Consider the following 209,373-nt stretch of genomic DNA (forward strand, 5'->3'; position numbering starts at 1 on the left):
CGTGTGCTTTTGCATCATATAGATAAGCACCCTCTTTCATAATTACATAAACATCGATGTCCTGTTTATTCAATGCTGAAGGAGCGGTACGTTTCCCGTCTGTACGGTTAATACCATTGGCTGCCCACAACAAGTCTGAAAGGTCCTGAATGTTTACATCCTTTGCTGCATATTCACGGTTGGAATGACGATCGGAAAATGCTTTCATAACAGCTGTTCCACGAGCTTTGTCAGGGGCATTGAGCTTGATAACTTTTAGTTCCTGTGCATTCATTGCGGTGATAAATAATAAAGCGGTTAAAATCAATGAAATCTTTCTCATATCTATATTTATTAATAGTAAGTCTTACAAATTTAAAAGAAATTCATCTAATCAAACAGCAAAATACATCTTTTACATTTCTTTAATCCTGCTAAATACGAACGGTTCGTAGATTCTTTTACATTTGCAACGGATTAACAGTAAATAATAACGATTTATATAAAATATCAATCGATAACTTCTAAATTCTTTAAATTTGATGAAAGAAAAACTGCTCTACTTATTGTTGGTGTTGATGATGGCTGCGCCTTTGTGTGCGCAGAGCCAGAATGCCGCTGATTACACGATCAAGGGACAGGTCGTTGACTCCCTGTCTAATGAAACAGTTCCTTATGCCACATTGAGTATCGCTTTGGCAAGCGCTCCGCAGAATGCGATCAAACTGTTGGCTTGTGATGATGACGGAAAGTTTACTACTACACTGAAGCAACCAGGCAAGTATGTTATGTCTATGCAGTCGTTAGGAAAAGTTCCTGCCGTGAAACGTTTTACCTTGTCTGAAGGCAAGAAGAGCCTGGATTTAGGTAAATTGTTTATGAATGACGATACCCAGCAACTGAATGAAGTGACTGTTGTTGCCCAGAAGCCATTGGTGACGGTGGAAGTCGACAAGATAACCTATAGCTTGGATGACGACCCCGAAGCTAAGACCAATAATGCCCTCGAAATGTTCCGCAAAGTCCCGATGGTAACAGTCGACGGTGAAGACAAGATCCAATTGAAAGGCTCTTCCAACTATAAAATTTATATGAACGGTAAACCTTCCAACCTGCTGAGTGGTGAGAACGCATCGGATGTGTTGAAGAGTATGCCGGCCAGTTCTATCAAGAACATTGAGGTAATTACCGATCCGGGTTCCAAGTATGATGCAGAGGGTGTTGGTGGTATCATCAATATTATCACAAGTAAGAATGCGATGCAGGGATATACAGGTACGGTGCGTGCCAATGCCAGTTCATTGGGTAGTTTTGGTGGCGGTGGTTATGTTTCTTTGAAAGTCGGTAACCTGGGTCTTACTGCAAACTATGGCTATAATAATCGTAATTCGCCATGGAATGATTCTCATAGCGAACGCGAGACATATAAAGATTGGCTGGCCGAAGATAAGCCCACTAAACTGATTGAAGATGGACGTGCCAAAAATAAGGGACCATTCCAATACGGTTATCTGGAAGCTAGTTATGAAATAGATACCCTGAATTTGATCAGCGTAGGTGCTAATTTGTTTAGAGGGAAAAACAAAAGCCTTTCGGAACTGGATGCCGTTTTGAATCCGTTGGGAGGTAATGCTAATGAATCGGTGGTGCCGATTTATAGCTTCCATCGTAACAGTAATTCCGAAAGCACTTTCGGTTCGACAGACGTCAATGTCGATTATCAGCACTCAACCAGTAAAAAAGATGAGTTACTGACAGTTTCCTATCGTTTTAGTCAGTCGCCGAATGATAATGAAAGCCGTACGGAATTATCGGATGTTGTCACCTATTATTTGGAAGAAGATTATCCGAAGTGGAATATTAACGATGCATCGACCATTGAACATACGGGTCAGGTGGATTATACTACTCCTCTTTTTGAAAAACAAACACTTGAAGCCGGTGTGAAATATATCAACCGTCAGAATAAGAGTAACACTCTGGAACAGATCTATGACGATGCGACCGACATTTGGGTGGATCAGAAGAAAGACAATAGCAAGTTCCGTCATACACAACATATTTATTCTGCTTATCTGGGTTATTTGATACGTCTAAATAAATTTGGTATCAAAGCAGGATTACGTGGAGAAGGAACGAGTTTGAATGCCAAGTACGCTTTGAAGCCGGCTCTCGATTTCAGTTCAGATTATTTTGATCTGGTTCCGAATGCCACCCTGACGTATCAGCTGGATATGTCGACCCAGATCCGTTTAGGATATAATATGCGTATCCAGCGACCGGGTATCTGGTATCTGAACCCATATATCAACGATTCTAATCCACAGAATATATCTCAGGGTAATCCTAATCTGGAATCGGAAAAGAGTAATAATGTTAACCTGAACTTCAGCAAGTTTACGCAGAAGTTCAGTATCAATGCCAGCATGAGCTATACCTTTGTTAATAATCCGATTGAAAGCCATTCGTTCGTGGCAGACTTCTTACCTGACGATCCCCGTTCACAATATAATGGCGCGATGTGGAATACCTATAATAACATCGGGAAAAAACAACAGGTTGGTTTGTTCCTGTATGGAAACTGGTCGCCGAATACCTGGTTCCGTATTTACATGAACGGAGGTATTGATTACGTCGATATGAAAGCTCCTACGCTGAATCTTGAAAAAGACGGAGTCAGCGGACGTGTCTTTGCCGGAACACAGTTTACGCTTCCGAAAGATTTCCGTATCAATCTGCATGGCGGTTATTTCAGCCCGTGGATCGAATTACAAAGAGAGAGGTCTCCGTTTTATTTTGCCGGTTTGAATGTCAGTAAGGACTTCTTGAAAAAGAAATTGTCTGTTTCCGTAGGAGCCAACAACCCGTTCTGGAAGACTATGAAAATGGAGACAACAACGAAAAGCGCTGATTTCCATGATGTGTCTACCAACTGGCGCAGTGCCCGCGAATTCCGTTTCAGCATTTCCTACCGTTTCGGTACGATGAAAGGACAGATTAAGAAAGTGAAACGTGGTATCAGCAATGATGACTCGAAAGGTGGTGGTGAAAATAACCAGGGAGGTGGCGAACAGGCTATGTAATTATCAATGATAAATAGATTAAGGTCCGGGTAGAAATATCCGGACTTTTTTGTTTTTGGACAAAAAAGTACCTTTTCTTAGACAAAAAGTATCCTTTATCTTAGAAGGATACTTTTATCTTTGCTCTCAGAATAAAGAAATAAATAACATGAAACACATTTTTATTGCTTTACTGCTGGTTCTTTGCAGTACATCGCTCTTTGCTTCCCGCAAAGAGATACTATTAAATAACGACTGGAACTTCCGTTTCTCGCATCAGGTACAGCGTAACAGCGGCCAGCGGGTCGATCTCCCTCATACCTGGAATAGCGGTGATGCCCTTATCGGAACACAGGATTATTACCGGGGTATGGGAAATTACGATAAAAAGCTTTTTATCAAGCCCGAATGGGAAGGTAAACGTCTGTTTCTCCGTTTTGAAGGCGTCAATACTATTGCTACTGTTTTCGTTAATTCAGTTTGCCTGGGGGAACATCGTGGTGGGTATGGTGCTTTTGTGTTTGAGATAACCGATCATGTAAAATATGGGGCTGAAAACGAAATCCTCGTGAAAGTAAACAACGCCTTGCAACTGGATATTATGCCGTTAGTAGGCGATTTCAACTTCTACGGAGGTATCTATCGCGATGTAAACCTGATTATCACTGATCCGGTAAATATTTCGCTGACCGATTATGCCTCTCCCGGTGTCTATCTTATACAGAATAATGTCACGAAGGAACAGGCTGAAGTGCGGGCTAAAGTCTTGCTGTCGAACAGTTCGTCGGTCGACACTCCGGTGAAAGTAAATGTAAAGATACTGGATGGTGATAAAATTGTGCAGCAACAGGATATGAACGTAACAGTAGGAGCCAACCAGATACATACGACGGGTTTCGACTTTACCCTAAAGAATCCCCACCTGTGGAACGGCCGGAAAGATCCGTTCATGTATCGTACGGAAGTAACTTTGATGGCTGACGGAAAACAGATCGACAAGGTAGTACAGCCGCTTGGTCTACGTTTTTATCATGTAGATGCGGAAAAAGGTTTCTTCCTGAATGGAGAACACTTGAAACTACATGGCGTATGTCGTCATCAGGATCGTGCCGAAAGAGGAAATGCTTTGTATAAGGAACATCATGAAGAGGATGCTGCAATCATTGCTGAAATGGGAACCAACGCTATCCGGTTGGCACATTATCCGCAGGCTACTTATTTCTATAATCTGATGGATAAATATGGTATCGTAACCTGGGCGGAAATACCGTTTATCGGTCCGGGCGGTTATCTCGACAGAGGTTATAACGACTTGCCAGCTTTTCGTGCAAACGGTAAAGAACAGTTGAAGGAATTGATCCGTCAGCATTATAACCATCCCTCCATCTGTTTCTGGGGATTATTCAACGAACTGAAGACCATCGGTGACAACCCGATCGAATATATCAAGGAACTGAACGACCTGGCTCACCAGGAGGATCCGACTCGTCCGACTACGGCTGCCAGCTTCCTGTCTTACGATAGTGACATCAGTAAGATTACCGATGTGATTGCCTGGAACCAGTATTTCGGTTGGTATGGCGGCTCCCCTTCCGATATGGGAAAATGGTTGGATGCCAATCATAAAGCACATCCGGAATATAAGATAGCTATCAGTGAATACGGGGCAGGGGCCAGCATCTATCATCAACAGGACTCAGTGAAGCCAGGTCAGGCTTCGGGCTGGTGGCATCCCGAGAATTTCCAGACGTTTTATCATCAGGGAAACTGGGAAGCTATTGCCGAACGCCCGTTCGTATGGGGCTCCTTTATCTGGAACTTGTTTGATTTCGGGGCAGCCCATCGTACGGAAGGCGATCGTCCGGGTATCAACGACAAAGGTCTGGTAACTTTCGACCGTAAAGTGAAAAAGGATGCTTTCTATTATTATAAAGCGAACTGGAACAAAGACGATAAATTCGTTTATATCGCTAATCGCCGCCACCGTGATCGGACAACCAAGGTAACTGATATTATGGTATTCTCCAATCTTCCGGAAGTGGAATTGTTTGTGAACGGAAAAAGCATAGGTAAGCAAACACCGGATAATTATGCCACTTTTGTGTGGAAAGGTGTAAGCTTGGCAGACGGTGAAAACACGGTCGAGGCACGTGCCGTACAGAAGAAAAACAGTACATCCGACCGGGTGGTCTGGACTTGTAAATAGGAGCTTGTTTTCTACTTATATGATATCCGGATCAGAAAAATAGATGGATTGATAGATTTGTAGAGAACACTTTAATGATTGTAAATGCTTGAGGAGTAAGGTGTCAGTAGATTGATGCCTTACTCTTTTTTTATTGAGTGTATATAGTTCTTAGTGAACTATGTCCTTTCGGCAGAGTCGAACATAACAGATGCAAAAATAAGCTCTTGTTGGGTTTGCGGACACACAAATTAGTCTGATTGATGTGCACCAATTGTCCACAAATAGAGTTTTAACATAACAAAGAATCGTATCTTTCTTTTTAGTTATCTGTTGTATAAGTTGTTTTAAGATTAATAATTCGCAGCTAATGCTTCTTTGTTGTTTTTTCTACCGGCATTTGGCTACAGGGTAGAAAATATCATCTGTTTTTACCCATAAATCACCTTTCCTACCTTTTGCATTCAACTGCTTAAGATATACGAACCATTTGAATTTTCTAAGAAATACTTTCTTTTCTTCTCTTTTTTTGAGTTGTATTATCCAGAACCATCAACGATTAAAACAATGCGGACATTATGAATACAATATTTAGAGATAAAGGTGTCTTTGGAAATTAGAGAGCCTTTTGAACGATATACAGAAACAAATCGGATTAAGTTCACTAAGAACTATTTCTCTTTTTGCATGTGGCGAACCAGACAAAGAGTATGTACTCCAATATTTGACCGGTATTGGTGTACGCAAACACTATTTATTCATTAACTAAATCTGGTGTTATTATGACAAAGGATTTTAATCGTTTTTATTTATCAAAGATGTTTATGGGAGCCACTATGCTCCTGACATCGGTAGGAGTGGCCTCGGCCGATCCTGCAAATCCGGGGATAGAAGTTCCGGTAACCGATGTCCTGATCGTTTCGCCACAACAAGCGAGAAAGACAGTAACCGGAACAGTTGAAGACGCCATGGGTCCGATTGCCGGTGCCAACATTGTAGAAAAGGGAACAACGAACGGGACCATTACCGACATGGACGGTAAGTTTACTTTAGATGTCGCTCCGAATGCCATTTTGGTGGTATCCTTTATCGGATATACAGAACAGCAGGTTCCGGTGGGAAATCAAACCTCTTTTACTATTCAGATTAAGGAAGACTCACAAGCTTTGGATGAAGTAGTTGTGGTTGGTTATGGTACACAAAAGAAAGTAAACCTGACCGGTTCCGTGTCTTCCGTCGATTTTGCCGACCAGGCTTTATCGCGTCCTATTACAAATGTGTCGAATGCTTTGGCCGGTTTGAGTGCAGGTGTGCAGGTGATGCAAAGCTCCGGACAACCGGGTAGCGACGGTTCAAAGATCCGTATCCGTGGTGTCGGAACACTTAACAATCAGGATCCATTAGTGTTGATCGATGGTGTGGAAGGTGCTATGGACCTTGTTAATCCGCAAGATATCGAGTCAATCTCTGTGTTGAAGGATGCTGCTTCTTCTTCAATTTATGGATCACGTGCTGCGAACGGAGTTGTTTTGATCACAACTAAAAAAGGAAAAGCCGGAAAGCTGTCTGTATCCTATTCAGGGCGTATTTCTTATGCGCAGCCGACGAACCTGATCGACCAGGTGACCGATTATGCCGATTATATGGAGTGGCTGAACGAGTCGTTCGAGAATATCGGCCAGCCGAACCATTTTGCCCAGAGCACGATCGATCTGTGGCGTGAAAAATCAAAAGATCCGAACGGATTGAATGAACATGGGGTTCCTAATTACATCGCTTATCCGAATACCGACTGGCAGGATGCCTTGTTCGGACACGGTTTGATCAACGATCATAATGTATCTGTGAACGGAGGAACCGAGAAATTGCGTATCTTGATGTCTGCCGGTTATCTGGATAATCCGGGGCTGGTCGACCAAACCGGTATCAGGAAATATTCCTTGCGTGCCAATATAGAAGCGGATGTAACCAAATGGCTGACTGTGGGAACCCGTACATTTGCGTCTCAGGAGGATAAGGATGCGGGAAATTTCGATAATGCAAACAACTTCCTGCGCCAGACAACTCCCGGACTCTATCCGGAGTGGAACGGGCAGTATGGTTATCCGGAAGCACCGGAAGAAAGTGCGACTGCCAACAGTATCCTGGCTTTCCTCAATGCACAGGATGGTAAAAAACAGAAGACAAACTTCAACACGACTTTGTACTCGCGTATTTCTCCGATAAAAGGATTGTCATGGGATTTTAACCTGAACTACAAACGGTATTGGGAAGACAACCAAACCTGGACGAATCCGTATGAAAAGGTGAAGTTTAGCGATGGAACAATCATGTCGCCGGCAACGGAGCCCTCTGAAATGAGTACTTATTTCTATAACCGTGCGGATTATAGTTATACCCTGCAGAATATTTTGCGCTATAATATAACGCTTAACAAGGATCATGACCTGGGTGCATTGGTGGGTTACGAAGAGTACTATTACAAACGTGATACCCGTAGTGCGAACAAGAAAGGGCTGATCGACTCAAGCATTCATACACCCGGATCGGCGACAGAAATGGTAAGTGTGGGTGGTGGAGCATTCGATCGTGCCAGCCGTTCATTCTTCGGTCGTATTAATTATGCATATAAATCCAGATATCTGTTCGAAGCAAATCTGCGTCACGACGGGAATGCCCGTTATCACCGCGATTACCGTTGGGGTACTTTCCCCTCTTTTTCTGCCGCTTGGCGTATTTCGGAAGAAAGCTTCATGCTGAATACCAAAAACTGGTTGGACAACCTGAAACTCCGTGTATCTTACGGATCGGTAGGTAACAACGGTGGTGACGATGTGGGAGAATATGAATATCAGTCTACTTATGGCGGAAGTAAATATCCGTTCGGAGGAAAACTGATATCCGGTCTGGCTTCTACTTCCATTGCAAACTCAATGTTGTCGTGGGAAACGTCTAAAATGACCAATGTCGGTATCGACCTGAATGCGTTGAACAACCGTCTGTCTTTTACGATGGATGCGTTTGTTAAGAATACGACAGGTATCTTGTTTACACCTTCTATCTATCTGACAGCAGGTAATAAGGGAGCTCCCCGTAAGAACATTGCGGAAATGACTACGAAAGGTGTCGAACTGTCGCTGGGATGGAAAGACCGGATCGAAGAAGTCAGCTATTCTATTAGTGGAAACTTTTCTTACACGCCTAATAAGATAAAGAAATATAAAGGAGAACTTGTGGCCGGTTATGATGAAAACGGTGAATGGAAGAGTAATATCGGGGATGTAGCTTCCAGTACTTCCGCTGTAAATCCGGTTATTGAAGACCGCATCATGAAGGAATACTATGTTCGTAATCCTTATAAAGGTTCCGGAAAAGGATATGCAGCCGACGGAGTGAATGGTGGTCCGACAGATGGTATGATCCGTACGGAAAGCGATATGGAGTGGATGAAAGCCATGATCGATGCCGGTCATACTTTCATGCCGAATAAAACGATTTCCAAAGATAAGATCTGGTATGGTGACTATATTTATGCCGATGCCAATGGCGACGGTATCTACGGCGGTTCGGACGATAAAGAGTTTCAGGGTGTGTCTTCCGATCCGAAATACAACTTCGGTTTGCAGATGTCAGCAGCCTGGAGAGGGTTCGATATTTCGATGAACTGGGCAGGTGCTGCCGGCTTTAAGTTATATTGGGGTGCTTCGACCGGTTATAACTCGCCGACAACCCGTGTAGGTGTGGCTCTGGGTACTGATATTGCCAACGACCACTATTTCTATAACCCGGAAAACCCGTCTGATCCCCGTACAAACCTGTATGCTCAATATGGTCGTCTGGTGAACGGTGAGAGTGGTTATCAGAATGTTGAAACATCTTCATTGTATCTGTTCAACGGTAATTACCTGAAATTAAAGAACCTTACTTTCGGTTATACCTTGCCGGCTCATATCTCCAAGAAGATTTTTACGGATAACCTTCGTGTATATGTTTCTATTGAAAACGTATTCAATATAACGAAGTATCCGGGTCAGGATCCTGAACTGGGAGCATATCCGGAATATACTTCACTGAGACAATTTGCATTTGGTGCTAACATTTCATTTTAAAGCGTAGAGAGTTATGAAATTAATAAAAAATATTTGTTTATTAGGCGCTTCTATCGCTCTGCTGACAGGGTGTAACAGCGACTTGATGGATCTGACCCCGTATGACTCGATTGCGTCCGGAAACATGTGGACGACAGAGAATCTGGCTGATATGGGAGTTACAGGCATTTATAATGTGCTTCGTTCTGAGAACGTAGCCGGTGACCTGCATAAATTCGACAGTTATGGCGTTTCCGCCGATTACCGTGATGGAAATTACTCCTTATTAAGAGGAAATGCGACAACCGGCGACGGACAGTTCTCCGGCTACTGGAAAATCAATTACGAAGGGATCAGCCGCTGCAATGATGCGATAACCAACTTACCGAAGGCTCCATTGTCGGAGTCGAAGCTTGCTCGTTTGACCGCAGAGTCCAAGTTCATGCGTGCCTTCTTCTATTATCGGTTGAATATGATGTATAAAGGTGTTCCTTTGTATCTGGAACCGGCCGAACTGGATGAACTGGTGAAAGGACGTAATACGGAAGCCGAAGTATGGGCTCAGGTCATTACCGATTTGACGGATGCGATCAATACAGCAGATCTGCCGGATAAGTATGCTGCCGGTGATGCTGCTTATGGTCGTGTAACTAAAGGTGCCGCTTATGCTCTACGTGGCAAAGTATATATGTGGATGAACGAATGGGCGAAAGCGGAAGCCGACCTGCGTAAAGTGGGTGATCTGGGGTATGGATTATTCCAGGGTGAATATAAACAGCTGTTCAAAGAAGCCAATGAACAATGTGAGGAGATGATTTTCTCCCTGCAATGTATCGGTGAAAGCGGATACGGTAATAACTTCTCTTTCCGTTATGGCACGCGTAGTTCTTTCGGCTCCTGCTGGAATACCTATCTGGTAAGTACAGACTTTGTTGAGACATACGAATGTGCGGATGGAAAACCGTTCGACTGGGACGATTTTATACCGGGGTATAATGCGATGGATGTGGCAAAAAGATCTGTTTATTTCCTGCGTGATGAGATGACGGATGCCGAAAAGGCAAAGATGACCGAAGACGGTGCCGATCTGTCTAAGTATCTGCCAACTGGAAACGAAGCCCGTATCAAGGCCGCTTATGAAAATCGTGACCCTCGTCTGATGGCAACTATCATTACTCCGTATGCACAGTATTTTGGAGCTAATGGTGCGACCTCCTACACATATACGCTTCGTTGGCCGTACAGAGGGTTCGATACAGCCGATCCGTTCGACTTGAAAACAGATACCAACAACCGTTATTACTATCTGTTCCGTAAATTTGTGGCTGAAGGTGCTTCGGAAATTCCAAACCGTGAGTATTCTCCGATCGATATACCTATTATCCGTTATGCCGATGTCGTATTGTCGCTGGCTGAATGCCTGAATGAACAGGGTAAAACGAGTGAAGCGATCGAGTGGGTGAATAAAGTTCGTGCCCGTGCCGGTGTTGCCCTGCTAAACAGTAATCAGTATACGCAGGTTTCCGGTCAGGATAATATGCGCGACCGCATCCGTAACGAACGTCGTTGGGAATTTGCCGGCGAAGGTGTTAACTTCTTTGATGAAATGCGTTGGAAGACCTGGCACGAAACCAAGTTTAAGAATGGAGCAGGCTTGAAGCAGATCTGGGGTTCTATGCAGGCATCCTATTCATGGGGTGGTGATTACCTGTACAACTGGGCTATTCCTAGATCTGAAATTCAGATGAACAATAATCTGACTCAGAATAGTGGTTGGATAGATTAGTTCGTGTATTTGTCTAACCAAAAGAGGGTATGCTTTCAAAAGCATACCCTCTGCTAAAATCTAGCCCTGGTGGTCAAAATAATTCAGAAAATAGATAATTACCAGTTAGGGTTCTGTTCAAGCTTATCATTCATTTCTATTTCTTCTGCCGGGATAGGCCACAAGTAATCGCGGTTTTCACGGAATACACGCGTCAGCAGGCGCTTGCCGGTGATGCCGTATTCTTCGCGATTCAGTAATGTGTGTGACAATTTCCAACGGCGCAGGTCACTGTCGCGAACACCTTCACCTGCCAGTTCATAGGCTCTTTCACGGAAGATACGCTGGAAGACTTCATCTTTCGAGTTGGCCGCCAGGTAAGAAGGACCACTGTTCAATAATGCGATACCTGCACGGGCACGTACTTTGTTGATGTATTCTACTGCCTTAGTCTGGTTGCCGGTTTCATTGTAACATTCAGCCAACATCAGGTAAACATCAGCCAGGCGGATGATCGGGAAGTTTACAGGTGTATGTTCGCGGTTCGTGATAGCACCGTTCCAGTCTCCTTCCGGTACGAATTTTCTCCAGAAATAAGTTTCCCAACCTCCCTTATTATTACGCATGAAACCATTGTTCTCGTTCACTGCAACTACGTCTCCTTTGGTATTCTTTGCAAAGATGAATGTCATCAGGCGTTCTTCGTTACGGTTCCATCCCAGATAAGTACTGTAAGGAGCGATCACTGTAGCCGACATACGCGGGTCACGTTGTTCGTACATTTCCAGGATCTTTGCGGATTCTGCCGGTTGGTCGAGGATTTCATCGCCGGCATCGCTCACTGTACATCTGAATACACGTTCACGTACCTGATTGTCGGTTGTATATCCCGGGAACAATTCATCCCAGTTGAAAGGACGTCCGTCTTTGTATTCATACATGTCGACCAGGTCGACAGAAGGAAGGGTGTTATTCCAGCAACTGCCGAATGAGTTACGTGTGCCGGCGTAGAAGCACAGCGGCATACCGTAATCATTACCTGTTCCACCCAGATTGATGATCGAGAAGATCATTTCCGAACTGGTGTGTCCTGTCAGGTTGAACAAGTCGGCGAAGTTTTCGTACAGCTCATGACCGCTGGTTGATCTTTCCAAGTGTTCGATCGCTTTGTCATAACTTTTACTGTACAGATATACCTTACCCAATAATCCTTCTACGGCAGAAGTCGTTACACGACCGTAATTGGCTGCATCCCATGTATCCGGAAGTCCTGAGTTCTGCGCTTTTTCCAGGTCTGCAATGATGAACGCACGTGTTTCTTCGGCAGAACTTCTCGGATTCATCAGGTCGTTGAAATCCTGTTCCAGATTGGTCGTTTCGTCATAGAGAGGAAGACCTCCGAAGTAATCCATCAGATGGAAATAGATCAGGGCACGGAGGAAATGGGCTTCTCCGAGCATCTGGTTCTTTACCGTTTCGTCGATAGGTGCTTCACCGATACTGCGGATGGCGAGGTTGGCACGCTGGATGCCGTTGTATCCGTTCTGCCATTTACCGTTGAGGAAACTGGTTCGCGGTGTACAGGTTCCCAGTTGGAGAGCTTCATACTGGTCGTAGCCGACTGCAACATCCGAGTTTACGTCGATCATAAACATTTTACCGTAGAGGTCGGTGTTTTTCAGGGAGGCATACACACCCATCAAACCTGACTTACACTGATCTTCTGTCTGCCAGAAGGTAGAAGAGCTTAACTGGTCGTAAGGTGCCCTGTCCAGGTCATAGCAGCTTGTTAATGCCAGAAGTGCTGCTAAAAAAGACATAATATATTTTTTCATTTTGTAATTCCGTTTATAAGTTCAACAATCATGATTAGAATGTAACATTGACTCCAACAACCACCTGGCGCATGGTAGGATATTTGATACCATTTACTTCAGGGTCGTATCCTTTCCATTTCGTGAATGTAAAGAAGTTTTCCAAACTGCCGTAGAACCGGACTCTATCCATATAAGCTACTTTCGACCAGGCTGTCGGCAGCGTATATCCCAATGTGATGTTACGGATCTTCAGATAAGACTTGTCGGTTACCCAGAAATCGGAATACTGTTCGTTCCTGGTATCGCTGTAATCCAGCAAGCGAGGATAGCTGGCATCTGTGCGGCCTTCATACCAGCGTCCGTCGATAACATCTGCATTCAGTTGATATCCCTGGCGCACGGTTGTTTTATACAAGGCACTCAGATATACGTCTTTGAGACCAGCCTGTCCTTGTATCAATGCGGAGAAGTCGATACCTTTCCAGTTGAAGCCCAGGTTAACACCGTAGGTAAATGTCGGGTTTTGTCCGTTGCCGATAACGGTACGGTCGTCGTCATTAACCAGTCCGTCGCCGTTGAGGTCTTTGTAGAGGATATCACCTTTTTGGGGAGTTCCGTAAGGGAATACCACTTTGCCTTCTACGGCCGGGTTATCCAACATGGCCTGTACGATTGCCAGGTCTTCGTCTGTCTGGATGATGCGGTCTACTTCGCGCACATATAGTGACCAGATAGGAAGACCTTCCTGCAGGATTCTTGCATCCTTGATCGTATAGTCGTCTCCTTTAAATTTATCTACGTTGTTCTTGATGTAAGTGAAGTTGAAACCTACGTTGTAAGAGAAATCTTTTCCGATCTTGTCGCTCCAGTTGGTAGAGAATTCAAGCCCCCTGTTGGTTATCTGTGCGGAGTTCTGCTTGGGGATAGTGGCATTACCGTGCACTTTCGGCGCCGGAAGATCGATCAGGATACCTTCTGTTCTTTTGTTAAAGAATTCGACAGATCCTGACAGGCGGTTACCTAATACATTGTAATCAAGACCGACGTTGGTAATATAAGTCGTTTCCCATGTCAGCGCGGCATTTGCGATCGCTGTCTGTGAAAGTCCCATGGCTACGGCACGTCCCAATACATAGTTTGTTTGCGCGTACAGGGATTGTGAAGTATAATTGCCATCATTATCGCGGTTATCCCCTAATGTATTATTACCCAATGAACCGTAAGATGCACGTATCTTCAGGTTGTCCAGCCAGTTCTTGGTATTCTCCATGAAACCTTCTTCCGAAATACGCCATGCGGCGGAGAAAGAGGGGAAGTAACCCCAGCGATTGTCTGCCAGGAAGCGTGAAGAACCGTCTGCACGCAGGTTGACTTCCAATAGATATTTGTCATCCCAACCCAGGTTGAGGCGACCGAAGAATGAACGCATGGCCCACTCGGTGACATTACCAGTCGTGGATGATTCACCAATAGCTCCTTCGATTACATTCAATGACGGGTCGATCAGGTCTTTGCGGGTGCCGCTGAAGAATTGCCGTTTATACTGTTCCTGGCTACCACCGACCATCAGGTTTGTGCTCAGGCGGTCGTCGAAGAAGTTACGTTCGTAACGAACTGTCGCGTCCATAAAATTCCTGAATGTCTTTTCGTTATAATTCGAGATACTGGTCTGGCCTACACCGTCGGTATACAGGGTGTTGGTTTGGAAGTTGTACATCGGAACGAAATTAGGTTTGCTCTCTTTGAACTTATCATAGTAGTCATACGTGTATGATCCTTGTATAGTCAATCCTTTTAGGGGAGTCAGGACAGCATACAGACGGGTCTTTAACGTGTTGACCTGGATATTACCGGAAACATTTCTCAGACGGTTATACGGGTTGTTTGTTGCATTCTGAGGATCATCTTCCGCATTCGCATTGATACCCAAGCGGTTTTGATCGTCCAGATAGGCGATACCCGGGTTACCGCCTGTCAGACCGTAGGTATAGATATCGTCGATATTGTCGCTGACCGGCGTTGTGTTGGAGGTGTATCCGCTCAGGTTTACCCCGATCTTCAACCAGTCTTTTACCTGTGAGTCGACATTGGCGCGCAGGCTGAAACGCTCGAATCCGCAGTTTTCCAGGATGCCCGGGTTGTTCAGATAGTTGAAAGAGGTGTAATAGGTGATCTTATCCGAGCCTCCGGATGCGGATATATTGTGCTGGTGGGAAACTCCAGTTTCATACACATCGAAAATGCTGTTGTTCGGATATGCCAGATAATTCGGCATTCCGTATTCGTTCAATCCGTTCGGGTCTTTGGACTTTTCACGCCAGAGATTGATCACGTTCTCGGAGAATGGTTTGGGCTTGTTGCTGTTTGCCATTCCTTCATTCAGGTATTCCATGTAATTGGCGTAATCGGAAACGACTTCATACGGCTGGTCCAGTGTCTGGAATGATACGTAACCGGTATAATCCAGTTTCATTTTGCCGGATTTACCTTGTTTTGTCGTGATCAGAATGACACCGTTGGCAGCACGTGAACCGTAGATGGCTGAAGAAGCGGCATCTTTCAGTACGCTGACTGTTTCCACATCCTGCGGGCTTACGCTGTTCAGCGTTCCTTCCACCCCGTCGATGATAACCAGTGGCGAAGAGTTGTTCAATGTACCCTGGCCGCGTACCTTGATATCCGCATCGCCGTTGTTGGAGGGTAGGTTGTTGCTGGATGTGATCTGTACACCGGGTGCAGTACCGGCTAATGCGGTAGAAATGTTGGTCAACGGACGACTCTCGGCCATTTCACTGACATTTACCGAAGTCACGGAACCGGACATGTTCACTTTCTTCTGCGTACCGTAACCAACCACAACCACTTCATCCAATGCCTGTGAGTCTTCGGTGAGTTTGATGTTAAAGGTTTTTTGGTTATTTACCGGAACCTGTTGTTCTTTATATCCGATAAATGTAATAACCAAAATAGAGTTGGGTGCTACATCCAGAGTGAAATTACCGTCCATATCGGTAATTGTACCATTGGTAGTCCCCTTTTCGATAACATTTGCTCCGGCAATCGGGCCGAATGCGTCCTGTACCACTCCCTTGATGGTTTGCTTCGCCTGCTGTGGCGATGTCACTGCTGCACTAGGTCCTGTGGGCCTCAATAATTCAACAGAAGGATTCGCCGACATCTCGCTTACGGATGTAAGGAACATGGTTGTTCCCAGAAACAGCGCCTTCGATACGTGAAAGTGAGTAAAATCTTTAGTCATAATAACACCAGATTTAGTTAATAATTAGATAATAGTTTTCTCATTTGTAATTGTCATTTTGTATTTTCCATATTCCGTATGTCTACATAAATATTTAGTAGAAGCATAGTTCGTATAGAACTATGGTGTATATGGTTTGTTGGCAGGGAAAAGCATGAATTTTAAATAGTCTTTGATGATTCTCTGTAGTGGATAGGTTATATTATCTAAATGAGTAACTTAACGGTAGGATAAATGAAAGAATAACATGAAGGAAAGTCCGTTTTTTCGAGTAAAGAAGCTGATTTAAGTAACAATGATGGCTGATAAATATTTTTTACCGGATAGGATTCTGAATGAACAATATGTTTAAAGTATTTAAATTCACATCTTACTGCATGATCGCAATGGGCTAACAACCAGGTTGGTATTGTTCTTAACGCATAAATGCTGGACAATTAGTGCATAATTAATGGATAAAATTATACATCCGTTAATATAATTAACGTTTATATTTGCATCGTTTTGACATTAGTTCTATACGAACTACGACTATGAGAAAAACCCGTTAAAACTTCATTTCTGGACAATAGGGGCACATGAATTGGATAAATAATCCTGTCATTTATAGACTTTCTTTCTACTTTTGTGTATTACCATGAAACAAATATGACTTATGAATGTATGTAAAAATGTAACTTTGTTATGTCTATTGCTAATGTTAACAGCTCCTGTCTATGCGTATATTGAACGGGATTTGCTGCAACAAGCTGCCAATGTGGAAAAACTTGAATCTGTATTGATCCTCAATCAGGAATGGGTGCCTTACCCACTTTATACCGACCGTGCCGGTTGGGATCAGTTTCTGGGTGATTACAAAAACGAGTATATCAAACGGGGAGAGAAACAACTTGACTACGAGTGGAAAGTCGTAAAAGCAACTGATTATATAGAATATGAGCGTAGTGGCAACCGCCGGATCATGGAAGATCCTTTTGGTAGTAATAATACCGCCCTTGCCGATCTGTTGATGGCAGAACTGGCCGAAGGAAAAGGCCGTTTTATCGACCAGCTTATCAATGGCGTCTACCAATCCTGTGAAATGACTTCCTGGGTATTGTCCGCTCACTTGAGTGCGCAACACTCCACACGTTCCTTGCCGGATTATAAAGAACACGTGATCGATCTTACTGCCGGTGACATGGGATCGTTGCTTTCATGGACTTACTACTTCTTCCATTCCGAATTCGACAAAGTAAACCCGGTTATCTCCGAACGCCTGCGCCATGAGTTGCAGGAACGTATCCTCGATACCTATATGAAAGAAGACCGCTTCTGGTGGATGGCTTTCAACTATAAACCGGGAACTTTGGTAAACAACTGGAATCCGTGGTGTAATTCAAATGCCCTGCAATGTTTCCTGTTATTGGAAAATGATAAAAAAACGTTGGCAAAAGCCGTTTACCGTACGATGGTTTCTGTCGATAAATTCATCAACTATACCCATTCCGACGGGGCTTGCGAAGAAGGCCCTTCCTATTGGGGGCATGCTGCCGGAAAGATGTATGACTATCTACAATTATTATATGACGGAACAGGTGGGAAGATCAGTTTGTTCGACCAACCGATGATCAGGAACATGGGAGAATACATTGCCCGTTCATACGTAGGGAACGGCTGGGTCGTGAACTTTGCCGATGCTTCCGCCAAAGGGGGAGGAGACGCTCCGATCATCTTCCGCTATGGAAAAGCGGTGGGCAGCGATGTGATGATGCAGTATGCCGCTTATCTCAACAGCCTGTCGAAGCAGAAAGCCCCTTCTTCCGGGCGGGATATATTCCGCACATTGCAAAGCATTCTCTATGCCAAAGATATGGAACAGGTGAAACCTGTCTACGAATCGCCCGCTTATACCTGGTATCCGGAAACAGAGTTCTGCTACATGACAAACAAATCCGGCCTTTTCTTCGCAGCTAAGGGAGGTTATAACAATGAAAGTCATAACCACAACGATGCCGGAACTTTTTCCCTCTACCTGCATACGACTCCGGTCTTTATCGATGCCGGCGTAGGAACTTATACCCGCCAGACGTTCAGCAGCGAGCGATATACGATCTGGACCATGCAAAGCAACTATCATAACTTACCGATGATAAATGGTGTTCACCAATCATTCGGAGCAAAATATAAAGCGACGGACGTTTCTTTCAATCCGAAAAGCAGTACGTTCTCGGCCAATATCGCTACAGCTTATCCCGAAGAAGCCGGAGTCAATAAATGGCTTCGTTCCTATACACTGGGCAAAGGAGAATTGAAGATCAAAGACACATTTACTTTGAATGAGTTAAAAGACTTCAATCGTGTCAACTTCCTGACCTGGGGTAAAGTGGATATCGCCACACCCGGTGTGGTCGCTATCGAAGTGAATGGCGAAAAGGTAAACCTGCAATACGACAAAAACAGTTTTACCCCTTCCCTCGAGACCATTACGCTGGATGATCCGCGTTTATCCAATGTGTGGGGAAAAGAGATATACCGCCTTTCTTTGACAGCAAAGAAGAAAGCTCTCTCCGGAACATATGTGTACACAATCAAACAAAACAATAAATAAAGAAAGAATGAAAAATTGGATTGCCCTGGCTTTCTCCGCATTTCTGGTCTCTTGTGGGGGAGCACCTAAAACAGTAGAAAAAAGCTTTGTCGACGAGAATGTCGATTTTGCCCGTGCCCAGATCGGTAATGAAATAGCAGTAATCGAAGCAAGCGGTGAATGCCTTAATCCGGTGACACTGAAAGCCGACAGTTCCGTCTATTACTGTGGCTACGGTGACTGGCGCAGCGGCTTTTTCCCCGGTTCCGTCTGGTATCTGTATGAACTGAGCGGAGATACGGCTCTGCTTCCATTGGCCCGGAAATATACATTGGCCATAGAAGAAGCCAAGAACCTGACCTGGCATCATGATATCGGCTTTATCATCAATTGCAGTTTCGGTAACGGCCTGCGCCTGACAGCCGATCCGTCTTATAAAGACGTGATGGTACAGGCTGCCAAATCGTTGTCCACCCGTTTTCGTGAAGCTCCCCAGGTGATCCAGTCGTGGAACGTGGATCGCGGATGGCAGTCGGAACGTGGTTGGGAATGTCCGGTGATTATTGACAATATGATGAATCTGGAACTGATGTTCGAAGCGACCCGTTTATCCGGCGACTCTTCTTTCTATAAAATCGCTATTGCACATGCCGACCGTACTTTGCAGGAGCATTTCCGTCCGGATGGCAGTTGCTACCATGTAATCGATTACAGTCTCAAAGACGGTTCCGTACGTCACCGCCATACCGCACAGGGATATGCGCACGAATCTGCGTGGAGCCGCGGACAAGCCTGGGCTATCTATGGTTATGTCGTTTGCTACCGGGAGACAGGCGATCGCAAATATCTGGATCAGGCACTAAAGACATTCAACTTCATGAAGAATCATAAAGCCATGCCGGCCGACTTTATTCCTTACTGGGATATGGATGCCCCGAATATACCGAACGAACCCCGCGATGTATCTTCTGCTTCCTGTATTGCTTCTGCATTATACGAGATCAGCACGATGGATGTGGAAAACGCAGCAGATTATAAAGCCTATGCCGACGGTATAATGACCTCGCTGGCCTCTCCGGCTTACCGTGCGGCCTTAGGCGCAAACGGTAACTTCCTGTTGATGCACTCGGTGGGTAGTATTCCTCACAACTCGGAAATAGATGTCCCCTTGAACTATGCCGACTACTATTTCATGGAAGCCCTTAAACGTAAACAGGATATAGAAGCAAAATAAACAGATTCGCATTTAATATGGATTGGACAGGCATTCGTCGTTAAAGCAATGCCTGTCCATTTTTTTTCGGTGCCTATCCGTTATTGGATGCCTGCCGCTTCTTGTATTCCGCCGGTGTCGTATCGAACTGGGCTTTGAAGCAACGGGTGAAATAACGGGGAGAGCCGAAGCCTAACAGGTCGGAGATCTCTGCGATTTGCAGGTCCGGCCGGGTGATTAGCAAGGTTGCCGCCCGTTTCAGTTTGCAACTGAGAACAAAATCGTTCGGGGTCATGCCCGTAAGGGCCTTAAACTTAGCATACAGCGAGCTGCGGCTCAGTCCCAGTTCTTTAGCCAGCGTATTCATATCGAACTCCATATTATCCATGTTTTCTTCAATGATCTTGTTGACTGCATCCATAAATTTCTGGTCGATCGGGTTGCTGGCGAGCGACTGTGTGTCGAAGTCCCTTTGTTCGTTGAATTTCTTTTGCAGGATAATGCGGTTGCGCACCAGATTGTTGCAGCGGGCAAGCAGTACCCGGGCATTGAACGGTTTACTGATATAATCGTCCGCACCACGTTGCAGACCTTCGATGCTCTGTTCCGCAGAACCGAGTGCCGTAAGCAGGATCACCGGTATATGGCAGATATCGAAATCGTTTTTGATTTTCAGGCACATCTCCGTACCCGACATTTCCGGCATCATGATATCGCTCACGATAATATCCGGCCTTTCGCTCCGGGCCTTTTCCAATCCCTCTTTGCCGTTGCTGGCCAATAGGACGTGGTAGGCCGGCGAGAAGAGAGAGTTCAGTATCTGGAGCAATTCTTCATTATCGTCCACCAATAAAACGGTATAGGTTGCACCTGTTTCTATAAGTGATAATTCGGATGTTTCTTCGGGAAGTTCTTTTATGATGGTTTCCGGAAGTATTTCGTTCCGCATCCCTTCATTTTCGGGTTCGACAAACTTACATTCATCTTCTTTGAAATGCGCCCGTCCTTTGGGTAAATGAACGATGAATATACTTCCGTAGCCCGGCGTGCTTTCCACCTGTATCTTACCGTGATGCAGTTCTACGATACTTTTGGTTAGCGACAAGCCGATCCCCGTACTGGGCTGTGTCAGACCGGACGCATTGCTGCCGGCCTGATAAAAGCGGTCGAATATTTTGTCGATATCCTCTTTGCCGATACCGATTCCGTTGTCGATAATTTTGATGATGATAGCCTGTTCGTTATCCTCTACCACCATTTCGATCGCAGCCCCCGGTTTGGAGTATTTGAACGCATTCGACAGCAGGTTGTAAAAAACCTTTTGCATCTGTTTCGGATCGAACCAGCACAAGATACTTTCCTCCTGGGTTGTGAAGCTATAAGTCACTGAACGGCCGGAGGCATATTCGTAAAAAGAGAGATAGATCTCTTTCAGGAACGGGATGATGTTCTGTTCGTATACATTCAGCTTCACATGTCCCTGTTCCAGTTTACGGAAATCAAGCAGTTCGCTGATCAATGTCCGCATGTTATGGGTGTTTCTGTATATTTTCAACAGTTTGTTATAAGTGGAAGGCGCCAGCGAACTACTTTGCAACAATAGTTCGATCTGGGATATGATCAGTGTGAGCGGCGTCCGGAACTCATGCGAGATATTGGAGAAGAATTGCAGTTTCGCCTGGTTCAATTCTTCGATCCTGTCTTTTTCCTTGCGTTCGAACTCCAGCGATGTCCGGAGCAGCAATTGCGACTGTTTGAAGCGGAAGAAACCGTAGATAAGTCCGCCCCCCACCAACACATACAAGAGGTAGAAGAGCGGAGTCGCGTAGAACGGCGAATGGATAACGATTCCCATGCGGATCGTTTGCGGTTCAACCTTGGGATCGTATTGTTTCTCGCGTACGATCAATGTATATTTCCCCGGGCTGAGATTGGTGTATTGGATGCTGTTGTCATTGTTGCTGATCCATTTATCGTCGAAACCTTCCAGCATATATTCGTAGGCTGTTTCTTTCAGCGTATTGATGTAGTTGTTTGAATTGAAGGTGACGATCAGGTTATTCTGATTGTGTCTCAGGTCTATTTCATGGATATAAGGCAGTGCGTCCGACAATATATGTGTCCGGTCGTTGGGCTGTACCGCTTCGTTGTTGATATATAAATCAGAGAAATACAGCTGGTAGTCTTTGGCCGGACGAAACAGATCCTGTTCGAAGAATGTTGTCACCCCGTCTATGCCGCCGACAAATATCTCGCCGTTTTGGCAAACCAACAGTCCGCAACCTTTATTGATGCCCGATACCGGAAGGGCAGTCCCTTGTTCCACAACCTTGAATTGTTCCTGCCCGGGATCGAAGAAAGAGAGCCCTTTGTCGCCGGATATGATCAGATAACCTTGTGTCGACTCTTTGATGTTATAACAATAGTCGCTTAATATCAGGCTGTTGTTTGTCGTATACCCTTTGAACGAATTGTTCTTTTCATCAAACTCATACAGACCCGCCCCCAGTGTCCCGAAGAAAATACGTCCTTTCTTGTCTTCATAAATAGTAGAGATCAGCTGTTTGCCGAGTCCGTTTTCGCCACAACGGAACATACGCAGGTCTTGTTCGTCATTCATTTTAATCCTGTAGAGGGTGTATCCGGTAGTGATCCAGATATAATCGTGCGAGTCGATCAGGAAACAATGATTTCCATATGTCTTCCCGCTGGGGAATATCGGGCTGATATGCTCGGTGTCGAGATCCATCATCGCATTGCCCCATTGGGTCATGAATACCAGGTACTTGTCTTTCCAGATACGCATCTGGTTGATCCTGTCGCCTGCCTTTACCGCATATGCCGGATCTTCAAAATAAGGATTACGGAAGCGTTTTTTTGAAAGGTCGAAGATGGATAATCCCCCGGTATGCGTCCCGATATAAAGCTTGTTGTGCTTTTGGCTGTAAGCAATATCTTTCAGGTTGTTATGGGCGATGGAGTTCTTGTTGGGATCGGCCATGAAGTAGGTGAAGGTCTTTGTTTTCCTGTCAAAGAGGTTGAGGCCGCCGCCTTCTGTACAAATCCAGATATTACTGTCTTTATCTTCTATCATATGTCCGACAAAGGGAAAACTGAGGCAATCCTTTCTTGAACTATCGGCCGTGTAAACGGTAAACAAATCCATTTCCGGATTGAAATAATGCACACCTCCATAGTAAGTTCCCAGCCAGATGCTTCCCTGATGATCTTTATAGACCGGGAATACAGACGAATGCATCAGGCTGCCGGGAAGAAGGTCGTGGGTATAGACCTGGAAACTGTCGTCATACGGGTTATACTTATTAAGCCCGGTGAACGTCCCGATCCACAGGTTCCCGAAATTATCTTCCACGATGCCTCTCACCTGGTTGCTGGATATATTATCCGGTTTCTGCGGGTCATAGCGGTACCGTTTGAAATGCCCCGACGGCTCTCTTTTATAAAGCCCGTTCATACGAGCCGAGATCCAGAGATTTGCGTGGGAATCTTCAAAAAGGGTGTAGATATCTTCGTTCGGAATGATACAGGTGGGAAGCGTGTCTCCTTGCTGCATATATAATCCGCTGTTAGTCCCGATCCAGCACCGTTTCTGGCTGTCGACCGTGATGCAGGTGGCGTGTTGATACGTATATTCGAGTTGGAAACGGAATCGAAGCTCTCCGGTATCGTTATCCCGTATGAAGATAGAGTCGCCAACGCCTACCCAAAGCTGTCCGTCTCTGAAAGCCACTGCATTGACTCCCGAGCTCTTGAGGCAGGAGAACTGTTGGGTATGAAGATTATATTGTACCAGTGAGTTGTCCGAATTGAAATAAATATTCCCCTGAAGATCTCCGGTTATAAAATCGATGCTGTTCCCTACCGGAAATTCATTCTCGTTCTTATTGCCCAGTGTCGGCTTGTATGCGGTCACATGAACGCCGTCGAAAACGCTTAACCCTTCTTCCGTACCGAACCACATCCGCCCCAGTTCATCCTGGTAAATCGACATGACCGACAGTTGCGAGAGCCCTTCTTTTGTCCCGATATGTTTGAAATAGATAGGGAAGGCATAAGACAGGGCGTTCAGGAAGACGAAAAGTATGATCAGTTTTCTCATGGCTTTTGTACTATTTGAAGGCGAAGATAATGATAAATTTCGGAATTATTTAATGCAGTAGCTCATATAAATAGGTATCTTTGCCCTATAAGCAACCAATAAACTTATACGCATTATGAAACCAGATTTCAACTATAATGATTTTCCTGCTTCTTTTGCCAATTGCTTCCGCGAGCAATGTCCGCATGGTGATAAATGTTTACGCCGCCAGATGGCTCTCCATGTCCCGAAGGATCGTGGAGGAATATACATTCTTAACCCGGGTTACCTCGATGCGCTCGGTGATAAAGAGTGTCCATTCTTTGTACTGGATGAACCCCAAAAGTTTGCCAAAGGTATCACCTGGCTGTACGATGACCTACCCCTGCGAAAAGCGGAGGCAATCAAATCGCAGATCATAGCCCGCCTGGGACGCAGCACCTATTACCGTTGTAAGCAGAAGCGCCGCCTGATCAGACCGAAAGAACAGGCCTATATCAAAAAACTCTTTCTTGCCCACGATATTTCTACCGAACCTCGGTATGACGAGTATCAGGAGTATTATGATCTTGGATAAGTGCTGATTTACAAGCTGCTATCTGCTTGGCGACATTTCCCTGGGAGATGCCGCCATTTTCATATATTATGATACTGTATTCTCATATATTATGAAATTCTATTGTCATAATATATGGCATTGTAGTATCACAATATATGATACTGTGGTGACACAATATATGCTAATAAAATGATGTGGAAGATGAAGCAGAAGCATCTTCAGGAAGTCCTTAACAAGGGTAAATATAGCCCATTTTAGCTCTATTAATAATTGTTTCTGCAAAAACCTTGCTTTTTTTCGTCCAGGCAACTAATAATATAATGTACGCGTGCGTACATTATATATAAGGCACTATATTCCTACCTTCCGGGGCAGGCCGTCAAAATGACTATATGTCTATTGATTTATAACGCTTAGGGTGAGAAAAATGACTGACTAGAAAAATCGTTCCTTTTTTCTAGTCATCAAAATTACTACATTCTTTTGAACTGGCAATAGCTTCCCCAAGATTTTTTCCTTTTCTATATTCTTTCTTATCAACATGATAGCGAATTAAGTACGAAATTCTCTCTTTCCGGTATGAAATCAAAGCGCACCGTAAAAAATGACTAGAAAAAAGGAACGTTTTAGCTAGTCATTACTACTAGCAGGCCTATCGGGAATAGGCTGTGAACAGGTTTTTATAACACTATTATTAATATTAAATTTATTGATTATGAACAAAAAGTTTTCTACACTTGTAGCTAGCTTGTTATTTGCTTCGGCTTTTAGTGCTTATGCAGGTACAGCGGCTTCAATGTTCGCAGTTCCTACTGCGATTGAAACCAAAGCGGTTGTTGAGAAAGACAAAGCTTTGGCTTGGGATGAATCTAATACAAACGTGTTGCCTGCTGATGCTGCTACACTAACAGCAGTTGGTGCTTCTATTTTGCCGGAGTTTACCGACAATGCTCGTTTATTTGTATTAGCTAACACGGGTAGTAGTGCTGCTATTACTCCTGCTGCAGATAAGTTTGTTGCAATTGCTTCCGGTGTTGTAGCAGCCGGTGCTTATAATGCAAGTGCAGCGGATGAAGCATATTGGACAATGCAGGCTGATGGTGAATTGTTGAACAATGCAAGCCATACTTTCTCTGTTAAAGGAAATGCCAATTTTGATGTTGTTCCTGTTAAAGCAGATAATAAGCCGGGTTATTTCTTTGTTTTGCGTGTTAAGAAATCAGATGCCAGCTTCGGAGGTTATGTAAAATATGATGGTTCTGCTTTTGATGTAACAACAGGTTCAGATGCAGAAGCTGAATTAGTAGATGCTGCTCTTTTTGTATCAGTTGAATCGGCATTTGCTACAACAGCAACAACAGGTGATGTATTGAACAAAGAGTTGAAAGGTGGTTTTGAATTGACTGTTTCTTCTGCAAAAGAAGGTGTGAAGGTTACTGGTGCGGATGCATTCGCCGGTAAGTTAACTGCTATGGAATATGATGCAACTCTTAATAATAATGCAGGTGGTTTCAAAGATGCAACATCTGGTGCTTCTGTTTATTTCTTGAAAAACAAAGACGGCAAATACATCTATTGGGATGCTGATGCAAACAAAGACTCTGATAAACCAGGAGCATTCAAATTGGCTTCAGAAGAAGATGCCTTGGCTGCAAATGCTAACGCTGCTTATAAATTTGCTGTTCATGCTGCCGATAATGGTGCTAAAGCAGTTCAGGTTCTTGTAAATACTGATAAAAGGTTGTATATCAACAATACAAACAATGAAGGCCGTTTAACTGCCTTTGATAAAGCAGGAACAGTAAGTAGTGCAAGCAACTGGGCTGTAACATCTTTAGGTAGCTCAAATAAAGTAGACTTGATTAAGTTCCTGACTGGTCAGTTTGTTAAAGTAAACTATGTCGCTAATGGTAAAGAAGCTGGCACAAATAACGAATACAAAGTAAATAGTGTATTGGCAATTGATGAAGATGGTACTGCTGCTGATTTCGTTAAAGCTGCAAGTTTGGTTACTGAAGCTCCGGAATCTCAATGGGCTGTAACATCTTCAGATAAGGGTGCAACAATCACATTGACAAACCGTGAAGATCCTTCTGTTACATTAGTAATCAGTGAATTGCGTAACACTGCTAAAGCTGGCGTTTATGAAGTAGTTTCCTCTTCTCCTTCTATGCACTTGGCTGCTGAAGATCTGATTACAATTACAGCGGTAGCTAAGACTGAAAAGACAGATGGTTTCATGACTATTACAGAAAATGTATTACGTAATACAACATTCTATCTGGCTCAGTCTCGTCAGAACGCAGATAAAGATATTCCTGCTTACTGGGCTGAAAACCATAATATGTCTCACCAGATCGGTGCTACTGTAGATCAGGTAGCTGCTACAAAGTGGAACTTGGCATTCAAGAAGAAAACAGGCGCAAAAGAAGATTTCCAAACTCAGATTGACTCTGTATTGATCGTTAGCACATTGAATAAGTGGGATGCAACAGCCAAATCTATAGTTGAAACTAAAGATACATTGGTTATCCTTCCTTATACTTTCCAGAACAGAGAAAATAACGAATTTGTTAAGAATAACGGTTTGACTCAGTTGCAATATTATATCTGTGATAAGGATAATAATGACGCCACCGATAATGGTGCAGCTCAGAAGTTTGCTTTGAAAAAGAAACCGGGTGATACTTACAATTATGTTACGTTGAATACGACAACAAACACGTATGAAAAAGATGGTAGTATCATATTGAATAGCGGTAAATCAGCATTTACTTTTGCCGGTAAGAAACTGTTCTTAGGAAATAGCTTGGAAAATGGTTCTTGGGAAGAAATGGATGCTTATGCAAAAGACAATAATTCATTAATGCTGGTTCAACCGTCTGACGATCCTGAATATCATTTAGTAAATGATGATGTTAAGGCTTGGGGCGATACAATTAGATTGTATCGTGAAGATAATGCTAATCAGGCTCTTTACGAGAAACATGACGACAAATCTGTTGTTGAAAATGATACTTTGAGCTTCTTGAACATCGATAATGTTTACGATCCTCAATTTAAATTGAATCCGGCTATGTTTGTTGATACTGCTTATGTTGATCGTAAAGATAATACTTGCTGGCAGTACTTATTGGCTGTAAACGTTGACAATACTGTTAAGACTTATTGTCCGGACAATGTATTGCACAATGACCCAACTTGGATCGAAGAACATGGTGTTTGTCCTCACGCTGAAAAGACTCCGATTGTTAAAGGTCGTTTCTTGGTTAACTTGATCGACACTGCTAATATCTATGGTGCTACTCATTTACACAAGAACCCGTATGTAAATAATAACGAAGCTGGCGAATCTCGTGCTAAGTTATCATTTGTTCAGGGTATGCATATCAAAGATACATTGTTCTTATTTACAAACAGTGATACAGTTAAGGTTGATTTGAGCAAACCTAACTTCAACGTTGCTAAGTTCGCATTCCGCTACGAAGATGCATCTAAGGGAACATTCAAGATCCAGACTTTGTGGAAAGAATATAACCCTACAAAAGACGCTGATAAACTGGCTACTACTCAGGAAGGTTATTTGAAATGGATCAACGGTACTGTTGTTGTTGAAAACGGTTATAACAAAGGTGATTTGTTTAAGATCGAAGAAAACTATGCAGGCATACCGACTGCCAACGAAAATGCTCCTGAAATATCAGCTATCTCAGTAGTTGCAACAGAAGGTAAAGTGATTATCGCCGGTGCACAAGGCAAGAAAGTTACTATCAGTAACGTACTTGGCCAGACAATTGCTAATGCAGTACTTTCTTCTGATAAAGTTGAAATCTCTACTCCTGCAGGTGTAGTTGTAGTTGCTGTTGAAGGCGAAGCCGCTGTAAAAGCAATCGTAAAATAAGGACTTATTTATAATCAAATAATTCTAAATTGTTTACCGCGTGTCGTAGGGGCGGTTCGCGAACCGCCCTTACCCCAATTACCCTGCGACAGGCGAACGAGCGGTAGATATTAATACTAAAGTAATGAAATAAAGTTCTTCTGTTCGATCTCTGTGAAGAGCAACAACAGACAAAAACAAGCCCCGGAAGATTCGTCTCCCGGGGTTTCGTGTATAAATGGTTTGTATAGCAACATAGGAAATAAAATGTTTTTGATTAAATTTGCCTGTCCTTATTGAGAGATACACGTGGAATATTATGAAAAACAAATAATAAAAGGAGTAAAGGAAGGCGATGAGAATGCTTTTCGCAGTCTTTATGATAATTACTATCATCGTCTTTTCTGTATTTCCCGGCAATATCTGCAAGATGATTTTCTGGCGGAAACGATTGTCTCAGATGTCTTTTTCCACCTTTGGGAAACCCGTAAGACACTGGATATACAAATTTCCCTGAATGCGTATCTGATACGTATGGTCCGTAACTTTTCATTGAACTACCTACAGAAGAATTATGTGGAAAAAGAGGTCAGCCTCAACGGTATCGACATCACTTCTCCATTGTTGTTTCTGTCCGACGAATATCCGCTGGGACGCTTGCTGGAAAAAGAAATGACGGAGAAAGTCCATGAAGAAATAAACCGACTTCCTAAAGAGACACGTCAGGTGTTTATTCTCAGCCGGTTGGAAGAGCTTAAACATGAGGAAATCGCCAATCGTCTGGGCATATCCGTCAATACCGTTAAATACCACATTAAACAAGCTTTATCTATTTTACGGGATCGCTTAAAGGATTATCAGTTAGTGCTTTTAGCTTGTCTGATGAAATTATTTTGAAAAAAGTAAACATTTTCACTACCCCATTTCCTTACTTTTCTTGTCTACCTTATAACAACATAAAAATGAATAATACAGAGAATACATATTACCCGGATGAACAGATCGCAGCTTATTTGAATAATGAGTTGGATAAGGAACAACGCGTAGAACTGGAGAAATGGGTGGCAGCCGATACCGCTCATAAACAATATTTCTATGAAATGACTGAAGTCTGGCTGGCAATTAATGCTGCCGCTGGCAACAAAGAAGAAAGCGAACGGGCATTTCAACATTTCCGGGGAAGAATATCGGCTCCTCAAAAAGGGCAAAGATTCTCATTGCGTTTTATCAGGATTGCTGCGGCGGTTTTTGCCGGTATGCTGTTGCTGGGAACAGGTTATTACCTGGGTAATCTACCTTTGGATCATTCCGCTCTTTATGCCATGCAGACAGTGGAAGTGCCGATGGGATCGCGTAGCCGTATCGTGCTGGAAGACGGGACGGTTGTTTGGTTGAATGCCGGAAGTAAACTGAGTTATAACTCCGCTTTTTCTCATAAGGACAGGAATGTTCAGTTGGAAGGAGAAGGCTATTTTGAAGTGACCCATAACAAGAAGTTGCCTTTTATTGTGCATACCAGCGATATAGACGTGAAAGTTTTAGGAACCCGTTTCAATGTGAAAGCCTATGGCGATGAGGAAAATATCGAGGTTATCCTGGCGGAAGGTTCGATAAACCTGTCGAGCCTGAATAATCAGACTGAACCATTGACCCTGAAACCTGAGCAGCTGGCTATTTATAATAAAGAAAGCGGACAAACGGAGATACGGAAAGTCCCGGCATCACAGGCGGATAACTGGACGACCGGGGCTCATTTCTTCAATGAACTGACACTGGTAGAAATAGTCAGACAATTGGAAAAATCGTTTGATGTAACCTTCATATTCAGGAATGAGGAAAAGAAGAACCTGACTTTCTACGGTGATTTCCGTAATGACGATTCGCTGGATGATATCCTGATGATCATGTCGAGCAGCGGCAAATTCAGGTATAGGAAAACAGATAATGTGATAGAGCTCTACTAAATAAATACAGTATTAACTAAAAAAGAGGAAAGGAGAATAGAGATAAGAAATTGAGATTGTAGATAAAAAGCGAATCGGAAAATGTTGGTACCATTTCCCGATTCAGATAGTCGTTAAACTAATTTGTTATTAAAAACAACAATACAAAATTATGGAAAACATTCCTTTTGAGAAAATCAGAGCAACATTATTTGCTCACAAAAAATCATTATTTATAACAGGCTTATGTACTGCACTTTTGGCTGGTAACATCCAGCCGTCATTTGCTGCACTACCACAGGAGCAGAAAATAACCTTGAATGTTCGGAATATTACTGTGAAAGACGCAATAGAAACCATTAAGAAGCAGAGCGGTTATTCTTTTTTCATTGATACGGAAGATGTGCAGTTGCATAAACAGATATCTGTCAACCTGAATGGCAAGTCTGTTTCAGAAGCATTGAATATTATCTTCAGTGACCAACCGGTCAAATATGAGATCAAAGGAAAACATGTAATAGTAACGGGGAGAGAAACATCAACCCGGCAAACGGATACATCCAAAAATGTACAGATATCCGGTGTGGTAAAGGACGATATGGGCGAACCCATTTCTGGTGCGAACGTGGTGGTGAAAGGGCAGGTGCTCGGTACTATTACGGATATAGACGGTCGTTATTCCCTGAGTGTTCCCTCCAAATCGGTACTGGTTGTCACTTTTATCGGTTATAAGAGCAAAGAGATACCTGTCGGCAGACAGTCTGTGATCAATGTGACTTTATCGGAAGATGCGGAATTGCTGGATGAAGTTGTTGTAACGGCATTGGGTATCAAACGTGAGGAGAAAGCGTTGGGGTATTCTGTCCAGAAAGTAGGAGGTGAACGTCTGGCGGCCGTAAAAACGGTAGATGTTGCTACTGCCTTAACCGGTAAAATTGCCGGTCTGAATGTGAAGAACAGTACGGAATTTAATACGACTCCGGATTTGTCTTTGCGTGGAGAGAACCCATTGCTGGTCATAGATGGGATACCTTATGGCAATATGAAACTGCAGGATGTGGCTTCCGATGATATTGAATCCATAGACGTTTTGAAAGGAGCTACGGCTTCAGCTCTTTATGGAGCCCGGGGATCTTCCGGAGCTATTATGGTGACAACTAAAAGAGGTTCGGAAGATGGATTGAATATTTCGATAAACAGCAATACGATGTTCAATGCCGGTTATCTGAAGTTTCCGGAAGTACAATCTTCCTATAGTGGCGGACAGGGCGGTAAATATAATCCGACTGACTTTGTCTGGGGAGATAAACTGGACATAGGCCGTACGGCCCTTCAATATGATCCTTATACCTATGAATGGCGTGAAATGCCGTTGACATCAAAAGGTAAAGACAACCTGAAGAATTTCCAGGAAACAGGATTTGTAACCAACAATAACGTGAGCGTCACACAAAAAGGAAAGTACGGCAGTTTCCGTACATCACTGACTCACGTCTACAATAAAGGTCAGTGGCCGAATGCTAAGTTGAATAAGATTACTTATACGGCTGCCGGGAATATGAATTATAAAGGATTCAACCTGGATGCCAGTATTACTTACAATAAGCGTTTTTCTCCCCAGGGAACCGGTACCGGATACGGAGGTCTCGGCTATATCTATAATCTTTTGGTATGGACAGGGCCGGAGTGGGATATCCGCGATTATAAGAATTACTGGCGTGTAAAGGACCAGGAACAGAACTGGTATAATGACACATATTATAATAACCCTTACTATATTGCAAATGAGATCATCGCTTCAAGTGATTTCGATAAAGTGAACGGTTTTGTTTCCGGTAGCTATGAAATTACTCCCTGGTTGAAAGCGACATTAAGATCCGGCCTGGATGTTTATTCCACCCGTAAGGAATGGCGTAACCCGATCGGAGCCTATGGCGCATGGGATAAAAAGGGATATTATGAACTGCAAACACCAAACGGCTATAGCGTCAATACTGACTTTATGTTGATGGCTGACCACAAATTCGGGGATTTTTCTTTGGATGGCTTTGTCGGAGGTAATATCTATTTCTATCAGGATAACACGCATACCAGTACAACAAAGAACGGTTTGCTGGTTCCCGGGTTTTATTCTTTGAATGCTTCGGTCGATCCTCCCGGAACCTCTGCCGGCATGAAAAAGAAACAGACAAACAGTTTATTTGCCAAAGCATCCGTTGCCTGGAAGAGCACTTTATTTCTGGATGTAACCGGACGTAACGACTGGTCGTCTTCTTTACCTTCCGAAACCCGTTCGTATTTTTATCCGTCGGTGGCAGGTAGTGTCGTCCTTTCCGAGTTTATCCCGATGCCGTCCTTTTTCGACTTCTGGAAAGTAAGAGGTTCCTGGACTATGTCGAAAGCCGATACCGATGTGTATGCTACCAATAACACGTACTCCATCTCTACAAATACCTGGGATGACATGACCAGTGCATCTTATCCTTCTACGATCCGGGGTAAATCTGTCAAGCCGAGTACTTCCAAGTCGTATGAACTGGGAACAATGCTGACATTCTTTGGTAAACGTTTGGTTTTGGATGCCGCTTATTATAATAAATATTACTATAACCGGATTGTGAACGCAACACTTAGTGCATCTACCGGATTTAGTAATACGCAGGTAAACTCTAAAGAAGAATATGTAAGACGAGGTTTCGAGATACAATTAAGCGGTGATATCATAAAGAGTAAAGACTGGGCCTGGAATTCTACATTCAACTGGGCACTGGACAGACAGTATTATGCTAAGCTCGACCCGGATTTTTCGTCTAAGAAACCTTGGATAAAGGAGGACGCTCGTACGGATCATGTGACTTATGCCGATTACGAATATGACAAAGACGGCAATATGATCCATGAAGCCGGTTATCCGTTGTTGAGCAAGTATTCGACTCATCATGGTTTTTCAGGTCCTGACTGGATCTGGGGATGGGTCAATACAGTCTCTTATAAAGATTTTACGTTGAGTTTCACGATTGACGGTCGCGTAGGCGGTGTCGCTTATTCCTGGACGAATCAGTCTTTGTGGAATACGGGAGCCCATATCGAAAGCGACAACCATTGGCGTTATGATGAAGTGGTGAATGGGAAAAAGAATTACATCGGACAGGGTGTAAAAGTGGTTTCCGGTACGGTTCAGTATGATTCGGATGGGAACATCACGTTCGACGACCGTGTGTTTGCTCCTAATGATGTGGAGGTCTCTTATGAACAATATGTCCGCGAGTATCATGCCAATGCTTATTCCGGAAGACCTCAGAACTACTTCAAGCAAACTTTTTTCAAGTTAAGGGATCTGTCGCTTACTTATCAGATGCCAAAATCATTGTGCGAAAAGGTTCGGCTGAAAGGCGCGACTATCGGTTTGGTTGGTCAGAATTTGTTGATTTGGACGAAAGAGTTTAAGTATGCTGACCCGGATGTCGGAGGTGATAATCTGAATGCACCTTCTACCCGTTTGCTCGGTTTCAATATTAAGTTGGATTTATAATAAAGATCAGACAATGAAGAAATATATAAAATTAGCGGCTTGCCTGCTATCTGCTATAATCTTTATGGCATCTTGTGGTAATTTTGATGAGATAAACACAAATCCGGATGTACCGACCCGTGTCTCGTCCGAGATGCTGGCAACCGGAGGCATTAAGAGTTTGCTTTCGAATTCTACGGGAAAAGGCTTTCTTTATAACTCTATGGCCAGTAAGTATATGGCTTGGGGGGAAGGTTCTGAAAGTTATATTTTCAATGGTTGGGGGCGTGCTGGCTTGGGTGACTACCATACCATCATAAATATGCAGAAGATGGTCGAATTGGCTGAAGAGAAAGACTTGGCAGCTTATTCGGGACTGGCGAAGTTTGTCAAGGCTTATAAGCTGTTCTGGTCGTCCATGGATCTGGGAGATATTCCTTATAGCGATGCTTTAAAGGGAGAAGAAAGCGTTCTGAAACCTAAGTATGATACCCAGAAGGAAGTGATGCGCCAGGTGCTTGAAGATCTGGAAGAATCATACGACTTCTTTTCGAATGCAAACGATTTTAAGGGCGATCCTTTTGTTGGAGGAAATGTTGAAAAGTGGCGGAAAATCGTTAGTACTTTCCAGCTGCAGGTATTGATGTCGTTATCGAAGAAAGCAGACGATGCCGACTTGAAAGTGAAGGAACGTTTTGCCCGTATTGTCAGTTCATCAGCCTTGATGGAGTCGAACGACGATAACTTCCAGATGGTCTATTCCGATAAGGCGGGACAATTATATCCGTTCAACGATAACATGTATTCGAAGAATCCGATGGTATCTTCTTTCCTTATCGACATGATGAAAGAGCAGCAGGACTATCGCCTATTCTATTATGCAAAACCGAGTGAGGCTCAGTTGAAGGCCGGAGTGGCAGCAGACAGTTGGGATGTGTTTGTAGGTACTGACGTCAGAGAGGATTTCTCCGTTCATAAACCTTTATACATTGCAGGTGAATTTTCTTGTGTGAACGATCGCTACAATTATTACCGGCCGGGTGAACCGGTGATACGTCTGGGGTATTCGCAACTGAATTTTATCCTGGCGGAAGCGGTAGTGAGAGGTTGGATTACTGGTGATGCTTCAACCTATTACAAGCAAGGAATCAAAGCGAGTATGGATTTTATCGTGAAATATACTCCGGATGAGAATATCTATCACCAGGGACGGAAAATGACCCAGGGAGTTATTAACGACTTTCTTGCCCAACCCTCCATACAGTTGACCGGAGATAAGGAAGGCGATATCGAGAAGATCATTACTCAGCGTTATATATCGAGCTTTATGCAATACCCCTGGGATGCTTATTTCGAATATCGCAGAACCGGTTATCCGAAGTTGCCGATAAATCCGGCAACCAGCCTGAACACCAATGCGAAGGATAAGATTCCGGTACGCTGGATGTACCCGACAGATGAGTATTCTTATAATAAGGAGAATGTGGAAGAAGCCGTGGCACGCCAGTATGGAGGAAATGATGAAGTGAATCAATTAATGTGGATTTTAAAATAATATCAGGTTATGAAACAAAGTAGATTCTTTTTGTTGATTGTCTGTGCTTTCCTGTGTGTGAATGTTGCTAGTGCGGCAAAGTGGAAAGCCAAACATGTCGTGTTGATCGGTCTCGACGGCTGGGGCGCTTATAGTGTGGAAAAGGCGGAAATGCCGACTGTCAAGAGGTTGATGGCGGATGGTTCTTATACGTTGAAGAAGAGAAGTGTATTGCCTTCCTCCAGCGCAGTTAACTGGGCATCCATGTTTATGGGAGCAGGACCGGAGATTCACGGATTTACGGAGTGGGGTTCACAGAAGCCGGAACTTCCGTCGCGTGAGATAAGCCATTACGGTTTGTTCCCCTCTGTGTGGGGATTGTTCCGGGATGCGAATCCGGAGGCCGAGATGGGGTATATTTATGAATGGGACGGCATGAAGTATCTGGCCGAGATGCAGGCTATGAATAAGGAAGTGAATATTGCTCCTTCAGAAAGTAATCCGCGAGGATGTACGGATGCGGCTGTTTCTTATATAAAGGAATCCCGTCCGGCTTTTGTCGGCATCATCTTTGAGCAGCCTGATGGCGTGGGACATGGTGATGGACATGATACTCCGGCGTATTATGCAAAGTTGAAGGAACTGGACGGATATATCGGTGAGATCGTGCAGGCCGTAGCCGATGCCGGCATGCTGGATGAAACGATCTTTGTGGTGACGGCAGATCATGGCGGTATCAATAAGGGACATGGCGGAAAGACCATGCGGGAAATGGAAACGCCTTTCATTATTTCCGGTAAGGGAGTAAAGAAAGGATATGAGTTCACGGAAAGCATGATGCAGTTTGATGTCGCTTCTACCATTGCTTATATTTTTAACCTGAAGCAACCCCAGGTCTGGATCGGCAGACCGATGAAGCAGGTTTTTAAATAAGCCGAATGCTGATAACAACAGATTAGAAAGAACGGATAGTAGTCCGTTGGTGAACCGATAGTTACCGCTTTTTTAGCGGGTAACTATCGGTTTTTTGTTTTCTTGAAGTGTTATTATAGGGGGCAGTAGCCCGGATTATTATGCGGTAGAAGCATTTTTTGTATCTTTAGGGCACTTAATTGAATAAACAAATACTGCTATGGGTGTCTTTATTAACTTCCCACGTACATTCTGGGTGGCCAATCTGATCGAATTATTTGAACGCTGGGCATGGTACGGCTTCTTTATGTTGTTTGCCAACTATCTGACCGGATCGTCGGATGTCGGAGGACTGGAATTCTCACAAAGCCAGAAAGGTCTTCTGATGGGAGTAGGAACCGGTATCTTATACTTCCTGCCTGTATTGACGGGAGCTATTGCCGACCGCTACGGATATAAGAAAGTGCTCTATCTGGCATTCCTGATCTATACATCCGCATTTATCCTCCTTCCGATGTTCACGACCTTTACCGGGGTCTTTATCATGTACCTTTACCTCGCTGTAGGAGCGGCTCTTTTCAAACCGGTTATTTCGGCTACGATATCGAAGACAACGACGAATGAGACGGCCTCGATCGGCTTCGGGATCTTTTATATGATGGTGAATATCGGAGCCTTTTTCGGACCGATGGTTACCTTATTGTTCAAAGGCTCTTCACATCTTATCTTTTATGTCTCCGCCGGAGTCATCGCCTTGAATTTCATCCTGTTGTTTTTCTATAAGGAGCCGGGACGTGAAGACGGGGAAAGAAGTACCGACTCATTATTGAAGACTTTCGAAGTTATTTTCCGCAATATGGGAAGTATACTTAAGGATATCAAATTCATCCTCTTCCTGTTGATCGTTGCCGGTTTCTGGACGATGTATAACCAGCTCTTCTTCACCCTCCCGGTATTTATTTCTCAGTGGGTGGATACCAGTGTGTTGTATAACTTCTTTCATACTTATATCCCATTTATCAGTAAACATTACAGTGCAGGGCCGGGTGTGATGGATGCAGAGTTCGTGACGAATATAGATGCGCTTTATATCATCACCTTCCAGGTATTGGTGTCGAGTCTCGTGATGAAGATGCAGCCGTTGCGTTCGATGATGTCGGGTTTCCTGGTCTGTTCGATCGGTATGTCGTTGACTATCGTGTCGCAGAATGTATTGTTTACGATGGTTGCTATCCTCATATTCTCGGTGGGGGAGATGGCCGGTTCGCCGAAGATCACGGAATATATCGGACGTATTGCCCCCGCGGATAGGAAAGCACTTTATATGGGATACTCTTTCATCCCTGTTTTTCTGGGGAATGTACTGGCCGGTTTTATCTCCGGTGTCGTCTATCAGCAGATGTCGGATAAGGTGATGCTCGTTCAGAAATTTGCTGAGGAAAAAGGACTGCAAATTCCCGAGGGACTATCCTACAATGCCTACTTCGAAGAAGTTGCCCGGCAGGTAGAGCTGACGCCTCAGGCATTGACAAACCTTCTTTGGGAACTTTATGATCCGTCCCGTCTGGGAATGGTCATACTGGCTATCGGGGTGGGAACTGCGTTCCTGTTGTTCGTATATGATCGGGTGACCTCCCGTAAATAATACTTTTGAGAAGGATTGTCTCCCTGTATTTGCTTATATTTGCACGGAAAAAGACAGTATACATTTTATGACGAAAGATATAACACCCGAATATGTGTTTGGTGACCTGCGTTATCTGCAATTGCTGGCACGCAGTTTCCCTACTATCGCTGACGCGAGTACCGAAATCATCAACTTGGAGGCTATCCTGAATCTTCCCAAGGGAACGGAGCATTTTCTGTCCGATATCCACGGAGAATACCAGGCCTTCAACCATGTCCTGAAGAATGCTTCCGGTGCGATCAAGCGTAAAGTGAATGAGATATTCAGCAACACCCTGCGTGACTTTGAAAAGAAAGAGTTATGTACGTTGATCTACTATCCCGAACAGAAACTGGAGCTGGTCAGGACCAAAGAACCGGACCTGGACGACTGGTATCTGATCACGTTGAACCAGTTGGTGCGCGTCTGCCGGAATGTATCGTCGAAATATACGCGCTCGAAAGTCCGTAAGGCTTTGCCAAAAGAGTTTTCCTATATTATTCAGGAGTTGTTGCACGAGTCGTCGGTCGAACCGAATAAGTCGGCCTATGTCGACCAGATCATCCGGACGATCATTTCCACCGGGCGTGCCAACGATTTCATTATCGCCATGTGTAACCTGATACAGCGGCTCACCATCGACCTGTTGCACGTGATCGGCGATATCTACGACCGTGGCCCGGGTGCTCATATCATCATGGATACGCTTTGCGACTATCACCATTTCGATATACAGTGGGGCAATCATGATGTATTGTGGATGGGAGCGGCCTCCGGTAACTTGGGAAGTATTGCCAATGTGATCCGTATGTGCCTGCGCTTCGGTAACCTGGCGACACTCGAGGATGGCTATGGCATCAACCTGCTTCCTTTGGCCACTTTCGCGATGGATGTCTACGCCGATGATCCCTGCGACCTGTTCATGCCGAAGACCAATGCGTCCGACTCGACATTCGATGAAAAGACGATCCGTCTGATTTCGCAGATGAATAAGGCCATAACGGTGATACAGTTCAAATTGGAAGGGGAGATCATTCGCCGTCGTCCTGAGTTTGAGATGGACGACCGTCTGTTATTGCATCTTATCGACCTGAAACGTGGAACCATCACGCTGGATGGGAAAGAGTTCGAGTTGAAAGATAAGAACTGGCCGACCATCAATCCGAAAGATCCCTATGCCTTGTCTATCGAGGAGGAAGACTTGATCCGCCGTATTCAACATTCGTTCGAATGCAGCGAGAAATTGAAGAAACATATGCGTTGTCTGTTCAGGCACGGCAGCATGTACCAGGTATGCAATTCCAACCTGCTGTTTCATGCGTCTGTTCCGATGAATGCCGACGGGACATTGAAAAGTATCCGTATCGAAGGGCAGGAGTATAAAGGAAAGAGCTTGCTCGATAAAGTAGATCAGTTGATCCGTACGGCCTATTTCGACTCGGAAGACTCACCGGAAAAGGACTTTGCCCTGGATTACATCTGGTATCTCTGGGGAGGAAAAGATTCTCCCTTGTTCGACAAAAGTAAGATGGCGACCTTCGAACGTTGTTTTATCGACGACAAGAGTGTGCAGAAGGAAGAGAAAGGTGCTTATTATACCCTTCGTGAAGAAGAAAAGATCTGTGATATGCTGTTGGATGAGTTCGGCGTGACAGGCGTACATCGCCATATCATCAACGGGCATGTGCCTGTCCGTTCCATTCAGGGGGAGAATCCGATCAAAGCTAACGGCAAGTTGTTGGTGATCGATGGCGGGTTCTCAAAAGCCTATCATCCCGAGACGGGTATTGCCGGCTATACGTTGGTCTATCACTCCCGCGGTTTCCAGCTGGTACAGCACGAACCGTTCCTGTCGACCGATCAGGCAATCAAAGAGGGGCGTGACATCCGTTCCACCACGATCGTAGTAGAACTGAGCTCCCACCGCCAAATGGTAAAAGATACGGACAAAGGCGCCGACCTGCAACGACAGATACATGATCTGGAGAAGCTGTTGTATGCTTATCGCAACGGGTTTATAAAAGAAAAGGAGCGTAATGAGTATTAGAAAAAGGTGAAGCCTTTTTCAATTAATAATTAATAATGAATAATTGGGCTTCGCGCTCGGATGTAGCAAAATGTGAAACCAAATGACAGGTTTTGTAGGGGCGGGGTTTGCCCGCCCTTTGCGACAATAATATAACAACCGGTGAAGAAGGGCGGGCAGACCCCGCCCCTACGGTCGAACCTGTCTGTTCCATTGTGACGGCGCCTGTAAGGGCGGTTCGCGAACCGCCCCTACCAACGCACTACATTCATATCTGACAATCTTAGAAACATTCACATTTGACAAATAATGAAACATTCAAACCAGATAATAACTAAATATATAATATGCAAAAACGAATAACCTGGCCCCCTATATTACTGACCATCCTGATCGTCCTGTTATTCCTGGGTGGCTTGGTGTACGGTGCCGTGTCCATCCCGTTGGAGAGCGTGATCGATATCCTTCTGGGGAAAGACGTCGGTCGTCCGGCCTGGCAGAATATCATATTGCAAAGCCGCTTTCCGCAGGTTGTAACGGCGTTGCTGGCCGGAGCCTCGCTGGCAACCAGCGGGCTGTTGTTGCAGACACTGTTCCGTAACCCCTTGGCCGGCCCCTCTATCCTCGGGATCAGCGACGGAGCCAACCTGGGGGTGGCTGCCATCATGCTCTATTTTGGCGGTACATTAAGCATGGTCACCGAACTTCCGATCAGCGGATACCTGGCCGTTATCCTGGCAGCTTTTGCCGGAGCCGCCTGCATATTAGGACTCATCATCTGGTTTTCGGCAAAGGTGAAAAGCAACGTCATGCTGCTTATCATCGGGATCATGATCGGCTACCTCGCCTCCTCCCTGATATCGGTACTCAACTATTACGCATCCACCGACAAGGTACATGCCTTCGTGATGTGGGGATTAGGTAACTTTTCAGGCGTTTCCCTGATGCAGCTGCCTTACTTCCTCCTTTTCACCTTTGCGGGACTGCTTCTGGCTATCCTGTTGATAAAGCCGCTGAATGCCCTGCTGCTGGGAGAAATGTATGCCGCCAACCTGGGGATCAAGATCAAACGAACCCGCATACTGATCCTCTTCTGTACCGGCCTGTTGACCGCTACGACGACTGCTTTCTGCGGCCCGATCTCTTTCATCGGACTGGCCGTGCCGCATATCGCCCGCCTGATGCTCGGATCGTCCAACCATAAGATGCTGGTGCCCGTCACGATGCTTGCCGGCTCCTGCATCGCCCTGCTTTGTAATATATTGATGGTGATGCCCGGAACCAACAACATCCTCCCTCTGAATGCTGTGACCCCGATGCTCGGAGCCCCGGTTATCATCTATGTGATCGTGAACCGTAAGAATATCCAATATTTCGACTGATGAGCAGACAGACACCTGTAATAGAAACCAACCGCCTGAGCATCGGCTACCGGCTGAAAGGAGGCAAATACAAGGTCATCCACGACGACCTTAACCTGCAACTCTTTCCCGGAGAAGTAACCTGCCTGTTAGGCTTGAACGGAGCGGGCAAGTCAACCCTGCTGCGTACCCTATGCGGTTTTCAGCCACCGTTGGGCGGTGATATCTCCCTGATGGGGCAACCCCTGTCGTCTTACTCGCAAAGCAACTTTTCCCTCACCGTAGGTGTTGTATTGACGGAAAAGACGAATGCGGGCGGCATCACCGTTTACGAACTGGTATCACTGGGACGCCATCCGTACACCGGCTTCTTCGGACAACTGAAGAAGTCCGACCGGGAGATCATCGAGCAATCGCTCGTAGCAGCCGGCATTGCCCATAAAGCACAAAACTACGTATCCGAACTAAGCGACGGCGAACGGCAGAAAGCCATGATCGCCAAAGCTCTTGCGCAGCAATGCCCTATCATCCTGTTGGATGAACCGACGGCCTTCCTCGACGTAACTAGCCGTATCGAAACGATGGTCTTGCTGCATCGACTGGCAATGGAACAAAATAAAGCGATCCTGCTCTCCACCCACGACCTCGACCTGGCCATCCAGATGGGCGACTGCCTCTGGCTCCAGGAGAAAGGCCGTCCGATGGCTTGCGGTACACCCGAAGACCTGATTCTGAGCGGTGCCTTCGAATCTTTCTTCGGAAAGGAAGGCATCGTCTTCGATCCCTCTACCGGGAAGCTGAATACCGAGGCTCCTGTCGAACCGATAGGGGTAGAGGGTGACTTTCTGGTATCCTACTGGGTGGGGAACGCTTTGATACGTAACGGTTACCGTCCCTCGTCCGTTCGACCGGACAGACCTCGTATCAACTGTCTTGATGTCCGCCACATCTTCCTCGCCTTGCCCGGAGGGGAGGAGGTGGAACTCTCCGGGGTGGCGGCAGTGGTCGATGCGGTAAGGGAGTATGCCCGTAACCGGTAAGGCGCGGCTGTGCCTCACCGGGATGAGGTGGGTTGCCGCATCGGGATGCGGTGAAGAGCCTCACCGGGACGCGGTAGGTCGCCGCATCGGGGTGCGGTACCATGCGGACAACGGGGATAACGAAGTCTCGCCTTACCGGAGAAGACATGCCGACTTTCCCGTAGGAGGGTATATGAGAAGGAAACAATAGTATAACAAGATTAAGTATAGATGAAATTATGGCAAATGAAATAACCTGGCGACTAGAGCATGAGAAAGTAAGCCGCCTATTATTGCAGTATGCTATCCCGGCAGTGGTCGGAACGATGGTGAATGCGTTGTATAATATTGTCGACCGTGTGTTTATCGGTCAGGGAGTCGGTGCACTGGCAATGGCCGGGCTGACGCTGACGTTTCCCATCCTGTTGTTCCTGCAAGCCTTCGGTATGCTGATAGGGGCAGGTTCCGCTACCCGTGTCTCCATCCATTTGGGAAGAAGGGCGAACGAGATGGCAGAAAAGGTGTTGGGGAATGCTTTTACGCTGACATTCATTATCACCATCGTGACAGTCATCCCCTGTATGATCTGGATGGACGACCTGTTGATGGCCTTCGGGGGAAGCGAACAGACTATTCCTTATGCCCGCGACTATCTGAATATAGTTGTGCCCGGTACTATCCTGACCTCGCTCAGCTTCGGTTTCAATGCGATCATGCGTGCCTCCGGTTATCCGAAGAAAGCCATGTTCACCATGTTGATCGGGGCGGTGGTGAATATCATTCTCGATCCTATCTTTATCTTCTGGCTGGATATGGGAATACAGGGAGCTGCTATTGCAACGATTATCTCCATGCTGTTGAGTGCAATGTTTGTTATGAACCATTTCATTCAGAAAGACAGCATCGTGCGCTTCCATAAAGGAACTTTCCGTCTGGAAAGACATGTGGTATGGAACATCGTCACCATCGGCATCTCACCCTTTGCCATGCAGCTGGCAGGTAGCCTGGTGGTCGTTATCCAGAACTATGCCTTGAAAGTACATGGGGGCGACCTGGCTTTGGGAGCCAACGGTATCATCACCAGTGTCGGTATGTTGCTGGTGATGCTCATTATCGGTATCGCGCAGGGCATGCAGCCTATTGTCGGCTTCAACTATGGGGCCGGACAACATAAGCGTGTGCAGGAGGTTTTGCGCTTGGTCATCATCACCGCAACGATCATCATGGGATTGGGCTGTCTGGCAAGCGTCCTGTTTCCCCGGTTGATAGCCCGGGCATTTACCAGCGATCCCGAATTGATAGACGTTACGGCCAACGGTCTGCGGATCAGTTTATTGGTCTTTGTTGTTGTCGGTTCCCAGATCTCCATCAGCCAGTTTTTCCAGAGTATCGGTATAGCCTGGAAGGCGATGTTCCTGAGTTTAAGCCGGCAGTGCCTGTTCCTCATTCCTGCGCTTCTCATCTTCCCGGAGTTCTGGGGACTCGACGGCGTGTGGTATGCTTCTCCTTTTTCGGACTTCATTGCAGCCGTAACTGCTTGGGGTTTCTTATGGTACCATGTTAAAAACATAAAAAGTGAATCGTTAAATTGAACTTCCCGGCGACTTATTTGTCTATTATATGAAAAGTGGTTCGCTACGTATTAATTATAAAGAAAAGAAGTATGAAAAGAGTATTATTATTGCTAGCTGTCCTGCTGTTTGGGCTCGGTTCAGGAACTATGATGGCACAACAGGATAAAGCAGCGGAAAAGGCTGCAAAGAAGGCTGAGAAAGAAGCCAGGAAAGCAGCGGAAGAAGCTGAGAACATGGCTTTGTTTGAACAAGCCGTCCAGGCTCTTAACAGTAAAGACTTCGTGCTCGAAGCCGATCGTGTAGAGTTTAAACGCGGACGTTTTGTCTATGTAACTCCCAGCACTAACTTCGTATCGATGGATGGAAACCGGGCGACAATCCAGTTGGCATTCAACGGAGCTTATGCAGGCCCTAACGGTATAGGTGGTATCACTGTCGAAGGTAATGCCTCCAATGTCGAAATGAAGACCGATAAAAAAGGCAACGTCACCTTCAGTATGATGGTACAGGGCGTAGCCGTATCGGCAAACGTTACTTTCCGTATGGCGAAAGGCACCAACAAATGTACGGCCACTGTAAGTCCTAACTTCAACAGCAACCGTATCTCATTTACCGGTACCTTGTATCCGACAGAACAATCCAATGTGTTTAAGGGACGCTCCATTTAAACATAATTGATATACTCTGAACGAAAGGGAGACGTAGCTTTGCAACGTCTCTTTTTTTATATCTTTGCATCGCAACTTAAAACTTACAATTATGCAATTATCAATAGACCAGAAAGACGTAGATAAATTCATCATGATAGGCGACAAGGTGCTTATCAAACCCAAGAACCCGCAGAGCCAGACAAAGTCGGGCCTTTACCTGCCCCCTACGGTGCAGCAGGAAAAGATACAAAGCGGATATATCATCAAGGTTGGCCCCGGCTTCCCGCTCCCATCCCAGAGTGAAGAACACGAAGTATGGGAAAAGAAGAAAGAAGGAGAGGTGCATTACCTGCCTTTGCAGGCACATGAAGGCGATCTGGCTGTGTTCCTGCAAAATGCCGCTTACGAGATCAGCTTTAACGATGAGAAGTTCCTGATCGTGCCGCATTCTGCTATCCTGATGCTGCTGCGCGACGAAGGATTGTTCGAATAAGGCCTTTTTCTTTGGCAAAATACTTATCTATTCACATATTTGATGTATTTTTGCAAGCAAATCAACAAGACAAACTATCAACAGTAGCGATTAGAATGAATAAAATTGTAAGTAAAGAACATTTCTCTGCCAACGTGGTGAAGCTGGAAGTTGAGGCTCCTCTGATTGCCCGCTCACGTAAGGCCGGTCACTTTGTGATCGTGAAAGTGGGAGAGAAAGGCGAACGCATCCCTTTAACCATTGCAGGGGCAGACACTCAGAAAGGAACCATCACCCTGGTGATCCAGGCCGTAGGCGGTTCATCCAAGAAGATCTGCGATTTGAACGTAGGCGATTATATTACCGACCTGGTAGGTCCGCTGGGACAAGCTACCCACATCGAAAAAGTAGGTACGGTTGTTTGTGCCGGGGGAGGCGTAGGTGTAGCACCGCTGTTACCTATCGTTGAAGCATTCCATAAGGCCGGGAACCGTGTGATCGTGGTACTGGCAGCCCGTACCAAAGACCTGGTGATCCTCGAAGACCAGATGAAGGCCAACTCCGACGAAGTGATCGTGATGACCGACGACGGTTCCTACGGTACCAAAGGATTGGTGACGAACGGTGTGGAAAGCGTTATCAACCGTGAGAAGGTAGACCTGTGTGTAACCATCGGCCCGGCTATCATGATGAAATTCGTTTCGGCACTTACAAAGAAATACGAGATACCTACCGTCGCTTCCCTGAACACAATCATGGTAGACGGAACAGGTATGTGCGGCGCTTGCCGTATCACGGTGGGTGGAAAGACCAAGTTCGTCTGTGTGGACGGACCGGAGTTCGATGCTCATCAGGTTGATTTCGACGAGATGCTTATGCGTCTGGGTGCTTATAAAGATATTGAAAAGAAATAACCACTTAAACAAATGACAACAGCAGAACTGATTGCAGCCCGCCGTTCCGAACCCTGGAGGGAAGAACTGCGCAAGAGCAAAAAAAATAAAGAACGCACGGATATTCCCCGTGTAGAAATGAATGAACTCGATCCGGAATACCGGAGCCATACCCGCCTGGAAGAGGTGAACCTGGGTCTGACAAAGGAACAGGCCATGCAGGAGGCACAACGTTGCCTCGACTGCCCGAATCCGACCTGTATGGAAGGTTGTCCGGTAAGTATCAATATCCCGACATTCATCAAGAACATCGAGCGCGGCGAGTTCCTGGAAGCAGCCAAAGTGCTTAAGGAAACCAGTGCCCTGCCGGCTGTTTGTGGTCGTGTTTGTCCGCAGGAGAAACAGTGCGAAAGCAAATGTATTCATCTGAAGATGAAAAAGGCTCCGGTAGCCATCGGTTACCTCGAACGTTTCGCTGCCGACTACGAACGGGAGAGCGGCCAGATCTCAGTGCCTGAGATTGCAGAAAAGAACGGAATCAAGATCGCCGTGATCGGTTCCGGTCCTGCCGGCCTTTCTTTTGCCGGAGATATGGCGAAGCGAGGATATGATGTTACCGTGTTCGAAGCATTGCACGAGATCGGTGGTGTATTGAAATACGGTATTCCTGAATTCCGTCTGCCTAATAAGATTGTGGATGTGGAGATCGAAGGCCTTCGTAAGATGGGCGTGAAGTTCATATCCAACTGCATCGTCGGTAAGACGATCAGTTACGACGACCTGCACGAAGAAGGCTTCAAAGGTTTCTTTGCCGCCAGTGGTGCCGGCCTGCCTAATTTCATGAACATACCGGGTGAGAACCTGATCGGCATCATGTCGTCCAACGAATACCTGACACGTGTCAACCTGATGGACGCAGCCAATCCCGAGAGCGATACCCCTGTATTGCAAGGCAAGCGGGTAGCCGTGATCGGTGGAGGTAATACTGCGATGGACTCAGTCCGTACGGCCCGCCGTTTGGGAGCTGAACGTGCCATGATCGTTTACCGTCGTAGCGAAGAAGAAATGCCTGCCCGTATCGAGGAGGTGAAGCATGCCAAAGAAGAAGGCGTGGAATTCCTGACCCTGCATAACCCGATCGAATATATCGGCGATGAAAGAGGCCGTGTTAAACAGATGCGTTTGCAGAAGATGGAACTGGGTGAACCGGATGCTTCCGGCCGCCGCCGTCCCGTAGCCATAGAAGGCGCCATCGATACGATCGATGTGGATGAAGTTATCGTCAGTGTCGGTGTTTCTCCCAACCCGCTTATCCCGCGTGCCTTCAGTGGCCTGGAAGTAAGCAAATGGGGTACGATCGTAGTCGATCAGGACACTATGCGCTCAGCACTGCCGGATGTATATGCCGGAGGCGACATCGTAAGAGGTGGTGCCACCGTTATTCTGGCGATGGGTGATGGCCGTAAAGCTGCCGCCGCCATGGACGCCAGCCTGCAAGGAAAATGATCTGAAATTAAGATACAGTGAGAAGCCCGGCCGGTGAGGTCGGGCTTTTTTATTCCTGCTAAAGAGTGAAACTCTTATAGTTCCCTAATTTTAAGCGCTTCCCAGCAAAAAAAGATTGTAATGATAAATTTATTATTATATTTGCGTTTACCGTAAATACGGTACCAGACATAAAGAGAGGTAAAGAAGGTATTTATACAATAGTTATAAATATTGGTGTGTCTATGAAAGGGCTGCGGCAGCAATGTTGCAGCCCTATTTCTTTATTGATGCTTGAGTATGTCTAAAACATCTTTCTTTAAAGCCGGAATGTGTCTAATGATGAGTCCCCAGAGAAATTCGGTGGTGACACTGTCGTAGCCGTGTATTACTTTGTTTCTGGTATTGACGATCGCTCTGGCATTAGGCAATATAAAAGTCGGATCTATTTTGAGAATTCGATTGATCGCTTCTCCCATTATCTCAACATTCCGCTCAACGGCTCTTTGGAGAATGATCTTATTCCTGAATTCCTCGAATAGTTTAGGCCCTTCAGAAAAATAACTTTCCACTTCATTGATAGAAAGAAGCACATCATACAGATGTTTTTCAATGTACTCATCCATAGATTAATTGCTTTGATGAGTCAATGTTTTTTCGTAAAATAGGATTTCGTATAGCTTTATCTTCCAGTAAGTCTACTTCCCTACGGAGGATATTGGATAATGCATCTCTTAAATCAAAGTAATTGTCTGCATAATCTTCCGGTGTGACGCCTTCAAAGTCGACTAATAAATCTATATCGCTCTTATCCGTAAAGCGGTGGGTGAGAACAGAACCGAAAGCAAACAACTTTTTCACCTTATGCTTTTGGCATAAAGCAATGATTCCGGGTAAGTAATTGCTGAAGAAGTTCATATCCTTTGTTTTTAGTTATAACAAAGGTATATATTATTCTTTAAACGGACAATAGAGGATCGTTGTATAAATAAAAAGCCCCGATATTGTAAACAATACCGAGGCCTTTTGGAAGCGAGCGAAAGACGGGACTCGAACCCGCGACCCTAACCTTGGCAAGGTTATGCTCTACCAACTGAGCTACTTTCGCAAATCGAAAGGGATGAACCCGAAAAATACATCCTTTGTACTCGAAGCGGGACTTGAACCCGCACAGCCGCAATGGCCAAAGGATTTTAAGTCCTTCGTGTCTACCATTCCACCATTCGAGCATCCCTTTCTCTTAAGAGATGAGCGAAAGACGGGATTCGAACCCGCGACCCTAACCTTGGCAAGGTTATGCTCTACCAACTGAGCTACTTTCGCGTTGTTTGCGTTTGCGTGTGCAAAGGTAGATAACTTTTTTATATCTGCAAATAATCAGGTAAAAAAATTAGCTTTAAGTGCCGATTTTTTTAATATTGGATCAATAACTCACTCCCTCTCTGAGTGACATTAAACCTCGTAAGTGCAAATTCTGACGGGCCATCTGACGGAGTTCCAGAGCCATACGCTATTTCGTACTTCGTTCCGCATTCCGGACATTGTGCCCAACCTGTATTGTCCGCTTTTACTTTAATATTCTTCTGGGCTTCGTGAGGGCAGCACAAATCATAAGCATAATATTGTGTACCTCCCGTAGTGGCGCTGAAACCGTTTACGACCAACACGCCCGAATAACCGAGCCGTGTACCGTAATTCTGGCCTGCCTCGCTTGTGATCTCTTTGAAGTTAAGGGAACCAACCAGGTCCTTGTCCTTAAACTGCAAGTCCAATTCCAGGTACACCGGTGCATAAGGTACGTTCGATACATTCACCTTATTGCACGACATCACCAGCAACACCACCAAACAAAAAAATATTCTTTTCATCTTAATTATGCTAACAGTTTCTTTTCAGCTTCGTTTACCTTATTAAACGAGAAACCGTCGATAATATTTTGCATCAGGGCGGAAATACTGTCGTTGCACAGATTGCCGATGCTACCTTCGTGTGTATGGTTCACGGCCTTGTTGGGCGTGAAGTTACCCGCTTCGATCTCCAGGCCTACTCGTTTGTAAGCGTCGCGGAAAGGAACTCCTTCCAGGACGAGGCGGTTTACCTCTTCCACGCTGAACAGCAGGGAATATTTATCGTCGTCGAGAATATGCTCGTTCACCTTCACTTCGCGCATCATATGGGTAACCATACGAAGGCAATCCTTCAGTTCGTCGAAAGCAGGCAGGAACACCTCCTTGATGATCTGCAGGTCGCGGAAATACCCCGACGGCAGGTTATTGCATATCAGTGTGATCTGCTGTGGCAGACCTTGTATCTTATTGCATTTCGCACGCGTCAGCTCGAACACGTCCGGATTCTTCTTGTGCGGCATGATGCTCGAACCTGTCGTGAACTGGTCCGGCAACTTGACGAACCCGAAGTTCTGGCTGTTGAACATACAAGCATCGAACGCCAGCTTCGAAAGCGTTGCGGCAATACCCGCCATCGCAAAAGCCACCGTACGTTCCATCTTGCCACGTCCCATCTGGGCATATACCACGTTGTAGTCCATCGAGTCGAAGCCCAATAGCCCGGTCGTCATGCTACGGTTCAAGGGGAAAGACGAGCCGTATCCGGCAGCCGAACCCAGCGGATTGCGGTTGCACACCTTGTAAGCCGCCTGCATCATCTGCAAATCGTCAGCCAGGCTCTCGGCATACGCACCGAACCAAAGACCGAACGATGAAGGCATCGCCACCTGCAAATGCGTATATCCCGGCATCAATACCTCGCTATAACGGTTGCTCTGGCTTATCAGTACCTCGAACAGGCCGTTTGTCAGTTCCACCAACTCCTGTATCTGTGCGCGCGTGTACAGTTTCAGGTCGAGTAATACCTGGTCGTTGCGCGAACGTCCGCTGTGTATCTTCTTGCCAATGTCGCCCAGACGGCGTGTCAGCATCAGTTCCACCTGCGAATGAACGTCTTCCACGCCCTCTTCGATAACGAATTCGCCGCTGTCGGCAACGGCATAGATATTTTTCAGCTCTGCCAGCAGAACCGTCAGTTCCTCTTTCGTGAGCAGCCCGATACTTTCCAGCATCGTGATATGGGCCATCGAGCCAAGAACGTCATACTTGGCCAGGTAAAGATCCATTTCACGGTCCCGGCCTACGGTAAAGGTTTCGACTTCCTTGTCTACCTGTACATTTTTTTCCCAAAGTTTCTGAGCCATAATACGGAGATTAATAGGGCAGGGCGGCAATCACAGTTGATATTTTGTCGAGTGCGTCCTGCAACGGTTTCGATACCATCGGTTTGATAAACGGGTTCAGATCGGCGCGGATCGTCATTTTCAACCGCGTGTCGTTCTCTTCCACCTGTTTCAGTTGGATCCAGAGGAAAAGGGGAACGGGCGAGTTGGTTGTAGTAAATTTGATTGTTTTGTTCGGTTCGCGTTCAACGATCTCGAAACGTATCTTACCTACGGGATCGACAGCGAAACTGCAAGAGTCGCTGTCGAACTCAAAGTCTTTAATTTTATCCTGTGGAATGCGGTCCTTAACCCGTTCCAGGTTGGAAAGGTCGGACAGCATTGCATAGACACGATCCTCGTTGTGAGGGATCGTTTTGATCTCACTTACAAATTCTGTCATCCTGTACTCGTCGTGATTAAGCTTCAGGGTTCCAGTTTGCAGGGTCTTTACGCCATTCCTGCAGCGTAGCGATTTCCGATTCGTCGATATAGTCTGTACGTACAGCTTCTTCGATAACGGCATCGTAATTGCTCAGTGTAGTCAGCGTTACTTTAGCATCCTTGAATTGCTGTGCAGCTACAGGGAAACCGTGTGTGAAGATGGCAACCATACCTACTACGTCGCAACCGAAGTTACGTACAGCCTGTACAGCTTTCAAGCTGCTACCGCCGGTAGATACCAGGTCTTCGATGATGACTACTTTCGATCCCGGTTTCAATTCACCTTCGATAAGGTTTTCCAGTCCGTGATCCTTCGGTGTTGCGCGGATGTAAACAAAAGGCAGTCCCAATAAATCGGCAACCAACGCACCCTGTGCGATAGCTCCTGTGGCAACTCCTGCGATGGCGTCTGCGTTTTCGTATTTTTCGCTGATCACACGTGCCAGTTCCAGTTTGATGAAACTACGAACAGCCGGATAAGAAAGCGTTTTTCTGTTATCACAGTAAATCGGCGACTTCCAGCCGGAAGCCCATGTGAACGGATTGGCCGGTTGTAACTTAACGGCTTTAATTTTTAATAATTTCTCTGCAACTAATCTTTCCAGTGTTTTCATACAATCCTACATAATATATTTATATCAAAGTGCAAAAGTAGCTAAACAGAATGATATAACCTTGTAGATACCGAAAAAAATGAAGTCCTGAAAAGATGTTATTGAAAACAAATGGCCTCCCCGGCTAAAGGAGGCCATTTGTTAAAGAAGTTTCAGCCGTATCCTAAGGGATAGGCGCAAATACAGGGTTATCCCTTTCCGTGCCAGGCGGAGCAGCAGGGCCGGGATATGTTTCAACAGCGGCAATTGCTTCATCATCCGGTGTAGTTTTAAAGTGAAACAAAAAGTTCAGCAATGCAAGAATGAATTCGATGATTCGTTTGAATTTGGACATGGGGTCGATTGTTTGTTGGTTGTTATTAATTATGAGCATCTCGGTTATTGTCAAATGTGAATGTTTCATTATTTGACAGATGTGAATGTTGTGTCGGCCGTAGGGGCGGGGTCTGCCCGCCCTTCTTCACCGGTTGTTATATTATTGTCGCAAAGGGCGGGCAAACCCCGCCCCTACAAAACCTGTCATTTGGTTTCACATTTTGCTACATCCGATCGCGAAGCCCAATTATTCATTATTAATTGAAAAAGGTTTCACCTTTTTCTAACCTCCCGTCAACGCCACGATAGCCTGTACCGTCCTCTCTATCTGGACGAGGCTGCGGCGGTAGGATTCGCGGTCGTCACCGTTCAACTCGCTGATGTAGGGGCTGTAGGCTATTTCTCGGGCATAGGCTTCCGGGTCGTTGCTGCACTGCCAGGCCACGCGGTAGCTATTCCGGATCAGGCGGGCGAAGTCGAGGAAAGAGTTTGCGCGGGTGTCGTAGCGGCGGAAGTGGAGCGAATAACTATCGGTTCTCACCTCCGTTTTCCCACCGTGCCAGTACTCGTTGCTGCAACCGTAAGCTGTCAGGCCGAAGAAATTGTTACTCTCCGTTGCCAGCCGGCTCGTACCCCATCCGCTTTCGAAAGCAGCCTGTGCCAGTATCACGGAAGGGTTCATGTGGAAAACTGCGCCTGCAGACACGGCGGCCTGCAGGGAGTCTTTGACGAATCTGATTTGTTGTGCTGTCATAATGCTCTGATTTTCAGTCTTCAATTACTCGATGACCGGTCGGTCGTCTTCCTCACTGCCACCGCCTTGTGACGGTTCTGTTTCCTTGCCGATGCGTTCGAGGCTGATCTTTTCCAGCATGGCACGCAGCCGGGCGCCGGGGGTAAAGATGATCTTCGGCTTGCGGATCATATTTGCCTGGAAATCCTTTTCGGTTAGCGAGCCGGAACTTCCCAGCGACAGGCGGAAACGTCCCAGTGTATCCAGTTCCACTACTTCGTTACGCAACAACGCCTCTTCCGTTGCACGCAGCAGGCCGCGCACCACCAGTGCCACATCGCCGTCGCTCGCTGTCGAACGGTCGGCTATCACATCGCAGATCGAATTAAAATTCATCGTTCCGCTTACCGGGGCGGAGGCATAATACCGCTTGGCATCTGCGGCCGCTCCTTTCGTAAGGTCTTTTTTTAAGACCAGTTTGTACTTTACTGACATAACTTTAAATGATTAAGGGTTAGTGTATTAAAATCTATCTCTTGACTACATTACAAAGATACTACACCCTTTGCCGATGATGGGATGCTATGAGAAGGTGTGGAATAATCAGTATGTATTATTATTTCGATAAATATCTGCGGAAAACCTAACAACGTATCGATTTAATTCTTATATTGTGGTATTGTAATTATTTAAATATCAGAAAAATATGGAAGATAAAAAAACGGAATTATCTCCCTGGAGGAGAGCGTATGGGGTAACGGAATTCGCCCAGCTGTATTTTCCCGGCCGGACACCGGTGATTGCCTATAAACGTATGTGGGAATGGATACGCACTTCGCGCGGACTGAAGGCCAAATTGGAAGCCGCCGGGTGGGTGAAGTTCCAGAAACTCTACACGCCGAAGCAAGTCGGCGTATTGATCGAACATTTGGGAGAACCCTGATAGTATTAAATTTAATTGACTTAGTATGAGGAATTCAGTGAATCAAACTGTCGAATGTACCCTGTTCAGAACAGCATTCGACACCACCTCTTACACGCCGGTCACCCTTGGTGGTTATTTCGACGACGTGGTAAGCGGAAAGTACAAGAGATCGGTAGAAAACGTTCGCGCCCTGGTAGCCGCCGGCAATCAGGAAGGAGCGAAGGCATGTAAAAAGAACCTGTCTCTGTTGGTGGCAGGCGGACGGATGGAAGGCGGCCGCAAACGTGAGCACCTGGTAGACTACTCCGGCTGCGTGGTGGGCGACCTCGACCATGTGTCCGGATCACCCTCGGAACTGCTTGGCCGCGCCAAAGAACTACCGTATGTGAAAGCCGGCCATATCAGCCCATCGGGTACCGGGCTTAAGCTCTTCGTGCTGGTAGACAGCGACCTTGAACACCATGCCCAGGCCTTCGACGTAGTGAGCCGTCTGCTCGAAGCCGACCTGCCGGGCGTGAAGGTAGACCCTTCGGGCAAAGACCCCAACCGCGGTTGTTTCGTAAGCTACGATCCGTCGGCCTTTTATAAGGAAGCATCCGAAGTGGTGAATGTTCCCATTGGCCCCGACAAGGCCGATGTCTTCTCTGAGGCGGAACCCCGTTCGCTGGCCAACTACATCGACAAGTTTGAAACCGGCAACCCCTTCTCCGACGGTGGCCGCCACAGCTACGTGGTGAAACTGGCCTCGGCTCTCAACAGTGCCGGCTTCGGCGAAAGCGAAGTAGTGGCCGAATGCCTCTACCGCTACGCCGCTCCCGGCTTTAGTGAAAAAGAGATCCTGGCCACCGTGTCCGACATTTACCGCCGTTACCGTTCCGCGCATGGCAGCAATCCTTACCGGCAGTCGATAGGGCAGGAGACGAAAAAAAGTATCAAAAGTATCAAAAATCTCACCCCCATTCCCGAAACGGGACTTTCCGACGAAGGGGCTACCCTGGGGCCTGATTTTGAACCGGGAGAAAGCGATTTTCCGCACTTCGGAAAAAGCCTTTTGGCCGGCCTTCCGAACCTCCTTGCGGACACATTGAAGCCGGCCGTCGACGATACGGAACACGACCTGATGTTGCTCGCCGCACTCACCATGACCAGCACCGCACTGCCGGGCGTGACAGGCCTGCTCCGTAAAGAAGTATGTTATGCCCCGTTCTACACCCTTGCGATCGGCCCCTCGGGTAGCGGCAAAGGTTGTGTCAGCCAGGTGCACAAACTGGTGAAACCCTGGCAGCGGAGAGTGTTCGACAATTCCTTCCGTAAAGTGGAGGAATATAAGGTGAAGAAAGAGACCTGGGAGCTTTACAAACAACAACAACGTCAGTCGAAAGTAAAGAAAACACCGGGAAATCCTCCTGAAAATCCCCAGCCCGTACAGCAGATGCAGCTCCATGTAGGCGGCTACACCACCACGGCGCGTTTGATCGAGCAGCTGGAAGCGAACGCTCCCTACGCTTCCCTCTTGTTTGAAACCGAACTGGAGTCTGTCAACAATACCATGTCGCAGGATTTTGGCGGCTACGGATATATTCTCAACCAGGCTTTCCACCACGAACGGGTGAGCTGTGCTTCGAAAACCAACGGTACTTTCGTTGCCGAAACCCCGCGTTTGGGAATGTTTGTCACCGGTACGCCCGGCATGTTCTCGCAGCTCGTGCCCTCTACCGAAAGCGGACTTTACAGTCGCCTGTTGATCTACCGGATTGCCGGGGGTAGCGCTTACCGCGGACTGACGGCCTCCGATGATGTCTTTCAGAATGCTTTCTATTTTGACGACCTGGGGGTGAGAATGTTGGAAATAGCCGAATTCCTGGAGAAGTCGCCTACGTTTGTGAGCTTCACCGACTGCCAGCGAAAAAGGCTCGACCGTTACTTCGAACGTGAATATTATAATGTACGCGTATTCGGGAACGAAGATGTCACTTCGGTAGTCTTGCGCCACCGCCTGATAATCTTCCGTATCGCGATGGTGCTGACGGCCTTGCGCAAAGGGGAGGCGCGTGTCGACGAACGTCACCGGAGCATTACCGACAACGATTTCGAAATAGCGTTCCATATCGGAACCGTCTGTCTGCGCCATTCGCTCCTGGTGAGTACCACGATGAAACATAGCGATACCGAGATTCATTTTAAGGTGCCCACAGCCCTGAGCGATCTGTTTGCCTCCATGCCGGACAGGTTTAAAACCGCTGAACTGTTGGCCGAGGCCGGTGTCCGCAGACTGAGCCGTGCGAGTGTTTTCCGAATGTTGAAAAAGGCACAGGAATATGGCTTATTGCTTTCATTAGGAGCGGGTTATTACGAAAAAACAGTGTCGGGAAAGGATATCGCTACTTCGGAAAAGGGGTAGATACTTTTGATACTATTGATACTTTTTTGATAATAGTATCTTCTCTTTATGCTGTTGAAAACGGGTAGTTACCGGTCATTCAACGGGTAGTTACCGAAGCTCTGACGGGTAGGCATCCGTTCGGAAACGGGCCGTAAGGGGTTGATCTATTAACAAAAATTCAGAATAACCATTCAGGCTATGAATAGCAAGGCGAGAGATCGAAAAAAGACTGACTAAAAAAATCGATCGTTTTTTCTCGTCACAAAGGTACTGCATCATTTTGAAATACCAATCATTTCTACTAATTTTTTTTCTTTCCCTATCTTCTTTCTTATCAACGGAATAGCAAAGCAAGTACGAAATTACGACTTTTTGACATCAAATCAAAATTCTCGAAAACAGTGACGATAAAAAACGATCGTTTTAGCTAGTCATTGGTATGACAAACCTGTCGGGAACAGGTTATGAGAGGTTATTTATAACACTATTATTAATATTAAATTTATTGATTATGAACAAAAAGTTTTCTACGTTAGTGGCTGTCCTCTTGGCAGCCGGTGCTTGGACGACGCTGGATGCTAGAGTGATTGAAGTCACTAAGCCGGCAGTTGGTCAGGCTGTAGTGATTGGTAGTAATTTGGATGGGACAGGAGAAGGTTCTGTCATTTACCTGAATGCCGAAGGATATGCAGCTGCGGTTGAAAAAGAAGTGACTGCTGAAACTGCTACTTGGGAGTTGGAAGCTGTTCCGGCGGTTGAATCCAAATCTGGAGAAGTTGCGGTAAAATATTATCTGAAAACAAAGAATGCCAAAGGTGAGGCTGTTTATTTGCTTCAGACACAAGCTGTAGAATCTAAAAGTGGAGATTCGTATACTTATTCAGTAGGAGCAAAAGAGGATGGTGTAACTCCGGTTGAAATTTCTATTGTTGAAGGTCGAATTCAAGTAATGGAAGGTGAAACTACTAAGAATCTGAAATTCGGTGAGAGTGCAATTACTGCTGAAGAGGTACAGTCTAAAAGCGGAAGCACAGAATTAACAACAGTAGAATTCGGTGTTTACAGTGCTGACGATGTATTCCCCGGTACTGGTGATGTGGCTGTGAATGAAGATGGTGAGGTAACAGACTTGAACAGCTTTGTTGAAAACGCTGCTGAAGCAACTGCTTCTTTTTATCTACAAGTAGAAGGTGGATATTTGTATGTGGATGGTGGCGAAGTAAAAGTTTCAGAAAAGGTTTCTGCTACTGCTGCTTATTCCTGGACATTGGATGCAGACAAAAAGATGTATTCAGTCGCTTTGGATCGTGCAAAGAGCGATGTTAAGTACTTGGGTGTGAAAGCTGAAACGAAAGCTGCTACTACTAGCTGGACTTTGGTGAAGGCTGCTGCTGCTACGGAAGTTACTGTTGCAGACGGTGCTTTGACTGTAGGTACTGCTACAATCAGTGGCGTGTCTGTTTCAGCTGTGGCTCCGACTGCAACTAATGAAACTATTACAGTAGGTGGTCAGACTCTGGCTCTGCAGGCTTCTTTCAACAATGGTGAATATTATTTCATTTCAGGTAGTGATGCTAATAAGGCTTGGAAAGGTGAAGAAGATGGTACTGTTTCGGCTACGACAGCTGTAAATGCAGACAAATGCCTTTGGGCAGTAGAAGATGCATCTGCTAACGGCGTAACAAGATACAAATTCAAAAATAAAGCAACCGGCAAGTATGCTATGCTAAATAAATCTATTGAATTTGTTTATACAGCTGCATATAATAGCGGTATGTATTTGTCGATCGCTAATGGTGCTAACCTGGATGCTGACCTTACAAATACAACAGATGCTGTTTCTTTCGGTATCTACAAGTCAACAACCGAAAATGTTGATGCTAAAGAGCTGAATGATGTTTTGGGTAATGGCTTCGGTCTTAGCATCTTGAAGGTAAAAGATAGCAAAGACAAAGTGGAAGGTATGGATGCTTTCGATGGCAAGTTAACAGCTATTGTTCCGAAGGGTTCAGAGGCTAAAGATGTTGAAACATTCCAGTTGGTAAATGGTGACAAATATGTTGCTCTGACTTTAGCCAATGAATGGGGTGTTGAAAATACAGGTGTAAACAAGAGAGGTGGTAAGTTCGTTCTTATCGATGGAAAAGAACTGGCTAAGAATGCAGATAAATATTTGACTTATTTCACTATCAAACGTTACTCTGGTGTTGCCGACAATCTGATCGACCGTGTTTCTGTTTCAGATAAAGCTACAGCTGCTACTGATACAAGAAATCTGTACATCATGAAGTTAGGTGAGGATCTGGTTCTGACAAGTACTGTTAGTACAATTACCGGTGAAACTTATCCGTACATCACATTGGGTCTGAACAATGTAGCTAGTGTAAAACAGTTCTTGGGTACATTCTGGAACATTTCTTTTGCTGCAACAAAGAGCGAAGTAACAGAAGCGAATGAATATAAAGTAGGTCGTGCATTTGCAATTGAAGACAATGCTCCTGAATATGTTTCGGCTAGCTCTGTTGAAGCAGGTTTCCCTGAAGCACAGTGGGCTGTAACTGCTGCCAACTTGAATACAAATGCGTTTACTTTGGCTAACCGTGAAACAAAAGCTAAAATTGAAAATGTAGTATTGCGTGAAACAAGTGAAAAGAACGTATATATCGTTGAATCGGTAGAAGCTAATAAAAACTTGGCAGCAGGCGATAAGATCAAACTGACTGCTTACGAAGATCCTACTATGTTCGACGGTTTTATGCAGGCAACTGAAAACGCATTGAGAAACCAGAAATATTATATGGGCCAGTACCATGCTATTTCAGGAAACAAGAATGTGTATTTCTCTGAAAACCATCAGAAGTCTCATCAACTGGGTGTTGTAACCGACAAAAATGAAGCAACTCTTTGGAACCTGAGCTTCAGAATGAAAGATTATGACGGTGGTACAAAGAATGCTGTCGATACAGTATTTGTTGAAACAGTATTCGCAACTTTGATCGACGGTAAGATCGTTACTGATCCGGATAATAAGAAAGTAGAGAAATCTAAACTGGCTATCCTTCCGTATCAGTTCCAGAACAGAAGCAATAATGAATATGTTGTTTACAATGACGGACAGGGCTACAAGTTCTATGTTTTGAATCCTGACAAAAAGAAGGAAAATGCTTATAGCTTCGCATTGAAGAAACAGCCGAACGGAACTTATAATATCGTTCAGTTCAAAAATGCAGATAATGAAAATACTACTACAGACGAAAGACATGCATTCGACTCTAAGATTTATGTAGCTAACAGTGAAGTAGACGGTTTCGGCGAATTGAGACAGATGGGTACTTATGCTACCGACAACAACTCATTGATGGTTGTAGAAAAAGCAGATGCACCTGAATACCACAAGATCGCTGTTGAATGGGGTGACACAATCAGCTTGTATCGTGAAGAAAACAATGCTCAGGTATTGTATGAAAAACGTGATAACAAGTCTGTTGTTGAAAAGGATACATTGAGCTTCCTGAACATCGATAATATCAACCAGTTCAGCGTAAATCCGGCTATCTTTGCCGATACAGCTTACATCAATCGTACTATCGACGGTGAAGCTAACACTTGCTACCAGTACTTACTGGCTGTAAATGTAGATAAAGAAAAGACTCACTACTGTCCTTACAATCCGGAACACAACACTGACGAATGGTTGGCTGCTAATGGTGGTCCTTGTGCTGACGCAAAAGAACACAAAGCTGTTAAGGGTCGCTTCCTGGTGAATCTGATCGATACGGCTAATGTTTACGGTGCAACTCACCTGCACAACAATCCGTATGTAAACGAAGTTGAAGCCGGTGAATCTCGTGCTAAACTGTCATTCGTAGAAGGTGTTCATGCTGACGATACTCTGTATATTACTCGCAAGGGTGGTGAAATTGTTAAGTTGGCTATGGATACAACAGACTTCAACGTAGCTAAGTTTGCTTTCCGTTATGTGGATAACGATGCTAAGACATTCAAGATCCAGACTCAGTGGAAGAACTATTTCCCGACTGAAGATGCAGAAATAGTTGAAGAAACAGCAAACAACGACGGTTACCTGAAATGGATCAACGGTACGTTGGTTGTAGAAAATGGTTTCGAAAACGGTGATGTATTCGGTATCGAAGAAAACGTTAAGCGTGATCCGGTTGCTAACGAAGATATCACAACATCTTCAATCAGCGTAATTGCTAAAGAAGGTGCGGTAATAATCAAGGGTGCTGCTGGTAAGAAAGTTACTATCAGCAACGTACTTGGTCAGACAATCGCTAACACAGTTCTTTCTTCTGACGACGCTACAATCTCTACACCTGCCGGTGTGGTAGTAGTAGCTGTAGAAGGTGAAGCTGCTGTAAAAGCAATCGTAAAATAAGCAATTATTTAAAATCAAATAATTCTAAATTGTTTACCGCGTGTCGTAGGGGCGGTTCGCGAACCGCCCTTACCCCAATTACCCTGCGACAGGCGAACAAGCGGTAGATATTAATACTAAAGTAATGAAATAAAGTTCTTCTGTTCGATCTCTGTGAAGAGCAACAACAGACAAAACAAAGCCCCGACAGGATTTCCTGCCGGGGCTTTCGTATATATAGAAAGAGTTTAGTTTTTTTGTGAAGCAAGCATTTATTTGCTCAAACTTTTCCCGGATTATTAAGTTCGTCCACCAGGCGGAAGACCATTGTGCAGGGATTATGTTTGACATATTCTGTTGTGTCGAATGTTCCGGCAAGTTTCTCCGCCCATTTTATCGCTTGCGCTTCGTTGCCATATTTCAGTAGTAAATCATGCATATCTTTAGCATTTTTGCGATAGATGAATTTTCCTTTTTTACCGTCTTGCTCCAGTATTTTCTGGTTCATTTCTTTTTCGATGCACTTCTGGTATTCCGTGCGAGACATTGGTGTATTCCGATAGAGGAAGTGTAGCACATACCACAGTTCAAACGCTTCGTTCGACCAGGCACACTTTATTCCGTTTCTTTCTGCCTTTTCGATGGCCTGATGAAACCGGGATGCAGGAAAGTCGTCTTTGTCGAATACAGCCCATACACTGTTCAGAGGCTTAGGGCTGCTTTTTTTGAGCTCGATAGCTGCATTGACAACGCCCAACGGATCGCACCCTTCGCCTTGTGTTTCTATATCCAGTGTGTAGGGTGGAAGACTGTTGTTGAACGAAGAAAAATAATGAGGTTCCGTTTTCTGTCCTTCACAAACAATGAGGAAGTAAACTCGCTGATTACGGGTGCCGACTGCCCGTTTATTCCGTGAGCCGTCTCGTTCGAAACGATTGTGGAAACTGTTGATGTCAATCCTCTTTGCCATATTTCATCAGATTTGAAAAATCACCAATGAATGGAATGGCGCCATAGCGTCCTTGTATATAATCTTTCTCGTAGTTCCGGTCATTACGCACTTTTGTGCCGTCCGGATCGCGGAACTCGACCAGCGAATATAGGTCGGTTTGCTCTTTCTCATCTTTCTCGGTAAACCATATCTGATCGCGCCGGAAACAATCGCAACCCAACAGATTGGTGTCGTGAGTGGCAAAGATGAGTTGGGCACCTCTTTTGTTTATTTCCGGAGAATGGAACATCTCTATGATTTTCTTTGTCAGTAAAGGGTGTAGTTTGGCATCAAGTTCGTCGATAACAAGAGGTAGACCATATTGTAAAGTGTATAAAATGAATCCAGCAATGTCAAATACTTTATTAGTTCCTGCAGATTCACTCTCTGTAATGATGAAAGAATGTTTACCTATTTTATTGCCTGATATATCATATATATTATGAATAGTATTAGCTTTATCTCGCCAATTATATTCTTCATTGAGTAAGTCTATATCAATAAATCCCAATTGCAGGTCTTGGAAGAATTTTTTAGTTAGTTTTGATTCGTTTTTTAGATATACAGATGTCATACTTTTAAATGGATCATGATTCACTCCAGATAAAATACGAATATCGTTTATACTTTCAATAATTTCTTTTGCTCGCTTTACATTGAATTGATCGCAAACGGAGAGAAAAAGACCATTGTCTCTTGTTCGCTCTTCCAATCCCTTTGCTTCTAAAAAGATGTCCGAAATGCCAATGCTTTCATTTTCCCGAAGGAAAAGAGGTTGTTCTTTCTTTGCTCCTTTGGGAACTGTATATAGCCACTCCGAATGGATTTTATCATTATCTAATTCAAAACCGTATCTATAGTATTCTTCCCATTGGATAAATAATATCTCAAAATAAGAGGGAAGAGAGCGGTTCTCTTTTGCCAACATAAAAGGAGATACATTTAGTTTATCGGTGGAATTGAGCTTTGAAGAGTTCATGATTGTATCTTGCATAAATTTTAAAGCCTTTATCAAATTACTCTTTCCACTGGAGTTTGCTCCGTAGATGGCTGCGGATTTAAGTAGCTTGTAATTGGCTGTTTTCAATATATTATCGGGAAGCTCTTTGATATTGGAGGCTTCCATACTTAATGTTTTCTTATCTTTAAAAGATAAAAAATTCTCTACAGTGAATTCAATCAGATTAATCATTGTCTTGTTTGTTTTGAGAGATGTTCTCGCAATTTGCTTCAAATATACCTATAAAAACAATGTATTCTTTAATTATTGCGGTTTTTTCTCATTCTTTACGCTATCGCCACCGCCAGCACGCTCACCCGTACCCCCGGTACGGTCAGTAACGCTTCGGCGCAGGCTCCGAGAGTAGAGCCGGTTGTGATGACATCGTCTATCAGTAAGATATGTTTGCCTTTCAGGGTTTCGGGGTTGGTGACGATGAAGATTTCCTGTACATTCAGCCAACGGTCGTACACCTGTTTCTTTGTCTGTGTTTCGTTTGCCCGGATACGGCATAGGCTGGAGGTGTCGACCGGTAGTTTCAGTACGCTGTTTATGCCCCGGGCGATCCATTCCGACTGGTTGTATCCGCGTTTCTTTTTCTTTTTGGAATGAAGCGGTACGGGGAGGATCAGATCGGGAAGGTCGGAGAGGATAGATTGACGGTAGTCCAGTCCCGCCATGCGTCCCAGCCGGAAACCGATCTCCTTATTATCGTTATACTTCAGTTCGTGGATAAGCTGTTGCACGTGCCCTCCCCGCTCGTAATGCAGGAAAGCTGCCGCATGGCAGATAAAGACTTTGCCGGTGAATAAATGAGTGGCGGGGTTCTCTTTCAGATAGTCGAACCCGGTACGAGGCAGGTCGCACAGACATTTGAGGCAGAAATGTTCCTCACCTCCCATAAGCGGGTCGTTACATAACAGGCAAAGCTTGGGAAAGAAAAGATTCAGCAGGTTATTCAAAGTCTTCCTCATAATCGTTCCCTTTGAATAATTGTTTCAGGCAACGTATTGCTTCACGGCTTTCGAAACCACGGCCGGCGGCAAAGCGGAGGAGTTTGGTGTAGATATCTCTTTCGTCTTTCCCTTTGACAGACTTTTTCTTTGCTTTCAATAAGGCAAGGAGGATACCTTCATATTCTTTTTCGTCGATTCTTTCCAACGCCTCCGAACGGATGGAGGCAGGAATGTTTTTCTTATGCAGTTCGTATGCGATCTTGATGCGTCCCCATTTGTTGAAACGCAACTTGTCGTTTACGAAGTAACCGGAAAACCGGCTTTCGTCAATGAACTTTTCCTGAAGCAGGCGGGCAATGATACGCTCGCCTTCCTCAGAGGTGAGGCCGGCCGCCTGTATCTTCTTCTGTACGTCTTGTATGCAACGTTCGGCAGTAGAGCAGTAGGCGGCTGCACGACGCAGCATTTCGGCTTCCGTTATCTGTTCCATGTCTGTGCTTTCACAAAACGGTCTTTTCCGGACAAGTCTTGTATTAGTTCGACATTCTTGAATTCCATCAGGCGGAGCATGTTGACCGTCTGTTCTCCCAGTTGTGAGTTGATCTCGAAGTAGATATATCCTTTCTTTTTCAGCTTCTGTTCTGCAAACATAGTGATGCGGTGGTAATACAATAACGGATTGTCGTTGGGGACGAACAGGGCCAGGGAAGGCTCATAGTCGAGTACATTCGGGTCCATGGCGGCTTTCTCCTTCTCCATGACGTAAGGAGGGTTGCTGACGATGATGTCGAACTCTTCTTCGATAGAATCAGCCGTTTTTGACGGGGTCAGGATATCTTTTTGAAAGAAGGTGATTACAGCCCTGTTGCGTACCGCATTCCGTTTGGCTGTTTTCAGAGCCTCTTCCGAAATGTCGAGCGCATATACTTGCGACTTGTTCAGCAACTTCTTCAAAGTAATGGCAATGCAGCCGCTACCGGTTCCTATATCTAGTATATCCAGTTCTTTCTTTTGAGGATAATCGCGGACGATCAGTTCGACCAACTCCTCGGTTTCGGGACGCGGGATCAATACGGAAGGATTAACCTCGAACTCAAATCCGTAGAAATCGGTTTTACCGAATATGTACTGGATCGGTTCGTATTTGGTGAGTCGTTCTACTATATTATGAATCTCCGACTTTTCCTTCTCGGATAATTCTTTATCTTTGCAAAGTAAGAATTGATGTGGCTGAATATCGCACACACGTTCCATTATCAGGCGGGTGAATGCCTTGATTTCACTTAGTGGATAATAGTCTTTCAGCGTGTCTTGTATATAAGCGACGGTCTCAGTCATGATAATTTAATTTTAGTGCAAAAGTAATGTAAAAACCATTTATAAGCAAAGAAAATGGTCGAGGTTGAAAATAAATATATGGCTCGTTGTATTTCACTGGCCCGGGGTGGAGCAGGAAATGTGGCGCCTAATCCGATGGTGGGAGCCGTGGTCGTGCACCAAGGTAAAATTATCGGGGAAGGGTATCACAGGAAGTGCGGCGAAGCGCATGCCGAGGTGAACGCGATCGCTTCGGTAAAGGATGAGTCTTTGTTGAAAGAGTCTACGATGTACGTTAGCCTGGAGCCTTGTTCCCATTACGGGAAGACGCCTCCTTGTGCGGAATTGATCATAAGAAAGCAGATTCCACGTGTTGTGATAGGGTGTCTGGATCCTTTCCCTAAGGTGTCGGGAAGAGGGGTAAGGATACTACGGGAGGCCGGAGTAGAGGTGGTGACCGGGGTGATGGAGCAGGAAGCCCGGGAGTTGAACCGCGATTTTATGACTTTCCAACAACTGGGACGCCCTTACGTCTATCTGAAATGGGCGCAGAGTGCCGACGGTTTTATGGATCGGGTACGGACGGACAATTCCACTCCGGCAGTCGTTCTTTCGTCGGCAGAGATGCTTCGCAGGGTACACTGTATGCGTGCCAATGTGGCGGCCATTATGGTGGGTACACAGACGGCCTTGTTGGATAATCCGTCGTTGACGGTACGGCATTGGGCGGGAAAGTCGCCTGTAAGGGTCGTACTCGACAGGACATTGCGTATCCCTTCCGGTAATCATTTATTCGACGGGACGGTCAAGACATTGGTCTTTACGGCTGAAGATGCGGTGGGCAGCGAAAATGTGGAGTATGTAAAGATTGATTTTTTACAACCTGTCCTGCCGCAAGTCTTGCATGAATTGTATACCCGTAAACTGAATTCCCTGATGGTTGAGGGTGGTGCTACTCTTCTTGGACATTTTTTACAGGAAGATCTCTGGGATAAGATGTTTGTCGAAACAGCTCCGGTTTTTCTGGAAGCGGGCGTAAAGGCACCGGATATAAATCTGGCTCCTTCTTTGTCGTTAACGGAGGTGATTAAACGTCAGGATCATGTAATATCTGTTTTTTCACGGAAAAATCAGTGAGCGAAGTAGTTTAACGGAACTAAAATATTATAAATATTAGCCGATATTGGGTATAAAGCAAAAAATGTTTCTACTTTTGTGGCTTTATATGCAACAAACTTATTTTTGGATGAAAAATAGAATAGTACTATTTGTAGCGGGATGTATTGCATTGTTATTGTCTTCCTGTCTGGGATCGGACGATAATGAGTATGAGTTACCAAAGGATTGTCAGATTACTTCTTTTACAGTAAAGCATGATTCGATTCTTGGTGGCAAGCTGGATACAGTGAAGTTTGTGATCGACCAGGTGAACGGACGTATTTTTAATCCGGATTCCCTGCCTTTTGGAACTGTAATAGAAAAAGTAGTTTGTACGGTAACGTATGCTAACGGGATGGCTTCTATCGAAGTAACCCAGGACGCCTTGCCCGATTCTACCTATTACTGGAATTTGACAGACTCTTTGGATTTCTCTAAACCCGTAAAGATGGTGACTGCCGCTTATGACGGGATTGCCAAGAAAACGTATATCGCTCAGGTGAATGTGCATCAGGTGGTGCCCGACTCTATGTCGTGGGATCTGTATGCAGATAATGTATTCGGTTTCCCTGTAAAGGAACAGAAAGTGGTTGCCTGGGGATCGGAAAATGACGAGTACTATTATATGTACATGCAAGCAGCTGATGCCAGCAAGGGATACTCCTTGAAGAGTTCTTCCGTGTCGGATGGAAGAAGCTGGACAGAGCTTTCGTTGGAAGGTCTGCCTGCCGGTGAAGTTCGTTTGTCGCAGATGACCGAATATGAAGATGCTTTGTATGTGCCTACAACGAAAGGCGCACTTTATCAGTCGGTTGACGGACAGAAGTGGACGCAGGTTGACCAGGGTCCGTCAGTTAAAACGGTATTGGGTGCAATAAAAAGCGGTGGTTTGAATCAACCGTCGGCTTTGGCTACTATTGTCGATAATAACGGTACATTGAACTACGCCATAATGGATAAGGATCAGAAATGGACGACAGGTGGTGTTGTTCCGGCCGGTTTCCCTGTGAGCGGTTTCGGTTCTTTGTCGAGCCTGAATATGTTCCGCGAAAGCCTTACGGTCGTTGCCGGTAAAGATAAAGACGGCAAACTGCTGAATGCAGCCTGGAGTACGATGACCGGTGCTTCATGGGTGCTGTTAACCGATATGGAGTCGGATTATTTCGATAAGAGAGAAGGGGTTATGCTTTCTGCTTACGATGATAAGTTCTGTATGGTCGGCGGTATCGACGAATCGAATAAGGCTTTGAAAGATATTTATTTCTCTATAGATGGTGGTGTGTCGTGGACATTGTCGGATACATTAGCTGTTATGCCGGAAAATTATAAGGCCAGAGGTTTTGCTTCTGTGTTGGTGGATAAAGAGAAATTTATGCTGATTTTCGGCGGTAAGGAGAACAATAGTGCAAATGATCTGGATCAGATCTGGAAGGGACGTATAAACCGTTTAGGTTTTAAGGATTGATAAAGTTCGTGGAGGAAAGTATAATTTTAGGAAGAATTTGACGTTAGAAAAAGAAGTGTAGTAATATAATAGCATTGTTTATGACTTCAACTTTTTTTCAACGGATTCTTATACTGATACTGCTGGCCGGCTCATTTATTGGTCTCCATGCACAGGAATATAAATATGAAATAGGCGGGATGGCAGGAGGCGCCTTCTATATGGGGGATGCCAACAAGAATGCTTTCTTCAAAGGGATGAACCCCGCGGTAGGGGTTGTGTTCCGTTATAATCCTAACTTCAGATGGGCCTTTAAAAGCAATCTGATGTGGGGGCAGGTATCGGGTAATACGGAAGGACTGGAAAATGTTTTTCCGGACAATGCGCAAGCATCGTTCAGCCGTAGCCTGATAGAGCTGGGCGGTCAGATGGAGTTCAACTTCATGCCGTACAGTGATAAATTTGCTTATGCAGGAGCGAAGCGTTTTACTCCGTATGTTCTCCTGGGACTGGGTGTCACGGTGGGTACAGGGAATAAGATGTTTTTCGGACCGAATATCCCATTAGGGGTAGGAGTGAAATATAAGGTCAAGAACAGGATCAACCTGGGTTGCGAGTTCTCGTTCCGTAAGTTATTCGGAGATAATTTCGATGTGACGGACGATAGCAATGCAATATTGGATAATCCCTATCAGACCGGTGGCAGTTTCTTGAAGAACAAAGATTGGTATTCATTTTTACTGCTATCTGTTACCTGGGACTTCGGTCCGCGTAACAGGCCATGTAATAGTATAAACAGCAACAGTACGTTTAGATACTGAAAACACTATGTCATTGATTGAGGAAATAGACAAAAATCGCTTGCCGCAACATGTGGCGATTATTATGGATGGAAACGGACGTTGGGCCAAAGCGCAGGGGAAAGACCGGAGCTATGGACACCAGGAAGGCGTTGTCTCCGTACGTAAAGTAGTTGAGGCGGCAACGGCTATTGGACTGAAGTACCTTACAGTGTACACCTTTTCAACAGAAAACTGGAATCGTCCGGAAGCAGAAGTAAAAGCTCTGATGAGCTTGCTGGTGTCGGCCATCCATCGTGAAACGCCGGATCTGATGAAAAATAATGTCCGTCTGATGGCTATCGGTAACTTGGACCGTCTGCCTGAAGATGCACATGCCACTTTGCTGGATTGTATAAAACAAACATCAGCCAATACAGGTACCACGCTCGTATTGGCTCTCAGTTATTCTTCCCGCTGGGAGATAACGGAAGCTGTCAGACAGCTTGCTGTTCAAGTGTTGGAAAAGAAAATAAACCCCAACGATATAACCGAGGCAGTTGTCTCGGACCACCTAACGACTAAAGGCATTCCCGATCCGGATCTATTGATCAGGACCGGTGGAGAAAAACGCATCAGTAACTTCCTGCTGTGGCAGGCGTCTTATGCGGAATTCTTCTTTACCGATGTGTATTGGCCGGCATTCAGAGAAGAAGAGTTGTATGAAGCTATATTGTATTACCAGCAACGCGAACGTCGTTTCGGTAAAACAAGTGAGCAATTAATCTTATAAACAATAGCTGTTATATGTACAAAAGAATAGTGCTGTTTTTTATTTTCCTAGGTTTTGCCTGCGGAGCATTTGCCCAGGAAAGTGACACTACCAAGGTTGAAGCACCGGCAGAAGTGCCGGTCATTAATTATTCGTTTCCCAAACGGTATAAGATTGCCGACATTAAGGTAACGGGTATTAAGAATTATGATGATTTCGTGTTAATCGGTTTTTCGGGACTATCGGTCGGTGACATGGTCACTATCCCCGGAGACGAGATTACAACAGCGGTGAAGCGTTTTTGGAAACACGGATTGTTTTCGGATGTAAAAATCCTGGCAACCAAGATTGAAGGTGACGAAGTCTGGCTGGAAATCCAGTTGAAGCAACGTCCCCGTATATCGGAAGTAAATTATCATGGAATCAAGAAAGGGGAAAGGGAAGACCTTGAAGCCAAGTTGGGCTTGAAGAAGGGGTTCCAGGTTACTCCGAACCTGATGGACCGTGCGAAGATCGTTATCCAGAAGTTCTTCGATGGAAAAGGATTTAAGAATGTGGATGTGGATATCGTTCAGCGCGACGACCTGGCCCATGAAGGCGAGGTGATCGTAGATATCAATATCGACAAGAATGAAAAGACCAAGATCCACCGTATCTATTTTGAAGGGAATGAGGCTTTATCAGCACGGGACCTGAAGAAAGCGATGAAGAAGACCAACGAAAAGTTCAGTCTTCCGAACGACTGGAAGACTAGTATCCTGGAAGCATTCAGCACCAAGAAATTTACGACCGAAGAATATGAAAAAGACAAGGCTAACATCATAGCCAAGTATAACGAACACGGTTATCGTGACGCAGTCTTGTTGTCCGACAGTGTCGTTAACTACAATGATAAGAAAGTCGACATCTTCCTGAAGTTGGAAGAAGGTGACAAATATTACCTGAAAGATATTCGCTTCGTTGGTAATACGCAGTATGCTTCGGATTATCTGGAAGCAATTCTGGGTATGAAACCTGGCGAAGTTTATAACCAGAAGAAATTGAACGAGCGTCTGTCGCTGGATGAAGATGCCGTATCCAATGTATATTATAACAATGGTTACATCTTCTTTAGCGCCGACCCGGTGGAAGTGGATGTGGATAACGACTCTATCTCATTGGAAGTACGTATTCAGGAAGGCCCGCAGGCAACTATCAACCGTGTTATTATCAATGGTAACGACCGTTTGTATGAAGATATCGTACGTCGTGAGCTTCGTACCAAACCGGGTATGTTATTCAGTCGTGAAGACCTGATGCGTTCTGTTCGTGAAATAGCCCAGATGGGACACTTCGACCCGGAAAACATGGACCCGAAACCACTGCCTGATCCGGAGAACGGAACAGTGGATATCCAGTATAACCTGACATCGAAGGCCAACGACCAGATCGAGTTCTCGGCCGGTTGGGGACAAACGGGTGTGATCGGTAAATTGAGTTTGAAGTTTACCAACTTCTCCATGAAGAACTTCTTGAACCCGAAGACATATAAAGGTATTATCCCACAGGGTGAAGGCCAGACTCTGACATTGAGTGGCCAGACCAACGGACGCTACTACCAGGCATACAGTATTTCATTTATGGACCCGTGGTTCGGCGGAAGACGTCCGAATACACTTTCTGTAAGTGCTTATTTCTCCAAACAGACTGACATTAGCAGTAATTACTATAATAACAGCATGGCTAACTATGGCGGTTATTATCCCGGTTACAACTATGGTGGTATGTATGGTGGCTACGGTGGTTATTATAACAACTACTATAATAATAATTATGAACTGGCATACGACCCGGATAAATCGATCATGATGTTCGGTCTTTCTGCCGGTTACGGTAAGCGTTTGACTTGGCCGGACGACTACTTCCAGTTTATGGCAACGCTGAACTATCAGATGTATATCATGCACGACTGGGCATACTTTCTGGTTCAGAACGGAACTTGTCACAACGTAAACCTGGAGTTGATGTTACAGCGTAACTCTATCGACAACCCGTTGTATACTCGTCGTGGTTCGCAGTTCTCTTTCTCAGTTAGTGCAACTCCTCCTTACTCATTGTGGGATGGCAAGGATTATGCTAACATGAGCGACAATGACGAAAGCAAGTTCAAGTTTATCGAATACCATAAATGGAAGTTCAAAGCGAAGTTGTTCTCTCCGCTGGCTCCTATGTCAGTAAAGCGTACACCGGTATTGATGACTCGTGTTGAATACGGATTCTTGGGATCTTACAACAAACACAAACGTTCTCCCTTCGAAACCTTCTATATGGGTGGTGACGGTATGAGTGGATACTCCAGTACCTATGCAACTGAAACTATCGGTTTGAGAGGTTACGAAAACGGAAGTATCGCCGGTAACGGAGGTTATAACTCGTATGGTTATGCTTACTCCCGTCTGGCCATGGAGTTACGTTATCCGTTCCTGTTGGAACCGTCTTCTACTATCTACGGTCTTGTATTTGTTGAAGCCGGTAACGCTTGGAAAGATTTGAAGAGCTTTAATCCGTTCGACCTGAAACGTTCTGCCGGCGTCGGTGTACGTATCTTCCTTCCGATGATCGGTTTGATGGGTATCGACTGGGCATATGGTTTCGACAAAGTAGATGGATCTCGTAGTGCAGGTGGTAGCAATTTCCACTTCATCATTGGACAAGAGTTCTAATTGTAAGCGGTAGATTAATTGAAAATTAACAATTCAGCATTAAGCGTTAACCATAATTCATTGGAACAAAGTAAACCCTCCGCTATATTTGTAGTCAGAGAGTGAAACTATAAAAAGAAAGCGTATGAAGAAGATTATTGTTTTGAGTTGTATGATGCTCCTTTGCTCTTTTGCCGGGATGGCGCAAAAGTTTGCATTGATAGATATGGAATATATCCTGAAGAATATTCCGGCTTATGAAATGACAAACGAACAATTAAGCCAGGTGTCAAAGAAATGGCAGAATGAGGTGGAAGCAATACAGCAGGAGGCGCAAAATATGTATAAGACCTATCAGAGTGATTTGGTATTCCTTTCAGCTGAAATGAAGACGAAGCGTGAAGAAGAAATCGTGAAGAAGGAACAGGAAGCGCAAGACCTGAAACGTACTTATTTCGGACCTGAAGGTGAATTGTTCAAAAAGCGTGAAAGCTTGATGAAACCAATACAGGATGAAATTTATAATGCAGTGAAGGAAATATCGGAAGACAAGGGATATCAACTTGTTGTTGACCGTGCTTCAGCTATGAGTATTATTTTTGCATCTCCAAAGATCGATATCAGCAATGAAGTGCTGTTAAAGTTAGGATATTCAAAATAAATGCTTACATTTGTGCGCTTTATGCACAAAAAAATTGATTGATTAATAACAAGTAATATTTTATAGAAAATGAAGAAACTGATTATTTTATTGTTGATGATCCTCCCGTTAGGAGTTTTTGCTCAGGACATGAAAGTGGCAATTGTTAATACAAACGAACTTATTCCTTTAATGCCTGAAGTAACTGCTATGCAGGAAACTTTGAAACAGATGAACGACAAGTACATGGGTGAAATGAAGACTATGCAGGATGAATACGAAAAGAAATATGCTGACTATATCGCTCAACAGGATTCATTGACTGAAAATATCAAGTTGAGAAGAATGCAGGAACTTTCAGATATCGAACAAAGAGTTCAGAACTTCACTCAGGTAGCTCGTCAGGATATGGATAAAAAACAGCAGGAGTTGTTTACACCGATCCAGGACAAAGTAAGAAATGCAATCAAAGCTGTTGGTGATGAAAAAGGTTATGCTTATATCCTCGATTCTAACCCAGGTATGGTGCTTTACACTGGTAGCTCAGCAATCGATGCTACTCCGTTTGTAAAAGCTAAATTAGGTTTGAAATAATACAATCAAAAGTACGATACAACAAAGGATGCCTTTCTATGAAGGGCATCCTTTGTTGTGTTATAAAAGAAGGAAGAATATGTTTTCACAACAACCGGGTCCGATCGGAGTTTTTGATTCCGGCTATGGCGGACTGACTGTATTTGACAAGATCCGTGAGGCAATGCCTGACTACGATTATATTTACCTGGGAGACAATGCCCGGGCTCCTTATGGGCCGCGTTCGTTCGAGGTGGTATACCGCTTTACGCGTCAGGCAGTGATGAAGTTGTTCGCTGAAGGCTGCCAACTGGTTATCCTGGCCTGTAATACGGCTTCTGCAAAGGCTTTGCGTACTATTCAGCAACGTGACCTGCCGGTGGTCGATCCCACACGCCGTGTACTGGGCGTAATACGTCCGACAGTGGAAATGATGGACCGGGTCAGTTTAACGAAGCATATCGGGATACTGGGAACTGCAGGCACCATCTCTTCCCGATCTTATTCGCTTGAAATAGAGAAGATGTTTCCTCATATAAAAGTAACCGGCGAAGCCTGCCCGATGTGGGCTCCCCTGGTTGAGAATAACGAGTTTGATTCTCCAGGTGCCGATTACTTTGTGAAAAAACATTTGGATCATATCCTGTCTCTCGACTCACAGATTGATACGCTGGTATTGGGGTGCACGCATTACCCATTATTGATCGGTAAGATCAAACAATATCTGCCCTCTGAGATCACTGTCTTCGCACAAGGAGAATACGTAGCGGTGAGCCTGATTGATTATCTGAAAAGACATCCTGAAATGGATCGGAAGTTGACCCGTCATGGTGAATGTCGCTTTCTGACCACAGAATCGGCCGGGAAGTTTTCGGATACTGCCTCTGTCTTTTTGAATAATCCGATAGAAGTAGAACAAATCTCTATCGACTAAGGAGGGGGTATATGAGACAAGTCCGGCATATCTTTTTATTTCTGTTGCTGCTTTCTTGTTTGCATGGCAAGGCAGAAGAGCTGGATATCTGGCTGCAAAATAAAGGGATGGTGGATGTATCCGCATGGGATTCGACTATTTGTGTGCAGCTCGTTTATGCAACTTCCGATAATTTTATAGGGGAAGCGGTTTATTCCGGTATTACCCGTGCCTGGTTGCATCCCGATGCTGCCAAAAAATTGGTTGTAGCTCAACATTTGCTTAAGAAAGAACACCCGGAGCTTACGCTGGTGGTATATGATGCCGCCCGTCCGATGTCTGTGCAACGGAAGATGTGGAGTCTGGTTCGTGGTACTGATAAAGTAAATTATGTGAGTAATCCTTCCAACGGCGGAGGGTTGCATAATTACGGAATGGCAGTGGATGTCACCATCCTGGATAAAACAGGCCAGCCTTTGCCTATGGGAAGTCCTTTTGATTTCTTTGGGGAAGAGGCCCACACCAACAATGAAGAAGTTTTGCTGGCCTCTGAAAAGATAACCCGTGAAGAGTTTGATAACCGGCGTTTACTCCGTCGGATAATGATGAATGCCGGATTTCGTACGATCCCTTACGAGTGGTGGCATTTTAATGCTTGCAGCCGGGCCGAAGCCCGGCAAAGTTATCCAGTATTGGATTAATTAATATTCTTACCGAATGGAGTCAGTGCAAGAGCTGCCATCTTGAAATGCTGTCTTCCCCAGGGTATCCCGATTATCGTGATGCACAATAAAAGACCGAATCCCAAATGAGTCAGGCAGATCCAGAAACCTCCCAATATGATCCAAAGTATGTTCATAATGATGCAAAGGCAGCCTCCGGAGTTACCGTTGTCCGTGACTGTGCTACCGAAGGGCCATAAGGCCAGTAAAGCCAGTTTTAACGTCTGTAGCCCGAACGGTATACCAATGATGGTGACCATTAATAACAGGCTTGAGATCAGATACTCGATACTGGTAACCAGTCCTCCGAAAATTAACCAAATGATATTACCAAGAAATTTCATAAGCCACTGAATTTATCATGTTCACAAATGTAACATAATTCTGATTAAAAACAATAGTTATCGAAGCTGAAACCGACAAGCATCGCTTTACCTCCGGGCAGGCATCCGCAGACTGTCCAGTTCGGCAAACACCTGTTGTTTTACAATCATAAAGCTATCGCGTAGTTCAGGTTTGACCGGTAGTGAAGGAGGAGCTTCCATATTCAGTGGATTGATTGGCTCACCGTTTTTGTGTACACGGAAGTCCAGGTGAGGACCTGTCGATAATCCGGTAGAACCTACGTAAGCGATCACTTCCCCTTGTTGTACATGACTTCCGACCTGTATACCCTTGGCAAATTTGCTCAGGTGCATATAAGTGGTAGTATATACCGAGTTATGCTTTACTTTCAGGAAATTCCCGCCACCGTTCTGATAGCCTTTGGCAATAACCGTTCCGGCTCCGATACTTTTTACCGGTGTTCCGACAGGAGCTGCATAATCGACCCCATGATGCGCACGGTAACGTTTCAATATCGGGTGGAAACGAGCATTGGTGAAGCGTGAAGTTATGCGGAATATATCTAACGGTGCTTTCAGGAAAGCTTTGCGTAAACTGTTCCCATCCTGATCGAAATATTCGAATACGCTGTCCTGGGTAAAAGGAATGGCAACGAAGTCTTTCCCCTGGTGGTTGAATACAGCTCCCTGGATGCTGTTTATATTTAATGCAGTCGTGTCATCGATATAAGCAATGTCGTACAGTACACGGAACGAATCACCCTCTTTTACGTCATAGAAATCTATCTGCCAGGCAAAGACATCGGCTATATTGATTGCCAGTAAAGGATTCACACCATTCGACTGGAGAACGTTCCATAGAGAGGAATTCAGCGTGCCTTCCACGTAGTGCCTTTTTAAGGTGATCGGTTTATTAAATTCGTAAGCGCGTATGGTGTCGCCGGTAAGGTCGATCACAGCGTAATCTGTCCGCGACTTGGCGAAAGCGATGTAACGGATCTGTGCCGTACTGTCCTGCATTGTGAATGTGTAGTAATGCATACCCGCCTGTAGTTTGGTCGGGTCGAGAACTTCAACAGACGACCGGCTGATACTGTCAGCCATCAAAGCAGAAAAGCCCAGGCTGGAAAAAATAGAAGCCGGGTTGTCGCCGTTCTTCATCTTATAGTCTTTCACGTCCAGTGTATCTATACATACGCCATATTGATAGACGCGTTGCTGGCTGTCGATCCATTCGCTGTCGACTTCTTCTTCGGTTTGTTCGGGTGTGTTTTTACAGGAGAGACCTAGTATGAATAATAAGATCAAAATAGGTGCAATGTTGAATCCCTTCATTATATCCTCTTTTATTGTTTATCCATAAAACTGCAAACTTACGGAAAATATAAAGTGGTACATTCGCATGATTTGTATCCATTTGTTAATGTTGACTAAATAGCTTACTTTTGCGAAACAATTTGGACGTATTTGACGTCTTATTCCTGTAAGTGATATAACAAATAGTATAGATTATGAAAAGAGTAATTTTTTATGTATTAATGCTCCCGATGGTATTGGGGATGATGATTTCTTGTTCTGAAGCCAAAACAGACGCTAAGAAACTGGAAGGTAAATGGAATGTAATTGAGGTAAAAGGCGAAAAGATCTTGAAAGAAGGATTACCTCCATATATGGAATTTGATATGGCGCAGAATAAACTGCATGGTAATGGCGGTTGCAATATGTTCAACACCTCCGTAACATTGGATGACAACGATGTATCTTCCATTACGATCGCTCCGGCTGCCGCAACGATGATGGCCTGTCCGGATATGTCGACAGAAGATGCTATCTTTAAAGCAATAGGAGATGTGAAAGCTGTAAAAGCCGGCAACTCTGAAAGCGAAATGATGCTGGTTGATGGATCCGGTAATGTTTTGTTTGTTTTGTCTAAAAACTAATCAGAGATGAAGAAGTATTTATTTCTCTGTCTGGCTGTGGTAGGTATTGCCGTATTTGCTTCCTGTAAATCTCAGAAAGCGGTGGTTGCCACATTTTCCGATCTCGACGGTGAATGGAGTGTGGTTGAACTGAACGGGAAGAGACTGGACCCGGCAGACAGCAAACAATTAATTGTGATCGATGTTGCCCGTAAACATCTGTCCGGTAATGCCGGCTGTAACCGAATGAACGGTAACATCGAGTATACGGATGCACAGAAAAACATCATCAAGTTTCCGCAGGTGGCTACTACCCGGATGGCTTGTCCTGACATGAAAGGTGAGCAGGAGTTTTTGGATGCATTGAACAAGGTGGTTCGTTTTCAGGCGGAAGGGCTGACAAAACCAGTGAATACAGTTGCTCTCTATGGTACTGACAATGGAAAGTTGATGGTTATTCAAAAGAAATAAGTGATAATTGTAAAATAGGAGAGGTGGCCCTGTTGAAGGAAGCCACCTCTTTTCAGTTCAAAGATAGAGCATAGTTGCATAACTCTCTGACTTCGCCAATAGTCTCGAAATCTATCTTATGACCATCAATATATTTTTTGAGTTGTACCTTGTGTTTAGAGAAGAGTTTCAGGAATTGTTTCTCTGTTGAAAATTGTTTCAATCGTTTGTTTATTTCGACATAAAACTGAAAATCTATTTTAACAAGAACCGTATTCTTTTCGTTCTCTCCCGTTCCATAGATAAGATTGGAATAGCTATCGACAGAAGCTGTTTCGGTTTTTCCGCCGAAAGTAAGATCTTTTTTGATGCGTTTGTTTCCGGTGTATCGGACTAATATGCGTGGTTCGGTTTGTATGACTTCTGCCACTTCCTTTCCATAAATTGGAATAAATGTTCGGGTGCCTGCCTTTATAGAAACGATCTTTTCCGGATCTGCGAATTCCTTCTTTTCGTTGTCTTTATCGATAAACACAAATTTGTTGTCAAACAGGTCGTAATTAACGGGAACCAGGAAAACTCTTCCGTCTTTATAGTAAATATATGAATCTGTAAATTCCGGAAATAAGTATGGGGAATGTTTTTCCTGTGCAAAAACATCAGAAAACCTGAGGAAAACGGCTAATAGAATTAAGATGTATTTCATATTGTTATTTGAAAATAATAAGATAGAGAATAGAAAAGAAGAGAAAGTAGTGAGAGTTTTTACTCTTCACTACTTTCTTTTTTGTTATTTCGACTTCTTACAACGAATATGAAGTCTTTTCTTTCGCTTCTTCGGCTGTAACTTCCAGTAAATGTACCTGAACCTCGTATAAACGTTTGTACTCAGGCGCACCTTCCGGTCGGATAGCTATGTTGGTTACCATATATTGCTGTGGTTTTGTATAATCGCCCGGAGTTCCCAGATTAGGCGCTCCGTTAACGGGATCTACTCTGCAAGCATAAATGTCTTTCATTATAAACTCCAGAACCATCTCGTTTTGTTTTACAGGCATAACGACATAGCGATACATATCTTCTTTTGCACTCTTTGCATCACTTTCTATTTTTTCGAAATAACCGTATGGTTTTATTGTTTCGTTGTCGAATGCAGATTGGATAAAAGCATGCCCTTTATTAGGGGTGTGATAACCCACTTTATCGAAAGAAAATATATGAGCAATATATTTTTTCCCTTCCGGTGCGGAACTGTCATCTACAATTTCCAATGTGTTTTTTACCGTCATTTTCTCTCCCGGAGCCAATGTTTTATCTAAAATCGTGATATTAGATCCGGTATTGTTTACATATTCCATTCCGTTTTCGAAAGAATTGAGTAGTGACCGGGCAATATAATTTTCCAACCACTGTCCTTTGCCATCATTATGGTTGATCTGCCATACTTTATTTACAAAAAGTTCCCGGGGACGATTTCTTACTAAACCGGTTCCCATGTCCAGTTCCGAATATACCGACTCGGGTACTTCATCCCAGACAATTCCGCTTTGACAGCCGTAAAGAGCCGTTATAGCTAATGTTATTGCGAATAATATACTTTTGATTTTCATGACTTTATTATCTTTTTAAATAATTATTGATAGCTTCTGTTTTCCCATCCCGGATTTTGAACAAAATTGCGATTCACTTCCAAAGTGGAGCGTGAAAAAGGTAGTTTGTAGAATACGGCATCATCGAATTTACGATCATAATATACACTTTGATCAATCGTGCGAACGTAGAAATAAGGAGTAAAGTATTTAGGGTCACTTTTGGGTGCCAAGTATCCGTTAAGGCCTACTTCTTCACTTTCAATTCCTTTACGGAAAATAAACATACCTCTGGAGTTTTTGTTTAATTCGTCGATAACAGTTTTACCTTCCGACTCTCCCCACCTGAGCAGGTCGAAGTAGCGGTGCCCGGGCACTTCGAATGCAAACTCGATACGGCGTTGTAATTTGTATTCTTCCCACAGGTCGTGACCTACTACCGATGCCTCGAAGTTATCGAGACCTGCACGGTTACGAATCTGATTGATAGCATCTAACGTTTCATTTTCTTTACCTCCCAGTTTATAAGCAGCTTCGGCATAATTCAATAATGCTTCCGCATAACGGACCATAAAATAGCAGGAGGGTGACTGTGTGCCGTTGACAGTTCCGTTTTCGTTGAAACGTCCGATAGTATATTTAGCGGCATAATAGCTTGTAACCGTTGATTGGGCTCCTCCGGTGATGTCTAACTTTTCAGTGTGTTTGAAATAGGTTCCCAAAGAACTGTATTTCTCCGATTTAGTCGGTTCCGAAAAGTCGATCCAGGTACGGATCAGGTATCTTTCATGCTCGGCACCGGCATAGTAGGTGCTGTCGTGGAGGATAGTTGCATAAAAACGTTTGTCCCGGTCGGTATACATATCGAGGTAGTTTTCGCTGGTTGCGGTGAATTGTCCCTGGTCATTTTGGGTTAGCCCGAGTTCTTTCGACTGGGTTGTTTTCCACCATTGCATCCATTTGCCGGTCGCTTTATCTTTCTGGTAGTAGCAATCTACCAGGTCCTGAGTTGGGTATGCACCTCCGCGTCCACCATCCCAGTCCGGATTGAAGTCGGTTGTACCTCCGTACATTTTAGCCCAGGAAACCGGATGTGAGTAATAGCCGGGGTTGAAACCTGACCTGTTTGATTCGTTGAACATGACGGGCCAGATAGATTCTACCGACGTATGACCGTTGGATGTGTTAAACAGCTTGGCATAATCGGATTCCAACTCATATTTGCCTATCACTGATTTAGCTGCTTCATAAGCCATTTGATAATAATGCCCGGCATCTTTCGTGAACTTATAAAGTGTTTTGCTTTCGACAGAACCGGCCAACTGATCATATAGTCCTTTGGCTGATGCTTCGGCCGCACAGGCTGCAGCTAATGCACTGCGTGATTTCAGTACCTGTACAGCATTTTCATTAAGCAAACCCAGAGTCGGTTTAACCGATGCTTTTTTGAATAACTCCAAAGCTTTGTCATAATCGCTTAGGATTTGATCGAATACCTCTTCACGACTGTTTTGAGGAAGCATTGTTTCATCGAAGATAGTCATTGTATTGGTGATGATCGGCATGATACCCCAATATCTTTCCATATCGGCATAGTACAGGGCACGAAATGCATAACTTTCTGCTAATAGCTGACTTGATTCTTCTTCAGTGATGTTGGGTACTTCCGGAATGCGCTCGATGGCCAGATTCGTTTGACGTATCCGTTTGTATCCATCCCCCCAGGGGGCTCCGACTATACCAGCACTGTTCATTTCGTCATACCGTCTGCCGTTATAGTCGTATTGACGGAATGTATTCTGGTCGCGGTCTATATTACCACATGCATTGTCCGACCATTGCTCGGCCTGGAATGCCTGGTTAGCTCCGGCAGGCCCCCATAAATAGAATTGATTGACGAAAGTACGCGATAACTGTGCGTTTGCCCAGAATTGATCTTCGAATACACTGGTGGTCGGTTCGATTCCCAGCGGGTCACAACTGGAGAGACAAACCGCAGTGCATAACGCTAATATATTTAATTTCTTCATTTTTCTTATGTTATAATGTGATTACAATGTTAATGTTGCGCTCAGTGTGAATGAACGTTGTGTAGGATAACTACCCAGTTTGTTGCCTCCCCAGATAGAGTTAGCCGGCAAGTATTCAGGGTCGGTTAAATTGTGGAACGGATTTCCTTTCTTTACCCAGGTGCAGACATTATTGGCTACAAAATTAACCTGCAAGCCTTTGATATAGCTTATGTTTTTGAGAACCCGGCGTTTCAGGTCGTAGCTGACACTGATGTTTTTCAGTTTCAGATAAGAAGCGTCGTATACCCAGGCATCGACATAATTGTATCCCCAGCCATAAGTCGAGTTGGTAGGCAATGGAAGTTTATTGGTAATAGGATTACTTGGGGTATATGATTCCGGATACAGGTATTTGCCATAATGCCAGTAGTAGTCCTGTTGTGAACGGGCCGGTGAAGTGACATCACCTGTCACATTGCCTGCTCCCTGAAAGAATACTTCAAAACTAAAATCTTTCCAACCCACTCCTAATGTGATTCCGTAAAGAGATTGAGGAACTATACCCCCTCTTTCTTCTATTACCTGGTCGCCGCCATTTAACACACCGTCACCATTGATATCCAGCATACGGAAGGTTCCTAATGCGTGGTTGCGTCCGAAGTGCATATATGAATTATACATGTCCTGATATGAGGTAAACAAACCATTTGTTTTCCAGGATTGCGAGTATGTATCTTGTACATTGTTCTTACCCAGATCGTTTAAGTTGGGATAATAGTAGCTTTCCGATTGTTTGGCGTGCCTTACCGCCACTTGTTCCCAATAGGTATAGTTTCCACCGATTCTATAGGTAAAATCGCCGATGCGATCGCTCCAATTTAAAGAAAATTCAACACCGCCTTTGTGATTGGTTACATAAGGTGCATTCATTTTGGGCGTATTGGGCAGACCTAAAATAGGTGTATAGGTTATTTCTGGATTCATGTCTATTTCTTCCCCTTTATTCAGATACAGATAAGTATCGAACGAGCCTGTCAAACGGTCTTTAAAGAATCCGAAGTCGACACCACCACTGATTTGTTGCGATTCACCCCAGGTAAGGTTGCTGGAAACATTTGTTTCAGTCCAAACCGAATTGGAATTCATGTTTTCTCCCAGGAGGATATTGTTTGCTTTGCTATCGTTTTTGGATAGTCCGTATTGATTCATATAGCTGAACGGGCTTGCCAGCTCCTGGCCTACAACTCCGTAACCGCCTCGAATCTTAAACATGCTGATCCAGTCTTTATCGATAATGTCTTTGATGAACTCTTCTTCCGTCAACACCCAACCGGCAGATGCTGCATAGAAAAATCCCCAGCGTTTATCCGGATGGTAGCATAACGAACCGTTGTAATTGGCACTTAATTGTAGCAGATATTTGCTGTCGTAGTCGTAAGTGATACGCCCAACATAGGATGCCGATCCCCATAGTCCTTCTGTCCCTTTCATTTCCTGCATTGTCGCTCCGGCCTCTATCTGCGGATTATAAATGCTTGGGTAGCCATATTTCTTTGCCATGGTCGAGTTTGTTCTGCGCTTTTGACTCGTATAGTTGATCATGGCAGTCAGATTATGTTTGCCGAAAGACCGGTTGTAATCTGCTTGCAGGATACCTGTCGTCAGTGAGTAGTTGTCCCATGTTTGAGATAAATTGGCATCATTCGGGTTATAACTGTTTTCCTGTGTTGCATAAGGGCTGGAGTATACGCCGACTTCCGGGTGACTAAAGCTTTTGTTCATCGAGTTACTGTAATTGAAGTTGACACTACCGCTGACAGATAATCCCTCTACCCATGGTAAACTCCATTTTAAACCGATGTTCGACTGTAGCCGGTAGTCATCCGTATTGTTGAATCCGGTACGCAAGCGCGCGTCCAACCCTCCGGCTCTTTCCAGACCGGTTGTCCAGTTTTGTGGTATTCTGTGCATTTCGTTTCCTTCAATCAAGACAGAGTTGAAGATGCCGTCACCCCCCTGTGGTTGCTTCTTTTTGGCCATCACGCCATTTAGGTTCAGCGTGAATCTCAGGCTCTTGTCTTTCAGCAGGTAAGCATCTGTATTGACAATCGCGTTGTACTGTTCGTAATCGTAAGAATCGCTGATACCGGATTGTTTCATATAACCCAGACTAGAGTAATATCTTACCCTTTCGCTACCTCCGCGCACACTAAGGTTCGTTTGAGTCATCGGCTGGGTATGATTAAAGAAATCCCAGGCATCATAGTCACCATAATAGTTTTCGATATCCTTTCCTTGAGTAACGAACGGATTGAACAAATCGTTTATATCACCAAGTGAGTATCCTAAAGCGTATTTTTGATTGACCATGTCGGTAATTTCCTGGCGATTATGTCCTTGCGAATTCAAATACCCCATGTAATATTTAGACATTTCCGTTGCGTTGAAAGCGGGACTTTCGGCCATACTGGCTGCATACAGATCGTTTTTCATGTTTACATAATCCCAGGTACTCATCGCTTTGGGCCTGTAAGAAGGGGTCATCACGGTCATTTTCTGACTTACCGATATTTCCAACTGGCCTTCCTGTCCTTTCTTGGTGGTGACCACCACAACACCGTCGCTTGCACGGGGGCCGTATACCGCTGTGGCCGAAGCATCTTTCAGGATACTCATGGAGGCTATATCGTCCGGGCGCAAACGGTTGAAGAATACTTCACCCTGGCTGGTTTCCATCACCACGTCATCGATTACGTATAAGATATTGCTACCACCGCGGATCCAGATTTTGGAAGTTTCGCCCGGAGCTCCCGAACGTGCCTGGGAAATAATACCGGATACACGACCTCCTAATCCGTCACTGGGAGAGGTAACCGGTAGTTTTGCGATCGATTCGATTTTAACGTTAACAGCAGCAGCCGTTAACGTCTTTGTCTTTTGGACACCGCTAAAACCGGTGACAACGACTTCGTCCAGGGCTTGTGAGTCTTCTATTAACTTTACGTTAATGGAGGCTTGTCCTGTGTACTTGATTTCCTGTGTGGTATAACCTACGAAAGAAATTTGAATGACACTTCCGACCTTCACGTCTTCGAGGGTAAATCGACCGTCAAGGTCAGTAATAATACCGTTTGTGGTTCCTTTCACAATGACAGAGGCTCCGGTTACGGGGCCGAATTCATCTTCTACTGTACCTGTTACTTTCCCGTTTTGCTGGGAAATGCTCACGCTCGGTCTAATGGGTGTTGTGTCGGCTTTTATGCTCTCGGGAGAACATAATATGCCTGCAACCAACATTAAACCAACCGGTTTGAAGTTTTTTAGCATAATGTGCGTTTTTAGTTTGTTATTAATTATGTAATAGGTAAAAAATATCAATGTTGTTTCGGAGTTTTCCGATCATCGTCCGTCTACACCTAACGAGTTGGTAGTAAAACTGAATTCAATTGTTGTTGCCATATAATATTAGTTTTAATTAGTTCATAGAGAACTATGGCGTATTAGGTTCACGGTCTAAATTATTCTAAGAAAAAGCCGTATTTATCGACTTTTATTTGTGGTCAAAAACGGGTTATGTGAAATAAAAGTTTAATTTTGTACGCTATATATCGAATTATTTTATAATATTTGCAAAATGATAACCATAGTTCTCTATGGACTAAGATTAATTATAAAATATTTTTTCTGTCTTTTCCCATAAGAAACAATATCAAATAACTCTAGCGATCCGTCTTAAGATTCAGATATTTATAATGTACAATTAGCGTAAATTCGTTTGATTATTGTTTGTCGTAAAATTTTGTGAGTGAAACTAGTTTTTACATTTTTAGTTATGCGTTTATTCTTATTGATATATGTTGTGTAAGTTTTGTCTTTTTGTGGCTTTGATGATAGTTGCAATATTTCGGGAAATATTTTTTCATGGGGGCTGGCTTTCTTTTTATATCTGTTTGGCAGGTATCTTCAGTGTAAAGCGACTGCCTTTGCCTTGTGCGGAACTAACCTGTATATCCCCTTTCAATCGTTCAGCTATGGTCTTGCAGATAGAGAGTCCGAGGCCGGTTCCTTGTGCAAATTCATCTTGTTTGTAGAATCGTTCGAACACTTTATCGAGTGCACTCTGTGACATGCCTATACCTGTATCTTCCACGTAGATGTACACCTGTTTCTCATTCAGGTTATAATTGTATCCCAATTTGATGTATCCGCTCTTCGTGAATTTGACAGCATTGTTTATGAAGTTCGTGATCACCTGGGTTAACCGGAAACGGTCTGCATATACCTCGACGGGAACTTCCGGAACATTTTTTATAAACTGGATATGTGCAGGGATCAATAGATGATGTGTCTGATAAATTTCATCTACCAGGTCATTCAGTTTGAATGTCTCGAAAGTGAAACTCATACGGCCCGATTCGATGCGTGATAGTTCCAGGATGTCGTTGATCAGTTTCAATAGCAGATTACTGTTTTTGTTGATCGTGTCTTTGAATACCTCTTTTTCTTCTTCAGACAGATCCGTTTCTTCCTGCAAAAGGTTCGAGAAGCCGACAATGGCATTCAAAGGTGTTCGTATTTCATGACTCATATTGGCCAGGAAAGCCGATTTCATCTTATTGGCCTCTTCTGCTTTCTCCTGCAGGACAATGAGCTTTTGTTCCTTTTCCTTGAAAGACTGTATGTTCAGGCAGAGACCAATCACGGCTTGATCCGGTTCTAATTTATCTTCTCCGTGATTGTAACGTAATTCCCACCAACTGTATTTTTTTCCGCTGAAGTTAAAACGGCATTGAATGGTCGTTTCTTCCCATATCCCGGAGTTTATATCCCGGATATGACAACTTAGATGCTCCTGGTCGTCCGGATGTGTTAAGGATAACAATTCGGCAAGAGGCATTTCACGCGGTTGTATCTGATTTGCCGTAAAGAAATCATTTTCAAAAATGAACACTCCGTTCTCCAGTCGCCAGGCGTATGTATTTCCACCTTCCATAGCTAAACGGAGGAAACGCCGTTCTTTTATCAGATTTGTCTGTACCAGTCGTTTCCGTTTGGATTCGCTTCTGTACAGGTAGAATAATTGAGTAATGATGTAGATGATCAGAACAAGGAAGAGAATAGTTCCGATAATCATTGCCTTTTGATATCGTTCGTAGAATGGCTGGTTATAAATAATACTATCTGCCGGCAGGTCACTCGTTTTTATATTGAAACGCAGCATTTCATCCCAGTCGAACGCATATACTTTCGGGCTTTCCACCATAGGAAAGGCAGACGGCTTTTTTCCGTTGATAATGGCGGCAGCTCTTTCCGATACGATATCGGTCTGTATCTCCAGTGTGGTAAAATATCCGCCTGTAATACCTTTGCCATCATTGAACCCGTTATTGATCACGGTGAAATTCGGAACATTGGCCAAGCGTCCGATGGTTAACACATCAAAGTCGAGGATGATTTGCAGGCAGGCGGTATATGGTTTACTTTGAAAGATGGCCAATAATCCTTTTGCGGAAAGGTAAGCTGTTTCTGTGGTGAATAAAATAGACTTTCCCGGTTCACCGTGGCAGATATCTTCCGGATATTCATTTTTCTTTTGATGAAATAGGCCGATCCGTATGGTTCTGCCTGTGCCTTTCACTTCCTCCTGGATGGTCTTGAACGATTCTCTTCCCATAAAGCGTGCATGCTTGAAGAAAAGTATATTTGACGATCCGTATAGTTTCTCTATCAGTTCAATGGTCGTTATATAATCCGGTTTATCCCAAAATCCGCAGAAATTCGGGTGTTGCTCCAGTAAGGAGTAATTCGGGAAGTTCACACCGGAAAAGACAACAGGCCTGTTTTTTCCCAGCGGGTGATTGCAAGCCATCAGGGTATAAGTAGCCTGGTCGTCATTTACAAGTATGATATCCGGGTTCCAATGTTTTATCGAGTCGAGATACTGATACATCCTTGCATTCTCCTCAGCCTCATTGTAGCGTTCGCTATCCAGATAGAATGTACGGACATCGGTATTGATCTTCTTTTGTTTCAGCTTTTCTGAAACCAGGTTGCTGAATTTGGAGTAGGTGACAAGATCTTTTGTATAGGAGTGTATTACCAATACTTTGTATAAAGGCTCATTTGTATGTGCTTTTAATACTCCTACCTCTGTCATCGACATACATAAAAGAAGGAAAGTCAGTATTTGTATAAAATTTTTCAAGAAATATATCCTGTTAAATAGCTTTACCCTATTCTATTAGTTTGCTTATATAATGCACAGTGTTATACATGGCCAACCGGACCGAAGTATAACACTGTGTTTATTCTTTCTGTAATTGCACGCAAAGATAATTAAAAGGTGAACAAAATCAACGGTTCTTAGGGAATAGTTATTTTTTTTCAGGATAATCCGGATAGAGCAGATATTTTTTTCTTGTCTGTTTGTAACTGTCCAGTTCCGGTTTCCAGCTTTCCCGTATTTCTTCTTCCGATAGTCCTCTCACAATTTGGTATCTGAGCTCTTTAGTACCTGCCAGTAAATCGAACCATTGGGGACGTGAGAAGAAGAAGGCCTGGTCTTTTCCGGCTTTATTATAGAAGTCGAGGAAGAAGCGTAAGCTCAACCCGCCTTCAAAAGGATATTCCCGTAGATCTATACCGTAGCACTCTTTGTTTTTTTGCAAGGGATTGGTATCGAACCCGGGAAGCGACACCGGAGTAAAGGAGAAGTCCCCGTACTTCCTGTCCGGAAAACCGATTACCTGGAATGGGTAATAAGTACCGCGTCCGATACTGATATTTGTAGCTTCGAAGAAGCAGAGCGAGGGATAGAGGCGGATCGACTGGTCGTTAGGCAGGTTAGGAGAGGGCTTGACCGGTAACCAGTAAGGATCTCCATGCCGCCAGTTCTCCATCTTGACAATATGTAGCTTGCAACTGTCGGGTGAACTTTTCAGCCATCCTTCGCTGTTTATCATCCAGGCCAGTTCGCCAACCGTCAGGCCGTGTAATATAGGAAGAGGATCTACACCGACAAATGACTCGAATCCTTTTTTGCGGATCGGTCCGTCTACGAAATCATTCGGGTTGGGGCGGTCGAGCACGATAAACTCTACTCCGTTTTCGGCACAAGCCTCCATCACATAATGCATCGTGCTTATGTAAGTATAAAAGCGGACTCCTACATCCTGTATGTCGAATACGATCACATCCAGTCCTTGCAATTGTTCGGCTGTCGGCTTTTTATTTTTTCCGTAGATAGATATAATAGGGATACCGGTCTTCAGGTCGCGGCTGTCTTTAATATCGGCTCCGGCATCTGCGGTACCTCTGAAACCATGTTCGGGAGCAAATACTTTTTTTACCTGGATACCTTGCTCCAGTAAGGCATCCAACAGATGCTTCTGCTGTTTCTCGAGGATAGAAGTTTGGTTAACAACCAGCCCGACTTGTTTATCCTGCAACAGGCGGGTCACTACGTCTAATCGTTCGGCACCGAGTATCAAGGGAGCCTGTGGAGTAGTCGCTTGAATTTCGGGCAAAAACATCATGCTTAGTAGCCAAAGTGTAAGTCTGAAAACTGTTTTCATAATCTGTTTCCTAATATATCTTGGATGCAAAAGTAGCAAATGTTCGCATCATTAAAGCTATGGAAAGAATTAAAAGTGTTTAGATTTAACATGTTTCGGATGAACCATCCGCTTCTTTGTTCTGTTGAAATGACATAAACATTAATAAATAATTATATGGCAACGAGATTACCTAAAATCAAGGACAAAGCAAAGACAGAAGCTCTGGTGTTGGATCGTAAAGATGAGCGTTATCCGGTACAGCAGGTGGCTACCGACGGGAAGGTTACAAAGCAGGAAGTAAAAGAAGCGGTACGAGAAATAAATCCCGATGAAGATAGTCTGGGGAGCCGTGGATGATTTTGTTTCATGCTAGTGAAACAACTGTTTCACCCTGATGGAACAACTGTTTCACTAGTATGAAACAAAATTGTGACAGGGAGAAGCAAGCACTGATCTCAAGGGAAATATTTGAGGATGTCAAAGAGTAAATTATGTATCTTTGCGATCTGAATGTAAAGTGTAAATAAAAATGAATCCTCTTGATATTATTTCAAAGTATTATCCGGCAGAGTCGGATGCCTGGCATATCTTAGTAACACATAGCCGTAGCGTGACAGACAAAGCGCTGAGTCTTGCCCGTCTGCATCCGGAAATGGAACTTGATATTCCGTTTATAGAGGAAGCAGCCATGCTTCACGACATCGGTATATTCCTGTGTAATGCACCGGAGATAGATTGCCACGGTTCTGCCGAATACATCTGTCATGGCTATTTAGGAGCCGACCTGATGCGGAAAGAAGGTTTCCCGCGTCATGCCTTGGTTTGCGAACGGCATACGGGTACGGGCATCACCCAGGAAATGATAGAGGAAAGACATCTGCCGTTGCCTAGTCGGGTGATGGTGCCGGTATCGTTGGAAGAACAGTTGATCTGCTTCGCCGATAAATTTTACAGTAAGACGAAATTAGATAAGGAGAAGCCGGTCGAGAAGGTAAAACAAGGTCTTGTAAAGTATGGCGAGGAGACCGTTATACGTTTTGATAACTGGTGTAAACTCTTTTTAGGGGAATAAAAGCAGAAGGGCTCATTAATTTGTTATACATTTGCATGCTGTAACGGACCGGTTGAGGCTCAACCGGCACTTGTCAACTTAATTAATGAAATACAGAGGCTTAATTATCCTATTATATTTCCTCGCCGGGGCTTTGATGATGTATTCGCAGGAGCTGGTTGCCCCGACGGATACTGTGTTGGCTGTTGTTGGGGATACCATAGTCCCTGTTGCGACCGACAGTACAGTCTTAGCTTCTGATACTGTTCCCAAGAAGCAGACCGGCCTGGATGCTCCTGTGGCTTACCAGGCTAAAGACTCTATCGTAATGACTGCAGGTAACTGGGCTTATCTGTACGGTGAAGGCGATGTTAAGTACCAGCAAATCGGACTACAGGCGGAAGTGATCGAGATGAATATGGACAGCAGTCTGGTATTCGCGAAGTTCGGCCTCGATTCGATCGGTGACGAGTTCGGTTATCCTTTGTTCAAGGATGGCGATCAGGAGTATGAATCGAAGACGATGCGTTATAACTTTACGACCCGGAAAGGATATATCACCGATGTGATTACCCAGCAAGGGGAAGGGTATGTAACTGCCGGTCGTACAAAGAAGATGGACGACGATGTATTGAACATGGTAGGCGGTAAATATACGACTTGCGATGAACACGATCATCCTCACTTCTATATTCAGATGACCAAAGCAAAGGTCCGGCCTAAAAAGAATATCGTTACAGGTCCTGTTTATATGGTTATTGAAGACGTGCCGCTATATCCGATCGGATTGCCTTTTTGTTTCTTCCCTTTCTCGAGTACTTATTCATCCGGTGTGATTATGCCGACGTATGCCGACGACTCCAATCGTGGGTTCGGTTTGCGTGACGGGGGATATTACTTTGCCTTAAGCGATTATATCGACCTGGCTGTTACCGGTGAGATATATACCAAAGGTTCATGGGGGCTTCAGGCGCAATCCTCTTATAGGAAAAGATACCTGTTCTCGGGTAATTTCAATGCCGCTTACCAGGTAACGAAGTTTGGTGATAAAGGGCTTCCCGACTATAGCTTGAATAAAGACTTCCGGTTGAACTGGACACACTCGCAAGACCCGAAAGCAAATCCGTACCGTACTTTCTCCGCCAGTGTGAATTTCTCGACCAGTAGTTTCGACCGTAATAAAGCGAACGGTTTCTTAAATGCGAATAACACGGATGCTATCTCGAATACAAAAGGTTCGAGTATCAATATAACACAACGTTTTCCGAATAACCCGCTTTCTCTTTCGGCGACAATGAATGTCAACCAGTCATCCAGAGATTCGTCCATCGCAGTCACCTTACCTAACCTGACGATCACATTGAGCCGTATTTTTCCGTTTAAGCGTAAGAACCCTGTCGGAAAAGAACGTTGGTATGAAAAGATTTCGATGAGTTATTCCGGCTATTTCAAGAATAGCATCACAACAAAGGAAAACTTATTGTTCAAGTCGAATCTTATCAAGGACTGGAAGAACTCGATGGAGCATAGTATTCCGGTCAGTGCTACTTTTACGGCATTCAAGTATATCAATATATCTCCTTCATTTAATTATAAGGAAAGCTGGTATACCAGTAAGATCACGAAACAGTTCGATCCGGGATTGAATCGTTTGGTTGACCGTGATACAACCTACGGATTTTATCGTATCTACAATTATAACGCATCTGTATCTGCTTCAACAACCTTATATGGTTTCTATAAACCGCTTCCTTTTCTGGGAGATAAGGTGCAGATGATCCGTCACCGCTTTGAGCCGTCTGTCAGCATTAGTGCAGCTCCCGACTTTGGGGGAAGTCTTTTCGGCTTCTACGATCATTACCAGTATATCGATGCGAACGGCGATCCGATCGATTATGTCTATTCTCCTTTCGCGCATAACGGTTCTATCCCTAATGGAAAGCAGGGTAGCTTGAACTTTACGTTGGATAACAATGTCGAAATGAAAATCAAATCCGATCGTGACACTACCGGTTTCCGAAAGATCAGCCTGATCGATAAGCTATCGTTGGGAATGAGTTATAATATGGCTGCCGACTCCTTTAAATGGAGTGACCTGTCTGTCGGTTTACGTCTTAAGTTTTCGAAAAGCTATACCTTGAACCTGAACGGAACCTTTGATACCTATACTTACAGAGCGGACAGTAAGGGTAACCCTGTCAGGGTAGATATACCACGTTGGAAAGCTGGAAAAGGTATCGGCCGTTTACGTAATACCGGAACCAGCTTCTCTTATACCTTCAATAACGATACCTTTAAAAAATGGTTCGGAGGTGGAACCGACAGTAACATTCCGGAAGAAAATATCGGCGATGGCGAACTCGAAGACCTTACAGCTGAGAATCCCGATGATGCCAACCCACCGGAAGAGAAGGAAGGCGGTCGTCTGCGTGGAAAGAAGAAAGATACCGGCGAGTATGACCCGGATGGCTATCTGATCACTAAGATCCCATGGAGTTTGTCATTCAATTACAGTATGCAGTTGCGTTACGGAGACTTCGATCCTAGCAAGTTGGAGTATAAGTATAAACTGACGCATGCATTGAGTTTTAACGGAAATATCCAACCGACCAAGAACTGGAGTTTTAACTTCAATGCCACTTACGACTTCGACAATAACAAGATCTCGTTCATGACTTGTAATGTCACCCGTAATCTGCACTGTTTCCAGATGTCTGCAAGTTTTGTACCGGTAGGGCCGTATAAATCGTATACCTTCTCTATCGCTGTAAGTTCTTCCCTGTTGAAAGACCTGAAGTATAACCAGAGCAGTAATGTACGTGAAGGACAAAACTGGTATTAATAACCGATAAGATTAGATATAAAAGAAAAGGCGATGAATGATCTTCATCGCCTTTTCTTTTATATTGCATAGTCTGTTACCATTCGATAGGTGTCTGGCCTGTCGCTATCAGGTAATCATTTGCTTTACTGAAATGCTTGTTTCCGAAGAAGCCGCGATAAGCCGAAAGGGGTGAAGGGTGTGCTGACTTCAATATCATATTGCGTGAAGCATCGATGAAAGCTCCTTTCCGTTGTGCGTATGATCCCCAGAGGATATAAACGATATGGCTGCGTTCTTCGGCTAGTTTGTGGATAACGGCGTCGGTGAAAGCCTCCCATCCTCTGTTCTGGTGTGAACCGGCCTGATGTGCACGAACCGTCAGAGTTGCGTTCAGTAATAGCACGCCCTGATCAGCCCAGCGCAACAGATTTCCACTGTTGGGCATCGGTTTGCCCAGGTCGCTTTCTATTTCTTTGAATATATTGATCAGCGAAGGAGGGAAAGGCGTTCCGTCCTGCACCGAGAAACAAAGCCCATGTGCTTGTCCCGGTTCGTGATAAGGATCCTGTCCCAGTATAACCACTTTTACCTTTTCAAAAGGGCAATGTTCAAAAGCATTAAAGATATAAGGTCCGGGAGGATATACGGCTCCCTGACGGTATTCCTGTTTTACAAAGTTGATCAACTCATTAAAATAACTTTTCTCAAATTCAGGAGCTAACCGTTCTTTCCAGCTTTCTTCGATCTTTACATCCATAGTTTTATATTATATCAAGTGCATTCCTGCTGCACGGGCTTCCTGACGCATTTCTTCCGGCCAGATACTTGCCTGTATCTCTCCGATATGTGCTTTGCGCAGATAGAACATACACAGACGACTTTGTCCGATACCACCACCGATACTCTGGGGCAATTCGCCGCTCAGTAGGCGTTTGTGGAAGTATAGTTCTCTTTTTTCTTCGGCGTTAGAGATCTTAAGTTGACGTTCCAAAGCTTCTTTATCCACACGGATACCCATAGACGATAATTCAAGCGAGCGGTTCAACACATCGTCCCAAACCAGCAAATCGCCATTCAGTCCGGTCTGGCCGTTTTCAGCCACAGTCGACCAGTCGTCGTAGTCCGGGGCACGTCCGTCATGCTTCTCTCCGTTGCTCAGTTTACATCCTATACCGATAATAAATACGGCTCCGTATTCCTTGCAAATAGCGTCTTCCCGTTCTTTCGGTGTAAAGGTAGGATATTTTTGCAATAAATCCTCGGAATGAATGAAATGAATCTGCTGCGGAAGTGCCGGTCGGATGTTCGGGAACATTTCGTAAACCAGATATTCGGTGCGAACCATAGCGGCATAAATACGCCGTACGATCTCTTTCAGATATTCGATATTGCGTTCACTGGGGCTCATAACCCGTTCCCAGTCCCACTGGTCTACATACAGTGAATGTAGGTTACCCAGTTCTTCGTCCGAACGGATAGCGTTCATATCGGTATATATTCCGTAGCCTTCTTCAATATTATAGTCGGCCAGGGTAAGACGTTTCCACTTGGCCAGTGAATGTACGATTTCGGCTTTTGAGTCGTTCAGGTCTTTGATCGGGAAAGTCACGGCGCGTTCAGTCCCGTTCAGGTCATCGTTGATTCCCATCCCTTTAAGAACGAACAAAGGTGCCGTAACACGGCGCAGCCGTAGTTCGGAAGATAAGTTTTGCTGGAAAAAGTCTTTGATTTTCTTAATCCCCATTTCTGTCTGGGATAGGTTAAGCAAAGCTTTGTATCCTGCAGGTTTAATTAAATAGCTCATATACTTGTTGTGCTTTGTGTTTGTAAAATATGCGTGGCAAAGATAATTATTAATGGTAAAATAGCAATGCAGAAGCCTTTTTTATTTGCAAAATGGCAGGATATATGGCAATGAAGATTGCAAAATATCAAAACATGTGTTGTACAGCAGAAAAAGAAAGATTGTAAAAACTCTTAGCCGCTACATTTGCTTTCCTGCGATATTATATTTACTTTTGCATCGTCTTTGGCCTGGTAGCTTAGTGAATAGAGCGTCAGATTCCGGTTCTGAAGGTCGAGGGTTTGAATCCCTCCCGGGTCACGGTTGCAATTATAAAGGCGACACCCTGTAAAGGATGTCGCCTTTATGTTTCCGTACTTATCCTTAGCCTATCAACATTTGATGGATAATGAACCTATTTTGTTACTGATATCGCGTAACGCAAAGTTTAGTATGTCAATTTCTTCCGGGCTAAGTGAATACACTTGTCCTCTAATAGAATTACCATTAATGCGCTGATATAGCCAAGCACGGCTTTTACCAAAATATTTTTTTGCAATGTAAGAGAGGGAAACAACTTCGGAAATGTCTTTTAGCTGTTCTTTTATCGTGAGCGCTTTGCCAATGTCAGCTATTTCCGACTTGATATCGGCAAGTTCTTCTATCAGATGTTTGCGGATGGCCTCTTTATCTTCCGGTGAAGTGTAGTGGGCCTTCATTTCATCCATGAATAAATCTAACTCCTTTCCGGTAAGGCTATCCATTTTTTTCAAGTCTTCTTTTAAAGTTCTCATATTGCATAGGTTTAAATCCCCTCTGGGGAAGGGAAGTATTACTTTTTCTTTTTTAATTCTTCAATTCGATTTTTTAATTTTGAAATCTCATCTAGCATTTTGTCAGTTTCGATTTCATCTGTATGAGGATCGATTTCAAGTACAGTGACTTTTCGTTTTCAGGAATATATACGGGCTTCAACTTGAGCAATCTTAAATTCCAGTTTTTGAATATCATCCATCTTAGTTTGGTTAACATTAATACTCGTGTTGTCTGATAATGTAAATATACATAATCATTTGGTTATGTGCAAGGGTTAATCCAAATAATTAAACAGATATATTACTTTATCAAAAGTTTCCAATTGATGATTCAGTATGTCCGGATTATCTTGATACTCTTAATCAATAACGGTGTTTGTTTAATTCCTTCGACAGTCATAATAGAGCTCCTTTCTTTTTAATTGTAGTAACGAGTATCCTACTTCGGAGATTTGATACGGTTAATGAATTTGATTTCATACGATAATGTAAAACAAAGGCATCTTTGAATTAGGAGCCAATAGCTTTGTAGTTAGAAAGCTATTAGGTTACAAGGAGTGGAAGCAATGAACATTTCTTTACTTCTTTTGTTTTATATATAGTTATTAATCTTATGTAAAAACTAGATAATATGTTGGCGATATACAGATTTTTATTCCCGTCTAAACCGGATGGAACACCTATTTCACTGTTGTTATTGGCGTTACGTATTCTTTTCGGGGGATTGTTGTTAACTCATGGTATCCAGAAGTGGACTAATTTTTCGGAAATGTCAGCCGTATTCCCTGATCCGCTGGGAGTTGGTAGTCAGGTTTCACTCGGACTTGCTATATTTGGGGAACTGGCTTGTTCGATAGGTTTTATCTTCGGTGCCTTATATCGGTTGGCTATGATACCGATGATCTTTACCATGTGTATGGCATTTTTCGTTATTCACGGAAATGATGCTTTTGCGGTAAAAGAACTTGCCTTTATTTATTTGGTCGTATTTATACTAATGTATATAACCGGGCCGGGTAAGTTCTCAATAGACAGGTTTATCTCTGTGCCGTTGTCGAAAAAGAAAAGATGATTATGAAGTAATATAATAAAAAAAGTCCGTTAATCATTCGACTAACGGACTTTTCTTTTAGTGGGCGTTGACGGATTCGAACCGCCGACCCTCTGCTTGTAAGGCAGATGCTCTGAACCAGCTGAGCTAAACGCCCGATTGAAATCAATTTGGTATAAATGAGTGGGCGTTGACGGATTCGAACCGCCGACCCTCTGCTTGTAAGGCAGATGCTCTGAACCAGCTGAGCTAAACGCCCAAGTTGAAATCAATTGGATATGAAAGGTGGGCGTTGACGGATTCGAACCGCCGACCCTCTGCTTGTAAGGCAGATGCTCTGAACCAGCTGAGCTAAACGCCCTTTCATTACTTCAGTAAGTTTTGTACGCCTTATCTCTCTAAAGCGCTGCAAAGATACGGCTTTTTTTATTACCTCCAAATCTTTCGGCAAAAAAATAGAAAAAAAGTTCATTACTGCCCTTTAGTCTGAAGAAATATAGTAACTTTGCATTCTATATTATTAATGTACATGAAGTAATCGATATCGTTGGCATATCGCCCGAACACTCAGGGTTATAGGTGTATAAACTAAATGAATATGATATTTTCGACACTAACTGCCATATCTCCCGTTGATGGGCGATATAGAAATAAAGCCGAAAACCTGGCGGCTTACTTCTCAGAGTATGCACTTATCAAGTATAGAGTGCAGGTAGAGATAGAGTATTTTATTACTCTTGCTGAGTTCCTTCCACAGTTGAATAGCCTTGCTACAGTGGAAAACAAGGAAGCATTGCGTAAAATTTACCAGGAATTTTCTGTAGAAGATGCAACACGTATCAAGGAGATCGAGAGTGTAACCAACCATGACGTAAAAGCTGTAGAATATTTTATCAAAGAAAAATTCGACCTGCTGGGTTTACAGGATTATAAAGAATTCATCCATTTCGGATTGACGTCACAGGATATTAATAATACCTCTGTGCCTTTGTCTATCAAAGATGCGTTGAATGATGTTTATTATCCGGGTATACAGGAAGTGATAGACATATTGAAGAAGTATGCCGAAGATTGGAGTAACGTTTCTATGCTGGCCAAGACACACGGACAACCGGCTTCTCCTACTCGTTTGGGAAAAGAGATTATGGTGTTTGTTTATCGTCTGGAACAGCAGGTGACTTTGTTGAAATCTATTCCTGTATCTGCTAAGTTCGGCGGTGCAACCGGAAACTTTAATGCACACCATGTGGCGTATCCGTCGTACGACTGGAGAGCTTTCGGTAATAATTTTGTGAATGAAGTGCTGGGACTGAGCCGTGAGGAATGGACTACACAGATTTCGAACTATGATAATCTGGCAGCTATTTTCGACGGTCTGAAGCGTGTGAACACTATACTGATCGACCTGAACCGCGACTTCTGGCAGTATATCTCTATGGAGTATTTCAAACAGAAGATCAAGGCCGGAGAAGTCGGTTCGTCTGCAATGCCTCATAAGGTGAACCCCATTGATTTTGAAAATGCGGAAGGTAACCTGGGTATGGCAAATGCAATACTGGAACACTTAGCTACCAAATTGCCTATTTCTCGTTTGCAGCGGGATTTAACAGACTCTACCGTATTGCGTAACGTCGGTGTACCTTTGGCTCATATCGAGATCGCATTCAAAAGCTTAACAAAAGGGCTGGGTAAACTGTTATTAAATGAGAGCGCCTTGTATCGGGATTTAGATCATTGCTGGGCGGTAGTTGCGGAAGGTATCCAGACGATATTACGTCGCGAAGGATATCCGAAACCTTACGAAGCCTTGAAAGCCTTAACCCGTACAAATGAAGGGATCACTGAAAAATCGATCAGTGACTTTATTGAAACGCTGCAGGTAAGTGATGCAGTAAAAGCTGAATTAAAGGCGATTACGCCGCATAATTATACAGGTATTTAGTGTGAGAATCAACGTAGCCGTGAGGTTACCAATTAATTAATTATTATTAATTTACAACAATGAGCACAGAAGAAAGAGAAGAATCTCAACCGCGTCCTAGAAAGGTGATACCAAGTATCAGACGGGAAAACACAGATCAGGAAGGTGAAAGAAAACCTTACAATCAAGGTTACAGCAGACCTGAGGGAAACAACTATGAACGGAGACCATATAACCGCCCTAGCCGGGATGACCGCGGTGGTTATAATTCTTATGGTGATAACCGCTCATCTTACGGAGATCGCCCGAGCCGTCCCCGTACGTATGACAATCGCGAAGGTGGTGGTTATAACAGCAGACCTTCTTACAACAACCGTGACAATAATCGCGGTGGTTACAGCAATAACCGTGAAGGAGGTTATAACTCAAATCGTGAAGGTGGTTATAGTTCTAACCGTGAAGGCGGATACAACCGTCCTTCTTATGGCAACAATCGCCCCTCTTACGGTAACAATGATCGTTCTTATGGAAACAACGATCGCTCGTATGGTGGTGGTTTCAACCGTCCTTCTCGTCCTAGCTATGACGAAAGACCAGGCAGAGCCTATTCCGCTTCTCCGGAAGGAGATGCAACCGGCGACGGAATGAAGAAAAGAAGACCCAGAGTAGGTGATACTCGTGTCAATTCTTATGACTCGCGTGATAATCGCGGTGGTGGCAGACCTTCATTCGGTAACAATAATCGCGGTGGAGGATATGGAAATAATGGCGGTGGATATGGAAACAGACGTCCGCAGCAACGCCGTACAAACGATTACAACCCGAATGCCAAGTACAACTTCCAGAAACAATTGAAGTATAAAGAAGTATTGGCTGACCCTAACGAACCGATCCGTCTGAACAAATTCTTGTCGAATGCAGGCGTTTGTTCACGTCGTGAAGCTGACGAATTTATTACAGCAGGTGCTGTGAAAGTAAATGATGTAGTGGTAACTGAACTGGGTACTAAAATTACCCGTCAGGATAAGGTTGAATTCAACGATAAACCGGTGCAGATCGAAAGCAAGGTATATATCGTACTGAACAAACCGAAAAACTGTGTAACTACATCCGACGATCCTCAGGAACGTCTTACCGTTATGGATCTGGTGAAGAATGCTTGCCAGGAACGTATCTATCCGGTAGGTCGTCTTGACCGTAACACAACCGGTGTATTGCTTCTTACTAATGATGGCGACTTGGCTTCAAAGCTGACTCACCCGTCATTCAAGAAAAAGAAGATCTATCACGTTTGGTTGGATAAGAACGTTTCTATCGAAGACATGGAAAAGATTGCTAACGGATTGGAGCTGGAAGACGGCGAAATCCATGCAGATGCAATCAGCTATGCCAGCGAAGACGACAAGAGCCAGGTGGGTATCGAAATCCACTCGGGACGTAACCGTATCGTACGCCGTATCTTCGAATCATTGGGATACCATGTAACGAAGTTGGATCGTGTATACTTTGCCGGATTGACCAAAAAGATGCTCGGACGTGGAAAATGGCGTTACCTGAACGAACGTGAGGTGAACGCACTCCGAATGGGCGCTTTTGAATAATAGTAAGATTAGCCGGTAGTCAATACCGGCTATCTTGTTTTGATTATCTAAGAATAAACATATAAACATGGAAACAATTACTAGAACAAAAATTGTAGATGTACTGAAAAGTGAAGCTTATGGTACAGCCGTTAACGTGAAAGGATGGGTGCGTACCCGTCGTGGTAGTAAACAGGTTAGCTTTATTGCGCTGAATGACGGTTCTACAATAAATAATGTTCAGATCGTTGTGGATGTGGAAAAACTGGGTGAAGAATATCTGAAACCCATTACTACCGGTGCTTGTATCAGTGTGAACGGTGAACTGGTAAAATCTCAGGGACAGGGACAGAGTGTAGAGATCCAGGCTACTGAAATTCAGATTTACGGTACGGCCGATCCTGCTACTTATCCGTTGCAGAAGAAAGGACACTCGTTGGAGTTCCTGCGTGAGATAGCTCATTTACGTCCGCGTACCAATACGTTTGGTGCAGTGTTCCGTATCCGTCATAACATGGCGATCGCTATCCACAAGTTCTTTCATGAAAGAGGTTTCTTTTATTTCCATACTCCGATCATTACTGCTTCAGACTGTGAAGGTGCCGGACAGATGTTCCAGGTGACTACAATGAATCTGTATGACTTGAAGAAGGATGAAAATGGTTCTATCATTTATGATGACGATTTCTTCGGCAAACAGGCTAGTCTGACAGTGTCAGGACAGTTGGAAGGTGAATTGGCTGCCATGTCTTTAGGCTCTATCTATACGTTCGGACCGACATTCCGTGCAGAGAACTCCAATACTCCACGCCACCTGGCCGAGTTCTGGATGATCGAACCGGAAGTTGCCTTCAACGAGATCGAAGAGAATATGCAGCTGGCTGAAGACTTTATCAAATATTGTATTCAATGGGCTTTGGATAACTGTATGGATGATATCCAGTTCCTGAACAATATGTTTGATAAGGAACTGATAGAACGTCTGCAATTCGTCCTGAAACATAACTTTGTCCGTCTGCCTTATACGGAAGGTGTCAAGATCCTGGAAGAAGCAGTGGCTAAAGGGCATAAGTTCGAATTCCCGATCTATTGGGGGGCTGACCTTGCTTCAGAGCATGAACGTTATTTGGTGGAAGAGCACTTTAAATGTCCTGTTATTCTGACTGACTATCCGAAAGAAATAAAATCTTTCTATATGAAGCAGAATGAAGATGGAAAGACGGTACGTGCCATGGACGTATTATTCCCGAAGATCGGAGAGATTATCGGTGGTTCACAGCGTGAAGAGGATTATGAAAAACTGGCAAGACGTGCTTCAGAAATGGGTGTACCTGAAAAGGATATCTGGTGGTATATGGATACCCGTCGTTTCGGTACAGCGCCTCATTCCGGCTTTGGTCTGGGATTTGAACGTCTGTTGTTATTCGTTACGGGTATGACGAATATTCGCGACGTAATTCCTTTCCCGAGAACTCCGAATAATGCAGAGTTTTAATAAAACATCCCTGCTTTAAGGCAGGGATGTTTTCAATAATAAAAAAGGACTTTCCGATATCGGAAAGTCCTTTTTTATTTATTATTCGTCATCCAGATCAATCGGTATTTGTCTCTTGAATGCTTCTTTGAAAGAGATCAGCGATTCTGTACGGGCTAATCCTAACGGCTGAAGTTTATTGTGGATGATATTCAGTAAGTGCTGATTGTTTTTTGCGTATATTTTGATAAACAGGTCATATTGCCCCGTAGTGTAATGACATTCCACTACTTCCGGAATCTTCTTTAATGCCTCTGTAACGGAAGGGAACTGTCCCGGTGATTTCAGGAATAACCCCATATAAGCGCAAGTCTCATATCCGACTTTTGTATTATCGACGATAAACTCAGATCCTTTGATAACCCCTAGGTTGGTAAGTTTCTGAATTCTCTGGTGTATGGCTGCTCCTGATACATTACATTCCCTGGCTACTTCCAGAAAAGGCATTCGGGCATTCCCTATGATCAGTTTTAATATTTTTTCATCCAATTCATCAAGTTGATGGTGTGCCATAATTTCTGTATATTTGTATTTCTGTTATTCTGTGTGTTACATTTAAATACAAATATAGTCAAACTATAATGATTAGATGCTATAATTCGTCCAATTATTTTATTTCGTAAGTTTTCTTTTATTAATCAATCAATATTATAAGAGTATGAGTTTAAGTGCGGTAATCGAATGCAGGCCGGTAAAAGATTTTTCCGATCCTTTGTTGGATAAAGTAGAAAAGACATATAACGATTCCTTTCCGGAAGCCGAACGACGGGTATTTTCTCTAGTGAAAGAACTGGTAAAAGAAGAGCCCCGTTTTACTGTATATACATTGTTTAGGAACGGAGCTTATGCGGGTTTTATTACTGCCTGGCAATTTGAGTCTTTTGCTTATGTGGAGCATTTTGCCATCGATGAGTCAGCGCGTAACGGTGGAATAGGAGCAGAGGCTATGAGGCAGTTTATGGCTTTGTGTGACGTTCCTGTGATATTGGAGGTGGAAATACCTTCTGAAGAGATGAGTAAACGCAGAATCGGCTTCTATGAACGTTTAGGATATGCTTTGGATAATCATGTCTATTACCAGCCTCCTTATCGTCAGGGAGAAGAGTTTCTGGAAATGCGTTTGATGTCTTATGGTAATATAGACCTGCAACAATCTTTTGAAGAGGTAAAAGATTGTATTCACCGTTATGTATATGGTGTCAAATAGATTCGGTTTTTATCCCAATAAAAAAGGCAGAACTTTTAGTCCTGCCTTTTTCTTTATTCTAGAATTAATTAATCCACTTTTTGTCTTGCAGAATAACTAATCTTCAATGCGTATGCTTCACGAAGCGCCTGTTTTACGTCTGTAATAACACCCATCTTGGTTTCTTTATCCGCCTTGATAGATACAGTCATAAACGGCTGGTCTTCCTCTTTCATACTTGACTTTTCCTGAGCGATGTAATCTTGAATCTCATCAACGTCTGCGATCTGATCGTTCAACTGCAGACGAGTTTCAGAACCCATTTTCGCTCTCAGTTCCTGAGTCGGCTTACCAACATAAATGAATGTTACCAATGATTTCTTTTCCAACTTCTGAAGCTCTGTAGCCTGAGGAGCCTGGAATACCACCTTTAAAGTAACTTCACGCATAGAAGTAACCATCATGATGAAGAACAAGAAAGCAAATACCAAGTCAGGTAATGATGAGGTATTTAATTCGGGCATTTCTCTTCCACCCGCTTTACTAAATTTTCCCATTACTTTTTGTCTCCATAATTTTTAGGTTCTGCTTCGGAAATCTTCTGAGGATAGATCACCTGTACAGCCTTTTGTTGTTCTTCTTCCAAATCTGCAAAAGCTTTACCGAATTTCTTTCTGGCAACATCGTCTCTCAGTTCGTTATAGGCTCTTGCCAATTCGTTCTGAACGTCGATGTAGGCCTGGTATTCCGTACCGCGGTCATTCTGTAAAGAGATAACGTGATTTTTCGTTACCATCATTTTACCATAGAACGGTACATCTACTTCTACCTTTTCGGGTTTATGCTCATCGTTATAAGGATTTTCAATGAATTCTTTAACCTTGTCTTTCAATTGCTTAATATCGATGAATTGATTATCACAGAGAATTTGGTTGTTACTGTTGATCAGTACTACCAGAATATTTCTCTTTTTGATATCCATTTCTTCATTTTTCTTCTGATCTTTGGGTACAGGAGGCGGTAAACGTCTTGCCAAACCTTTATCTGTATCCATTGATGTAGTAATAAGGAAGAAGATAAGCAACATGAAAGCAATATCGGCTGAAGAAGTCGCATTCATTGCGGGCACTTTTCTTTTTTTTCTTCCCATATCGCTTGATTTGTTTTATATCGTATTCTTATTACTATTATCTATTAAGCATTCTTTTTACAGAGCCGGCAGCAACAGCAACAATGATTAAAATCATCAAAATAGCTGAAGAATAAATCCACATGTCTGTAATTTTGAGCCAAAGAGGAATATTGTATTCCTGTGAATCTGCATTCAAACCTTTCAAAGGTGTTGCATCGCCTATTGAATAAGTGATTAACAACATTGCTGCGAAGCAAATGATAACGATGAATGATGCTAATGCTGATTTCGGACTGGTTTTCAATAATGATGTAAATTGCCAAATAGCGAATATTACTGTACTAACAATTGTCACGAAGAACAATACACTTGTCCAGTTGAGCAATAAGCCAGTATATATAGGCTCTTTCATTTCAACAGAAGGGTCTACAACGCCTCCTGCGTAGAACATACCCAATACGACAATACTGATAATAGATGTGAGCAGTAATGTCCAGCTGGATATTTTTCTTATTTTAGTAACTGCCATAATTCTGAATTATTTTTTGAATTTAAGGTTGTATTTGATAACCATATCAAGCAATGTGATAGAAGCATCTTCCATCTGGTTCAGGATAGCTTCCAGTTTGCTCAACAAATAGTTATAGAATACCTGAAGGATCAAAGCAACAACAAGACCACCTACTGTTGTGATCAAAGCCACTTTCATACCACCAGCAACAACCGTCGGGCTGATATCACCAACCTGTTCGATTTTATCGAACGCCATAACCATACCTACTACAGTACCCAAGAATCCTAATGACGGAGCCATAGCGATAAACAATGTGATCCAAGACATGTTCTTTTCCAAAAGACCACCCTGTACACCACCGTAAGATACGATTGATTTTTCAACAACGTCGATACCCTGATCAATTCTCATTAAACCTTGGTAAGCAATAGAAGCGATAGGACCTCTTGTGTCGCGAGCAATAGCTTTTGCACCTTCTACATCACCTTTATCAAGTGCATCTTCGATACCTTTTAATAATTTGCTGGCATTAGTTTCAGCTAAGTTCAGATAAATAATTCTTTCAAGGCAGAATGCCAAACCGAAAATCAAAGCGATAGCAACCAAACTCATGAAGTCTGCACCACCCTCGATGAACTTAACTTTTAAAGCCTGGTACATACCACCTTCAACAACTTGTTCAGCTCCGGCTGCAGCGTCCTGCGCGAATGCTACGGTAGAGATTCCAAGGGCACATAAACCCATGAATGTTTTTGCAAAATACTTTTTCATTGTGTGTTTAATTTTTAAGATTAATAATTCTCTTATTTGTTTTTATTTTTGTTGTTAATAATATCCTCATGGTATCTAAGCGGAGAGAGCGGGATTCGAACCCGCGATACACTTTAGGCGTATACACGCTTTCCAGGCGTGCCTCTTCAACCACTCGAGCATCTCTCCAATTTTCAGCCTTCGTCTCCTCTAAAACGAGCGCAAAATACGAAAAAAATCGCATATGCAAACGTTTCAGTGCACAAATCTAAAGTTTTTGCTTGACATATACACAATATCTGGCGGAATAAATTTGGTCTTCCAGCTGAAAAAGTCAAACTACGCATGTTTATTAGTAATTTTAAATAAATCCAGTGCGTTTTTTCTTGTTATTTCTACCGTTTCACCCAGTGTAAGACCATATGTGTCCGCTACCTTTTCTGCCGTTTTCCATATATATACGGGCTCATTTCGTTTCCCCCGATATGGGACAGGAGCCAGGTATGGAGCGTCAGTTTCGAGTACTATGTTGTTAATGTCGGTAGATAAAATTGTCTCCGACAGTTTTGAATTTTTAAAAGTAATTACCCCGTTAATACCCAATTTGAATTTTTTTAATTTCTTAATTTCTTCCAGTTCAGTCTTTGTACCTGTAAAACTATGGAAAACTCCCTTTAGTTTTTCGGCTCCGACTTTATGGATACTCTCAAGAACTTCCGGGTAAGCCTCTCTTGTATGGATCGCAACCGGGAGATCGAGATCGATGCTCCATTTTAGTTGTTCTTCGAATACTATTATCTGTTCTTTCAGGTATGTCTTATCCCAGTATAAGTCTATTCCGATCTCTCCAATACCACAATAAGGCCGTTTGTAGAGATAGGATTCCGTTTTTTTTAGCGTGTCAATATAGTGTTCGTCCACACTTGTCGGGTGTAATCCCATCATCGGATAGGCAAAATCGGGAAAACGGTCGCATAGGTCATGCATCCGTTCTATCGTTGTGAGATCGACATTCGGGAGAAGCAATGTGTCGATACCCGATTTCAGGGCGGCATCAACCAGTGCATCTTGTTCCGGGTCGAATTCTTCCAGGTACAGATGGTTATGCGTATCTATTAAATTCATGTGATTAAGACTGGCGATACATTAAATGGTTACTTACTTCTTTTAATATAGTCAGTTTTTCCTGCGATACATTTAATGCGGAGAGATGTTCCATTGCTTTGTCGTAATATCCCTGCATTTTAGCCGTTGTGATATCTTTTAGATTTAATGTATTATATATGGCAGTGATTGCTTTGATTTTCTCAGCGGGGATGAAAGACTCTTTACCTATCCAGTCTTTTAGGATTTGCTTTTGTTCCATGCTGGCGAGTTCAAAAGCATGTATCAACAGGAATGTTTTCTTGTTGCAGATAATGTCTCCACCGATATTTTTTCCGAATGTCGCTGTATCTCCATATACATCCAGCAGATCGTCTTGCAATTGGAATGCGAGTCCGATGTTTATTCCGAACTCATAAAGATTCGTGGCATCTTCTTTGGATGCACCTCCCATGATAGCACCTGTTTTTAAGCTACAGGCAAGCAGAACTGCGGTTTTTAACCGGATCATTTCTATATATTCCGCTTCTGTAACATCCGTCCGTGATTCAAACTCCATATCATATTGCTGGCCGCCGCATATCTCGAGTGCGGTGGTAGTGAACAGGTCGAACACTTCTTTCAGATGTTCCGGTTCCGTTTTTCCGATCAGTTGATAAGCGGCGATTAACATTGCATCTCCGGAAAGGATTGCCGTGTTGTCATTCCATACCTTATGAACTGTCGGTTTGTTTCTTCTTTTGTCAGCCTTATCCATCAGGTCGTCATGCAATAGGGTAAAGTTATGGAAAACTTCTATTCCCAATGCCGGGTTGATCACGTTGTCTACATTTTCACGGTATAAATTACAGGCCATTAATGCCAATGCCGGACGGATCCTTTTTCCTCCCAATGACAGTATGTATTCGATCGGGTCGTATAAACTTTTAGGGGGATATTCGAAACTGAGTTGAGATATTTCGTTTTCTATTTTTTGCAGGATCTCGTTGAAAGATAACATATCGATATTGAATTATAGATAAGACAAAATAAAAAAAGGCTGCAAGTTTACAGCAGCCTTTTTAATATGTTTAGAAATTATTATTGTAATCTGAAAGTTACAGGTACTGTATATTTTACACGTACAGGTTTACCTCTCTGCTTACCAGGAGACCATTTGGGCATGCTATTGATCACACGCAAGGCTTCTTTATCCAGAGATGGGTCTACACCACGGATAACTTCTGCGTCAACAATAGAACCGTCACGGTTTACAACGAACGAACAAGTTACACGACCTTGAATACCGTTTTCCTGTGCAATAACCGGATACTTGATTGATTTTGCAAGGTATTTCAGCAATTCACCCTGTCCACCCGGGAATTCCGGCATTGTTTCTACGACTGTGAAGATCTGTTGAGCGGATTCTTCTTCTTCTTCTACAACTGCAGGTGCCACATAAGCTTCAACCTGTGCTGAAGTCTGGTCATCCTCAGATGAGATAAGATCCACTTGATCCAGTTCCACGTCGTCATCCACAATGTTCAGTTGTTCTACTGCAGCAGGTGCTGGTGGTGGGGGTGGTGGAGGAGGCGTATCCTCCGGTCTTGTAATTTCAATTTCCTCTTCAGCGATGATATCAGCGACGCCTTCTGTTTGGACTACCTGAATATCACGGGTTCCCCATTCGAACCCAACGAATAGAACGGCTAAGCCAACAACCATACCCATCAGGATACCGAGTGTTTTGCCCCCTTCTAAGTCCGCTTTCGGTGATTTCTTAATTTCCATACTCTTATAATGTTTAAATATGTGTTTTCCAGTACGCAAAAATACAAATTATTTTATATATCAATAGTAAACTGGGAAAAATACTTTTATATTTTCGTTTTTTTTTGAACCGAAAGAAAAATAACAGTGTTTATATACCTTTTTCCTGTTTTTTCCGTTTCTGTTTATGAAATATGTAATAACCGTATTTATATCTTTGTACGCATTTTGTTGAAAAATATGAGAAATATATTAGCTGTATTGTTCCTTTCGTTCTTTGTGCAATCTGTCGCGGCCCAAACCGGAGAGCAGGTGTTTACTTTTTTGAACTACCCTTCATCGACCAGGGCGAATGCTCTTGGAGGTCATACCGTGTCCCTGATAGAAAGGGATCCTTCCCTTATTTTTCATAACCCGGCTTTGCTGGGAGGTGAAATGGACGGTATGATAAACCTGAACTATATGAATTATATAGCAGACGTAAATGTTGGAAGCGCCCTGTTTACAAAAGCGTTCCGTGAACGTGGAGCCTGGGGTGTCGGAGTCAATTATTTCCATAACGGGAAATTCATAGGGATGGATGAGCATAATCAGCCGACCGCTGATTTTACGGCAAACGATATTGCTGTCAATGGTTTTTTCTCGTATGATTTATCGGAACGTTGGCGCGGAGGTGTTTCCATGAAGTTCCTCTATTCCAATTATGATATTTATACATCGCTAGGACTTGCGGTGGATGCCGGGTTGAGTTATTATAATTCGGAAAAAGAGTTCTCTTTCGGTTTTGTGTTCAAAAATATCGGTGCACAGTTGAAACCCTACAATGATGATCGTCAGAAAATGCCTTGGGATATTCAGATGGGTATTTCAAAAAAGATGAATCATGCCCCTTTCCGTCTATCCGTTACAGCGATGCATCTGAATCGTTGGAAATTCGACTATCTGGATGATACTGATCCCGACTATAAAGGTGATAACTTCGCCCAGGCATTGTTTAAGCATTTTGTGTTCGGAGTAGATTATATACCCAGTGAGAATTTCTGGATTGGTGTCGGTTTTAATCCGAAGACAAAGATGGATATGAAGCTCCAGGGGGGAGGAAATGGGTTATCCGGTTTCTCGGCCGGTGCCGGCGTGAAGATCAAAATGTTCGACGTAGGTGTTTCTTTCGCCAAATATCATCCTTCAGCCATGTCGATGATGGTCAGCGTTTCTACTACACTGGCCGATTTTAAACCTTGAAAATATAATTAAAGTAAGAATGAAAAAGATAGTGATCGCCATAGATGGTGTTTCTTCAACAGGAAAAAGTACCATGGCAAAAGATCTCGCCAAAGAGATTGGTTATACGTATATAGATACCGGAGCTATGTACCGGGCTGTAACATTATATTGTATTCAGCATAATCTGTTCAAGGGAGACCGGATCGATGAGGAAAAGCTTCAGGCGGCAATGAACGATATCCATATATCCCTTCGTTTCAATCCGGAAACCGGACGACCAGATACTTACCTGAACGGTGTTAAAGTTGAAAAGGAAATACGCGGAATGGAAGTGGCAAGTTGGGTAAGTCCTGTGGCCACGTTGGGGTTTGTCCGTCGTGCCTTAGTCGCCATGCAGCAGGAGATGGGTAAAGAAAAGGGGATCATAATGGACGGAAGAGATATCGGAACTGTTGTTTTTCCGGATGCAGAACTGAAAATATATGTAACCGCCAGTCCGGAGGTTCGTGCGCAACGTCGTCTGGATGAACTGAAAGCCAAAGGGGAGGCTGCCTCTTATGAGGAAGTTCTTGAAAATGTGAAAACCCGCGATCATATCGATTCGACCCGTAAGGAAAGTCCCCTGCGTAAAGCAGACGATGCGCTAGTATTGGATAACTCGCATATGACCATTGCTGAACAAAAAGCATGGCTGCTTGTTCAATATGAAAAAGCTATCTCTAAATAGGTAACAGTTACAATGATTGAAGTAGAAATAGATAAAGGCTCCGGCTTCTGTTTTGGGGTTGTGACAGCTATTGAAAGTGCAGAACGTGAACTTAACAATACCGATATATTATATTGTTTAGGGGATATCGTGCACAATAGCCTGGAGGTTGAGCGGTTGCAGGCACATGGCTTGCGGACGATCGATCATAGAGAGTTCTCTACTTTGAAAGGAAAAAAAGTCTTGCTTCGTGCTCATGGAGAACCTCCTTCAACCTATGAGATTGCCCGGAAGAACGATATTACAATCGTCGATGCCACTTGTCCGGTAGTTCTTCAATTACAACGTAAAATACATAAATGTTACCAGGAAACCCGTATCAACAATACGCAACTGGTCATATATGGTAAGAAAGGGCACGCCGAAGTGAACGGTCTTGTCGGACAGACGGAAGGAACCGCTATTGTCGTGGAAAAGATCGAAGACCTGGATCGTCTGGATTTTAACCGGGATATCTGCCTGTTCTCTCAAACGACCAAATCGCTGGACGGTTTCCGTAAAGTCGTGAAAGAGATAGAACAACGTAGAGCTGAAAATGTCCGCTTTGAATATCACGATACAATCTGCCGCCAGGTAGCCAATCGTCTTCCCAATATCAAAGCTTTTGCATCCAGCCATGACTGGGTCTATTTTGTAGCCGGGAAGAAAAGTTCGAACGGAAAGATGTTGCTGGAAGAATGTCGTAAGGCAAATCCCAACACGATCTTCATTTCGGAAGTGAAGGAGATTACCGAACCGCTTCCGGCCGGAGTACGCCGGGTAGGCGTTTGTGGGGCCACATCCACTCCGAAATGGCTGATGGAAGAGGTGGCTGTCCGTATTCAGGAACTGAATGCCGGGCGTTGATAGAATGATTAAGATTTCATTAAGTTTCAGAGAAAATGAAAGAATGTTGGCAAATAATTATTATTTTTGCCGCGAATAATATAAAATAAAGACGCTATGTCTACTATTAAATGTATTGGCATTTTAACGTCCGGAGGTGATGCTCCCGGAATGAACGCTGCCATCCGTGCAGTGACGCGTTCCGCTATTTATAACGGGATTAGGGTTAAAGGTATTTTTCGAGGCTACAGAGGATTGATCACAGGTGAAATTGAAGAATTCAAGACTCAGAATGTAAGTAACATTATCCAGCGTGGTGGAACAATATTGAAAACAGCTCGTTGTATGGAGTTTAAAACTCCTGAAGGCCGTAAGCAGGCATACGACAAGTTGGTGGAAGAAGGTATCGATGCTTTGATTACCATTGGTGGTGACGGTACATTGACCGGTGCCCGCATATTTGCACAGGAATTCAATTATCCGATAGTCGGTGTTCCGGGAACGATCGATAACGACCTGTATGGTACGGATGTTACGATCGGATACGACACTGCCCTGAATACGATCATGGAATGTGTCGATAAGATTCGCGATACCGCCACATCCCACGATCGTTTGTTCTTTATCGAAGTGATGGGACGAGATGCAGGTTTCCTCGCACTGAACGGTGCGATTGCTTCAGGTGCAGAAGCTGCGATCATCCCGGAAATATCTATGGAGAAGGACCAGTTGGCGGAAATGATCGAAAATGGTTTCCGTAAGTCAAAGAACAGTAGTATCGTACTGGTTGCCGAAAGTGAAGTAACCGGCGGTGCAATGGGGGTGGCCGAACGTGTGAAGAATGAATATCCGCAGTTCGATGTTCGTGTCTCTATCCTGGGACACTTGCAGCGTGGTGGATCGCCTACGGCACAAGACCGTATCCTGGCAACCCGTATGGGGGTCGGTGCTGTCGATGCGTTACTGGACGATCAGCGTAACGTGATGATGGGTATACAGAATGACCAGATCGTATACGTGCCGTTCTCCAAGGCTATTAAGAATGATAAACCGATCAACCGTGATTTATTGAATACACTTCGTGTGTCTTCCATCTAAACATGAGTTTCAGAAATAAATAAACCCCGCCGGATCGATATCCGGCGGGGTTTATTCGTTTTAGGCTATACCTTATTTCTTCGATAAATTCTCCAGGAATAAATCCATCATCCGTTTAGCTGCGACAAACGAACTGATCTCGTTGTTCAACACCTGTTGCTCTGTCGGTATCAGCATGCCTTCAACGGCCGGATTATGATAGAACGTTTCACGTAATGTGTCGTTGATACTTTCATACATCCAGTACTTTGCCTGTTCATTCCGTTTGTAATTGAAGTAGCCGTTTTTCTTGGTAAACTCCATGTATTCGCCTACCATATCCCATATTTCCTTGATTCCGATGTTGTAATAACCTGAGTAGGTCAATACTTTGGGGAACCATCCGGAATCTGCGGGCGGGAAAAGATGCAGGGCATTTCTGAACTGTGCAGCGGCCAGGTTCGCTTTGTCGATGTTATCGCCATCTGCTTTATTGATAATGATACCGTCTGCCATCTCCATGATACCGCGTTTGATACCTTGCAGTTCGTCCCCTGTTCCTGCCAGCTGGATAAGCAGGAAGAAGTCGACCATTGAATGTACGGCCGTTTCGCTTTGTCCGACACCAACCGTTTCTACGAATACGGTATCGAAGCCGGCAGCCTCACACAAAACGATCGTTTCACGTGTTTTACGTGCCACACCACCCAGCGAGCCAGCCGATGGCGAAGGGCGGATGAACGCATCCTTTTCGCGTGATAAAGCTTCCATACGGGTCTTATCCCCCAGGATACTACCTTTGGAGCGTTCGCTACTCGGGTCGATGGCCAGTACAGCCAACTTACGTCCTTCTTTGATCAGATGCATACCGAATGCGTCGATAGAGGTACTCTTTCCTGCACCGGGTACTCCGGTAATACCGATACGAACCGATTTACCGGCAAAAGGAAGACATTTTTCGATGATTTCCTGAGCTAATTGTTGATGCTCGTATTTAGCACTTTCAACCAAGGTCACTGCCTGGCTGAGGATGGTTATATTTCCTTTCAGTATCCCTTCTACAAATTCGGAAGGGGTATATGCTTTACGTTGAGGTCTTTTGAGATACGGGTTTACAGTCGGTACGTCGGCTACTCCCTTGTTTACCTTTAATCCTCTGTAAAGATCGTCGTTTTCGGGATGTTCCATGTTTAATTGACAATTTATTATTTCTCAGCTGTTACTTTTATAAGGCGAACAGGGCCATTCGGGTCATTGCATACCACATTGATAAGCGCTTCCAGTTTTGTCTTGATTTCTCGTGGACGAACCGAAATCTTATAAGTAGCAGTCGTTCCCGGTTTAATTTCTTTTTTGCCTCCGGAGATATCTACCAATTCATTATCGCAGCTGATGCTGTGGATAAGAAGCGGCGACTTTCCGGTATTGGTAATGTCGACAGTTCCGGTCACTTTACCTCCGATCAGAGGAATAAAACTACCTTTCTCCGGTAATTTCCCGAAGTCGAGTAAAGTACCCGATAGCTGTGCAACAGGAGCCTGCGCCTTCTCTGCAGCCGATAACTTTCCAAAGTTATCAATAATATTGGCTGCTACGTGCACTTTTCCTGAAATTTCTTTTTGTCCTATGCTTTCAACCGTTAAAGGTATCTCAGTTGTAACCCGTCCTTTTCTTTTGGTCGCTTTGGCATCCATCAATAAAGTAATTTCGCCGACTTCATCCGGAGCCAATTGGACTGGACGAATTTCTACGGTCAGGAAGTTGGGAACTTTACCCTGATGGATCGTAAGAGTTGTTTTTCCTTCGTTCTTCACACTGATCTTCTCCCCTAATGTTTCATCCGGACGGATACTGCTGTACAGAACCGTTTTGGTCTGCATCTTCAGGTCGCCGATGGAATAAGGGTAAATAAATGTAGGCTGAAGTGGTTTCGGTGTTACGTTTCCTTTGATAGCCAGCGTATAGCTGCCTTTTTTACCATTGCTGAATATGGAGATCGTTTTGTAGAACGGGCCAGGACGTCCTTTGGGATTATAGGTCACTTTTACGTTTCCGGTCTTTCCCGGGGCGATAGGTTCTTTTGTCCATTCCGGTTGTGTACAGCCACAGGAAGCAGTTATACGAGTGATGACCAGCGGACCGTCCCCCGTATTTTTAATAACAAAAGTATGACTGGCCAATCCATCCGCTTCGGCGATAGTACCGAAGTTGTAGGTCAGTTCGTCTGCACTTATCTGAGCTCCGTTCTGTGCCGCTATATTAGCTGTTATCAGGAATATGCAGCATAGAATAAAGCCCAGTCTTTTCATATTCAGCATTCTTTGTTTTTAGTTTAGCTTGTTGTAAATTAAATTACCTCTCCCCGTATGGTCAGGATGTAACTTCCGGTTTTACCGTTGCTGTAAACTGAGATCGTTTTAGAGAACGGTCCGGGACGTCCTTTCGGATCGTATGTTATTTTAATATCTCCGGTCTGACCGGGAGCGATCGGCTCTTTTGTCCATTCAGGGGTTGTACATCCGCAGGAAGCGATTACGCGAGTGATTACCAGCGGAGCTTCGCCTGTATTTTTAACTACAAATGTAGTGGATACCTTTCCATCGGCTTCTTTAATTTGTGCAAAGTCGTGAGAAGTTTGTTCAGCAGAAATAACTGCTTTTTTCTGAGCAGAAGCCATTCCTGTAGCAAGCAGGATTGCCATAAAAATAAAAATAATCTGTTTCATTTTACTTTTTATTTAGCTATTGTTTATTTTACAAAGATAGAGATTTAGAATGGAAAATCGGGAATTGAAGGTCTAAATTTACAATCGGCGGATAGACTGTTTGTCTGTCTGTTATGATATTCAATCTCTCATTTTCAATTCCCGACTTTCGATGTTTACTTAACCAGGATTGTCTCGCTTTCCGTATGCGAAACAAATTCGGGAGCGTACAGGCATTGAATTGTACTGATTCCACCTGCATATTCTCCAGTACGTGTTACGTAAACCGGATATTCGATAACGAAAGTTCCTGCCGGCAGACGGTTAAAGAAGAAGTTCTCCGATACGTCTGTCGGTGACTGGTAATACATTACTCCGTCTCTGAATTTTGTTCCGGAAATCTGGTCGGCCGGTTCGAAACATCCTGCCCGCAAGTCTTTCAGGAATACATAATCCATTTCACGATCCGTGCGGATAGTCAGGCGTACTACCACTTTGTCGCCTATGCGAAGTTTACCGTCGGTTACCGGCTGTATCTGCAGGCCGGTGCCACTGTTGCTTTCGATGAACAATTTCTTTTCAACGTTGAGTACACCCTTCTGTTTTTCTACTTTATTTATATTTTCGAAGTACTGTTCGTAAACGGCTCCCCAGGCAGGTGCATTTCCTTCCTTTCGGATGGAAACGGAATTGCTTCCGGAAGAAATTTCTTTTCCGTCCAGTACAACCTTCAGATAACCTGTTGCCGTTTCACCTTCGGCTGTGTTGTAGGTTTTACCTCCCCAGTCGACGGTGCAGGTATTGTTATCATTCAGCCAGTCGTTTCCGGTCAATAATAGGGCGTAGATCGCATTCTGTGTTGCAGGAACCGACTCCCAGTTCTGAGTACGTTTCTGGTTCAATAGCCATTGCTTCATACGGTCGGTATCTTTAGAGTCCGGCGATAAAGTATTGAATACTTTCATCAACAGGCAGTGCGTATCTATCGGGGAGATAAAGAAACCGTTCTCTCTCCGGTTGTTCGCCCAATACATGCCCTGCTCGGTAGAGACGGTAGCCGTTTTACGCAACCAGGCTAGGATTTCGCTGGCCACTTCCTTTTTACCGTTCCGGTACATCAATAGGGCAATTTCTCCTTTACCGTAAAGGTTCTGTTTATTCCATGTTTTTTCAGCCTGTGTCGTGTAGAAACGAATAGCTTCGCGGGCATCACCCTGTTCAGGAATATCCCTGTAAGAACTACGTACGAATAAGAATTCCAGTTGCAATGAGTTCGGTGAACTGGCCTGCCACTTTTTATCGACTTGTTGCAGACGTTCGTAATCCGATTGCATCTGTTTGTCCAGATACCTGAGTGCCTTCATCTGCATCTCTTTTTCTTCTTGTCCGTATTGAACGGCACCCAGCTCTACCAGTTGCGACATTCCTTTCAGGATATGCAGTGTGATCTCGCGGCTGGGATAGAAACCTTTGAACCAGCCCCATGAGCCGTCTTCATTCTGTTGTTTCAACAGCTGTTGCAAAGCCAGTTCGCGTTGCTGGGCAGCACGGTTCAGATCGAACAATAAGGATAACCGTTGTTTCTGTTCTGTTTCGTTGTCGGCAGCCAGTACCCACGGCGTTTCTTGAAGCAGGATATTTTTCAGTTCCTGGTTCTTTTCCAGGTTTGAATACAGGGTTGAAGCTGTTCCTCCCTGGGCCTTCCACTGGCTGATCACTTTCTGTATGCGCGGATTGGCTGTAGCGATATAGTTAGCCAGTGTGTTGCTGTAATACGAAGCGAACCATGAAATGATATTGTCGTTTGCCGGCTGCGTTAATGTCGGCAGGGCCTGTACGGCATACCAGATCGGGTTGGCTGTCAGTTCCAGTGTCATACTGAACGGCTTACGGGTTCCGGTGGATTGATTGCCGGATACCCGGATCTGCTTTTCGCTTTCTCCCATCAGGTAGAACGGCGTACTTTCCGTAACAAGCAGCAGGTTCGACAGCACCGGGATCAGGTGTTGTTCGCCATCGCTGCCTGAATCCGAGTCGGCTACTATACGGATTCCGATCAGGTTGGTTGTTTCCGGCACGCGGAATGTCCATGAAGCTGTCGTAATACTGTCGGCTGCCAGTGTGAATGTTTTCTGCGATTTGCTCAGGCAGATCACCGGCTGGTCGGTTGCCGGATCAAACAGTTCCAGTTTCACCCGTCCGGTGATGGACTCTTTCGAATTGTTTATCACTTGTGTGCTGACGGAAACTTCATCCCCCTGACGCATAAAACGCGGGAGATTCGGCACAACCATCAACGGCTTACTGCTGATCACTTCTTTTGTCAACAGACCGTATTTCATATCGGATGTGTTAGCCACAGCCTGGAACTTCCAGGTTGTATTGCTTTCAGGTAAAGTGAATTGCAACTCTATATCACCTTCTTTGTTCGTCAAGAGGGAAGGATAGAAGAAGGCTGTTTCATTAAAGTTCTCCCTTACCTGCAACATTGTTTCCTGCGGTGTATCGGCTGCGCCTTCATCCGCTTTCCGCGACTGTGAAATAACTGCATTTTCTTCCAGTACACCTCCGGTTATCGTTGCGGCATCATCCGATGCATATTCAACAGCCATAGATTCTGCTATCATCGGGGCGGCCGACGATTTCATCATGATACCTCCGCCATAAGCTCTACGGTTTCTGAAATCCATAATACCCTGCCAGTTCAAACGGTCATACTGATAATCAGGTATATTAATACGATCAGGCCTTCCGGCATCGTACATCATTTTCTGATCCATACCGGTTCCTGCATTAAAGAATGGAATGTTCAGGTAAACGGAACGTTGCGGATTAAAGTACCAGTTGAACGGTAAAATCTTATCCAGTGAAGCGTCGTACATGCTTGCCAGTACCTCTGCACTAACGGGAACGGAATCTGCATCCAGTATGCGGAATTTCCAGGTTTCCTGGCTACCCGGCAGCAGACGGTCGCGGAAGGTCGTCGGTTTTATAGTCAGACGACGATCCGGTTGCCGGCGTTTGATCTGCGACTGGGTGGTGTACAACTTTCCGTTCTTTACGAAGGTGAAGCTGGCAACAATACCTTTTCCATAGTTTTCCAGGAATGGGATACGGAAAAGATGGTTCTCGTTATTTAATACCAGGCGTTTACGTGAAATACATTTGCCATCCTGATACAATTCATAAAGGACATGAGCCTCTTTGTCGGATGTACCGAACAGTATATTGGCTTCTTCTCCCGGCAGGCAATCGGTCTTCTCATTCAATAACCATAGATGTGTGAATACCGGTGGTCGTTTATCTTGCAGACTATATAAGATAAAGTCCTGTTGTGCAGTGGCTGGACGACCTTTTGAATCTTTAGCTTCCAGTTTGATACGATAACGACCGGCAGCCAGTTTTTTGAATGCCTCTTTATCGATGGCCTGTCCTGAAACGAATTTACCGGCTTCGACCTGCTGTTCTTCTTTATATTCTTCTTGTCCGTAGAGGGTCTCTGTTCCTTTATCACTTAATTTATAGATTGTATAAGTACCCTCGATAGTTAGTTTCTCCCCGTTCAGGGTCTGTGCCGATACGATTGCATTAATAGAATCCTTGTCTATTTGTGAAGGGATATCGGTATTCAGGACGATGCTGGTTTCTCCGACTGAGAACGTATAGGTTGCTTCCTGTGTCTCTCCGTTGCTGTCGGTCAGGGTTGCTGTTACGATGTAGCTCTGATAAGGGAAGAAGCTGTATCCGTTTGTCGATTTCTCCGGACGGAATTTGAAGGAGAACGTACCATCGTTGTCGATTGTTGTGGTACCTTCTGCCACCTGTTCGTTCGTGTTACCTCCAAAATAACCACGCATCCAGAAAGGCTGCTTGTTAATGCGGTAAGTCACTTCTCCGCTTTGCAGGGAAACGCCGGAGAAAGTCTTTGCTTTCCCTTCGATCGTCACCTGGTCGCCGAAAGAAATATCTCCTTTGATAGGTAATAGCTCGACAAAGAAAGTCGGGCGTTTGTATTCTTCCACACGTACGGTGGTGCTGGTATACTCTGTGGAAAGGGTGAACATTCCGCTAAGTGTCTGCTGAGGTAATGTAAACTCACCGTTGAAAGAACCGAATTTGTCGGTCTTCAACTCTTTGGTAGCCACTTCTTTCCAATTGGCATCCCGTAAAGTGATCTTATAGGTTTCTCCTTCCACGGCGTATGGTGTTTCTGTATCGTTGACATAAGCTATACCTTTAAAATAAAGATTTTGTCCCGGACGATACAATCCCCGGTCGGTGAATAAAGCCAATTGCGGACGGGCTTTTGTTTTATTTTGAATGATCTGTCCGCCCGGATAAACAAGCGTCAGCATTGAAGAAATATCTTCCCGGTGTGTAGCCTGATAACCCATCAGTTCGCTTTGGCGGGGAAGAATGGCTAATCCGTCACGGTCTGTTTTCACTGTTCCCAGCTTTTGCAGGTTGCTGCGTTTTCCGGAATAGTAAACGACGGCGGCATCGCTTACCGGCTTTCCGCTCAGGTAGTCTGTCACCAGCACTTCAGTGGAACTGTTGGGCATATTACGTGAAACAGTAGCCAGGCGGCTTACGCTGAACAGGTTGTTGGTCTTTATCTGCGTACCGGGCACCGTAATGATACATTCGTACAACCCCATATCTCTCATCGGGATAACAAGGCTTGTGTCAGACTCTGTGTATGTGTTGGGCTGTGATAAAGAGAAAGTGACCTCTTTAACAAGTGCACCGAGTGCCTGGCTGGTATCTTTTACATTATAATAGGTTGTCTGGAGAGGTGTTTTCAGACTTTTGTATATACTAACGGTGATCTTTGGAATATTCCTGTAATTCACTTTCAGGTTCAGTTCTTTTCCCGGATAGACTGTATTCTCCGTATTGACGCGTAACAATGGATTTTGCATTTCCGCCAACCGGTTCTTTAGTAGGCCGATCCGTTCGTAATTCGGGAAACGGGCAATTGTTTCCTTGCAAATATTGTATTCTATTGTATTGAGGGAATCCTGTTTTGCCGGATTGTTATAGTCGCCGGCAGACGTCAGTGCATTTAACCGGGCGGCAACGATTTCTACCGAGTAATCCTTTTCGGCATACACTTTCTGCAAGCTATCGAGGGCAGCCTGGTAGGGGACTCTGTCCTTTTCCTGATAAAGGGAAGGGTATTTGAACGACAGGTAATCAAGGGTGGTAAGTACCACTGCCTTTTTATCCGGTTGCGTATTCAGATAAGCGATCAGTTCTTCGTATATCTCTGTCGAGGGAGCAATATCCAGGGCACGGAATGCCAGGAAATCATACAGGGTAGGGCGAAGGGCCGGAGTATCTTTCCCCGTCTCAAGGATTGCCTTGAATTCGGATACCTGTGTTTGCTTCAACAGGTCGGCCGGTTGCAGCGAAGCATTTAGTTCCTCTTTGATCTTTTGGGTGAAAAGATTGGAAGTCCATTCGCGGATATCTTCCGGAACGTAACCGACCAGGTCGGTCCGCTGGTTAATCTTCCACCGGTTCTGTATGTAATAGCGGTTGTACATTTCTGCCACCATCGAATGGAGTACGGCTGTCGAGGCCGGATCTTTGCATTCGGCTGCATAGTTTTCCACTTCTTTAATAAGTGCAGGGAAGTTGTCCTCGTTCACTTCGAGTTGCTCTTTCATCCGGCTGATCAAAGCTTTAATCAGTTGCGGTGTGTTCTTACCTTGAATGGCTTCGGTAATCATTTTGCTTTCATTTTTCGATTGTGCCGCTGTTGTATACATGATAGTTGCCGACAAACAGCAGAGTATCAATGCGGAAACAATAATAGCTTTTATCTTCATATCTGTAATGGGTTTACATGTTAAACAACGTTCTTTGCTATATAGATACAAAGAAAGGGTAAAAAGATGTAAACTTATTGTTAATAAGGTGTAATAGTTGAGGCGAGGGAAACACCGGATGATAGTTCAGTTTATATTTTGTTTTTCTGAAAACAACTATCATACTATCATCTTTTTGAAATAAAACACTGTTTGTTAGGTGGTTATATAATGATAGTTGTACTTTTATACTGTCATTCATCTATCATAAACTATCATATTCCTATTTGAAAACCCAACGGGTTACCTCCTGTTTTCGATAAGTATAGGACTTATTTTCAATAAGATAACGACTTATTCTTTTTGAGATCCGGGTCTCGGTCGGTTTGAGATCCGGGTGTGAGCATCGTCAACATCCGGGTCTAAAAAGGGGCAAAACCGGGGTCTCGGATACTATTGGTAAGCATTTTCGTGAAAAAAGGAGAGGAGCTGTCGAAAAAAGTCAGGGAGGATACAAAAATAGCCAAGGGTAAATCATGATAGTGTGTCAAAAGTGCCGGATTGAGACTTTTGACACACTGTATTGTTATTTCTTACGGTGATAAGTAAGGAACGTATACGGATAAGCATGTTTTGCGTCAGCCGGGAATTCCTGGCGTTCCACTTCTTCCCACATATCCCAGTTTACCACAGGGAAGAATGTGTCGGCATCCTTAAACTCTCCATGTACGCGTGTGATGTACATCTTATCTGCTATACGCAATGCCTGGCGATAAACCAATGCACCACCCAGAATGAATATTTCTTCTTCTTTTTCGCAGATATCTAATGCTGTACCCATTGATTCGCAAGCGAAACAATTTACAAATCCTGCTTCCGGCAAAGTAGTCAGGACTACATTTTTGCGGTTGGGAAGCGGTCCTTTCGGCAATGACTCGAATGTCTTACGTCCCATGATCACGGCATGTCCTGTCGTCAAATCTTTAAAACGTCTCATATCGGCTGGCAAACGCCACAACAACTTATTGTTTTTACCGATAGCGTTGTTTTCTGCTATGGCAGCAATGATTGAAATTGTACTCATAAACTTATCGATTTATATAGTCTGTTTATATTCTATTACTAGTTACCTAACCCCTCAGACCGCCACTTCTCCTTTGATGTGCGGATGCGGGTCGTAACCGGTCAGATTGAAGTCTTCGTATTTAAAGTCGAAGATACTTTTTACATCCGGATTGATCTCCATCCGGGGAAGAGGACGCGGCTCACGGGTAAGCTGCAACTTTACCTGTTCGAGATGATTACTGTATATATGCGCATCACCCAGCGTATGAACGAAATCACCGGCAATAAGTCCTGTGGCTTGTGCCATCATTTGTAAAAGTAAAGCGTAGGAAGCGATGTTAAAAGGAACGCCGAGGAATATATCGGCACTGCGCTGATACATTTGCAGACTCAGGCGTCCGTTCGCTACATAAAATTGAAAGAAAGCATGACATGGCGGAAGGTTCATGTTGTCGAGGTCGCCCACATTCCAGGCACTGACAATGATCCTCCGTGAGTCGGGATTGTGTTTGATCGTCTCGACGGCTTCGTTGATCTGGTCGATAGAACCGCCTTTGTAGTCCGGCCACGACCGCCACTGGAATCCGTAGATATGTCCCAGGTTCCCGTCGGCATCAGCCCATTCATTCCAGATACGTACACCGTGATCCTGTAGATACTTTGCATTCGTATCCCCTTGTAAGAACCAGAGCAGTTCGTATATGATAGACTTCAGATGTAGCTTCTTTGTCGTAAGGAGAGGAAATCCTTCTTCCAGATTGAATCGCATTTGATGGCCAAAAATACTTAGTGTACCCGTTCCTGTGCGGTCTTCTTTTTTGACTCCTTCGGCTAATACGCGATCTAGCAATTCTAAATACTGTTTCATTTTTATCTTTCTAGTAGAATACAAAAGTACGAAAGGGATTTGTATTAAACAACAGGTAATTTGTAAAACGATCTGTTTCAGCCTGCTGGTGGTTTGAAATTGAAAGGGTGTGAAGGCTATGATTATATAAATCCTATAAATATTAAAATATTAGGCCGGAGGGATAAGCTAATTTTGGAGATGAATTTATTAATATTAAAGTACAGGTACGTTATAATAAGGCCTTTTCAATCTCTGGTTGTATCTGGCTTTTCTCCTATTTAACAAATAGCCCTGGTTTTATGTATTGCTTGATAATTATCTGATATGCTGTGGTTTGGACTGACTAAAAAAAACGTTCCTTTTTTTCGTTCAGCAAAAATACGCATTCCTTTCGAACCTGCAACCCTTTTCAGAACTTTTTTCACTTTTCTATCTGCTTTCTTATCAATACGATATGGAAACAGGGACAAAATAGCCACTTCTTGTTACAAAAGTAAAAGAATCTTAAACGAATGACTAGAAAAAAGGAACGTTTTAGCTCGTCAAATCGGCAATCGGCGTGTAAAAAGGATGCCGATATACAGGCGTTTAACAGTTCCGTTAAAATGCTTTTTTCTTGTGTCCTACGGGGTTAGGCGGTTGAAATAAGCGGAGAGAGGCTAAATGAGATCAAAATAATCAATTTGAGTATAGATCATAATTTTATTAATTAAATGTTTTACGTATGAGAAAAAGTACTTTGGTAAAAGGCGGGTCGGCCGCTCTTTTATGTGCTATGGCCTTTTATGGCTTGTCTCCGATGCTGAATGCAGCAGATCCGGACTATGCCAATATTAAGGCTAAGTGGTATGAAACAGTGAACACTGAAGGTGCGTGGAATGATGAAGGAGGCCTTATTGATGGCTCGATTCATTTGAAACCGATCGACAAGGTGAACGTTCACGATCATTGGGAAGCTAATTCGACTTCTTTTGGCAACTATGAGTCGATGATCGACTTTACAAAGATGGATGCAGGTTTGATGAATGGTGCTTTTGTGACCTTCTTTAATCTGGATGCAAGCGATGGTTCTAACTATCTGAAGCCTTTCACCGGAAAGTATCTGGAGATGGCTTATTCGGATATTAAGAATCACGAAGAGATGAACACCGCCGAATATCTGAAGTTCACAGATGACAAAGGTAATACCGGATTGGGTATTTATCAGAACCAGACGGCCAGTTCACGTGTAGATTTCCTATATAGCACAAAAGGCTTGACAGGTGTTGAAAGCGTTGAAATGGATATTCGTGCTTTTGGTAATACAGACCTGGTAAACCGTAAGATCGACTGGACATATGACGTATATGTTTATGATCTGTCTGGAGAATTTGTGGGTCAGATGGTTAGCGACCGTGCAGTTTTCACTGCCAGCAATCATGAAGTGGCTACAGCCCATACACATCATATTAAAGCGCATGTATCTGACGCCGATAATACGAATCCTAATTCATGGCAGCAGGGATCTTTGGACAACAAGATGATTATTGTTATGTTCAGAGGTGCTAAATCGGTTGCAGATGATGCAGTAGAATCTACAGGTTCAAAGAACACAGAGCCGTTGACAGTGTTCACAAATGCAAGATTGGCGTTCAATCGTCCGAGCGTTGCTTTCGGTGCTGCAAATGCAAAGATATTTGAAGCTGGTGCCGGACGTAATACTTCTTGTGCGACCGATACATTGACAACAACAGTAGATCTGTGGAATACATTGTATAAGAACAGTAAGTCAAACAATGTGTATACTGCAACCTTCAGCGGTGTATCTCGTGACTTACTTTGTACAGTAGATGAAACTCAGGCTCCAAAAGAAGAACTGGCATACTACGAATTAAACGTTGAGTATCCGTTTATCGCTGAAAAGATGGAAATATCAAAAGAAGCTAATCTGGCAGAAGTTGCAGGTTGGGTTTCTTTGGATGAGATGTTTGATGACGGTAAGATCGGTAGAAAAGGTACACCGGGTGTAGATAAGAAAATTACTTATCTGATCCCTCGTGAATTCTTCGTTCAGACAGATGCTACCGACGATCGCGATTGCAAATCAAGCGCTCGTTTCACTTATTACTTTGCTCCTCAAGAAGTAAAAGCATTTGAAAAATCTAACTATATCTGGTCTACTATCACAGCTGAAGCTTCAGATACAGCTCGTTATGCACTTCAGGCTACTTCTGTTCCTGAATATAACGAATTGAACGATCTGTTCTTCGACGAATATCTGGATTTCAAGACTGCAAAAGTTAGCTTCAAGAACTTGCCTTATTTCAACTCATTCGACAACGGTCGTACAATGGATGAACTGCATTATGGTGAATTATTGCTGGTTAACCAGACAAAAGCTCCCAGACATTCAACCGGTCGTTATGATGACGATGTGAATATCAAGGGGTGGAAGATTGTCTTCATTAATGATCAGAATAAGAAAGACTCTACTTATGTACCGGGTCGTTATCTTCCGATGACAGTTCAGGGACATAGCTATACTGACTATGCTTCATGGTTGGAAGAACATGGTTGTCCTGATTGCTATATTGAAGATGAACCGGAAGAAATCGGTTCTTATGCAACAGTAAAAGTAATCGACTGCTCAGGTAATATCTACCCGAACATCGTTAGCGTTAATGCTATCTTCAAATATCACCGTGGTGATGTAAACATCGGTGACGACGAGTCTAAATATGTAAATGAAACATATACTATCAATCCGGCTCTGACTTACGATGCTTCTATCGCAAGATATTTTGAAAATGACGACGTATTGAGTGGTACAACTTATACTTATACCGGTCAGAATCTGATGGATAAGGTAGGTGGTGCAGTTTATTCAGGTCCGATCAAGATCTTCGGTAACAATACATTCGTATGGTTCCAGGATACTGACCAGTCTCTGTTAAGCCACGCTATGGGCGTTCTTAGCTCTGAATTCCTGAAATATTTCGAACGTATCGACCGCAAAGATTTCTTCTTCGCTCCTTACGACGAATGGGATAACTACAAATATGAGTCAAGACCTCACACTGTTAAGATCTTCGCAACAGGTTTGAAACCTGATGTTGCTGGTGGTACGGTTGCTTCTATCAAGGTATTCAAAGAAAAGTTCTCTAAAACTGAAAGCCTTGACGATGCAGTTTATCATACAAATGCGTTCATGTTCACAGGTGCAAGCCTCGATTTTGCAAAAGTATATGTGAAGAAAGGTAATCAGGAAAAACCGATCGAAGAATACGACGGATACCAGTGGGGTAAATTTATCGGTATGAGCACAGGTGATACTTTGATTTATAAAGTTGACCTGGATAACGACTACGCTGTACAGTACTTGGAAGAAAACGGTCTTGATATGACTGTTAAATATGTACCTTACAACGACGTGAACCTGCTTCCGATCGCTAAAGAATATTGGGATTATTGCTGCTTCGAAGGTACTCCTAACGTATTCAACCACGTAGCTCAGTTCGGTGTAACTACATCCAACAAGAAGGGCTGGAACGAGTTCTATACATTCGGTACTACCGACAGAGGTTTGACTACAACAATGAATGCAGATAAGATCATCGGTTCATATACAAGCTTCTATTCATTCCTGACTCAGCAGTTCGGTTCATGCAACGATTGTGGTGGTGGCAATCCTCCGGCACAATATAGTACTTCAATTGGTAGCTCCGGCGACAACTGGGTTCCTGCTCCTAACCTGATCTATAACGAAATCTTCCGTAAGGATTACAAGACTCGTTATGTAAATACTTGCTATCCGGTACGCGACGGTCAGTTCATCATCTCCGGTTTGAACATTGTTGATCCGGTTGATATGGATGTATTCTCTAACAAGAAAGGTGCTTTCAATTATGAAGTAACAGTTCTTGCCGACCTCAATGGCCAACCTTATGGTAAAGTTGATACGGTAGGTACGACAGTTCAGATCTCTCCGAACAAATACGGTGAAGTATTGGCTCTTGTTTCTGCTAAGTTCGATCCGAAAGATCGCGATGGCATTGCAATGACTATTGATACAATCACAAGTGGCTCTGAAAAGGGTATGTGGGCTCGCTACTATGCGAAAGACTCTATCCGTCTGGCTCCGCAACAGCATGCTTCTGACGTTGAAAGATGGAATCGCGTATACTTCTTCGACCTGGATGATTACAAACACATTCTGTCATTCGAAGATGAAAAGTGGAAGAAATTCGGTATCTGGGCTCCTTACGGTGTTAATATTACCGATACGCTGACTGCTTCTATCAAGGGTGACGTGAAAGTTCCTGAAGTATGGTATAGCTCTGACGCTGCTGGTAAGAACAAGATCGATGCATTCCAGTTCGGTGTTGTAAATGGTGGCGCTTCTAAAGACTCGGTATTCTATATCCAGGGTCGTGACCTGCCTCATTACGGTACTACTGTAAATGATACGGATCCTAAGGTAGAACAGGAAATCAATGTATTGAGCACTTCTGACTTGTTCACATTCGGAACAAACAAAGCTAAAGAAGTGAAACTGTTCATCCGCGAAAAATCTATGGAACTGGCTGCTACGGCTGCTGATGCTCCTTACGAATTCAAGGGTGCTGAAGGTGACTTGGTGAACAATGTTCTTCGTGGGGACGTAGCTGCTAAGATCGCTGTTCGTGCAACTCCGAACGTAGAAGATCTGTGTGACGTAGAAAATGCACTGTCTCTGTCAGCTGTATGTGACGTTCAGAAGAATCTGCCGTTGGCATTCACTGCCGGTCTGGAAAAACCATATATCAAAGATATGGAACCGGGCGACGTAGGTGGTAGCGACGCTCGTATTAAGTGGACAGCCACTCCGGGTGCTCAGTACTATCAGGTTGCCGTAGGTCGCTTCACTCCGAAGTTCACTTCTGAAGACGTATTTATGTCTGAAGTTCGTGCTGACGATGCAAGCAAGACTATCTGGGTTGAATTGTTCAACGCAACAGGAGATGTTATCCACCGTGATAATAAAGTTAACTACTGGTTGGAAGTAACTAAAGAATATACTGATGCTGCAGGTAAACCTCAGAAAGAGGTAACTAAGGTAAGTGTAGACAACTTCGAACTGCAAGGTAATACGCAACCGATCGACAGAAACTGGGGGTATGCTCCGATTGCCCACCAGATGGACAACATGGATCTGACAACAGACATCACGAAACCGGTTAAATATACAATCCGCTTGATGGAAGGATTCCAGACAGACGAACACCAGATCGACATTTATCTGTTCGATACTCCTGCAACATGGATGGTTAGAAAGCCTGTTAACGGTATGCCTATCAACGGTGGTGCATTTAACACAGGTGACTGGAGAACTGAAGTAGGTTCATTGCCTATGGCATATTACGAATGGCAGGATGATGTCAATTTCGACGGTGAAGAATCGTTCAAGGTTGCTGCAACATCCACATCGATAGCTGTTCATAACTTGATCCCGCAGACAGCTTACACTGCACGTGTTCGTGCATTCAATGAGTGTGTCGGTGGTGAAGAAATGATTCCGTCAGAAGACTTCTATGACTTCGCTACATCTAAGACTGCTACCTCTACTGGTGATATCTACTTCGATGACGCAGAAGAAGTGGGCGTATCCAACGAATCTATCAATACAACTGCTGTAACAGTTCTGGGTGGCCAGGGTAAGGTAACGATCCTGAATGCTGCTAACAAGAAAATTGTCATCAGCAATGTATTAGGTCAGACTATTGCCAACTCAGTAGTTACTTCCGACAATGTTACATTCGACGCTCCTGTTGGAATCGTAGTTGTAACAATCGAAGGTGAAACAGCTGTTAAGGCAGTCGTTAAGTGAGACAATGAATAACTATTGATATAAAGAAGTTTATAATCAATAATTTCTAATAACCGCGTGGCGGATGTAGAGACGTTGCTTGCAGCGTCTCTACCTAATACCAATTAACCTGCGAAGGCGAAAAGGCGGGTATTAATACTAAAGTAATGAAATATAAATTCTTCCGCCTTAGCTCTGTGAAGAATGAAAGCGGATACAAACCCTGGCGGAGTTTTCTTTTGTCAGGGTTTGTATTATGTTTTATACAGACTTGATTATAAGCACTTACTGTCTATTGATTGAAGTATTAACTAATTAAAAAAATTGCGCATGAACAAAGTATACTTAATCGATGTGAGTAGGCGACTACTTATATTCGTTCTATTATTGGGAGGGTATATCACACAAGCAGTTGCAGCAGACATTTATGTCCCCGTGAAAGATGTCCTGTCGGTTTATGAAGGAACCAGTGACGCAAATGCAGAACAACTAAAAGCCCATATCCAAAGTTTATTGCAGGAAGTTGTTGACCTTAGTGATCAGACAGCGACAATATCCGATGTTACTATCAGAGGAGCAGGTGGCGATCAGACCGGCGATTTAGTGGCCGGTAGCTATAACTACACTTTCAAAGTAACTTCTAGCAGTACTGTTACATTAAATTTTGAACGGGCGATCGGAACAGGGAATATTAACCCTGCCACTCTTTTCGGCATACTTGATCATGAGTCGGTTGTCGTAACAAATGCTATCGAGATCAAAGCCCGTCAGACTGTCGGTAATCTGAATTTTCCGGCAAACTGGGGTAATTATGTGTATGGAACGCCTGTCAGTGACCTGAATACCAAAATACAGGTATCAGGTATGTCCGGAGTATCATTAACTGATGCTTCGGTTTTCCTGGTTAAAGACGGTGTGGAAACACTATATACAGGCAATAATAGTCTGGAAGCGGGAGAATATGACGTAGTACTTACGTTCCCGCCGACTGAACAGTTTGCCTATTCTCCCTCTCTGAGTAACTGTACCCAACAAGCTATCGGCTCTTACATTTCTACAGCAAAGTTGAAAGTAAAAGAGAAACCGATCAATAATACCGTATTCCCTGTATTTGCAGAAGGTGTAGGCGGCCTTGGCAAGATGGCTGCAAACACGAATCTGAACAGGGCGAAGAATCAGATCAATAACAACATTAATCCTTCCGACTTTATCTCTGAGATAAAGATCTATTCCGATGCCAATTTCAGCAATGAAGTAACAGCGGGCAAACTGGCCCCTGGAGTTGTATACAGCTATCGCGTCGTGCTTCTGCCGAATTATGGTAAAGGAAATAATGTGTCGGCCAGTGTTGGAGGTAAAACGATCAACTTCAATACAGCACAGCATAGTTATGATATCGTAAATGCAATTTCGGTTGAGAAGAATACGTTGGCAGTAAAATTGCCGGACTTCATTTCCAGCCCGATCCGTATCGGCGACTATAGCGATAATGCTGCGATGGCAACGATGCTGAAACAACTGATCCTGGATATCAATCCGGATATGGTCGACCAGAACCTTGTTCCGAAGGTGGATATCACCGACGGTACGGTTTCTTCTTCTATGCCGGACAATAGCCTATTGGGTTACAAGGTCGCTGTACAAGGTGATCTGACAAAGACCGATTTGAATTTTGTAACGAATGGTAGTGTAGCGTCTACAAACCTGACTGTCAACGGTAATGTTTGTACGTTCAAGAATTCACTGCTGTTCGTAACTACATTGCCTACAACCCATTCTTTGGCTTATCCTGGCAACTATCAGATCGACTACGAAAAAGATATGCTTCCGAATGCGGTTATCCGCCGTATCAAGAGCGACGTACTGGTTCGTAATGCAGGTGTATTAGGAAATGAAACATTCGTTGTTCGCCTGATCAATAATGACCTGAGCAATAAGAATGCGATAACTGAAACAGATGATTCGTTCGGCTATAAGATCATTATCACCAAGAGTGCTACTTTGCAGGAAATAGAAACACCGGCCGACCAACGGATCAACGTGGTTGATAAAGGTACGACTATTGAAATCACTTACTCGAGAAGTATCGCTATCGTTCCTCGTCCGACTATCGACTTCACATTCGGCGAATATACCGTTCAATATGTGAAAGGATTGACGCGTACACAAGTAGCAGATAAAGTACGAGACTTCATCTATCTGGCAAATCCGTTTATTGCAGAGTATATAACTAATGTACAGATCACCAATAACCGGATCACGGAAAATATGGGTACGGCTACTTACCGGGTAACGTTAAGTTCTGACCTGGATGTTCTCTTCTCGGAAGTAACCGTGAACGGACAGCCGCATAGTTCGACAACATTTGAAGGTACTGTAAACATCACTCCGCGTCCGATCGCAAAAGTGAAACTTTATAAGTATGAGTTCAAGAAAGATGGTGCATCCAACGATATGATCGAAAAAGCGATCCTGGCTGACCTGCTTTTGAAGAACCCGGATATGAAGGGGGCCTATATCTCCAGCGTAACATTAGTTCCTGCCATCGGCAGAGATCTTTATTCGTATACTGTCGTATTCAATCCGAATGACAATATCCGGAAGATCGAAGTATCTAATGAAGACGGAGGTCTAATCATTCCGATAGAATTATTCGGTTATACAACGGCTACTTACCTTCGCTCGGTACGATTAACCGACAACGGTCAGTCGCTGGCGGAATACCCGCTTCCGATCAATGTGCAACTGCCTCTGTGGGAACGTCCGTTCGGACAGACTGCCGACGAGTATGCACAAGACTTGTTGAATGATTTCAGACTGACTCCGGGTGCAGACCGCGTAACGGTTCCTGACCTGAATAACTGGGGTGTGAAAACATATCTGATCAACAACGAAACTTCTACGGGAGATGTTCCGGTGCGTATTGCCGGTGAAAGTTATCCGCAGGTATCCGACCTGTATGGTTACGAAGTGGTTGCAGGTGCTAATACCCAGTTCTCTGAATACTATACATTAAATTATACGGCACCATCCAGCATTCACCTGACCAGGAACGGTAACGATGTGATTGCCAAATTGGCTCTCCGTATAGTAAAAGCAAAACGTACGCTTATTTTACCGGAAGTGAATGTCACTTACAATGACATCAATACGAAAGTAGCTTTACTTGACTCCGTAAAGAAAGCAGTACTCGAAGATCCGGCTAATGTAGAATTCTTCGAACTGGTAGCTAAGACAGGTGTTAAACCTTTGAGGAGCTTTACAGTTACTATCAATAATATAGAAGAAGAAGGAACAACCGTTGCCAAGACTTATACTTATTCGGTAGCATTCATTCAAAAGGTAACGGATAATATCGAAATAAGAGAAACAGGTCCGAAGACATTGGTTGTCGGTCAGGCTCCGGTTGTCTTTACATTCCCGACAGATATTACATATCGTTATGGAAAACGTAAAGTGGCTATCGAAGCTGACATCCTCAGTCAGTTCCTAGCGGCTAACGAAGGTTTGTTAAGCGCATATACTTGTTTCGAAAATCCGGCGGACCTGTTCAAGGTGATGTTGACTAATGCTGATTGTTCAGCTGAAGAAACAGAAACGTTGCCGAAGAACGGTGATTACGGTTACAGAGTAGATGTACTTGATCCGAACCTGTTGTCGAACTTCCTGCTTGACAACCAATTCGGCAGTAACTTCCATAATGTACAGAACTCTGTTCAGATCGGTCAGCGTAAACTGACTATCACACTGCCTACTTATCTGGCCGCTACAGCCGAAGAAGAAACAGCCGCGAAAGCTGCATTTACATTCGGTAAAGCGACAAAGGCAGAGATCGAGCAGATGATCTACGATGATATCGTTGCATTGAATGGTGCGAAGATCAAGAGTGATTATACATTGGTAGTCAGCCTGGTTGCTACCAAGGCGCAATTGGATAAGAATAATCCTGTAATTGGCGACTACAACTATACCGTTGAACTGACCTCAGCCGATTATACTTTCGTTTATCAGATCGAAGGTGCTGAAGTGACTGACGGACCGGGTATGGATGTCGTTACTGCTGTCAACGCAGTGAAGGTGGTTGCTCCGGGTGTCGTTGTGATATTCAGCGAAGAAAAACTCGAAGGTGTCTGGACGATCGTAGCCGGTAAGCCGGTATATGAACTGACCAACCTGACACTGGCAAGTGATGATTATGGATTTACTCTGATCTCTATTAAGGAAGATCCGGAGAATCCGACACCGGCCATGACGTCTGCACGTTGGAACCAGTTGTTTAAGAACAATAAGTTACATTGGGCACTGTACCGCAACAATAAACTTCAGTTCCACGGTAATACATTGAACAGTGTCCTGGTCGACTCTGTAAAGAACAATGTAACCCAGGGTAATTATAAACTTCGTATCGTAGATGCTTCGACATTGAAAGCGGCTATCGGTAACTTCGAAATCCAGTTGGATGCTGACCTGGCTAACCTGAAGGTGACTCCGGCAACAGTAGAAGTGAAAGCGGCTAAAGATGCTTATACAAAAGTATATGGCACAGTCGTTACTAAAGATGCCGACCTGAATGCGAAACTTGTATTTGCAACAGAACCGAAGCTGAATGCAGCTAAACTGCTGGCAGAAAAGAATGTGATCGACTTGTTTGAAACGGTATATCCGCTCGATACAGACGTTTATGAAGCAACTGCCCCGATAGGCGACTACCAGATCCGTGCAATCGATGCAATGGTGAAAGAACTGTTTACTCCGGTTATCGGTGTTAAGTTTGCAGCAAGTGAAACGGAGGCTGAAGTAACTGTTACTCCGGCTCCGCTGACGGCAACCGACTTAACGGTTAAAGTATCCGTTACACGCGAATATGGCGAAGAGGCAACAGATGCCGATGTATATGCAGAAGTTTCCGGCAACTTATCCGAAGCCTTCCAGGCTGAGATTACCCAATTGCTGAATGCAGATAAAGTAAACCGTACAAGCTGGCTCGACCTGTCGGGCGTAAACAAGAAGACAGACGTCGGTACATACGAGTTACGCTTTACATCTTCGGCTGCTGCCCGGATCGCAGCCCTGCTTCCGAACTTCGATATCTCCGCTGCTACGCTTATTAATGCAGGCCTGACGGTAACGCCGGCTCCGCTGACCGTACGTGCGAAGAGCTATAACCGTCCTTACGGTGGTGGTAACCCGGATCTTGAAATCGAATACATCGGTTTGAAGAATAATGAATATGAAAACCTGGCGGATGTATTCTCTGTGATGCCGAAGATCGCGACAGATGCGAAATCCGACTCACGTGGTACATACGATATCTACTTCGCGGTAAAAGGGGAAGCACGTAATTATACGGTAACTCACGAAAACGGAACCTTGTCGATCGATAAGATCCGCCGTACAATCATTTGGCCGGAAGATCAGCGCAACCTGGTAATCCCGGTAGGTGAAACAGTTGAATTATCAGCCTACCTGAAATCGGAAGCCGACGGCAAACCGTCTATCTATGATATCCGTTACGAACTGTCGGGCAACGATCGCGAACGCGTGATCCTGTCTGAAACAGCAAGAGGCATTTATGCTGTAACCGGTAATGTACGTACGGAAGGAGACAACTATGTGACCATCACAGTCTTTGCCGATGGCGATGATACCTACGAAGATGCAACACCTGTAACTGGAACGATCAAAGTAATCGCTCCGGAAGGTGATGCTGCCAAAGTAAATGTAATTGTTTCTAATGTAACCAGCATTTACGACAGCAACCCGAGAGCAGTAAGCGTGAAGGTAACCGACGTGGAAACTGGTGAGGCTGTGAAAGACTTCAGCATCTATTACGAAGGTGACCAAATGGGTTCTGTTCCGACCCTGTATCCGTCTACCCAGGATGCTCCGACAGATGCCGGTGTATATATTGTAACGGTGAAGGCTACGCTCGGTTCTGTCACTTATTCTTACACAGCTAAGAACAAGATGGTGATCGCTCCGAAGCCGGTTGTGGTAACAGCCCGCAGCTTCAATATCCGGTACGGTAATGAACAGCCCGCTTACGTGAATGCATACGATTATAATAAGAGTGACTTCCTGAACGGCGAAGACTTCCTGGTTGGCCAGGCTCCGGTTGTCCGTCTGATAGCATACAACGGTAAAGCCGGTTCATATAAGCTGACTCCGTATTCTGCTCAGGACTTCGGTCGTAACTATGTGATTACTTATGTGTCCGGACTGTTGAATGTTAGTAAAGCTGCCGTGACTATCCAGGCTGATAACAAAGAAACAGTTTATGGTAAGGATCTGGAAGAACTGACCTACACGGCTACCGGCTTCGTGAATGGTGAAACGCTGAAAGACCTCGGTTTTGCTCCGCGTATCAGTTCGACTGTAACACGTACATCGGATGCAGGTGTTTACCCGATCACTTTCTCTGATAATTATACATCTGATAACTATGAAGTCTCTTACGTAGACGGTAAATACAACTTGCAGGCTGCTTCACAGAAGATCAGCTGGAGCCCGGAAACTACAATAGATGTAGAAGGTGGTGATGTGGTTCTTACGGCTACTGCTTCAAGTAAACTTCCTGTTACTTTCAATTCGTCTAACGACGCAGTTGCTTATGTAAACCAGATTGGTGACGCATGGATACTGACTCCGGTTACTTCCGGTACGGTAACGGTTACAGCTATGCAGCATGGTAATAAAAACTACAACGCTGCTGAACCTGTGGTGATAACATTCCTTGTGGATGATGAATATCTCTCGGTAGGCAATGAAAACCTAGTCGTTGCAGACCGGATCGATGTATATCCGAGACTGTTTACCAACACTGTCACAGTTGCTGCTCCGTCTGAAATCAAGCAGGTTGAACTGCTGTCGATGAACGGAACATTACAGACAGTTATTCGCAAACCGGGATCTGTTATTGATCTGTCGACATTTGGATCAGGCATCTATCTGCTCAATGTAACATTGGAAGACGGAACCTTCAAATCAGTGAAGATCATTAAGAAGTAACCTGTAAAACTAATTTAGTATGAAGAAATATATTAAATCAATATTCACATCGAGGAAGCAGCTTGTGCTGCTTCCCCTGATGCTTGTTTCAGGCGGTATCATGCAGGCGCAAACGGCTGCACCCGATACTGTGTACGTAAGCTTCAATACGAATACTGCGCTGACGATGACTTATGGTGACAACCTGAGTACGGCTGCCGCGGGTATCAGTGGAGCCAGTTTCAACTATTTCTATGTGAATGGGGATGGAAGTGAATACGGAAGTATCGGCTCAGGAGTATCATTCAAGTCTCCGGCACAAGCGATCGACATCCTGAAGTTTTCGGCTACTCCGACAGTGAGCGGTGGCGAGACATTAGGTTTCGTGGCCAATAACCTGACTGAATATTTCCAATATACCAGTCCGAATGTAGTATTCTTTGTCAGCAACCGGGCCGGTGCTTTTACCAGCCTGCCTTTAACGGTGAATCCGGCTACATTGGATATCGCAGCCCGCGACACCAGCCGTTTCTACGGTGATGAGAACCCGGCAACGCCCTGGTCTGCCAAAGACTTTGTGTTCAGCGGTTTTGTGAATGGCGATACGGAAGCGATCTTTACCAATTCGCAGGTGAATGTTTTACCGGACGTTACGTATGGCGGAGCAGATAAAAACTCGGCTCCCGGTACATTTGTAATCGGTATGACCGGAGGACAAGCAGCCAACTATACACTGAACCTGCAGGTTTGGTCGGATGCCTGGCCCGATGGTAGAGGGTTGCTGACAGTTAAGCAAGCCCCTCTTACCTTGGCTGTCCCCGACAGTGCCCGTCTGTATGACGATGCAAATGTGAAGAATATCTCCGGAAAAGAACTTCTCATCACAGACGGAACTTTGAAGAACGACCAGACACTTGAGGCTTTGTTCGGTAATATCAAATTCCCGGTTACCCATACAGCAGTTTCCGGTGCATTGGGCACAACCAAAAGTGATGTAGGAACTTATAGTTATGAGTTGAATGCAAATGCAGCTAACACGGTTGCAACCACTCTTTCTAACTATGATATCCTGGCAATCACCGCCGGTAAATACGAAGTGAAGAAAGACACAATCACTATCACCGTATTCCCGGCAGAAGTAGAAGTCGTTATCAACGACAAGCCGGTTAAGGTGATGCAGAAGGTGTATGGTGAACCTAATCCGGATGGTTATTTCTATCTGACTAAACGTTTGGAAGAAGGTAGTGCTCCTTCGTATGCTTTCTCGAAAGCAGCTGAGGCAGTCGATTATATCTCCGCAACAGCCGAAGGCGACAAAGGTTTCAAAGTGGCTCCGCTTGCCGGATACTTCGATTATGAAGGACGCAAGGCTACTGAAAAGACCGAAGTAAACCTGAAGCGTGAGAAACCGAACCAGAAAGAAGACAGCCTGTATGTCGCCAAGGTGGACAATGCAGACAAAGTATCTTCTCTGAACTACGCTTTCAAAACAGTAGACGGAACCTTCCTGATCAACCAGCGTCCGTTGGCCATCTGGAAAGTGATCGTAGACCGCATATATGGTGAAGCCGATAAGGATACGACCTGGACTTTCGAACCGAACGATGCCGAAAAGAAACGCGGGCTCGCCAGCTTCGATGTTAAATATCAGACAACAACTACTCCTGACGACATTATCGACTTCATGCCGAAAGTAGTTGTTAAGCCGGTTGCTGCCGATAATACCCTGCACGCGGGTTCTTACAACGACACCCTGCATATCAAGGTTATTACCGAAAATAAAACAATCCAACCGCCGTATGTGGCAAAGGATCGTAACTATAAGCTGATTATGAACACACTGGTTCCGGGCACAATGACAAACGACAGTGTACGTCTCGAAGTTGCCAAAGCTCCATTGATTATCCGTCTGGATACCATCAAGAGAGCATTCGGTTCGGCTGATCCTGAGTTCAACAAAGCGGAAGTCCAGAAAGAGTTTATCTCTTACGAAGGCTTCAAATTGGATGAATCGGCCAATAGCCTCGACTCGACGGCTACCGTTGCTGTCGGCAACCGTATCAAGAACCTGGTTATCAACAACCGTCCGGAAGGAATTCTGCCGGTAGGAACATACGAACTGACAGGTATTACCGAACTCAACAAGGTAAATCCGAACTACGAAATCACCATCGTAGGCAAAGCCCGTTATCAGGTATATCCGGATAATAGCTATGTAATGGTTTGGACGCCGATACAGAACGAACTGATCGTGGGCGACCTTGTACGTTTGAATGCAGTCGTTAAACAAGGATCGACCGTAATAGCCGAAGGTTCCCGGATCGTTTACGAATCATCCAACCCGGCTCTGATCCAGGTAGAAAAGGTAGAAAGTATCTGGTATCTGCGTGCGAAAGCATTGACAGGCGATGAAGGCGTAACGATCACTGCCCGCTACAATGCAGAGTCCGGACAGGAAGAAGCCTTGAAGTCGGAAGTGTTCAAAGTCTTGCGTCTGAAGAATGAAGCAGACTTCAACGTGATCCTGGGTAACATGGTATTCGATTACGACGGAACCGGCAAAGAAGCCGATGTGAAGCTGACTGACCTGAAGGGTATCCAGACATATACTCCGATCATTACTTATAACGGTGATCCTGAACTGCCGGTTGCGGCAGGTATCTATAACATCTCCATCTTCGTGAAACATAACGGTTCCGACCTGCTTGTCCGCAAAGAAAAGATGCAGATCAAACCGCGCGAAGTAACCGTGAAACCGAAAGATGCTCTGGTTGCATTCGGTGAAGTAATGCCTGAATCATTCGAATATACCTATTCCGGATTTATCGGCAGCGACGATTTCAAAGCCGCTTCTGCTCCTACGGTAAAAGTGGCAGGAACAATAACCGGTGCAGGAAATTATACCCTGTATGTCGAAGGTGGCGATCCGGGTGACAACTACACCCTAGTAGGTGGAACCGGAACCCTGACTGTTTCGAAAGCTACACTGACAATCAGTGCCGGTACGGTAGATATCGTTTACGGTGATGAGATACCTGAGCTGAAACCGGTATACACCGGCTTCGTAGGCAACGATAACCCGGATGCCCTCAACTTCATCTACACAGTGAAGACCAGGGTTAACCCTGTCAACGCAGGCTCTTACGATCTTATCATCGACTGTCTGAGCTCTGAAGAAGACAACTATGCCGTGACTTTGGTTCCTGGTAAGTTGAATATCGCAAAAGCAGCCGCCGGCCTTGAATGGTCTGTCGAGTCGACATCGATCACCGTTGGCGACTCTGTTCTGTTGTATGCTTCCTGCGAATCTCCGGCAACAATCTCTTACACAGTTGAAAACATCGCTGTCGCAGGTACGAGAAACCATATCGAAGGTGTGCATGTGATCGGTAAGAACGAAGGTATAACGAAGTTGTATATCACAATTCCCGAGTCGACCAACCACCTGTCACATCGTGACTCTGTCACCTTCAATGTGAAGCTGGGTACGGTAGGCAACGAATCGATCACCCTGCAGGGTGTAGGTCTGTATCCAACTTTGGTAGAGAATAATGCAACAGTAGTTTCCGAATCTCCTGTAGATGCCATCATCGTGATCGATGCAGCCGGTAGAGTACAGAAGGTAATCAACAAACCGGAGCAGGTAGTCGACCTGAGCCGGTTGCGTAGCGGTTATTATCTGGTTCGTATCGTTCTGGATAACGGCGAAGCGAAGACTGTCCGTATTATTAAGAAATAATCCTGTTTTGTTCCCTTTTCCCCCTTAAGGGAATGAACTATAAGGAGAAGCTGTTCCAGGCATTGTCCTGGGACGGCTTCTTTTGTTCTTATAACCGGTGTATGCATGCGTTGTATGGCGTCTTTCAACCCTCTTTCATTTAAGACTATGACAACTAAGCCGGAACATCACTACATGTAAGGTCTTTCTATATGATAGTTAAACCCTAAGTAGCCTACATTAAAAAAAGTAAGGTACTAACTGCAAATATGCAAGGCATGCTCTACAAAAAAGTAAGGCTTGCCTTACATATTTGCAAAGCATGCCTTACTTTATTAAAAGTCCTAAGAAAAGCCATTAATTCCCACGTTCTCAAACCTTAAAGATAATGATGAAAATGCTTAGTTGTAACCATCTTCTGAAAATAAGATAGGAAGTCGCTGGAAAACAGTTAGTATCGTACTGTGTAATATATTTAAATGTACGTGCGTACATTAATATATATACTTTGTTATTTTCCTATAATATAATAAGTGATTGTTGATTGTTTACACCTTGAAAAGCAATATATTTATGAAATATATTAGGTGACTAGAAAAAACGGTCGTTTATTTCCGTCAACAAAAGTAAGCATAAGTTTTAAACCTGCAATTCTTTTGATAATTTTTTTTCCCTCTCTATATGCTTTCTTATCAATTGGATAGAAAGATAAGTATGAAATTACTTCTTTTCATGACAAACTCAAATACCCCACCTGATGATGGCGATAATAAACGACCGTTTTTTCTAGTCATTATATATAATTCGCCCATAAAAGAAGGGCTGTAAAGGAGTTTTTAGTAACACTATTATTAATATTAAATTTATTGATTATGAACAAAAAGTTTTCTACGTTAATGGCAGCGAGTCTGGTTTTGGCTGGTTCGTTGTGGAGTGGGGATGCTTTGGCGGAGACTGTAAAGATTTCGACATTGGCAGAACTACAAGCAGTAACAAATTGGTCTGACGTAAAAGGTCAAACAACTCAATCAGATGATAATAAGGAGTGGACATTGACATCTGATGCGGACACTCTTCTTTTTACTAATAAGGATATTATCAAATTTGGAGAATATGCTTATGGAAAAAAGGAATTATCTCAAGTTGCAACGAATGTTAACTATCTGACAATTGGTAAGTCTGTTGTTATTTTAGCAGAAAAAGATAGTAAAGGAATTGAAGGTCACCTGAAGATTACTAAAGATGGTGTAGTTGTAAAGGGACTTGCTATTTCTAATAAATCTATCAACAACCAACCGGCAGCAACAAAGACTGCTATTGAAGTTGCAGCAGATGTAACAAAAGTGACTTTGGTTGATAATGTTATTACAGAGCCTAAGTTGGCAGATGGTTTCATGACTTATGGCATTCTTCTTAGAGGTGATGCTAAAGATATGACTATTGAAGGTAATAAGATTACAGCTAAGGCTTTTGTTAAAGGTAATGACAGTTATAAGTTCTCGTTCATTTCTGCTGGTTTGGTTTTCTTAAGCCAAACAGGAAAGACTATCTCTGCGGATATTGCTGCAAAAAACACTTTCGTTGATTGCGGTATTGATTTCTTTGATGAAAGAACTATTACTGAAACAAAAGCTGATGCAATTCCTTATTATTATAGTGCACAAGTGACTTATAATTCAGCTCGCCCTGAAGCCGTTCTTGATGTACTTGATGGTTATAACGCAAAGAGCAAATCTTTGGTAATTAAAGGTGCCAGTGCTTTAGATGTTATTTCTGCAATCAATGCAGCAAAAGGTCAGACTTACACTGCTGTTCCTGCAACATTTGCAGTTATAGCTGATGGTGCAAATGTTGTAAAAGGAGATGCTGATCCTTTGAATGCTTCTTTAAAAATTGTAGCTGTGAAAGAAGTGTCTTCTGGTTCTAACACTGTAACTTTAGATAAAGATAATTCTACAGCAGACATTGTAGAATACACCGCAACAGAACTTAACAAAATTCTGGGCGATGGCTTCATCTTAACATTAACTGATGTAGATGACAAAGCTATTGATAATGGCGATGTTGTAAGTGAAAAGTTACTGACTGCAACAGGAACTACTAGTGAGTTTAAGTTGATGTCAGGTAAGAAATATTTGACTGTTGTTGCTGAACAATGGGGTAATATTACTGATGCTCCTTACAAAGTAAAATTTGTAGACAAAGAAGCTGATGCTACTGAATTTAAAATTACAAATGTAGATGGTAAGTTAGCTATCAGCTCAAAAGTTGGTTCTGACAATGTTTATTTGACAGTCGTTTCTACAGATTTAGGCACAGTATTGACTGCTGTTAAGTCTGATGTTGTTAAGACTGATTTGACTGCTGTTCTTAGCAAAACCAACATGGTTAACGGTAAAGTTGATGAAAAGAACAACCCGTTGTTAAACAAATATGTAACATTTACTTTCGCAACAGCAGACAAGAACATTGCTGCTAAAGACGGTAAAGTATTAGGTCTTGACAATAACGGTGGAAATGCAATGGATTTAGTTGCTGCCGACAGATATCTGCAATCTAAACCGGAAGGTCAGTGGGCTGTAACTCTGGAAAATGATTCAGAATACAACTTCAAGTTCACAAACCGTGAAAAGAATGTTTCTTTCTCTGCTTCTGCTCTGTATCTGATTGATGCTAAGACAAATAAATATGCAGTTGTTTATAATGGCGGAACTAGTACTTTCTCTGGTGGTGTAAGAGATACTTTCGTTATCAATGGTGTTGATTTGAAACTGGTTTCTAAAGATTACTATGTAAACTACAAGAACGACGAAATCAAAGATACACAGTATAAGATGGCTATCGCTTCTACAGAAACAACAGACTTCTATGTGACTGAAAACCACGAAGGCAAACACTTGTTGGGTCTTACTAAAGAAACTGCTAATTCTGTAAACTGGAAAGTCGTTGCTACAAAAGATACAGTTCTTTTGATCAACAACTATGGTAAATATGACGAAGATGGCGACTATGTAGCTCAGCCTGATACAATGAAGATCCCGACTTATGCATTCCAGAATGTTGCTAACGATGAGTATATGACTTATGCTCCGGAAAAATTAGCTTTGGACGAAGATGCTATGTATTGCGATCCTAACTCAGTTAAGTTGACAAATGAAAATGATCTGTCTGCTTATGCATTCGTACTGAAGAAAAGAGCTGACGGCTTGTTCAATATCATCGGTATCAAGAAAGATGGTGATAACTATGTATTAGATCTGAGCAAGAAACTGTTCGGTGCAACTACTGAAAAGAATGGCCAGGTTCAGGTTGAAGAATCATGGGAACAGATCAACTCTAACGACTTGTTCAAATTGACACCTGTTGACGCTCCTGAATACCACTTCGTAGAAAATGGTTTCGGTGAAAAGGTTAGCATCTTCCGTGAAGAAAACGATGCTCAGGTATTGTATGAAAAACGTGATATTAAGTCTGTTGTAGACAACGATACATTGAGCTTCCTGAATATTGATAACGTTTATCAGTTCGACAAGATCAATCCATCTATGTTTGTTGATACAGCTTATATCAACAGAGGTGAAAACACTCGTTGGCAGTATCTGTTGGCTGTAAATCCGGAAGTTCATAACCCTGATACTTGTACAATCCCGGGTCACCCGAGAAATGACCGTATGGTAACAGGCCGCTACTTGATCAACCTGATCGATACAGCTAACGTATATGGTGCAACTCACCTGCATAACAACCCGTACATCAACAGAACAGAAGCTGGTGAATATTTGGCTAAACTTTCGTTCGTAGATGCAATGCATATTAACGATACTCTGATCATCAACCGTAAAGGTGGCGAAGCTGTAAAACTGTTTATGGATACTCCTGACTTCAATGTAGCTAAGTTTGCATTCCGTTATGTAAATCCTGCCAGCGAATCAGATAAGACATTCAAGATCCAGACTCAGTATAAAGATTATAAGAATGGTGATTTGACTGCTAAAGACAATGCATCTAACGAAGGTTACCTGAAATGGATCAACGGTACAGTAGTTGTTGTTAACGGTTATGCAAATGGTGATGTATTCGGTATCAACGAAAACGAAGACCGCGATGCAGTAGCTAACGAAGACGTTACAGTATCTTCAATTAGTGTTGTAGCAACAGACGGTGCAGTTATCATCAAGGGTGCTGAAGGCAAGAAAGTTGTAATCAGCAACGTACTTGGCCAGACAGTGGCTAATGCAGTAATTTCTTCTGACAACGCTACAATCTCTGCACCTGCCGGTGTAGTTGTAGTAGCTGTTGAAGGTGAAGCAGCTGTAAAAGCAATCGTAAAATAAGCAATTATTTAAAATCAAATAATTCTAAATTGTTTACCGCGTGTCGTAGGGGCGGTTCGCGAATCGCCCTTACCCCAATTACCCTGCGACAGGCGAACAAGCGGTAGATATTAATACTAAAGTAATGAAATAAAGTTCTTCTGTTCTATCTCTGTGAAGAGCAAAGACAGACAAAAACAAACCTCCCTGGATTATCTCCGGGGAGGTTTCTGTTTATTAGCGCAATTTTATCTTAACGGACACAAATATTATTCAGAGAAAAGTGTATATTTGCCCTCATCTGTAATGAAAACACTTTAAATTATTAATTTTCAAATGAAGAGACTATGTATGGCTGTCATGGCAATGTGTTTATTGCTGTCGTGCGCCGAAAAGAAAGAAGAGGCTACACTCTCCGGGTTATTGAAATCTGATTTCGTGTCAGAGGTAGAAGGAAAACCAACAGCATTGTATGTGTTGAAGAATAAAAACGGTGCCGAAGCGTGCATTACCAATTATGGCGGACGTTTGGTTTCTGTCATGGTGCCCGACAAGAATGGGAAAATGACCGATGTGGTTTTAGGTTATGATAATGTGGATCAGTATGTGAAATCTGATGGTAACTATGGTGCGCTGATCGGACGTTACGGTAACCGTATCAATCAAGCTAAATTTTCTTTGGATGATACAGAGTATACGCTCCCTGCAAATGACGGCATGCATTGTCTGCACGGTGGTCCTCTGGGATATCATACCCGTATGTGGGATGCAAAACAGTTGAACGACCAGACTTTGGAATTAACTTATCTGTCGAAAGACGGAGAAGCAGGTTTCCCCGGAAACCTGGATATAAAGGTTACTTATACTTTGACAGATGATAACGCTGTCGGTATCAAATATGAAGCAACTACCGATAAGAAAACAGTGGTGAACCTTACCAACCACAGCTATTTCAACCTGTCGGGCGTTCCCGGTTCCGATGTCCTGGATCAGGAGATCATGATCAATGCCGACAATTATACTCCGGTTGACGAAACATTGATCCCGACAGGTATAAGCACTGTTGCTGAAACTCCGCTCGACCTGCGTACTCCGGTAGCTATCGGCCGGCATATCAATGAACCTTTCGATCAATTACAGAAAGGCCGCGGGTATGACCATAACTGGGTGTTGAACTCAAACGGTGATAAGAACGTACTGGCAGCAAAGGCCTATTCTCCAACTAGCGGTATAGCTTTGGAAGTATACACGAATGAACCGGGCATACAGTTCTATACAGGTAACTTCATGGATGGAAAAGATACCGGTAAACACGGTGTATTGTATCCCCACCGCGGTGCATTCTGTCTGGAAACCCAGCATTATCCCGACTCTCCAAATCATCCGGACTTCCCAAGTGTTGTGTTGAATCCGGGAGAAAAGTATGTCAGCGAATGTATTTATAAGTTTACAGCAGAATAACTCAGTTATAGGATATACGGATAGAACAAGTCTGTCTGTTGATGCATAAAGGGTACCGTTTACGGTGCCCTTTTTTTGTAGTTAATAATTCTTTGCAATCAATATATTTTATTGCTTTTCGCTATCTTTGCTCCGACAACATGTTGGCCGGACATTGAGTTTCGGCTCTTCATCAGTTGGCAACGTTAAGCGTTTAAGATATTATCTTTGGAACTGAAAATCGCCAAGTTTCAAGTCGAACAAGGATAATAGGCAACTAAACGCTCACGCTTGTTATATATATTCATGTATATAATAGGGCGTGGGCTGTTGTCTTATTATTTGTTCGATGGGTGTTTGGCGATACCTCAGTTCTGAATAATAGATTAACAGTTTCCACGCTTCTTTATAATATAAAATGCCAAACGAGGGAAACGGGGCGGCACAGAGTTAGAATATGAATCCTAAAGAAAAAGAACGGATTGCTGTTTGCTGTGTTTTACTGGATATCGCCGAAAGTATAGGAGGCAGTGTTGCTATATCCGATTGTCCTCATTATAAACAGCTGAAGGATAGAATCGTCCTGACGGAACAGGATTTTGAAATGGCCCGCAACGCATCTGTGTTGACAAGTTTAGCGGTTTTGAAGAATGTACATTATAACACAAAGATGATGCTGGCCTTAGCTGTCTGCGACCTGTATTCCGAATACATGGTTGTTCCGTTCGACTATCGTGTTGCTTTCGAAACATTGATGAACGCGATAGATTGGCCTATCTCATTCTCCGAAGTTCTGGCACGAAGCAGAACGGAATAACAATCGCAGTTAGAATAAATTATAGTTTGTTCGAAGTACCTTGAACTCTGTACGACGGTTTATCTGATCGGCCATTTCCTGTTGTTCGGGAGTGAGCGTCAGGATAAACTCTTCCGTCAAAACATCCCCTTCTTTCAAAAAGTCGAAACTTTTTGCCAGTTTCTTATTGATTGTCTTCGGCACGCTTTCACCATATCCTTTGGCTTCCAGGCGTTCCTTGTCGATACCTCCGGCGATCAGATAATCGACAACGGACTGGGCACGCCGCTGGGCGAGACGTTCGTTGTACTGGTCGGTTCCTTTACGGTCGGTATGTGCTCCTAATTCGATTGTCACATTCGGATTATCATTCAGCATCTTGATCATTTCATCCAATGCTTTTTGCGATTCGGGGCGCAGGGTCGCCTTGTCGAAGTCGTAGAAGATATTATCGATCACTACCGGTTTACTGATCGGGGAGAGGTAGAAGTCGACGATATAGGTCTCGTTTTTTTCTTCCGGGCCTGTCTTCAATTCGAAATTCTGGTTGAGGTAACCGCGTGCACTGGCCATCATTACGTAACGGATGTCGCGTTCCAGTTCTACCCGGTAGCTACCGTCTTTCTTTGCCGGAACTTTTACATTCAGGCCATCTTTACCGACAATGCGTATGGTGGCGTCTTCGATCGGGTATTCATCCACGTCCGAAACGAGTCCTTCGATAAATATAGTGATGGTTGGCAGTTCGAATGAATAGAGGTGGTCGTAACCGCGTGCGTCGTTGCGGTTGGAGCTGAAGAAACCTCGTTCCTTGTTTCCTTCGAAGGTAATACCGAAATCATCACCCATTGAGTTGATCGGGGCTTTCAGGTTTTCCACATGCCACTTGCCGGTACTGTCCTGGGTGGCTTTGAAAAGATCGAGACCGCCCATACCCGGATGTCCGTTCGATGCAAAATAGAGCGTGACGGAGTCGCGGACATACGGGAACATTTCGTCACCGGGAGTATTGATCTCCGGTCCCAGGTTTTCCATCGGGCCGAAGTCGCTACCCACGAGTCTGGAACGGAAGATATCTTTTCCCCCGAAACCTCCGACGGCATCGGATACATAATAAAGATATTTCCCGTCGGGAGAAACAGACGGATGTCCCAGGGCGGTTACGGAGTCTTTTACGATGGATGCGCGTGTTCCTTTTCCCCATTTGGCGCTGCTACGGGTGGATACGTATATTTCAGAGGTACGCGGTCCTTCCGGATCTTGTGCGCAGTAGGTGTAATACATGGTGTTTCCGTCTTTAGAGAAAGAAGGTGTTCCTTCATCAAATTCGGTGTTCACTTCATCTTCCAGTTCGATAGGAGCCAGCCAGTTACCTTGTTCGTCTTTTTTGACCAGGAAGAAGTCATTATTTCTTATTCCGGTGATGGCACTGACCGTTTCCTCCTTATCTTTCCCGGCTCCTTTTGGGGTACGGGAAGAGGTGAAATAAAGCTGATCGTAAGCCTCTCCGAATAGCATCGGGCAGAATTCACCGCGGCGGGAGTTGAACTTCTCCATACGTTTAACGGTGTAACGGGTGGGGTTCTGTTTCCATTGCGGAGCCAATTCGCTTCCTTTGATACCGTTCAGGGCCAGTTCGCTTTCCGGGTTTAGTTTCAGAAACTCGTTATAGTAGCGGATTGCTTCGGCATACCTGCCGCTTCTCTGGTACATCTGTCCCAGGCGAAGGTTTACAATGCTGTCGGGATAGTCGTAGCGCAGTGCATTCATGTAGGCACTTGTCGCTCTCGGCGTATTGTTGATAAGCCGGTTACATTCAGCCATTCGATAGGCAATATATCCGCGTAGGTCCCGCTTCTGGGGAGAAGTTTTCGTATAAACTTTCCGGTAAATGGCTGCTGCTTCAAAGTATTCACCAATGCGTTGCTTCTCCTCCGCATCACTCAGTTTGGCTGATTTACAGGAAAACAAGAAGAAGAATGTAAAAAGCCCGAGTATATAATAGAATAATGTTTTCAGTTTCATTGCTATATCTTACTTCTAAAAATAACGTAACAGAGTAAATCTTATTGCGTGAAAAGGTATATTTCATTTAAAAAGAATTATATTTGTCTCTAATAAATTATTAAAACCAGATACTATGTTGAATAATACAAATGAGATAAAAATGGAAAACCAGCCGGTAGACTGTGTTACCATAAAGAAAGAAGTTGATGCCGATTTTATTGAAAAGGTAAATACCGGATTATATGAATCTGCATTAGGATTAGTAAATACAAAAGAAGAAGCAAAGCAGAAATTATCCAAATGGTTGTAATAAAATGGACTAATTTTGCTATCCAAAACCTTAACGATATAGGAGACTACATTGAACAGGATAGCTGTTGGCAGGCGGCTTTTGTTGTCAATTATTTATTTGATTCGGTTGATATTTTGGAGCATTATCCTTTTATTGGTCGAATGGTCCCTGAATTTCAGGTAAAACAATCCGTGAACTTATTCGTTTGAAATATCGTATAGTTTATCTGGTTCTGAATGAAGAACGGATCGACATTCTTACCGTCCATCATTCAGCTAGATTATTGCCTGATTTACCGACACTTTATAGGAGAAGTGAACTATCCCCGTAACTCAGGAAACGGAAATCGTTAGCGAGTGCATAATCGTAGATATTCTTCCAGTCGCCTTTGACAAAAGCGGAGATAAGTAGAAGCAAGGTGCTTTTGGGTTGGTGGAAGTTGGTGACGATACCTTTGACAATCTTGAATTCGTAGCCCGGGGCTATGATGATCTGGGTGGCGGTTACCAACGTATTCAATTGATGCTTATCCAGATAATCCAGGATGTTTTGCAATGCCTCGGCGGGTGTCAACCGGTTATTGGATTCGTCGTATGGCATCCATTGTTTGACAACCAGTTCGTCGGAAGTTGCTTCCGGGTTAGATGCCAGTGCAACACCTATATAATACAGGCTTTCGAGTGTACGGACAGAGGTCGTGCCGACGGCAATGATCTTACCGATATTCTGCATCACCCGTTCGATGGTGCTTCGGCGTACGGAAATGAACTCCGTATGCATCTCATGTCCTTCGATCGTCTCGCTTTTTACAGGCTTGAATGTTCCGGCACCCACATGCAACGTCAGTTCTTCGCGACCGAACCCTTTTGCATCCAGATCGGCCAACACCTCCGGTGTGAAATGCAGTCCTGCCGTCGGGGCTGCCACCGAACCTTTGATCTTGGAGTAGACTGTCTGGTAAGTTTTCAGGTCGCTCTCTTCTGTTCTCCGGTGAAGATAAGGAGGGATAGGTAACTCTCCCGCAGCATCGAGCACTTCGGCAAAGCTGAATCCACCGTCCCACGTAAACCGTATCTGATGCGTCTCTCCGTAACTCTGTACTTTTTCAGCACGTAGTGTCACCTTTTGTCCGTTGATCTCGATCTCCCGGCTGAGGCAAGGCTCTTTCCACTTCTTCGCATTCCCGATCAGGCAGATCCAGCAACAAGTTTCCGTCTCCAGGAAGATCCGTTCATAATCGTGCGGCTCGGAAGGATCGAGACAGAAAACTTCTATCTGCGCTCCCGTTGCACGTTGGAACAGTAGCCGGGCTTGTATTACGCGGGTATTGTTGAAGACCATCAGTGAACCTTCCGGAAGATAATCCGTGATCTGTTTGAAGATACTTTCGCTGACCTCTCCGTTGCGGTAGAGTAACAATTTAGACTCATCCCGTTTCGGCAGCGGGAACTTGGCGATTCGCTCGTCGGGCAACGAATAATTGTAATCTTCGATACTTATCTGTTGAGTTTTTGTGACCATTGCATTCATTATTACGGGGTACGATCTTACCGAACCCGGCTGCAAAAGTACAAATTTGTATGATATTATGGTATAATGAAGTATCTTTGTCGACACGAATATAAAGATAAAATAAGTATGAATATAAAGGTTGGTGATAAGGTGCGTTTCCTGAATACGACAGGAGGCGGCATTGTACGTAGTTTTAAAGGGAAAGATCAGGTATTGGTGGAAGACGAAGACGGCTTTGAAGTTCCGGCCCTGATCCGGGAATGTGTTGTTGTCGGCGGCGATAACGAGATGCAGGTGCATAGCTCTAACCGTCCGCGTGTGCAGCCTCAGCTCCAGGTTCAGCAACCGATGCCGAAACCCCAGCCCAAAGAGGAAGAGGTGAAGGTGGAAGAAACAGCTGAAGGCGAACGCCTGAACATCCATCTGGCTTATTTGCCGGTTGAACCATCGAAAGTTATACAGGATAGCGGCTATGAAGCTTATTTTATAAACGATAGCAACTACTATCTGTTCTTCAATTATATGAACCGTCATAACAATAGCTGGATAAGCCGTTACAACGGTCTGGTTGAACCGAACACAAAGATATTTATAGAAGAATTCGGCAAAGAAGAGTTGAACGACCTCGAACGCATATGTGTGCAGCTGATCGCTTTCAAGAAAGATAAACCTTACTCGTTGAAGAATTCCATCTCGGTTGAATTGCATCTCGATACGGTCAAGTTCTACAAGCAACATTGCTTTATGGAAAATGATTTCTTTGAAGAAGACGCTATGGTTTATTCCATCGTACGTAACGACGTTCCGGAAAAGGAATTGCTTATCTCTGCAGCAGAGTTGAAAGAGGCTATGTTTCAGAAAGCCCGTGAAGATCGTCATGCCCCGCAGCCGATCGTTAAGAAGAAGTCTGACGGTGCCATCCTGGAAGTCGACCTGCATATAACTGAACTGTTGGATAATACAAACGGACTGAGTAACGCGGACATGCTGACTTATCAGCTGGATAAGTTCCATGAAATTCTCGGTAAGTACGCAAACCATAAAGGGCAGAAGATTGTCTTTATCCACGGTAAAGGCGACGGAGTACTTCGTAAGGCTATCGAAAAAGAGTTGAAAACGAGATACAAACAGCACTATTATCAGGATGCTTCTTTCCGCGAATACGGTTTTGGTGCCACTATGGTAACGATCAAATAAGGATTTGCTCCTGATTAATAAGAAATAAGTACCGTATGAATACTGTTTTCCTTTGCAGAAAATCTGTTGCCGACGCCCTCGACAGATTTGCCGACGTCGTCGACAATATTGCTGACGCCCTCGACAATGTTGCCGACGCTGTCGGCAACAACTTTCCTGCAAGGGAAAACTGAAACAGGTGCTGTCCCAATACAGCTAACAACCGGATAAACGAGAATGATATGGCTACTGAAATAGAAAGAAAGTTTATTGTAAGAGGAGACTTCTCAGCCGATGTATTCAATTCGCAACGTATTGTGCAGGGATATATCTGTGCAGTGCCCGGACGTACGGTGCGTGTACGGATCCGTGGGGAGAAAGGTTTTCTGACTATCAAAGGCCCTTCGGACGAAAAAGGGCTGAGCCGTTACGAGTTCGAACAGGAAGTGCCGCTTGCGGATGCCGAACAGTTATTGAAGTTATGCGAACCGGGAGCCATCGATAAAGTGCGCCACCTTGTCCGTGCAGGGAAGCATATCTGGGAAGTGGATGTCTTTCACGGAGCCAACGAAGGTTTGGTTATGGCCGAAATAGAACTGGCTTCCGAAGACGAAGTATTTGAGAAACCGGAATGGATAGGGGAAGAGGTAAGCGGTGACAGGAGATATTACAACTCGATGCTTACCAAAGAACCTTATACCGGATGGGCAAAGAAATAATACTAATTTAAACGATAAAACACTATGAAGAGAATCTTATTATCCCTTTTGGCTGCCGCTCTGTCATTGCCGGCCGTAGCCGACGAAGGAATGTGGTTGCTTCCTTTACTTAAACAACAGAAATTTCCGGAGATGCAGGCACTGGGCCTGAAGTTGCAGGATTACGACATTTATAGTCCCGACTCTGCCTCGCTGAAAGATGCCGTTGTCATCTTCGGTGGCGGTTGTACCGGTGAGATCGTATCGCCGGACGGTTTGTTATTGACCAACCATCACTGCGGATACGGTCAGATACAGCAACACAGTACGCTGGAGCACGACTACCTGACCGATGGTTTCTGGGCAACCACTCGCGACCAGGAACTTCCCAATCCGGGACTGACCGTGACCTTCATTGACAAAATAGAAGATGTCACCGACTACGTGAAAGCGGAACTCGAGAAAGATACCGATCCGAACAGTATGAACTTTCTTTCTCCCAAATACCTGAACGGACTGGCTAAAGCCCGGGTAGGAGAAAAGTTCCTGCAGGATAACCCCGGAACGGAAGTGGAGATCAAAGCCTTCTACGGCGGTAACGTATATTATATGTTCACGAAGAAGATCTATTCGGATATCCGCCTGGTCGGAGCTCCCCCTTCTTCTATCGGTAAGTTCGGTGCGGATACCGACAACTGGATGTGGCCGCGTCATACGGGCGACTTCTCTGTCTTCCGTGTTTATGCCGATGCCAACGGTAACCCGGCTGAATATGCCGAAACCAATGTTCCCCTTCATCCGAAACGCTGGTTCAAGATATCTATAAAAGGAGTGGAGGAAGACGATTACGCCATGATGATGGGATTTCCGGGACGTACGAACAAGTATTATACTTCCTGGGAAGTAGCCGAACGTCGTGATATCGACAATGCAGTCCGTATCAATGTCCGCAACCTTCGTCAGGAAGTGATGCTGGACGAGATGCTCAAAGATCCGTCTGTACGTATTCAGTACGCCAGCAAATATGCCGGATCGACTAATGCTTACAAAAATGCTATCGGTAGCAATTGGGCGATAAAAAAACGTAACTTCGAACAGGTAAAGAAGGAAGAGCAGGATCGCCTGGTTGCCTGGTCGCTGGATAATGACGAGTCTGATTACCCGGAAGCCTTATCGACGATCGAACAGATCGTTTCCGATCGTAAAGACCTTCGCTTCCGCAGCTGGATGCTGGATGAAGCAATCCTGCGCGGTATTGAATTTACAAAAGTGCCTTCGGATATTCAAGCTATCAGCGAAGCCCTGAAAGGTAAAGACCGCAGCGAACAACAGAAGCAGGTGCGTATGTTGGAAATGGCCTACCATCGTTTTGCCGATAAGGATTACGCACCCGAAGTGGACAAGAAGATAGCCAAAGTGATGTTGAAGGAATATCGCCGGCTGGTTCCGGCTAAGTCACAACCGGCTTACTTTGCCCTGATCGACAAGAAGTTCAAAGGTGATGTAGACCGTTTTGTGGATTATCTGTTCGACAAATCTATCTATGGAAGTGAAGAAAACTTTGATAAATTTAAAACGCGCCCGTCCGTTAAAGCACTGGAAGAAGACCCGATGATCCTGTTTGCTAAATCTGTGCAGGAAGAAAAGTCTAACCTGAATGCTGCCCTGGCGGATTTTGATGCCGGTTATGCCATCGCTCACCGGATGTATGTAAAAGGGCTATTGGCCATGTATCAGGATAAAGCCAATTTCCCCGATGCCAATTTCTCCCTGCGTCTGACTTACGGCCAGGTGAAGGGATACAGTCCGCGGGATGCCGATTATTACAGTTGCCAGACTACGCTTGACGGTGTGATGGAAAAAGAAGACTCGACCAACTGGGAGTTTGTTGTTCCTGCCCGCCTGAAAGAATTGTATGCCGCAAAAGACTTTGCCCGTTATGGTATGGCGAATGGTAAGATGCCTGTTGCTTTCAGTGCGACGACGCATAGTACCGGAGGAAACTCGGGTAGCCCTGTTTTGAATGCAAACGGAGAACTGATCGGTATTAACTTCGACCGTAATTGGGAAGGTGTAGGAGGCGATATACAATACCTGCCGGATTACCAGCGCAGTATTATCGTAGATATCCGCTACGTTCTGTTCCTGATCGATAAATATGCCGGTGCCGGCTACCTGTTGGAGGAAATGGATCTGGTGGAATAATCGAATAATGGAAGTTACTACCATAAAAAAAGCGAATGATCTTTCGATCACTCGCTCTTTTTATATCTGATATAATTAAAATATGCCTTTTTCCAAGTCAGCTGCCTTTACGCGGAAAATATATCCGTTGCGAGAGAAGACTAATTCTCCGTCTTCTTTCTTTTTCTGGTTAACTAAGCGTTGAAAAGCTATATTGGCACCTTTAACTATATTCTCTTCAAATTCTCTTACTTCTTGTTCACTCATGATGTTCAAGTTTAGTGTAAATATCCGAATTATATATCTCTTTTTTATCATTCCTGAATCCTTTGGCAATTACTTCCATCGGAGACATAGAATTGTCTGTTACCATCCAATAATCACTAATGGGGATATATAGTTCAAAAAGATTGTGAATACCCGCTTCATATCTACGACGGATAGTACTCTCCGGTATGTTATGACCACCGGCTGCCACTCTCATTTTTACCCGTTCCACTGCCAAATCCGGCGTATTCAGCCAGAAATACAACAATGTAACATAATATCCTTCCCTTTGTGCTTCCCTGATCAGGTTTGCGACTGACCGGGTGGCAAGCGTAGTTTCCATTGCAAAAGTCTCACCGGCTGCGATGAGTTCTTTAATGCGCTTATACATAATTCGGCTTGCTTCTACAGCTACGGCGATGCTATCTGCGTTAAAAGGGGAAAGCCCCTTGGCTATCTCGTCGGAGTTCACAAACTCTTTACACTTCAACATCTCTGGAAGAATTGTAAATGAAGCTGTGGTCTTCCCTGCTCCGTTGCAACCTGATATTATATATAAATATGGCACTATTTGCTGCTTTTTGACAGGGCAAATATAGATAATAGTTTTATATGTTGTACTATTTATTTCTCAAAAATCGTGAAAATGTGCAGAATTTGTACGAATAACCCCCTGTTTCGTTGTTTCGGAGGCCTGTTTTGTTAATTTTAGACCCATAAAAGGTCGCTCATTATACTATCTGATATGAAAATTCCGTTGCGGGAAAGCGTTAGGTTTTCGTCTTTTTCGATAAGAAGTCCTTGCTTGAGGTAAGGGGCGGCCTGCTTTTGGCAATAGATTAATTTGTCTTTTCCGAACTTTCCTTGAATTTCGGTTAAATTGACGCCCCACATAGTACGAAGCCCGGTAATAATGAAATCGTTATAACGGGTGCTTATATCCAGCTCTTCCACCTCTATCTCTGGTGATCCGCTTTCAATCCCCCGGATATAGGCCGGAAGGGAAGAAACATTCCATTGACGGCTTTCCCCATTGTAGGAATGAGCGGACGGACCTGCTCCCAGGTATTTCTTCCCGGTCCAGTAGGAACTGTTATGACGGGAGATCATTCCGGGGCGTGCGAAGTTGGATATTTCGTAATGAAGATAGCCGTTTGCCGTCAGCCGGTCGATCAGAGAGGTGAACAGAGATACGCTGACCTCTTCTTCGACAGGAGATATCTTTCCGGCTTCCTTTAATTTATATAAGGCGGTTCCTTCTTCATATATTAAATGGTAGGCTGAGATATGGGGAATATCCAGGTGGATAGCCCTGTCGAGGTTCGACTCCCATTCTTTCAATGTCTGTCCGGGGAGACCGTAGATCAGGTCGATACTTATATTCGAGAGGTCATTTTCTTTACATAACTCAACGGCCCGCAAGGCTTGTTCCCGGTCGTGCCGGCGGTTGAGGAAGCGCAGGTCTTCCGCCTTGAAACTTTGTACCCCCATGCTGATACGGTTGAAAGGAAATGTACGAAGGCTGGCAACGTACTCGGGTGTCATATCATCCGGATTGGCTTCGAGTGTGACCTCTTTGCAACCGGATATGTCGAATAAGCGTTGTATGGCATCAAATATGCGTTCGAAGTCAGTGGCTTGTAATTGGGAGGGAGTTCCTCCTCCGAAGTAGATCGTTTCCAACGGTTCATTGCCGATGTAATCCTTTCTTATTTCCAGTTCTCGAATAAGGGCAGTCACATACGGTTCTTTGTATTTCATTTCCGTGTTGGAAAAAAAATCGCAATACAAACATCGTTTGGCACAGAATGGAACGTGTATATAAAGGCCTGCCATATCGCACTAATTTAGCTCTTTTTATACAAAGGTAGAAATAAAAAGTGGAAATAAGAAATACGGGGTAATGGAATTGATTGACAAGGGGGTTGGAAAATTTAAGATTGAAAGGCGAAGCCATCTAAAACCGAGGTAAAGCCAAGTTGAACAGGAGCTGCGTAACCTAATAATAACCTATGCGTTTCTCGGCCTGGAACACCGTTTCCGTACGTTGATGACTGTGTACGAGCAATATCTAAAGGATTATAAGAAATATGCGATGAAAAGATGAAGTCTGTCAAGACGACGCAAGTCTATGCGAAAATAACAAAAGAAAAACTGAACCGTGATATGGGACGCATGTCTGACCGGCTAGCGGACATCTAGGAATTTGCCGTTATTCTGCCGGCATTAAATGAAAAATATCCATATTTTTGTCTTTCATAAAATAATAAGCTCATGTCATCAGAAAGATATGTTCAAGATTTTACGGCGTTGGAGGCTTTGTTCAAACGCTTTTACAAGCCCTTGCGAGCGTATGCTTTCCGTTTTGTTAACGACAAAGATCTGTCGGAAGATATCGTGCAGGATGTCTTTTTTGAACTGTGGCAACGGCGTGAAAGCATTCGTTTTGAAGACGCTGCTGTGAAGTCCTATCTTTTCAGGGCGGTTTATACGCATGCCTTGAATGCGCTGAATAAAAAGCAGCAAGATGTATGTACTCTAGAGCCGGCAAGGGAAGCAGACATTTTGGATCAGTATGTCACTTCTTATATGCAAAATTCCGAGCAGAGTTTGTTATTGAAAGAACTAGAAGAAGAAATCATATCTTATATAAAGACGCTTCCCCCTCAATGCCGTAAAGTATTTATGCTAAGTCGGAGCTACGGCTTGAAAAACCGCGAGATTGCGGAACAGCTGGATATTAGCATCAAGGCGGTTGAAAAACAGATAGGTAAAGCTCTTTATGGCTTGAAGAAACATCTTGTCCAAAAGAACTTATTTCCTTTGTTGGTGCTGGCAGTCACTTGTCTTTCTCATTAGATTGCTGGAGGATGAAAAGAAACATAATTTTTGTAGGATGGAGGTAGGGTAAAAAGCTCTTTTTTTGTATTACTAATAAATGAATCTATAAATGAAAGAAGGAACAAACGATATCAACGAAATCATAATCCGTTATCTGGATGACTCGGCAGCGCTGGAAGAGAAGATGTTGCTGCTTCGGTGGCTGAAACAATCGGACGGTAATCGGGATGATTTTGCTGTAACCCGTGATTTGTGGCTGTCTTGTAATGTTGCAGCCGGAAACGAGTTGGAGGTCGATATCGCTTTGGAGAAACTGAAAGACCGTATCTTGCTGGAGCAGGGCCGGATGGAAAGGGAATCGCTTACGGAGAGAAAAACGTTATCGGTGGTTTTGCGTTGGACGCGGGTTGCTGCCGTATTGTTGCTTTTGTTGGGAATAGGTTATGGTATCGGCAGTTGGAGGGAGCATTCCGTTTCGGATGTCATCGTACAAAATCAATTGATAACAGCAAAAGGAAGCAAGGGCCGGTTCACGTTGCCCGATGGATCGGTGGTTTGGCTGAATTCGGAAACCAAACTGACTTATCCGAATCAATTTACTGGTAACAGGCGGTTCGTCTCTTTGGAAGGAGAAGCCTATTTTGAGGTGGCGAAAGATGCGAAAAAGCCTTTTGTCGTACAGGCGGGAGAGATAGATGTGGAGGTCTTGGGTACTTGCTTCGATCTTGATAGCTATTCTTCCGGTGAATTTGTAGAGACCGCTTTGCTGAACGGCAGTGTGAAGATATCGGGAAAAGCTTTGAAAGATCCGGTTTACTTGAAACCGAATGAACTGTTCAGATACCGTAAGTCGGATCAGATCGCCTCTGTCGAAGAAGCGAAAGTCGGTTTGTATGCCGACTGGATCAAGGACCGCCTGGTGTTCGACAACGACTGTCTGGCTGATATCCTGATCAGTATGGAGGGACGCTATAATATGGAGATCGAATGCCCGAAGCAGTTTGCCGCTTCCACTCGCCTTTCTTTCACGATCCGGCAGGAGAGCATCGAAGAGGTGATGGAGGCAATGAGTCTCATAGCGCCTATCAGGTACGAGATAAAAAGTGGGAAAGTATATATTATACCAAAATAGTATAAAAGCGAAGTATTAACCTTAAAAATAATAAAAATATGGGAAAGGAGGAATGATGTAAGTATTATTAATGCAATAGGTGAATGCGGTAACATCCACCTATTTAAGAATTTTATTAACCTATCGCTTCTCTTGGCGGAGTTCGGCGATAAAGTCTAACAAAAAAACCATGTAAAAATATGAATAATTTTAATGGAAAGGATGTCTTGTGCCCTTTCTTAACACACAAAAATGTTCGGATTATGAAATTAGTCCTGATTATGTTAACCGTTATGCTATTTAGGGTTTCTGCTACAGAGTCTTATGCACAAAGTACTCGGATAAACCTAAGCATGGAAAATTCAACTGTCAAAGACGTTCTAAAAGGAATAGAGAGTAAGAGTGAGTTTACTTTTTATTATAATGACAAGGTCATTAATGCGGACAAGCGAGTCACTGTGAATGCCGAAGATAAAAATATATCGGAGATATTGGCATTGATTCTGCCGGATTGTGATTTTAAGATTTATAATAAGAATATTATAATAACGGAGAAAAAGGCAGAGGAAACAAAAGTTACTCAAGAGGGAAAGAAGATCACAGGTGTTGTCTTGGATGCATTCGGTCCGGTGGTTGGAGCGAATATTGTGGAAAAAGGAACAATGAACGGTATTATATCCGATTCGGAAGGACGTTTCGTCCTTAACGTTGCACCTGGTGCAACGTTAATAGTTTCTTATATAGGATATGTCTCTCAAGAAATAAAAATCAATGATCAGGCGACGTCCTATACCATAACACTCCGGGAAGATACCGAAAGATTGGAAGAAGTAGTGGTTGTCGGATATGGAACCATGAAAAAGAAAGACTTGACAGGCGCAGTCAAAAGGGTGAATTTGGAAAATTCGCCAGCTGTCTCTAATATGAGTTTGTCTCAGGCTCTTGTCGGATCTACTGCCGGTGTCAATACTGCTCAGAGCGGATATGCCGGAGAGGATGTAAGTCTGAGTATTCGTGGAACAAATTCGTTTTCAGCCTCTCAAAATCCTCTGATCGTTTTGGACGGTATTATTTATAATGGATCTATGTCTGATATCAATGTAAACGACATCAGTAGTATCGATATCTTGAAAGATGCAAGTGCGGCGGCTGTGTATGGTGCCCGTTCTGCAAATGGTGTGATTTTGGTAACGACTAAAAAAGGGAAAACAGAGAAACCGACCGTTTCCTTCAATATGTCGATAGGGACACAGTCTGCCTCTAATTATAGCGCAAGCTATATGAATGCAGAAGAGTATACGATGCGTTTGGCCGATTATGCCTATCAGCAGGACTTGCATACTTGGTATCAGACGAATCCGACAAGTGATACTGGTCGTCCCGCTTATCCGGATGTTTCGACTAGAGAGGCGAGAGCCTATTATTTGAGATCGCAGGAAGAGAAAGATAACTATATGTTGGGCACGGATATCGATTGGATAGACAAAGTGATGCGGACCGGTTTGACACAGGATTATAACTTAGGTGTCGGAGGAAGTTCGGAGTATGTCAATTATTATTTGTCAGGTGCTTACCATGATGAAGAAGGTTTGCTGTTGAATGACCAGTTCAAGCGTTATACTTTTAATGCGAAAGTAGATACGAAAGTGACGGATTGGTTGAAAATCGGAGCAAATGTCAATTTCTCCCATCGTGATTATTCAGGTGTTTCAGCCAATTTTGATTATGCGACAAAAGCGACTCCTATGGCTACTTATGATTTTGATACGCCGGGATATTACCGGATGGAGTTTGCGAATGAATCGGCCATGAAAGACCCGCTGCAATATCTGGCTATCGATAATTCGGACTTGCGGAACACACTTTTCCTAACGTTGACCGGACGTGTGGATGTGCCTTTTATCAAAGGTTTGTCTTATGACTTCAATTATTCTACGACTCGCTATCATCGGGATAATAATACGTTCTATCCGGCAGATGTGGATGGTGGTTTTATCAATAACGGGAAGGCTGTGAAAGAACCGGAAAATGAAAATGCTTATTTGTTCAACCATATTTTCGCTTATCAAAGAGAGTTCGGTGATCATTCGTTGAATGCTACATTTGTTTATACGACGGAAAAGAGATGGGGAGATAAGACTACTGCTACTGCTGAGTCGTTTGATACGGACAATTTGGGATATAACAATTTGGGTATCGGAACCTTGTTTACCTTAGCAAGTACGGCTTGGCAGGAATCTAATGTAGGTCTGATGGGACGTATCAATTACAACTATAAGAATCGTTATTTGTTGACGGGTACGGTTCGTCGGGATGGTTACTCCGGCTTCGGTAGCAATAATAAATATGTGACGCTTCCTTCTGCTTCTATCGGTTGGGTGATTTCGGAAGAAGATTTTAATCCGTTTGAAGATACCTATTTGAAGTTGCGTCTTTCTTATGGGCAGAACGGAAACCAAGGAATCGGTCGTTATGCTTCACTTGCCAAGTTAGGATTAGGTGCTTATAACTATAATGACGATAAGGTGATCTCTTTATATCCTTCTGCGATGGCTAATAAGGACTTGAAATGGGAACGTACTTCTTCGTGGAACTTCGGTATTGATTTCGGTCTTTTTAACCAACGTCTGAACGGTTCGTTTGAAGTGTATAAATCAAAGACATCGGATGTATTAGTTAAGCGTACGTTACCAAATGTCACCGGATATAGTTGGGTTTGGGCCAACTTAGGCGGTGTGGAGAATAAAGGTTTGGAAGTCGAACTTAATTCAGTAAACATTCAGAATAGTAATTTTTCTTGGTCATCAGGTTTCACTTTCTCGTTGAACCGGGATAAGATTACTGAACTCTATGGTGATGGAGCTACACAAGATTTGACGAATGGTTGGTTTGTCGGCGAATCGATCGGAGCTATCTATTCGTATGAAATGACCGGTGTTTGGCAAGAGGAGGATTTGTATTCCGGTGAAATTTATGACGGTTGGTATCCGGGACAACAGAAGTTTGCCGATTTGAATGGAGATGGAAAGATCGATGCAGAACATGACCGTAAGATCATCGGTAACAAGAATCCGAGTTGCCGCTTCAGCTTTAATAATACGTTGACATGGAAAAACTGGTCTTTGTACTTTATGCTGAACTCGATGTTGGGTGGAGGAGGCTATTATATGGGAGGTAACGGTCTTTTGGCTCCAAATAATAGTTCTGATTATGTAATCCGTCTGAACCAGCCTTCTACCCGGGAGTATTGGACACCGGAGAATCGCTCAAATGAGGGACTTGCCCTGTTCAGAAACCAGCAGATTGCGACCGATATCTATCAGAATAGAGGTTTTGTCCGTCTTCAGGATGTTTCTTTGATGTATACGTTTGATAAGAAGTTATTGCAGAAAACGGGAGTTATCGGTCAGCTGCAACTATTTTTGACCGGAAAGAACCTCTATACATTTACTGGTTGGGATGGATGGGATCCTGAATATACGACATTCCCACTGACTCGTAGTTTGCAATTTGGAATCAAGTTATCACTTTAAATAGATAAAATTATGAAATACAATTTTATATCAAATACGATCTTTTCTAAATTAGTGGCAATGACATTCTTGTTGGGTGGATTGTTAGGGTGTAATGAGAATTTCTTAGAAGAGAAACCGTTGGATTTTTTGTCTCCTGAGAATACCTATACAGAAGCTTCGGGTATTAAATTAGGAATAAACGGACTTCACAACTATCTGCGTGATGCGTTGTACTATGGAGATGATGCCATTGTCTATTTTTACAGTTCGATGGCAGATGTCAGCTATAACGGAGAGAATCCGGGAGGAGTGACGTATGAAGTGTTGACCCCTACTAATAGCTTGTTCTATAAATTGTGGAACAACATGTATATGCTGATCAGTCGTGCCAATGAATTGTTGCTCTATATCGATAATGAAGCAACGACTGGCTGGGAAAGTGCAGAACAGCAGGCAATGTATAAGGGAGAAGTTCTTTTCTTCCGTGCTTATGCCTATCGTTTGCTGGCTTCATTTTATGGAGATATTCCTTTGGTGACAGAGGCTGTGAGTACGCCTAAGACTGATTTTGTCCGTACCCCTTTGAAAGAGGTGTATGCCCAGATAGAAAACGATTTGCTTTTTGCTACCCAGCATCTTCCTGATCCCGGTAAAGAAGATGAAAAGGGGCGTATCACGAAAGGGGCTGCTTATCAGTTATTGTCTGAAGTCTATTTGCAAGCAGGTGAGTATCAGAAAGCGGTTGATGCTTCTACACATGTAATTGATGATTTTGGTTATCGATTGATGACCGAACGTTTCGGTTCGACAAACGATGTGTTTGGCACGGGGGATGTCTTCTTGGATCTGTTTGCTTATGGAAATCAGAATTTGAGTGAAAACAAAGAAGCTATCTGGGTTGCTCAGTTTGCTGCCAACTTATCGGATGGAGGAGGTCAAAATAACGGTCCTCGCCGTCATGGTCCCCGTTATTATTCTTTAGGAAATGATCCAGCCGGATATACTTGTATATTAGGTGAATTGATCGATGGTAAATATACAGGATATACAGATACGTTGAGTCGTCCGGTTTCCTGGTCGCGTCCGACTTACTATGTAACAAATAAAGTTTGGGAATCGGATTGGAACAATGATATTCGGAATGCTCCTCATAACATCAAACGAACCTACTATTTCCAAAATCCGGAATCCCCTTATAACGGACAAGCAATCGATTTCAGCTTGTGGGGCAGTTATGAAACGAATGGTCGTAATCAGATGAAGGATACATGTAACTATATTTATCCTTATTGGATCGGAAAGGTCGGTGATCCTTGTCATGTTCAGGCCGAGCCTCTTCGTAGTGGTGCCGGATATACGTGGAAAGATTGTTATTTTATGCGATTAGCGGAAACTTATTTGAACCGTGCTGAAGCATATATTCAGTTGGGCGAAATGCAAAAAGCGGCAGATGATATTAATGTGGTCCGTTCACGCGCGAATGCTAAGCCGATCACTGCAAGTGATGTTTCGATTGGTTATCTGTTGGATGAGCGAGTTCGTGAATTATATACGGAAGAAATTCGTGATGTGGTTTTACGTCGCACAGGCAAATTCCTTGAATATCTGCGGAAGAACAATGATAACCCGCAGGCTCCGGCTATGAATGTGAGGGATTATAATATCTTATGGCCGATACCACAAACGGAGATTGATGCAACTGGTGGTGCGTTAACGCAAAATCCGGGTTATAATTAATAAATATCAATAAGTGATTGTAAAAATATAATCTGATGGAAAAGTCAAGAAGAACATTCTTCAAAAAAGGGTTGACCTGTGCTGCCTTTATAGCTACTCCAGGTTTAGTGAAAGCCCATGTTACAGATATGGTGAAATCAAGGGTGGAGAAAGCTGTGAATCCTTTTCATTTGGGCATGGCTGGCTTTACGTTTGTTGCGTTTGATTTGGAAACTACGTTGAAGACTTTGCAGCGTCTGGATATTCATTATCTCTGTATAAAAGATTTTCATCTGCCTTACGATTGTACGGATGCACAAATAGAAGAGTTGCATACCAAATGTGCCTCGTATGGTGTGAAAGGATATGCTGTCGGTCCGATCAATATGAAGACAAAAGATGAAATAGACCATGCGTTTGAATATGCAAAGCGAGTAGGAGTAAAAACGATAGTCGGTGTTCCAACGTATGAACTATTGTCATACGTGGATAAAAAGGTAAAGGAGTACAATTTTCACTATGCCATCCATTTGCATGGACCTGATTTGCCAGTATTCCCGAATGCCAAAGATGTGTGGGAACATACGAAAGATTTGGACCCACGTATTGGTATGTGTCTGGATATAGGTCATGATTTGCGTAGCGGCCGTGATCCTGTCGCTGATTTGAAAAAATATCATACGCGTGTATTTGATATGCATATCAAGGATGTGACAGACTCGACAAAAGCAGGACATAGTATTGAATTAGGTCGTGGAAAGATTGATTTTCCTGCTTTAGTACAGATGATGCGTGAAGTCAACTATACAGGAATGTGTAGCTTGGAATATGAAAAGGATAGGAATGATCCGTTTTTAGGAATTGCTGAATCTATCGGTTATTTCAAAGCTGTTAGTGATATGGTTTATTGATGTTTAATTTGAATTTATAAAGATAATGAAGTCAGATATTATTTCACGTCGCTCATTTTTTAAACAGGCTTTGGCTTTTTCAGCGGTATCGGCGATACCTTCATTTTGGATTCCCAAAGCGAATGCTGCTTCTGTTGCACCCCGTATGAGTGCAAATGATAAAGTGAGAGTCGCTTTTATAGGTATCGGCAACCGGGGAGCTGATATTTCACAACGGATGTTTAAAACCGGACTGTGTGAAGTGATTGCCCTTTGTGATGTCGATATGGGAGCTCCGCATACTCAGAAGATTATTTCAATGTTTCCGGACGTCCCTCGTTTTCAGGATTTTCGTCAGATGTTTGACAAAATGGCTGATAAGATCGATGCTGTCACGGTTTGTACTCCTGACCATTCCCATTTTCCAATTACTATTGAAGCTATGGCTCATGGAAAGCATGTTTATGTGGAAAAGCCGATGGCTCGTACTTTCCAGGAAGTGGAACTGATGATGCGGGCGGAAAAGAAATTTGGGGTAGTTACTCAAATGGGAAATCAAGGACATTCGGAAGCGAATTATTTTCAGTTTAAAGCATGGAAAGAGGCTGGATTAATAAAAGATGTCACTGCAATTACTGCTCACATGAATAATCCTCGTCGTTGGCATGGTTGGAATCCGAATATTAAGCATTTGCCGATAGGTGAACCTGTTCCGAAATCATTGGATTGGAATACTTGGCTCGGCGTACGGCCTTATCACGAATATAATCATGATTATCATTTGGGACAATGGCGTTGCTGGTATGATTTTGGGATGGGGACTTTGGGCGACTGGGGAGCGCATCTTTTAGATACGGCTCATGAATTTCTTGATTTAGGTTTGCCTAATGAAATTAATCCGTTATATCTGAAAGACCATAATCCGTTTTTTTATCCGATGTCGTCTACGATCCTTTTTAAATTCCCTGAGCGGAATAATATGCCGGCGGTAGATGTGACTTGGTATGATGGTTTGGATAATATTCCGGCTGTTCCTGAAAATTATGGTACTTCAGAGGTTGATCCGAATATCCCTGCTGTGAATGGAGGTAAATTGCAATTGGTGAATCTGAATCCAGGTAAAGAAATTTATACGAAAACATTGACGTTTAAGGGAGGATCTCATGGAAGTACATTGTCTGTTATTCCGGATAAAATAGCGAAAGATATGAATCCGGTTTTACCGGAGTATGGAAAAAGTCCTTCAGATCATTATGCAAATTTCTTATTGGCTTGTCAAGGAAAAGAAAAAACTCGTTCTCCTTTTTCTGTGGCTGGGCCGTTAAGCCAAGTCTTTTGTCTTGGAGTATTGGCACAACGTCTGAACAGAAAATTGGTTTTTGACCGGGAGTCGAAACAGATCTGTAATGATTCGGTTGCAAATCAAATGTTAATAGGTGAACAACCTCGTGAAGACTGGGAGCAGTATTACAAAATATAGTGATAACTTTATTATTGTGGGATACTAAAAAATGAAGTGCACCCCAAAAGTTAGACAAAAAACTTTTGAGGTGCACTTCAAACTTGTGAGGGTAACGGTTTCCAAACGTAAAAATAAAATTTCATACCTTCTGATAACAAATGTAGGTAAAAAAGCTGCTTATCAAAAACTCCGGAATGTTAACGTTGCATAGTCCGACCGGAGAATTAAAGATTTACCGTCTGCTTTGATTACGTCGAATACTGTTTCCGTACTGTCCATGCCAAAAGGCAGGAGCTGCTCCCCGGTAGCCATTACATTTTCATTGTAGGGAACATTAAACTCTTTTACTGTAATCTTTTCGGCCTCCTGGTCGTAGTTGAAACGGCCGACGAAAGTACCGTATTTGTTCTCACTTTTATCTCTGATTTCCACCAACTGTAATTGTATGGCATAATATATCCGTTCGCACGGGTGAATGGTTCCGTCCGCCGTTTCGAAATGTATCAACTGCCATTGTCCATCTGCATTGCCGTTCATAGGCGCTTTCTCGCAGCCGCTTGAAAAGATCATGCAGCAAAGAAGCATGATAAGTATATTCAGGTTCTTATTTATTCTTGCTTTCATATGTCTTATTTCAGGATGATCCCTTCTTTTTTGATTACTAACATGCCGCCGGTGTTGTTCCCCAGATAAGTACCGTGGTCGAGTCCCAGTGCAGCAGAGATAGACCAGCCCCGGAGTTTCCGTGGACTGTATGTGACTTCATACAGGGAGTTGAATTGTTTGCGAACTTCATCCAAAGGATTATCGTATGTCCCCCAATGTCTGGTGTAACTCATCAGTACGCGGTAGCTTATTTCTTTCGAGGGATTTCCGTTGAAGCCGATATGTTGTGACAATATGCGGTTACTCTTAAACAGTAAACTTCCGTCTTCATTATAAAGAGGTGCCGGAAGGAGAGGGTTCCCCATTCCCATACCCCAGTGCTGCCAGCTTTGGTAATAGTAATTATTGTAATAGTTGTCTTTCGCGCTGATCTGGTATTCGCTGAAGTGGCCGGCAAACCCGTCGTACAACATCGGACCTGTCTGGTCTTTGGTGGCCAGGCCTTCCCATACGAACGTACTGACCCACCGGTTATGAGGCAAGGTTACTTCCAGGCCGATATGTCCGTCCTTCCACCGTCCGTATTCAAAGAACATCTGCGAATGGTCGTCGAAGAAATGTTCGTAATATCCTCTCAGTACCCAGTTGTCCAGATAGTAACTCAATGAAAGGTTCCAGCTGCCCACATGGTTACCCAGGATATTGACCTGGTCTCCCCAGGGCGAATCATCGCCTCCCTTTCCGGGTATAAATACATCGAAAAACTCCTTTATCCCATTCGGCATGGTGTAGATTTGTTTGGGATGCCGGTTGGCATCATATTCGTAGACCTTGCCGCCGAACTGTGCTGCCATGATCATACCGAAATCGAGTTCGAGAGGAAATTTCTCTTTTTTACCGATACGGAATAATAGAGACTTACTGTGATATAATATATCTTCTACATATTGCTTGTTGACAGCCACATAATCACGTTGCCAACGGTCGTCGGTAAAACGTCCGTAGGCTATGTGTCCTTTCACTTTCAACCAGGCGTTGGTAAAAGGCACATCGGTGAATTCCTCAATGCCGACTCTTACCTGGGGAACGGGGCGGGTATTATTCCCTTCTACCATTCCTCCGCTGCTTAATTGCGGATTTTTCCCAAAAGGATCGCGTTCCTTACTGCCGACACTCATACTTAGGCATTGCCAGGATATATCAGCATAAGCCTGCTGAATAATAAATGCAGAAGTGTTGTTTGCCGCTGTTGCCAGATCGAGTCCGGCTTGTAGGTTCCAGTGATGCTTCAGCTTTCTATTAAAGGTAAGTCCGGCTTCCAGATAGGCACTGTTAGGTTCAATACTGGACAGACCGTTCCTATTGGCGGTAAACCAGAGTGGGGCATAATTGCCTCTCCCCGCAGTGGCTCCTGTTTCTACATGATAGGTAAGAGACGGATCTGTTGTTTGTCCATATAAGAATGTAGTGTGACAACAGATAGTCAGTAACACTGTTCGTAATTTGTATATCATTAAATACTTGTTATAGATATTTACTTCAGAATATAGCTATTCTGTTTAGTAAATTCATGTACATAAAATAAGTAGAGTGCGAGCCTCCGCAATAAAAACAAGAGGACAAAGATAGGAAATATTCAATAATGACTTTCCTGTAATCCGCTAAATTTAATTCTAGCCTTGTAACCAGTTTGCCGTGTTAGTCAATCGGATATGTGGCATAGTGGGTAAGGTCGGATCTATGTAATAAGCATAGTCTGCTGCATAACATAGTTCTCAAACACCGGACGATAATTGCATTTTTCCTGTACATTCTCTAATTTGCGGCCTCGTGAGTAATTCACGTGGTTGATATTTATTGTTAAACTCAATTAATACCTGATATCATGAAAGTATACCAAACAAACGAAATTAAGAACATCTCTATCCTGGGAAGTTCGGGCTCTGGGAAAACCACTCTCGCTGAAGCTATGCTTTACGAGGGTGGAGTTATAAAACGTCGCGGTACTGTAGACGCAGGAAATACGGTGAGCGATTATTTCCCGGTTGAGAAAGAGTATGGTTACTCAGTGTTCTCGACCGTTTTCAGTGTTGAATGGCAAGACAGGAAGTTGAACTTTATCGATTGTCCGGGTTCGGATGACTTTATCGGTGGAGCAGTTTCAGCCCTGAACGTAACCGATACGGCACTGATGGTATTGAATGCCCAGTATGGTGTGGAAGTGGGAACAATGAACCAGTTCCGGTATACAGAACAATTTCATAAACCCGTTATTTTTGTTGTAAACCAGTTAGATAACGACAAGGCGGACTTCGATGGTACTATTGCCCAGCTGAAAGATCAGTTCGGTAGCAAGATCGTCCAGATCCAGTATCCGATCAGTACCGGTTCTTCTTTCAATGCTATTGTCGACGTTTTGAAGATGAAGATGTATCGTTGGAAGCCGGAAGGTGGCGTACCTGATGTATTGGAAATTCCTGAAGAGGAAATGGACAAAGCGATGGAACTTCACAAGGCCCTTGTGGAGGCTGCTGCCGAGAACGACGATATGCTGATGGAAAAGTTCTTTGAAGAAGGTACTTTGAGCGAAGACGATATGCGTGCAGGTATCCGTGCCGGTTTGGTCATCCGCGGTATGTTCCCTGTCTTCTGTGTATGTGCAGGACGCGATATGTGTGTGCGTCGTACGTTGGAATTCCTTGGAAATGTAGTTCCTTGTACAGATAAGATGCCTCGTCCGGTGACAACCGAAGGTGTGGAAGTTACTCCCGAATCGAGTGGACCGACCAGCCTGTTCTTTTTTAAGACGACTGTAGAACCGCATATCGGCCAGGTTTCCTATTTTAAAGTGATATCAGGAAAAGTAAAAGAAGGAGATGATTTGCTGAATGCCGATCGTGGATCGAAAGAACGTATCGCTCAGTTATTCTCTGTTGCAGGTCAGACCCGTAATGCTGTGACTGAAATGGTTGCCGGTGATATCGGTGCGACTGTGAAACTGAAGGATGTACGTCGCGGTAATACATTGAACGGAAAGGGTTGCGACTACAAGTTCGACTTTATCAAATATCCGGATCCTAAATATCGTCGTGCCGTGAAACCGGTTAACGAAGCCGATTCGGAAAAGATGATGGAGATCCTGAACCGTATGCGTGAGGAAGACCCGACATGGGTGATCGAACAATCCAAGGAGTTGAAACAAACGATTGTTTCCGGACAGGGAGAATTCCACCTGCGCACATTGAAGTGGAGAATTGAAAATAATGATAAGTTGCCGATCGAATATATCGAACCGAAGATTCCGTATCGTGAAACAATCACGAAGGCGGCCCGTGCGGACTATCGTCATAAGAAACAGTCCGGTGGTGCTGGCCAGTTCGGTGAAGTTCACCTGATCGTGGAACCGTATTACGAAGGTATGCCGGCTCCGGATATGTATCGTTTCGGCGGACAGGAATTTAAAATTAGCGTACGTGATACGCAAACTATTGATTTGGACTGGGGTGGTAAGCTGGTATTTATTAACAGTATCGTTGGTGGAGCCATCGATGCACGTTTCTTGCCGGCTATTCTGAAAGGTATTATGGCACGTATGGAACAGGGACCGTTGACCGGTTCGTACGCCCGTGACGTGCGCATCATTGTTTATGATGGCAAGATGCACCCGGTAGACAGTAATGAAATTTCTTTCATGCTGGCCGGTCGTAATGCCTTCAGTGCTGCCTTTAAAGAAGCAGGACCTAAGATTCTGGAACCGGTTTATGACGTAGAAGTATCCGTTCCGGGTGATTATCTGGGTGATGTAATGAGTGACCTGCAAGGTCGTCGTGCCATCATTATGGGTATGAACAGTGAAAAGGGATTTGAAAAGTTGTTGGCCAAAGTTCCTTTGAAGGAAATGGCAAGCTATTCAACTTCTTTGAGTTCTATTACTGGTGGCCGTGCTTCATTTACAATGAAGTTTGCCGCTTACGAACTTGTTCCTTCTGATGTACAGGATAAACTGTTGAAGGCTTACGAAGCTACTCAGGCGGAAGAATAATCAAAAAAGAATCTCTAACCATAAGGCAGCCCTTGTTTCAAGCGGCTGCCTTTTTTCTTCCTAAAGCTCCCTCTTCAACTGCTCCAACACCTCAAAAACACCCGGACAAGTTTGCGCATTCTTAATCGTCAGTGCATGTATCTGATAAAACTTCTTCCTGTCCGTATGCGGATACTCGCGGCAAGCTTTCGGCCTGTCCTCATAAATACTGCAATAGTTATCCGCCCCCAGAAACGGGCAGGGCATCGACCGGAACACATAGTCCTTATCTTCGTCTATATGCAAATGGCGTGTTACTACTTCATGTGGTTTGATGCGGAGCGCCTGTGCAATCCGTTCGATGTCGCGATCTGTGATACGCGGTCCCAGCGTACGGCAGCAATTCCCGCATTCCAGGCAATCGATCGAGTCGAATACCTCTTCGTGGATGGCATGAACCGTATCGTCCAGTACCCGCAAACGATTCTTCTTAATTGATTTGAAAAAAGCTTTTGTCTCTTTTTTACTTTCTTAGCTCTCTCCGGGAGGGAGTTAATATCCATAAAACGATTGGGTTTTAATTTGAGGGAACAAATGTAATCATTTGCAACGGAAAAAGAAAAAGCATCTTCACACGGTTGTTGCATCCCTGTAATAGTAAACCGCTTCTTTTGTACAGTGTAAATCTCTTACGTATGAAATTAAGAAAATATTATCCGACCGTTGTGCTTTCTGACATTCATTTGGGTTCCGAGCACTCAAAGACAAAAGAAGTAACCAATTTCCTTAAATATATCGACTGCGACCGCCTGATACTGAACGGTGACATCATCGATGGTTGGCAACTCCAGAAGTCAGGCAAACGATGGAAGCAGGCACAGACCGACTTCTTCAAAGTCCTGATGAAGATGATGGAAAAGAAAGGGACAAAGATCATTTATGTACGTGGTAATCACGATGATTTCCTGGATAAACTGGTCCCGTTCCAGTTTTCCAATATCTCTATCGTCAAAGATTATCTGCTGAACAGTCACGGGAAGCGTTACCTGGTGACTCACGGTGATATCTTCGATACAGTGACCACCCACATGCGCTGGCTTGCCATGCTGGGCGACATAGGATATACCTTCCTGTTATGGCTGAATAAAATCTATAACAAGAACCGGGAAAAACAGGGTAAACCCTATTTCTCCCTTTCCCAACATGTGAAGCATCGGGTAAAAAGTGCCGTCTCTTACATCTCCGACTTCGAAAAGGAACTGGTGAAGCTGGCTTTATCCAGAAAACTGGACGGTATTATCTGCGGACATATCCATCAGGCGGCCAATGTCCGGTATGACAATGTGCACTATCTCAATTCCGGCGACTGGGTGGAGAGTATGACTGCCCTGGTTGAAAACGAGCAAGGCGAATGGAGCATTCTCACTTATAACAAGGCTGAATATGAGGCCGATGAGGAAAAGATTTCGAAAACTGTATTATACGCAGAAGTGATATGAAGATACTGTTTGTCATACAAGGAGAGGGAAGGGGCCACCTGACCCAAGCCTTATCTCTTCGCCAGAAGTTGACCGACGAAGGTCATCAGGTAGTTGGCGTACTTGTCGGGAAAAGTCCGGTCCGCCGTATCCCGTCGTTTTTTACAGAGAAGATCAATGTGCCGGTCTATCACTTCGAAAGTCCGAACTTTCTGCCTACGGCTAAGAACAAGCAGGTGAACCTGTTGAGTAGTATCGGTTATAATCTGCTGCGTTTACATAAATATGCCGGTAGCATCCGTTACATCGACCGGATGATCCGGGAGACGGAAGCCGATGTGGTGGTCAACTTTTACGAATTACTGACGGGACTCGCTTATCTGTTTACCCGTCCGAAAGCCGTTATGATTTGTGTCGCTCACCAATATCTTTTCCTCCATCCCGACTTCTCTTTTCCGAAGTTGAATAGCGTTTCTTTATCCCTGTTGAAATTCTTTACCCGTGTGACGGCTATCGGTGCGACGAAGAAGCTGGCTTTGTCTTTCAGAAAAATGCGTGAAGTGCCCAATGATAAGATCGTTGTAGTTCCTCCATTGTTGCGTAAGGAGGTAATAAATAAAACCTCGCGTAAGGGCAACTACCTGCATGGCTATTTATTGAACAGCGGTTTCAGTGAAGAAGTAAAAGCTTGGCACGCCAGGCATCCAGACGTTCCGATGCATATTTTCTGGGATAAGAAAGATGCAGGAGAAACAACCCGGATAGACGATACCCTTTCCTTCCATCAACTCAGCGACATCCGCTTCGTTAAATATATGGCAGGAGCGAAAGCTTATGCGACGACTGCCGGTTTCGAGTCTGTTTGTGAAGCAATGTATCTGAATAAACCCGTTCTGATGGTTCCTACTCATATCGAACAGGCTTGTAATGCCTATGATGCCTCTTTGTCGGGAGCCGGGGTAGTTGCCGGCCGTTTCGATTTGGATGCTTTATTACATCTGTCCGAAACTCACCAGCCGAACCCGTCTTTTCGTCATTGGGTGAAACAGGCGGATTGGTTGATCCTGCGTGAGTTCCGAGAAGATTTGTTGATGGAGGAGATGCCTTCTTCCGTATGGCATCGTTTCTCGATGCACTGGGTGTATAGGCTGGCGAAGAACTTCTCGTTGTAGCACACCGGATAGTTCCCGGCAGATGAGCCTTTTATTCAGGATATCTAACATTGTAGCTCAGGAGTATTAAGCTCTTAATATCCTTCTTTCAACTATGTAATGTATGCTTTTCGAAAAAGTAATGCCTGCCTTGCATAAAAGTAAGGCAAGCCTTACGTATCTGTAAGCTAAGCCTTTCTTATTTTAAATAAGGGAGTCTGATGATTAATCATGGTATGCCGGAAGTTTAGCTCCCGGTAGCTGATCGCTTAATGGTAGGCAGCTGCCGACGGGGATCGTGTCATGCAATATACACCAGAATTCATGTTGTGTCAAGCATTTGCGATTAAAAATGTATGAATGAATCCGGATTATATATATAAAGTACGCGTACATTAATATATGCATATTCTTTTGACATTATTATCGACAGTCTTCTGTCCTTTTATATTATCAAAATAACTATCCCCTCTCTGGGAAGGGGTAGGGGATGTGTGAATTTCTTCTTTGTAACCCTAACTCCCCCTTTCGTACAGAGTACTGTATTCAATTGATAAGAAAGGATATGATGATGTAAAAAAATCAATGAAAATAATTGCGGATAAAAAACTATTGCTTACTTTTGCTGAAGTATTTGACGATCGTACAAGCAAGCCGATAGAAGATAGATCGGCATTATTATAGAATAGAACTTAGAATTACTTAGTATTAATATTAAATTTTTGATTATGAACAAAAAGTTTTCTACTTTTTTGGCAGGTGCTGCGCTTTTGAGTGCAATGTCTGCTTCAGCAGGAACTGACGTTACAGCTTTGCCTACAGATTATGGTAAGAAGTTGTTTCAATTAGAAGCTAATGGCTCTTATTTGTCTATGACTAATACTGGAGCATTGAAGCTTGAATCTGCTGTTACTTCTGCAAACTTAGCTAGTACACTTTGGTGTGTTGAAGTTACTGAGCAAGGATTAGGTAAAGCTCCTATCTATGATTTCACAAACAAATTGACAGGACAGAGATTAGACATTCAGTATGATGGAACATCTTTGGTTACTTTAGCTAAAGAAACTGCAACTACTGATTCTACTTATGTTGGTGGAGAAATTTCAGGATGGGCTTTTTCTACTCAGTATTTGACAGGCTTGACACCTGGAACTCTTTACTCTTATTTTAAAGCAGACTCTGTTATTGGGCTTGTTAAAGATGCTAGTAATGATGCTGTTCGTTTGATGAAATTAGGAGCAAATGATGCAGCAGCAGATGCTACAATAGGCGCAAAATTGACATTGTTTACTCTTCAAACTGCAGATGCAATCGTATTGAGTGCTAATGAAATCAATACAATTTTAGGTGTTCAGGAAGCTGATAAAGGTGTTAAGTTGACATTCACACCTGACGAAATGGGAGAAAAACTTCCTGTTCCTAATCCATTTACAAATGGTAAATTTACAGCAGAAACATCAACTGATGCTAATTTTGTATTTGTAAAGAATGCAGATAAGAAATATCTGCGTGTAGATACAGCTTATACTAATGCAAGTGGTAGTAAATTCTTGGCATTTAACTGGATCGATAAAGTTGTTAAAACTGGTGAAACTGCAGAAGTTGATGCTGATGCTACTACAATTGAAAATTCTGATTTGAAGGATCAATATAAGTTTGCGTTCACTTACTTCCCTTCTATTGACAGTTTGGTTATTCAGGTTAAGTCTGTTGTTAGAAAACCGGAAGGAACAGATACATGGAAAGATGCACTGGGTACTGCTGGTAATATTACTACAGCAGATTTGACAAACCTTGCTACAACAGCAAAGAACTATGTTACTGTTCAGGATCTTATCGCTGGTAAAGTACGTATCATTACTATTGCTGATAAGAAAGAATCGGATGTTAAGTTAGGTTATGAAGGTTGTAATCTTGTAGCTAATGGTAAAACATCTGTGGCTGATGGTCTTTATTTTATTAAGAATTCAAAAGGTCAGTATTTAGCTGCTCCTATCCATCTTAATGGAACAATCGCCTGGACAACAGTTAAGGAGTCGGAACAAATGCCTGCTCACATGCCTGCTTACCAGTGGGTTGTGTTGAAAAAGAATACAGGAGACAAAGTTAGTGCAACTTCTCCTGTTGCTATCACGAACCGTGAGTTTAATACAAACACAGTAGAAACTCAGTTGAGTGCAGCTGAAGGATCTAGCGTTTATGCATCTGCTGTTGCATTGTTTGGTACTGCTGCTGATTCTTTGACCTTTGAAAAAGTTGATGCTGTTAAATATCCTGAAGCTTATAGCGACTCGACTCTGGGTTATAAAAATATTCCGGATGCTAAATATAATTTGAATGTTTATACATTTAATTATCTGCATCCGTATGCAACTGATAAGTTTATTGCAAAACCTGCTAAAGATTCAGTTCTTACTGTATTGGAAGGTAAAACAGCTTTCACTTTGAATGAAGGTGGACAATACGCTTATGGTTATTTAGTTGATAAAGTTGCTAAGGAAAGAATCGGTTTGGCTCAGCTTTATAGAACTTCTTATAAAGTCGCTTTAGATGGTAAATATCTGGGTGAAGCTGCTGAACAGAAATATGCAATTGGTGCATTTACTGCTCCGGTTGACAGTTTCTACTTCAAAGAAAACAATCATGTTGATGCTGCTGATTATTATGCAATTGTAAAGGCTAATGATAATGCAGTTGGTACACACAAAGCAGGTGTAACTGATGATGATCTGGCAGCTACTTTGAAAGTACAGGTTTTGGCCGAATCAAGAACATCTTCTTTTGCAATAGACCAGGATAATACGCCTCTTTACAGACGCTTTAATTCTGCAAAACTTGAAGGTAATGCAGGTGATGCTACTGACACATTAAGATTCTATGAAAATTATCGTAATGAATATCTTCAGATTGAAGGCAATGATAATTTCATTGTTAAGGGTATTGATTTCTTAGGTATTTATACAAGTGATAAAGCTCCTTCAGGATTGTCATTCGTTGTTGATACTGCTTGGGTAAATCGTGGTCAGGGTTATATTAAACCTCAATATTTGATTTCTATCGAACGTCGCGATCAGGCAGCTATTCCTGGACAACCTTGTCCTGAAGCTGGACCTCACGTAGATGCAAATGGTAATATTACTGATGCAGAACATTGTGTTCATGCAATCCCTGCAATTCCTGGATTTGAAAGAGGTAAATATCTTGTAAACTTCGCAGACTCTGCAGCTTATGCTACAAATAGTGATGATTACAAATGGAAAGGTTATACTCGTGCAGGTTTTGTTGATGCTATCCGTGTTCAAGACACATTGTATATTCTGAAAGATGAATTTGCAGGTATCGCTAATAACAAAGTAAACTTTGCTGCAATAAAAGCTGCTGATGCAAAACAGCCAGTAGGTAAAAAGTACATCCATTATCTGAATAACGATAATCACAAGCTAGTAACTTGGTCAATGCGTTTCATGGATACTAAGGTTGCTGCAAACGAAGTAGAAGCAGACAGATCTTTCTTATTTGAATCAATGGCTGCCGCAAATGAACCTGTTATTGCTCCTAAGAAAGCTGCTTGGCTGAAGATGCAGAATGGTTGTTTAGTATTGTCTAATGAAGCTGAGTCTAGCTTTGATGATATCAAAACGGGTGGTGACGATGCATTGATCTTCAATGTTAAACACGTTGCTAACGATGAAATCGCTACAGATACTGAAGAAGTTGGTGTTAACACTGTTAGCGTAATTGCTGGTAACGGTACAGTTACTATCAAGGGTGCTGCTAACAAGACTGTTACTATCGCTAACGTTCTTGGTCAGACAATCGCTAACACAGTTCTTTCTTCTGACGATGCTACAATCTCTGCTCCTGCTGGTGTAGTTGTAGTAGCTGTTGAAGGCGAAGCTGCTGTTAAAGCAATCGTTAAATAAGAAATAAATAATAATTAAATGAATGCTTCTCTACTCTTCCCTTCGGGGAAGGGTGAGTAGCCTGTGAAGGTGAACAGATTGGAAGCGCAATTTTAGTAATAAAAATAAAATAAAGTTCATCCATGAGTACCACTGTGAAGTGAGGAAATGGACAAAAAACAACCCCGTCGATATTTATTATCGATGGGGTTTTGTTTTTAAAGAGCTCCAGGAAACAGAGTCTATTATGTTAAATAGAAAAACCGTATTATATAGAAGACGATTCCTGACGGAAAGCATCTTTCACATAATACGGTTATCTTATATGAACTAATAATTCTTATTGCTTCAAAGCCTGCTCAATATCAGCAATGATATCGTCCGCACTTTCGATACCGACAGAGAAACGGATCAGATCCGGAGCAATACCGGCTTCCTTCAACTGTTCGTCCGTCAATTGACGGTGAGTATGACTTGCCGGGTGAAGCACACAAGTACGGGCGTCTGCTACGTGAGTAACAATAGCTGCCAGCTTCAGGCTATCCATAAACTTGATAGAAACATCACGTCCACCCTTCAGACCGAATGACAACACGCCACATGAACCGTTCGGGAGATATTTCTTTGTCAGGTCATAATACTTATTCCCTTCCAGATCCGGATAGTTCACCCAAGCAACCTTATCGCAGTTCTGCAACCATTTAGCAACAGCTAATGCATTTTTACAATGCTGTGGCATACGTAAATGCAATGTTTCCAGACCCAAATTCAACAGGAATGCATTCTGCGGAGACTGGATAGAACCCAGGTCACGCATCAGCTGGCTGGTTGCTTTCGTGATATAAGCCATTTTGCCGAATGTCTTTGTATAAGTCAGTCCGTGATAAGATTCGTCCGGCTGGCAAAGACCCGGATATTTGTCGGCATGTGCTTCCCAGTCGAAGTTACCGCTGTCGACGATACAGCCACCGACTGCAGTAGCGTGTCCGTCCATGTATTTGGTAGTAGAATGTGTTACGATATCTGCACCCCATTCGAACGGACGGCAGTTGATTGGTGTGGCAAATGTGTTGTCGACAATCAAAGGTACACCATGCTTGTGGGCGATGTGGGCAAACTTTTCGATGTCCAATACCATTACTCCCGGATTGGAGATCGTTTCGCCGAACAATAACTTTGTATTCGGGCGGAAAGCTTTACTGATCTCTTCTTCGCTGGCATCCTGATCGATGAAAGTACATTCGATACCCAGCTTTTTCAGTGTAACGGACAACAAGTTGTATGTACCTCCATAGATACCGGTTGCACTTACAATATGATCGCCGGCTTCGCAAATATTGAAACAGGCAAAGAAGTTAGCAGCTTGTCCCGATGAAGTCAACATGGCTGCAACGCCACCTTCCAACGCAGCAATTTTGGATGCTACGGCATCGTTTGTCGGATTCTGCAGACGAGTATAAAAATAACCACTCTCTTCCAAGTCGAACAATTTAGCCATCTGTTCGCTGGTTTCATACTTGAATGTAGTACTCTGATAGATAGGGAGCACACGCGGTTCTCCCTTTTTCGGTTGCCAGCCACCTTGCACACACAAAGTTGCCGGCTTGAATGAATTGCTCATATTTTTTATGTTTGCTATGTAATTATATTCTGCAGACAAAAGTAAAGAATAGTTCGTTCTATTTACACAAATCTTTGATCAATTATAAAAAATACACTATTGTTTCAAAATAATCGTGTACCTTTGTACCCGATTTTGGTGTCACGCTTCCAATTCCACGGAAAAGTGATGAAAAGGGAATCAGGTGTAAATCCTGAACAGACCCGCTGCTGTAAGCTCCGCCAAAGTCTTTGAGCACGACTCAATCCACTGTTCGCAATGAATGGGAAGGACGCTCAAAGATGGAGTAAGTCAGAAGACCTGCCAAGATAAGAAGTTTAAAGCTTTCGGGAGATAAGGCTAAAAACATATGAGAAAGAACATTCATCTACTTTACCGGAGGTTCTGCCTGTTCATGTGTTCTATTGTTTCTTTCATCGAAAGCATGTAAAAAACAATTAATGAATTTGGTGAAATGAGAGGTTTCATACATGTATTTCTTTTATTGAGTTGTTTGTTTCCAGTAAGTCTGGCGGCACAGAATAAAGTGATTCTATCCGGCGAAGTGAAAGAGAAGGATGGGACACCGCTTCCGTTGGCTACTGTCGCTATAGAAAATACGATTTCGGGAACGTATACAGACGACCGGGGACGTTATTCACTGTCGGTAACCCCCGGCAAACGCACTCTTATAATTACCCTGTTAGGTTACAACACCATAAAGACCGTTGTCGATATCCGTAAAAATATGACAATGAATTTCACGATGGAAGAAAACTCCATAACCCTGAATTCGGTTGAAGTATACGGTAAAACGAAAACCCAACAGGTGAAAGAAAGTGCTTTTGCAGTCAATGCGTTGGATGTTAAACCACAGATCAACACTCTGAAGAATCTGAATGATATGGTGAACCGTACAACCGGTATTAAGATTCGGGAAGAGGGTGGAGTCGGTTCAGACTTCGACTTGTCTATCAATGGATTATCAGGAAATTCCGTTCGTTACTTTATTGATGGGATGCCTTTGGATACAAAAGGAAGCGGTGTCTCGCTGGCAAATCTTCCTGTCAATATCATTGACAGGGTGGAAATATATAAAGGGGTAGTTCCTGCCAGCTTGGGAGCAGATGCTTTGGGGGGGGCTATCAATATTATTACCAGTCAGGAAAAAAAGAATTACCTGGATGTTTCTTATGGTACAGGTTCTTTCCATACGCATAGAACTGACCTGAATGCCCAATTCGTAGAACCGAAGACCGGATTGATCATCAAGCCGACTATCGGAGTCAATTATTCGAAGAACGATTATGAGATGAAAGGCGTTGAGGTATGGGATGAAGATAGCCGTAAATATATTGAAGTCAACCGTAAACGGTTCCATGACGATTATTTTTCCTTGTTGGGCCAATTGGAAGCCGGCTTTGTCGATAAAGCGTGGGCAGATGCTTTCTTTGTTTCCGGGTCTTATTCCAAAATAGATAAAGAAATACAGACAGGGTCTATCCAGACAAAGGTGATCGGTAATGCGGAGCGTCATTCCGATGCATGGAATGTATCAGCCCGTTATCAAAAGCGGTTTGAGAAAATTAATACAAATGCATCGCTTTCCCATACCTGGGACGCATCGCTTACTGTCGATACGGCTTATCGTATCTATGATTGGAACGGAGATTTTACTCCTTCATCCCGTAATGAGCTTAATGGCCGTGGGCGTTCCATACGTCATTACAACCGCCCTATGACTATTTTTCGAGGAGGCGTCGATTATGCGATCAACCGGCATCATTCAGTCAGTTTGAACTATCTGCTTAACCGTACCGGAAATAAACGTCGTGATGATGTCGACGAAACTTTTGAGCCAACCAATGATGTGCTGACCAAGCATATTCTCGGGTTGACTTATAATCAGTCTTTTTTCGACGGAAGATGGGAGAGTACCGTTTTTATTAAAGATTATATCAATGCCACCTCTATCGAACAAAACGATCTTGCCTGGATAACCGGCTCGGAAAATCTCAAAGGACATTTTTCGAAGAGTTATTGGGGAGGTGGTTTGGGGCTGCGCTATACCATTTGGGATGTACTGGCGGGAAAGGTTTCTTATGAACATAGTGTGCGCCTTCCTTTGTCGCGTGAGCTGCTTGGAAACGGAACGACTATCTATCCGAATCTCGCCCTTCATCCCGAAAGCAGTGATAATATAAACCTGGGTCTTTTTGGTAACTGGTATCCTTCTTACGGTCATTCCTTCTATTATGAGGTCAACGGATTTCTTCGGTTTGTCGACGATTATATTCAGGCAACCGTATCGGAAAAAGAAGGTATGATGCAATACGAGAATATTCCGGCTGTACATGTGAAAGGTATTGAAGGGGAGATGCGCTACAATTGGAAAAATAGCTTTCAGATAATGGTCAACTGTAGTTATAATGAAGCACGTGACCAAAAGAAATATAAAACCGACGGTAAGCCTTCGGCTACTTATAATAACCGTGTACCTAACCGTCCCTGGGTGTATAGCAATGCTGATGTAAGCTATGCATTTCATGATCTGGCACAGAAGGAAGATGATCTTCGCATCGGATATTCCTGGCAATGGATACACTGGTTTTACTTATCGTGGGAAGCATACGGAGCCCTTGAAAGTAAGTCGCGTATACCGACTCAGAATGTATCGAATCTTAATGTGAGCTATTCATGGATGAAAAGACGCTATAATGTGTCATTGGAATGTAGTAACCTGTTTGACGCTACGGTTTATGACAATTATAAACTCCAGAAGCCCGGTCGTGCATTCTTCGCTAAATTCAGATTATTCATTAATTAATAATTTAAAGATTATCAAATGAAAAAGTTTCAATTACTATTTTGGGTATTATTAACGGCATTGCTTACCTTGTCTTTTAGTGCTTGTTCCGACGACGATGAGCCTACTCCCGGACCGGAGCCTGCTCCAGAAGCACAAACCTATCACTTCGACATCTGGATTGCTCTGGATAAACACGGTGGTATGGGACGTGACGTACAAACTCTTGTCAAGAGCATCGACTCTCTGAAGGCTGGTTCGGAAAAGATCAGTTTTGAAGGAGATGGAACAGAAGTTCATAGTGTTATGTCTTTGGAAAGTATTATCAAAGGGAAATACTACTATCAGGTTCCTGTATCGGGGGATCGTTTTTCCAAGTATACGCTGTCGAATAATAAGATCAATGTTATTCAAGAGCAGAAATTCGGCACAAATACGTACGATACCCGTAAGTATACACATGCCTGGATCGATGATAATACGCTTGTGATCATGGCTTCTAACGGGGATGGAGATAAAATTATCTGGACGAAACTGAATGCGACCGATATGAGTATTATCAAGGAAGGCGTTCTTGATATTCCTCTTCCTGAAGGAGATAAATTATTCTCTACTTCAGGTATTCTGAACTATCGTAAAAGCGATAATAAACTTATTTATTTCTATTTGGGGAAGAAAAGTAAACGTGGAGATACAACACCTTTCTTCTTTACAACTGTAATCAATGCTGAAACAATGGCCGTTGAAAGTAATATACGTAATACGATGGCTCATCAGATGGTTGGTAGTGCTTATGGTGAATTGTTACAGAAATGTACGCTGGTTGACGAGAGTGGAAATCTTTATCTTGCAGGTTTCTCCGAAAATGAAGATGGAACGGAGAAGAGCCATCTGATTCGTATCAAAGCCGGTGAGAAAGATTTTGATCCTAGTTACGATGCTTTCACTAATACAGGAAAACTTGTTTCTCTCGAATATCTGGGTGATGGTAAAGTTCTTGCATATGCACGTCAGGATGAACTAGGTATGGAAATTGATAGTTACAGCCATTATTATACGATCATCGACCTCAATAGTAAAACCAGCAGCCGTGTAAAATACAATGGACAGGATCTCCCGTACAGCGGTGGCCGCTTCTCTCAGCGTACTGCAGTGGTTGATGGTAAGGCTTATATCGGTGTTAATCCGGAAAGTTCAAATCCTTGTGTCTACATTTATGATATAAAGACAGGCAATATAGAGAAGGGTGCTGATATTAAAGAAGGCTACTACTTCGAGCAGATACGTGTACTTGATAACGAAGATGCTGAATAAGAACCTTTCAGGTTCCAGTCGAAATGTAAATTGAAGTGCACTCCTTTGGTTGAGTCCAACTTTTGGGGGCACTTCAGTTTGACTTATAATCTTCCGGAGGTTTTGCTCATTATCAATACCGGTTTCCCTAACGGAGGATATGACTTTTGAGATTTTGTTTTTGTCTCAGTCCAGGGAGCTACATTATCAGACTGCATAAAGTCTTCAAACGTATATGGTTCTCCTGCAAGCCTCCTGATTCTGTCAACAATCGCCCAGCGGCTGGGAGCATTGTAATATGGAATGTTAATATCCATACAGCTGATCTTTTCAGGACGCCAAATTCCTGATTGATAAAGAAAAGCACCTTCATAAGCTCCTACATAAGTATACTTTTCTTTTCCTATAAAATCACTCCAGGGAACCCGGGATAAATCATTTGTCAAAGAGATATTCCGATAACAACCGAATTTTTGCCAAAGGAACACTTCGGCCTTTACATCTTCTGAAGCTTCACCTCCATAAATATATTCATCTGCTAAAAGTCCGAAAGCGTGTCCTCCCGCTTCGTGATGCACTAATCCTTCAAAATCATAAGGAGGTGCCTCTTTACTGATTGGACAGGCTGCAATACAAAATCCGCTTGAATAGAGACGGGCTGTTCCGGCATATTTACTGCTGTTCAGGAAGAGGATCGTGGTCATTTCTACGACATCTCTTAATTCCGGGATCAAATTTAGATAAACTTCGCAAATGCTATCGCTCCAATCAATATTAGTGCCTTCTCCATATATCGATCCGAAGCGGTTATTGATCGTAATACCCGGTATCTCTCCGTTTACGCCGGCTTCTTCCGATTGAGCAAAGATCATATAAACATTAAAATATTTTCGGTTTGATTTATAGGGCTCTATGTTGAAAAAATGTTCCATCGTTTGGTTTGCCAAATTCTCATATCGTCCGTCTTTCAACAAGTCTGCTTTGGTGAATCCATCTCCCATAATTGCTACATTTACGCCTTTACCGGCTGATGCCGTCTGCAAACGTACATATTCACCATCTGCGTAATAGGTCAGTCCGTCTTCTTGTTGTATGACACGGACTGTTGTTGTTAGAACGGAGGATCTTATGTTGATTTTTGCTTCACGTCCTACCTTTGTATCATTAGCAGAGACTGAAACAAACAGCAGTTTTGAGTCTTCGCTTTTTTTCACTTGACACCAGGACGCTACTTCCGGTTCAATGGTATACGTATATTCAGGATTATAATCGTGGTCGGTATGTGTTGAATTGACTGCTATTATTCCACTGCCACCCTCGGAGGTGAAATCAAGTTGTTCGGTGGACACCGTAAATTGAAGAGCCTCCTGTAAAACTAAAATCGTATCGGCAGCAGAGATATTTGTTGCTTTGATATAGATAGCTCCTTTACGCATTTCAGGCTCCGGGTTCTCGCTGATCGTTAAATATAATGTATCTGTCGTTACAGCTTTTGTTTCAGAGATTTGGAGCCAATTCCGGGCTTCCGGAGATATGCTGACTGTATAGTCTACATTCCGGTCTATCGGAAATGGCCATTTACCTCCGGGTTGTCCTATGTACCATTCCCTATCGGTCGCAACAAGTGTCGTTTTTTCCTTTTGAGTGACCTTTAAACTCTGAGCAACCTTGCCTGCACGAAACCGAATTTCGGCTGTACGTTCTTTATCTGTATCATTTTCAGCGAACATAATACGTACCGAAGAGGTATTTACATCCCCCGATATTGTACTTAAGGTTACCCACGAAGAATTCCCTGTCGGAATTACCTCTGCAAACCATACCGAATTTGTATTGATCTCAATAGATTGTTCTTCTCCTTTAGCCGGTATGTTCAATTCTGAAACAGAGATTGTCAGATATTCTTCTTCATCTTTGCAACCTGCTAGAAATAGTAATGACCAGAAAATGAAAAAGAAAATATTTGTGCAATAATAAGATTTGCAGATATTCATATTGATGGTGTTTTCAATTATTTACAAAGGTACACTATTTTCCTGATTGTACAAGAAAGGTATATAATTCAACCTTACCCTTTAGGGCTGTCTAAGACATTGTAAACACAAACTTATTTTAATATTTTTTTCTGCAATGCCCGGAACCAGATAAACGAAACAACCCCTTTCAACATACTCGATATACTGATCGCCCACCATACACCGATAATCCCTAATCCCATTGCAGACAAAACGATCGCCATCGGGATACGCAGCGAGTTGAAAGTAATGCTGATGATCGCAGGCGGAACCGTACGTCCTGTCCCGTAGAACAGACCTTGCATAGTGATCTCAAGCATCATGAACAGCATTGAATATCCGTCTATCCGCAGGAAAATACCTCCGGCCTCAAATGCTTCCTTCTGGGGAACGATCAGTGAGAAGACTTCGCTACCATAAAAGACGAATAATAAAGTACACAGAGTACCGAATATGGCCGTCATTTTTAACGTCGTGTGATAGGCCTCCAATACCCTATTCTTTTCGGAGGCCGCATAGTTCTGGGCAACGAAGGCGCTTAATGCCGTACTGAATCCCTGGGAGGTGTTCCAGGCAATCGCTTCAATCTGCCCTCCGGCCGTAAGCGTCATCAAGCCGATATGCCCTCCGTAAGTGGAGGCAGTCCGTGCCATAAAAATATTGATAATGGCAAATAGTGTATTCAGCATGGCAACCGGTAATCCCAGTTGCAGTATCCTTCGTGAATAGTTTTTCTTTAGTTTGACGAAGAATGAGAATCCTCCCAATAACCTGCTTTTCCATTTTAGTTGATATACGAATATGGCGCATACTGTTGCTTGCGACAGCCAGGTTGCCCAGGCTGCTCCGGCTGTTCCCATGTCGAATACAAAAATAAATACCGGGTCGAGTATCATATTAATGATAAGTCCTGTTCCGCTGATGTAAAACGGTATTTTACTTAGCCCTGCTGCATTGTGGATGCCGGTGAAGGCTGCCGACAGGAATATAAAAGGGAAGGCTGTCGATACGATCCGTAAATACTCCACGGCATTAGCAGCAATAGGTGCTTCCAGTTTATAGACTCCGATGATAGGGGTTGCAAAGACGAACAATAATAATCCCCAACAGACGGAAATGATCAGGGCGATGGTAAGATTATGGGAAGAATAATTTCTTGCATCTTCTTCGTTGCGTGCACCGATGCTTTGTCCGACGCTTACTTCCGAACCTACTTTGTTCAATAAGGAGATCGAGTTGGTCATCCAGGTCAGGATGCCGACGGCCCCGATGGCGGCAACAGCCTCGCTTCCCAAGCGCCCAACCCAGGCCATATCGGTAATGCTATAAGCCATCTGAATAAAAGAAGTTCCCATGATCGGTAATGCCAGATTGAATAATTGGCGTTTGATGGGACCTTGTGTCAGGTTCTTTGTTCCTTGCATGTTCATCTAATTTGCTGCAAAAGTAGGAATAATCGTGCAGTTTATATTACTTTAAACTAGTTTGTGGCTTTAGATTGATTAATATTTGTAATGATTCTTGCGCTATAGAAGCAATTTTTGTGTTGTTTCTAATAGAGAAAGCCGTACTATAATTTGCTTATAGTACGGCTTTCTTATTGAGTGGGGGATTTAGAAATTAATATTAACTCCAATCATAGCACTGAACTTCTGTAACGGGTAACCGCTGTAAAGTTCGTATTTCTGGAATAATACATTGTTCAACTTCAGATACAGACCGAAAGTATCGTTAAAGTTGTATGCTCCGGTCAGGTCCAGTTCGTTGATATTTTTCATCTTGTTATCATTGATATGATCCATCGTTGTTTTACGTCCTGTGGCCAGATAGTAATCCAATGATGCTGACAAATTTTTGATCGGTCTGACAGTTACACCGGCTGTGATCTCCATTTCAGGCATACCGTATGCTTCCGGCTCTTTCAGGTTCATAAAACCATTTCTCCGATCTTTAGAGTATTCAACGTTCCAGTTATTGTAAACTCCTTTTAAAGATATTTCAAATAATTGCTGGTAACTGTATTTCAGGTTGGCTCCGACAAATAATTGTTTGGAGTCCACAAGGTTTAACGGGTCACTAAAGTTTCCGAAATGATCTATTGTATTGTTTAGGCTTGGGATAAAGAAATAATCATCACTTGTAATTCTATATCCTCCGAAAATATCAAACCAGAAACCTGGAGCTACCCCGCTCTTAATCCCCAGTATTCCATCTAACCAGTTGCGTGAAGGAGTTATTCTGGATATAGGAGAAGTATAACGGTTTACCTGGAACAAGTCATACATGCTATTTGATTTTAACTTACCATTAGCATTCAGGTACAATACAGTCTTGTCTGCCACTTCAACGTCTGCTGAGATATTGGGTGATGCCATGAATTCTTTATGTTCTCCGCTGAAGAACATTGCGTTTACTCCTAGTTTGACATGCCAGTTATCGCCTTCTACCTTATAATAAGGACTTAATGTGGCAGCAGCAAAATTGTCGAAGTAATATGCGTATCCTGCTTTTTCTCCATCCGGTATCTTCATTTCATTTGGTAAGCTATAGTTGAAGTATTGGAAGTTTCCATCTAATCCCACTCTTTGGTTGCCTCCGAAACCTGCATTTAATCCAAAATTAAGATTGAATGTTCCTTCTGTCGGTCCATCTAAAGGTTTGCCAGTAGCATATTTATAGGAGAAATTGGTATAACCTAAATCTAACAGATAACCGACAGGCGCGTCTTCTTTTGATTCAACACCTACATTAGCTTTGACCGTTTGGGCTACCTGGTTGGTTTCCACATCGCTTACTAAGTCGGGAGCTACACTCGAGGCCGGATCTAAATCAACTGGAATCCCGTAATAATTAAATCCGGAATAACCATATTTAATACCCATCTTCAATGCCAGCTTATCGAAGTTGTGCTTGAAGTTAAGGCCTCCCATATTATCGTTCAGTTTGGCTTTCACCTTTTCATCTATCTGAAGATATTTCACCTTCCCATTCGTGGAGCGGTGGGAGAACCAGATATTCAGCTGATCTTTGTCGGTGCTGAGGATGTGATATCCCAGGTCGCCATTCAGATTAAGATAAGTTCCGGCACCGAAGTTGAAATAACCACGGCGTTTGTTGTACTGGATATCCGTCATGATGTTGCCTGAAGGAAGCAGACTGATCTCTTTCGCCGGGTCGGCTGGCACCGTAAAGTTGGCATAGTCTATCGGCATCTTCTTTACCACCGGTTCTTTGATGACCGGCAGGGTGTTGACTTTACTTGCGTCTTGTACCGAAGGATCATATTCGCGTTCGAGCGTCATTTCCCGGTCCAGATTCTGTTTCTTCGAAGTATCTTCCTGTGCATTGACTGTGGCTGCTGTTCCCAACAGAGCAACGACACACAGTGTTTTTACATTATATATAGTCTTCATTGTATTCAATTATTGCTTTAGTTTACCTAATCTATCTTCTATCATGCCGGCAATTTCGTCGTCACCTTTATAGTTATTCTTCAGGTTGTTCAAATAAGCACGAGCCTGAAGGTCGTCTCCCTGGCGGATATAAATATCAGCCCACAGGATAAAGCCACGTGCCAACCAGTACTGGTGAGGTGTACCGTTCTTGGCAAAATCTTCCAGAACCTTTTCGGCATTCTTATCGTCTTTGGTGTCGTAGAAGTATTGAGCCAACAGATATTTGGCTTCGGCTCCGTGAACCGTACGGGTATCTTTACTAAGAACCTTCAGGTCTTCCAGCGCTTTCGCCGGCTGCTTATGGTCGATATAAGCCTTAGCGCGGATATAGCGGGCTTCGGCTTCTACCTCAGGAGACAGTTTCGGATCTTTCAGCAATTCGTTGGCAGCGAGCTGTGCTTCTTCCTGTTGTCCGGTCTGTAAAGCGCAACGCATGATACCCAAACGGGCTGCTTGTTTGTTTTCCGGATTTTCTGCGATTACCTGTAAGCGTTTGAAGGTTTCCAGTGCCGAAGCGAAATCCTGGGTGAGGTATTGCATTTCTGCTGTACGTGCCACCGACTCTTCAAGGAATTTAGTATCGCCGTTATCGATAACCGATTTGAAGCGTTGCAGGGCTTCATCATATTCTTTCTTTGTAAAAGCAATGCTTCCCAGGTAATAATTGGCATTCGAACTGAATGCTCCTTCCGGGAATGTCTGCAGATAATTGATCAGGCTGCGACGTGCTTCTTCGTTATTACCCCGGTTGAATAGTTTCTCGGCAGCAATATAAGTCAGTGAATCCTGTTCTCCCACTTCCAGACGAACGTTGCCGCCTATCGAATTTACATAGTTGGCATAAGCATTGATATCGTTCAAGTCGATGTAAACAGACTTTAAGTCTTGCAGAGCTACTCTTGCTTCTTCGCTTCCCGGATAGTTGCTGATCACCTTTTTATAGGCTTCGGCTGCTTTCTCCGGCTGGTTGTCGTTGAAGTAAAGCAGACCTAGCTGGATGCCGGCTTTACGTGCCAGGCTGCTTTGCGGGAATCGCTGAACTAATGACTCGAAAGCCTGGGCGGCCTGCGAACTGTTATCCAGTAATACATAGGAACGTCCTTTTTCGAAAAGGGCATCGTCTACATATTGTGATTCAGGATAGTCGCGGATCAGGCGGTCCATCATATTGATCTTCCCTTTATAATCTTTCTGCAATCCCAACAGGAATCCTTTCTGGTAAACTGAATAGTCTCCGGCAGAAGGTTGTAGTTGTGCAGCGCGAGAATAGTTTTCTTCGGCTTGTGCAAACTGGCGGTTCTGATACTGACAGTCGCCGATACGGTTGTAGGCATCTGCCAGGGCCGGAGCATTTTGGTTACCTTCAAGGTCGACATACTGGCGGAAGCGATTTTGTGCCTCTCCGTATTCTTTCAGTTTAAAGTAGCAGTATCCCAGATTATAATGAGCCAGTGCGTACATGTCAGTATTGCGCTGGCGGGTATTGTTCAGGTAGGTGCGGTAATCGGAAATCGCTTTCTGGTATTCTCCGAGTCGGTAATAAGACTCTCCACGCCAGAAGTAAGCATCGTTACGTGACTCCATGTTATAAGAGCCCAGATTGATAGCCTGGCCGAACAGGTCGACCGCTTCATCCAGCTTCATATTGGTAAATGCCTGTGTACCGAGCTGGAACAGGATATCCTGTTTAGCTTCCAATATCTTTGTACTCGGACGGTTGATCTTGTTGATCGAACTGAGGGCGGCCTGATAGTTCTTTGTTGTCAGATAGACTTCCACCAGATAATCGTTAACCTTATCGGCATATTGGGAATTAGGGAAGTCATTCAGGAAATCTTCGAAGATGGTAACCGACTCGCCGAATCCGGTAAAGGCCGTTTCGTGGATCAGGAGAGCGTAGTTAAACATGGCCGTTTCCTTTATTTGCTTGTCGAACGAAGAGGTTGCTGCCGCTTCGAATGCCATGCGGGCATTGTTCTTGTCGTTCAGCTTCAGATAGCTTTGTCCGAGATAGAGGTAAGCATTCTGTGAAAGTGCGTCGTCTTCACGAACAGTCTGCGACAGGGCATTGACAGCACTGTTATAGTTACCTTTATTATAATAGCAAACTCCGAGGATATACAGGTCGCCTCTTAGCGGACTGTCGGTAGACGATACGTATTTGCTTAGCATATTGATCGCCTTGTCCTGATTACCCAGGTGATAATAGGAATTACCTAAGACACGGTATATTTCGCTATTATTTTTACTGTTAGGGTAGGAGGATAGGAGTTCTTCTCCTTCGCTGATAACCTTTTCGTATTTATTTTGTATAAAATAGATCTGTGTGATGTAATATAACGATTGTTCGCGGTAGTCCGGCATCTCTTTCAAACGACTGAATTCTACTAGTGCGTTATTATATTTGCCGGTAGCGTAATCGATATAGGCTACATAATAAGTAGCTGCTTCACGATACTGTGTTCCGATCTGTTGGATACGTGCAAAATATCCGCGTGCCTTATCCATTTCTCCTGTTTGTAACAGAGAGTAGGCCAGACGGAAACTGTAAATCTCCTGTTGTTCCGGACTAAGCATGTCGATATTCGACTCGTTGAACCAGAAAATAGCTTTCTGATATTCGCCACGTCCGAAATGAACCGAACCGATCAGGAAGTTTACCTCATCACTGTGGCGTGAAGCCGGATAGTTTTCCAGGTAATCTTTTAATAGTTGGTCGGCATTGGGTCGTCCTTGCTCATAAGCCGCATATACGATCATATAGTTGGCTTCCTGGATCAGATCGGCATCTTTCGAGTGCTGTTTGTAAGCTTCCAGCTTATCGATACAACCCGGATAATTCTTTAAACTAAACAATTCTTTACCTTCTATGAACAAACGGTCCGGTGCCTCAAACTGGTACGACCGTTGCCCGCTAGCCACATGACTTCCTACCACCAGGCACAGTGGAATAAGTATTCTTTTCATCACTCCTTCGCTTTAATGTACAGATATTAAACAGTCTCTGTTAGTTCTAAGTTGCAAATATAAAGAATAACATACAAATGCTAAGTAAGTTATTAACAAAAAGAATTAATATTTGGAATCATAAACAAACGTGTCAAAACAAAAAGTGATGGTATCGGTCATGGTTTCGTTTAAAAATGTCTTATATTTACACTCTCTTCATACAGCAAAAGATGGGTGGATCGGAAGACATAAAAGAATTAAGCAGGTTGTTGGAAAGCTATAAAGGCCGTTTTATCAGCTTTGCAAATTCCTATGTGCAGGAATTTTCCGTAGCGGAAGATTTCACGATGGAGGCTTTTATGGATTATTGGGAAATGCGGGAAATGCTGCAGCCTGATTCGAATGTGCCGGCCTATATCCTGACTTTGATTAAGCACAAATGTCTGAATCACTTGAAAAGAAGACAATTGCAGGAAGATGTCTCTCAAAGGTTACGAGCGGTTGCCGAATGGGAGTTGAATCTGCAAATATCCTCTTTGGAAGTCTGCGAACCCACAGAGCTTTTCACTACAGAAATAAAAGAGATAGTAAACCGAACCCTTCAGCAATTACCCGAACAGACACGGCGTGTTTTCCTGATGAGCCGTTTTGAGAATAAAACCCGTAAAGAGATTGCCGACGAATTGAATATGACTTCGAAAGGCGTAGAATACCATATAGCCAAAGCTCTGGCTGCCCTTCGTGTGAATTTGAAAGACTATTATACGATCCTTCCCTTTTTATTTTATAATCTGAAATTTTTAACTTTTTTAAACTAGGCGCTTGCTTCTCCCGATTTCTATATATACAGAAGATAGAAATATGGAGAAAGAATTACTATATAAGTTTTTTGCAGGAACTGCTACACTGGAAGAAAAAGAGTGCATTATGCGTTGGATACAAGTATCTCCGGATAATAAAGCAACTTTTCTGAAAGAAAGGAAATTGTATAATGCGATGCTGTTGAATGCTGAACCGGAGAATACATCGGTTGCCGGGAACAAAAAACAACATTGGTTGCATTCAGGTTTCATGAAATTCCTGCGGATAGCGGCAATGATCGTCATCGCTTTCGGATTAGGGTATTTCGCTCAGGACAGAGACGACAAGGGACAGGTAGCTATGCAGACTATAGCCGTTCCTGCCGGCCAATGCGTCAATATCACGTTGCCTGACGGCAGTAACATCTGGCTGAATGCGCAGACAACTATACAATATCCGGTTTCGTTCAACAAACATGAACGTAAGATCAAGCTGGATGGCGAAGCTTACTTTGAAGTGGCGAAAGATAAGAAACGGCCTTTTATCGTCAATACAAAAGAATGTAGTGTGGAGGTCTTGGGAACGAAATTCAATGTGGATGCCTATTCCAGCCGGGATAAATTTGAAACGGTGCTGATGGAAGGAAGCGTCAAGGTATCCATGCATAATAGTCCTTCGGAAACAATTTCACTAAAACCCAATAATAAGGTGTATCGTTCGAATGGTAAACTGTTGACACAGAAAATTGATAATTATGAAAGATACCGCTGGAAAGAAGGGTTGATCTGCTTCCAGGATGAACCGTTCAGACTGGTGATGGAAGACTTTGAGAAATTCTATGGGGTGAAGATAATTGTGAACAACCAGAAAGTGACAAAGTATTTGTACACAGGGAAATTTAAGCAAACAGATGGTATTGACTATGCGCTTAGCCTGCTGCAAAAAAATATCCACTTTGCCTATCAGCGTGACCGCGAAAATCATGTGGTGTATATTAATTAAATAAAATAATAACCTTTTTAAATCTGACTGCCTATGGTATAGTAAAAAATGTTTTTGTTAACGAAAAAGCCGGTTGATGGTGACGCATCAACCGGCAGGAATCTCAATCACAATTAATTAAATTGTATTATTTTGAAACACACAAATGTATGAAAAAAAATACTTTACAGGGACATTATTGCCTAAAAAGTCCCAACCTTAAACAACTCTTTAGAATTATGCGAATAACTACATTCTTGTTATTGGTCTGTATCTTTTGTTCGTTTGCCTCTACTTCCCATTCACAAAATATGCGGGTGAGCATAAGTAAATCAAGCACACAGTTAAACAAAATTTTCTCTGAAATAGAGAAACAGACGGAGTATCTGTTTGTTTATAACAACCAGATAGATGTGAATCGAAAAGTTTCTGTTAATGTAAAGGAGAAACAAGTTGTCCAGGTATTGGATGAGTTGTTCCGCGATACCAATATCGAGTATATGATCCAGGGTAATCATATCGTTTTGTCCTCCAAAGAAAATAAACAGGAGACACAGCAGCAGTCGAGACGTCAGATCTCCGGAGTTGTTGTAGATGATAATGGTGATCCGGTTATCGGAGCCAATGTGCTGGTAAAAGGAACAACGACCGGGAATATAACGGATGTGGATGGTAAATTCTCTTTCGAAGTGCCGGATAATGCCGTACTGGAAGTATCCTATATTGGTTATTTGACGCAGGAAGTTAGTACAAAGAATAAATCGATTCTGAAGATTATTTTGTATGAAGACACTCAGAATCTGGAAGAGGTCGTGATTGTAGGTTACGGTACGATGAAGAAAAGTGACCTGACAGGTGCTTCCGGTTCTGTAAAAGAAGATGCGTTGGCACAACGGACAGTTACTTCTTTCGGACAGGCTTTGTCGGGACGCGTATCCGGTGTGAATATCTCGACTAATTCAGGTCGTCCGGGCGGACGCGCTTCCATCCGTATCCGTGGTAACTCTTCTATCAGTGTAACGAATGATCCTCTTTATGTGGTGGACGGTGTGATCCTGAATGTAAGTACATTGACCAACGGAACATCTCCGATCGACTATCTGAACCCGAACGATATCAAGTCGGTGGAGGTATTGAAAGATGCGTCGGCAACAGCCATCTACGGTGCCCGCGGTGCGAATGGTGTTATTTTGGTTACAACCAAGAAAGGTGAAGGTGTGGGTACAAGTATTCGTTACGATACCGACTTCGGTATAGGTGTTCTTCCTAAAAAACTGGATGTACTGAATGCTGCCGAGTTCCTGCAACTGGAAGATCTGGCCTATGCGAATGCTCAGAAGTTCGATCCGGAAGGATGGCAGAATGGAAACTATAAAGATCCGAAACTGAAAAGAACTGACTCTCGGTTGTTCGACTCTAATGGCCAACCGTTGTACGATACAGATTGGCAGGATGAAACCATCCGTAATGCTTTTTCGCAGACACACCAGATATCCGTGTCCAATACAAAAGGTGGCGACAGTTACGGGTTGTCTGTCGGATTCAGAGGCGAGGATGGTCTGATCATCGAATCTTACCTGAAACGTTATTCCGCCCGTTTCTTTATGGATAGCGAGTTGACCAAATGGTTGAAAGTGGGAGGTAGCTTGAGCTATGCTTACCAGAAAGAACGCCAGACCGACTCAATGGGTGATGGCGGCATCACGGTGGGACGTCAGATCGTGGAGGCATTGCCTTTCCTGCCTGTCCGTTATGAGGACGGAACTTTTGCCGGAAACAACGATTATCCGGGGATGGAAGGCGGTAACAGTCCGGTGCAGGTTGCTAAAGATCGTAACTATACATTGGAAACACAGACTATGTTGGGTAATGTATATGCGAACATCACTATTCTTCCGGGACTGGAGTTCCGTTCCGTATTGGGAGCCAATATCATCAATCAGAAATCGAATTATTATGGAGGTCGTCAGTTGATCTGGATCTCTTCTCCGAACGGCAGTGCATCCATAAATAATAACCGGAATAACTCCTGGCAGTTTGAAAATTATGTGACTTATCATAAAGATTTTGCCCGGGCACATTCATTTACCGGTATGGTCGGTTTATCCTGGCAGCATGTGGATAACTCTTCGTCCACAGCATCGGCTACAGGTTTCGAAGATGATTTCTTCCAGTATAACAACCTGGGGATCGGAACTTCTCCTACGGCAGCATCGAGTGCCAATGCGTATGGTTTGAATTCTTATTTCGCCCGTGTCAATTATGGCTATAAGAGTAAATATTTATTGACGGCAACAGCCCGTTTGGACGGATCGTCTAAATTCGGCCAGTCAAACAGATATGCATTCTTCCCGTCTGTAGGTGCTGCGTGGCGTATCTCGGAAGAGAGCTTTATGAAACCGGCTACTGCTGTCTCTAATTTGAAGTTGAGAGCCAGCTACGGTTTGACAGGTAACTCGGAAACAGGTGCTTATGCTTCACAGGGTAGTTTGGGTAATTATACGACTGTTTTCGGCAGTTCGAAAGCATCCGGTATCGGTGTTTCCTCTTTGGCTAACCCTGACCTGAAATGGGAAAAGACTTCTCAGGTAAATGCCGGATTGGACATCGGTCTGTTCAACAACCGTGTAAATCTGGAAATGGATGTATATTATAAAAAGACGACAGATATGTTGCTGAGTGCTCCGGTACCGGCTTCCAGCGGTTTCACATCGATTACGAAGAATGTCGGAAGTATGAGCAATAAAGGTTTCGAGTTTTCTATCAATACGGTAAATATTACCAATGAAAATTTCTCATGGGAAACGACGTTCAATATCTCATTCAATAAGAACAAGGTGCTGGCATTAAGTGAGGGAGACGATGATATTTATCCGGGACCGGATATTTTGTCTTCAAGCAATAACATCATCCGCGTTGGTGAACCGGTAGGTTCTTTCTACGGTTACAAACGTCTGGGAACCTGGGGTACGGATGAAGCGGAAGAAGCAGCCAAATATAACTTGCGTCCGGGTGACCTGAAACTTTGGGACCGTAACAATGACGGACAGATCAATGATATGGACCGTCTGATCATCGGTAAAGGTATTCCTGACGGTTACGGAACATTTTCCAACTCATTCCGTTATAAGAACTTCGACTTAGTTGTCGACCTGCAGTATATGTTCGGCAACGATGTACTGGATATTTCCAAACACTCGGCAGAAGACCGTACCGGTATAGCAAACAGTTATAAGACGGTACTGAATGCATGGACTCCAGAAAACCAGAATACGATGATCGCACAGATCAGACCGACCGGTGCGGGATATACGACGAACATCGATTCTCATTTCGTGGAAGACGGTTCGTTCCTGCGTGGAAAGAATCTGGTTTTGGGATATACTTTCCCGTCTGAATTGACAAAGAAGATCTCGATCAAGTATCTGAGAGTATACGGTAGTGTTCAGAACTTCTTCCTGATCACTAAATATAACGGTTATGACCCGGAAGTGTCGGATGCGACACAGACGTTTGCTCAAGGTATCACCGTATTCGGTTATCCGAAACCGCGTACGTTTACGATTGGTCTGAATGTTAGTTTTTAACTCTTAATACTATTATTAAATATGAAGACAAAATATGCTTTATTGATATTATCACTGGTGCTCGGTTGTAGTTGTACTGACTTTCTGGACGAATCGAATCCGTCTAACTTTACTCAGCAAAACTATTTTAAGACAGCGGAGCATGCGCGTAGCGTGGTTAATTCTATCTATGCAGATCTGCGGTATTCGGCAAACGGCGACTATGGTGGCAATCCGTATTTTATGACCGATTTCCTGACCGGGCTGGCAGGAACGAAAGTAAGCCAGAACGTCAACATCAATAATATCCGTTTGGTCGTGAATAATTCGGACAACGAGTATAGTAAGAGTTGGTGGAACTATGCATACCGTGCTATTGCCAATGCAAACCTGGCAATCACTTACATACCGGGAATCGAGATGGATAAATCGATCAAAAGTAAATGTTTGGGCGAAGCCTATTTCCTTCGTGCCTATAATTATTTCAACCTGGTACGTTTGTTTGGTTCTGTTCCATTGGTATTGGTGCCGGTGGATGCTTCTTCCCCCGAATTGTATCCGCAACAGGCTTCTACGGAAGAAGTGTATAACTCGATCCTTTCGGACCTGAAACAGGCGGAAGAATCTGATCTGGGCTGGACGGATGAAACCGGACGTGTGACAAAAGCGACAGTGAAATCTTTGCTGGCAAGCGTTTATCTGACAATGGCGGGATATCCGATGGAAAAAGGAAAGGAATATTATGCGCTGGCTGCATCCAAGGCAAAAGAGGTGATCGATAACGGTAGTTATAAACTTTTTTCTTCTTACAGCGACCTGCATAATATTGAAATGGAGAATAAAGGGGAGCATCTGTTCATGATACAGTATCAGTCCGGTATCGTAGAGAATCCGTTCCAGAGCTTGCTTTTGCCTTATAATATGGACGTTTCTTATTATTCGACGGAAACAGGTTCTGTATATGCACTGGATGAATTTATCAATACCTATGAAGAAGGGGATAAGCGTACTGAAGAAGGTGAGTTTTATTATACACAATTCACATCGAATGCCAATCGTGAAGAAGTTGTGAAATTCGGTGGTTATTACATCTATAAGTTCTTCGATATGGATGCTCATTTGAATACGGCTAAGAGTAGTCTTAATTATCCGTTGCTTCGTTATGCCGATCTTCTGTTGATGTATGCGGAAGCTCAGAATGAAGCGGAGGGCGGTCCTTCGGCTGCTGCTTATGCTTGTGTCAATCAGATCAGGCAACGTGCAAATCTGAAAGATTTGAGCGGATTATCGCAGGAAGATTTCCGTTATGCAGTCTGGAAAGAACGTTACCATGAACTGGCTTTCGAGAATAAGATTTGGTTTGATATGGCACGTACCCGTAAGGTGTTGAATCTAGCGACCGGTAAGTTTGATGACTATGTCGGACATAAGTTTGCATATGGTCCTACATTGAGTTCACGGGAATTATTGTTCCCGATCCCGACGAACGAGATCAAGAACAATAAGAACCTGAAACAGAACGACGGTTATTAAAAGAATGGTTATTTAAGTAGAATAAAAAAGGTATATTTGCCGGTTGACTTTTCAGAGGAACCGGCAAATATTTTAATAAGGAACAGTTATGAGAAAAAATGTATCAATTCTTTTGTGTCTTACCTTTTTATGTTGCCTGGCGGTACAGGGTAAAACACAACCGACAAATGGAACTTCGGATCTGCGTACTTTGCAGCAGCAATTTGTCGATCTGAAATTCGGGATGTTTATACACTTTAATATTCCGACTTTTATGAGTGACGACTGGGCTGATCCCGATGCCAGTCCGGCTATCTTTAGTCCTATGAAACTGGATTGTAACCAGTGGGCGGAAGCAGCCAAAGCGGCCAAGATGCGTTATGGTTGTCTGACGACCAAACATCACAGCGGTTTTTGTATATGGGATACAAAAACGACTGGTTATAATGTTATGAACAGTCCGCTCAAGCGGGATGTAGTAAAAGAATATGTGGAGGCTTTCCGGAAGCAGGGACTTAAAACGATGCTTTATTATTCTATACTGGATACGCATCATAAATTGCGTCCCGGATTTATCACGAAAGAGCATATCGACATGGTGAAGGCACAGTTGACGGAGCTTCTCTCTAACTATGGCGAGATAACCGCGATCATCATCGACGGCTGGGATGCTCCCTGGTCGAGAATATCTTATGAAGATGTTCCTTTCCAGGAAATATACCGCCTGATTAAAAGGCTTCAGCCCAACTGCCTGGTGATGGATCTGAATGCTGCCAAATATCCGAAAGATGCCTTGTTTTACACAGATATAAAGTCGTATGAACAGAATGCCGGGCAGCATATCTCGAAAGAGTCGAACCGACTTCCTGCTTTGTCTTGCTTACCGATCAATAAAAGCTGGTTCTGGAAAGAGCCTTTCCCGGTATCGCCTGTAAAAGATCCCGTTGCGATCGTTAAGGATAATCTGGAACCCTTCAATCAGGCTTATTGCAATTTTATATTGAATGTGGCTCCTAACCGTGACGGTCTGATCGACCCGAATGCCGTTGAGGGATTGAAGAAGATCGGAGAGCTTTGGAAAGACGATGTAGCCGTACCCCGACTTCCGGCCTATGATGCCCCGATAATTGCAACGAACATAGCCAAACATAAACCGGCCAATTCCAGTTGGAGTGAGGATATGATGATCATGGATTTTGGTAATGATGACGACTTTACAACCAGTTGGCTCTCGAACAAGGCTGTAGCAAAGCCCTGGTTTGAAGTGGATCTGGATAAATGCCATTCTTTTAATATGATAACAATAACCGACCTTAAGGGAAGTATACAACGGTATCGCTTGCTATATGAAGCTGATGGTATCTGGAAAGAGATCTGTTCGGGCGATAAAGCTGATAAAGTTAAAGTACATCGTTTCGACCGTGTCTGGGGAAACAAAGTCAAAATAGAAATAGATAGCACCAATGGGCAGGCTTCAATTGCTGAGTTCGGGGTGTATGATGAACAACGCTGATATAGTATATAAAGTAAAACCGCCGCGAATCACTTCGGGGCGGTTTCAGTCTCCACATTTACCATCAATTATGTTTTATTTAATTGTTGTGGAAGTATCGTTATTTCTAGATAAATTGTATTCGTATATAGCAATTGACTACACTGCCATTATTTTCAACTTGAATAGGCAGATCGTAGTAGCCTTTTTGCTTATTTTTAAAATAAAGCATTTCAATTTCTCCATCCGAAATAGTCATACTTTGGGTGTAACCATTTACAATAGTAGGTGTTACAAATGCACAATATATAGGTAGGACATGACTGATAGGAAAATTATAAAATAAACCTTGTGTCGGATCTTGTCGGATGACATCAATACATGAACCTTCGAAAACAGGACCCTTTTGTGCTTTTGCTTGTATCCCTACCATTAAGATAAGAGAAAGGATAAAAATGATTCTTTTCATGACTAATTAGATTTAATGTGTTAATAAATTCTTTGTAATTGAGTGTGGCAACATTCATTATTGCCACACTCATTATTATAAATAAGTTTATTGATTATCTAACCATTTTGTAATACTCTTTCTTAGCCCAGAACAGGTTGGTATAATAACCACTTGGCTCTTCGTAATTCTTGGCGATCGCTGCCTGGCAGTTGTCACTGTTGTATGTCAACTCATCGTTCGGATAGGGCAGACGGTTAGGAGGAGTCGGGTAATTAGATACCTGGTTGTCTGTTGCAAATTCTACAACAGGATAACCGGTACGACGTACTACATTCCATGCTTCCAGCTTGTTCATGAAGCCGAAGTCTAACCATAGTTGTGTGCAGATTGCTTCCTGTGTCGGTTTCCAGATACTTTCAGCGTATGTTGTGATTGCGTCGTCTGTCGGTCTGACCAGCGGACGGAATCCTCTGTAGCTGTCATTACCTGCCTTGTGAAGTGAACTTGTCTCTTTCATATCCCAATAATATTGGGTAGATAGTTTCACACCTTCAACGAAGTGAGCTTTTGCCTTGTTGACATCGGCTGCCACGCCATACCCCATCAAATAGGCTTCTGCCTTGCTGAGACTAACCTCTGCAGCACTCAGCCATAGACCGAATATGTTTTCATTTCCCTGATATGTATCCCAGCCAGCGGCAGCGATGGTGTCGATTTCACAAAAATAGTTGGCTTGTGACATACCTCTGTTTACATATTCCTGATGCTTTTTGTTTGAAAGATTCGTGATTTCAACATCAGTCATCATAACATCGTAAGCAATGTATTCCCCATCGGGATTACAATCGTACATAACTTCCAGACGTGGGTCAGTATTTTCGCCGGGTATACCGTTTGCAGGTACATTCATCGCATTCAGAACTGTTTGTGAACAAGCTGCCATACCACTTGAGCGAAGTGCTTGAGAGAATGACTTACCGAAGTTAAATTCATCCTTTTGGGTGTCGGCTGTTACTCCCATATTTTCCGTATTGTTGTCAATCAGCGGATACTTGCCCGGATTATTCAGGATTTCGGCAATGGCAGCATGTGCTTCAGTTACGCAATCGCCGGCAGTTGACAAATGAAGGGCAATACGCAAGCGGAGCGAGTTTACATATTTTTGCCAAATTGTTGCATCCCCGGCAGCGATTGTATAATCCTGACGGCTTAAAGAAGTAAGACCGATTGCGTCCACATTGCCACTGGCGAAATAGTCACCTACCTCTTTCAGGTTGGTAAGAATCTGTTTGTACAGTACAACGTCGTCATCATAAACGCATTTCTCTTTGGCAGCATTATAGTCTCCGTCTCTCCAAAGCGTACCGGCTCCGTTGAAAGGAACATCGCCGAACACAGACAACATTTCATGTAGTTGCGCTTCAACCATTGTACGCCCTAAATAATAGAACACCAAGTTAGAAGGTTTTTCCGTATCCGAAAGATTTTCGTAGTTATATTCCAACAAACGTAACTGAGTTACCATATCATAGAAGTTTTTCCAACGATCGTCATAACGGCCTTCACCGGATCCCATATAGCGACCAGCTGCATTGTTGGTGCCAATTATACCGGAGAAAATACCGGATGTGGTAGATTGTATCCAATGACGATAATAAATTGGGTTCATCCATGTATTACCTTTGTACATCACGCCGGTAAATACCTGAGGAACGCCTACTGTTGTAGTCTTCGAGGGATCAGCATACTTGTCATCATACGCTGAATCGGCGCATGATGAGGCGAGCGATACCAGTATGATTCCTCCTGCTAACAATGAAAATATCTTTTTCATAAATTCTTCTTTTTAATCTGATTTAATAATTAGTAAGTTAGAAGCTTGCGCGGACTGAGAAACCGAATGTACGTGCACTGGCTGTAGAACCGCCGATTTGTGCCTGGTAGATCCAGTTTGTTCCGTCTGTCGCTTCAGAGTCGAACAGTTTCAAAGTACGATATACATAGAATGGGTTACGTACGAAACCGGAAACCATCAGGTTGTTGCAAGCAAACTTTCTGGTCCATTCTGCTGGCAAAGTGTAACCCAGGCTGATTTCACGACATTTGATGTAGCTGTTTTTCTGGATAGCATCCTGATAAGTCCGGGTTGCATTTGTTCCCCAACCATAAAGTTTGCTGTTAGCTTCCCTTTGAGTTACAACTATATCGTTCGGTGTACCGTCTTCCTTTACACCCGGAAGGATCAAACCGTTGTCCCACAGATAGTGGCCGTTATACATATCGCCACGTTGGTAGTTGCCTTCAATACTTGCGACTTCATCCGGAGTAAGCACATGAATAGCTCCTTTGTCTTCCATCTTTTCTGTCTCACTGTAGTAGAACAAACCGCCGGTTGAACGGTCACGGACACCAATAGCATCGGTAATAGTACCGGTGTTCATCATAAACTGCCAAGGGCTGTTCAATACATCGCCACCGAAGCGGAAGTCGAATGCCATGTCTAATGTGAAGTTCTTGTAGCTTAGGCTTGTACCGAAACCTCCGGTTACCTTTGGCATGGCGTTACCTACTTTATGACGCTCTGAAGTGTCGCTGATATACAAACCATTACTACCTACGATGTAGTTACCGTTTTCGTCGGTTTTCCAGGTATAGGTGTACCAGTCACCCATAGATTCGCCTACATGCGATTCAAGAACAGCAGCTCCACCGTCGATGTTGGTGTGATTCAATACGTCCAGACCATCGGCTAGTTTTTTCACCGTGTTTTTGTTCCATGCTACATTGGCACGCAAATCCCATTTCCAATCCTTGTTTTCAAAAGGCGTGCCATATACGCTTAATTCGATACCTTTATTGCTCAACTCGCCGACGTTCATCAACATGCTTGTTGCCCCCATTGAAGCAGCACTGGTTGTAGAAAGAATCTGATCTTTGATGGTGTTGCTATAGAAGTTGAATTCCATGCCCAAACGGTTCCCAAAGAATTTATTTTCCAAACCGATTTCAAATTCATATTTGGTTTCCGGTTTAATACCTTCGTTACCGATGCTTGTATTTATATAATTATAGGCATAAGTAGATGATCTCAGCAAAGAGCCCTGTTCGAATGCCAGGTTTGCGCGATAGATTTCGGGGGCATTACCTACGATACCGTAAGAGGCACGAACCTTACCGTAATTCCACCAAGTCGGCATTTGGTCTTTCAGCAACTCTGTATAGAGTACGCTGACGCTGGCAGAAGGATACCAGAATGAGTTATTGCCCTTCTTCAAGGTCGAACTCTTTTCCTGACGGATAGAACCTTCCACAAATCCCCATCCGTTATAACCGTAGCTGGCTGTCAGGAAGGCTCCTGTTTTAAGCAATTCCTGTTTGGTCATGCTCGCATTCTTTGTGCCGACGGAGGCGTTCAAGTGGAACCAGTTTTCCTGTGTCAGCCCCTGATTGGTACTCACATCTGATTTGTAATAGGATTCTTCGCGAGCTGTCCAACCCAGGTTGGCTGTTACGTTATGGAGCTCATTGAATGTTCTGTCGAACATCAACATCACATCGCTGTAGATAATCTGGTAACGACTGTTGTTCAATCCGTAAGAGTCGCTGTACTGGCCGTTGGTAGAAAATACATGAGCGTTACTTGCGTAGTTTTTGTTTTCGATTTTATCGACGGTGAGGTCGGCAGCCAGACGTCCACCTAATGTCAATCCGGGGATGATCTCCCAGGTCGGGTTGACGGAACCGATGAAACGCTGATGTTCTTCCAATTGTTCATTACCCATAATCTTCCAGAAATATTCATCCATCAGTGAGGTTGAACCCATTGGTGTGTAAAGGAATTGTTCATCCGGTGTTAAAGTATCGCTTGTACCGCCGTTGTTAGCTGAGATACTGTTCATGTAACCGAGGCTTGTCACCGTATGGTCGCGTATATAAGCAACATCGGTGAAACCATTGAAGAAACCGGTAAAGTTATTAGTCAAACGGCTGATACGATACGGACGGTTCTTAATGTATTGGTTCTGATAAGTGGCTGTATAGTTCAACTTGATTGTCTTGCTCACATCGAATGTACCGTTCAGGTTGAAGTTATGCTTGTGGTTGTTTGAGTTGAGCTGCATGGCCTGCGCATCGTTGTAGGTGTACGAGAAACGTACATTATTATGCTCAGTACTATTGGTTAGTGACAGGTTGTATGTCTGATTTATACCGGTGCGGAAGATGTCTGCCCACTGGTTGTGGTCGATCGGAGTGTATGCACGCTGTGTACCGTCGAAATAGGTTACCATCTTGCTCGGATCGTATTTGGCACCCCATGCGGAGTATGTTTCTTGGTTAGGTGTAACGATCGTGTTGCCGTTACGGTCGACAAGTTGCTGACGGAAACCAGTCAATGCCTCTGGGTTATCGTTCCCTAAGGAAGAGTTGTCGGTACCTGGGCCATATTCTTTCTGGATTTCAGGCATGTAGGCAACTTTGTCGAAACTTACGTTGGCACTGAAATCGATTTTTGTACCAGTACCAGCTTTTGCCTTCTTGGTCGTGATCATCACAACACCGTTGGCAGCTTCCGAACCGTACAATGCTGAAGCGGCAGCACCCTTTAAGATAGAGATGTTCTCGATATCTTCGGGGTTGATATCGACCATACCGTTGGAGTTGATACGTTGGTTACCCCAATAATCATCATTATTGGTGTTTCCGTTGTGAAGAGGCACACCATCCATGATAATAAGCGGTTGCGTATTACCCGTGATAGAGGAAAGACCACGTACGGAGATAGATACCGCTGATGTACCGCCACCGGGAGCAGCCTGAATACGTACACCGGTTGCCTTGCCGTAAAGTCCGCTAGCGATGTTCGAACCACCGGTTCTGGTCAATTCGTCAGATGATACATTACTTACTGCATAACCTAACTTCTTGGCATCTTTCTTTATACCCAAAGCCGTTACAACTACTTCGTCGAGCTTTTGGCTGTCCTCAGCCAATTTAATGTTCAATGAAGCTTGTCCTGCATAAGCAATTTCCTGAGTCGCATATCCGATAAAGGATATCTGGATAATGTCTCCGTTTTTTACTCCTTCCAGGCTGAAGTTACCATCCATGTCGGTAATACTACCGTTTGTGGTTCCTTTGATCACTACTGATGCTCCGGCTACAGGGCCGAAATCATCTTCTACAACACCGGTCACTTTCCCGTTTTGCTGAGAAATGGCGGTTCCTTGCTTCTCTGGCGCTAAGTCAGCATAGGCACTTGCGGGAAGTGTTATCGCTCCTGCGATAAGAATTAAGCTGACAGGTTTGAAGTGTTTCAACATAATTAATGAGTTTATAGATAATAATACTAGTGTTAGTGGAGTTACCTTAGATTTGACGTTTATTGATGTTTTTGATCTTAGTTCTAAAAGTACTAAGGCTATCCTGGTCTCATAACATTATTATTATTAGGTATATACGGATTGTTAAGTCTGATTAAAAAAACTTTTTTACAAAACAGCTGTTGGAGACTTGTGATTGATTACGTTCTTTGCAGTTAATAAATATTGTGTAAATTGATAAGGTGTAAATTGTGGTTGATATATCGGATTATAATACGAATAAAATATACAATATGAATATAATCAAAGGGTAAAGTTTGTAGTCGGATTTTCCGGTTATTATATTTGCTCTCTTATTGGAAGTGTTAAAAACAAAGCAAAATATCACTTTTATTGACGTAAAATAACAATACGTAATAAATAATTAATACATTTGTGCCAGATATTTAGTACGGAGTTCTTTTAGAACTAAGGTGCTATTTATGATTATGTGTCCTATTTTTTTGAAAAAAATCTTATAACTATAGTTGGGTGTAGAGATCTATAATATAGAAAACAAAAAGAGCGGAATGCGCCGCTCTCTAATTGTCAATTGTAGAAATGAAAATGTGAAAGTTAGCTGTTGCTTTTTTGATAAACCCCAATAGCCTTCTTTATTGACATCAATCCGAAATCGTCGGCATTTAACTCTTCTTTTTTCATAATAACGATTTCGGCAGCATCATCTTCTGCATGAACATTGTTGAAGTTTTCCACATGGCATTCGAAAAACATGTCTACTGTGTGCACTTCAAAACCACTATACATATAAAGATTAGGGATAGAAAACAGATAACGGCATTTGGTAATATCCAGTCCTGTCTCTTCTTTTACTTCGCGATGAACTGCTTCTTCCGCCGACTCGTACATATCGACAAATCCTCCCGGAAGATCGAGTGTGCCTTTGGCCGGATCTTTGGCACGTCGTACTAATAGCATTTCACCTGTCGCATTACGTATGAAGCAAGCGACAGCTGACGAAGGATTGAAATAATAAACAAAACCGCATGTTGTACACTGTTTGGCTTTTTCGTTGCGTTCTACGAATGTTTTGGCACCACATTTGGGACAGTAGACGAACTGATGTAAAGGATGACTCATAGGATAGGTTTATTATAAATGTATATAAATGAATAAGGGCGGCTTGAAGCCGCCCTTGATCCGGGGCAGACCCCCTGTGAAATACGATTACTCTTTTACTTCCCAACCTAAAGCGCTGGCACCTAATACGGCGGCATCGCTTTCTTTCAATTGAGAGAAAAGAAGTTTAGTTTTACCTTCGTATACTTTCAGCATATTCTTTTCCATAGAACGTTTGATCGGATTCATAATCAGATCGCCAGCCTTGGTAAGACCACCGAATAGAATAATAGCTTCCGGGCTTGAGAATGCAACAGCATCAGCAAAAGCTTCACCCAGGATATTTCCTGTGAATTCGAAGATTTCGAGAGCCAGCTTGTCATTCTTCATAGCTGCTTCATATACATCTTTTGAAGTAATTTCGTCCGGGTCGAGTTCACGCAACAAACTGTCGTCCTTGCGGATTTCCAGATATTCGCGTGCTGTACGAGCCACACCTGTTGCCGAAGCATACGTTTCCAAACATCCCTGACGACCGCAACCGCAAGGACGTCCGTTGTTACGACGCATAATTACGTGACCAAGTTCACCGGCAAATCCATCGTGTCCGTAAACCAGGTTACCACCGATAACGATACCGCTACCGACACCTGTACCCAACGTGATTACGATAAAGTCTTTCAGACCGCGTGCTGCGCCGTAAGTCATTTCTCCGATTGCAGCAGCGTTAGCATCGTTTGTCAATGCAACGGGAATACCTCCGATCTGTTCGCTGATCAACTGTGCCAAAGGAATTTTGCCTTTCCACGGAAGGTTTGGGGCAAATTCAATACAGCCGTTGAAGAAGTTACCATTGGGAGCTCCTACGCCTACACCTTTGATTTTGTCCGGACCTCCGGCCTGATCGATTACTAATGACAGACCCTGACCGAGTTCGGTAACATAATCATTGATATCACTATATTTCCCTGTTTTGATTGATCCACTGTACAAGATTGTTCCTCTTGCATCCACAACACCGAAAACAGAATTGGTACCGCCTATATCAATACCTACTACATAAGGCTTCTCCATGATTTTATATTTATGATTAATAATGAGTTTTCTGGAAAGCAAATATAAGAGGAATATGGTTAGCTGCAATGATTTTCTTCAAAAAAATGTAGAATGAGATTCGTTTTAGAATATTACGATAAATGTAAGTTTAGTTAATTACAGGATCAAAATATGTCATTTTCAGCTTTTTCACCTCTTCAGATAGTGCTACTTTCAATGATTGTTTTATCTTTGATAAATTCTTAACCCATTAATGAATAACACTATGCCACAGGTTTCAGACATACGGTTCATGGTCAGGGCAGAACAACCTGTTTTATCGGCTCGCATGAAAATCAGCTACAAAGAATTGGAAAGGCAGTTTGCCAAAAAGCGCGAAGATGTGCTAGCTCTTCTCCGTCCTACCGGAGTATATATGACCGATGTTCCTTTTATTATTTACCACGATTATTTGAATCTGGATGTGGAAAACCTGGATTTGGAGATTTGTTTTCCCCTCTCTATCTGGATGGATGGTGATGAAAACCTGCAACCTCGTATCATTCCTCAGACGAAAGTGGTTCATTGTATGTTCAAGGGCGATTATGAAGAGATGGATTATTTGTACGGAGAAATGACTGCCTGGATCATGCAGAAGGGATATGAACCGGAAGGTTCGGCCTACGAATTCTATTATATAAAGAAAGATCAACCTTATGATGAAAGGTTGACCAAAATTGTATTGCCTGTAAAGGGCTGATACAATTTTGGTAGATGGACAGTTTGCCCGGTTTTATTTAGCAGGCAATACCTCGATCCAGTAATCGTCCGGATCGTTGATGAAATACAATCCCATATCGGTGTTCTCATAACATACGCAGTCCATTTCTTTGTGGAATTTACGTACTTCGTCGTAATCACCGGCTACGCGAAAACAGAGATGACTTTCGTTATCTCCCAGTTCGTATGGTTCGTTGCGATCTCTTAGCCAGGTCAATTCCAGTAGGAAACCAGTTTGGTCGTCTGTCAGGTAAACAAGGATGAAGGAGCCGTCGGCTGCTTCTTTTCGGTGGTGTTCTTTCAATCCCAGCGCCTTGTTATAGAAAGCGATACTTTTTTCAAGGTCGAGTACGTTGATGTTGAAATGATCAAATTTGCCTTTAATTTCCATAATTGTTTTCTTTTAAATTAAAAATCAGTGCCTTCTCCGGGGACGGACAACAATATATAGCGGCATCCTTTCGACTCTGCATAAGGTCCGAAAGCCATCACTTCGGCCGGCCGTTCCCAGAAATGCATCGGAACTAATACATCCGTTTTTATTTTATCGATAAATTGTTCGGCTCCACGCATAAAGTCCGTGCCGATACGTGGATCGACGGGAAACATAGCCAGATGCAGATGTTGTGCCGTTTGAGCCAGTGTTGTCAGTTCATGCAGATAATCGCCCTCAGCCTTTGCCACCTCTTGTGGGGGAGACTCGTCTTTCCAGTGCCAATTGTTGAGGTCGCCTGCATGAAACAACAGTTTGCCTTCTGCTTCTATCAGGAAAGAAATACCGATGTCGGTCGAGCCGAAAGCCTGTATCCGCAGATGTTCGTCTTCGAATACGTCTCCCTTTTTCAAATAAGTTGCGTCCTCGGCGTTTGCACGTTTCCGTTTCAGGATATCCTTGGAGAAAATATATTTGATATCCGGTTTTATCTCTTTCCACTTTAGGATATCCGGGTTGAAATGGTCCGGATGGAAATGGGAGGACAGTATATATAATGTACCTGTGCGATGAAGCAGTTCGTCATGGACGAATCCTGTGTCCGGTGTCTTGCCCGTGTCTTTAAAATAATCGATCAGGATCGCATATCCTTCTCCTTCGATGGCAAAGCCACTATGATAAATATAAGTAAGTCTCATACTGTATTCTTTTTTCTCATGTAAATAAAACATGATACCAGGTGATTAAGTTGCTTCCTGCGGTACAAATATACAAAAGGATGGGGTGATTTGGAAAATAGTAGGCAATGGAATGTAAATATATCTTGAGAAATGTACTTTTTGTTACCAACCTGATTGGCTGCCGATAATTGTCAACAGGCTTGTCGATAATTGTGGGAAAGCTTGTTGACGATTGTGAGCAGGCTTGTTGATAATTATCGGCAGCCAATTACTTCATGAATAAAATATGAAACTGTCGCTGATAAGTATTGGTCAGAATGTTACTTTTGTAGGATAAGTATAGTATCTGGTCTTGATTGTCGGTTGGTATTATTTTATTAATTAATACTTAAAATTGATGGAAGATGCAGTAATAATAAGAATAATCAGTTTATTTAATAAGTTTTATGTGTTTACATGGTAATAAAGCAATAGTTAATATAATGTAATAATTAGTACCTTGTGATACAAGGTATCTTATATAAATATACATTTGTTCCGTCAGAGAATAAAAAAGTTCCTTAAACATGTAACATTTTTAGCAATGTGTACGTCTAATAATAAAAAGAAATGACAGATATTATGATTCAGCTGAAAGGAATTAACAAAACGTATTTCAATGGTGCTCCGTTGCATGTCTTGAAAGGTATAGACCTGGAGATAGAAAAGGGAGAGATGGTTTCGATCATGGGGGCTTCCGGATCGGGAAAATCGACACTGTTGAATATATTGGGAATATTAGATACTTATGATACCGGTACTTATCATTTGAACGGACAATTGATTCAGAACCTGAGCGAAACCCGTGCAGCTGAACTTCGTAACCAGATGATCGGTTTTATCTTCCAGTCATTCAACCTGATCTCTTTTAAGAATGCGATGGAGAACGTGGCTCTTCCTTTATATTATCAGGGAGTGAATCGCAAGAAAAGAAATGCCATGGCGATGGAGTATCTGGATATGGTCGGTCTGAGAGACTGGGCGGAGCATATGCCGAGCGAAATGTCCGGTGGACAGAAACAACGTGTTGCGATTGCCCGTGCCCTGATTGCCAAACCACAGGTAATCCTGGCCGACGAACCGACCGGTGCACTTGACAGTAAGACTACGGTTGAGGTAATGGAACTTCTTCGCAATGTGAATAGAGAAGGCATGACTATGGTGATCGTTACCCACGAACAATCCGTAGCCGATGCAACAGAAAAGATTATCCGCGTCAAGGATGGTTTGATAGAAAACATAGAAAGAGGAAAAGGGTATGTTCGACTTTGATAATTTCCGCGAGATATGGAGTACGATCAAAAAGAACAAGCTCCGTACATTCCTCACCGGCTTTGAAGTGCACCCCAAAAGTTAGACATAAAACTTTAGGGGTGCATTTTTTATGTATAGACATCACAGTTTTGAAGAGAAACTAAACATTGTAACGAAAATTCAGCATGGTATTCCTCTTGGGCGATTA

General features: G+C 43.6%; 141 protein-coding genes, 8 tRNA genes and 1 riboswitch (1 of these 150 only partly in view). Of the genes, 80 read left to right on the forward strand and 69 right to left on the reverse strand.

All coding sequences use genetic code 11. From position 1 onward, the window contains the following. A protein-coding gene (locus M1P97_RS04905; protein ID WP_249388537.1) for a SagB/ThcOx family dehydrogenase crosses the window boundary here: on the reverse strand, positions 1-322 show its 5' portion. Its footprint begins 311 nt before the window's first position; only the first 322 of its 633 coding nucleotides appear in the window; the start codon lies at positions 320-322; its stop codon lies beyond the left edge, outside the window. Between the two features lie 199 nt (positions 323-521). Here M1P97_RS04905 and M1P97_RS04910 point away from each other — a divergent pair, with 199 nt between their 5' ends. The 4 genes from M1P97_RS04910 to M1P97_RS04925 all read left to right on the forward strand — a co-directional run bounded on the left by M1P97_RS04910 (position 522) and on the right by M1P97_RS04925 (position 11,100). Then, a complete protein-coding gene (locus tag M1P97_RS04910) occupies positions 522-3,062 on the forward strand; it encodes an outer membrane beta-barrel family protein (RefSeq protein WP_195374665.1) in 2,541 nt (846 codons plus the stop codon). 148 nt (positions 3,063-3,210) lie between these two features. Then, positions 3,211-5,247, forward strand: a complete 2,037-nt coding sequence (lacZ4, locus tag M1P97_RS04915; protein ID WP_249388538.1) for a beta-glucuronidase LacZ4 — start codon at positions 3,211-3,213, stop codon at positions 5,245-5,247. Between the two features lie 761 nt (positions 5,248-6,008). After that, on the forward strand, positions 6,009-9,335 hold the full coding sequence (locus M1P97_RS04920) for a SusC/RagA family TonB-linked outer membrane protein (RefSeq protein WP_249388539.1): 3,327 nt from the start codon (positions 6,009-6,011) through the stop codon (positions 9,333-9,335). Positions 9,336-9,348: 13 nt separating this feature from the next. Further along, positions 9,349-11,100, forward strand: coding sequence for a RagB/SusD family nutrient uptake outer membrane protein (locus M1P97_RS04925; protein WP_249388540.1), 1,752 nt, complete (start codon positions 9,349-9,351; stop codon positions 11,098-11,100). Positions 11,101-11,198: 98 nt separating this feature from the next. Here the strand turns inward: M1P97_RS04925 and M1P97_RS04930 are convergent, their stop codons facing one another. After that, positions 11,199-12,914, reverse strand: a complete 1,716-nt coding sequence (locus M1P97_RS04930; protein WP_249388541.1) for a RagB/SusD family nutrient uptake outer membrane protein — start codon at positions 12,912-12,914, stop codon at positions 11,199-11,201. Between the two features lie 34 nt (positions 12,915-12,948). Then, positions 12,949-16,155, reverse strand: coding sequence for a SusC/RagA family TonB-linked outer membrane protein (locus tag M1P97_RS04935; protein ID WP_195374670.1), 3,207 nt, complete (start codon positions 16,153-16,155; stop codon positions 12,949-12,951). 655 nt (positions 16,156-16,810) lie between these two features. Here M1P97_RS04935 and M1P97_RS04940 point away from each other — a divergent pair. Together M1P97_RS04940 and M1P97_RS04945 are read left to right on the forward strand one after the other, a co-directional pair. Beyond that, positions 16,811-18,745: a heparinase II/III domain-containing protein gene (locus M1P97_RS04940; RefSeq protein ID WP_394803879.1), complete on the forward strand. Its 1,935-nt coding sequence runs from the start codon at positions 16,811-16,813 to the stop codon at positions 18,743-18,745. 7 nt (positions 18,746-18,752) lie between these two features. Next, positions 18,753-19,958 (forward strand): glycoside hydrolase family 88 protein, encoded by a 1,206-nt coding sequence (locus M1P97_RS04945; protein WP_195374672.1) that lies wholly within the window; start codon positions 18,753-18,755, stop codon positions 19,956-19,958. Between the two features lie 73 nt (positions 19,959-20,031). Here M1P97_RS04945 and M1P97_RS04950 read toward each other — a convergent pair whose 3' ends face one another. Further along, complete coding sequence (locus M1P97_RS04950; RefSeq protein WP_249388542.1) at positions 20,032-24,057, reverse strand: hybrid sensor histidine kinase/response regulator transcription factor; 4,026 nt, start codon at positions 24,055-24,057, stop codon at positions 20,032-20,034. A 115-nt stretch (positions 24,058-24,172) separates the two neighbouring features. Between M1P97_RS04950 and M1P97_RS04955 the strand changes: the two genes are divergently transcribed. From M1P97_RS04955 to gltA, 16 genes are all read left to right on the forward strand, one after another. After that, a complete protein-coding gene (locus M1P97_RS04955) occupies positions 24,173-24,613 on the forward strand; it encodes a DUF6078 family protein (RefSeq protein ID WP_249388543.1) in 441 nt (146 codons plus the stop codon). A 697-nt stretch (positions 24,614-25,310) separates the two neighbouring features. After that, complete coding sequence (locus M1P97_RS04960) at positions 25,311-28,496, forward strand: DUF6383 domain-containing protein (protein ID WP_249388544.1); 3,186 nt, start codon at positions 25,311-25,313, stop codon at positions 28,494-28,496. 288 nt (positions 28,497-28,784) lie between these two features. After that, positions 28,785-29,372 carry an RNA polymerase sigma-70 factor gene (locus tag M1P97_RS04965; protein WP_195374675.1) on the forward strand — a complete coding sequence of 196 codons (588 nt, stop codon included), beginning with the start codon at positions 28,785-28,787 and terminating at the stop codon, positions 29,370-29,372. Positions 29,373-29,437: 65 nt separating this feature from the next. Then, positions 29,438-30,439, forward strand: coding sequence for a FecR family protein (locus tag M1P97_RS04970; protein WP_195374676.1), 1,002 nt, complete (start codon positions 29,438-29,440; stop codon positions 30,437-30,439). 151 nt (positions 30,440-30,590) lie between these two features. Continuing rightward, on the forward strand, positions 30,591-33,950 hold the full coding sequence (locus M1P97_RS04975) for a SusC/RagA family TonB-linked outer membrane protein (RefSeq protein ID WP_195374677.1): 3,360 nt from the start codon (positions 30,591-30,593) through the stop codon (positions 33,948-33,950). A gap of 13 nt (positions 33,951-33,963) precedes the next feature. Further along, positions 33,964-35,484 carry a SusD/RagB family nutrient-binding outer membrane lipoprotein gene (locus M1P97_RS04980; RefSeq protein WP_195374678.1) on the forward strand — a complete coding sequence of 507 codons (1,521 nt, stop codon included), beginning with the start codon at positions 33,964-33,966 and terminating at the stop codon, positions 35,482-35,484. 9 nt (positions 35,485-35,493) lie between these two features. Next, positions 35,494-36,396: an alkaline phosphatase gene (locus M1P97_RS04985; protein WP_195374679.1), complete on the forward strand. Its 903-nt coding sequence runs from the start codon at positions 35,494-35,496 to the stop codon at positions 36,394-36,396. Between the two features lie 199 nt (positions 36,397-36,595). Continuing rightward, on the forward strand, positions 36,596-38,020 hold the full coding sequence (locus tag M1P97_RS04990; protein ID WP_249388545.1) for an MFS transporter: 1,425 nt from the start codon (positions 36,596-36,598) through the stop codon (positions 38,018-38,020). A 67-nt stretch (positions 38,021-38,087) separates the two neighbouring features. Further along, the gene (locus M1P97_RS04995; RefSeq protein ID WP_195374681.1) at positions 38,088-40,088 is read left to right on the forward strand and encodes a fructose-1,6-bisphosphatase; all 2,001 of its coding nucleotides are present in this window, start codon (positions 38,088-38,090) and stop codon (positions 40,086-40,088) included. 326 nt (positions 40,089-40,414) lie between these two features. After that, positions 40,415-41,449, forward strand: a complete 1,035-nt coding sequence (locus M1P97_RS05000; protein ID WP_195375543.1) for an iron ABC transporter permease — start codon at positions 40,415-40,417, stop codon at positions 41,447-41,449. Further along, positions 41,449-42,468, forward strand: coding sequence for an ABC transporter ATP-binding protein (locus tag M1P97_RS05005; RefSeq protein ID WP_249388546.1), 1,020 nt, complete (start codon positions 41,449-41,451; stop codon positions 42,466-42,468). The genes M1P97_RS05000 and M1P97_RS05005 overlap by 1 nt, the downstream gene beginning before the upstream one ends. 218 nt (positions 42,469-42,686) lie before the next feature. Further along, positions 42,687-44,039: an MATE family efflux transporter gene (locus M1P97_RS05010; protein WP_195375545.1), complete on the forward strand. Its 1,353-nt coding sequence runs from the start codon at positions 42,687-42,689 to the stop codon at positions 44,037-44,039. 71 nt (positions 44,040-44,110) lie between these two features. Then, a complete protein-coding gene (locus M1P97_RS05015) occupies positions 44,111-44,689 on the forward strand; it encodes a DUF4251 domain-containing protein (protein WP_195375546.1) in 579 nt (192 codons plus the stop codon). A gap of 91 nt (positions 44,690-44,780) precedes the next feature. Continuing rightward, positions 44,781-45,164, forward strand: coding sequence for a co-chaperone GroES (locus M1P97_RS05020; protein WP_195370692.1), 384 nt, complete (start codon positions 44,781-44,783; stop codon positions 45,162-45,164). A 95-nt stretch (positions 45,165-45,259) separates the two neighbouring features. Beyond that, complete coding sequence (locus M1P97_RS05025; protein ID WP_075556079.1) at positions 45,260-46,057, forward strand: sulfide/dihydroorotate dehydrogenase-like FAD/NAD-binding protein; 798 nt, start codon at positions 45,260-45,262, stop codon at positions 46,055-46,057. Between the two features lie 12 nt (positions 46,058-46,069). Beyond that, a complete protein-coding gene (gene gltA, locus M1P97_RS05030) occupies positions 46,070-47,542 on the forward strand; it encodes an NADPH-dependent glutamate synthase (RefSeq protein ID WP_249388547.1) in 1,473 nt (490 codons plus the stop codon). A 263-nt stretch (positions 47,543-47,805) separates the two neighbouring features. Here the strand turns inward: gltA and M1P97_RS05035 are convergent, their stop codons facing one another. From M1P97_RS05035 to M1P97_RS05085, 11 genes are all read right to left on the reverse strand, one after another. Next, a complete protein-coding gene (locus M1P97_RS05035) occupies positions 47,806-48,147 on the reverse strand; it encodes a HepT-like ribonuclease domain-containing protein (protein ID WP_249388548.1) in 342 nt (113 codons plus the stop codon). After that, on the reverse strand, positions 48,140-48,439 hold the full coding sequence (locus M1P97_RS05040) for a nucleotidyltransferase family protein (protein WP_195370696.1): 300 nt from the start codon (positions 48,437-48,439) through the stop codon (positions 48,140-48,142). Before M1P97_RS05040 ends, M1P97_RS05035 begins: the two co-directional genes overlap by 8 nt. 117 nt (positions 48,440-48,556) lie before the next feature. Further along, positions 48,557-48,629, reverse strand: a tRNA-Gly gene (locus tag M1P97_RS05045). A 37-nt stretch (positions 48,630-48,666) separates the two neighbouring features. After that, positions 48,667-48,750: transfer RNA gene (locus tag M1P97_RS05050), tRNA-Leu, on the reverse strand. A gap of 21 nt (positions 48,751-48,771) precedes the next feature. Then, positions 48,772-48,844: transfer RNA gene (locus M1P97_RS05055), tRNA-Gly, on the reverse strand. Positions 48,845-48,933: 89 nt separating this feature from the next. Continuing rightward, complete coding sequence (locus tag M1P97_RS05060) at positions 48,934-49,389, reverse strand: Rieske (2Fe-2S) protein (protein ID WP_249388549.1); 456 nt, start codon at positions 49,387-49,389, stop codon at positions 48,934-48,936. 5 nt (positions 49,390-49,394) lie between these two features. Next, positions 49,395-50,732 (reverse strand): argininosuccinate lyase, encoded by a 1,338-nt coding sequence (gene argH / locus M1P97_RS05065; protein ID WP_249388550.1) that lies wholly within the window; start codon positions 50,730-50,732, stop codon positions 49,395-49,397. A 10-nt stretch (positions 50,733-50,742) separates the two neighbouring features. Beyond that, positions 50,743-51,153: an SRPBCC family protein gene (locus M1P97_RS05070; RefSeq protein ID WP_195370702.1), complete on the reverse strand. Its 411-nt coding sequence runs from the start codon at positions 51,151-51,153 to the stop codon at positions 50,743-50,745. A 16-nt stretch (positions 51,154-51,169) separates the two neighbouring features. Continuing rightward, positions 51,170-51,808, reverse strand: coding sequence for an orotate phosphoribosyltransferase (gene pyrE, locus M1P97_RS05075; protein ID WP_046148268.1), 639 nt, complete (start codon positions 51,806-51,808; stop codon positions 51,170-51,172). A gap of 598 nt (positions 51,809-52,406) precedes the next feature. After that, on the reverse strand, positions 52,407-52,877 hold the full coding sequence (locus M1P97_RS05080) for a glucosaminidase domain-containing protein (protein WP_195370704.1): 471 nt from the start codon (positions 52,875-52,877) through the stop codon (positions 52,407-52,409). Positions 52,878-52,901: 24 nt separating this feature from the next. Beyond that, positions 52,902-53,351 carry an HU family DNA-binding protein gene (locus tag M1P97_RS05085; protein ID WP_249388551.1) on the reverse strand — a complete coding sequence of 150 codons (450 nt, stop codon included), beginning with the start codon at positions 53,349-53,351 and terminating at the stop codon, positions 52,902-52,904. A 211-nt stretch (positions 53,352-53,562) separates the two neighbouring features. Here M1P97_RS05085 and M1P97_RS05090 point away from each other — a divergent pair, with 211 nt between their 5' ends. The 3 genes from M1P97_RS05090 (at position 53,563) to M1P97_RS05100 (ending at position 60,563) form a co-directional block, all read left to right on the forward strand. Further along, positions 53,563-53,799: a DUF4248 domain-containing protein gene (locus M1P97_RS05090; protein WP_195370708.1), complete on the forward strand. Its 237-nt coding sequence runs from the start codon at positions 53,563-53,565 to the stop codon at positions 53,797-53,799. A gap of 25 nt (positions 53,800-53,824) precedes the next feature. Next, positions 53,825-56,182 (forward strand): DUF3987 domain-containing protein, encoded by a 2,358-nt coding sequence (locus M1P97_RS05095; protein WP_249388552.1) that lies wholly within the window; start codon positions 53,825-53,827, stop codon positions 56,180-56,182. Between the two features lie 493 nt (positions 56,183-56,675). Beyond that, positions 56,676-60,563 carry a DUF6383 domain-containing protein gene (locus M1P97_RS05100; protein WP_249388553.1) on the forward strand — a complete coding sequence of 1,296 codons (3,888 nt, stop codon included), beginning with the start codon at positions 56,676-56,678 and terminating at the stop codon, positions 60,561-60,563. A gap of 259 nt (positions 60,564-60,822) precedes the next feature. Here M1P97_RS05100 and M1P97_RS05105 read toward each other — a convergent pair whose 3' ends face one another. The 5 genes from M1P97_RS05105 to prmC all read right to left on the reverse strand — a co-directional run bounded on the left by M1P97_RS05105 (position 60,823) and on the right by prmC (position 64,827). Further along, positions 60,823-61,512, reverse strand: a complete 690-nt coding sequence (locus M1P97_RS05105) for an RloB family protein (RefSeq protein ID WP_249388554.1) — start codon at positions 61,510-61,512, stop codon at positions 60,823-60,825. Then, positions 61,496-62,725: an AAA family ATPase gene (locus tag M1P97_RS05110; RefSeq protein WP_195370715.1), complete on the reverse strand. Its 1,230-nt coding sequence runs from the start codon at positions 62,723-62,725 to the stop codon at positions 61,496-61,498. Before M1P97_RS05110 ends, M1P97_RS05105 begins: the two co-directional genes overlap by 17 nt. Positions 62,726-62,820: 95 nt before the next feature. Continuing rightward, complete coding sequence (locus M1P97_RS05115; protein WP_249388555.1) at positions 62,821-63,507, reverse strand: ComF family protein; 687 nt, start codon at positions 63,505-63,507, stop codon at positions 62,821-62,823. Then, positions 63,488-63,979 carry a regulatory protein RecX gene (locus tag M1P97_RS05120; protein WP_195370719.1) on the reverse strand — a complete coding sequence of 164 codons (492 nt, stop codon included), beginning with the start codon at positions 63,977-63,979 and terminating at the stop codon, positions 63,488-63,490. The genes M1P97_RS05115 and M1P97_RS05120 overlap by 20 nt, the downstream gene beginning before the upstream one ends. Next, positions 63,967-64,827: a peptide chain release factor N(5)-glutamine methyltransferase gene (prmC, locus tag M1P97_RS05125; RefSeq protein ID WP_195370721.1), complete on the reverse strand. Its 861-nt coding sequence runs from the start codon at positions 64,825-64,827 to the stop codon at positions 63,967-63,969. The genes M1P97_RS05120 and prmC overlap by 13 nt, the downstream gene beginning before the upstream one ends. 54 nt (positions 64,828-64,881) lie before the next feature. Between prmC and ribD the strand changes: the two genes are divergently transcribed. The 9 genes from ribD to M1P97_RS05170 all read left to right on the forward strand — a co-directional run bounded on the left by ribD (position 64,882) and on the right by M1P97_RS05170 (position 74,467). Further along, positions 64,882-65,943 (forward strand): bifunctional diaminohydroxyphosphoribosylaminopyrimidine deaminase/5-amino-6-(5-phosphoribosylamino)uracil reductase RibD, encoded by a 1,062-nt coding sequence (gene ribD, locus M1P97_RS05130; RefSeq protein WP_249388556.1) that lies wholly within the window; start codon positions 64,882-64,884, stop codon positions 65,941-65,943. Between the two features lie 64 nt (positions 65,944-66,007). Next, entirely contained in the window at positions 66,008-67,429 is a 1,422-nt protein-coding gene (locus M1P97_RS05135) for a DUF6242 domain-containing protein (RefSeq protein WP_249388557.1), read from the forward strand. An 80-nt stretch (positions 67,430-67,509) separates the two neighbouring features. Beyond that, positions 67,510-68,229 carry a type IX secretion system protein PorG gene (porG, locus tag M1P97_RS05140; RefSeq protein ID WP_195370727.1) on the forward strand — a complete coding sequence of 240 codons (720 nt, stop codon included), beginning with the start codon at positions 67,510-67,512 and terminating at the stop codon, positions 68,227-68,229. Between the two features lie 7 nt (positions 68,230-68,236). Next, entirely contained in the window at positions 68,237-68,980 is a 744-nt protein-coding gene (locus tag M1P97_RS05145; RefSeq protein WP_195370729.1) for an isoprenyl transferase, read from the forward strand. Positions 68,981-68,994: 14 nt separating this feature from the next. Further along, positions 68,995-71,661: an outer membrane protein assembly factor BamA gene (gene bamA, locus M1P97_RS05150; protein WP_195370731.1), complete on the forward strand. Its 2,667-nt coding sequence runs from the start codon at positions 68,995-68,997 to the stop codon at positions 71,659-71,661. 124 nt (positions 71,662-71,785) lie between these two features. Continuing rightward, a complete protein-coding gene (locus M1P97_RS05155; protein ID WP_028729699.1) occupies positions 71,786-72,301 on the forward strand; it encodes an OmpH family outer membrane protein in 516 nt (171 codons plus the stop codon). Between the two features lie 69 nt (positions 72,302-72,370). Beyond that, positions 72,371-72,874 (forward strand): OmpH family outer membrane protein, encoded by a 504-nt coding sequence (locus M1P97_RS05160; protein WP_195370733.1) that lies wholly within the window; start codon positions 72,371-72,373, stop codon positions 72,872-72,874. A gap of 79 nt (positions 72,875-72,953) precedes the next feature. Then, positions 72,954-73,787: a glutamate racemase gene (gene murI, locus M1P97_RS05165; RefSeq protein WP_249388558.1), complete on the forward strand. Its 834-nt coding sequence runs from the start codon at positions 72,954-72,956 to the stop codon at positions 73,785-73,787. Positions 73,788-73,798: 11 nt separating this feature from the next. Further along, complete coding sequence (locus M1P97_RS05170) at positions 73,799-74,467, forward strand: M15 family metallopeptidase (protein WP_195370737.1); 669 nt, start codon at positions 73,799-73,801, stop codon at positions 74,465-74,467. On the opposite strand, the gene M1P97_RS05175 is transcribed toward M1P97_RS05170, so the two are convergent. Together M1P97_RS05175 and M1P97_RS05180 are read right to left on the reverse strand one after the other, a co-directional pair. Then, positions 74,464-74,832 (reverse strand): YccF domain-containing protein, encoded by a 369-nt coding sequence (locus tag M1P97_RS05175; protein ID WP_129729564.1) that lies wholly within the window; start codon positions 74,830-74,832, stop codon positions 74,464-74,466. The genes M1P97_RS05170 and M1P97_RS05175 overlap by 4 nt on opposite strands. 87 nt (positions 74,833-74,919) lie before the next feature. Then, entirely contained in the window at positions 74,920-76,167 is a 1,248-nt protein-coding gene (locus tag M1P97_RS05180; RefSeq protein ID WP_195370741.1) for a M23 family metallopeptidase, read from the reverse strand. Positions 76,168-76,343: 176 nt separating this feature from the next. Between M1P97_RS05180 and M1P97_RS05185 the strand changes: the two genes are divergently transcribed. Both M1P97_RS05185 and M1P97_RS05190 read left to right on the forward strand, forming a co-directional pair. Beyond that, the gene (locus M1P97_RS05185) at positions 76,344-76,772 is read left to right on the forward strand and encodes an META domain-containing protein (RefSeq protein WP_195370743.1); all 429 of its coding nucleotides are present in this window, start codon (positions 76,344-76,346) and stop codon (positions 76,770-76,772) included. A gap of 6 nt (positions 76,773-76,778) precedes the next feature. Beyond that, positions 76,779-77,222 (forward strand): META domain-containing protein, encoded by a 444-nt coding sequence (locus M1P97_RS05190; protein ID WP_195370745.1) that lies wholly within the window; start codon positions 76,779-76,781, stop codon positions 77,220-77,222. 52 nt (positions 77,223-77,274) lie between these two features. On the opposite strand, the gene M1P97_RS05195 is transcribed toward M1P97_RS05190, so the two are convergent. The 6 genes from M1P97_RS05195 to M1P97_RS05220 form a co-directional block, all read right to left on the reverse strand. Then, entirely contained in the window at positions 77,275-77,907 is a 633-nt protein-coding gene (locus tag M1P97_RS05195; protein WP_249388559.1) for a hypothetical protein, read from the reverse strand. A gap of 97 nt (positions 77,908-78,004) precedes the next feature. Further along, complete coding sequence (locus tag M1P97_RS05200) at positions 78,005-78,811, reverse strand: DUF5018-related domain-containing protein (protein WP_249388560.1); 807 nt, start codon at positions 78,809-78,811, stop codon at positions 78,005-78,007. Between the two features lie 23 nt (positions 78,812-78,834). After that, positions 78,835-80,820, reverse strand: a complete 1,986-nt coding sequence (locus M1P97_RS05205) for a RagB/SusD family nutrient uptake outer membrane protein (protein ID WP_195370751.1) — start codon at positions 80,818-80,820, stop codon at positions 78,835-78,837. Positions 80,821-80,841: 21 nt separating this feature from the next. After that, complete coding sequence (locus M1P97_RS05210; protein ID WP_249388561.1) at positions 80,842-84,129, reverse strand: SusC/RagA family TonB-linked outer membrane protein; 3,288 nt, start codon at positions 84,127-84,129, stop codon at positions 80,842-80,844. A 613-nt stretch (positions 84,130-84,742) separates the two neighbouring features. Continuing rightward, entirely contained in the window at positions 84,743-87,007 is a 2,265-nt protein-coding gene (locus M1P97_RS05215; protein ID WP_249388562.1) for a sensor histidine kinase, read from the reverse strand. Between the two features lie 169 nt (positions 87,008-87,176). After that, a complete protein-coding gene (locus tag M1P97_RS05220) occupies positions 87,177-88,376 on the reverse strand; it encodes an exo-beta-N-acetylmuramidase NamZ family protein (protein WP_195370757.1) in 1,200 nt (399 codons plus the stop codon). Between the two features lie 156 nt (positions 88,377-88,532). Between M1P97_RS05220 and M1P97_RS05225 the strand changes: the two genes are divergently transcribed. From M1P97_RS05225 to M1P97_RS05235, 3 genes are all read left to right on the forward strand, one after another. Then, a complete protein-coding gene (locus M1P97_RS05225) occupies positions 88,533-88,715 on the forward strand; it encodes a hypothetical protein (RefSeq protein ID WP_195370759.1) in 183 nt (60 codons plus the stop codon). 172 nt (positions 88,716-88,887) lie between these two features. Beyond that, positions 88,888-89,430: an HDIG domain-containing metalloprotein gene (locus M1P97_RS05230; RefSeq protein WP_195370761.1), complete on the forward strand. Its 543-nt coding sequence runs from the start codon at positions 88,888-88,890 to the stop codon at positions 89,428-89,430. Positions 89,431-89,515: 85 nt separating this feature from the next. Continuing rightward, positions 89,516-92,251, forward strand: a complete 2,736-nt coding sequence (locus tag M1P97_RS05235; RefSeq protein WP_249388563.1) for a putative LPS assembly protein LptD — start codon at positions 89,516-89,518, stop codon at positions 92,249-92,251. A gap of 76 nt (positions 92,252-92,327) precedes the next feature. On the opposite strand, the gene M1P97_RS05240 is transcribed toward M1P97_RS05235, so the two are convergent. Next, the gene (locus M1P97_RS05240) at positions 92,328-92,990 is read right to left on the reverse strand and encodes a uracil-DNA glycosylase (RefSeq protein ID WP_129729552.1); all 663 of its coding nucleotides are present in this window, start codon (positions 92,988-92,990) and stop codon (positions 92,328-92,330) included. Between the two features lie 9 nt (positions 92,991-92,999). Beyond that, entirely contained in the window at positions 93,000-94,037 is a 1,038-nt protein-coding gene (gene asnA / locus M1P97_RS05245) for an aspartate--ammonia ligase (protein WP_075556114.1), read from the reverse strand. Between the two features lie 227 nt (positions 94,038-94,264). Here asnA and M1P97_RS05250 point away from each other — a divergent pair. Further along, positions 94,265-94,337 (forward strand) — tRNA-Arg (locus tag M1P97_RS05250). A gap of 71 nt (positions 94,338-94,408) precedes the next feature. On the opposite strand, the gene M1P97_RS05255 is transcribed toward M1P97_RS05250, so the two are convergent. Continuing rightward, positions 94,409-94,810, reverse strand: a complete 402-nt coding sequence (locus tag M1P97_RS05255) for a DUF5053 domain-containing protein (RefSeq protein WP_195370767.1) — start codon at positions 94,808-94,810, stop codon at positions 94,409-94,411. A gap of 652 nt (positions 94,811-95,462) precedes the next feature. Between M1P97_RS05255 and M1P97_RS05260 the strand changes: the two genes are divergently transcribed. Further along, positions 95,463-95,903 carry a DoxX family protein gene (locus M1P97_RS05260; protein WP_249388564.1) on the forward strand — a complete coding sequence of 147 codons (441 nt, stop codon included), beginning with the start codon at positions 95,463-95,465 and terminating at the stop codon, positions 95,901-95,903. Positions 95,904-95,964: 61 nt separating this feature from the next. Here the strand turns inward: M1P97_RS05260 and M1P97_RS05265 are convergent. From M1P97_RS05265 to M1P97_RS05275, 3 genes are all read right to left on the reverse strand, one after another. Then, positions 95,965-96,039: transfer RNA gene (locus M1P97_RS05265), tRNA-Val, on the reverse strand. Positions 96,040-96,066: 27 nt separating this feature from the next. After that, positions 96,067-96,141 (reverse strand) — tRNA-Val (locus M1P97_RS05270). Between the two features lie 27 nt (positions 96,142-96,168). After that, positions 96,169-96,243: transfer RNA gene (locus tag M1P97_RS05275), tRNA-Val, on the reverse strand. Between the two features lie 237 nt (positions 96,244-96,480). Here M1P97_RS05275 and purB point away from each other — a divergent pair. The 3 genes from purB (at position 96,481) to asnS (ending at position 100,878) form a co-directional block, all read left to right on the forward strand. Next, complete coding sequence (gene purB / locus M1P97_RS05280; protein ID WP_249388609.1) at positions 96,481-97,824, forward strand: adenylosuccinate lyase; 1,344 nt, start codon at positions 96,481-96,483, stop codon at positions 97,822-97,824. 59 nt (positions 97,825-97,883) lie between these two features. Continuing rightward, positions 97,884-99,404 carry a pseudouridine synthase gene (locus tag M1P97_RS05285; protein ID WP_195370773.1) on the forward strand — a complete coding sequence of 507 codons (1,521 nt, stop codon included), beginning with the start codon at positions 97,884-97,886 and terminating at the stop codon, positions 99,402-99,404. Positions 99,405-99,471: 67 nt separating this feature from the next. Beyond that, complete coding sequence (asnS, locus tag M1P97_RS05290) at positions 99,472-100,878, forward strand: asparagine--tRNA ligase (RefSeq protein WP_249388565.1); 1,407 nt, start codon at positions 99,472-99,474, stop codon at positions 100,876-100,878. A gap of 81 nt (positions 100,879-100,959) precedes the next feature. Here the strand turns inward: asnS and M1P97_RS05295 are convergent, their stop codons facing one another. Further along, positions 100,960-101,430, reverse strand: coding sequence for an Lrp/AsnC family transcriptional regulator (locus M1P97_RS05295; RefSeq protein ID WP_007654892.1), 471 nt, complete (start codon positions 101,428-101,430; stop codon positions 100,960-100,962). Positions 101,431-101,575: 145 nt separating this feature from the next. Between M1P97_RS05295 and M1P97_RS05300 the strand changes: the two genes are divergently transcribed. Further along, positions 101,576-102,124: a GNAT family N-acetyltransferase gene (locus M1P97_RS05300; RefSeq protein WP_249388566.1), complete on the forward strand. Its 549-nt coding sequence runs from the start codon at positions 101,576-101,578 to the stop codon at positions 102,122-102,124. A gap of 68 nt (positions 102,125-102,192) precedes the next feature. Here the strand turns inward: M1P97_RS05300 and M1P97_RS05305 are convergent, their stop codons facing one another. From M1P97_RS05305 to M1P97_RS05340, 8 genes are all read right to left on the reverse strand, one after another. Beyond that, a complete protein-coding gene (locus M1P97_RS05305; RefSeq protein ID WP_075556121.1) occupies positions 102,193-102,660 on the reverse strand; it encodes an ExbD/TolR family protein in 468 nt (155 codons plus the stop codon). Beyond that, entirely contained in the window at positions 102,660-103,253 is a 594-nt protein-coding gene (locus M1P97_RS05310) for a biopolymer transporter ExbD (RefSeq protein ID WP_195370779.1), read from the reverse strand. Before M1P97_RS05310 ends, M1P97_RS05305 begins: the two co-directional genes overlap by 1 nt. A gap of 37 nt (positions 103,254-103,290) precedes the next feature. Continuing rightward, on the reverse strand, positions 103,291-103,764 hold the full coding sequence (locus M1P97_RS05315; protein ID WP_195370781.1) for a hypothetical protein: 474 nt from the start codon (positions 103,762-103,764) through the stop codon (positions 103,291-103,293). A gap of 9 nt (positions 103,765-103,773) precedes the next feature. Further along, a complete protein-coding gene (locus M1P97_RS05320; protein ID WP_075556124.1) occupies positions 103,774-104,520 on the reverse strand; it encodes a MotA/TolQ/ExbB proton channel family protein in 747 nt (248 codons plus the stop codon). A gap of 80 nt (positions 104,521-104,600) precedes the next feature. Then, a tRNA-Ser gene (locus M1P97_RS05325) sits at positions 104,601-104,688 on the reverse strand. A 150-nt stretch (positions 104,689-104,838) separates the two neighbouring features. Then, complete coding sequence (locus tag M1P97_RS05330) at positions 104,839-105,624, reverse strand: TatD family hydrolase (protein ID WP_195370783.1); 786 nt, start codon at positions 105,622-105,624, stop codon at positions 104,839-104,841. Positions 105,625-105,628: 4 nt separating this feature from the next. Beyond that, positions 105,629-106,603 (reverse strand): polyprenyl synthetase family protein, encoded by a 975-nt coding sequence (locus M1P97_RS05335; protein WP_195370785.1) that lies wholly within the window; start codon positions 106,601-106,603, stop codon positions 105,629-105,631. A gap of 80 nt (positions 106,604-106,683) precedes the next feature. Then, entirely contained in the window at positions 106,684-107,373 is a 690-nt protein-coding gene (locus M1P97_RS05340; protein WP_075556852.1) for an energy transducer TonB, read from the reverse strand. A 219-nt stretch (positions 107,374-107,592) separates the two neighbouring features. Here M1P97_RS05340 and porQ point away from each other — a divergent pair, with 219 nt between their 5' ends. The 4 genes from porQ to pfkA all read left to right on the forward strand — a co-directional run bounded on the left by porQ (position 107,593) and on the right by pfkA (position 111,265). Further along, positions 107,593-108,594: a type IX secretion system protein PorQ gene (gene porQ, locus M1P97_RS05345; protein WP_195370787.1), complete on the forward strand. Its 1,002-nt coding sequence runs from the start codon at positions 107,593-107,595 to the stop codon at positions 108,592-108,594. A gap of 19 nt (positions 108,595-108,613) precedes the next feature. Then, positions 108,614-109,303 (forward strand): (d)CMP kinase, encoded by a 690-nt coding sequence (cmk, locus tag M1P97_RS05350; protein WP_195370789.1) that lies wholly within the window; start codon positions 108,614-108,616, stop codon positions 109,301-109,303. Between the two features lie 12 nt (positions 109,304-109,315). Then, complete coding sequence (locus M1P97_RS05355) at positions 109,316-110,188, forward strand: 4-hydroxy-3-methylbut-2-enyl diphosphate reductase (RefSeq protein WP_195370791.1); 873 nt, start codon at positions 109,316-109,318, stop codon at positions 110,186-110,188. 96 nt (positions 110,189-110,284) lie between these two features. Then, complete coding sequence (gene pfkA / locus M1P97_RS05360) at positions 110,285-111,265, forward strand: 6-phosphofructokinase (RefSeq protein ID WP_195370793.1); 981 nt, start codon at positions 110,285-110,287, stop codon at positions 111,263-111,265. 72 nt (positions 111,266-111,337) lie between these two features. On the opposite strand, the gene meaB is transcribed toward pfkA, so the two are convergent. From meaB to M1P97_RS05390, 6 genes are all read right to left on the reverse strand, one after another. Then, positions 111,338-112,432 (reverse strand): methylmalonyl Co-A mutase-associated GTPase MeaB, encoded by a 1,095-nt coding sequence (gene meaB, locus M1P97_RS05365; protein ID WP_195370795.1) that lies wholly within the window; start codon positions 112,430-112,432, stop codon positions 111,338-111,340. 17 nt (positions 112,433-112,449) lie between these two features. Continuing rightward, a complete protein-coding gene (locus M1P97_RS05370) occupies positions 112,450-113,562 on the reverse strand; it encodes a DUF1573 domain-containing protein (RefSeq protein ID WP_317242342.1) in 1,113 nt (370 codons plus the stop codon). 29 nt (positions 113,563-113,591) lie between these two features. Continuing rightward, entirely contained in the window at positions 113,592-113,969 is a 378-nt protein-coding gene (locus M1P97_RS05375; protein ID WP_075556133.1) for a DUF1573 domain-containing protein, read from the reverse strand. 155 nt (positions 113,970-114,124) lie between these two features. After that, positions 114,125-119,782 (reverse strand): alpha-2-macroglobulin family protein, encoded by a 5,658-nt coding sequence (locus M1P97_RS05380; protein WP_249388568.1) that lies wholly within the window; start codon positions 119,780-119,782, stop codon positions 114,125-114,127. A gap of 565 nt (positions 119,783-120,347) precedes the next feature. Continuing rightward, the gene (locus tag M1P97_RS05385; RefSeq protein ID WP_195370801.1) at positions 120,348-120,845 is read right to left on the reverse strand and encodes a dihydrofolate reductase; all 498 of its coding nucleotides are present in this window, start codon (positions 120,843-120,845) and stop codon (positions 120,348-120,350) included. Between the two features lie 54 nt (positions 120,846-120,899). Then, positions 120,900-121,694: a thymidylate synthase gene (locus M1P97_RS05390; RefSeq protein WP_195370803.1), complete on the reverse strand. Its 795-nt coding sequence runs from the start codon at positions 121,692-121,694 to the stop codon at positions 120,900-120,902. A gap of 706 nt (positions 121,695-122,400) precedes the next feature. On the opposite strand from M1P97_RS05390, the gene M1P97_RS05395 reads away from it, so the two are divergent. From M1P97_RS05395 to M1P97_RS05420, 6 genes are all read left to right on the forward strand, one after another. Further along, entirely contained in the window at positions 122,401-127,521 is a 5,121-nt protein-coding gene (locus M1P97_RS05395; protein ID WP_249388569.1) for a DUF6383 domain-containing protein, read from the forward strand. 309 nt (positions 127,522-127,830) lie between these two features. After that, positions 127,831-134,508, forward strand: a complete 6,678-nt coding sequence (locus tag M1P97_RS05400) for an MBG domain-containing protein (RefSeq protein ID WP_249388570.1) — start codon at positions 127,831-127,833, stop codon at positions 134,506-134,508. Between the two features lie 19 nt (positions 134,509-134,527). Then, positions 134,528-138,226, forward strand: a complete 3,699-nt coding sequence (locus M1P97_RS05405) for an MBG domain-containing protein (RefSeq protein WP_195370816.1) — start codon at positions 134,528-134,530, stop codon at positions 138,224-138,226. Positions 138,227-139,077: 851 nt separating this feature from the next. Continuing rightward, positions 139,078-142,539, forward strand: coding sequence for a DUF6383 domain-containing protein (locus M1P97_RS05410; protein ID WP_249388571.1), 3,462 nt, complete (start codon positions 139,078-139,080; stop codon positions 142,537-142,539). Positions 142,540-142,854: 315 nt separating this feature from the next. Then, positions 142,855-143,979 (forward strand): aldose epimerase family protein, encoded by a 1,125-nt coding sequence (locus tag M1P97_RS05415; protein ID WP_195370820.1) that lies wholly within the window; start codon positions 142,855-142,857, stop codon positions 143,977-143,979. Positions 143,980-144,415: 436 nt separating this feature from the next. Beyond that, complete coding sequence (locus M1P97_RS05420; protein WP_129729506.1) at positions 144,416-144,775, forward strand: hypothetical protein; 360 nt, start codon at positions 144,416-144,418, stop codon at positions 144,773-144,775. A 9-nt stretch (positions 144,776-144,784) separates the two neighbouring features. Here the strand turns inward: M1P97_RS05420 and porE are convergent, their stop codons facing one another. Beyond that, entirely contained in the window at positions 144,785-146,779 is a 1,995-nt protein-coding gene (gene porE, locus M1P97_RS05425) for a PorE family type IX secretion system protein (protein WP_195370822.1), read from the reverse strand. Positions 146,780-146,894: 115 nt separating this feature from the next. Here porE and M1P97_RS05430 point away from each other — a divergent pair, with 115 nt between their 5' ends. Together M1P97_RS05430 and M1P97_RS26430 are read left to right on the forward strand one after the other, a co-directional pair. After that, entirely contained in the window at positions 146,895-147,071 is a 177-nt protein-coding gene (locus tag M1P97_RS05430; RefSeq protein ID WP_195370824.1) for a hypothetical protein, read from the forward strand. Beyond that, on the forward strand, positions 147,062-147,262 hold the full coding sequence (locus tag M1P97_RS26430) for a type II toxin-antitoxin system RelE/ParE family toxin (protein WP_394803880.1): 201 nt from the start codon (positions 147,062-147,064) through the stop codon (positions 147,260-147,262). The genes M1P97_RS05430 and M1P97_RS26430 overlap by 10 nt, the downstream gene beginning before the upstream one ends. 94 nt (positions 147,263-147,356) lie before the next feature. Here the strand turns inward: M1P97_RS26430 and M1P97_RS05435 are convergent, their stop codons facing one another. Beyond that, positions 147,357-148,574, reverse strand: coding sequence for an S-adenosylmethionine:tRNA ribosyltransferase-isomerase (locus tag M1P97_RS05435; protein ID WP_195370826.1), 1,218 nt, complete (start codon positions 148,572-148,574; stop codon positions 147,357-147,359). 117 nt (positions 148,575-148,691) lie between these two features. On the opposite strand from M1P97_RS05435, the gene M1P97_RS05440 reads away from it, so the two are divergent. The 4 genes from M1P97_RS05440 to M1P97_RS05455 are packed head-to-tail and all read left to right on the forward strand — an operon-like array spanning position 148,692 to position 152,644. Further along, positions 148,692-149,762: a DUF2027 domain-containing protein gene (locus tag M1P97_RS05440; RefSeq protein WP_249388572.1), complete on the forward strand. Its 1,071-nt coding sequence runs from the start codon at positions 148,692-148,694 to the stop codon at positions 149,760-149,762. A 35-nt stretch (positions 149,763-149,797) separates the two neighbouring features. Continuing rightward, a complete protein-coding gene (locus M1P97_RS05445; protein WP_249388573.1) occupies positions 149,798-149,935 on the forward strand; it encodes a hypothetical protein in 138 nt (45 codons plus the stop codon). 48 nt (positions 149,936-149,983) lie between these two features. Beyond that, positions 149,984-150,460, forward strand: coding sequence for a CYTH domain-containing protein (locus M1P97_RS05450; protein WP_195370832.1), 477 nt, complete (start codon positions 149,984-149,986; stop codon positions 150,458-150,460). 24 nt (positions 150,461-150,484) lie between these two features. Beyond that, complete coding sequence (locus M1P97_RS05455; RefSeq protein ID WP_249388574.1) at positions 150,485-152,644, forward strand: S46 family peptidase; 2,160 nt, start codon at positions 150,485-150,487, stop codon at positions 152,642-152,644. Positions 152,645-152,719: 75 nt separating this feature from the next. Here M1P97_RS05455 and M1P97_RS05460 read toward each other — a convergent pair whose 3' ends face one another. The 3 genes from M1P97_RS05460 to hemW form a co-directional block, all read right to left on the reverse strand. Then, positions 152,720-152,890, reverse strand: a complete 171-nt coding sequence (locus M1P97_RS05460) for a hypothetical protein (RefSeq protein WP_165359785.1) — start codon at positions 152,888-152,890, stop codon at positions 152,720-152,722. Beyond that, positions 152,883-153,458: a zeta toxin family protein gene (locus M1P97_RS05465; RefSeq protein ID WP_028729609.1), complete on the reverse strand. Its 576-nt coding sequence runs from the start codon at positions 153,456-153,458 to the stop codon at positions 152,883-152,885. Before M1P97_RS05465 ends, M1P97_RS05460 begins: the two co-directional genes overlap by 8 nt. A gap of 140 nt (positions 153,459-153,598) precedes the next feature. Further along, positions 153,599-154,726, reverse strand: coding sequence for a radical SAM family heme chaperone HemW (gene hemW, locus M1P97_RS05470; RefSeq protein WP_249388575.1), 1,128 nt, complete (start codon positions 154,724-154,726; stop codon positions 153,599-153,601). A 438-nt stretch (positions 154,727-155,164) separates the two neighbouring features. Between hemW and M1P97_RS05480 the strand changes: the two genes are divergently transcribed. From M1P97_RS05480 to M1P97_RS05505, 6 genes are all read left to right on the forward strand, one after another. After that, positions 155,165-155,749, forward strand: a complete 585-nt coding sequence (locus M1P97_RS05480) for an RNA polymerase sigma-70 factor (protein ID WP_249388576.1) — start codon at positions 155,165-155,167, stop codon at positions 155,747-155,749. A 91-nt stretch (positions 155,750-155,840) separates the two neighbouring features. Then, positions 155,841-156,863, forward strand: a complete 1,023-nt coding sequence (locus tag M1P97_RS05485; RefSeq protein ID WP_249388577.1) for a FecR family protein — start codon at positions 155,841-155,843, stop codon at positions 156,861-156,863. Positions 156,864-157,195: 332 nt separating this feature from the next. Further along, on the forward strand, positions 157,196-160,375 hold the full coding sequence (locus M1P97_RS05490; protein ID WP_249388578.1) for a SusC/RagA family TonB-linked outer membrane protein: 3,180 nt from the start codon (positions 157,196-157,198) through the stop codon (positions 160,373-160,375). A 12-nt stretch (positions 160,376-160,387) separates the two neighbouring features. Further along, positions 160,388-162,094, forward strand: a complete 1,707-nt coding sequence (locus tag M1P97_RS05495) for a RagB/SusD family nutrient uptake outer membrane protein (protein ID WP_249388579.1) — start codon at positions 160,388-160,390, stop codon at positions 162,092-162,094. A 35-nt stretch (positions 162,095-162,129) separates the two neighbouring features. Further along, positions 162,130-162,984 (forward strand): sugar phosphate isomerase/epimerase family protein, encoded by an 855-nt coding sequence (locus M1P97_RS05500; protein ID WP_249388580.1) that lies wholly within the window; start codon positions 162,130-162,132, stop codon positions 162,982-162,984. Between the two features lie 25 nt (positions 162,985-163,009). Then, a complete protein-coding gene (locus tag M1P97_RS05505) occupies positions 163,010-164,443 on the forward strand; it encodes a Gfo/Idh/MocA family oxidoreductase (protein ID WP_249388581.1) in 1,434 nt (477 codons plus the stop codon). Positions 164,444-164,605: 162 nt separating this feature from the next. Here the strand turns inward: M1P97_RS05505 and M1P97_RS05510 are convergent, their stop codons facing one another. Next, entirely contained in the window at positions 164,606-165,049 is a 444-nt protein-coding gene (locus M1P97_RS05510) for a lipocalin-like domain-containing protein (RefSeq protein WP_195370845.1), read from the reverse strand. A 5-nt stretch (positions 165,050-165,054) separates the two neighbouring features. Then, positions 165,055-166,545: a capsule assembly Wzi family protein gene (locus tag M1P97_RS05515; protein WP_249388582.1), complete on the reverse strand. Its 1,491-nt coding sequence runs from the start codon at positions 166,543-166,545 to the stop codon at positions 165,055-165,057. Between the two features lie 371 nt (positions 166,546-166,916). Here M1P97_RS05515 and M1P97_RS05520 point away from each other — a divergent pair, with 371 nt between their 5' ends. After that, a complete protein-coding gene (locus tag M1P97_RS05520; protein ID WP_249388583.1) occupies positions 166,917-169,073 on the forward strand; it encodes an elongation factor G in 2,157 nt (718 codons plus the stop codon). A gap of 60 nt (positions 169,074-169,133) precedes the next feature. Here M1P97_RS05520 and M1P97_RS05525 read toward each other — a convergent pair whose 3' ends face one another. Beyond that, positions 169,134-169,532 (reverse strand): YkgJ family cysteine cluster protein, encoded by a 399-nt coding sequence (locus tag M1P97_RS05525; RefSeq protein ID WP_249388584.1) that lies wholly within the window; start codon positions 169,530-169,532, stop codon positions 169,134-169,136. Positions 169,533-169,747: 215 nt separating this feature from the next. On the opposite strand from M1P97_RS05525, the gene M1P97_RS05530 reads away from it, so the two are divergent. The 3 genes from M1P97_RS05530 to M1P97_RS05540 all read left to right on the forward strand — a co-directional run bounded on the left by M1P97_RS05530 (position 169,748) and on the right by M1P97_RS05540 (position 175,604). Continuing rightward, positions 169,748-170,551: a UDP-2,3-diacylglucosamine diphosphatase gene (locus M1P97_RS05530; RefSeq protein ID WP_249388585.1), complete on the forward strand. Its 804-nt coding sequence runs from the start codon at positions 169,748-169,750 to the stop codon at positions 170,549-170,551. Then, positions 170,548-171,702: a glycosyltransferase family protein gene (locus tag M1P97_RS05535; RefSeq protein ID WP_249388586.1), complete on the forward strand. Its 1,155-nt coding sequence runs from the start codon at positions 170,548-170,550 to the stop codon at positions 171,700-171,702. Before M1P97_RS05530 ends, M1P97_RS05535 begins: the two co-directional genes overlap by 4 nt. A gap of 707 nt (positions 171,703-172,409) precedes the next feature. Continuing rightward, positions 172,410-175,604, forward strand: coding sequence for a DUF6383 domain-containing protein (locus M1P97_RS05540; RefSeq protein ID WP_249388587.1), 3,195 nt, complete (start codon positions 172,410-172,412; stop codon positions 175,602-175,604). A 319-nt stretch (positions 175,605-175,923) separates the two neighbouring features. Here M1P97_RS05540 and M1P97_RS05545 read toward each other — a convergent pair whose 3' ends face one another. Continuing rightward, positions 175,924-177,204: an O-acetylhomoserine aminocarboxypropyltransferase/cysteine synthase family protein gene (locus M1P97_RS05545; protein ID WP_249388588.1), complete on the reverse strand. Its 1,281-nt coding sequence runs from the start codon at positions 177,202-177,204 to the stop codon at positions 175,924-175,926. Positions 177,205-177,323: 119 nt separating this feature from the next. After that, a riboswitch (cobalamin riboswitch) is annotated at positions 177,324-177,526 on the forward strand. Between the two features lie 132 nt (positions 177,527-177,658). Here M1P97_RS05545 and M1P97_RS05550 point away from each other — a divergent pair. Both M1P97_RS05550 and M1P97_RS05555 read left to right on the forward strand, forming a co-directional pair. After that, entirely contained in the window at positions 177,659-180,010 is a 2,352-nt protein-coding gene (locus M1P97_RS05550) for a TonB-dependent receptor (protein ID WP_249388589.1), read from the forward strand. Between the two features lie 18 nt (positions 180,011-180,028). Continuing rightward, positions 180,029-181,303, forward strand: a complete 1,275-nt coding sequence (locus M1P97_RS05555; RefSeq protein WP_249388590.1) for a hypothetical protein — start codon at positions 180,029-180,031, stop codon at positions 181,301-181,303. Positions 181,304-181,386: 83 nt separating this feature from the next. Here M1P97_RS05555 and M1P97_RS05560 read toward each other — a convergent pair whose 3' ends face one another. From M1P97_RS05560 to M1P97_RS05575, 4 genes are all read right to left on the reverse strand, one after another. Then, positions 181,387-183,276 (reverse strand): M64 family metallopeptidase, encoded by a 1,890-nt coding sequence (locus tag M1P97_RS05560; RefSeq protein ID WP_249388591.1) that lies wholly within the window; start codon positions 183,274-183,276, stop codon positions 181,387-181,389. 113 nt (positions 183,277-183,389) lie between these two features. Then, the gene (locus M1P97_RS05565) at positions 183,390-184,721 is read right to left on the reverse strand and encodes an MATE family efflux transporter (RefSeq protein ID WP_195370867.1); all 1,332 of its coding nucleotides are present in this window, start codon (positions 184,719-184,721) and stop codon (positions 183,390-183,392) included. A 189-nt stretch (positions 184,722-184,910) separates the two neighbouring features. Next, positions 184,911-186,710 carry a TonB-dependent receptor gene (locus M1P97_RS05570; RefSeq protein WP_249388592.1) on the reverse strand — a complete coding sequence of 600 codons (1,800 nt, stop codon included), beginning with the start codon at positions 186,708-186,710 and terminating at the stop codon, positions 184,911-184,913. Positions 186,711-186,719: 9 nt separating this feature from the next. Next, positions 186,720-189,719: a tetratricopeptide repeat protein gene (locus M1P97_RS05575; protein WP_249388593.1), complete on the reverse strand. Its 3,000-nt coding sequence runs from the start codon at positions 189,717-189,719 to the stop codon at positions 186,720-186,722. Positions 189,720-189,931: 212 nt separating this feature from the next. Here M1P97_RS05575 and M1P97_RS05580 point away from each other — a divergent pair, with 212 nt between their 5' ends. From M1P97_RS05580 to M1P97_RS05600, 5 genes are all read left to right on the forward strand, one after another. Next, positions 189,932-190,519 (forward strand): RNA polymerase sigma-70 factor, encoded by a 588-nt coding sequence (locus M1P97_RS05580; protein ID WP_195370873.1) that lies wholly within the window; start codon positions 189,932-189,934, stop codon positions 190,517-190,519. A 43-nt stretch (positions 190,520-190,562) separates the two neighbouring features. Then, entirely contained in the window at positions 190,563-191,504 is a 942-nt protein-coding gene (locus M1P97_RS05585) for a FecR family protein (protein WP_195370875.1), read from the forward strand. A gap of 290 nt (positions 191,505-191,794) precedes the next feature. Further along, positions 191,795-195,070, forward strand: a complete 3,276-nt coding sequence (locus tag M1P97_RS05590) for a TonB-dependent receptor (RefSeq protein ID WP_262923226.1) — start codon at positions 191,795-191,797, stop codon at positions 195,068-195,070. A 21-nt stretch (positions 195,071-195,091) separates the two neighbouring features. Continuing rightward, complete coding sequence (locus M1P97_RS05595; RefSeq protein WP_249388595.1) at positions 195,092-196,582, forward strand: RagB/SusD family nutrient uptake outer membrane protein; 1,491 nt, start codon at positions 195,092-195,094, stop codon at positions 196,580-196,582. An 88-nt stretch (positions 196,583-196,670) separates the two neighbouring features. After that, entirely contained in the window at positions 196,671-198,074 is a 1,404-nt protein-coding gene (locus M1P97_RS05600; RefSeq protein ID WP_249388596.1) for an alpha-L-fucosidase, read from the forward strand. Positions 198,075-198,180: 106 nt separating this feature from the next. Here M1P97_RS05600 and M1P97_RS05605 read toward each other — a convergent pair whose 3' ends face one another. The 5 genes from M1P97_RS05605 to M1P97_RS05625 all read right to left on the reverse strand — a co-directional run bounded on the left by M1P97_RS05605 (position 198,181) and on the right by M1P97_RS05625 (position 206,018). Further along, positions 198,181-198,522, reverse strand: a complete 342-nt coding sequence (locus M1P97_RS05605; protein WP_195370883.1) for a hypothetical protein — start codon at positions 198,520-198,522, stop codon at positions 198,181-198,183. 94 nt (positions 198,523-198,616) lie between these two features. Beyond that, a complete protein-coding gene (locus M1P97_RS05610) occupies positions 198,617-200,338 on the reverse strand; it encodes a SusD/RagB family nutrient-binding outer membrane lipoprotein (protein WP_249388597.1) in 1,722 nt (573 codons plus the stop codon). A 37-nt stretch (positions 200,339-200,375) separates the two neighbouring features. Then, entirely contained in the window at positions 200,376-203,825 is a 3,450-nt protein-coding gene (locus tag M1P97_RS05615) for a SusC/RagA family TonB-linked outer membrane protein (protein WP_249388598.1), read from the reverse strand. Positions 203,826-204,440: 615 nt separating this feature from the next. Then, positions 204,441-204,965, reverse strand: coding sequence for an NUDIX domain-containing protein (locus tag M1P97_RS05620; RefSeq protein ID WP_195370887.1), 525 nt, complete (start codon positions 204,963-204,965; stop codon positions 204,441-204,443). An 87-nt stretch (positions 204,966-205,052) separates the two neighbouring features. Continuing rightward, a complete protein-coding gene (locus tag M1P97_RS05625; RefSeq protein WP_195370889.1) occupies positions 205,053-206,018 on the reverse strand; it encodes an ROK family protein in 966 nt (321 codons plus the stop codon). Between the two features lie 247 nt (positions 206,019-206,265). Here M1P97_RS05625 and M1P97_RS05630 point away from each other — a divergent pair, with 247 nt between their 5' ends. Next, the gene (locus M1P97_RS05630) at positions 206,266-206,739 is read left to right on the forward strand and encodes a GyrI-like domain-containing protein (protein ID WP_195370891.1); all 474 of its coding nucleotides are present in this window, start codon (positions 206,266-206,268) and stop codon (positions 206,737-206,739) included. Positions 206,740-206,772: 33 nt separating this feature from the next. Here the strand turns inward: M1P97_RS05630 and M1P97_RS05635 are convergent, their stop codons facing one another. Together M1P97_RS05635 and M1P97_RS05640 are read right to left on the reverse strand one after the other, a co-directional pair. Continuing rightward, on the reverse strand, positions 206,773-207,150 hold the full coding sequence (locus M1P97_RS05635; protein ID WP_249388599.1) for a VOC family protein: 378 nt from the start codon (positions 207,148-207,150) through the stop codon (positions 206,773-206,775). A gap of 17 nt (positions 207,151-207,167) precedes the next feature. Further along, entirely contained in the window at positions 207,168-207,890 is a 723-nt protein-coding gene (locus M1P97_RS05640) for an MBL fold metallo-hydrolase (protein WP_249388600.1), read from the reverse strand. Positions 207,891-208,493: 603 nt separating this feature from the next. Between M1P97_RS05640 and M1P97_RS05645 the strand changes: the two genes are divergently transcribed. Beyond that, complete coding sequence (locus M1P97_RS05645) at positions 208,494-209,183, forward strand: ABC transporter ATP-binding protein (RefSeq protein ID WP_195370897.1); 690 nt, start codon at positions 208,494-208,496, stop codon at positions 209,181-209,183. Positions 209,184-209,373: the final 190 nt, after the last annotated feature.

The sequence above is a fragment of the Parabacteroides leei genome, assembly GCF_023369805.1.
In the GTDB taxonomy this organism is placed as follows: Bacteria; Bacteroidota; Bacteroidia; order Bacteroidales; family Tannerellaceae; genus Parabacteroides; species Parabacteroides leei.

Bases quoted from the DNA above. Each gene is read 5' to 3' on its own strand.
- M1P97_RS05635 (WP_249388599.1), bottom strand. From the start codon at position 207,150: ATGGAAATTAAAGGCAAATTTGATCATTTCAACATCAACGTACTCGAC.
- M1P97_RS05435 (WP_195370826.1), bottom strand. From the start codon at position 148,574: ATGGTCACAAAAACTCAACAGATAAGTATCGAAGATTACAATTATTCG.
- cmk (WP_195370789.1), top strand. From the start codon at position 108,614: ATGAAAAAGATAGTGATCGCCATAGATGGTGTTTCTTCAACAGGAAAA.
- M1P97_RS05560 (WP_249388591.1), bottom strand. From the start codon at position 183,276: ATGAATATCTGCAAATCTTATTATTGCACAAATATTTTCTTTTTCATT.
- M1P97_RS05040 (WP_195370696.1), bottom strand. From the start codon at position 48,439: ATGAACTTCTTCAGCAATTACTTACCCGGAATCATTGCTTTATGCCAA.
- M1P97_RS05450 (WP_195370832.1), top strand. From the start codon at position 149,984: ATGGCTACTGAAATAGAAAGAAAGTTTATTGTAAGAGGAGACTTCTCA.
- asnS (WP_249388565.1), top strand. From the start codon at position 99,472: ATGGAAACAATTACTAGAACAAAAATTGTAGATGTACTGAAAAGTGAA.
- meaB (WP_195370795.1), bottom strand. From the start codon at position 112,432: ATGGAACATCCCGAAAACGACGATCTTTACAGAGGATTAAAGGTAAAC.
- M1P97_RS04975 (WP_195374677.1), top strand. From the start codon at position 30,591: ATGGAAAACATTCCTTTTGAGAAAATCAGAGCAACATTATTTGCTCAC.
- M1P97_RS05330 (WP_195370783.1), bottom strand. From the start codon at position 105,624: ATGAATTTAATAGATACGCATAACCATCTGTACCTGGAAGAATTCGAC.
- M1P97_RS05585 (WP_195370875.1), top strand. From the start codon at position 190,563: ATGGAGAAAGAATTACTATATAAGTTTTTTGCAGGAACTGCTACACTG.
- M1P97_RS04950 (WP_249388542.1), bottom strand. From the start codon at position 24,057: ATGAGAAAACTGATCATACTTTTCGTCTTCCTGAACGCCCTGTCTTAT.
- M1P97_RS05320 (WP_075556124.1), bottom strand. From the start codon at position 104,520: ATGAAAAAGTATTTTGCAAAAACATTCATGGGTTTATGTGCCCTTGGA.
- ribD (WP_249388556.1), top strand. From the start codon at position 64,882: ATGGTCGAGGTTGAAAATAAATATATGGCTCGTTGTATTTCACTGGCC.
- M1P97_RS05550 (WP_249388589.1), top strand. From the start codon at position 177,659: ATGAGAGGTTTCATACATGTATTTCTTTTATTGAGTTGTTTGTTTCCA.
- porG (WP_195370727.1), top strand. From the start codon at position 67,510: ATGACTTCAACTTTTTTTCAACGGATTCTTATACTGATACTGCTGGCC.
- M1P97_RS05015 (WP_195375546.1), top strand. From the start codon at position 44,111: ATGAAAAGAGTATTATTATTGCTAGCTGTCCTGCTGTTTGGGCTCGGT.
- murI (WP_249388558.1), top strand. From the start codon at position 72,954: ATGTTTTCACAACAACCGGGTCCGATCGGAGTTTTTGATTCCGGCTAT.
- M1P97_RS04910 (WP_195374665.1), top strand. From the start codon at position 522: ATGAAAGAAAAACTGCTCTACTTATTGTTGGTGTTGATGATGGCTGCG.
- M1P97_RS05640 (WP_249388600.1), bottom strand. From the start codon at position 207,890: ATGAGACTTACTTATATTTATCATAGTGGCTTTGCCATCGAAGGAGAA.
- M1P97_RS05375 (WP_075556133.1), bottom strand. From the start codon at position 113,969: ATGAAACAGATTATTTTTATTTTTATGGCAATCCTGCTTGCTACAGGA.
- hemW (WP_249388575.1), bottom strand. From the start codon at position 154,726: ATGGCAGGCCTTTATATACACGTTCCATTCTGTGCCAAACGATGTTTG.
- M1P97_RS04920 (WP_249388539.1), top strand. From the start codon at position 6,009: ATGACAAAGGATTTTAATCGTTTTTATTTATCAAAGATGTTTATGGGA.
- asnA (WP_075556114.1), bottom strand. From the start codon at position 94,037: ATGAGCTATTTAATTAAACCTGCAGGATACAAAGCTTTGCTTAACCTA.
- M1P97_RS05520 (WP_249388583.1), top strand. From the start codon at position 166,917: ATGAAAGTATACCAAACAAACGAAATTAAGAACATCTCTATCCTGGGA.
- M1P97_RS04995 (WP_195374681.1), top strand. From the start codon at position 38,088: ATGACGAAAGATATAACACCCGAATATGTGTTTGGTGACCTGCGTTAT.
- M1P97_RS05135 (WP_249388557.1), top strand. From the start codon at position 66,008: ATGTTTCTACTTTTGTGGCTTTATATGCAACAAACTTATTTTTGGATG.
- purB (WP_249388609.1), top strand. From the start codon at position 96,481: ATGATATTTTCGACACTAACTGCCATATCTCCCGTTGATGGGCGATAT.
- M1P97_RS05455 (WP_249388574.1), top strand. From the start codon at position 150,485: ATGAAGAGAATCTTATTATCCCTTTTGGCTGCCGCTCTGTCATTGCCG.
- M1P97_RS05070 (WP_195370702.1), bottom strand. From the start codon at position 51,153: ATGACAGAATTTGTAAGTGAGATCAAAACGATCCCTCACAACGAGGAT.
- gltA (WP_249388547.1), top strand. From the start codon at position 46,070: ATGACAACAGCAGAACTGATTGCAGCCCGCCGTTCCGAACCCTGGAGG.
- M1P97_RS05000 (WP_195375543.1), top strand. From the start codon at position 40,415: ATGCAAAAACGAATAACCTGGCCCCCTATATTACTGACCATCCTGATC.
- M1P97_RS05105 (WP_249388554.1), bottom strand. From the start codon at position 61,512: ATGGCAAAGAGGATTGACATCAACAGTTTCCACAATCGTTTCGAACGA.
- M1P97_RS05100 (WP_249388553.1), top strand. From the start codon at position 56,676: ATGAACAAAAAGTTTTCTACGTTAGTGGCTGTCCTCTTGGCAGCCGGT.
- M1P97_RS05535 (WP_249388586.1), top strand. From the start codon at position 170,548: ATGAAGATACTGTTTGTCATACAAGGAGAGGGAAGGGGCCACCTGACC.
- M1P97_RS05445 (WP_249388573.1), top strand. From the start codon at position 149,798: ATGAATACTGTTTTCCTTTGCAGAAAATCTGTTGCCGACGCCCTCGAC.
- M1P97_RS05240 (WP_129729552.1), bottom strand. From the start codon at position 92,990: ATGGATGTAAAGATCGAAGAAAGCTGGAAAGAACGGTTAGCTCCTGAA.
- porE (WP_195370822.1), bottom strand. From the start codon at position 146,779: ATGAAACTGAAAACATTATTCTATTATATACTCGGGCTTTTTACATTC.
- M1P97_RS05555 (WP_249388590.1), top strand. From the start codon at position 180,029: ATGAAAAAGTTTCAATTACTATTTTGGGTATTATTAACGGCATTGCTT.
- M1P97_RS05395 (WP_249388569.1), top strand. From the start codon at position 122,401: ATGAGAAAAAGTACTTTGGTAAAAGGCGGGTCGGCCGCTCTTTTATGT.
- M1P97_RS05305 (WP_075556121.1), bottom strand. From the start codon at position 102,660: ATGGGAAAATTTAGTAAAGCGGGTGGAAGAGAAATGCCCGAATTAAAT.
- M1P97_RS05205 (WP_195370751.1), bottom strand. From the start codon at position 80,820: ATGAAGAAATTAAATATATTAGCGTTATGCACTGCGGTTTGTCTCTCC.
- M1P97_RS05225 (WP_195370759.1), top strand. From the start codon at position 88,533: ATGGCAACGAGATTACCTAAAATCAAGGACAAAGCAAAGACAGAAGCT.
- M1P97_RS05340 (WP_075556852.1), bottom strand. From the start codon at position 107,373: ATGGAAATTAAGAAATCACCGAAAGCGGACTTAGAAGGGGGCAAAACA.
- M1P97_RS05410 (WP_249388571.1), top strand. From the start codon at position 139,078: ATGAACAAAAAGTTTTCTACGTTAATGGCAGCGAGTCTGGTTTTGGCT.
- M1P97_RS05405 (WP_195370816.1), top strand. From the start codon at position 134,528: ATGAAGAAATATATTAAATCAATATTCACATCGAGGAAGCAGCTTGTG.
- M1P97_RS05170 (WP_195370737.1), top strand. From the start codon at position 73,799: ATGAGACAAGTCCGGCATATCTTTTTATTTCTGTTGCTGCTTTCTTGT.
- M1P97_RS05285 (WP_195370773.1), top strand. From the start codon at position 97,884: ATGAGCACAGAAGAAAGAGAAGAATCTCAACCGCGTCCTAGAAAGGTG.
- M1P97_RS05625 (WP_195370889.1), bottom strand. From the start codon at position 206,018: ATGGAGAAGCCTTATGTAGTAGGTATTGATATAGGCGGTACCAATTCT.
- M1P97_RS05645 (WP_195370897.1), top strand. From the start codon at position 208,494: ATGATTCAGCTGAAAGGAATTAACAAAACGTATTTCAATGGTGCTCCG.
- M1P97_RS04940 (WP_394803879.1), top strand. From the start codon at position 16,811: ATGAATGTATGTAAAAATGTAACTTTGTTATGTCTATTGCTAATGTTA.
- M1P97_RS05315 (WP_195370781.1), bottom strand. From the start codon at position 103,764: ATGGCAGTTACTAAAATAAGAAAAATATCCAGCTGGACATTACTGCTC.
- M1P97_RS05500 (WP_249388580.1), top strand. From the start codon at position 162,130: ATGGAAAAGTCAAGAAGAACATTCTTCAAAAAAGGGTTGACCTGTGCT.
- M1P97_RS05060 (WP_249388549.1), bottom strand. From the start codon at position 49,389: ATGAAAAGAATATTTTTTTGTTTGGTGGTGTTGCTGGTGATGTCGTGC.
- M1P97_RS05145 (WP_195370729.1), top strand. From the start codon at position 68,237: ATGTCATTGATTGAGGAAATAGACAAAAATCGCTTGCCGCAACATGTG.
- M1P97_RS05390 (WP_195370803.1), bottom strand. From the start codon at position 121,694: ATGAAACAGTATTTAGAATTGCTAGATCGCGTATTAGCCGAAGGAGTC.
- M1P97_RS05570 (WP_249388592.1), bottom strand. From the start codon at position 186,710: ATGAAGACTATATATAATGTAAAAACACTGTGTGTCGTTGCTCTGTTG.
- M1P97_RS05620 (WP_195370887.1), bottom strand. From the start codon at position 204,965: ATGAGTCATCCTTTACATCAGTTCGTCTACTGTCCCAAATGTGGTGCC.
- M1P97_RS26430 (WP_394803880.1), top strand. From the start codon at position 147,062: ATGGTTGTAATAAAATGGACTAATTTTGCTATCCAAAACCTTAACGAT.
- M1P97_RS05580 (WP_195370873.1), top strand. From the start codon at position 189,932: ATGGGTGGATCGGAAGACATAAAAGAATTAAGCAGGTTGTTGGAAAGC.
- M1P97_RS05110 (WP_195370715.1), bottom strand. From the start codon at position 62,725: ATGATTAATCTGATTGAATTCACTGTAGAGAATTTTTTATCTTTTAAA.
- porQ (WP_195370787.1), top strand. From the start codon at position 107,593: ATGAGAAATATATTAGCTGTATTGTTCCTTTCGTTCTTTGTGCAATCT.
- M1P97_RS05295 (WP_007654892.1), bottom strand. From the start codon at position 101,430: ATGGCACACCATCAACTTGATGAATTGGATGAAAAAATATTAAAACTG.
- M1P97_RS05235 (WP_249388563.1), top strand. From the start codon at position 89,516: ATGAAATACAGAGGCTTAATTATCCTATTATATTTCCTCGCCGGGGCT.
- M1P97_RS05615 (WP_249388598.1), bottom strand. From the start codon at position 203,825: ATGTTGAAACACTTCAAACCTGTCAGCTTAATTCTTATCGCAGGAGCG.
- M1P97_RS05415 (WP_195370820.1), top strand. From the start codon at position 142,855: ATGAAGAGACTATGTATGGCTGTCATGGCAATGTGTTTATTGCTGTCG.
- M1P97_RS05480 (WP_249388576.1), top strand. From the start codon at position 155,165: ATGTCATCAGAAAGATATGTTCAAGATTTTACGGCGTTGGAGGCTTTG.
- M1P97_RS05505 (WP_249388581.1), top strand. From the start codon at position 163,010: ATGAAGTCAGATATTATTTCACGTCGCTCATTTTTTAAACAGGCTTTG.
- M1P97_RS05260 (WP_249388564.1), top strand. From the start codon at position 95,463: ATGTTGGCGATATACAGATTTTTATTCCCGTCTAAACCGGATGGAACA.
- M1P97_RS05530 (WP_249388585.1), top strand. From the start codon at position 169,748: ATGAAATTAAGAAAATATTATCCGACCGTTGTGCTTTCTGACATTCAT.
- M1P97_RS05200 (WP_249388560.1), bottom strand. From the start codon at position 78,811: ATGAAAATCAAAAGTATATTATTCGCAATAACATTAGCTATAACGGCT.
- M1P97_RS04980 (WP_195374678.1), top strand. From the start codon at position 33,964: ATGAAGAAATATATAAAATTAGCGGCTTGCCTGCTATCTGCTATAATC.
- lacZ4 (WP_249388538.1), top strand. From the start codon at position 3,211: ATGAAACACATTTTTATTGCTTTACTGCTGGTTCTTTGCAGTACATCG.
- pyrE (WP_046148268.1), bottom strand. From the start codon at position 51,808: ATGAAAACACTGGAAAGATTAGTTGCAGAGAAATTATTAAAAATTAAA.
- M1P97_RS05155 (WP_028729699.1), top strand. From the start codon at position 71,786: ATGAAGAAGATTATTGTTTTGAGTTGTATGATGCTCCTTTGCTCTTTT.
- M1P97_RS05220 (WP_195370757.1), bottom strand. From the start codon at position 88,376: ATGAAAACAGTTTTCAGACTTACACTTTGGCTACTAAGCATGATGTTT.
- M1P97_RS05575 (WP_249388593.1), bottom strand. From the start codon at position 189,719: ATGAAAAGAATACTTATTCCACTGTGCCTGGTGGTAGGAAGTCATGTG.
- M1P97_RS05090 (WP_195370708.1), top strand. From the start codon at position 53,563: ATGGAAGATAAAAAAACGGAATTATCTCCCTGGAGGAGAGCGTATGGG.
- M1P97_RS05210 (WP_249388561.1), bottom strand. From the start codon at position 84,129: ATGCTAAAAAACTTCAAACCGGTTGGTTTAATGTTGGTTGCAGGCATA.
- M1P97_RS05485 (WP_249388577.1), top strand. From the start codon at position 155,841: ATGAAAGAAGGAACAAACGATATCAACGAAATCATAATCCGTTATCTG.
- M1P97_RS05080 (WP_195370704.1), bottom strand. From the start codon at position 52,877: ATGACAGCACAACAAATCAGATTCGTCAAAGACTCCCTGCAGGCCGCC.
- M1P97_RS05010 (WP_195375545.1), top strand. From the start codon at position 42,687: ATGGCAAATGAAATAACCTGGCGACTAGAGCATGAGAAAGTAAGCCGC.
- M1P97_RS05300 (WP_249388566.1), top strand. From the start codon at position 101,576: ATGAGTTTAAGTGCGGTAATCGAATGCAGGCCGGTAAAAGATTTTTCC.
- M1P97_RS05085 (WP_249388551.1), bottom strand. From the start codon at position 53,351: ATGTCAGTAAAGTACAAACTGGTCTTAAAAAAAGACCTTACGAAAGGA.
- M1P97_RS05545 (WP_249388588.1), bottom strand. From the start codon at position 177,204: ATGAGCAATTCATTCAAGCCGGCAACTTTGTGTGTGCAAGGTGGCTGG.
- M1P97_RS05595 (WP_249388595.1), top strand. From the start codon at position 195,092: ATGAAGACAAAATATGCTTTATTGATATTATCACTGGTGCTCGGTTGT.
- M1P97_RS05025 (WP_075556079.1), top strand. From the start codon at position 45,260: ATGAATAAAATTGTAAGTAAAGAACATTTCTCTGCCAACGTGGTGAAG.
- M1P97_RS05630 (WP_195370891.1), top strand. From the start codon at position 206,266: ATGCCACAGGTTTCAGACATACGGTTCATGGTCAGGGCAGAACAACCT.
- M1P97_RS05020 (WP_195370692.1), top strand. From the start codon at position 44,781: ATGCAATTATCAATAGACCAGAAAGACGTAGATAAATTCATCATGATA.
- M1P97_RS05460 (WP_165359785.1), bottom strand. From the start codon at position 152,890: ATGAGTGAACAAGAAGTAAGAGAATTTGAAGAGAATATAGTTAAAGGT.
- bamA (WP_195370731.1), top strand. From the start codon at position 68,995: ATGTACAAAAGAATAGTGCTGTTTTTTATTTTCCTAGGTTTTGCCTGC.
- M1P97_RS05420 (WP_129729506.1), top strand. From the start codon at position 144,416: ATGAATCCTAAAGAAAAAGAACGGATTGCTGTTTGCTGTGTTTTACTG.
- M1P97_RS05495 (WP_249388579.1), top strand. From the start codon at position 160,388: ATGAAATACAATTTTATATCAAATACGATCTTTTCTAAATTAGTGGCA.
- M1P97_RS04935 (WP_195374670.1), bottom strand. From the start codon at position 16,155: ATGACTAAAGATTTTACTCACTTTCACGTATCGAAGGCGCTGTTTCTG.
- M1P97_RS05230 (WP_195370761.1), top strand. From the start codon at position 88,888: ATGAATCCTCTTGATATTATTTCAAAGTATTATCCGGCAGAGTCGGAT.
- M1P97_RS05355 (WP_195370791.1), top strand. From the start codon at position 109,316: ATGATTGAAGTAGAAATAGATAAAGGCTCCGGCTTCTGTTTTGGGGTT.
- M1P97_RS05385 (WP_195370801.1), bottom strand. From the start codon at position 120,845: ATGAGTACAATTTCAATCATTGCTGCCATAGCAGAAAACAACGCTATC.
- M1P97_RS05335 (WP_195370785.1), bottom strand. From the start codon at position 106,603: ATGTTATCTTTCAACGAGATCCTGCAAAAAATAGAAAACGAAATATCT.
- M1P97_RS05400 (WP_249388570.1), top strand. From the start codon at position 127,831: ATGAACAAAGTATACTTAATCGATGTGAGTAGGCGACTACTTATATTC.
- M1P97_RS05310 (WP_195370779.1), bottom strand. From the start codon at position 103,253: ATGGGAAGAAAAAAAAGAAAAGTGCCCGCAATGAATGCGACTTCTTCA.
- M1P97_RS05095 (WP_249388552.1), top strand. From the start codon at position 53,825: ATGAGGAATTCAGTGAATCAAACTGTCGAATGTACCCTGTTCAGAACA.
- M1P97_RS05120 (WP_195370719.1), bottom strand. From the start codon at position 63,979: ATGGAACAGATAACGGAAGCCGAAATGCTGCGTCGTGCAGCCGCCTAC.
- M1P97_RS05605 (WP_195370883.1), bottom strand. From the start codon at position 198,522: ATGAAAAGAATCATTTTTATCCTTTCTCTTATCTTAATGGTAGGGATA.
- M1P97_RS05515 (WP_249388582.1), bottom strand. From the start codon at position 166,545: ATGATATACAAATTACGAACAGTGTTACTGACTATCTGTTGTCACACT.
- M1P97_RS05195 (WP_249388559.1), bottom strand. From the start codon at position 77,907: ATGAAATACATCTTAATTCTATTAGCCGTTTTCCTCAGGTTTTCTGAT.
- M1P97_RS04945 (WP_195374672.1), top strand. From the start codon at position 18,753: ATGAAAAATTGGATTGCCCTGGCTTTCTCCGCATTTCTGGTCTCTTGT.
- M1P97_RS05370 (WP_317242342.1), bottom strand. From the start codon at position 113,562: ATGCTGAATATGAAAAGACTGGGCTTTATTCTATGCTGCATATTCCTG.
- argH (WP_249388550.1), bottom strand. From the start codon at position 50,732: ATGGCTCAGAAACTTTGGGAAAAAAATGTACAGGTAGACAAGGAAGTC.
- M1P97_RS05600 (WP_249388596.1), top strand. From the start codon at position 196,671: ATGAGAAAAAATGTATCAATTCTTTTGTGTCTTACCTTTTTATGTTGC.
- M1P97_RS05510 (WP_195370845.1), bottom strand. From the start codon at position 165,049: ATGAAAGCAAGAATAAATAAGAACCTGAATATACTTATCATGCTTCTT.
- M1P97_RS04925 (WP_249388540.1), top strand. From the start codon at position 9,349: ATGAAATTAATAAAAAATATTTGTTTATTAGGCGCTTCTATCGCTCTG.
- M1P97_RS05430 (WP_195370824.1), top strand. From the start codon at position 146,895: ATGTTGAATAATACAAATGAGATAAAAATGGAAAACCAGCCGGTAGAC.
- M1P97_RS05175 (WP_129729564.1), bottom strand. From the start codon at position 74,832: ATGAAATTTCTTGGTAATATCATTTGGTTAATTTTCGGAGGACTGGTT.
- M1P97_RS05035 (WP_249388548.1), bottom strand. From the start codon at position 48,147: ATGGATGAGTACATTGAAAAACATCTGTATGATGTGCTTCTTTCTATC.
- M1P97_RS05490 (WP_249388578.1), top strand. From the start codon at position 157,196: ATGGAAAATTCAACTGTCAAAGACGTTCTAAAAGGAATAGAGAGTAAG.
- M1P97_RS04970 (WP_195374676.1), top strand. From the start codon at position 29,438: ATGAATAATACAGAGAATACATATTACCCGGATGAACAGATCGCAGCT.
- prmC (WP_195370721.1), bottom strand. From the start codon at position 64,827: ATGACTGAGACCGTCGCTTATATACAAGACACGCTGAAAGACTATTAT.
- M1P97_RS05180 (WP_195370741.1), bottom strand. From the start codon at position 76,167: ATGAAGGGATTCAACATTGCACCTATTTTGATCTTATTATTCATACTA.
- M1P97_RS05005 (WP_249388546.1), top strand. From the start codon at position 41,449: ATGAGCAGACAGACACCTGTAATAGAAACCAACCGCCTGAGCATCGGC.
- M1P97_RS05115 (WP_249388555.1), bottom strand. From the start codon at position 63,507: ATGAGGAAGACTTTGAATAACCTGCTGAATCTTTTCTTTCCCAAGCTT.
- pfkA (WP_195370793.1), top strand. From the start codon at position 110,285: ATGTCTACTATTAAATGTATTGGCATTTTAACGTCCGGAGGTGATGCT.
- M1P97_RS05565 (WP_195370867.1), bottom strand. From the start codon at position 184,721: ATGCAAGGAACAAAGAACCTGACACAAGGTCCCATCAAACGCCAATTA.
- M1P97_RS05185 (WP_195370743.1), top strand. From the start codon at position 76,344: ATGAAAAGAGTAATTTTTTATGTATTAATGCTCCCGATGGTATTGGGG.
- M1P97_RS04930 (WP_249388541.1), bottom strand. From the start codon at position 12,914: ATGAAAAAATATATTATGTCTTTTTTAGCAGCACTTCTGGCATTAACA.
- M1P97_RS05380 (WP_249388568.1), bottom strand. From the start codon at position 119,782: ATGAAGATAAAAGCTATTATTGTTTCCGCATTGATACTCTGCTGTTTG.
- M1P97_RS05160 (WP_195370733.1), top strand. From the start codon at position 72,371: ATGAAGAAACTGATTATTTTATTGTTGATGATCCTCCCGTTAGGAGTT.
- M1P97_RS05610 (WP_249388597.1), bottom strand. From the start codon at position 200,338: ATGAAAAAGATATTTTCATTGTTAGCAGGAGGAATCATACTGGTATCG.
- M1P97_RS05255 (WP_195370767.1), bottom strand. From the start codon at position 94,810: ATGAGAACTTTAAAAGAAGACTTGAAAAAAATGGATAGCCTTACCGGA.
- M1P97_RS04990 (WP_249388545.1), top strand. From the start codon at position 36,596: ATGGGTGTCTTTATTAACTTCCCACGTACATTCTGGGTGGCCAATCTG.
- M1P97_RS05440 (WP_249388572.1), top strand. From the start codon at position 148,692: ATGAATATAAAGGTTGGTGATAAGGTGCGTTTCCTGAATACGACAGGA.
- M1P97_RS05590 (WP_262923226.1), top strand. From the start codon at position 191,795: ATGCGGGTGAGCATAAGTAAATCAAGCACACAGTTAAACAAAATTTTC.
- M1P97_RS04955 (WP_249388543.1), top strand. From the start codon at position 24,173: ATGAAACCAGATTTCAACTATAATGATTTTCCTGCTTCTTTTGCCAAT.
- M1P97_RS04960 (WP_249388544.1), top strand. From the start codon at position 25,311: ATGAACAAAAAGTTTTCTACACTTGTAGCTAGCTTGTTATTTGCTTCG.
- M1P97_RS05540 (WP_249388587.1), top strand. From the start codon at position 172,410: ATGAACAAAAAGTTTTCTACTTTTTTGGCAGGTGCTGCGCTTTTGAGT.
- M1P97_RS04985 (WP_195374679.1), top strand. From the start codon at position 35,494: ATGAAACAAAGTAGATTCTTTTTGTTGATTGTCTGTGCTTTCCTGTGT.
- M1P97_RS05190 (WP_195370745.1), top strand. From the start codon at position 76,779: ATGAAGAAGTATTTATTTCTCTGTCTGGCTGTGGTAGGTATTGCCGTA.